Below are 223,604 nucleotides of genomic sequence, written 5' to 3' on the forward strand. Positions count from 1 at the left end.
ACGAACGCTTCTGCGCGCGCCTCGCGCACCGTTTCGGCTTTGGCGGAGACGTCAACCATATGCGCTTCACCGGCGGCGTTAATGTGGGTCAGTTGTGACATAGCTTATTTCTTTAAATGGGGATGGAAATTACACGGACGGGTACGGGCATCCAGCTGCGGGGCGATGATGTTTTCCCACGCGGTGCGGCAGGCTTTGGTCGAGCCCGGCATGGCGAAAATCAGGGTTTTGTTAGCCACCCCGGCAACGGCGCGCGACTGAAGCGTGGAGGTACCAATCTCTTCAAAGGAGAGCATGCGGAACACTTCACCGAAGCCTTCCACCTCGCGGTCGAACAGCGGGATTAGCGCTTCGGGGGCCTGATCGCCTGCGGTAAAGCCGGTGCCGCCGGTGATCAGCACCACCTGAACTTCATCGCTGGCGATCCACTGAGAGACCTGCGCGCGAATGGCGTAGCGGTTCTCCTTCACGATCGCTTTATCAACGATGCTATGCCCCGCGTCATGGGCCGCATCGCGCAGCCAGTGGCCGGAGGTATCATCCTCTTCGCCACGGCGGTCGGAAACGGTAAGAATAGCAATGCGTGTCGGGATAAATTCTGCGCTTACCTGACTCATCTTCTGATTCCTTCTTAAGCCTGATTACCCGCCGATGTAGGACAGGTTCTGAGTAATACCGGTATTGCCCTGATGCAGGAAGTGGGTCTGTTTTTTATGCGTCAGCGCTTCAGAAATGCGTGCTTCAAGCGCGTCCTGCTGCGCATCGTCTTCAAGCAGATCGCGAAGGTCCACGCCGCCGTCGCCGAACAGGCAGAGATGGAGCTTGCCCACGGAGGAGACGCGCAGGCGGTTGCAGCTGGCACAGAAGTCTTTCTCGTAAGGCATGATAAGCCCAATTTCGCCTTCGTAATCAGGATGGCAGAAGACCTGCGCCGGACCGTCGCTGCGCTGGCGGATCTGGTGGATCCAGCCGCGTTTCAGCAGCTCGTCGCGCAGCACCATGCCGGAGATGTGATGGCGGCGAAACAGCTCGCTGCCCTCGCCGGTTTCCATTAGCTCAATAAAACGCAGTTGAATGGGACGGGATTGGATCCACGCCAGGAAAGTATCGAGCTGGTGATGGTTTACATCACGCATCAGCACCGTGTTGACTTTGACTTTTTCGAAGCCGGCCGCAAATGCCGCATCGATACCGTCCATGACCTGCTGGAATTTATCCTGGCCGGTGATGGCGTGGAACTGACGGGCATCCAGACTGTCCACGCTGACGTTAATGGCGGTTAGGCCCGCATCGCGCCAGGTGGCCACGTCGCGCGCCATACGGTAACCGTTGGTGGTCACCGCAATCTGGCGGATACGTTCGTTTTCACGCACGGCGGCAATGATGTCGGGGAAATCGCGGCGCAGCGAGGGTTCACCGCCGGTAAGGCGAACTTTTTCGGTGCCGAGCTCAGAGAAGGCGCGCGTGACGCGACGCACTTCATCCACGGAGAGAAAGCCGTTATTGGTAACGCTGCCCGGTTTATAGCCGTCGGGCAGGCAGTAAGTGCAACGGAAGTTGCACACATCGGTAATCGACAGACGTAAGTAATAAAACTTACGCGCGAAAGCATCAGTAAGTTGTGAAGCCATGTACACCTTTCCAGATCGGGAGGCACAGTCATTTCTTTCTGTACCCTGGTGGCAAATTCGCCACGGCCAGAGCGCCATATCTTTCGACACAGGCACAAGGGCTAGAGTGTATGTTTTCATTTTTGAAAACGTGGTTAGGGCGATAGTAGCGCGGAAATTCTCACGGCGCCATTGTCGCTTTTCGCTATATAATTATGTATATAGCGAATCAATCCTGCATTTTCGCTACAGAATACCTAAAAACCGCATTTTCACATTGATATACGTCATTTTGTATCGGGTGAGGCATCGTCTTTTAGGGGTAGTTAGGTTACTGTTACGCGATCGAACGTGATAAGGAATACGTATGCGCAATCGCACTTTTGCGGATCTTGACCGAGTGGTCGCTCTTGGCGGAGGACACGGCTTAGGCCGGGTTATGTCCTCTTTGTCGTCGCTCGGCTCAAGGCTGACAGGGATAGTGACTACCACCGATAACGGCGGCTCAACCGGGCGCATTCGTCGTGCCGAAGGCGGCATTGCCTGGGGAGATATGCGCAACTGCCTGAACCAGTTAATTACCGAGCCGAGCGTCGCATCGGCGATGTTCGAGTACCGTTTTGGCGGAAATGGCGAACTTTCCGGGCATAACCTCGGAAATCTGATGTTAAAGGCATTGGATCACCTGAGCGTACGGCCTCTGGAAGCCATCAACTTGATCCGTAATCTGCTGAAAGTGGACGCATTCCTGATCCCCATGTCTGAACAACCGGTTGACTTGATGGCAATCGACGCCGAAGGGCATGAAGTTTACGGCGAGGTGAATATCGACCAGCTCATCCTGCCGCCAGCGGAGTTGATGACCTATCCGAGCGTGCCCGCCACGCGAGAAGCGGTGGAGGCCATCGGGGAAGCGGATCTTATCCTGATCGGTCCGGGAAGTTTTTACACCAGCCTGATGCCCATTCTGCTGGTGAAAGAGCTGGCGCAGGCGCTGCGCCGCACCCCAGCGCCAATGGTTTACATCGGTAACCTCGGGCGAGAGCTGAGCCCGGCAGCCGCAAGCCTGTCGCTGGCGGATAAACTCAATTTGATGGAGCATTACGTCGGTAAGAAGATCATTGACGGCGTGGTGGTTGGGCCGAAGGTAGATGTGTCCGGCATCGGCGATCGTGTGGTGATTCAGGAGCCGCTGGAGGCCTCAGACATCAAGTATCGCCATGACCGCCATCTGCTGCGCGAGGCGCTGGAGAAGGCGATTCAGGCGCTGGGCTGACAAAAAATCCCGGTGGCGCTGCGCTTAGCGGAGCGACAAAAGGCGCGAATCCCGCAGGCCCGGTAAGCGCAGCGCCACCGGGCAAAACTAACCTATGATGCCGCGATAAACAGATCCCGCAGCTGATGAAGCTGGTCGCGGATCTGCGCCGCCTCTTCGAACTCCAGGTTCTGCGCGTGCTGCATCATCTGCCCTTCCAGCTCGTGGATTTTCTGCTGCAGCGCTTTCGGCGTCAGCACGACGGTATCTTCTTCCACCACTGAACGCGCCTTGCCGCGGCCTTTCGCTTTGGTTTTGGCAATGTTCTGACCCAGCGCCAGAATATCCACCACCTTCTTGTTCAGCCCCTGCGGCGTAATGCCGTGTTCTTCGTTGTAGCGCTGCTGTTTCTCGCGGCGTCGTTCCGTCTCGCCAATCGCTTTCGCCATCGACGGGGTAATTTTGTCACCGTACAGAATCGCTTTACCGTTGACGTTACGCGCGGCGCGGCCAATAGTCTGGATCAGCGAACGCTCGGAACGCAGGAAACCCTCTTTGTCCGCATCCAGAATCGCCACCAGCGAGACTTCCGGCATGTCCAGACCTTCTCGCAGCAGGTTGATCCCCACCAGCACGTCAAACTCGCCCAGACGCAGATCGCGGATAATCTCCATGCGCTCCACGGTGTCGATATCCGAATGCAGATAACGCACCTTCTCGCCGTGCTCTTCGAGATACTCGGTGAGGTCTTCCGCCATACGCTTGGTGAGCGTGGTCACCAGCACGCGCTCGTTAATGGCGGAACGGGCGCGGATCTCAGAGAGCAGGTCGTCCACCTGCGTCGCCACCGGACGCACCTCGATAATCGGGTCCAGCAATCCAGTCGGACGCACCACCTGGTCCACCACTTCATCGCCGGATTTTTCCAGCTCGTAGTTGCCCGGCGTGGCCGAGACGTAGATGGTTTGCGGCGCCAGCGCCTCAAATTCTTCAAACTTCATCGGACGGTTATCCAGCGCTGACGGCAGGCGGAAACCGTACTCCACCAGCGTCTCTTTACGCGCCCGGTCGCCGCGGTACATCCCGCCGATCTGCGGGATCGTGACGTGGGATTCGTCGATCACCAGCAAACCGTCGGCCGGAAGGTAATCAAACAGCGTCGGCGGCGGCTCGCCGGGCCCGCGCCCGGAGAGGAAGCGCGAGTAGTTTTCGATGCCGGAGCAGTAGCCCAGCTCGTTCATCATCTCAAGATCAAACTGGGTACGCTGGCTCAGGCGCTGCTCTTCGAGCAGCTTATTGTTCGCCAGCAGAACCTTACGGCGTTCCGCCAGCTCCACTTTGATCTCTTCCATCGCCTGTACGATACGCTCGCGCGGCGTCACGTAGTGCGTTTTCGGGTAGATAGTGAAGCGCTGGATCACTGACTCAACGTGTCCGGTCAGCGGGTCGAAGAGCGACAGGCGCTCGACCTCCTCGTCAAACAGCTCGACGCGCAGCGCCATATCGTCCGATTCTGCCGGGAAGATGTCGATCACTTCGCCGCGCACGCGGAAGGTGCCGCGCTGGAAGGCCTGATCGTTGCGGGTGTACTGCAGCTCCGCCAGACGACGCAAAATCGCACGCTGGTCGATGATCATCCCCTGCGTCAGGTGCAGCATCATCTTGAGATAGAGATCCGGATCGCCAAGACCGTAGATCGCGGAAACCGAGGCGACGACCACCACATCACGACGCTCAAGAAGCGCCTTTGTGGCCGACAGTCGCATCTGCTCGATGTGTTCGTTCACCGAGGCATCCTTCTCGATGAAGGTGTCAGAGCTCGGCACATAGGCTTCAGGCTGGTAGTAATCGTAGTAGGAGACGAAATACTCCACCGCGTTTTCCGGGAAGAACTCTTTCATTTCGCCGTATAGCTGCGCCGCCAGGGTTTTATTGGGTGCCAGCACCATCGTTGGGCGCTGGAGATCCGCAATCACGTTGGCGATGGTGAACGTTTTACCCGAGCCGGTTACCCCCAGCAGCGTCTGGTGCGCCAGCCCATCTTCCAGCCCCTCTTCCAGACGACGGATCGCCTCAGGCTGATCGCCTGATGGACGGAAAGCAGAATTCAATTTGAACGGTTTACTCATGGGCGACAACCTGATGACGTTATAAGCGGCAGGTGTGTAATTTTACTCCTTGTTGCCAGGAATGCCAGTAAAAAACACTGGATGAAAAACCAGTGGCATGTCAGGATATTTATCATAGCGCCTGAATGATTAGCGCGATAGCGGCCAAAATTTGGACAGTGGCAACATAAAACACCAGTCAGGTCAGGTTATCCCCAGAACTTTTTCTTTTTTAACATTTGTCAAGCCAGGTAATGATAGTTTTGTGGCAAGGGGTGACACTTTCATGACGGGAATTGCTTTTATTTAAGCAATTAAAAAATAAACGATATTTTCTAAAGCCGCGTTTCGCGTCAATTTGGGCGAAAGCCGCGTCTTCTCTCGCTTATCGCGTGTTTTCTAACTCTAATGCACATGGTTATCCACAGGAATAGTGGATAACTGCTTCCAGCCCATACAGACTGGCGCTCTGCAAATTCCCGGATTTTCCCACGAGACGGCGACAAAAAATTTTTATAGCTATTTTTTGCTGATTAACAGTTGCGTCATTCATAACCAACCGATGGGATCTTGCTCACATTTTCATCATTTCGGGTTCTGCACCACAACTCATCACCGGCGGCACCGTCAATGTGCAATCCGGTTTTTTATAAACCGCTTTCCGGTGACTTATTCCTAAAAAAGTCGCTTTTTTAATCACTTTCCGCTTTATGGCAGGGGTTTTGCAGAATCAACAGCGAGCCTCACCTACACACATTTTTAAGGAGAGAAAGATGTTGAGTCTGCGTGCTGTGAATCAGTTTTACGGAAGTCAACATACGCTATGGAATGTGGATTTAGATTTTCCGCAAGGGATGTGTACAGGCGTCGTTGGCCTGCCGGGCATGGGGAAAACCACCCTAATGAATTGCATCGCCGGGAAGGTGCCTGTCGAAAGCGGCAGCATCATCTGGTATGAGGCGGGCGCGCCGCCGCGTGATTTGCTAAACCCGCCGCCAGAACAGCGTTCCGGGCCGGAAATTGGCTATGTCTCGCAGGACAGGCGGATCTTCTCCCAGCTAACGATTGAGGAGAACCTGCATATCGCCATGCGCGCGACGGGGAAACCTAACCCGAACGCAAAAAATGACGTTTACGACCTGTTTCCGGCGCTCTATGGGGTGCGACAGACCCGTGCCAACACGCTCTCTCCGGACGACCAGTATCAGCTGGCGCTGGCTAATGCGCTGGTGAACCGTCCTCCCCTGCTGATCCTCGATGAGCCCCTGCACGGCGCAGGACACAGCTTCGCCCAGAAGCTGGGGCAGCTTCTGGTGCGCTTAAATCGGGAGTTAGGTATGACGGTGCTGTTAGCGGAGCAGCAGCTGTCGTTTATCCGCCGGGTGGCTGACCGTTTCTGTATGCTCTATCGCGGGCGTAACGTGGCGCAGGGCCACGTTAACGAACTGGATGACGAGCTTATCGCGCACTGGATGTCGCGGGAAGCAAGACGCTGAGATCGAGATAACGCCCGGTTTCGATATTTTCCGCGCCGTCAGCAAGCCAGGGGATCTCCCCGAGGCACGGCGCGGGAAGGACGCGCCTGAGCGTCGCCAGATACTCCTGATGGCGTTTACCCGGCGCAACAACGTCGTTGGCTATCCAGCCCGCCAGACGCAGTCCGGCCTGCTGTACGGCCTGCGCGGTCAACATGGCGTGATTGATGCAGCCCAGCTTGACGCCGACGACCAGAATGACCGGAAGCTGCTCGGACTTCACCCAGTCGGCAAACGTCTGCGTGTCCGAAAGCGGCGTAAACCAGCCGCCAGCCCCTTCAACCAGCACCCAGTCGGCCTGATTATCCAGCGTCCGCAATCCGGCGGACAGCACGGCGAAATCAATAGGACGACCTTCATCGGCGCTGATAATGTGCGGCGAGGTCGGCTCGGCAAAAGTGTACGGATTCACCGCGGAATAGGCGAGTTCAAGGGTGCTGTTACGCTGGAGCGCCAGCGCGTCGGTGTTGCGTAACCCTTCCGCCGTCATCTCGCTGCCGGACGCCACTGGCTTATATCCGGCGGTGTTTTTCCCGAGCAGCCGTGCCGCCTGCAGCAGCGCCGAGCTGGCCACCGTTTTACCCACTTCTGTGTCCGTGCCGGTGACAAAATAACGTTCAGTCACGTTCGATAATCCCATGAAAAAGTTGATAGGAGAGCGGGAATTGCCCCCGCTGCTGCGGCCAGGCCAGCTCAAGGCGCTGCAGCTGACCGCGGGTGAGCGGTTTTTTCTCGCGTCCGGTATGCAGGTGCGTGGCGCCTATGCCCTTCAGCGAACGCATGGCGCTGAACGCATCGCTAAAATTGAGCGTGATGGTCTGCACCACGCTGCGTGAGCGCCAGCCTGCCAGCGCCTGCGTCACCTGCTCATGTGATAAAAAGCGGTTAGCGTGCGGCTGTTCATCGACTGCCTGCCAGGCCTGATTCAGCTCCGGCAGCGAACTTTCCAGCAAGGTGGTAAACGCCACCTTCCCGCCCGGTCGCGCGACGCGATAAAGCTCGCGCAAGGCCTGCGGCAGGCTGCTGCACCACTGAACCGCCAGATGGCTCCAGACCAGATCAAACTGCGCGTCCGCCAGCGGGATCGCCTCGATATCGGCCAGCAGATAGCGATGCGCCGCCTGCTGCTGGCGCGCCTCTTCAAGCATCTGGGCTGAAAGATCGATAGCCGTCACCTGGCTTCCCGCCCCGCGCCAGTAGCGGCTGTTGCTGCCGGGACCACAGCCGGCGTCCAGCACCTGTGGAAAACGGTTCTCGCCAAGCGCGGCCAGAAGCCCCTGCGCGCTCAGACGCTGCAGCTCATCATGCTGCGAATAGCTCTGCGCGGCGCGGCCAAATGCCGCCGCGATGGCCTGCTTATTCACCGGCATCATGGAGCGCCTCCAGCAACGTCTGGATATCCTGTCGTTCATGCGCCGCCGTCAGGGTTAAGCGCAGACGCGCCGTGCCGGGTGGGACGGTTGGCGGTCGGATGGCGGTAACCCACATGCCGCGCTGGCGCAGCGCCTGTGCCAGCGCCAGCGCGCGGCCGTTTTCTCCGACAATCACCGGCTGGATAGCGCTCTGCGAATCGGGGCTGTGGAAGGGCAGCGCCGCTAATCCCTGACGGAAGCGGGCAACATGCTCTGCCAGCCGCTGGCGACGTTCATCCCCTTCCGCGCTGCGTATCACAGCCAGCGACGCAGACAGCGCAACGGCCTGCGCCGGGGGCATGCTGGTGCTGTAAATCAAATGCCGGGCAAACTGCAGCAGATAGTCTGCGACGGATTCGCTGCACAGCACGGCGGCGCCGCTAACGCCAAAGCCCTTGCCAAAGGTGACAATCAGCAGTTCAGGCTTCACGTTTTGCTGATACGCGCTTCCGCGCCCTTCGTCGCCCATCACGCCAGTGCCGTGGGCATCGTCCACCAGCAGCCAGGCATTCTGTCGCTTTGCGGCCTCGTGCAGCGCGGCAAGCGGCGCGCTGTCGCCGTCCATGCTGAACACTCCTTCGGTGACAGCCAGCTGTTGTCCTTCGCAGGGTTTATCCAGCAGCGCTGCGAGCTGTCCCGCATCGTTATGGGCAAAACGCCGCAGCTGAGCCGGGCTTAAATTTGCAGCCTCCAGCAGCGAGGCGTGGCTCAGGCGGTCGGCGACAATGCGGTCCTCTTTTTCCATCAGGGCGGTAATAATCGCCTGATTGGCGGCAAAGCCGGAGATAAACAGCAGCGCGCGCGGGTAGCCCAGCCAGTCGGCAAGCTCCTCTTCCAGCGCATGATGCGCCGTAGTGTACCCGCTGACGTGCCCCGATCCGCCGCTGCCCACGCCAAATCGCTCCGCGCCCTGCTGCCAGGCGCGGATGATGGCCGGATGCTGGCTCAGCCCGAGATAATCGTTGCTTGAGAAATTACAAAACTGCCGCCCCTCGCGGGTAAGAAAACGGCCCGCGCCGTTTTCCACCACCCTGCGAACGCGAAATGCCTCTGCCGCCCGACGGTCGTCGAGCGCAGAGTTGATACGTGCCTGCCAGGTCATACGGCTGCCGCGTTGTAGAACTGTTCGGTGTCGGCGTTGAAAATCTGCTGCTCCAGCTGCTGCTGTTGCTCGTTATCGCCCGTCAGCACTTCGGTCTGATGCGGGTTCAACCCCAGCTTGCGGAACAGCTGAACGTCTTTATCCTCTTCCGGGTTCGGCGTGGTCAGCAGCTTGCAGCCGTAGAAGATGGAGTTGGCTCCGGCCATAAAGCACATCGCCTGGGTCTGCTCGTTCATCTGCTCGCGACCCGCTGAGAGGCGAACGTAAGACGTTGGCATCATGATACGCGCCACCGCGATGGTACGGATAAAATCAAACGCATCCACGTCGTCGTTGTCCGCCAGCGGCGTGCCCTTGACCTTCACCAGCATGTTGATCGGCACGCTTTCCGGCGGGGTCGGCAGGTTCGCCAGCTGCAGCAGCAGGCCCGCGCGGTCTTTCACGGTTTCTCCTAAGCCCACGATGCCGCCGGAGCAGACCTTAATCCCCGCGTCACGCACTTTATCCAGCGTATCCAGACGCTCCTGGTAGGTACGCGTGGTGATGATGTTGCCGTAAAATTCCGGCGAGGTGTCGAGGTTGTGGTTGTAGTAATCCAGCCCCGCCGCCGAGAGGCGCTGCGCCTGCTCCTCGTTGAGCGTACCCAGGGTCATGCAGGCTTCGAGACCCATCTCCTTCACGCCCTTCACCATCTGCTCCAGATACGGCATGTCGCGATCGTGCGGGTTCTTCCACGCCGCGCCCATGCAGAAGCGGGTCGAGCCGGCGTTTTTCGCCTTGCGCGCGGAGTCAAGGACCTGTTCGACCTCCATCAGGCGCTCTGACTCCAGGCCGGTTTTGTAGCGCGCGCTCTGCGGGCAATATTTGCAGTCTTCGGGGCAGGCGCCGGTCTTGATCGACAGCAGCGTGCTGACCTGAACATGGCGAGGATCGAAATGCTGACGATGCACCTGTTGGGCTTCGAACATCAGCTCAAGGAAAGGTTTGTTGAATAATTCAGTAACTTGCGACATCGTCCAGCGTGCGTGGTGAGCCATCGGGCTTCTCCAAAGGGTTTTGTTAATTTTCGGTTCGGTTTATACTCGTAAACCTAAAACTTTTCAAAATGGTTTACAAGTCGATTATGACCCAGGACGATCTCGCCTTCGACAAGCAGCATATCTGGCACCCTTACACCTCCACCACCCGCCCCCTTCCCGTCTATCCGGTAGCCTCCGCCCACGGCTGCGAGCTGCACCTCGCCAGCGGCGAGCGGCTCGTTGACGGCATGTCTTCGTGGTGGGCGGCGATTCACGGGTACAACCACCCGCGCCTGAATGCGGCGATGAAGGCCCAGATTGACCAGATGTCGCACGTGATGTTTGGCGGGATCACCCATCAGCCCGCGGTGGATTTATGCCGTCGTCTGGTGGCGATGACGCCTGAATCGCTGGAGTGCGTATTCCTGGCAGATTCCGGCTCCGTGGCGGTGGAAGTGGCGATGAAAATGGCGCTGCAGTACTGGCACGCCAGAGGCGAAACGCGCCAGCGGTTCCTCACCTTCCGCAACGGCTATCACGGGGATACCTTCGGAGCGATGTCGGTTTGCGATCCGGACAACTCCATGCACAGCCTGTGGAAGGGGTATCTGCCGGAAAACCTGTTTGCCCCTGCGCCGCAGAGCCGCTTCGACGGCGAGTGGAACGAGATGGACATGGTCGGCTTCGCGCGGCTGATGGCGGCGCATCGTCATGAGATTGCCGCCGTGATCCTTGAGCCTATTGTGCAAGGCGCGGGCGGAATGAGGATGTACCACCCGGAATGGCTGAGGCGTATTCGCAGGATGTGCGACCGCGAGGGCATTCTGCTGATTGCCGATGAGATCGCCACCGGCTTTGGCCGCACCGGCAAGCTGTTTGCCTGCGAACATGCGGGCATTGCGCCGGATATTCTGTGTCTGGGTAAAGCGCTGACGGGCGGCACCATGACGCTCTCCGCCACGCTCACGACCCGCCAGGTGGCCGACACCATCAGCGACGGCGAAGCCGGCTGCTTTATGCACGGCCCGACGTTTATGGGTAACCCGCTGGCCTGCGCCGTGGCGAGTGAAAGCCTTGCGATTCTGGAGAGCGGCGAGTGGCAGACGCAGGTTGCGGCGATTGAGGCGCAGCTGAAAACGGAGCTGAGCGCCGCCTCGGGCGCGAATTTCGTGGCGGACGTGCGCGTGCTGGGCGCCATCGGGGTGATTGAAACCACCCATCCGGTGAATATGGCGGCGCTGCAGCGCTTCTTTGTGGACCAGGGCGTGTGGGTGCGGCCTTTCGGCAAGCTTATCTATCTGATGCCGCCGTACAGCATCACGCCAGAGCAGCTTCGAAAATTAACCGACGCGGTTGTAACAGCCGTTAACATTCCCGCGCATTTCATGATTTAACCCAATGCATTACACTTGCTGAACGAGCGATCAACGAGGGTAAACCGTATGAAAATCATCAGTAAAGATCTGCGCGACGGCGAAAAACTCCCGGAACGGCACGTTTTCAACGGCATGGGGTATCAGGGCGATAACATCTCCCCGCACCTGGCGTGGGACGAGGTTCCGGCAGGCACCAAAAGCTTTGTCGTGACCTGCTACGACCCGGATGCGCCAACCGGTTCCGGATGGTGGCACTGGATTGTGGCGAACCTCCCTGCCGACACGCGCGTCCTGCCGCAGGGTTCCGGTTCAGACCTGGTTGCCCTGCCTGAAGGTGCCATTCAGACGCGCACCGATTTTGGTAAAGCGGGCTACGGCGGCGCGGCGCCACCAAAAGGGGAAACTCACCGCTATATCTTCACGGTGCACGCGCTGGATGTGGACAAGATTGAGGTCGATGAAGGCGCGAGCGGCGCAATGGTCGGGTTTAACGTGCATTTCCATTCGCTGGGGAGCGCGTCGATTACGGCGATGTATTCCTGAAAAAAGCCGGGTGGCGGCTACGCCTTACCCGGCCTGGATTTCGCATTCGTAGGCCCGGTAAGCGCAGCGCCACCGGGCAAAAAAATCACAGTACCGAAGGTAACAGCCCCACCAGCCGCCCTTCTTCCAGAAGCTGCATCGCCTTATCAATATCCGGGGCAAAGAAGCGGTCGTCATCGTAATGCGTGACGTGCTCGCGCAGCACCTGACGCGCCTGCTCCAGCAGCGGGCTGGATTTTAGCCCTTCACGCAGATCGATACCCTGACTTGCCGCCAGCCATTCCACCGCCAGCACGCCGCGGGTGTTGGAGGCCATTTCCCAGAGACGACGCCCGGCAGCCGGTGCCATCGAAACGTGATCTTCCTGATTCGCCGAGGTAGGCAGGCTGTCCACGCTGTGCGGATGCGACAGCGCCTTGTTCTCGCTTGCCAGCGCTGCGGCCGTTACCTGAGCGATCATAAAGCCCGAGTTGACCCCGCCGTTACGCACCAGGAACGGTGGCAGCTGGGACATGTGTTTATCCATCATCAGCGCGATACGGCGCTCGGACAACGCGCCGACTTCGGCAATCGCCAGCGCGATATTATCCGCCGCCATTGCCACAGGCTCGGCGTGGAAATTACCGCCGGAGACCACCTCGTTTTCCTGGGCGAACACCAGCGGGTTATCGGACACCGCGTTGGCCTCCACCAGCAGGACCTCCGCCGCCTGGCGCAGCTGCGTCAGGCACGCGCCCATCACCTGCGGCTGGCAGCGCAGGGAATACGGATCCTGCACCTTTTCGCAGTTATGGTGTGAATCGGCAATTTCGCTGGTGTCGGTAAGCACGTGACGGTACATCGCGGCGGCATCGATCTGCCCGCGCTGACCGCGCACCTCGTGGATGCGGGCATCGAACGGGCGACGCGAGCCCAGCACCGCTTCGGTGGTCAGCGCACCGCACACCACCGCCGAGGCAAACAGATCTTCCGCTTCAAACAGGCCGCGCAGCGCGAAAGCTGTCGATGCCTGCGTGCCGTTCAGCAGCGCCAGCCCCTCTTTCGCCGCCAGCGTGATCGGCGTTAACCCGGCTTTTTTCAGCGCCTCTTTCGCCGGAAGCCACTCGCCCTGCCAGCGCGCTTTGCCTTCACCCAGCAGCAGCAGCGACATGTGCGCCAGCGGCGCGAGATCGCCGGAGGCCCCGACGGAGCCCTTCGCCGGGATCCACGGATAGACCTCCGCATTCACCAGCGCCATCAGCGCCTGGATCACGCTCAGGCGAATGCCGGAGAAACCGCGCGCCAGGCTGTTGATTTTGAGTACCATCATCAGACGGACAATCTCATCGTCAAGCGGCTGGCCAACGCCCGCCGCATGCGACAGCACCAGCGAACGCTGCAGGTTTTCCAGATCGTGCGTCGCGATGCGGGTCTGCGCCAGCAGCCCAAAGCCGGTGTTAATCCCGTAAGCCGTGCGCCCTTCGGCAACGATGGCTTCAACGCAGGCGACGCTGTCGTTAATGGCGGCGTGGGCACTTTCATCAAGCGAAAGGGTGACCGGCTGACGCCAGACGTTACGCAGCTGTTTAAGCGTCAGCGAGCCGGGAGTGAGTGTTAACGCGTTCATTCATGCTTTCCTTGTGTGGCAGGGATCATCGGCAGGTTAAGGCCCTGCTCTTTGGCACAGTCAATGGCAATCTCGTAACCCGCATCCGCGTGACGCATCACGCCGGTTGCCGGGTCGTTGTGCAGCACGCGAGCGATACGCGCGGCGGCTTCATCCGTTCCGTCACAGACAATAACCATCCCGGAATGCTGGGAGAAGCCCATCCCCACGCCACCGCCGTGGTGCAGTGACACCCAGGTCGCGCCGCTGGCGGTATTCAGCAGAGCGTTCAGGAGCGGCCAGTCGGAGACCGCATCCGAGCCGTCGCGCATGGCTTCCGTTTCGCGGTTCGGGCTGGCAACGGAGCCGGAGTCCAGGTGGTCGCGGCCAATGACGATCGGCGCGGAAACTTCACCGCTGCGCACCATTTCGTTAAAGGCCAGACCCAGCTTTTGCCGCCACTCCAGCCCTACCCAGCAAATACGCGCCGGCAGGCCCTGGAAGTTAATGCGCTCGCGGGCCATGTCCAGCCAGCGATGCAGATGTTCGTCATCGGCGACGATCTCCTTCACTTTGGCGTCAGTTTTGTAGATATCCTCCGGGTCACCGGACAGGGCAACCCAGCGGAACGGACCGATACCGCGGCAGAACAGCGGACGGATATAGGCCGGAACGAAGCCGGGGAAGTCGAAGGCGTTATTTACGCCCATCTCTTTCGCCATCTGGCGAATGTTGTTGCCGTAATCAAAGGTCGGAATGCCCATCTGGCTGAAAGCCAGCATGGCGGAGACGTGCTCGGCCATGGAGCGCTTCGCGGCAAGCACCGTGCCTTCCGGATCGGTTTCCGCTTTTTGCTGATAGGCTTCCCACGTCCAGCCTTTCGGCAGGTAACCGTGCAGCGGGTCATGGGCGCTGGTCTGGTCGGTGACCAGATCCGGACGCACGCCTCGGGCGACGAGTTCAGGAAGAATGTCCGCCGCGTTGCCGCACAGGGCAATCGACACCGCTTTGCCTTCGGACGTGTATTTTTTGATGCGCGCCAGCGCGTCATCGAGATTCTCGGCCTGTTCGTCGACGTAACGGGTACGCAGACGGAAATCAATGCGGCTCTGCTGGCACTCTATGTTCAGCGAGCACGCGCCGGCCAGCGTGGCGGCCAGCGGCTGCGCGCCGCCCATGCCGCCGAGACCTGCTGTGAGCACCCAGCGGCCTTTCAGCGAGCCGTTGTAGTGCTGGCGACCGGCTTCCACGAAGGTCTCGTAGGTGCCCTGCACGATCCCCTGGCTGCCGATGTAGATCCAGCTCCCGGCGGTCATCTGGCCATACATCGCCAGCCCTTTGGCGTCGAGTTCGTTGAAGTGCTCCCAGGTGGCCCAGTGCGGCACGAGGTTAGAGTTGGCGATCAGCACGCGGGGGGCGTTTTTGTGGGTTTTGAACACGCCCACCGGCTTGCCGGACTGCACCAGCAGAGTTTCGTCGTGTTCGAGTTCGGTCAGGGATTTTACAATTGCGTCATAGCATTCCCAGTTGCGCGCGGCGCGGCCTATGCCGCCGTACACCACCAGCTCGTGGGGGTTTTCCGCCACCTCAGGATCAAGGTTGTTCATCAACATGCGCAGCGGGGCTTCGGTGAGCCAGCTTTTGGCAGTAAGGGTGGTGCCGCGCGCGGCGCGGACATCCTGCTGGCGGTATTTACCTGACGACATTGTGTGCTCCTCATACGGGACAGATGATGCATTTAGATATACTTGTATAGACAAGCACACACAAGGCCAGATTTAACAAAAAAGATACAATTTTGTTATATTGCGTTAGCGATCACGCTTATAAAACTTATGACATAAAGTGGCCCTGCAGCCGGTAACGGTTCCCCGGGAAAAGCAGCCGGGCATGCGACACAATGTGCGACGAGGACCAGGTTCGACGGCGGATCAGCAGGCACGGGTCGTGCTCTTTAATCCGCAGCCGTTCGCACTCCTGCGGCGTCGCGCGCACGGCTTCGACTATGTGCTCCCCTTCCGTCAGCGGTGCGACGAGCGAGAGGTAGGCGTGCGGCGTGGTCTGGGTGTAATCCTGATTCAGATAGTCCGGTATCCGTTCAGCGTTCACGCAGCGATCTTCAATCTGCACCGGAATGTCGTTCTCAAAATGCACCATCACCGAGTGGAAGATCCGGCTGCCTTCTTTAACATTCAGCTCTACCGCCTGCTCGGCGCTGGCCTGGGTCTCTTCGAGCACCAGTACCTCACAGCGGTGCTGGTGATTACGCGCGGCAATTTCGTCCGCAATACTGCGGATTTCAAACAGGGCAGATTGCCCTTTCGGTTCCGCCACAAACGTCCCCACGCCCTGCAGGCGCACCAGAAGCCCTTCGTCAGTCAGCTCGCGCAGCGCCCGGTTGATGGTCATCCGGCTAAAGCCAAACTGCGCCACCAGATCGGCCTCCGAGGGAATGCGGTCGTGCGGGCGCCAGACGCCGGTGGCGATTTTTTCGCTGATCGCCTGCTTCACCTTTTCGTAGAAAGGCGCGGGAGGGCTCGACTGCGGCAGGGGTGAGCGTGAAAACATCGTGACTCCTTGAATAGTGTTATGCCCACCAGTGAGCAATTTGCCAGGCCAGACGGGCGGCAAGCTTTGCGCCCTGCCCGTCCCGATCGAACTGCGGGTTAAACTCTACCAGATCGGCGGCCTGTAGCTTACCGCTGCGGCAGATTTGTTCGATAACCGGGAGAAGATCCAGCGCCGGTATGCCTAACGCGGCCGGCGCGGACACGGCAGGCATTTCGCTGGCGGGCAGGACGTCCAGATCGATCGTCAGATAGATACGATCGGCCTGGGCCAGCACCTTTTCCAGCGCGGATAGCGCATCGCGCCTGAAATGGAGATCTTCCACCAGCGTGACGTTCAGGCGTTCGGCCTCATCCCACAACGCCTGCGTGTTGGCCGCCCGGCTCACGCCAAAGCAGGCGTACTGAAATGCCCGCCCGCGCTCATCGCAGTAGTGCGCCAGCTGGCGAAACGGCGTGCCGGACGTCGCCCGCTCGGCCTTGCGCAGATCGAGATGGGCATCAAGATTGATAATGACAACCCGCTCGTCCGGAAAGGCGTCCAGAACGCCGCGACCGTGCGCCCACGCGGTTTCGTGTCCGCCGCCAAAGATCAGCGTGCGCATCCCGGACCGCTGGCATGACGTCACGGCATCGCTTAACGCCTGCTGTGCCGCCTCAAGCTCGTCACCTTCAACGTAAACCGACCCCATATCCGCCAGCCGATCGTGTCCCTCATGGCTGGCCATATTCGCCAGCGCCTTACGCAGCATATCCGGAGCCTGCACGGCACCGGGCCTGCCCAGATTGCGTTTTACGCCCGCATCACATTCAAAGCCTATCAGCGCAATGCCGGATGCCAGCGGCGTGAACTCTCCCTGCTGCTTTATCGTCTGGAAAATGCGCGTTGCGTTGCTGGCCTCGGCGCTGTCGTCGCGCCCCTGCCAGACCGTTTCTGCAACGGGCCGCCATAACTTCATACTGCCTCCCCACGGAAAATACGTTGATACAGCGGGTTGCGTCCCGGCTCGTAGACCATCTCTACCGGATGGTGAGCATCCCAGACGATGAAATCAGCGACAAACCCGGCCCGCAGCTGACCGTGGGTTGCACCACGGCCCAGCGCCTGCGCGGCATGGCGCGTGACGCCAGCCCAGGCTTCCTCGGGCGTCAGGCCAAACTGGACGCAGGCCATGTTCATCGCCAGATGCAGGCTGGCAAACGGGCTGGTGCCGGGGTTATAGTCGGTGGCGACCGCCATCGGCACACCCTGTTTTCTGAGCTGTTCAACCGGCGGACGCTGGCGTTCCTGCAGAAAATAGAATGCGCCCGGCAACAGGACCGCAACCGTGCCGCTTTGCGCCATCGCCTGAACGCCTGCGTCGTCAAGATATTCGATATGATCGGCAGAGAGTCCTTTATACCGGCTGACCAATGCCGCCCCCCCCTGATTCGACAGCTGCTCGACGTGCCCTTTCACCGGAATACCGAGCGCGGTTGCCGACTTGAAGAGGCGCTCGGTTTGCGACGGGGTAAAGCCGACGTTTTCACAGAACACGTCTACTGCTTCATATAACTCTTTTTGCCACAGCGTGGGCAATATCTCCTCACAGACCAGCGTGAGGTAGGCATCCGGATCCTGTCGGTATTCCGGCGGAACCGCATGGGCCGCCAGCAGCGTTGGGCTGATATCGATCGGATTATTGAGGCCCAGTTGGCGCGCGACCAGCAGCATCTTCTCTTCGGCCTCGGGGTTTAGACCGTATCCCGACTTGATTTCAACCGTAGTGACGCCTTCATTCATCAGTCGCTGAAGCCGCTGCTGCGCCAGCTTAAGCAGGGTTTCGGGCGAGCTGCTGCGGGTCGCCGTCACGGTAGCGTTAATTCCGCCCCCCTGGGCGCTGATGGTTTGATAAGAGACGCCGTTCAGACGCTGCTCCCACTCCGCCGCGCGATCGCCGCCAAATACAAGGTGGGTATGGCAGTCAATCAGGCCAGGCGTGACCAGACGCCCCTGGAGATCGACGCTGTGACGGTGTCCGGCCGGAATGTCAGATTCAGGGATCACGGCCAGGATAGTTTGACCCCTTACGACCAGGGCATGTTGCTCTTTCAGTCCATAGGGCGCAGATACGTCCGGCACCATCGTAGCCAGTCGCGCATTTCGCCATATCACATCGTCGGGATGAATCTGCTGCATGGGCATTCCACTTGTCATAGGTTGTATAGACATTTATTTGCATCCACCGTCTACTGTCAACCGCCTTGAAGGAAAATGTTAGTTATTTGTGATCACTTACTTGCCGCTCTCGGGCTAAAAATGGAACTTTTACCCTTTTTATCTTCCCGTTTCGCTCAACTTAGTATAAAAAAGCAGGCTATTTCGTCTGTCCCGTAAAGACTTGCATACCCAGGAGCTCTACCTTGAACATTTCCAGGATTTCCCGTCTGGCGTTAGCACTCGCCTTTGGCGTGACCTTATCCGCTTGCAGTTCAACACCACCGGATCAGCGACCTTCTGAGCAGGTTGCGCCCGGTACCGCCTCCCGCCCGATTTTGTCCGCTGATGAAGCGAAAAACTTCGACCGTGCACACTACTTCTCAGCGATGGATCCTAACGCTGCGCCGTGGACCCCGTCGTCTATTAATCTGCCGAAACAGCCTGACTTCGTGGTTGGCCCGGCGGGTGCGCAGGGCGTAACGCATACCTCAATTCAGGCTGCGGTTGATGCTGCCATCACTAAACACAGCGCGTCTCGACAGTACATCGCGATCCTGCCTGGTGAATATGAAGGCACCGTGTATGTTCCGGCGGCACCGGGCAGCATTACACTTTACGGTCTGGGCGAAAAAGCGATTGACGTAAAAATTGGCCTGGCGATTGATTCCGAAATCGACAGCAACACCTGGCGTCACCTGGTGAACCCGGCCGGTAAATATATGCCGGGCAAACCGGCGTGGTATATGTTTGATAACTGCCAGAGCAAGCGTTCCGCCACCATTGGCGTAATGTGCTCGGCGGTATTCTGGTCTCAGAATAACGGTCTGCAGCTGCAGAACCTGACCATTCAGAATACCCTGGGTGACAGCGTTGACGCCGGTAACCACCAGGCCGTTGCGCTGCGCAGCGATGGCGATAAGGTACAGATTAACAACGTCAACATTCTGGGCCGTCAGAACACCTTCTTCGTGACCAACAGCGGCGTGCAGAACACCCTGCAGAATAACCGTCTGACCCGTACCCTTGTGACCAACAGCTACGTTGAAGGTGACGTGGACCTGGTGTCCGGTCGCGGCGCGGTGGTGTTTGATAATACCGATTTCCGCGTGGTGAACTCACGTACTCAGCAGGAAGGTTACGTGTTTGCTCCGGCAACCCAGTCGAACCTCTTCTTCGGCTTCCTGGCCGTGAACAGCCGCTTTAATGCTGCCGGTGACGGCGTGGCGCAGCTGGGACGCTCCCTGGACGTGGACTCAGCCACCAACGGTCAGGTTGTGATCCGCGACAGCGTGATCAACGAAGGCTTCAACATGGCGAAACCGTGGGCGGATGCCGCGATCTCCAAACGTCCGTTCTCCGGCAACACCGGTGCGGTGGATGATAAAGGGAACGTGCAGCGCAACCTGAACGACGCTAACTTCAACCGCATGTGGGAATACAACAACCGCGGTCTGGGTAGCAAAGTGGTTGCTGAGCCGAAGCAGTAAGCTGTTTTGCCGGGTGCCGGCTTCGCCTTACCCGGCACACAGAGATAAAAAAACCTCGCATTCGCGAGGTTTTTTGTTTTAAGCCGCTTAGTGAGCGTTAACCACCACCCACATCGGCCCCTGGCCTACGGCGTAGCGCCCTTTCTCTTCCAGCAGCCCCTGCTCGCCTTTAATTTCATACAGCGCGATATGGTGGGATTTCTGCCCCGCCGCAATCAGGTATTTGCCGCTGTGATCGATATTAAAGCCGCGCGGCTGGGTTTCAGTCGGCTGGAAGCCTTCAACCGCCAGCACGCTGCCATCTTCGGAAACGCTAAACACGGTAATCAGGCTGGAGGTACGGTCGCAGGCGTACAGATGGCGGCCATCTGGCGTAATGTGGATATCCGCCGCCCAGCGGGTGTCGGAGAAATCAGACGGCATCATGTCCAGCGTCTGCACGCACTCAATCTGACCGTTTGGATCTTTCAGTTCCCATACGTCCACTGAGCTGTTCAGTTCGTTGACCACGTAGGCATACTGCTGGTTCGGGTGGAAGACCATATGACGCGGACCAGCGCCTTCAACAGTCGTAACTTCAGCTGGATTCTGTGCCACCAGGTGACCATCGTCGCTCAGGGTGAACAGGCAGATACGATCCTGCTTCAGCGCAGGTACCCACAGCGTGCGGTTATCCGGAGAGATATTCGCCGAGTGGCAGCCTTCCAGCCCTTCCACCACATCCACGGTTTCGACCGGAATACCATCTTCCAGACGCGTTACGCTGACGCAGCCCGCGTTATACGAGCCGCTGAAGACAAAGTTGCCTTTGCGATCGGTAGAGATATGGGTTGGGCTGCCCGGCAACGGGGCTTCAGCAGTGTACGTCAGCGCACCGTCGTCCGGAGAAATGCGATAGGCCAGCACGCGAAACTCCGGACGCACACCCACGTACAAGAAACGTTTATCCGGACTGATGACCATCGGTTGCACCTGGCCTGGCACATCAACAACCTGAACCAGCGTGAGTGTCCCTTCGGTATTTAAACGCCAGACGTGGATCTGCTGGCTTTCAGGACTGGCGGTATAAACGGTTTGTTTCATGAATATTCACTCCTCACTGCGCATGAAAGTAGTTAACTTTTGACGGTGAATGCTGAATTGTCGACAGGAATTTTGAAGCGTTCGCCTCTCGGTGTACCATCCCATCAAAACGTAAATTCAATATTAACCCGGAAAAACAGATGACCTCGCGTGTGATTGCTCTGGATTTAGACGGTACCTTACTGACGCCGCAAAAAACCCTTCTCCCCTCTTCTCTGGAAGCGCTTAAACGCGCGCAGGAAGCGGGATATCAACTCCTTATCGTAACGGGTCGACATCACGTTGCCATTCACCCTTTTTATCAGGCACTGGCGTTAGATACACCTGCAATTTGTTGTAATGGCACTTATCTGTATGATTATCAGGCAAAAAAGGTTTTAGAATCCGACCCGCTGCCGGTTCCCCAGGCGCTGCAACTGATTGATCTGCTGGATCAGCATGCCGTTCACGGCCTGATGTATGTGGATAACGCGATGGTCTACGAGCGCCCTACCGGCCACGTGGTGCGCACCAGCAACTGGGCGTTGTCCCTGCCTGAAGCGCAGCGTCCGGTCTTTACCCAAGTTTCCTCCCTGCGTCAGGCCGCCCAGGACGTTGAGGCTATCTGGAAATTCGCCCTGACGGATGAAGACACCACCAAGCTTAATGCCTTCGCGAAACACGTGGAACAGACGCTGGGTCTGGAGTGCGAATGGTCCTGGCACGATCAGGTGGATATTGCCCGCAAAGGCAACAGCAAAGGCAAGCGTCTGAAGCAGTATGTGGAATCGCAGGGCTGGTCAATGCAGGACGCGATCGCCTTCGGCGACAACTACAACGACATCAGCATGCTGGAAGCTGCCGGTACGGGCGTGGCGATGGGCAATGCCGACGACGCGGTAAAAGCGCGCGCTAACGTGGTGATTGGCGACAACACCACCGACAGCATCGCGCAGTACATTTATACCCACCTGCTGTAATCAGGCGGTGATCGAGACGCTCTTAATTTGCGCGTAGAGCCACAGGCCGGGTTTGATCCCTAACTCATCCCTGGCCCACGGGCTGATGCGCGCCCAGAGCGTCCTGCTGCCGACCTCGAGCTTCACTTCCACCTGCCCGTTATCATCAAAACTTTCCGCCACTTTGGCGCGCAGGATATTTCGAATACTGGTTTGCAGCGGGGGCTGCAGCACCAGCGAGACGTCCGACGCCTGGATGCGAATACGCAGCGCGGACTGTAACGGCTTGTCGATCTTATTGACCCACAGGTGCTGATCGCCCAGCGCCAGCGCCGTCATCGCGTAGTGCGGATGATGTTCCAGGACGCTTACTTTCAGAATGCTGCTCTGCTGTTCCCGGGGCAACCAGGGGTGCATCACGCTGCTGCCCCACACCTCTTCCAGGTTGCCGAAGGCCTTGACGCTGCCCTCTTCCAGCACCAGCACCTTGTCGGCCAGATGGAGGATCTCATCCAGCGAATGGCTGACGTAGAGCATCGGAATATTAATTTCCCGCGTCAGGCGCTGTAGATAAGGCAGAAGTTCGCGTTTACGCGGAATATCCAGCGAGGCCAACGGTTCGTCGAGCAGCAGCAGTTCGGGTGCGGTCAGCAACGCGCGGCCAATGGCCACGCGCTGTTTTTCACCACCGGAGAGCGAGGATGGCAGCCTGTCGAGCAATGGCTCAATACCTAAAAGCGTCACCAGCTTATCAAACTGCCCGGCCATGCTTTTCGCCATGCCGTAACGCAGGTTGCCGCGCACGCTGTAGTGCGGGAACAAGCGCGCGTCCTGGAAAACATAGCCGATGCGGCGCTTATCCGGCGAGAGGTAAATTTTGTTCTCCACGTCATTCAGGACGCGGTCATTCAGAACAATACGGCCAGACTGCGGGCGGGTCAGGCCGCTGATGGCATTAATCAGCGACGTTTTTCCCGCTCCCGACACGCCAAAGATGGCGGTGATTCCGCTTGCCGGCAGCGTTTCGTTAAGCGTCAGGGTATGGTTTCCCAGCGTCTGGGTGAAATGGAGTTCCAGCATGCTTATTTCCCCATCCGCTCGCGGCTGAGCCGCGCCAGCCATTCAGACACCATCAGCGATGCCAGCGCCAGCACAATTGAAATAATACACAGCCGCGCCGCCGCGCCTTCACCGCCCGGCGTTTGAATCAGGGTATACATTGCCGACGGAATCGTCCGCGTCTCGCCGGGTATGTTCGACACAAACGTGATCGTCGCGCCAAACTCGCCGAGCGAGCGGGCGAAGGCGAGCACCGTCCCGACAATAATGCCGGGTAACGTCAGGGGCAGCGTGATGGTGAAAAAGACGCGCCAGCGCCCGGCGCCCAGCGTGCGGGCCGCCTGTTCAAGCTTCATGTCCACCCCTTCCAGCGCGAGACGTATCGCCCGCACCATCAGCGGGAATGACATCACCGCTGCCGCCAGTACCGCACCGCGCCAGCTAAAAGCGAACGTCAGCCCAAACCAGTCGTAGAGCTTCTCGCCGATAAAACCGCGTCGCCCCATCGAAATCAGCAGCAGGTAACCGACCACTACGGGCGGCAACACGAGCGGAAGATGAAGCACGCTGTCGAGCAGCGTTTTGCCGGGAAACTGACAGCGAACCAGTAGCCAGGCAAAGAAGATCCCAAAGGGCAAACTCAGCGCAACCGCCAGGGAAGAGACTTTAAGGCTCAGCAGAACAGCCTGCCATTCAGGATCGGTCAATATCATCAGTGAGTCGTAAATCCGTAACGTTTAAAGATAGCGGACGCTTCAGGCCCCTTCAGATAATCGCGGAAAGCCGTCACGGTCGCATTTTTATGTCCATCAACAATCGCAACAGGATATTCCACTTTCTTGTGGGAGTCTTCCGGGAACGTTGCCACCACTTTCACCCCCTTACTGGCTACGGCATCAGAGCCATACACAATGCCCAGCGGGGCTTCGTTGCGTTCCACCAGCGCCAGCGCGCCGCGCACGTCTTCGGCCGGGGCCAGCTTCGGCGACAACGTCTCCCATGCGCCCAGCTTTTGCAGCGCTTCTTTGGCATAAATCCCGGCCGGAACGTGCGCCGGGTCGCCCACCGCCAGACGGCCACCGTTCAGCAGGCTCGTCCAGTTGGTCTGTTTGTTGATAGTGATGTCCGCCTGCGCGCTGCCTTTTGGCGCCACGACAACCAGGCTATTCCCCAGCAGCGTTTCGCGGGTTGTCGCATCAATTGATTTCTTCTCCGCCGCGTAATCCATCCACTTCTGATCCGCCGAGATGAACAGATCCGCCGGTGCGCCCGCTTCTATCTGGCGAGCCAGCGTCGAGGAAGAGGCAAAAGAGGAGACCACCTCGACGTTTTTCTCTTTTTTATACGCCGCCGCAATATCCTGCAGCGCGTTAGTCAACGACGCCGCCGCAAAGACCGTGATTTTACCCTCGTCCGCCAGCGCGTGTCCGGTAAGGGAAAGCGTCAATGTTGCCCCTGCAAAAAGGCGTACCCATGAACGTGCCATCTGTAACTCCTGTGAGTAGCGTTATATACACATTAATATAACGATAACGTCAGGGAGATCCCAGCGTTTAATCGTACCGCTGAATGGGTAAACCGGTGTGATGCGTTAAATTATATCGGCGAAAACGGGAAAATCTTGAGAGCAAAACGCCCGGACAAGCCGGGCGTTTTGAGGGGAATCAATGCTGCTTTTTAGCCTGGTCTCTGTGACCAATGTTCGAAAAGACGTTGAACACTTCACCCAGGCCGTAGATGGCACCGAGGATGATGGCCATCACTACTGGTACCATGATCACGGCGAATACCAGACTTTTCAACAACTCTAACATGGTTTTCTCCAGATATTGTGAATGACTCATTCTACCCTGAATAGTGAGAAAAACATCCCCTTTTGTGCGGTACCCTTTGCGCCCTGCACCATTTGGGTCACAATACTCTTTTTGCCAGGACACTGTTATGCAGGCCGAAATTCTCCTCACTCTACGACTTCAGCAAAAGCTTTTCGCCGATCCGCGACGTATCGCCCTGCTTAAACAAATAGAACAAACGGGCTCGATTAGCCAGGGGGCGAAAAACGCGGGAATCAGCTATAAAAGCGCCTGGGACGCCATCAACGAGATGAACACCCTGAGCGAACACCCGCTGGTGGACAGAGCCACGGGCGGCAAAGGCGGCGGCGGTGCGATCGTGACGCGTTATGGCCAGCGCCTAATTCAGCTTTACGATCTGCTGGCGCAGATCCAGCAAAAAGCGTTTGATGTGTTGAGCGATGACGATAACGTTCCGCTGGACAGTTTGCTGGCCGCCATTTCCCGCTTCTCTTTACAAACCAGCGCCCGCAACCAGTGGTTTGGTACGGTGACGGCGCGCGACGATCTCCAGGTACAGCAGCATATTGAGATCCTGCTTGCCGATGGCACCACCCGTCTGAAAGCCGCCATAACGGCGCAGAGCGCAGAGCGTCTTGAGCTTGATGAAGGTAAAGAGGTGCTGGTGCTGCTGAAAGCGCCGTGGGTCACTATCACGCGCGATCCCGACGCGGCAAAGGCAGCAGATAACCAGCTGCCGGGCACAATCCGCCATATCGAACGCGGCCAGGCGCAATGCGAAGTGCTTATGACCCTGGCAGATGGGCAACCGCTTTGTGCGACCATACCGCTCAGCGAGTCGGACGACTTAGAAGAAGGTGCTGTCGTCACCGCTTATTTCAACGCGGACCGGATGATTATCGCCACTTTGTGCTGAGCACATTGACAATCGAACCGACAGTGCGTATCCCTGATATCTGGTGCTGCAAAAACAGGGATAAATCATGTCATCATTGCATATTTCGCAAGGCACGTTTCGTCTTAGCGATACCCGAACGCTAACGATTGCTGATTTGACGATTCGCGCGGGTGAAAGCTGGGCGTTTGTCGGCACTAACGGCAGCGGTAAATCCGCGCTGGCCCGCGCGCTGGCGGGAGAGCTCAACCTCCTCAAAGGCGAATACCAGAGCGACTTTACGCGCCTGACGCGCCTGTCGTTTGAACAACTGCAAAAGCTGGTCAGCGACGAGTGGCAGCGCAACAACACCGATTTACTCAGCCCTGGCGAAGACGATACCGGCCGTACGACGGCGGAAATTATTCAGGATGAAGTGAAGGATCCCGCCCGCTGCCAGCGCCTGGCAGAACAGTTCGGTATCACCCCTCTACTGAACCGGCGCTTTAAATACCTTTCGACCGGCGAGACGCGAAAAACGCTGCTTTGTCAGGCGCTGATGAGCGAACCTGAACTGCTTATTCTGGACGAACCGTTCGACGGTCTTGACGTGCAGTCCCGGGCGCAGCTGGCGTCTCTGCTGGCGTCGCTTAATCAGCAGGGATATACCCTCGTGCTGGTGCTTAACCGCTTCGATGAAATTCCGGAATTTATCCAGCACGCGGGCGTCCTGGCCGACTGTAACCTGACCGAGACCGGCGAAAAAACCGCGCTGCTTAAGCAGGCGCTGATTGCCCAGCTCGCGCACAGCGAACAGCTCGACGGTATTACCCTTCCGGAACCCGACGCCCCGTCGGCGCGCCACGCGCTTGATCCCCACCAGCCGCGCATCGTGCTGCGGGATGGTGTGGTCTCTTATGACGATCGCCCGATCCTTAACCGCCTCAGCTGGACGGTCAATCCGGGCGAGCACTGGCAGATTGTCGGCCCCAACGGCGCGGGAAAATCGACGCTGCTGAGCCTGATCACCGGCGATCATCCGCAGGGCTACAGCAACGACCTCACGCTGTTTGGTCGGCGTCGCGGCAGCGGCGAAACCATCTGGGATATCAAAAAACACATCGGCTACGTCAGCAGCAGCCTGCATCTGGATTACCGGGTCAGTACCACGGTACGCAACGTGATCCTCTCCGGGTATTTTGATTCCATCGGTATTTATCAGGCGGTGTCGGATAAACAACATAAGCTCGCCCAGCAGTGGCTGGACATTCTGGGCATGGACAACCGGGTTGCTGACGCGCCGTTTCATAGTCTTTCGTGGGGGCAGCAGCGTCTGGCCCTGATCGTTCGCGCGCTGGTGAAACACCCTACGCTGCTGATCCTCGACGAACCGCTGCAGGGACTCGACCCGTTGAACCGCCAGCTTATCCGCCGCTTTGTGGACGTGCTGATTAGCGAAGGTGAAACGCAGCTGCTTTTCGTTTCACATCATGCCGAAGATGCCCCCGCCTGCATCACGCATCGCCTGGAGTTTGTTCCGGACGGTGAGGGTTATCGCTACCTTCTCAGCAACGTTGATTAACCGCGGAGGGCTCTGCCCTCCTCTTTTTCAGATAACTTGCATCAATACATCGCTATCTCTTTGATCTAGAATGCTCTCAGTCATGAAAAAAGTGAGTGTGAAAACGAGTGTAAACGATTCCACTATTTTATCCCATGTCACACTTTTCGCGTCTCTGTTATGCTATGGTTATTACATACCATAAGCCCAATGGAGCGAAATATGCGAGTTCTGGTAACAGGTGGTAGCGGTTACATAGGTAGTCATACCTGCGTGCAACTGCTGCAAAACGGCCATGACGTCATCATTCTCGACAACCTGTGCAACAGTAAGCGCAGCGTGCTGCCTGTGATTGAACGTCTTGGCGGTAAACAACCGACTTTTGTGGAAGGCGACATCCGCAACGAAGCGCTGATGACCGAGATCCTTCACGACCACGCCATAGAAGCGGTGATCCACTTCGCGGGTCTGAAAGCGGTCGGTGAATCCGTTGCGAAGCCGCTCGAGTATTACGACAACAACGTCAACGGCACTCTGCGTCTCATCTCCGCCATGCGCGCGGCGAACGTCAAAAACTTCATCTTTAGCTCCTCCGCCACCGTCTACGGCGATCAACCGAAAATTCCTTACGTTGAAAGCTTCCCGACCGGTACCCCGCAAAGCCCGTACGGCAAAAGCAAGCTGATGGTGGAGCAGATCCTGACCGACCTGCAAAAAGCCCAGCCGGAGTGGAGCATCGCGCTGCTGCGCTACTTCAACCCGGTCGGCGCGCATCCGTCTGGCGATATGGGTGAAGATCCCCAGGGCATCCCAAACAACCTGATGCCGTATATCGCCCAGGTTGCCGTTGGCCGTCGCGACTCGCTGGCGATTTTTGGCAATGACTATCCGACCGAAGACGGCACCGGCGTGCGCGACTACATCCACGTAATGGATCTGGCCGACGGTCACGTTGCGGCCATGCAGCAGCTGGCTGACAAACCGGGTGTGCATATTTACAACCTCGGCGCCGGAGTCGGCAGCAGCGTGCTGGACGTGGTTAACGCCTTCAGCAAAGCCTGCGGCAAGCCGGTGAACTACCACTTCGCACCGCGTCGCGAGGGCGATCTGCCTGCTTACTGGGCCGATGCCACCAAAGCCGACAAAGAGCTTAACTGGCGTGTGACGCGCACGCTTGATGAAATGGCACAGGATACCTGGCACTGGCAGTCACGCCACCCGCAAGGCTATCCGGACTAAGGATCCGTCATGACGCAATTTAATCCCGTCGATCATCCGCATCGTCGTTTTAACCCGTTGAGCGGGCAATGGATTTTAGTTTCTCCGCATCGCGCTAAGCGCCCCTGGCAAGGGGCGCAGGAGACGCCTGCAAAACAGACCCTGCCGCAGCACGACCCGGACTGCTTCCTCTGTCCAGGCAACACGCGCGTTACCGGGGATAAAAACCCGGACTACAAAGGCACCTTCGTGTTCACAAACGATTTTGCCGCCCTGATGACCGACACGCCGGACGCGCCTGAAAGCCACGATCCGCTGATGCGCTGCGAAAGCGCGCGCGGAACCAGCCGCGTGATCTGCTTCTCGCCCGATCACAGCAAGACGCTGCCGGAGCTGAGCGTGGACGCGCTGAAAGAGGTCGTCAGCACCTGGCAGGCGCAAACCGCAGAGCTGGGGCAGAGCTATCCGTGGGTGCAGGTGTTCGAAAACAAAGGCGCGGCCATGGGCTGCTCGAACCCCCATCCGCACGGCCAGGTCTGGGCGAACAGCTTCCTGCCTAACGAAGCCGAGCGTGAAGACCGTCTGCAGAAAGCGTATTACGCGGAAAACGGCTCGCCGATGCTGGTGGACTACGCGCAGCGTGAACAGGCCGACGGCAGCCGTACCGTGGTGGAAACCGAACACTGGCTGGCCGTCGTGCCTTACTGGGCCGCGTGGCCGTTTGAGACGCTGCTGCTGCCGAAAGCACATGTTCTGCGTATAACCGATCTCAGCGACGCGCAGCGCGACGACCTTGCCCTGGCGCTGAAAAAGCTGACCAGCCGTTACGACAATCTGTTCCAGTGCTCCTTCCCGTACTCCATGGGCTGGCACGGCGCGCCGTTCAACGGGGAAGAGAATCAGCACTGGCAATTGCATGCCCATTTCTATCCGCCGCTGCTGCGCTCTGCGACGGTACGTAAATTTATGGTGGGCTACGAAATGCTGGCAGAAACCCAGCGTGACCTGACGGCGGAACAGGCGGCAGAACGTCTGCGTGCCGTTAGCGACGTCCACTATCGCGAATCAGGAGTCTAAAAAATGAGTCTGAAAGATAAAACACAATCCCTGTTTGCTGAGAAATTTGGCTACCCTGCCACCCACGTTATCCAGGCGCCAGGCCGCGTTAACCTGATCGGTGAACACACCGACTATAACGATGGTTTCGTGCTGCCGTGCGCCATCGATTACCAGACCGTTATCAGCTGTGCGAAACGCGACGACCGTAAAGTCCGCGTGATTGCGGCTGATTACGGTAATGAGACGGACGAATTTTCCCTCGATGCCCCAATTGTGACACACGACAGCCAGCAGTGGTCTAACTACGTGCGCGGCGTCGTGAAACACCTTCAGAAGCGTAACAAGAACTTCGGCGGTGCGGATTTAGTCATCAGCGGCAACGTGCCGCAGGGTGCGGGCTTAAGCTCCTCTGCGTCTCTGGAAGTTGCCGTCGGCACCGTATTCCAGCAGCTTTATCATCTGCCGCTGGATGGCGCGCAAATCGCCCTGAATGGTCAGGAAGCAGAAAACCAGTTCGTGGGCTGTAACTGCGGCATTATGGACCAGCTGATCTCCGCGCTCGGGAAAAAAGAGCATGCCCTGTTAATTGATTGCCGTTCGCTGGGAACCAAAGCCGTTCCCCTGCCAAAAGGCGCGGCCGTGGTGATCGTTAACAGCAACTTTAAGCGCACGCTGGTGGGCAGCGAATACAACACCCGCCGCCAACAGTGTGAAACCGGCGCCCGTTTCTTCCAGCAGCCAGCCCTGCGCGACGTGACGCTCAATGAATTTAACAAAGTGGCGCACGAGCTGGATCCGGTTGTCGCCAAACGCGTTCGTCACGTGCTGACGGAAAATGCCCGTACGGTTGAAGCCGCGTCCGCGCTGGCGAAAGGTGACCTGAAACGCATGGGTGAGCTGATGGCGGAATCGCATGCCTCCATGCGCGATGATTTTGAAATCACCGTTCCGCAGATCGACACCCTGGTGGAAATCATCAAAGCGACCATTGGCGACAAAGGCGGCGTGCGCATGACGGGCGGCGGTTTTGGCGGCTGTATCGTTGCGCTGGTGCCAGAAGAGTTGGTCCCTGCCATACAGGATGCCGTGGCGAAGCAGTACGAAGCAAAAACAGGCATCAAAGAAACCTTCTATGTTTGTAAAGCATCACAAGGAGCCGGACAGTGCTAAACGAAACACCTACACTCGCACCGGATGGTCTGCCGTATCGCCTGTTAACCCTGCGCAACAGCTCTGGGATGGTCGTTACGCTGATGGACTGGGGTGCTACCCTTCTTTCTGCCCGCGTACCGATGCCGGACGGCAGCGTGCGCGAGACCCTGCTCGGCTGCGCCTCACCCGAGCAGTATGTCAATCAGTCCGCCTATCTGGGCGCGTCCGTTGGGCGCTATGCTAACCGCATCGCGAAGAGCCGTTTTGAACTCAACGGCGAGCAGTACACCCTGCTTCCTAGCCAGGGTGAGAACCAGCTGCACGGCGGGCCGGACGGGTTTGATAAACGCCGCTGGAAGATTGTTCGTCAAAACGACGGTGAAGTGCTGTTCTCACTGGATTCGCCTGATGGCGATCAGGGCTTCCCGGGGAACCTTACCGCGTCCGCGCGCTTTACGCTGACCGATGACAACCGTATCGCCATTGAATACCGCGCGAAGGTCGACAGGCCGTGTCCGGTCAACCTGACCAATCACGCGTACTTTAATCTGGATGGTAGCCAGTGCGACGTGCGTGAGCACAAGCTGCAGCTCCTGGCGGATGCGTATCTGCCGGTTGACGAGATGGGCATTCCATATCAGGGCCTTAAAGACGTGAGCGGCACCAGCTTTGACTTCCGCAGCGCGAAAACCATCGCCCGGGATTTCCTGAGCGATGACGATCAGCGTAAGGTGAAAGGCTACGATCACGCTTTCCTGCTGCAGGCCAAAGGTGATGTGAAGCAGCCTGCCGCGCAAGTCTGGTCTGCGGATGACAAGCTGCAGATGACGGTTTATACCACTGCCCCTGCCCTGCAGTTTTACTCAGGCAACTACCTCGGCGGCACGACGGCGCGCGAACACGATGAGTACAGCGACTGGCAAGGCCTGGCGCTGGAGAGCGAGTTCCTGCCGGACAGCCCGAACCATCCGGAATGGCCGCAGCCAGGCTGCGTGCTGCACCCGGGTGAAGAGTACGTGAGCGTGACGGAATACCATTTTATTCCACATTAATATTCAGCCCTCCCTCCGGAGGGCTTTTTTCTGCACGCCTTGCTGAAAATAGCGCCGATCGCAGACAAAATCATAACCCTGGATTCACAAGCATCTTACACTCAGAGACTATTTTCGCTATGGTTAGGGTTAAGCGTTGCTGCTGGCACGGCCACGGCAATATAATGAGAATTGTTATCATTCTAAAAATGCTTGAGGAGTAAGAGATGGCTATTACTAAGCTGGTCCTGGTGCGTCACGGCGAAAGCCAGTGGAACAACGAAAACCGCTTTACCGGTTGGTACGACGTTGATCTGTCCGAGAAAGGCGTAAGCGAAGCAAAAGCAGCAGGTAAACTGCTGAAGGAAGAAGGCTTCAGCTTTGATTTTGCTTACACCTCTGTGCTGAAACGTGCCATCCACACCCTGTGGAACGTGCTGGACGAACTGGATCAGGCCTGGCTGCCGGTTGAGAAGTCCTGGAAATTGAACGAACGTCACTACGGTGCGCTGCAGGGCCTGAACAAAGCGGAAACCGCTGAGAAATATGGCGACGAGCAGGTTAAACAGTGGCGTCGCGGCTTCGCAATCACCCCGCCAGAGCTGACCAAAGATGACGAGCGCTACCCGGGACACGACCCGCGTTACGCGAAGCTGACCGACGCTGAGCTGCCAACCACCGAGAGCCTGGCGCTGACCATCGACCGCGTTGTGCCTTACTGGAACGAAACCATTCTGCCACGCCTGAAAAGCGGCGAGCGCGTGATCATCGCGGCTCACGGTAACTCTCTGCGTGCGCTGGTGAAATACCTGGACAACATGGGTGAAGACGAAATCCTCGAACTGAACATCCCAACCGGCGTACCGCTGGTGTATGAATTCGACGAAAACTTCAAGCCAATCAAACACTACTATCTGGGTAACGCAGAAGAGATCGCGGCGAAAGCAGCGGCTGTTGCGAACCAGGGTAAAGCGAAGTAATTTTCGCCAGACATAAAAAAAGCGCGGAACCGTCCGCGCTTTTTTATTTGAGCCGTCAGAATTAACCGCGACGCGCTTTCACCGCATTAGCCAGCTGGCGCAGGATGGCGTCGGTATCGTCCCAGCCGATACAGGCATCGGTCACGCTTTTGCCGTACACCAACGGCTCGCTGCCTTCCAGGTTCTGGTTACCTTCAACCAGATGGCTTTCGATCATCACCCCAATCACCGCCTTCTCACCGCCGGCAATCTGCTGGCAGACGTCTGCTCCCACTTCCATCTGCTTTTTAAACTGCTTGCTGGAGTTGGCATGGCTGAAATCGATCATCACCTGCGGCGGCAGTCCGGCTTTTTCCAGCCCGACTTTCACTTCTGCCACGTGTTTCGCGCTGTAGTTCGGCTCTTTACCGCCGCGCAGAATGATGTGGCAGTCACCGTTCCCGCTGGTGTTAACGATGGCGGAGTGACCCCATTTTGTCACGGACAGGAAGCAGTGCGGCGCACCAGCGGCGTTGATGGCATCAATAGCCACCTTTATGGTGCCGTCAGTGCCATTTTTGAAACCCACCGGGCAAGAAAGACCGGACGCCAGCTCGCGGTGGACCTGAGATTCAGTCGTGCGCGCACCAATTGCGCCCCAGCTCATCAGGTCTGCAAGGTATTGTGGCGTAATCATGTCCAGGAATTCACCGGCCGCAGGCAGGCCGCTGTCGTTGATCTCAAGCAGCAGCTTGCGCGCAATGCGCAGGCCGTCGTTGATCTGGAAGCTGTTATCCATGTGCGGATCGTTAATCAATCCTTTCCAGCCAACGGTGGTGCGCGGTTTTTCAAAATAGACGCGCATGACGATTTCCAGCTCATCCTTTAGCTCTTCACGGAGGGTGAGCAGACGGGCGGCGTATTCTTTCGCGGCTGCAGGATCGTGAATGGAGCACGGACCAATCACCACCAGAAGACGATCGTCATTACCTTTCAGGATCTTATGGATCGCTTTACGAGCATGAGAAACCGTGTTTGCGGCATTTTCAGTGGCGGGGAATTTCTCAAGGAGCGCTACAGGAGGTAATAACTCATTGATCTCTTTAATGCGTAAATCGTCGTTCTGATAATTCATCTTCGTTCCAGCTCTGCCATATCTTTAGTAATGAAAGCAATCCTTTCAATCTATCTTGTCGACCAGGAAGTGTAAACACGGTTTTACACTTCACGCAGATAATTCCTGGAATTCGCCTAAAAATCGCCACAAAATAGCGAAAAACGAGATCTAACCTAAGCTTTTTAACTGTAACAACCAATTTTTACACGCTTAAACGCGATTCCCTACTGACGTAAGTCCGTAAGGCGGGATCTTTCGCCTCTGAAAAAGATGCACTGTTGGAGAATGTTATCCAGCGTAACGACAAGAACAGGAGCACCATGATGAAAATGACAAAACTGGCAACTCTCTTCCTGACCGCTACACTCACTCTGGCCAGCGGCAGCGTCCTGGCTGCGGAAACGGGCACCTCAGACAGCAACGGTGACGCCAATGCGGCTGCGGCAGCAGGTCAGCCTGCGCCTGATGCGAAACAGAATATCGCCCCGAATAATGTCGACAACAGCCAGATCAATACCGGCAACACCAACACCGGCGGCACCATGCTGCATCCAGACGGTAGCGGTTCCGGCACTATGAACCATGACAATATGAGTTCAGATGAAGTCCATAAGAACTCAATGTGCAAGGACGGCAAATGCCCGGACCCTAACGACAAAATGGGTAACGACGCCAATACCAAAACCGATGGTACTACCCAGTAATTTGTTATGAACCGTCAGAAAAAGGAGAGCTCAGGCTCTCCTTTCTTTTTGGAGTAACCTATTAAAAACGCTACACTAAAAACAATAACACATCAGGAAAGCAGACATGGCGCACTCCCATTCACACTCGCACTCATCCGGCAACGACAACGCTAAACGACTGATGCTGGCCTTTGGCGTCACGGCAACGTTTATGGTTATTGAGGTCATTGGCGGCCTGATTTCCGGCTCTCTGGCGCTTCTGGCTGATGCCGGACACATGCTGACCGATGCAGCCGCCCTGCTCTTCGCCCTGATGGCCGTGCAGTTTGCGCGTCGTCCTCCAAATGCGCGCCATACCTTCGGCTGGCTGAGACTGACCACACTGGCCGCGTTTGTTAACGCTATTGCGCTGGTGGTCATTACCATTCTTATCGTCTGGGAGGCAATACAGCGCTTCAGACACCCGCAGCCGATCGCCGGGGCAACCATGATGGTGATTGCCGTAGCAGGGCTGCTGGCGAATATTCTGGCCTTCTGGATTTTGCACCGCGGCAGCGGGGAGAAGAACCTGAACGTACGCGCTGCGGCTCTGCATGTTATGGGTGATTTGCTCGGCTCAGTCGGGGCGATTGTCGCCGCGCTGCTGATCCTCTACACCGGCTGGACGCCTGTCGATCCGATTCTGTCCGTTCTTGTGTCGTGTCTGGTCTTGCGCAGCGCCTGGCGGCTGCTGAAGGAGAGCGTGAATGAACTGCTTGAAGGGGCGCCAGCTTCCATGGATATCGACGAGCTGAAGCGCAACCTGCGCCGTTCAGTCCCGGAAGTACGCAACGTTCATCATGTTCACGTCTGGCTGGTGGGAGAGAAACCGGTCATGACGCTGCACGTCCAGGTGATCCCCCCTCACGACCACGATGCGCTGCTCGATCGCATCCAGCACTTCCTGGAACATCACTACGACATTAGCCATGCCACCGTTCAGATGGAGTATCAGCCCTGTAGCGGACCGGACTGCCACCTTAACGAGGCGCAGTCCGGCCATTCACATCATCATGACCACTAGCCGGAAAGCGCGTGAGAGCCTCGCTCGCGCGCGCTGTTAATCCACATCCGGCTGCCGTTCAGCGCGATGAAGGTCAGCAGCAGATATTCCAGCGACATCGCATAGACGCCCTGCAGGGCGAAGATCGCCACGCTGATCACGTTGATGATGACCCACAACAGCCAGTTCTCAACGTATTTACGGGTCATCAGAATCATCGCCGCAATCGACAGCACCATCATGCAGGAATCCCAAAACGGGAAGGCATCCGGCTGGAGTTCAGGCATCGTCACGTTCAGGCCGATGCCGGACATGGCCGAAACGGCAACGCGGGTCAGGAACGCAAAAACCGGGTTGATGTAAACGGTCATTAAGCCAATGGCCACCACGCAGGCGACGAACCAGGCGATGGCTTTCGGCAGGGGCAGCCAGCGGATCTGCAGCTCGGCCTCCTGCTGGCTGTTCTGACGCGACCAGGCATACCAGCCGTAAATATTGGCGGCAAAGAAGAACAGCTGCAAAAGCAGGCTGGCGTACAGCTGGATCTGGAAGAAGATAATCGCAAACAGCGTGACGTTAATCAGCCCGAACGCGTAGTTGCTGATCTTCTCCAGGCTTGCCAGCCAGATACAGAGTAATCCCGCCAGCGTGCCAACGGCCTCGATCCATGACAGGTCATAGCCACCTGCACCAATCGGTATATGAACCAGAATGTTATGTGTGCTAAAAAAATCCATCTTTTCCCCGGGGCGTTTTGAATTAAGTACGTAGTGTAGCCGCAAAATCCAGCATGCGGTTAAGCGGAATTAACGCGCCTTCACGCAGGGCGGCATCCACATGGATTTCATGCGCCGCACCACCGGTTTCTAACCCCTCGGCAATCGCTTTCAGGCCGTTCATCGCCATCCACGGGCAATGTGCACAGCTGCGACATGTTGCGCCCTCGCCTGCCGTTGGCGCTTCAAGAAGCTCTTTCTCCGGTACGGCCTGCTGCATCTTGTAAAAGATACCGCGATCGGTCGCCACGATAAGCTGCTTGTGAGGCAACGTTCTGGCAGCGTTGATAAGCTGGCTGGTTGAACCCACGGCATCCGCCATGTCGACAATCGACTGCGGAGATTCAGGGTGAACAAGAATGGCTGCGTCAGGATAAAGCGCCTTCATGCGGGCCAGCGCCTGAGTCTTGAACTCGTCATGAACGATACAGGCGCCCTGCCAGCAGAGAACGTCAGCTCCCGTCTGCTTCTGGACATAATTGCCGAGATGGCGATCGGGCGCCCAGATAATTTTCTCGCCCAAGCTATCCAGATGTTCAATCAGTTCAACGGCGATGCTCGATGTGACCACCCAGTCTGCACGCGCTTTTACGGCCGCAGAGGTGTTAGCGTAGACCACCACGGTCCGGTCAGGATGGGCATCACAGAAGGCCGTGAATTCGTCAATCGGGCAGCCGAGATCCAGTGAACACTCCGCGTTAAGCGTGGGCATCAGAATGGTTTTTTCCGGGCTCAGGATCTTTGCCGTTTCGCCCATAAAACGCACGCCGGCAACCAGCAGCGTGGAAGCGGGATGTCGTGCACCGAAGCGCGCCATCTCCAGTGAGTCAGAAATGCAGCCCCCGGTCTCTTCAGCCAGCTGCTGTATTTCCGGGTCGGTGTAGTAATGGGCCACCATTACTGCATCGCGCTCTTTGAGAAGACGTTTGATCTTCTCGCGGTAGAACTGCTTTTCGTCCTGGCTCAGCGGGACAGGCTTTGGCGGAAACGGATAGATTGCGGCTTCAGGATCAAACATCACACTCATTATGGCTTCTCGTTTTACTGGCTTAACAATATTGCCTTTCATTTGCCTGACATAGCAAAACGCGTGGCAATTGTGTTTTGTATACTAAACAAGATAGCGAATCTGGAGTGAAAAGTCACCGGAAATAGGTGCGGATAGCATTTGTCGGGTGGCGGCTTCGCCTTACCTGACCAACAAAACAGACAGATAGCAAAAAGGCGCCTTTAGGGCGCCTTTCTACACTGGTGGGTCGTGCAGGATTCGAACCTGCGACCAATTGATTAAAAGTCAACTGCTCTACCAACTGAGCTAACGACCCGAGTGGTGGGTGATGACGGGCTCGAACCGCCGACCCCCTCCGTGTAAAGGAGATGCTCTACCAACTGAGCTAATCACCCACTCTGTACTGCCGGAACTGCGTTAAGTGGTGGGTCGTGCAGGATTCGAACCTGCGACCAATTGATTAAAAGTCAACTGCTCTACCAACTGAGCTAACGACCCACTTTTATGCTGTTTTCACGTTGTTTGATATCCCGTGGCAACGGCGGCATATATTACTGATTTAAGAATTCTGCGCAACAAAAATTTCGATGAAGATCACTTAACTGCTTAGTAATCATGCTGCACGACCAGAAATAACGCGATTTCTGGTCATGCGATAATCATCCCATCGAATTCAGACGTTTTTGCGCCTGCTTAGCACCTTCGGTGCCCGGGAATTTAGAGACCACCTGCTGATAAACCGCTTTGGCTTTCGCAGTGTCGCCTTTGTCCTGCATGATGACGCCCACTTTGTACATCGCATCAGGCGCTTTTGGCGATTTCGGGTAGTTTTTTACCACGGAGGCAAAATAAAACGCCGCATCGTCCTTTTTACCCTTGTTGTAATTCAACTGACCGAGCCAGTAATTGGCATTTGGCTGATAAGTGGAATCAGGGTATTTCTTAACAAAGTTCTGAAACGCAGTAATCGCGTCATCCTGACGAGATTGATCCTGCACCAGGGCAATAGCCGCATTGTAGTCAGTATTCGCGTCACCGCTCTGTACAGGCGCGCCTGTTGAGGCTGAAGCATCAGCAGATGGCGCTGGCGCAGACGTCGCAGCACCGCTCTGATCGCCTGCGGCTGGCTGTGCTGCTGCACCACCGCTGCTCAGGCTATCTATCTGCAACAAGATTTGCTTCTGACGTTCCACAACCTGGTTAAGCTGATACTGGCTTTCCTGAATCTGACCGCGGAGAGAGTCAATATCATTCTGGTTATCGGAAAGTTGTTGCTGGAGTTGGGTTAAAAGCTGGCTATGAGCGTTAGAAATACGCTCGAGTTGAGTGACCCGGTCTTCTACCGAGCCTGAGCCGACACTACTGATTGGTGCCTGAGCAAAAGCGGCCCAGGGGGCCGCTATTCCAACCAGTAACGACAGACTCAACAGATGATGTCTGAAGTTACTGCTCATGCAATTCTCTTAGTAAACCAGTACGGCACGACGGTTTTTGGAGTAAGCCGCTTCGTCGTGACCCAGTACTGCAGGTTTTTCTTTACCGTAAGAAACGATGGAGATCTGATCAGCAGAAACGCCTTTACCCTGCAGGTACATTTTAACAGCGTTAGCACGACGTTCACCCAGGGAGATGTTGTACTCTGGGGTACCACGTTCGTCCGCGTGACCTTCTACGGTGACTTTGTAAGATGGGTTGCTACGCAGGAAGTTAGCGTGCGCATCCAGCATCGCAGCGAAGTCAGAACGGATGTCGTATTTATCCAGATCGAAGTAAACGATGTTGTTCTGCTGCAGCTGCTGCATCTGAAGACGCGCTTGCTCTTCAGAAGACATGTTGCCATTGCCGTTCGCGTCCATACCGGTGCCGGCACCCATCATGCCTTCGCCGCTCTGGTCATTGCTGGCGTTCTTGTTAGAAGAACACGCTGCGATTGCCATTACAGGCAGAGCGATCATCAGCCCCTTCAGCACTTTGTTCAGTTGCATTTCTATGATTCCTTTAGTAATCAATTAATTATTATTTACAGATACGGCGACCAGGCAGGTGATTTTACCTGTCCATCAGTTGCCGGAATACGCGCTTTGAAACGCCCATCTGTAGAAACCAGATTCAGCACAGATCCCATCCCCTGAGAAGAGCTGTAGATTACCATCGTGCCGTTAGGTGCCAGACTTGGCGTTTCATCCAGGAACGTTGACGACAGAACTTGAACGCCACCCGCTACCAGATCTTGTTTGGCAATGTGCTGCTGCCCACCGTTGGAGCTCACCATTACCATAAATTTACCGTCGCTGCTCACGTCTGAGTTCTGGTTCTGCGAACCTTCCCAGGTAATACGCTGCGGAGCACCGCCGTTGATGTTGACTTTGTAGATTTGTGGACGGCCGGCCTGGTCAGAAGTAAACGCCAGGTTTTGGCTGTCCGGGAACCATGAAGGTTCAGTGTTGTTGCTGCGACCGTCGGTAACCTGACGGATCTGACCAGAGCCAATATCCATCACGTACAGGTTCAGGCTACCGGTTTTTGACAGCGCAAAGGCCAGTTTAGAGCCGTCCGGAGAGAACGAAGGCGCACCGTTGTGACGTGGGAACGACGCTACCTGACGAACAGCACCGTTTGCCAGCGTCTGGATAACCAGCGCTGAGCGGCCGCTTTCGAAGGTTACATAGGCCAGTTTAGAACCGTCCGGAGACCAGGCTGGAGACATCAGCGGCTGTGAAGAACGTTTCACCAGGAACTGGTTGTAGCCGTCGTAGTCAGATACGCGCAGTTCGTACGGGAACTGACCACCGTTGGTCTGCACCACGTACGCGATACGGGTACGGAACGCACCTTTAATGCCGGTCAGTTTTTCAAATACCGCATCGCTGGCAGCATGTGCAGCATAGCGCAGGTATTGCTTAGTGACCTTGTAAGAGTTCTGTGCCAGAACGGTACCCGGTGCACCGCCGGTATCCACCAGCTGCCAGGCAACGTTGTAAGAGCCGTCCGGGTTAGGCGTAACCTGACCCACAACCACGGCATCAATACCCAGCGCAGACCATGCTGCAGGCTGTACTTCCTGCGCGCTACCCGGCTGCTGAGGCAGACGAGAACGATCTAACGGGTTGAATTTACCGCTGTTACGCAGGTCAGCCGCCACGATGCCACCGGCATCTTCAGGCGCAGCGCCAGGACCTGCCCACTGGAACGGAACAACACCGATTGGGCGCGCCGAGTCCACCCCCTGGGTGATCTCGATACGTACTTCTGCGTGCAGTACTGCTGCCCACAGCATTAAAAAACTAAATGCTACACGTAATGCCTGCTTCATCATATCTCCCTTATCCGGGTAACCTTACCCACGATAATTTAGCAGAATGTTAACAAACTCAAATAGACAAAACTACCAGAACCCTGTGACTAAACCTGGTCTATTTTTCCCCGTTTGCACGGGGAAAATGTAACTTAAGGTTTGAAGTCCAGCGGCGCATTTTTGAAGACTTCGTAAACAGCCTGAGATGGCGGTTTAGGCATCTTCGCCTGACGCGCTGCAGCCAGGGCCGCAGTACATAAAGCCGGGTCGCCACCTTCAGACTTGATATCCAGCAGCATGCCGTCCGGAGCCAGTTTTATACGCAACGTACACGTTTTACCGGTATAGGAAGACGCATCATAGAATCGGCTTTCAATAGCGGATTTAATCTGCGCGGCATAACCGTTGATTTCAGCCCCTGTCGCACCGTTACTCTTAGTGTTACCACTTCCCGTCGGCGCTGCGTTGTTTCCTTTCGCCCCACCGCCCGTTTTCGGTGCATTCTTACCTGAGCTCAAATCGCCCAGCAGATCGTCAACCCCTGCGGCGGCAGCGGCTTTTTCAGCGGCGGCAGCCTTTTTAGCTGCCGCTTTTTCAGCAGCAGCTTTCTTATCGGCAGCGGCCTTCTCAGCTGCAGCTTTTTTGTCCGCAGCGGCTTTTTCGGCGGCTGCAGCTTTTTCCGCCGCGGCTTTTTCTGCAGCCGCTTTCTCAGCAGCAGCCGCTTTCTTCGCAGCCTCGGCAGCAGCTTTCTTCTCTGCTTCCTGAGCGGCTTTCTTCGCGGCTTCCGCTTCGGCTTTCTTCTGAGCATCGGCAGCGGCTTTCTTCGCGGCTTCCGCTTCAGCTTTCTTCTGGGCATCAGCAGCGGCTTTCTTCGCGGCTTCCGCTTCAGCTTTCTTCTGAGCATCAGCAGCGGCTTTCTTCGCCGCTTCTGCCGCTAATTTTGCCTGGGCATCAGCCTGTGCTTTCGCGTCCGCTGCGGCTTTAGCTGCCGCCTCTTCCGCCTGCTTTTGCTGTTCCTGTGCTTTCTTCGCGGCCTCTTCGGCTTGTTTCTGCTGCTCTGCCTGCGCTTTCGCGGCTTCCTGCGCCTGCAAACGTTCCTTCTCAAGCTGCTTCAGACGCTCCTGCTCTGCGGCCTGCTTTTCACGCAGTTCTTCCGCCTGCTGTTGCGCCTGTTTTTCACGCTGCTCTTCAGCCCGTTTGGCACTCGCCTTCTGCTGTTGTTCGCGATTATAGTTCTGTACTACCGCACCGGGATCCACCATCACGGCGTCAATGGAAGACCCTCCACCGCCGCCGGCTGATGCATCAATATGCTCGTCGAACGAACTCCAGATCAGCGCTGCAAAGAGAATCACGTGCAGCACTGCGGAGACGATTATCGCTCGCTTAAGCTTGTCGTTCTGTTCGGTTGCCTTTGACACTATCGGTTCCCAAAAACTACGCGGATGATCAAATTGGTTGGGTCATTAAGCCAACTGACTTAACACCCGCACTATGTAGCAAGTTCAGCGCTTTAATAATTTCATCGTAGGGTACGTCTTTTGCGCCACCGATTAAGAAGACCGTTTTCGGATTTGACTCCAGACGACGCTGCGCTTCAGCAATAACCTGCTCAGGCGGCAGCTGATCCATACGATCTTTCTCTACTACGACGCTGTATTGCCCTACGCCGGAAACCTCAATGATAACCGGAGGATCGTCATTGGTGCTCACCGCCTGTGATTCTGTCGCATCCGGCAGATCCACTTCCACGCTCTGGGTAATGATTGGCGCTGTTGCCATGAAGATCAGCAGCAGTACCAGCAGGACATCAAGCAGTGGAACGATATTGATTTCGGACTTGAGCTCGCGACGACCTCGTCCACGCGATCTGGCCATGGTTTACCCCTTGTTGCTCTCGGTGCTGGTAAACGCCTGACGGTGCAGAATCGCAGTGAACTCTTCCATAAAGTTGTCGTAGTTCAGTTCCAGTTTGTTCACGCGCTGGTTCAGACGGTTGTAAGCCATAACCGCAGGAATTGCCGCAAACAGACCGATAGCGGTCGCAATCAGTGCTTCAGCGATACCCGGTGCAACCATCTGCAACGTCGCCTGCTTCACCGCGCCCAGCGCGATAAAGGCGTGCATGATCCCCCACACGGTACCAAACAGACCGATATACGGGCTGATGGAGCCGACAGTGCCGAGGAAAGGAATGTGCGTTTCAAGGTTTTCCAGTTCACGGTTCATAGAGATACGCATCGCACGCGAGGCACCTTCCACCACCGCTTCCGGCGCATGATTGTTTGCACGATGCAGACGAGCAAACTCTTTGAAACCGCTGTAGAAAATTTGCTCGGAGCCGGTCAGGTTTTCACGGCGTCCCTGGCTCTCCTGGTACAGACGAGAAAGCTCAATACCCGACCAGAACTTATCTTCAAACGCTTCAGCTTCACGGCCGGCGGCATTGAGGATACGCGTTCTCTGGATGATGATGGCCCAGGATGCGATTGAAAAACCAATCAAAATCAACATGATAAGTTTAACCAGAAGGCTTGCCTTCAGGAACAAATCAAGGATATTCATGTCAGTCACTGCTTAAACTCCGCGACAATAGACTTAGGAAGCGCACGAGGCTTCATTATGGTTGGATCAACACAAACAATCAGTACTTCAGCTGAGTTCAGTACGGTATTCTCTGCGTTGACTATCCGCTGCGTGAAAACCAGTGAGGTCCCACGCATTGATGTAATTTCAGTTTGGACTTCGAGCATATCGTCGAGTCTGGCAGGCGCAAAATACTCAAGCGTCATCTTGCGTACCACGAAGGCAACTCGCTCAGCCAACAGAACCTGTTGACTAAAGTGATGATGGCGCAGCATCTCTGTGCGTGCCCGTTCATAAAAAGCAACGTAGCTGGCGTGGTAAACCACACCACCGGCATCGGTATCTTCGTAATAGACACGAACCGGCCATCGAAACAGCGTTGTATTCACTTTACATCCCGGTAATGCAACAAAAGTTAGAGCTTTTAAACTTCGCTACTATACGCGCGGGAAAGAGGGTTGGGAATGGGGGAAAGTAAACGGAGAGTAAATTTTTATGGGCTCGGTTAAGCCCATAACGTTAACGGACATTTCTTATTCAGAAGAAGAAGAAAATCAAACCGGCGAGAAGCACCAGATCGGCAATCAGCGGGCAGAAAATTCCCTGCCAGTGAACGGCTTTCGGACGAAAGCCCACGCCGTGGATCACACCTGCGCACACCGCCCACATAATAAGGAAGCCGTGCCAGATTTCAAGCTCGCTGGTTTTCGCTGCAAAGCGCGAAGGGTCCCAGAAGATACAGCCTGCCAGCAGTAATGCCATCACTAAAGAAAGCGCCCGTAACGGGCGCTTATCCATTACCGCGTAAAGTTTCGCGATAATATTCATCAGTGTTTTTCTTCACCCGCTTTGGTCGCTTCAACGTGTTCAAGCGCCAGGGCAGTGATGACACCAAATGCACAGGCAAGAAGCGTCCCTAAAATCCATGCGAAATACCACATATTCAGCTCCTTACTTAGTACATAGAGTGGGTGTTGCTTTCGATATGTTCTTTAGTGATACGACCGAACATTTTCCAGTAACACCAGATGGTGTAAGCCAGAACAATCGGAACGAACACACAAGCAACATATGTCATCAGGTTCAGCGTCATATGGCTGGACGTTGCATCCCACATGGTCAGGCTAGCATTCAGCATGGTGCTGGATGGCATGACGAACGGGAACATCGCAATACCCGCCGTCAGGATGATGCATGCCAGAGTCAGTGAAGAGAACACGAACGCCAGCGCACCTTTTTCCAGACGAGACGTCAACATGGTCAGCAGCGGCAGCAGCACGCCCAGCGCCGGGATCGCCCACAGCACAGGGGTATTGTTGAAGTTCACAAGCCAAGCGCCAGCCTGACGAGCCACCTCTTTGGTCAGCGGGTTAGACGGTGCGGTGTGGTTAATGGCAGACGTCACCACGTAGCCATCAATGCCGTACACCACCCACACACCGGCCAGCGCGAAGCAGACCAGCGTAACCAGCGCAGCAACCTGAGCCGTCGCGCGGGAGCGCAGATGCAGCTCGCCTACAGTACGCATCTGCAGGTAGGTTGCGCCCTGAGTGATGATCATCGCCACGCTCACTACGCCGGCCAGCAGACCAAACGGATTCAGCAGCTGGAAGAAGTTACCGGTGTAGTAAAGACGCATGTATTCGTCCAGGTGGAACGGTACGCCCTGCAGCAGGTTACCAAACGCCACGCCGATCACCAGCGGTGGAACGAAGCTACCGATAAAGATGCCCCAGTCCCACATGTTGCGCCAGCGGGTATCTTCAATCTTCGAACGGTAGTCGAAACCGACCGGACGGAAGAATAAAGAGGCCAGCACCAGAATCATCGCCACATAGAAACCGGAGAACGCAGCCGCGTAGACCATCGGCCAGGCAGCGAACAGCGCGCCGCCTGCGGTGATCAGCCACACCTGGTTACCGTCCCAGTGCGGAGCGATGGAGTTGATCATGATTCGACGCTCGGTGTCATTACGACCGAGGAAACGGGTGAGCATCCCCACCCCCATGTCGAAACCATCCGTGACGGCGAAACCGATCAGCAGAACGCCGACCAGCAGCCACCAGATAAAACGCAATACTTCATAATCGATCATTTGATGACTCCTGTCTTAGCGTGCCGGCTGAGTAGTCGCAGTGGACTGCTCGTAGTGATAGCGACCGGTTTTCAGGCTGCTTGGGCCAAGGCGCGCGAACTTGAACATCAGGAACAGTTCAGCCACCAGGAACAGGGTGTACAGACCACAAATCAGCAGCATGGAGAAGATCAGGTCGCCTGCGGTCAGGGACGAGTTCGCCACCGCCGTTGGCAGGACCTCACCGATCGCCCATGGCTGACGGCCATACTCCGCAACAAACCAGCCGGACTCAATTGCGATCCACGGCAGTGGAATACCGTAAAGCGCGGTGCGCAGCAGCCATTTTTTCTCGCCGATGCGGTTGCGAATCACAGACCAGAAGGACGCCGCAATGATCAGCAGCATGATGATGCCGCAGCCCACCATGATACGGAATGCGAAGTACAGAGGCGCAACGCGTGGAATCGAGTCTTTGGTTGCCATCTGGATCTGCGCTTCCGTCGCATCAGAAACGTTCGGGGTATAACGCTTCAGCAGCAGGCCATAACCCAGATCTTTCTTCACGTCGTTAAACTGGTCGCGGACGGTCTGGTCTGTAGAGCCAGCACGCAGCTGTTCCAGCAGCGAGTAGGCTTTCATACCGTTACGAATACGCTCTTCGTGCTGAACCATCAGCTCTTTCAGACCCGTCACCTGCTTATCAACAGAACGAGTGGCAATGATACCCAGCGCGTAAGGAATCTGAATGGCAAAGCGGTTTTCCTGCGCGTCCTGATCGGGAATACCGAACAGCGTAAAGGCAGCAGGCGCCGGCTGGGTTTCCCATTCGGCTTCGATGGCGGCCAGTTTGGTTTTTTGCACGTCACCCATTTCGTAACCGGATTCATCACCCAGAACGATAACAGAGAGGATGGCAGCCATACCGAAGCTTGCAGCGATAGCAAAGGAGCGCTTAGCAAACGCGAAGTCACGACCACGCAGCATATAGTAAGAACTGATGCCCAGCACAAACATCGCGCCGCACACGTAGCCAGAAGCGACGGTGTGAACGAATTTAACCTGAGCAACCGGGTTCAGGACCAGCTCGGCAAAGCTGACCATCTCCATACGCATGGTTTCGAAGTTGAAATCAGACGCGATAGGGTTCTGCATCCAGCCGTTCGCAACCAGGATCCACAGCGCGGACAGGTTCGAACCTAATGCCACAAGCCAGGTCACCGCCATATGCTGGACTTTACCCAGACGGTCCCAACCGAAGAAGAACAGACCTACAAAGGTGGATTCGAGGAAGAATGCCATCAGACCTTCAATGGCCAGCGGCGCACCGAAGATATCCCCTACATAGTGGGAATAGTAAGACCAGTTAGTCCCGAACTGGAACTCCATGGTCAAACCGGTTGCCACGCCCAGTGCGAAGTTGATACCAAACAACTTGCCCCAGAACTTGGTCATATCTTTATAAATCTGTTTGCCGGAGAGAACGTATACCGTTTCCATAATGGCCAGCAGGAACGCCATACCGAGCGTCAGTGGCACAAACAGGAAGTGGTACATCGCGGTCAAGGCAAACTGTAAGCGCGACAGTTCGACTATATCTAACATCATGACTCCTTGCTCATCGCATGAAGACTCCGAGAGTGGACCCCGTCAGAAAGAGATCCACACGCATGCCCCAATACAAATTATTCGCATCCTTGTCGTCGTTATTACCCTGAGGGAGGATAAAAACGATGACGTGAGGTTACAAATACGTTAATAAAAAACTCAAATTGATCCCGCAAATATAATACGCTGCAAAACCCTTACAATAAACAGGTTTTTATTGAATCACATTTACGTTTTTCGACGGCGATCAATTTATAGCAAAATTACCACTTTTCGGCCATTTTGATCGGGAACAATTTAGCGCTTTTCAGCGCCTTTTTCCAAGGATTAAACATTGATTTAAATCAAAAACAATTCTTAATGTTAATTGTGTTTTGATGTGGTGAACATGGTAAAAACCATGTTAAAGATATGTATATGAAATACAATTAAAGTTATCGAATCGACGGATGAATATAAACAGAAGTGATTTTTATTAACTCAGTTACGCTTAATGACTGATTTATTCAGGACATAAATTTTAGTGCGTTTTTTGTTTTTTTCCATCTGCTCTCTTAAAGGTAAATAAATAACAATTATTTTACTTTTACATCCTCTCTAATTAACACCCAATTGTGACTATTGCATGACGCCCGGCAGGCAATAAAAAAGGCCGCTTTACAGCGGCCAACCATGTCGAAACGGACATTTTTATACTGCAACGCCCCCCTTTCGGGGAGCAGAGAGGACTTACTTAATGATGGATTTCAGTGCTTCGCCGATATCCGCCAGGCTGCGAACGGTTTTCACGCCTGCGGCTTCCAGCGCTGCGAATTTCTCATCAGCCGTACCCTTACCACCGGCGATGATCGCGCCTGCGTGACCCATACGCTTGCCTTTCGGCGCAGTCACACCCGCGATGTAGCCCACAACTGGCTTGGTCACGTGTTCTTTGATGTAAGCAGCCGCTTCTTCTTCCGCGCTACCACCGATCTCACCGATCATCACGATCGCTTCGGTCTGTGGATCTTCCTGGAACAGCTTCAGGATGTCGATGAAGTTAGAGCCCGGGATCGGGTCACCGCCGATGCCCACGCAGGTGGACTGGCCGAAACCGTAGTCGGTGGTCTGCTTAACCGCTTCATAGGTCAGGGTACCGGAACGGGACACGATGCCCACTTTACCCGGTTTGTGAATGTGGCCCGGCATGATGCCGATTTTGCATTCGCCCGGGGTGATAACGCCTGGGCAGTTCGGGCCAATCATACGCACGCCAGCTTCATCCAGCTTCACCTTCACGGTCAGCATATCCAGCGTCGGGATGCCTTCGGTGATGGTGATGATCAGTTTGATGCCTGCGTCGATCGCTTCCAGAATAGAGTCTTTGCAGAACGGTGCCGGAACGTAGATCACGGTCGCGGTGGCGCCCGTCGCTTCTACGGCTTCACGCACGGTATTGAACACCGGCAGGCCCAGGTGGGTGGTGCCGCCTTTACCTGGCGTAACACCGCCAACCATCTGCGTACCGTAGGCAATTGCCTGTTCGGAGTGGAAAGTCCCCTGGCTACCGGTGAAGCCCTGGCAGATAACCTTGGTATCTTTATTAATTAAAACTGACATTATTTCCCCTCCACTGCGGCAACAACCTGCTGAGCTGCATCCGTCAGACTTTTCGCTGCAATAATATTCAGGCCGCTGTCAGCCAGTTTTTTCGCGCCGAGTTCAGCGTTGTTACCTTCCAGACGCACAACCACCGGAACGTTAACACCCACTTCTTCTACCGCACCGATGATACCGTCGGCGATCAGGTCGCAACGGACGATACCGCCGAAGATGTTAACCAGAACGGCCTTCACGTTGTCGTCAGAGAGAATGATTTTGAACGCTTCGGTTACGCGCTCTTTGGTTGCGCCACCGCCCACGTCGAGGAAGTTTGCTGGCTCACCGCCGTGCAGCTTAACGATGTCCATGGTGCCCATTGCCAGGCCCGCACCGTTAACCATGCAGCCGATGTTGCCGTCCAGCGCCACGTAGTTCAGTTCCCACTGCGCAGCCTGTGCTTCACGCGGGTCTTCCTGAGACTGGTCGCGCATTTCGCGCAGATCCGGCTGGCGGAACAGCGCGTTGCCGTCAGCGCCCAGCTTGCCGTCGAGGCAGATCAAATCGCCCTGGGTGGTGATCACCAGTGGGTTGATCTCGATCAGCGCCAGATCGCGCTCCAGGAAGATAGTTGCCAGACCCATGAAGATCTTGGTGAACTGCTGAACCAGTTTACCTTCCAGGCCCAGCTTGAACGCCAGCTCGCGACCCTGGTAAGGCATTGGGCCTGCCAGCGGATCGATAGCCACTTTGTGGATCAGGTGCGGGGTTTCTTCCGCCACTTTTTCGATTTCCACGCCGCCTTCGGTAGACGCCATGAACACCACGCGACGGGAGCTACGGTCAACAACCGCGCCCAGATAAAGTTCTTTCGCGATATCGGTCGCCGCTTCCACCAGGATCTGGTTAACCGGCTGGCCGTTCGCATCTGTCTGGTACGTTACCAGACGCTTGCCGAGCCAATGTTCAGCAAACGCACGAATCTCTTCTTTGCTCTTAACAACCTTCACACCGCCCGCTTTACCACGGCCACCAGCGTGAACCTGACACTTAACTACCCAAGGGCCGGAACCGATTTTAGATGCGGCTTCTTCTGCTTCACGCGGGGTAGTACAGGCATAACCCACCGGAGCCGGTAAGCCATACCGGGCAAACAGCTGTTTGGCCTGATATTCATGTAAGTTCATGTGTTCTATCCATCCTTCAGGTAATCGTTAGGTCGTGCTTTTATTGGCCCGGCAGCCATACGCCGCCGGGCAAGACTGCAAAACTAGACGTCCAGCAGCAGACGGGTTGGATCTTCCAGCAGCTCTTTAATCGCAACCAGGAAGCCCACGGACTCGCGGCCGTCGATCAGGCGGTGATCGTAAGAGAGCGCCAGGTACATCATTGGCAGGATCTCAACTTTACCGTCTACCGCCATAGGGCGATCTTTGATGGCATGCATACCCAGGATCGCGCTCTGCGGCGGGTTAATGATCGGGGTAGACATCAGCGAGCCGAATACGCCGCCGTTGGTAATGGTGAAGTTACCGCCGGTCAGGTCATCTACGGTCAGCTTGCCGTCGCGGCCTTTCACGGCCAGCTCTTTAATGTTTTTCTCGATGTCAGCCATACCCAGGGTATCCACATCACGCAGAACCGGCGTTACCAGGCCGCGTGGAGTAGAAACCGCCATGCTGACGTCGAAATAGTTGTGGTAAACCACGTCATCGCCATCGATGGACGCGTTCACTTCCGGATAGCGTTTCAGCGCTTCAACCACCGCCTTCACGTAGAAGGACATAAAGCCCAGACGGATACCGTGACGTTTTTCAAACGCGTCACCGTACTGCTTGCGCAGGTCCATGATTGGCTTCATGTTCACTTCGTTGAAGGTGGTCAGCATCGCGGTAGAGTTTTTCGCTTCCAGCAGACGCTCGGCAACGCGCTTACGCAGGCGGGTCATCGGCACGCGTTTTTCGCTGCGGGCACCCAGCGCAGGCTGAGCTGCTGGCGCCGCCGCAGGAGCTTTCGCTTCGGCCTGAGCAGGCGCTTTCGCCAGATGCTTGTCGATGTCTTCACGGGTCAGACGACCGCCAACGCCGGTGCCTTTAATGGCTGCCGGGTCGAGGCTGTGTTCCGCCAGCAGGCGACGGATCGCCGGGCTGAGGGCATCGTTAGACTGTTCTTCCAGAGAAGCCTGCTGGCGCTGAGCCGGCGTAGAGGCTTTCTCTTCAGATTTTGCGCTGGACTCTTTGCCCGCGCTGTTGCCTTCACGCAGGCGACCCAGGATCTGACGAGACGTGACGGTAGTACCTTCATCTTCCAGCACCGCGTCCAGAACGCCATCCGCCGAAGCCGGTACTTCCAGTACCACTTTGTCAGTTTCGATTTCTACCAGCACTTCATCGCGCTTAACGGCATCGCCTGGTTTTTTGTGCCAGGTAGCGACGGTCGCATCTGCTACGGATTCAGGCAGGTCGGGAACAAGAATATCTACGCTACTCATTATGTATCCTTTAATTAATCGACGTTCAGCGCGTCATTGACCAGATCTTGTTGCTGCTTCTGGTGAACGGACATATACCCTACCGCCGGAGAGGCGGAGGCCGGGCGACCTGCATAGCGCAGGGCTGACCCAAATGGAATCACTTCACGGAAATGATGCTGGCTGCAGTACCATGCGCCCTGGTTAAGCGGCTCTTCCTGGCACCAGACAAAATCATGAACGTGAGCGTACGGTTTCAGCGCTTCCTGCACCGCCTGGTGCGGGAACGGATAAAGCTGTTCGATACGCACGATGGCGACATCTTTCTGATCGTTCTTACGGCGCTGTTCCAGCAGGTCGTAATAAACCTTACCAGAACACATCACCACACGCTTCACGGCCTGCGGATCCAGCTCGTCAATTTCACCGATGGCCGGCAGGAAGGTGCCATTTGCCAGTTCATCCAGGCTCGACACCGCCAGCGGGTGACGCAGCAGGGACTTCGGCGACATCACCACCAGCGGACGACGCATACCGCGCAGCGCCTGACGACGCAGCATGTGGTACACCTGAGCCGGAGTAGACGGTACACAGACCTGCATGTTCTGCTCGGCGCAGAGCTGCAGATAACGTTCCAGACGCGCGGAAGAGTGCTCCGGACCCTGACCTTCATAACCGTGCGGCAGCAGCATTACCAGGCCACACATACGGCCCCACTTCTGCTCGCCGGAGGAGATGAACTGGTCGATAACCACCTGCGCACCGTTAGCGAAGTCACCGAACTGCGCTTCCCAGATGGTCAGGGTTCGTGGTTCAGCGGTGGCATAACCGTATTCGAAGGCCAGAACCGCTTCTTCAGACAGCACGGAGTCCCAGACCTTGAACTGGCCCTGACCGTTGTGCACGTGCTGCAGCGGGGTGTAGGTTGAACCGTTGGACTGGTTGTGAACAACCGCGTGACGGTGGAAGAAGGTTCCACGGCCCGCATCTTCACCGGACAGACGAACAGGAATGCCTTCGTCAACCAGCGTTGCGTAGGCCAGCGTTTCCGCACCGCCCCAGTCGAAGAGCTTCTCGCCTGCCGCCATGGACTGACGGTCAGCATAAATTTTCGCCACGCGCGACTGCATCTCGATAGCGTCCGGCACGGTGCTGATGCGTTTAGCCAGCTCCTGCAGGCGCTTCATCTCAACCTTATTCGGGTAGCTCTCATCCCACTCGTGGTTGAGGTATGGCGACCAGGTAAAGGAGTGCATGTTCATCGGACGCAGTTCTTTCACTACGCATTCGCCCGCATCCAGCGCGTCGCGGTAGAGGTTGACCATTTCGGTCGCATCTTCCAGCGTCGCCACTTTGTCGCCTTCCAGCTTGTCAGCATAGATTTTGCGCGGAGTCGGGTGTTTTTTGATTTTCTGATACATCAGCGGCTGGGTTGCACTTGGCTCATCCGCTTCGTTGTGGCCGTGACGGCGGTAGCAGAAGAGGTCAATGAACACATCGCGTTTGAAGGTATTACGGAAGTCCAGCGCCAGACGGGTAACGAAAGCCACGGCTTCCGGGTCATCCGCGTTAACGTGGAAGATCGGCGCCTGCACCATCTTACCGATGTCGGTGCAGTACGGGGTAGAACGCGCGTCCAGCGGGTTAGAGGTGGTGAAGCCCACCTGGTTGTTGATCACGATGCGAACGGTACCGCCCACTTCATAACCACGCGCTTTCGACATGTTCAGGGTTTCCTGAACCACGCCCTGCCCTGTTACCGCCGCATCGCCGTGGATGGTGATTGGCAGTACTTTGTTGCTGCTCGGCTCGTCCAGACGATCCAGACGCGCGCGCACGGAACCGATAACCACCGGGCTGACGATTTCCAGGTGTGACGGGTTAAACGCCAGCGCCAGGTGAACCAGACCGCCTTCGGTTTCGATATCAGACGAGAAGCCCATGTGGTACTTCACGTCGCCGGTGCCGAGGTGTTCTTTATGTTTGCCCGCGAATTCGTCGAACAGGTCCTGCGGTTTTTTACCCAGCACGTTGACCAGCACGTTCAGACGACCACGGTGCGCCATGCCCAGCACCACTTCACGGGTGCCGCTCTTGCCTGCATGACGAATCAGCTCTTTCAGCATCGGCACCAGGGCGTCACCGCCTTCCAGCGAGAAGCGTTTTGCGCCCGGGAACTTCGCGCCCAGATAGCGCTCAAGGCCTTCCGCTGCGGTCAGTTCGCTGAGGAAGCGTTTTTTCTCGTCAGCCGAGAAGGTCGCTTGGCCCGCTACGGATTCGATGCGCTGCTGGATCCAGCGCTTCTCTTCGGTAGAGGTAATGTGCATGTATTCCGCGCCGATGGAGCCGCAGTAGGTTTGCTTGAGCGCGTCAATCAGATCGCCCAGCTTCATCGTGTCTTTGCCGATGGCAAAGGAACCTACGTTAAAGCTTTCCTGGAAATCGGCCTCGGTCAGATCGTGATACGCCGGATCGAGATCGGCCACACGGTCTTGTTTCCACAGTCCCAGCGGATCGAGATTCGCATGCTGGTGACCACGGAAGCGATAAGCGTTGATAAGCTGCAGGACTTTAACCTGCTTCGCATTGGTGTCAGGGTCGGAAATCGCAGAAGAGTAACGTGAGGCATCCTTCGCCAGACGACGGAAATAATCACGTGTTTTGGAATGGAATTGATCCGGTTTGACCCCTGTACCAGGCAACTGCTGGAACATGGAACGCCAGTTTGCGTCCACTGAGCCAGGATCGGTTAAGAAGTCTTCATAGAGCTGTTCTATCCAGCTCTGGTTGGCACCAGAGAGGTAAGAAGAGTCCAGCCAGGCTTTCATTGCGCCGTTCTGCATCGTGATCCCTTAAGCATTTTTATGCTTACTTTCGCCGTAGAAACTACCACGCACACCACGTGTACGTGCCGGGGTTCACCTGCGAGCTCTTTGTGGCCCGCGAAGGAACCTTTAGAAACTGTCTAGACTTCAGGGCAGTTTTTAAAGGTTTCTGCAATCTATCCCCTCTCCCTGTGGGAGAGGGTTAAGGTGAGGGGAACAGCGCTCCCCTCTCACTACTTACGCACTGCGCTGCAGCAGCATCGACTTAATATGGCCGATGGCGCGCGTCGGGTTCAGACCCTTCGGACACACACTGACGCAGTTCATGATGCTATGGCAGCGGAATACGCTGAAAGCGTCGCTCAGTCCTTCCAGACGGCTGTCGGTTTCGGTGTCGCGGCTGTCGATCAGGAAGCGATAGGCAGCCAGCAGACCGGCCGGACCGATAAACTTGTCCGGGTTCCACCAGAACGACGGGCAGGACGTTGAACAACATGCGCAGAGAATACACTCGTACAGACCATCGAGTTTTTCACGCTGCTCAGGAGACTGTAAGTGCTCACGAGCCGGTGGATTTTGCCCATTATTCAATAAGTAAGGCTTAATCTTCTCATATTGTGCATAGAATTGCCCCATGTCTACCACCAAATCACGCACGACCGGCAGGCCTGGCAGAGGACGGATAACAATTTTCTGACCAGGACGCTGCAACGCTGAAATTGGCGTGATGCAGGCCAGGCCATTTTTGCCGTTCATGTTCACACCGTCAGAGCCACACACCCCTTCACGGCAGGAGCGGCGGAACGACAGGGTTGGATCTTTTTCTTTCAGCTGGATTAAGGCATCCAGCAGCATCATGTCGCGACCTTCTTCCGCTTCAAGCGTGTAATCCTGCATGCGCGGAGCGTCGTCTACATCCGGGTTATAACGATAAACTGAGAATTCGAGTTTCATTATCCTGTCTCCGCATTAGTAAGTACGAATCTTCGGCGGGAACGCCGGACGCAGTTTCGGTTCCATGTTGACGCTACGACGCGTCATGGTTTCCGACTCTGGCAGATACAGGGAATGGCACAGCCAGTTTTCGTCATCACGCTCCGGGAAGTCGAAGCGGCTATGCGCGCCACGGCTTTCGGTACGGAAGTTTGCCGACATCGCGGTCGCGAACGCGGTTTCCATCAGGTTATCCAGCTCCAGGCACTCAACGCGCTGGGTGTTGAACTCGCTGGAGGTGTCGTCCAGACGGGCATTTTTCAGACGCTCGCGGATCGCTTTCAGCTGCTCAAGACCTTTGGCCATCGCGTCGCCTTCGCGGAATACCGAGAAGTTGTGCTGCATGCATTCCTGCAGCGCTTTACGGATTTCCACCGGATCTTCGCCGTTACGGTTGCCGTTCCAGCGGTTGAGGCGCTCAAGAGAGGCATCAATTTCGTCGTCGGTCGCGTCACGCAGCGCGCCCTGCTCGGCAATGGATTCCTGCAGATGCAGACCCACTGCACGACCAAACACCACCAGGTCCAGCAGGGAGTTGCCGCCCAGACGGTTTGCGCCGTGTACGGATACGCAGGCAATTTCGCCCACCGCGAACAGGCCAGGAATAACCACGTCTTCGCCCTGCTCGTTCACGGTCAGCGCCTGACCGGTCACTTTGGTCGGAATACCGCCCATCATGTAGTGGCAGGTTGGGATAACCGGAATCGGCTCTTTCACCGGATCGACGTGCGCGAAGGTGCGGGACAGTTCAAGGATGCCCGGCAGACGGGATTCCAGCACTTCTTTACCCAGGTGGTCGAGCTTCAGCTTGGCGTGTGGACCCCAAGGGCCGTCACAGCCGCGGCCTTCACGAATTTCGATCATGATGGAACGCGCCACCACGTCACGACCCGCCAGGTCTTTCGCATTCGGGGCATAACGCTCCATGAAGCGCTCGCCGTGTTTATTCAGCAGGTAGCCACCTTCACCACGGCAGCCTTCTGTTACCAGCACGCCTGCACCGGCGATACCGGTTGGGTGGAACTGCCACATCTCCATATCCTGCACCGGCACGCCCGCGCGGATAGCCATACCGACACCGTCACCGGTGTTGATGTGGGCGTTGGTAGTGGACTGGTAAATACGGCCTGCACCGCCGGTCGCCAGCACGGTTGCACGGGCTTTGAAGTAGACCACTTCACCGGTTTCGATGCACAGCGCGGTACAACCAACGATGGCGCCATCGGCGTTTTTCACCAGATCCAGCGCATACCATTCGGAGAAGATGGTGGTGTGGTTTTTCAGGTTCTGCTGATACAGGGTGTGCAGCAGCGCGTGACCGGTACGGTCAGCCGCCGCCGCGGTGCGTGCCGCCTGCTCGCCGCCGAAGTTTTTCGACTGGCCGCCAAACGGACGCTGATAGATGGTGCCATTTTCCAGACGGGAGAACGGCAGACCCATGTGGTCCAGCTCCAGAATCGCTTCCGGGCCGGTTTTACACATATATTCGATGGCATCCTGGTCACCGATGTAATCGGAACCTTTTACCGTGTCATACATGTGCCATTCCCAGTTATCTTCATGGGAGTTACCCAGCGCAACGGTAATACCGCCCTGCGCAGACACAGTATGGGAACGGGTTGGGAAGACTTTAGAGAGCAGCGCACAGCTCTGGCCACTCTGGGAAATTTGCAGTGCGGCACGCATACCTGCGCCACCGGCACCAATCACAACAGCATCAAATTCTCTGACTGGCAGTTTCATTACACACCCCACACCACAACGAATCCATAAATAACGTAAACCACCAGTGCAACCACAATGGCCAGCTGCAGTGGAAGGCGAATCGCCAGCGGTTTAACGTAATCGGTCAACACCTGCCACATGCCAATCCAGGCATGAATAAGGATGGAGAAAAGGGCCAGCAGGGTGAACACTTTGGTGAAGGCGGATCCGAAGAACCCACTCCAGATTTCCCACGTCAGCGTGCCGCTGGTCGCGAAGAAACCGATCATATAGATGATGTAGAGGGTGAGAACGATGGCGGTAGCACGGACCAGAATGAAGTCATGTACGCCGTTGCGTCCTAATGCGGAGGCGTTGCTTACCATACGAGAACTCCTGCGAGAAGTGAAAGCACGACTGTAATCACAAATGAAATGTTAGCGGAGCGTTTCCCGGCTTCGAAGGTCTCTTCCAGATAGCCAAAGTCCATCAGCATATGGCGAACACCCACCACAACGTGGTACGCCAGCGCGGTCAGAATGCCCCACATGATGAATTTCACGAAGAAGCTGTTCATGATGGCAGAGGCCTGGAGGAATCCTTCAGGGGAAGAGAGGCTGGTGCCCAGTAACCACAGCAGAATACCGACCGCCACAAACGTAATCACACCAGAAACACGGTGCAGAATGGACGCTATTGCTGTTACGGGGAACCGGATCGTTTTGAGATCCAGATTGACAGGTCTTTGTTTTTTCACATTTCTTATCATGAATAACGCCCACATGCTGTTCTTATTGTTTCCTTCCTCCGGACTGCGATGCGGGTCAGACAGCGTTCCTTTTCTATAACTGCGCGTCATGCAAAACAGTGCTTCCAGATGCTTAAACGACACATTACAACGCTGGGTGGCTCGGGATTGCAGGGTGTTCCGGAGACCTGGCGGCAGTATAGGCCGTTCACAAAATCATTACAATTAACCTACATACAGTTTGTCGGGTTTTCTCTGGAACAGTGATCAGGGTCACGATAACAACATCTTTTTAATTTTTAATCATCTGATTTGACAAATGTTAAACAATATTGTTACAAACGTCATCAGAAAAGGCATATAATGCGCAAAAGTTATGAGGTCTCTCTTTCACCTGACAAATAGTTATGTAACAGTGTGATGGTATTGACCGAAGTTATCAGGACAGTTATTAGTGATATACAGGTTTGAATAATTCGGACTGCAAAAACGCTGATTTGCTGTTGTTTCACTGATATTTCATTCGTTTACCTGCAAGGCGCCATAGCTCTGTACCCTGGTTTGTCCTCGTGAGCTGAGCGGTAAGCCAAATAACAATCTGGTAACGGTGATTAACAGCTGAAAGCAAATCCGGTAAAGCGCAGTCTTAAGCATAAGGCGCTAAGGAGACCGTAAATGGCTGATACAAAGGCAACGCTCACCCTAAATGGTGACACTGCTATTGAACTGGATGTGCTAAAAGGCACGCTCGGTCAGGATGTTATTGATATCCGTACGCTGGGTTCCAAAGGGGTATTCACCTTTGACCCTGGATTTACCTCTACCGCATCTTGCGAATCCAAAATCACCTTTATCGACGGTGACGAAGGTATCCTGCTCCATCGCGGCTTCCCTATCGATCAGTTAGCCACCGAATCCAACTATCTGGAAGTGTGCTACATCCTGCTGAACGGCGAAAAACCGACGCAGGCCCAGTTCGATGAATTTAAAACCACCGTGACCCGTCACACCATGATCCATGAGCAGATTACCCGTCTGTTCCATGCGTTCCGTCGTGACTCTCACCCAATGGCGGTGATGTGCGGTATTACCGGTGCGCTGGCCGCGTTCTACCACGACTCCCTTGACGTGAATAACCCGCGTCACCGTGAAATCGCCGCTTACCGTCTGCTGTCCAAAATGCCTACCATGGCGGCGATGTGTTACAAATACTCCATCGGCCAGCCGTTTGTGTATCCGCGTAACGACCTCTCCTACGCGGGCAACTTCCTGCGCATGATGTTCTCCACGCCGTGCGAAGAGTACGAAGTGAACCCGGTTCTGGAACGCGCGATGGATCGTATTCTGATCCTGCATGCTGACCACGAACAGAACGCCTCGACCTCAACCGTTCGTACCGCAGGCTCTTCAGGCGCGAACCCGTTCGCCTGTATCGCTGCGGGCATTGCCTCCCTGTGGGGACCGGCGCACGGCGGCGCCAACGAAGCGGCGCTGAAGATGCTGGAAGAGATCAGCACCGTTGAGCACATTCCTGAGTTCGTGCGTCGCGCGAAAGACAAGAATGACTCCTTCCGCCTGATGGGCTTCGGTCACCGTGTTTACAAAAACTATGACCCGCGCGCCACCGTGATGCGTGAAACCTGCCACGAAGTGCTGAAAGAGCTGGGTACCAAAGATGACCTGCTGGAAGTGGCAATGGAGCTGGAACACATCGCGCTGAACGACCCGTACTTCATCGAGAAGAAACTCTACCCGAACGTCGATTTCTACTCTGGCATTATTCTGAAAGCGATGGGCATTCCGTCTTCCATGTTCACCGTGATCTTCGCCATGGCCCGTACCGTAGGCTGGATTGCGCACTGGAACGAAATGCACAGCGAAGGCATGAAGATCGCCCGTCCTCGTCAGCTGTATACCGGCTACGAGCAGCGTGATTTTAAGTCTGACCTGAAGCGCTAAAAGACGTTGGGTGCGGCCTGATGCCCTCACCCCGGCCCTCTCCCACAGGGTGAGGGGGAAAACATTAAAAACGGTAACCCAAGGGTTACCGTTTTACTTTTATTTTTGGCAGTGCGGGCACCAGTAAAAGGGTCTTGAAGAGAGCATCATCCTGTCGATAATCCCTCCGCACCGCTCGCACTTTTTCCCTGCCCGATGAAACACCTTAAAGCGGAACAGCGCCCCGTGATGCTTGTTTTCATCCACTACGCCACGCGTGTTGTACGACAGCCGCGGGATGTCCAGCAGCGCGTGGGACAGCGCCTCTAGCTGTTCATCGCTCAGCTGAGAGGCTTTATGCTGCGGCGCCAGCCCGACTTCCCAGAGGATTTCCACCCGCAGGTAGTTGCCAAGCCCGGCCAGAAAGGCCTGGTCAAGAAACAGGCCGGAAAACTGCCGGTTGCGGAATGCAGGCGATAACAGCCGGGCCTTCACATCGCTCGCCGTCAGGCGCATATCCAGCACGTCCGGCCCAACCCGCTGTAAGAATGGGTGCGTGAGCAACTGCTCCGGCGTTAACATTTCGATATCAGAGGCGCTAAAGAGCAGTATCGCCTTATCGGCCGTTTGCAGCCTGACGCGCAGCACGCGGGTCGTTTGCGGCTGTTCACCCGCCTCCACCACGCGCCAGACGCCGTAAAGCTGGTTATGGCTGTATAACGTCAGGTTATGAGAGAAATGCGTGAGCAGCGCTTTGCCGCGCGTTTCAATATGCGTTACCGACTGCCCCACCAGCTGTGATTCAAACGGTTTCAGTTGAGGAAAAGCAAACCAGACCTCCGTCAGCGGTTTGCCCTTTATCGCCGCCTCGAGGCTATCCGCCGCGCGGCGGATCTCCGGGCCTTCTGGCATTTTTCTGTCCTTTCATGATTAATCTGCGCTGACAAGAATACCCTCTTCAGAGAACGCAGCCCGCAGGCGGCGCGCGAACTGGAGCGCATGCTCGCCATCACCATGTAAACATACGGTATCAGCCTGAACGTTTGCCGACGTGCCGTCCACGGCGGTCACCCGCCCGGCGCGCACCATATCCAGCGTCTGGGCCAGCGCTTTAGCTTCGTCGGTAATCAGCGCACCGGCCTGCGTACGCGGTACAAGGCTGCCATCAGGCATGTATCCCCGATCGGCAAACACTTCCTGCCGCGTGGTCAGCCCCAGCCGTTCTCCGGCACGAATAAGCTCGCTGCCCGCCAGGCCGATCAGAATCAGCTGCGGATTAGAGTCCCGCACCGCACGGGCTATAGCGTCCGCCAGCGCCGGATCTTTTGCCGCCTGGTTATAGAGCATGCCGTGCGGCTTCACGTGGCGCAGCACACCGTTCTCAGCGCGCACCATCGCCTCCAGCGCGCCGATCTGGTAGAGCACCTGTGCGTAGACCGTTTCAGGCGGCAGGTCCATCGCGGTGCGGCCAAAGTTTTCCCGGTCAGGGAAGCTCGGATGTGCGCCTATCGCGACGCCGTTTTTGATGGCGTTACGCACGCTCTCCAGCATGGTTTGCGCATCGCCCGCGTGAAAGCCGCAGGCGATATTGACCGAGGAGACCAGCGTCATCAGCGCCGCATCGGCGCTGCCGCCCTCGCCCAGATCGGCATTCAAATCAATCTTTACCATCGAGCCTCCACGCCAGCTGTTCGAGATAGCGCTGCTGATCCTGCCGCGCCTTTAGCGCCTCCTCCAGCGAACATTGAACGAAGTGAATAGGCTGTCCGAGGGGAATTTGCGCCAGATGGTAGCGATCGGCTTCAATGATGCAGGCAATTCGCGGATAGCCCCCCGTCGTCTGCGCGTCGTTCATTAACACGATCGGTTGCCCGTTGCCCGGAACCTGAATAACCCCTGGCAGTAAACCGTGGGAGAGCAGTTCTCTGTCGGTCGTCCGGATCAGCGGCTGCCCCTGCAGACGATAACCCATACGGTTACTCTGCGGACTGAGCTTCCACGGCGAGCGCCAAAAGGACTCTTTTGAGGCCTCGTCGAACTCATGATATTCCGGCCCCGGTAAGGCGCGGATCTGGTTTCCCCAGAGGAGTTGTTTTACCCCCTGAGCCGTCGAGAAGTGACGCGAAGAGGGCTTAATCGCCAGGCGATCGCCGTCGCGCAACAAACGTCCTTCGTGACCGCCAATCCCGGCTTTCTGATCGGTACTGGATGAGCCCAGCACGTCAGGCACATCAATGCCGCCAGCCACCGCAAGATAGCTACGCACGCCGTGTAAAGGGCGCTTTAAGGTCAGACGCTGTCCGGCTTTAGCCCGCAGACGCCAGCCGGTCCACACCGCTTTGCCGTCCAGCGTGGCATCACAGCCTGCGCCGGTGAGCGCGAACCAGGTCTCCTGACCAAACTCAATGACACACTGGCCGAGCGTAATTTCGAGCGCCGCCGTGCTGCCGGGGTTGCCCACCAGCACGTTAGCGATCTCCAGCGCTGGACGGTCCAGAGCGCCACAATAGCTCACGCCGGACTGGCGCATACCAAAGCGGCCGGCATCCTGTACGGAGGTATAAAGCCCGGCGCGAATAAGCGTTAACATACCCCCTCCTTCTGCGGGATAAAGCGAAGGGTATCGCCAGGACGCAGGAGTATTGGCGTCTCCAGCCCAGGGTCAAATAAAGGCATAGCGGTATGTCCGATAAGCTGCCATCCACCGGGCGATGTTAGCGGATAGACGCCGGTCTGCTCGCCGCCGATAGCCACCGTCCCCGCCGGTACGCTCAGGCGCGGCTCAGCGCGGCGCGGCGTATGCAAACGGGGAGATAATCCCCCCAGATACGGGAATCCGGGCTGGAATCCCAGGAACCAGACGACGTAGTCAACCGAACTGTGCAACTCAACAACCTGCTTTTCTGTGAGTCCGCAGTGGTCTGCGACCACACCAAGATCCGGTCCCCCCGTACCGCCATAAACGACCGGGATCTCAATGGCACGCGATTCCGGCTCCAGCGCCTCGCTCTCTTCCCACCAGCGCTGCAAACGTTCGATGGCATCCAGCGCCAGCGTATGCGGACTACGCAGCACCACCGTGATGTTATTCATCCCCGGAATGGCTTCAACCACATCCGGCAGATCGACCAGACGCTGGGTTAGCCGCCAGATACGCTTTTGCGTGGCAAGGGTCACCGGCGGCTCGAGCTCCAGAACCACTGCCGTTTCTCCCAGAAGATAACAACGCGCTCGCTGCACTCAGGCACCTCTCATCAGGCCGGGTTAGGAATATCAATAAAGGTCACATCCAGATCGGTATTTTCCGTCAGCCACTCGCTGAGGGCGCGAATGCCGCCGCGCTCGGTGGCATGATGCCCGGCCGCGTAGAAATGCAGCCCCTGTTCACGCGCCGAATGAATGGTCTGCTCGGAAACCTCGCCGGTGATAAAGGCATCGACACCGAAGCGCGCGGCGCTGTCGATAAAGCCCTGCCCGCCTCCGGTGCACCAGGCAACACGCTTCACCGTATCCGGACCGGTATCGCCGCTCCACAGCGGACGACGCCCCAGGCGCGCTTCAATCCAGGAAGCCAGTTCCAGCCCCGGAACCGGCATCGCCAGCTCGCCCCACGGCACCAGCGGCTCGATTTCGCCCATTACGGTAATCCCCAACAGTCGGGCAAGCTGAACGTTGTTACCAAGCTCCGGATGTGCGTCCAGCGGCAGGTGGTAACCGTACAGGTTGATGTCATTTGCCAGCAACGTTTTCAGGCGGTTGCGCTTCATGCCGCGAATAATCGGTGATTCGTTTTTCCAGAAGTAACCGTGATGGACAATCACCGCATCGGCCTCCTGACGGACAGCCTCATCCAGCAGCGCCTGGCTTGCCGTGACGCCGGTGATAATTTTCTGCACCGTTTCGCGCCCTTCTACCTGCAGGCCATTAGGACCGTAGTCGCTAAAGGAGGCGGTATTGAGTTTTTCGTTAATCAGGCGTTCCAGTTCGCTGTTTTTCATCTTTATGCTCTCAAACTTTTCTGGCGGCTTCGTACGCCGCCAGCGTGGCGGCACGCGCCTGTTTATGGTCAACAATCGGGCGGGGATAATCGAGCTTTACGCCCTGTTTATCCGCCCATGCCCACGGGTCGTGGATCGCTTTCGCAGGAACGTTCCTGAGCGCGGGCAACCAGCGGCGGATAAAGTCGCCGTTGGCATCAAATTTTTGTCCCTGAGTGGTCGGATTAAAAATCCTGAAATAGGGAGCCGCATCGGTGCCGGTAGAGGCCGCCCACTGCCAGCCGCCGTTATTCGCAGCGAGATCGCCGTCGATCAGCTGAGAGATAAAATAGCGCTCTCCGATACGCCAGTCGATAAGCAGATCCTTCACCAGAAAGCTGGCGGTAATCATTCGCAGGCGGTTGTGCATCCACCCCGTCTCATTCAGTTGGCGCATGGCGGCATCAACAATCGGATAGCCCGTCTCCCCTTTTTGCCAGGCCTGTAAAAGTGCCTCATCGTGCTGCCATTTTACGTTGTCGGTCCAGGGAATGAACGGACGATGCTTACAGAGAGCGGGATGATACGTCATCAGATGCCGATAAAATTCACGCCAGATGAGTTCGTTCAGCCACACCGAACCCGCCCCACCGTCCATCGCCTGCGGCTGCTCGGCCAGAAGACGGTGTAGACACTGACGAGGAGAGAGCACGCCCAGCGCCAGGCTTGCCGATAAGCGGCTTGTCCCTTCAATCGCCGGGAAATCCCTGCGCGCCTCGTACTCTCCCGCGCCCTGTTTGCAAAACTGGCGCAGCTTCGCAATTGCTGCCTTCTCGTTTGCGGGGAACAGAAGCTCATCGAATGTCTGTTGGGGATAGTTAAACGTTAATTCAGGCAGCGTGGTTATGGCTTCCTCTCTGGCTGCGGGTGCGGGTACGCACTCCGGCAGCGCCTCTTTCAGACGTTTAACAAAAGCATTTTTAAACGGCGTGAACACTTTATACATTTCATTGCCGCCGGTCATGACGCTGCCCGGTGCCAGCATTACGCTGTCATCAAATCCTTCACAAACCACCTCGCCCAGAATGTTCTCCAGTTGGCGATCCCGCAGCCGTTCGTTCAGCTCGTACTGGTAGTTATAAAAAAGATGTGTGACGCCGTTCTGCTGACATACCTCCCGCAACATCTTAAGCTGCGCGGCAAAGTCACTGACCTCTTTGTAGATCAGGGGGATACCTTTTTCAGCAAGTGAGTGTTGCAGATCGTTCAGATGCGATTTGAGGTAAGCGGCCTGACGCGGGGCCATATCATGCTGCTGCCACTGTTCAGGCGTAGCGATAAATAGCGCCAGCACGCTGGCGTCATCGGAACGGCAGGCTGCCGCGAGTGCGAAGTTGTCATGTACGCGCAGGTCCGCGCGAAACCAAACCAGATGGGTGGGCATAAAACTCCAGGCAAATATCCATTATGTCCGTAAGGGCACGCCACCAAAGGAAAAAGCGGCGCGCTTTTACTGTACTTTGCCATGAAGTGTAGACCGGATGAAATAAAAAAGGCCGCCCAAGGCGGCCTTAACGCTACTTGTCCTGCGCTATCGTGGTAAATGCAACAAACCCGATCGGTTCATCACTTTTAACAACGAGTACGCTGGCGACAATGAACGCGATGCAAAAATAGCGTTTCATTATGCGGTCCCTGCTGCTAACCGCTCCACCGTTCACCACCGGTGATAAGTCGGTGGACACAAGCTCTGACGAGAGCCTGACTTACGGTTGTGGTCACACCTTTCCCGGGACCGGTGCCCATGTGCGAGATGGCGGAAAGGGACGCTGCATAGTAGTTGGCCCTGGCGTAAAACGTAATCCACTGAAAAGGTTTTTAAGAATATATTTAGGGAGTTGCAGTTTGATTACTTAAGGACCCGAGATATTCTTTTAAGTCTCTGACGAGGGCTTGAAAACCACCCAACGGACCGCGAATCCGGAGGGACAAAAAAACCGCCACATTGCTGTTGGCGGTTTTTTTATTGCTGTGTGTAGTCTTAGTAAAAGTCGCAGGTCGCTTTCTCGGCCTGATCCATCCACACCGGCTTCTCGCTGGTTTTCGCCCAGACGCGGTGCAGATAGCTATAAAAACGTGCACGATCTTTCCAGAACAGCATCACCGGCAGAGCCAGCACGCCAGCCACTACGGCGAAAGCGCGGCGCATGAACACGATATGAGCCGGAAACTCTTTATAAAGATCCATATTTTTCTCCCCTATAGTTGGCCGGAAACGTCATCCGGAAAATTCAAAATCTGTGACCTGGCTAAAATAATATCGCTTTGTTTGTAACTTTACTACTCATCCGACCACTTATTTTCGTCCGTTTAGCGAAAATTTACATTCAAGCCGTAATTAAGTTACAAAAAAGTTAACGATTTACTTATCAATAGTTAAATTGCGGGCTTTGCCATTTTTATACTTTTTTTACACCCGCCCTTCTCATTTTTGCGAAATCTTTGCGCCATAAATCCTACCGTTAGCACAACAACAAAAGTCACCCGGAGGTGGATTGTGAGTGCAGGTCTTATTACCGGCATCGTGCTGGTGTTCCTGTTATTGGGTTATCTGGTTTATGCCCTGATTAACGCGGAGGCATTCTGATGGCTGCTCAGGCGTTTTTGCTTATTGCCAGTTTCTTAGTGGTGTTGTTCGTTCTGGCAAGGCCACTGGGCTCTGGGCTGGCACGGCTAATCAATAACGTTCCCCTGCCCGGAACGGGAAGCGTTGAAAAAGGGATCTGGCGCGTACTGGGTATAGACGATCGGGAGATGAACTGGCGTGAATATTTGATCGCCATTCTGCTGCTGAATATCGTCGGGCTCATTGCGCTTTTTGCCATGCTGATGTTGCAAGGTATCCTGCCTTTGAATCCGCAACAGTTACCGGGCCTGTCCTGGCATCTCGCGCTAAACACGGCTGTCAGTTTTGTCACCAACACCAACTGGCAGTCCTATGCTGGTGAAACCACGCTCAGCTACTTCAGCCAGATGGTCGGGTTAACCGTGCAGAACTTCCTCTCTGCCGCCAGCGGAATTGCGGTGATCTTCGCGCTGACGCGTGCGTTTGCGCGTCAGAAAGTGAGTACGCTGGGTAACGCGTGGGTAGACCTGACGCGCATTACGCTGTGGATCCTGCTGCCGATTGCGCTGCTGCTCGCGCTGTTCTTCATTCAGCAGGGCAGCCTGCAAAACCTGCTGCCTTACGCGCCATATACCTCGCTGGAAGGCGCAAAACAGCTCCTGCCTATGGGGCCAGTGGCGTCGCAGGAAGCCATCAAAATGCTCGGGACGAACGGCGGGGGCTTCTTCAACGCCAACTCCTCGCACCCGTTTGAAAACCCGACCGCCCTGACTAATTTTGTGCAGATGCTGGCGATTTTCCTGATCCCCGCCGCGCTCTGCTTTGCTTTTGGTGACGTGGTTAACGATCGCCGTCAGGGCCGCACCGTGCTCTGGACCATGTCGCTGATCTTTGTGGTCTGTGTTGCGCTGGTGATGTGGGCCGAATGGCAGGGTAACCCGCACTTCCTCTCACTCGGTGCCGATAGCGCAATCAACATGGAAGGTAAAGAAAGCCGCTTTGGCATTCTCGCCAGCAGCCTGTATGCGGTGGTCACCACGGCAGCTTCGTGCGGGGCCGTCAATGCCATGCATGATTCCTTTACGGCGCTGGGTGGCATGATCCCGATGTGGCTGATGCAGATTGGCGAGGTGGTGTTTGGCGGCGTGGGCTCCGGTCTTTACGGCATGCTGCTGTTCGTGCTGCTGGCGGTGTTTATTGCCGGTCTGATGATTGGCCGCACGCCGGAATATCTGGGTAAAAAAATCGACGTTCGCGAGATGAAATTAACCGCGCTGGCGATTCTGGTCACCCCGGCTCTCGTGCTGCTCGGCACCGCGCTGGCGCTGATGACCGAGGCCGGACGCAGCGGCATCTTTAACCCTGGCATTCACGGTTTTAGTGAAGTGCTGTATGCCGTCTCCTCGGCCGCCAACAACAACGGCAGCGCCTTTGCGGGCTTAAGCGCCAACTCACCGTTCTGGAACTGTCTGCTGGCGTTCTTCATGTTTGTGGGCCGCTTCGGGATCATTGTGCCGGTCATGGCGATTGCCGGATCGCTGGTGAATAAAAAAATCCAACCGACCACCACCGGGACATTACCAACCCACGGCGCGCTGTTTATCGGCCTGCTCACGGGCACCGTGTTGCTGGTCGGCGCCCTGACCTTTATCCCCGCCCTCGCGTTAGGCCCGGTCGCGGAATACCTCTCTTTACGCTGATTTTGCGGAGAAATTGTCATGAGTCGTAAACAACTGGCCCTGTTCGAACCGTCATTAGTTCGCCAGGCGCTCATGGATGCGGTGAAAAAGCTGAGCCCGCGCGTGCAGTGGCACAACCCGGTGATGTTTATCGTCTGGGCGGGAAGCGTCCTGACCACCGCCCTGGCGATTGCCATGGGAACGGGCCATATGCCGGGAAATGCGATGTTTACCGGCGCCATCAGCCTGTGGCTGTGGTTTACCGTGCTGTTCGCCAACTTTGCGGAAGCGCTGGCGGAAGGCAGGAGCAAAGCCCAAGCCAACAGCCTGAAAGGGGTGAAAAAAACCGCCTTCGCGCGCAAGCTACGTGAACCGAAATACGGTGCACAGATGGACCACGTTCCGGCAGATGAACTGCGTAAAGGCGATGTGGTGCTAGTGGAAGCCGGTGACATCATCCCTTGCGACGGCGAAGTCATTGAAGGGGGCGCATCGGTGGATGAAAGCGCCATCACAGGGGAATCCGCGCCGGTTATCCGTGAATCCGGCGGTGATTTCGCCTCCGTGACGGGCGGGACGCGCATTCTCTCCGACTGGCTGGTGATCCAGTGCAGCGTTAACCCGGGTGAAACCTTCCTCGACAGGATGATCGCCATGGTGGAAGGCGCACAGCGCCGTAAAACGCCAAACGAAATTGCCCTGACCATCCTGCTGGTGGCCTTGACCATTGTCTTCCTGCTGGCAACCGCGACGCTGTGGCCGTTCTCCGCCTATGGCGGTACCGCGGTCACCGTCACGGTGCTGGTGGCGCTGCTGGTTTGTCTGATCCCCACCACCATCGGCGGCCTGCTGTCGGCCATCGGTGTGGCCGGCATGAGCCGCATGCTCGGTGCCAACGTCATCGCCACCAGCGGGCGTGCTGTAGAAGCCGCCGGTGACGTGGATGTGTTGCTGCTGGATAAAACCGGGACCATTACCCTCGGTAACCGTCAGGCGTCAGATTTCCTACCCGCACCGGGCGTGGATGAAAAAACGCTGGCGGATGCCGCGCAGCTCTCCTCGCTTGCTGATGAAACCCCGGAAGGCCGCAGTATTGTGATCCTCGCCAAGCAGCGCTTTAACCTGCGCCAGCGCGACGTCCAGAGCCTGCACGCCACTTTCGTGCCCTTTACGGCGCAAACCCGCATGAGCGGAATTAACATTCAGGATCGCATGATCCGTAAAGGCTCGGTTGACGCGATCCGCCGCCACATTGAGGCCAACAACGGCCACTTCCCGCCTGAAGTGGACAGCCTGGTCGAAAGCGTGGCCCGTCAGGGGGCAACGCCGCTGGTGGTGGCCGAAGGGGCCCATGTGCTCGGGGTGATTGCCCTGAAGGATATCGTCAAAGGCGGCATCAAGGAGCGCTTTGCCCAGCTGCGTAAGATGGGGATCAAAACGGTGATGATCACCGGGGATAACCGTCTTACCGCTGCGGCCATTGCTGCCGAAGCGGGCGTGGATGATTTCCTTTCCGAAGCCACACCGGAAGCCAAGCTGGCACTGATTCGTCAGTATCAGGCGGAAGGCCGTCTGGTGGCGATGACGGGCGACGGAACCAACGATGCCCCTGCCCTCGCGCAGGCCGACGTGGCGGTGGCGATGAACTCCGGTACGCAGGCAGCCAAAGAGGCGGGCAACATGGTCGACCTCGACTCTAACCCGACCAAGCTGATTGAAGTGGTGCACATCGGCAAGCAGATGCTGATGACGCGCGGCTCGCTGACCACGTTCAGTATCGCCAACGACGTGGCGAAGTATTTCGCCATCATTCCAGCCGCGTTTGCTGCGACCTATCCGCAATTAAACGCCCTGAACGTAATGCACCTGCACTCTCCGGCCTCGGCCATTCTGAGCGCAGTGATCTTTAACGCCCTGATTATTGTCTTCCTGATCCCGCTGGCGCTGAAGGGCGTGAGCTATAAGCCGCTCACGGCGGCCGCCATGCTGCGCCGCAACCTGTGGATTTACGGCCTGGGCGGGCTGGTGGTGCCCTTCGTCGGCATCAAGGTTATCGACCTGCTGTTGACGCTATTCGGCCTGGTTTAAAAGGTGAATCAAATGACGATGTTACGCCCCGCTATACTTCTGTTTATTCTGCTGTCTCTCATTACCGGCGGACTGTACCCGCTGGTGACCACCGCGCTGGGCCAGTGGTGGTTTAAGGATCAGGCTAACGGCTCGCTGATTATGCAAAACGGTGAAAACCGCGGGTCTCGCCTGATTGGTCAGAACTTTGCGGATGCCCGCTACTTCCAGGGACGCCCTTCCGCCACTGCCGAAAGCCCGTATAATCCGATGGCATCCGGCGGCAGTAACCTGGCGGGCAGCAACCCCGAGCTGGATAAAGCCGTTACTGAGCGCGTGGCTGCCCTGCGTGCCGCGAATCCACAGGCCAGCCGTGACGTTCCCGTGGAGCTGGTGACCGCCTCGGCCAGCGGGCTGGACTACAGCCTGACGCCAGCAGCCGTGGCATGGCAGATCCCGCGCGTCGCCGCCGCCCGTCAGCTGACCGTCGAACAGGTGAGCCAGCTGGTTGCCGAGCACACGCAAAAGCCGCTGGTCAGCTTCATCGGCATGCCCGTGGTAAATATTGTTGAGCTGAATCTGGCGCTGGACGCGCTAAGGAAAAACTAAATGACCGACGAGCCCATGCGCCCGGATCCGGACAGGCTGCTCGAACAAACAGCTGAAGCCCATCGCGGCAAACTGAAAATTTTCTTCGGCGCCTGCGCGGGCGTCGGGAAAACCTTCGCCATGCTGACGGAAGCCCAGCGGCTTCGGGCGCAGGGGCTCGATATTCTGATCGGCGTGGTTGAAACCCACGGACGTAAAGAGACGGCATCACTGCTGAAGGGGCTGGCAACCCAGCCGCCCCGCCGCATCAGCCATCGCGGTCGGTTAGTCACCGAATTCGATCTCGATGCCGCCCTCGCCCGCCGCCCCGCGCTTATCCTGATGGACGAGCTGGCGCACAGCAATGCGCCAGGCTCGCGCCACCCCAAACGCTGGCAGGATGTTGAAGAGTTACTTGAAGCCGGTATCGATGTGTTCACGACGGTTAACGTTCAGCATCTCGAAAGCCTGAACGACGTGGTCAGCGGCGTGACCGGCATTCAGGTGCGCGAAACGGTGCCCGATCCCTTCTTTGATTCCGCGGATGAGGTGGTGCTGGTCGACCTGCCGCCCGATGATTTGCGCCAGCGCCTGCACGAAGGCAAAGTCTATATCGCCGGCCAGGCCGAGCGCGCCATCGAACATTTCTTCCGTAAAGGCAACCTGATAGCCCTGCGCGAGCTGGCCCTGCGCCGAACCGCCGACCGGGTGGACGATCAGATGCGCGCCTGGCGCGACCTGCAGGGCCAGGAACGCGTCTGGCACACGCGGGATGCCATCCTGCTGTGCGTGGGCCACGGCAGCGGCAATGAAAAGCTTGTCCGCACCGCCGCGCGCCTGGCGGCCAAATTTGGCAGCGTCTGGCATGCGGTGTATGTCGAAACGCCGCAGCTGCACGCGCTGCCCGAAAACCAGCGTCGCGCGATCCTGAGTTCGCTGCGCCTTGCGCAGGAGCTGGGTGCGGAAACCGCCACCCTTTCCGATCCTCAGGAAGATAAAGCCATTTTGCGCTACGCGCGCGAGCATAACCTGGGGAAAATCGTCATTGGCCGTCGTCAGCATCGCCGCTGGTTTAGCCGCGAATCCTTTGCCGACAAGCTGGCCCGTCGCGCGCCGGATCTGGATCTGGTGATCGTGGCGCTGGACGACAAACCTACCCCCTTACCCAATCGCGCGCCGGACAGCCGCACCTTCAGCGATAAATGGCGCATTCAGCTTCGCGGCTGTCTTGTCGCCGTCGTGCTCTGCGCCCTGATTACCGTGATTGCCAGCCAGTGGCTGATTGCGTTTGATGCCGCCAACCTGGTGATGATCTACCTTCTGGGCGTGGTGGTGGTGGCGCTCTTTTACGGGCGCTGGCCGTCGGTCCTGGCGACGGTGATTAACGTCATCAGCTTCGATCTGTTCTTTATTGCTCCCCGCGGGACGCTCGCCGTCTCGGACGTGCAGTACATCCTCACCTTTGCCGTGATGCTCACCGTCGGGCTGGTGATCGGCAATCTGACGGCGGGCGTGCGCTATCAGGCGCGTATCGCCCGCTATCGCGAACAGCGCACGCGCCATCTCTATGAGATGTCGAAATCGCTGGCGGTGGGCCGCACGCCGCTGGATATCGTACAGACCAGCGAGCAGTTTATCCGCTCGACGTTTCATGCCAGCAACCTGATTTTACTTCCGGACGAACACGGCAAGCTGCGCCCACTGACGTCGGCCACAGGCATGACGCCCTGGGACGAAGCCATCGCGCGCTGGAGCTTTGACAAAGGCTTACCGGCGGGCGCAGGGACCGACACCCTCCCCGGCGTGCCCTATCAAATTCTGCCCCTGCGCAGTGCCGATAAAAATCAGGGGCTGGTCATCGTGGAGCCTTCCAACCTGCGCCAGCTGATGATCCCCGAACAGCAGCGTTTACTGGAGACGTTTACGCTGCTGGTTGCCAGCGCGCTGGAACGACTGGCCCTCACCGCCAGCGAGGAACAGGCCCGTCTGGCGAGCGAGCGTGAAAGCATTCGTAACTCGCTGCTGGCGGCGCTGTCTCACGATCTGCGTACCCCGCTCACCGTCCTGTTCGGTCAGTCAGAAATTCTGACGCTGGACCTGGCGGCGGAAGGCTCGAAGCATGCCCTTCAGGCCAGCGAGATCCGCCAGCACGTGCTGAATACCACGCGCCTGGTGAATAACCTGCTCGACATGGCGCGTATCCAGTCAGGCGGTTTTAACCTCAAAAAAGAGTGGCTCACGCTTGAAGAGGTGGTGGGCAGCGCGCTGAAAATGCTCGAACCCGGCCTGGGTGGGCGACATATCGCGCTGAACATGCCCGAGCCCCTGACGTTAATTCACGTTGATGGTCCGCTGTTTGAACGGGTGCTGATCAACCTGCTGGAAAATGCCGGCAAATATGCGGGCGCCAGTGCTCAAATTGGCGTGGATGCAACGGTGGAAGATGGCACGCTTCGCCTTAACGTCTGGGATACCGGCCCCGGCATTCCCGCCGGGCAGGAGTTGGCTATTTTCGAGAAATTCGCACGCGGCAATAAGGAGTCGGCCATTCCGGGCGTGGGGCTGGGGCTGGCGATTTGCCAGGCGATCATTGACGTGCATGGCGGCTCCATTTCCGCGGAGAATCGTCCGGAAGGCGGTGCGCGTTTTTGTGTTACACTTCCTCTGGAAACCCCGCCAGAACTTAATGAATTACCAGAGGATTTGTGATCAACGTTCTGATTGTTGAAGATGAGATCGCCATTAGCCGTTTTCTGCGCGCTGCGCTGGAAGGAGACGGTCTGCGCGTTCATGATGCGGGTACGCTTCAGCGGGGTTTAATTGAGGCCGCCACCCGCAAGCCGGACCTGGTGATCCTCGATCTTGGACTCCCGGACGGCGACGGCATCGATTTTATTCGTGAAGTCCGCCAGTGGAGCCAGATGCCGATCCTCGTGCTCTCCGCCCGTACTGAAGAGACGGATAAAATCGCCGCGCTGGATGCCGGGGCGGATGACTATCTGATTAAACCGTTTGGTATCGGCGAGCTTCAGGCTCGCCTTCGCGTGGCGCTGCGTCGCCACAGCGCCACCACGCCTGCCGATCCAACCTACGCGTTTGGGGATATCCGGGTTGACCTGGCCGCGCGGCGCATTTTGCGCGGCGAAGAGGAAATTCATCTTACGCCCATTGAGTTTCGCCTGCTCGCCGTGCTGCTCAACAACCACGGCAAGGTTCTCACCCAGCGCCAGCTGTTAAGTCAGGTGTGGGGACCCAACGCCGTGGAGCATAGTCACTATTTACGCATATATATGGGACATCTTCGTCAGAAACTCGAAGTCGACCCCGCTCGCCCTCGCCATTTATTAACTGAAACCGGTATCGGTTATCGGTTTATGCTTTGAATAACTATTCATTTTATTTTTAAATAAAACCGAAATACCTCAGACAATATTTCATAAATAACCCATACGTTATTTTTACGGGCTATTTTTGCTCATTTAAAACATTGATAATACAACCTGTTAACGCAACACCAACAAATCAGAATTTTGATCTGCGATATTCATCCAAAACGAATATTTATTTCTGATTTGATCGGTTAACGGTGATCTTGTTCACAGTTAATCGCTTTTTCCTGGATAAAATGACCATGCTTTCAATTACTGAAAGGAAAATGAATCATGGAAAACAACAATCGTTTAATGCCCCATATAAGGCGGACAACACATATCATGATGTTTGCCCACCGAAACTGCTTTGACTTTCATCTCTTTAATGCCCGGTAGTCCTTCGACTTCTGGCGCATTCGCTTACAGGTTATCCTGAAAAATCTTATTTTACAGGCAATTGCCTGTGAACTCGTGCGCTCATTCATTTTGATTCAGACTCATCCGCACCGGGCGGACTGAATTTCAATCATCAAAAAAGCAATGTACTGATTTTAATCAGCGGCCATCCTTTGCTTTTTTTCCGGAAAATTATCGATTTCTTTCTTGCAAGAAATCGAGGGACGCTTATTACCTAAAATAAAGAGAGAAAGATGAAAAGTTTAAAAATCGCAGCCAGCCGTGCCTGTCCTGATTGCTTTACCACCCTGCGTGAACTGGTGGATGTCAGAGCTTCTGATTATATCGATGTCGCCGCTATTGTTCTGGCGGTCAGTGATATTACCGGCGGGATACTGGACGAAATAGAAGCCACCGGTTTTGGCATTCCCGTATTTGTCGCGACGCAGAAAGAAGAGTTCATTCCGGCAGACTATTTATCGCGCATTCATGGCGTATTTGAGTATTCAGACACCAGCAACGACTTTTATGGACGCCAGCTGGAAGCGGCAGCCCAAAAGTATGAAACCCAGCTGCGCCCGCCGTTTTTCCGCGCACTGGTCGACTACGTGAAGCAAGGCAACAGTGCGTTCGACTGCCCGGGCCATCAGGGCGGCCAGTTCTTCCGCCGCCATCCTGCCGGCAATCAGTTTGTGGATTTCTTTGGCGAGACGCTTTTCCGCTCCGACCTGTGTAACGCCGACGTGGCGATGGGCGATCTGCTGATTCACGAAGGCGCGCCGTGCATTGCGCAGCAACATGCGGCGAAGGTCTTTAATGCCGATAAGACCTACTTCGTGCTGAACGGCACCTCGTCATCCAACAAAGTGGTACTTAACGCCCTGCTCACGCCGGGCGACCTGGTGCTGTTCGACCGCAACAACCACAAATCCAACCATCACGGTGCCCTACTCCAGGCAGGCGCAACGCCAGTCTATCTGGAAACCGCGCGCAACCCGTACGGCTTTATCGGCGGCATTGACGCCCACTGTTTTGAAGAACAGTACCTGCGCGAGCTGGTGGCCGAAGTTGCACCGGGCCGTGCGCGCGATGCGCGTCCGTTCCGTCTGGCGGTGATCCAGCTCGGTACTTACGATGGCACCATCTACAACGCCCGTCAGGTGGTGGATAAGATTGGGCATCTGTGTGATTACATCCTGTTTGACTCCGCCTGGGTGGGTTACGAGCAGTTTATCCCGATGATGGCCGACTGCTCTCCGCTGCTGCTGGAGCTGAACGAAAACGACCCGGGGATTTTGGTTACCCAGTCCGTGCATAAACAGCAGGCAGGCTTCTCCCAGACCTCGCAAATCCATAAAAAAGATAGCCACATCAAAGGACAGCAGCGCTATGTCCCGCACAAGCGGCTGAATAATGCCTTTATGATGCACGCCTCCACCAGCCCGTTTTATCCGCTGTTCGCAGCGCTGGACATTAACGCCAAGATGCATGAAGGCCAGAGCGGCCGCAACATGTGGATGGACTGCGTGGTGAACGGTATTGAAGCGCGTAAGCTAATCCTGGAGAACTGCCGGTATCTGCGCCCCTTCGTGCCGGAGACGGTGGATGGCCGTCCGTGGGAAAGCTGGGACACGGCGGAAATTGCGACCGATCTGCGCTTCTTCCACTTCGTACCGGGTGAAAACTGGCACGCCTTTGAAGGCTACGCCGAGCATCAGTATTTTATCGACCCGTGCAAGCTCCTGCTAACCACGCCGGGCATTAACGCCCGCACCGGGGAGTATGACGACTTCGGCGTGCCCGCCACTATCCTCGCTAACTTCCTGCGTGAAAACGGCATCGTGCCGGAAAAATGCGATCTCAACTCGATCCTGTTCCTGCTCACGCCTGCGGAAGATATGGGCAAACTGCAGCAGCTGGTGGCGCAGCTGGTGCGCTTCGAAAAACTGCTCGAGAGCGATGTTCCGCTGAAAGACGTCCTGCCTTCTCTCTACAAACAGCATCCGGAACGTTACGCGGATTACACCCTGCGCCAGATCTGCCAGGAGATGCATGACCTGTATGCCCGCCACAACGTGAAGCAGCTGCAGAAAGAGATGTTCCGCAAGTCCCATTTCCCACGCGTGATGATGAGCCCGCAGGACGCCAACTACGCCTATCTGCGCGGTGAAGTTGAACTGGTTTCACTGCGCGACGCGGAAGGCCGCATCGCCGCGGAAGGCGCCCTTCCTTATCCGCCGGGGGTATTGTGCGTGGTTCCAGGGGAGGTCTGGGGCGGCTCCGTGCTGCGCTACTTCGCCGCGCTGGAAGAAGGCATCAACCTGCTGCCGGGCTTCGCGCCGGAGCTGCAGGGTGTGTACGTCGAAGAGTGCGAGGGCCGCAAACAGGTTCGCTGTAACGTCATCAAACAACCCGCCGCTCAGCCCGCGCTGCTGAAAGGAGAGAAATTATGAGTAAGTCCAATAAGATGGGCGTGGTGCAGCTAACTATCCTCACCATGGTGAACATGATGGGCTCCGGGATTATCATGCTGCCAACCAAACTGGCTGAGGTGGGTACCATCTCTATCATCTCCTGGCTGGTGACCGCCGTAGGCTCAATGGCGCTGGCGTGGGCGTTTGCCAAGTGCGGGATGTTCAGCCGCAAGTCAGGCGGCATGGGGGGCTACGCCGAGTATGCCTTTGGTAAGTCTGGCAACTTTATGGCCAACTATACCTACGGGGTGTCACTGCTGATCGCCAACGTGGCGATTGCCATCTCCGCCGTGGGCTACGGTACGGAGCTGTTTGGCGCGACGCTCAGCCCGGTACAGATTGGCCTGGCCACCATCGGCGTGCTGTGGATCTGCACCGTGGCTAACTTTGGCGGGGCGCGTATCACCGGACAGCTCTCCAGCATCACCGTCTGGGGCGTGATTATCCCGGTTGTCGGCCTGTGCATCATCGGCTGGTTCTGGTTCAGCCCGACCCTGTACGCCAACTCCTGGAACCCGCACCATGTGCCGTTCTTCAGCGCAGTCGGCTCTTCTATCGCCATGACGCTCTGGGCCTTCCTCGGTCTGGAATCCGCCTGCGCCAACGCAGAAGTGGTTGATAACCCTGAAAAGAACGTGCCGATTGCGGTCCTCGGCGGTACGCTGGGCGCGGCGGTGATCTATATCGTCTCGACTAACGTGATTGCCGGGATTGTGCCAAACATGGATCTTGCTAACTCTACGGCGCCGTTCGGACTGGCCTTCGCGCAGATGTTCACGCCGGAAGTCGGGAAAGTGATTATGGGTTTGATGGTCATGTCGTGCTGCGGTTCACTCCTTGGCTGGCAGTTCACCATCGCGCAGGTGTTTAAATCCTCGGCTGATGAAGGGTACTTCCCAAAAATCTTCTCCCGCGTGACCAAAGCCGATGCGCCGGTGCAGGGCATGCTGGCGATTGTCATCTTCCAGAGCGGATTGTCGCTGATGACCATTAGCCCGTCGCTGAACAGCCAGTTCAACGTGCTGGTCAACCTGGCGGTCGTGACGAACATCATTCCGTATATTCTGTCGATGGCGGCGCTGGTGATCATTCAGAAGGTGGCGAAGGTGGATCCGCGCAAAGCGCGCGCGGCCAATATCGTGGCGCTGATTGGCGCGATTTACAGCTTCTATGCGCTCTACTCATCGGGCCAGGAAGCGATGCTCTACGGGGCAATGGTAACCTTTATGGGCTGGACGCTGTACGGTCTGGTGTCACCACGGTTTGAATTGAAGAACAAGCACAGTTAGGTCAAAGCAAAACGGCAACCCAAGGGTTGCCGTTTTATTGTTTTCTCCCTCTCCCGAAGGGAGAGGGTCAGGATGAGGGCATCAGTCCACACCCAAACCGCACTTACGCGTTTTTCAGCACTTCGCTGACAATCTCTACCGCTTCTTTCTCAATCTGCTGACGATGCTCAGCGCCGAGGAAGCTTTCGCAATAGATTTTATACGCATCTTCCGTGCCGGATGGGCGAGCGGCGAACCAGCCGTTTTCAGTCATCACTTTCAGTCCACCAATGGAGGCGCCGTTACCCGGTGCCGCCGTCAGACGTGCGGTGATCGGGTCGCCCGCCAGGGTGCTTGCGCTGACCATCTCCGGTGAGAGTTTGGAGAGGGCCGCTTTCTGGGCTGACGTCGCGCTGGCCTGAATACGGTTATAGCTTGGTGCACCAAAGCGTGCCGCCAGCTCGTTGTAATGTTCCTGCGGGTTCTTACCGGTGACCGCGGTGATTTCCGCCGCCAGCAGGCACATGATGATGCCGTCTTTATCGGTTGACCATGGCGTGCCGTCGAAACGCAGGAAAGATGCGCCCGCACTCTCTTCACCGCCGAAGCCGAAGCTGCCGTCGTGCAGACCGTCAACAAACCATTTGAAGCCCACCGGCACTTCCACCAGCTTGCGGCCCAGTGCCTCAACCACGCGGTCGATCATCGCGGAGGAAACCAGCGTTTTACCGACGGCCACCTCTTTGCCCCACTGCGGACGGTGCTGGAACAGGTAGTTAATCGCGACTGCCAGATAGTGGTTCGGGTTCATCAGCCCGGCAGGGGTGACGATACCGTGGCGGTCGTAATCCGGGTCGTTAGCAAACGCCAGATCGAATTTATCACGCAGCGCCAGCAGGCCCGCCATCGCGCACTCGGAGGAGCAGTCCATGCGGATCGCGCCGTCTTTGTCCAGGTGCATAAAGCGGAAGGTCTGATCGACGTGATCGTTCACGATGGTCAGATCCAGCTTGTAGTGCTCGGCGATACGTTTCCAGTATTCGATACCGGAGCCGCCCAGCGGATCCACGCCCAGCTTGAGGCCGGCTTTCTGGATGGCCGCCATATCGACGATATCCGCCAGGCCTTCCACGAACGGCTGAACCAGATCCAGCTCTTTCACGTGACCGGACGCCATGGCCGCATCCAGAGAGATACGCTTCACGCCTTTCAGGTCATCAGCCAGCAGCGCGTTCGCGCGATCCTCCACCACTTTGGTGACGTTGGTATCTGCCGGGCCACCGTTAGGCGGGTTATATTTGATACCACCGTCTTCCGGCGGGTTGTGGGATGGCGTGATGACGATACCGTCAGCCAGCGCACCACCTTTTTTGTTGTGCACCAGGATGGCGTTAGAGACCGCAGGCGTTGGGGTGAAGCCGTTGTTCTCCTGAACAATCACATCAACGCCGTTTGCCGCCAGCACTTCCACAACAGAGATGAACGCCGGTTCAGACAGGGCATGGGTATCTTTCCCCACGTAGCACGGACCGGTAACGCCGTTTTTAGCGCGCTCTTCCGCAATGGCCTGAGCAATGGCCAGAATGTGCGGTTCGTTAAAGCTGTGGCGCGCCGCGCTGCCGCGGTGACCAGATGTACCAAACTTCACTGCGTGTTCTGCGTTGCCCACGACCGGCTTCAGCACGTAATACTGCGCGGTCAGCTGAGCGACGTTAATCAAATCGCTTTGTTGTGCAGGTTGGCCTGCACGGCTGTGATTTGCCATTACCGGGTCCTTCTGATGCAAGGGTTAAATTGTACCGCAAACCTTTTCAATCAATTCCGCCGGGAACTGCATGGACTGCATGATGTGTTCAATCATGCTGCACTTACGGCCCGTATTGGTATTGGTGATCACCCAGTATGGGGTGCCAGGAACATGTTTGGGTTTGGTTTGATTGCCATTTTGCAGCAGCGTTTGCTCGTCGCCCGCGAAATAGACGCGAGTACGACCGTGCAGCGACTCGGTCGCTTCAGCAAACGCTTTGTTATCCAGTGAGTAAAGTGTAGACAGCACCAGCATAAAGCGGTTAACCGCCTTTTTCTGCTCCGCGTATTCATCGGAGAGCAGCAGCTCGCGCATCGCACGCACTTTATCTTTTGCCGGCGTCACGGCAGGTTTTGCTTGTGCAACAACGCTTGGCTGAGACACGACATCTTTGGTGACTGGGGTAGCAGGCTGTGAAGCGGCGGAAATTTTAAGCATGCGCCGTAAAATGTCGGACGCGCTCTCCCCGATATGCCGCGTCTGGCTGGCAATATACTGATAGAGTTCGTCATCAACTTCGATTGTTTTCATCTTAATCCAGTGCGATATCTTATCTGAATACAAGTCATTGGGATTATAGGGTCAAATCCCAACAGCGGATAGCGTCAAACCAGGTTGGCGGCAAAAGTCAGATTAAACTGGAACCTTGCAGCCGGGCGGCAGAATGGTCAACATGATACCCTAACCTGACATACGTAAAAAAAGAACTTTGCCATGAAATTGAATACCCGAGCGCAAACTGCACAATCGCCGAACAATAATTCTCCCATCGTACTGGTTCACGGGCTTTTTGGCAGCCTGGATAACCTGGGCGTGCTGGCGCGCGATCTGGTTACTGACCACGATATTTTACAGGTCGATATGCGCAATCACGGTCTTTCCGGCCGATCCGACGAGATGACCTACGCGGCGATGGCGCAGGATCTGCTGGATACGCTGGATGCCAACGACCTGCAAAAGGTGACCCTCATCGGGCATTCAATGGGTGGCAAAGCGGTGATGGCCCTGACGGCACTGGCCCCGGAGCGTATTAACGGCCTGGTTGTAATTGATGTTGCGCCCGTGGATTACGACGTCCGCCGCCACGACGAAATTTTTGCCGCCATCAATGCGGTCACCGAAGCGGGCGTCGCGACTCGCCAACAGGCGGCTGCCGTCATGCGTGAGCATCTTGATGAAGAAGGCGTCGTCCAGTTCCTGCTGAAGTCGTTTGTTGACGGCCAATGGCGTTTTAACGTGCCGGTGCTCTGGAATCAGTACAATAACATCGTGGGCTGGGAAACCGTCCCCGCCTGGCCACACCCTACCCTCTTTATTCGCGGCGGTAACTCTCCTTACGTTACCGACGCGTACCGCGACACGCTGCTGGCCCAATTCCCGCAGGCTCGCGCCCACGTGATTGCCGGTGCCGGACACTGGGTGCATGCAGAAAAACCCGATGCTGTGCTGCGCGCCATTCGCCGCTATCTCGCTGATACGACAAATTGATTAAAAAGAAAGCGACTGGAAGGCTGCGGGCTTCCAGTCGTTGGCGTGCCGTTTTTGGTGATGTATGATGGCGCGCTTATCGCCCGGGCATTAGCAGGGCGGCGTGTTTCCCCCGAAGTCTCAGAATCATGGCCAAAGAACAAACGGACCGTACGACACTAGATCTGTTCGCGAATGAGCGTCGCCCGGGACGACCGAAGACGAATCCGCTTTCGCGCGATGAACAGCTGCGTATCAATAAACGCAATCAGCTTAAACGCGATAAAAATCGCGGGCTTAAGCGTGTCGAACTGAAGCTTAACGCCGACGCCGTCGATGCGCTGAACGAGCTGGCTGACGCGCGAAATATCAGCCGAAGCGAGCTCATTGAAGAGATGTTAATCGCCCAGCTTGAGGCGTTACGCAGCCAGGCATAAGTCTGAAAATCCCCTTTATTACCCTTTTCATGTAGCACAGAGTGCAGTCCTGCGCGATAGCTGTTTCCGCAGGGTTGCCAGTTCTGCTATTATTGCCCTTATCCGTGGCCGAATTGCGCCACCATACTATTAAGTTTCAAGAGGTTATTTTACTCATGGCAATCATCGGCATTTTCTTTGGCAGTGATACCGGCAATACCGAAAATATCGCAAAAAACATTCAAAAACAGCTCGGTAAAGACGTTGCTGATGTGCATGACATTGCCAAGAGCAGCAAAGAAGATCTGGAAGGCTATGACATTCTGCTGCTGGGTATCCCAACCTGGTACTACGGTGAAGCCCAATGCGACTGGGATGATTTCTTCCCGACGCTGGAAGAAGTGGACTTCAACGGTAAGCTGGTTGCCCTGTTTGGCTGCGGTGACCAGGAAGACTACGCTGAGTATTTCTGTGACGCGCTGGGTACCATCCGCGACATCATTGAGCCGAATGGCGCGGTTATCGTAGGCCACTGGCCGACCGCTGGTTACCACTTCGAAGCGTCTAAAGGCCTGGCCGATGACGATCATTTCGTGGGTCTGGCCATCGACGAAGACCGTCAGCCAGAACTGACCGCCGAGCGCGTTGAGAAGTGGGTGAAGCAGATCCGTGAAGAACTGCACCTTGATGATATTCTGAACGCCTGATTTTATCGCGGCGCAACTGCGGTTGCGCCCATGCCCCAGGTCAAACCGATTAAATTAATCGCTACAATCTTTTAACTTTTTCGCCCAGACCTGTACAATGTCTCCCTGATAAAATGTGGTTTTCCATAGAGCAAGTTTGTTGGTGATACCCCATTTTTATAAGCATATTTTGCCTGAGACTTGCAGTTTTCATTTAGCCATGGCAGTTCTATAATGAGACGCATTATCCCAGGTGCATTTTCTGTCACTTCCTACAGAAGTGAATCGTTTAGCAACAGGACAGATTCCGCATGACTGACAACAATACCGCATTAAAGAAGGCTGGCCTGAAAGTTACGCTTCCTCGGTTAAAAATCCTCGAAGTGCTTCAGGGTCCAGACAATCACCATGTCAGTGCGGAAGACCTTTATAAACGTCTTATCGACATGGGTGAAGAGATTGGGCTGGCTACCGTCTATCGCGTGCTGAACCAGTTTGATGACGCGGGCATTGTCACCCGTCATAATTTCGAAGGCGGTAAATCTGTTTTCGAACTGACCCAGCAGCAGCACCACGATCATCTGATCTGCCTCGACTGCGGCAAGGTCATTGAATTCAGCGATGATTCCATCGAAGCGCGCCAGCGTGAAATCGCCGCGCGTCACGGTATCCGCCTGACCAACCACAGCCTGTATCTTTACGGTCACTGTGCTGAAGGCGACTGCCGCGAAGATGACCACGCGCACGACGCAAAATAATCAAGTGTTCATACTCTGAGCCAGCCGAAAGGTTGGCTTTTTTTTGCCAGAAAAAAGCCCGGTAAGCGCAGCGCCACCGGGCGTAAAGCAACTTATTTATTATTGTTGCGTATCTCGTTCCAGATCTTATCGCAACGCTTGGTCACTTCCTGATCGTTACCGGTTTTACGCGCCTGGATACAGGCCTGGTAATCCATCACGCGGACATTCTCCCGCGTCGCAAACTGCTCATGCGCTTTCTCTTTCTTCAGCACGTTCAAAACGCTCTGACAGGCTTCAATTTTCTCCGGCGATCCTTCTGCTGTATTAATACAGGCGCTATAGGCCTCCTTCAGCCGGGAATCTTCTTTCGGTGCCTCACTCTGAGCACACGCCACCAGCCCTGATGCCAGCAACGCGACGATTACGATTTTTTTCATCATATGCAGTCTCCGGTCCGGCGGGATCTAACCCGCCGGAAGATTCATCAGAAGATAGTGAACGGTGCGATAACCATGAATTTCACGTCACGTTCATCCTGGAAGATGTTGCCGTAACCGCCCGCGTAGCTCGGGATATCGGAGTGGTTGTCATACTGAGTGAAGTGCAGTTTGAACATTGTGCCTTTCGCGCGGCCATCCTGCAGGGTATAGATAGCATCGAGGCTGTAGGAAGACTCTTTCAGGCGATAGTTGGGATCGTAGTATGCGTCCGGAGTTGCCATATCGGCTGGTTTTGCATCCCAGGCGTAAGCGTAAGAAGCGCCCACCGCCCAGCCAGGCAGGTTCCAGTTTTTCAGGTCGTACATTGCGCCGAAGAAGACCGCTTTCTCGCCGTCGGCGTTGAAGTCTGAGCGGTTATCCCACCAGATATCAAGACGACCGTTGGATGAGGCATAGGTCGGGGTCATACGCTGCAGGAAGTAGCCCTGCTGCCCTTCCGCCTTCACCCATGTTCCTTCCAGACGTAAATCAACCTGACCGACCTTATAGCCGAAGGTTAGCGCCTGCAGCCACGCGGTGCCATCATAAATGTCATTGATGCCACCGTTGCTGACTTTGTCGCGCGTACCGTAGAACTGATAGCTGGTACTCAGCGGGCTACCCGCGACATCAAACTTATAGCTGGCCTTGGCAAAGTACTGATCGATATACCCTTGCGCCTGGCCAAATGCTGCTTCGAGAACCAGATCGTTTTTGAAGTCGTATTTCGCCCCCAGCGAGTGGAGATAATCGACTTTGGTTTTCTTATCGTTCTGGTAGAACTTGTCCATCTCGATGTGCCAGGGTGCTTTGTACTCGTTGGTCCACATATAGGAGAAGCTCAACGCACCCGCATCACCGTAGTCAAAGTTCGCCCCGGCTTCCGCACCCTGATAGGTACCCGGCATAAAACTCCAGTGCGGTGCTAACAGGGTCTGGCCAGTTGGCTGAATATAACCACCGCGCGCCCATACCGGACCGTATTTAAATTTTGCAGCGGCTTTGTAAAGGCTGATGCCGCTCTTATCCCCGGACCAGTCTTCTTTATACGCTTTATTGCTGGAGGAGAAGGCAATTTCGTTCGGGTGGGCGCTGTCGCCGTTTTCCGCCATTTCAATCGCGGTAAACGCAGCAATATCCAGACCGAACATATCCGCGGCATAGCCTGACTGGAAGTCCAGGTTGGCGTTCCAGGTGGAATGAGAAAGGTTGGTTTTGTATTTGTCTTCGGTGACGTCTTTACGGTCACGTTCACGCTGCCAGTAATAGATACCGCCCGTGAGGGTAGAATCGTCGATGAAGCCCGCCGCTTTCGCCTCTGGTGTCACCACCAGGCCCGACATTGCTGTCACACCGGCAATAGCCAGCGCCAGCGCACTACGTTTGCCACTGAACGTACGCATAGATTATTCCTCTTTGACGAATTAAAACGCCTGAAACGGCGTAAATAAAAAAGACCAAATGGTCAGGGGTAGTTTTAAATACCCTCGAATTAACTACCGTCGTTAGGTTATTTTTCGCGACGCGAATTATCAATGCTTTTTAGCGGACAAAAGTCAGGATTATGACGAAGTGCACATAATTAGTAGTGCTTTGTAACATTTGCAGGGAGGCGAGGAATGGCGGGGAATTTTCAAGTATTTCAGTGGCTAGACGAGAAACATCTTCCCTTTCTTATAACCTTTTTGTTTTTCCTAATGACACAAACTTTTTTTTTGAAAAATAAGTAGCACCTCATTGACCTGATATTTTTATCACACCTTTTTAGGCCCTGGCTTAATACCCTGATCGTTAAATAAAAAAACGCCGCATAGTGCGGCGTTTGTCTCTCATTGACCAGACCAGCAATATTATTCGCCGATCTTCGTCCAGGTATCACGCAGACCTACGGTACGGTTAAATACCGGTTTTTCTGCCGTGCTGTGACGGCTGTCCAGGCAGAAGTAACCTTCACGTTCGAACTGGAACGCTTTGCCTGCTTCAGCGTTTTTCAGAGAAGGCTCCGCATAACCCTGCTTGATCACCAGAGATTCCGGGTTGATGGTCGCCAGGAAGTCTTCCGCAGCACCAGGGTTAGGCACGCTGAACAGACGATCGTACAGACGAATTTCTACCGGCAGCGCGTGGGATGCGCTCACCCAGTGGATAACGCCTTTCACCTTGCGGCCATCCGCAGGATCTTTGCTCAGCGTTTCAGCATCATAAGAACAGAAGATGGTGGTGATATTCCCTTCTGCATCTTTCTCTACGCGCTCGGCTTTGATGACGTAGGCATTACGCAGACGCACTTCTTTACCCAGCACCAGACGCTTGTACTGTTTGTTGGCTTCTTCGCGGAAGTCAGCGCGGTCAATCCAGATCTCGCCGCTGAACGGCACGTCACGGCTTCCCATTTCCGGTTTGTTCGGATGGTTAGGCATGGCGACCAGCTCGCTTTCACCCTGCGGATAATTTTCGATAACCAGTTTCACCGGATCGATAACCGCCATCGCGCGCGGAGCGTTTTCGTTGAGATCTTCGCGAATGCATGATTCAAGGGACGCCATCTCGATGGTGTTGTCCTGCTTGGTCACGCCGATACGTTTGCAGAACTCACGAATAGAGGCGGCAGTGTAACCACGGCGACGCAGACCAGAAATGGTAGGCATACGTGGATCATCCCAGCCCTCAACGTGCTTGTCGGTCACCAGCAGGTTCAGCTTACGCTTGGACATCACGGTGTATTCCAGGTTCAGGCGAGAGAACTCGTACTGGCGCGGATGCACAGGAATGGTGATGTTATCCAGAACCCAGTCGTACAGACGACGGTTGTCCTGGAACTCCAGCGTACACAGGGAGTGCGTAATGCCTTCCAGCGCATCGCTGATGCAGTGGGTAAAGTCGTACATCGGGTAGATGCACCACTTGTTGCCGGTCTGGTGGTGTTCCGCAAACTTAATGCGGTACAGCACCGGATCGCGCATCACGATGAACGGAGACGCCATGTCGATTTTGGCACGCAGGCACGCTTTGCCTTCTTCGAAGCCACCGGCACGCATTTTTTCAAACAGCGCCAGGTTCTCTTCCACGCTGCGGTCGCGGAACGGGCTGTTTTTGCCCGGTGCGGTCAGCGTACCGCGATACTCACGGATCTCGTCAGCAGACAGCTCGTCGACATACGCCAGACCCTTGTTGATAAGCTCTACCGCATAGGCGTACAGCTGATCAAAATAGTCAGAAGAGTAGCAGATATCGCCAGACCAGTTGAAGCCCAGCCATTGCACGTCGTTCTTAATGGACTCAACGTATTCGATGTCTTCTTTTACTGGGTTGGTGTCATCGAAACGCAGGTTGCACTGTCCCTGGTAGTCTTGCGCAATGCCAAAGTTCAGGCAGATGGACTTCGCATGCCCGATATGCAGGTAGCCGTTCGGCTCCGGCGGAAAGCGGGTATGAATTGTGGTGTGCTTACCACTGGCCAGATCTTCATCGATGATCTGACGAATAAAGTTACTCGGGCGGGCTTCAGCCTCACTCATCGTGGATTCCTCAAAGCGTAAACGACGTATAACGGCATATGATCTTATAAGCCGGACGTAGTGACAACCCTTAAAACGTCTCTGAAGAAAATAATGGGGGCATTTGCTGCAAAAAAAAGCGGCGGAGGATCTCCCCCGCCGCTTAAGGCATGACTCTACTCAGGAGCGATTACTTGCCTTTAATCTCGTACAGCGGTGTTTGACCCGCAACAACCTGACCTTTCGCCTGAATGACCAGGCCGCTGAAGTCGTCGATGTTGCTGCAAACGACCGGACTTATCATGGAGCGCGCGTTGGCGTTCAGGAAGTCCAGATCCATTTCCAGAATCGGCTGCCCAGCCACCACTTCAGCGCCCTCTTCCACCAGACGAGTAAAGCCCTGGCCGTTCAGCGCAACGGTATCGATACCCATATGGACAACGATCTCCGCGCCATTTTCGGTTTCGAGGCAGAACGCATGGTTGGTGTTGAAGATTTTCACGATGGTACCGGCAGCCGGAGACACAACGGTTTTGTCCGTTGGTTTCACCGCCACACCGTCACCGACCGCTTTGCTGGCGAAGGCTTCGTCAGGCACCTGCTCAATCGCAACGACTTCACCGGTTACCGGTGAAACCAGCGCGGCTATCGTTTTGGCGTTGGGTACCGCCTGCGGTTTTGCAGCCGCTGGCGCGGCGGCAGGTGCGACAGAAGCTTCTGCTGCGGCTACCGGGCCGGTAGTTTTCATGGCATTAGCAATTTTCTCTGCCACAAAGCCAACGATAATCTGCACGCTGGTTTTGTTCAGGCGGATAACACCGGACGCGCCCAGACGTTTGGCCAGCGCTTCGTTCACCAGGGAAGAGTCTTTGACGTTCAGACGCAGGCGAGTGATACAGGCATCGATACCGGTCAGGTTGTCAGAACCGCCTACTGCGGCGATGTACTGACGCGCCAGACCTGAAACGTCCTGGTCCTGAGCACCGCTCACGTTCACATCCTGACCATCCGCTTCGCTACCGGCCACGGCCAGTTCACGACCCGGTGTCATGAGGTTAAATTTGGTGATAGTGAAACGGAACACTACGTAGTAGATCGCGAAGAACACCAGACCTTGCGGGATCAGCATCCACCAGTGGGTCGCCAGCGGGTTACGGGACGAAAGCACCATATCCACCAGACCGGCGCTGAAGCCGAAACCGGCAATCCACTGCATGCTGGCAGCGATGAACACGGAGATACCGGTCAGCACGGCGTGGATCACATACAGAACCGGCGCCACGAACATGAAGGAGAACTCCAGCGGCTCGGTGATACCGGTGAAGAAGGCCGCGAACGCGCCCGCCATCATGATACCCAGCACTTTCGCTTTGTTCTCTGGACGCGCGCAGTGGTAGATAGCCAGCGCAGCACCCGGCAGACCAAACATCATGATCGGGAAGAAGCCCGCCTGGTAACGACCGGTGATACCGACAACCGCTTTACCTGCTTCGATGGACTGTGCGCCACCCAGGAAGTTAGGGATATCGTTAATACCGGCAACGTCGAACCAGAACACGGAGTTCAGCGCGTGGTGCAGACCAACCGGGATCAGCAGACGGTTGAAGAACGCGTACACGCCCGCACCGACAGAACCCAGTTTCTGGATGTGCTCACCGAAGTTCACCAGACCGTCGAAAATCATCGGCCAGACGTACATCATGATGAACGCGACAACGATCATCACAAACGAGGTCAGGATAGGGACCAGACGGCGGCCGCTAAAGAAGGAGAGCGCTTTTGGCAGCTCTACGCTGCTGAAGCGGTTATACAGTTCGGCAGAGATGATACCCACAAGGATACCGACAAACTGGTTGCTGATCTTACCGAATGCCGCCGGAACCTGGTCCGCCGGAATTTTTTGGATCATGGCCACTGCTGCAGGTGAGCAGAGAGTGGTTAAGACGAGGAAACCGACAAAACCGGTCAGCGCAGCGGCACCGTCTTTGTCTTTGGACATACCGTAAGCCACACCAATCGCGAACAACACGGACATATTGTCGATAATGGCGGAACCTGACTTGATAAAGAACGCCGCCAGCGCGCTGGTATTACCCCAGCCGTTGGGGTCGATCCAGTAGCCGACACCCATCAGGATGGCTGCGGCAGGCAGCGTGGCGACCGGCACCATAAGTGCGCGGCCAACCTTTTGTAAATAACCTAGAATACTCACTTTCTTCCCCCTATGAGACCCCGTTTAAGGCATGTTCTCAGCTCTGTTTTTTATTGTGTCACGAACTATAGATACAGTTGATGCTTCACTGGCATTGTGAGTGTGTGAAAAATTAATTCGTATCGCAAATTAAACGCGTACTTTTTGTGATTTTTGTCACCAAATATCGTTATTAACCCTCCCTTACACTGGCTAACAGTGAAAACTTATTTTATCATTCAAAAAATCAAGACGGATTGATCCGGCCTGAAAGTTTCCAGGTTACGCTTAAGTATCAGGTTCCGATAGCTATCCGCCCACTCTTCTACTTTAACTCTTGAGGTGAACAATGAGACTGATTCCCCTGGCAACTGCTGAACAAGTTGGTAAATGGGCCGCTCGCCATATCGTTAACCGTATCAACGCCTTTAAACCAACTGCCGATCGTCCTTTCGTTCTTGGACTTCCGACAGGCGGCACACCGCTGACTGCCTACAAGGCGCTGGTTGAGATGCATAAAGCAGGCCAGGTTAGCTTCAAGCATGTTGTGACATTCAACATGGATGAATACGTTGGCTTACCGAAAGATCACCCGGAAAGCTACCATAGCTTTATGCACCGTAATTTCTTTGATCACGTTGATATTCCAGCTGAAAATATTAACCTGCTGAATGGAAACGCGCCTGATATTGACGCAGAATGCCGTCAGTATGAAGAAAAAATCCGTTCTTACGGTAAGATCCACCTGTTTATGGGTGGTGTAGGTAATGATGGTCACATCGCGTTTAACGAACCGGCGTCATCTCTGGCTTCCCGCACCCGTATTAAAACGCTGACCCATGACACGCGCGTGGCAAACTCCCGCTTCTTTGACGGCGATGTTAACCAGGTTCCAAAATACGCCCTGACCGTAGGCGTAGGCACCCTGCTGGATGCTGAAGAAGTGATGATTCTGGTGCTGGGCAGCGTGAAAGCCCAGGCGCTCCAGGCTGCCGTTGAAGGCAACGTAAACCATATGTGGACCATAAGCTGCCTGCAGCTGCATCCGAAATCAGTCATCGTCTGCGACGAGCCGTCCACGATGGAGCTGAAGGTTAAAACGCTGAAGTACTTCAACGAGTTAGAAGCTGAGAACATCAAAGGTCTGTAATTGAATAACCGCCTCTTCATCAAGAGGCGGCCGCTTTTTTTAACCGGGGGTCGTTATGTACGCTTTAACCCACGGTCGGATTTATACCGGCCATGAAATTCTGGATGACCATGCGATTGTTATCGCTGATGGCCTGATTGAACGTGTTTGCCCGCTGGCAGAACTGCCGCCGGAGATTGAACAGCGCTCACTCAATGGAGCAGTAATCTCCCCCGGTTTCATCGACGTGCAGCTCAACGGCTGCGGCGGTGTGCAATTCAATGACACCGCGGATGCGGTGACGGTAGAAACGCTGGAGATCATGCAGAAAGCCAACGAGAAATCGGGCTGCACCAGCTATCTGCCAACGCTCATCACCAGCAGTGATGACCTTATGAAGCAGGGTATCCGCGTGATGCGAGAATACCTGGCCAAACATCCTAACCAGGCGCTGGGTCTGCACCTTGAAGGGCCATGGCTGAATATGGTCAAGAAAGGAACGCATAACCCGGACTACGTGCGTAAACCTGATGCAGAGCTGGTTGACTACATGTGTGCCAACGCCGATGTGATCACCAAAGTGACGCTGGCGCCTGAAATGACGGGTACGGATGTCATCAGCAAGCTGGCCGCCGCCGGGATTATCGTTTCAGCAGGCCACTCAAACGCAACGCTGAAAGAAGCGAAAGCCGGTTTCCGCGCGGGAATTACTTTCGCAACTCACCTTTACAACGCCATGCCGTATATCACAGGCCGTGAACCGGGTCTGGTCGGGGCGATTCTGGATGAGCCAGACGTCTACTGCGGCATTATTGCTGACGGCTTACACGTCGATTACACCAACATTCGCAACGCTAAGCGGCTGAAAGGTGACAAGCTTTGTCTGGTGACGGATGCCACCGCACCGGCAGGTGCAAATATTGAGCAGTTCATTTTTGCCGGTAAAACAATATACTACCGCAATGGACTGTGTGTGGATGAAAACGGTACGCTGAGCGGTTCCTCTTTGACCATGATTGAAGGGGTGCGTAACCTGGTAGAACATTGCGGGATTGCGCTTGATGAAGTCCTGCGCATGGCAACCCTGTATCCGGCTCGCGCAATGGGCGTGGATAAACAGCTCGGCGGAATTGCACCAGGTATGGTTGCAAACCTGACGGCATTCACACACGATTATAAAATTATTAAGACCATCGTTAATGGTAACGAGGTCGTCACTGAGTAAGTAAAAGTATGACACCTGGCGGACAAGCTCAAATCGGTAATGTCGATCTCGTTAAACAACTTAACAGTGCGGCGGTATACCGCCTGATTGACCAGCACGGCCCCATCTCGCGGATTCAGATAGCCGAACAAAGCCAGCTTGCTCCCGCCAGCGTGACAAAAATTACCCGCCAGCTCATTGAGCGCGGTCTGATCAAAGAAGTCGATCAGCAGGCCTCCACCGGGGGCCGCCGCGCCATCTCTATTATTACCGAAACCCGCAATTTTCAGGCAATTGGCGTCCGTCTGGGGCGCCATGATACCACCCTCACGCTGTACGATCTGAGCAGTAAAGCCATTGCGGAAGAACACTACCCTCTTCCGGAACGCACCCAGGAGACGCTGGAACATGCGCTGCTCAATACCATCGCGCAGTTTATTGAAAGCTGTCAGCGCAAGATCCGCGAACTCATTGCCATCTCCGTGATCCTGCCCGGTCTGGTCGACCCGGAAAGCGGCGTGATCCGCTATATGCCGCACATTCAGGTTGAAAACTGGGGGCTGGTCGACGCGCTGGAAAAGCGTTTTAAAGTGACCTGCTTTGTGGGTCACGACATCCGCTCTCTGGCGCTGGCGGAGCACTACTTTGGTGCGAGCCAGGACTGTGAAGACTCTATTCTGGTGCGCGTCCACCGCGGTACGGGTGCAGGCATTATCTCTAACGGCCGGATTTTTATTGGGCGCAACGGTAACGTCGGAGAGATCGGCCACATTCAGGTTGAACCTCTCGGGGAGCGCTGCCACTGCGGCAACTTTGGCTGCCTTGAAACCATCGCCGCCAACACGGCCATCGAGCAGCGCGTTCGCCATCTGCTTGAACAGGGTTATCAAAGCCGCGTCACGCTGGACGACTGCAAGATAGGCACCATCTGCAAAGCCGCTAATAAAGGCGACGCGCTGGCCTGCGAAGTGATCGAGCAGGTTGGACGTCATCTGGGGAAAACCATCGCCATTGCCATTAACCTGTTTAACCCACAAAAAGTGGTGATCGCCGGTGAAATTGTGGAAGCGGAAAAGGTTCTGCTCCCTGCGATTGAAGGCTGTATTAACACCCAGGCGCTGAAAGCATTCCGCCAGAATCTTCCGGTGGTTCGTTCAAAGCTTGACCATCGCTCGGCGATTGGCGCGTTCGCGTTGGTCAAACGCGCCATGCTCAACGGAATTCTGCTCCAGCATTTGCTGGAAAGCTGATCGAACCTTATAGTAACGCCTTCTTTTTTTGATGTCGGAATATCCATGACCATTAAGAACGTAATTTGTGATATCGACGGCGTGCTGATGCACGACAACGTTGCCGTGCCGGGTGCTGCGGAGTTTCTTCACCGCATCATCGACAAAGGAATGCCACTGGTTCTGCTCACGAACTACCCTTCTCAAACCGGTCAGGATCTGGCAAACCGCTTTGCCACCGCAGGCGTCGACGTCCCGGACAGCGTGTTTTATACCTCGGCGATGGCCACGGCGGATTTTCTGAAGCGTCAGGAAGGAAAGAAAGCCTACGTGGTGGGTGAAGGTGCGCTGATACACGAGCTCTACAAAGCGGGCTTTACCATCACTGACGTGAACCCGGACTTTGTGATTGTAGGCGAGACGCGTTCCTTTAACTGGGAGATGATGCATAAAGCAGCATACTTTGTCGCCAGCGGTGCGCGCTTTATCGCCACCAACCCGGATACGCATGGCCGTGGTTTTTATCCGGCCTGCGGCGCGCTCTGCGCCGGTATCGAGAAAATCTCAGGTCGTCAGCCGTTCGTGGTCGGTAAACCGAGCCCGTGGATTATTCGTGCCGCGCTCAACAAGATGCAGGCCCACTCTGAAGAAACCGTTATTGTCGGCGACAACCTGCGCACCGATATTCTGGCCGGTTTCCAGGCGGGTCTGGAGACGATTCTGGTCCTGTCCGGCGTCTCTCAACTTGATGACATTGATTCGATGCCGTTCCGGCCGAGCTGGATTTACCCCTCCGTCGATGAAATTGACATCATCTGATACCGAACCACGCCTCAGGGCGTGGTTTTTCATTTATGGCCTACACAAATAAAACTCCATCTAACAAAAAGCACATTTCATTGCATAATCATCAATAAAAGAACTCATGGCGTACTCTTTTTTCACTATTCTGCAATCACTATTGCACTATTTCCGTTTTCACCCGTAAAACGCTTGCGCGCCCTGCCCCTTTGCGGCATTTTCATAAGCAAGCAACATTACAAAGCAACAGGGTTAACGGAGAAGGTTATGTGTTCAATTTTTGGCGTACTGGATATTAAAACTGACGCGGGCGAACTGCGTAAAAAGGCACTCGAACTGTCCCGCCTGATGCGCCATCGCGGCCCGGACTGGTCAGGCGTTTACGCCAGTGACAAAGCAATTCTGGCTCACGAACGTCTGTCTATTGTTGACGTCAACGCCGGTGCACAGCCGCTGTATAACGAGAAAAAAACGCACGCGCTGGCTGTCAACGGTGAGATCTATAACCACCAGGCACTGCGCGCCGAATACGGCGACCGCTACGCATTCCAGACCGGCTCTGACTGTGAAGTGATCCTGGCGCTGTATCAGGAGAAAGGTCCCGAGTTCCTGGACGACCTGCAGGGCATGTTTGCCTTTGCCCTGTACGACAGCGAAAAAGACGCTTACCTGATTGGCCGTGACCATATCGGTATTATCCCGCTGTACATGGGTCACGATGAGCACGGCAACTTCTACGTTGCCTCTGAAATGAAAGCCCTGGTACCGGTCTGCCGCACCATTAAAGAGTTCCCGGCAGGCAGCTATCTGTGGAGCAAAGACGGCGAGATCCGTCAGTATTACCAGCGTGACTGGTTCGACTACGACGCGGTAAAAGACAACGTCACGGACAAAGCCGAGCTGCGTCAGGCCCTGGAAGATTCCGTGAAAAGCCACCTGATGTCAGACGTACCTTACGGCGTGCTGCTCTCAGGCGGCCTGGACTCCTCCGTGATCTCGGCAATCACCAAGAAATTTGCGGCTCGTCGCGTGGAGGATCAGGAGCGCTCAGAAGCCTGGTGGCCACAGCTGCACTCTTTTGCCGTGGGCCTGGAAGGTGCTCCTGACCTTAAAGCAGCGCAGGAAGTGGCAAACCACCTCGGCACCGTGCACCACGAAATTCATTTCACCGTGCAGGAAGGTCTGGATGCGATCCGCGATGTGATCTATCACATTGAAACCTATGACGTGACCACCATCCGCGCCTCAACGCCGATGTACCTGATGTCGCGTAAGATCAAGGCGATGGGCATCAAGATGGTGCTCTCCGGTGAAGGTTCTGACGAAGTGTTTGGCGGCTACCTGTACTTCCACAAAGCGCCAAACGCTAAAGAGCTGCATGAAGAGACCGTGCGTAAGCTGCAGGCGTTGCACATGTTCGACTGCGCGCGTGCCAACAAAGCAATGTCGGCGTGGGGCGTAGAAGCACGCGTGCCGTTCCTGGATAAGAAATTCCTCGACGTGGCAATGCGCATCAACCCGCAGGACAAGATGTGCGGCAACGGCAAAATGGAAAAACATATCCTGCGCGAATGTTTTGAATCCTACCTGCCGGCGAGCGTCGCATGGCGTCAGAAAGAGCAGTTCTCCGATGGTGTAGGCTATAGCTGGATCGACACCCTGAAAGAGGTCGCGGCGAAACAGGTTTCTGATCAACAGCTGGAAACCGCAAGCTTCCGCTTCCCGTACAACACGCCGGGCTCGAAAGAAGCGTATCTCTACCGTGAAATTTTTGAAGAATTGTTCCCGGTGCCGAGTGCTGCGGAGTGCGTACCGGGTGGCCCTTCCGTCGCCTGCTCTTCTGCCAAAGCGATTGAATGGGATGAATCGTTCAAATCCATGAACGATCCATCAGGACGCGCGGTAGGCGTTCACCAGTCAGCCTACAAATAATCACCTAGATCGCAATCAGGCCCCTCAGGGGCCTGTTTTTTTTGCCTCACATTTCACCGCCTAAATCTGATTAATAACCAATAATTGCCGAATATTCGGTCACGCTGTTCGCAACCTAACCAAACAGTCACATTCCGGCTATTTTCGTTGAAAAAGGTGTTGACGCTGCAAGGGTCTATACGCATAATGCGCCCCGCAACGCCGATAAGGTAACGCGAAAAAAAAGATGGCTACGTAGCTCAGTTGGTTAGAGCACATCACTCATAATGATGGGGTCACAGGTTCGAATCCCGTCGTAGCCACCATCTTTTTTGCGGGAGTGGCGAAATTGGTAGACGCACCAGATTTAGGTTCTGGCGCCGCAAGGTGTGCGAGTTCAAGTCTCGCCTCCCGCACCATTCCCGGGTAAGCGTTGCACGGATGGGGTATCGCCAAGCGGTAAGGCACCGGTTTTTGATACCGGCATTCCCTGGTTCGAATCCAGGTACCCCAGCCATCGAAGATTGCAGTACTGGCTACGTAGCTCAGTTGGTTAGAGCACATCACTCATAATGATGGGGTCACAGGTTCGAATCCCGTCGTAGCCACCAAATTAAGATTGTCGATTTTTCGGTAATCAAAACAAATTGTTGGGGTATCGCCAAGCGGTAAGGCACCGGATTCTGATTCCGGCATTCCGAGGTTCGAATCCTCGTACCCCAGCCAATTTAAAAAGTCGTTAAGCAGTTTGTTTAACGCAATTGGGGTGTCGCCAAGCGGTAAGGCTCTGGTTTCTGATACCAGCATTCCGGGGTTCGAATCCCTGCACCCCAGCCACTTAAGTAACAAAAAAGCCCGCTCTGCGGGCTTTTTTGTTTTTGTTGTTCAGAATCGAGTAGCCTGATGCCCTCTCCCACGGGGAGAGGGCATCAATATTAAAGTCCCAGGGCGTATTTCAGCGCCTGACGCTTCAGACCACCGGCACGCTCCGCTGCCATCAATCCAAGATTACGCAGAATGCGCACCGGGGCTAAATCATTGCTGAACCCGGCATAGAACAGATCCATCCCCGACTGCATGATAAAGTTATCCGCCATGCGTCGCGTCTGATAACGCTTCAGGACCTGATGGCTGGCCCAGTTTTCCGCGTGTCCGCGGGCACTGCCCAGCACATCCAGTAACGCATCGACATCACGATACCCCAGGTTGACACCCTGCCCGGCCAGCGGATGAATGGTGTGTGCCGCATCGCCCACCAGCGCCAGCCCTTCACGGGCATACTGCAAAGCGTGACGTCGCGTGAGGGGGAACGCCCCGGCAGCGACCGGCGTGACGTTGCCCAGACGGCTCGGGAAGTGCAGGCGGATTTCCCGCTGCAATTGCTCCATTGAAAGCCCCTGCAGCTGGCGAATGCGCGCCGGTTTGTCGTACCACACCAGCGATCCCCAGTTATCGAACAGCGGTAAAAAGGCGTGCGGGCCATTCGGGGTAAAGTGCTGCCAGGTACTCTCGCCCGGTGCATTCTCGCACTCGACGGTAATCAGCATGCAGGACTGCTCATACTGCCAGGCATGAATCCCAATTCCCGCCATCTGTCTAACCTGCGAGTTAGCACCGTCCGCCCCAATGACCAGCTTCACGGCCAGCTCATCGCCGTTGTCGAGCGTCAGTAAATACCCACTCTCGTGAGGATGCAGCGCCTTAAGCGACGCAGGCACGCGCAGCGTCACCTGCGGATGCGCCTCCAGCGACTGCCAGAGCGCCCGCTGGAGCACGTTGTTTTCCACCATATAGCCCAGGCGCGGCAGCTTCAGCTCAGCGGCATCAAACGCGACGTGGGCATTTTCCCACTCCCAGGTTTCAAGACGGCTATAGGGGTGCGCGCGCATTTCCAGCACCGCCTCCCAGACGCCCAGCCCGCGCAGCAGATCGACCGACGCCGCGCTGATCGCGGATATGCGCACATCCGGTTTGCTGGCGGGATCGAAGGCCGGCGGAGCAGCCTGTTCAATTATCGTTACCTCAAATCCCTGCTTCGCCAGCCCCAGCGCCAGCGCGCCGCCGACCATACCGCCGCCGACAACGGCAACTTCGGTGTGTAGGAGTGTCATGGTCAATTTTCCTTATTGGAGAATCCCTTAAGTTTACCGGATTTTTGCGGTCCTGAGACACACAACCTTCATACTGGTCACAACCCCACCAAAGCATTACAATACGCGGCTTGCAATCCTGAGCTGAGCAAGTCGATGACTAAAAAACTCCATATAAAAACCTGGGGCTGTCAGATGAACGAATACGATTCATCCAAGATGGCCGATCTGCTGGATACCACCCACGGATACCAGCTGACTGAAAATGCGAAAGAAGCGGACGTGCTGCTGCTGAACACCTGTTCGATTCGTGAAAAAGCGCAGGAAAAAGTCTTTCACGTATTAGGGCGCTGGAAACTTCTCAAACGAAAAAATCCGGACCTGATCATCGGGGTGGGCGGCTGCGTCGCGTCGCAGGAAGGCAAGCTGATCCGCCAGAGAGCCCCGTATGTGGATATTGTCTTTGGTCCTCAGACCCTGCACCGCCTGCCGGAGATGATCAATCAGGTTCGCGGCAACCGTAGCCCGGTCGTTGACGTCAGCTTCCCGGAAATCGAAAAATTCGACCGTCTGCCAGAGCCGCGAGCCGATGGCCCAACCGCCTTCGTCTCCATCATGGAGGGCTGCAACAAATACTGCACGTACTGCGTGGTGCCTTACACCCGTGGTGAAGAAGTCAGCCGTCCGGCAGACGATATTCTGTTTGAAATCGCACAGCTTGCCGCGCAGGGCGTTCGCGAAGTTAACCTGCTGGGCCAGAACGTTAACGCCTGGCGCGGGGAAAACTACGACGGTACCACCGGCAGCTTTGCTGAGCTGCTGCGCCTGGTGGCCGCGATTGACGGCATCGACCGCATTCGCTTTACCACCAGCCATCCGATGGAGTTTACCGATGACATCATTGACGTCTATCGCGATACGCCAGAGCTGGTGAGCTTCCTGCACCTGCCGATTCAGTGCGGCTCTGACCGCGTGCTGAACCTGATGGGCCGCCCGCATACGGTGCTGGAATATAAGTCCACCATTCGCAAGCTGCGTGAAGCGCGTCCGGATATCCAGATTAGCTCTGACTTTATCGTCGGCTTCCCTGGCGAAACCGCTGATGACTTCGAGCGCACCATGAAGCTCATCGGCGAAGTGAATTTTGACGTCAGCTACAGCTTCATCTTCTCTGCGCGTCCCGGGACACCGGCGGCCGATATGGTTGACGATGTGCCGGAAGAAGAGAAAAAGCAGCGTCTGTATATTCTGCAGGAGCGTATTAACCAGCAGGCCAACGCCTGGAGCCGCCGCATGCTCGGCACCGTTCAGCGCATTCTGGTGGAAGGCACTTCCCGTAAGAGCATTATGGAGCTGTCCGGTCGTACTGAAAACAACCGCGTGGTGAACTTTGAAGGCACTCCGGATATGATCGGTAAATTCGTGGACGTCGAAATTATCGAAGTGCTGACCAACTCGCTGCGCGCGAAAGTGGTCCGCACCGAGGACGAAATGGGCCTGCGTATTGCCGAGTCACCGGAATCCGTCATCTCTCGTACTCGCAAAGAAAACGATTCTGGCGTTGGGATTTACCAGCCATAATCCTTCTGGCCTGCCCTTCCGGCAGGCCTTGTATTTCCTCTCATCGTCCCCAATATCTTCCGCAACGCTTGCGCCTTTATTCTGTGGCGTGAATAATTTCGGTAATGACCGTTTTATTGCGCCGTGTGGCAGCGGGTCAGTTAACCAATCAAAGAGGAACAGTTTGAACATAGATACGCGTGAAATTAGCCTTGAGCCAGCAGACAACGCTCGCCTGCTGAGCCTGTGCGGGCCGTTTGATGACAACATCAAACAACTGGAGCGACGTCTGGGTATCGAAATCAATCGTCGCGATAATCATTTCAAACTTACCGGACGCCCTATCTGCGTCAATGCCGCTGCGGACATTCTGCGTAGCCTGTATGTCGATACCTCCCCGATGCGCGGCGAAATTCAAGATATCGAACCGGAACAAATTCACCTCGCTATTAAAGAGGCGCGCGTGCTTGAGCAAAGCGCGGAAAGCGTGCCGGACTACGGTAAGGCAATTAATATCAAGACGAAACGTGGCGTCATTAAGCCGCGTACGCCAAACCAGGCACAGTACATCGCCAATATCCTCGACCACGACATCACCTTCGGGGTGGGTCCGGCGGGCACGGGTAAAACCTATCTGGCCGTTGCCGCGGCGGTCGATGCGCTGGAACGCCAGGAGATCCGTCGAATTCTGCTGACCCGTCCGGCCGTTGAAGCGGGCGAAAAGCTGGGCTTCCTGCCGGGCGATCTGAGCCAGAAGGTCGACCCGTATCTGCGTCCTTTATACGATGCGCTGTTCGAAATGCTGGGCTTTGAGAAGGTCGAGAAGCTGATTGAGCGTAACGTTATCGAAGTTGCCCCGCTCGCCTACATGCGCGGCCGTACGCTGAACGATGCGTTCATCATTCTCGATGAGAGCCAGAACACCACCATCGAACAGATGAAGATGTTCCTGACGCGTATCGGCTTTAACTCGAAAGCGGTCATCACCGGCGACGTCACCCAGATCGACCTGCCGCGCAGCACCAAATCCGGCCTGCGCCACGCCATCGAGGTGCTGGCCGAGGTCGACGAAATCAGCTTTAACTTCTTCCACAGTGAAGACGTGGTACGCCACCCGGTGGTCGCGCGTATCGTAAACGCCTATGAAGCCTGGGAAGAGGCGGATCAGAAGCGTAAGGCCGAACTGGCCGCAGAACGTAAGCGCGAAGCGCAGGAGCAAGAACAGAAATGAGTCAGGTGATCCTCGATTTACAGCTGGCCTGTGAAGACAATTCCGGCATGCCAGATGAGGCACAGTTTCAGAAATGGCTGGATGCCGTTATTCCTCAGTTTCAGGAAGAATCAGAAGTTACGATTCGCCTGGTGGATGAAGCAGAAAGCCATGAGCTTAACCTGACCTATCGCGGGAAAGATAAGCCGACCAACGTGCTCTCTTTCCCGTTCGAAGCGCCGCCGGGCATTGAGATGCCGCTGCTGGGCGATCTGATCATCTGCCGTCAGGTGGTTGAACAGGAAGCCAAAGAGCAGCAAAAGCCACTTGAGTCCCACTGGGCGCATATGGTTGTACACGGCAGCCTGCATCTGCTCGGCTACGATCACATTGAAGATGACGAAGCGGAAGAGATGGAGTCCCTCGAGACAGAGATAATGCTTGCTCTGGGCTATGAGGATCCGTACATTGCCGAGAAAGAATAGTCCGTCACCTGACTGACTCCCCTGCCGCCACGAAAGGATATCGCGTGGCGGTAAACGTTGAACTAACAAGAGAACCCTTAACAAACGCCATGAGCGACGACAATTCACACAGTAGCGACACGACAACCAGTAAAAAGGGATTTTTCTCCCTCATTCTGAACCAGCTTTTCCACGGCGAACCCAAAAACCGTGATGAACTGCTGGAGCTGATTCGTGATTCCGGGCAGAACGACCTTATCGATGAAGATACGCGCGAAATGCTCGAAGGGGTTATGGACATCGCCGACCAGCGCGTTCGCGATATCATGATCCCCCGCTCGCAGATGATCACCCTGAAACGTAACCAGACCCTGGACGAGTGCCTCGATGTGATCATCGAATCCGCCCACTCGCGTTTCCCGGTCATCAGCGAAGATAAAGATCACATCGAAGGGATTTTGATGGCGAAAGATCTGCTGCCGTTTATGCGCAGCGATGCCGAAGCCTTCAGCATGGAAAAAGTGTTACGCCAGGCCGTGGTTGTGCCGGAAAGTAAACGTGTGGATCGGATGCTGAAAGAGTTTCGCTCTCAGCGTTACCACATGGCGATTGTTATTGATGAATTTGGTGGCGTCTCCGGTCTGGTCACGATCGAGGATATTCTTGAGCTGATCGTGGGCGAAATCGAAGACGAGTACGACGAAGAAGAGGATATCGACTTCCGTCAGCTCAGCCGCCACACCTGGACCGTGCGCGCGCTGGCCTCCATTGAGGACTTCAACGACGCCTTCGGGACCCACTTCAGCGATGAAGAGGTCGATACCATTGGCGGGCTGGTGATGCAGGCCTTTGGTCATCTCCCGGCGCGCGGTGAGACCGTTGACATCGACGGTTACCAGTTCAAAGTAGCCATGGCCGACAGCCGACGTATTATACAGGTTCACGTCAGAACGCCGGACGACTCACCGGTGCCAAAACTGGAAGATTAATGTAAATGGCATTTGCCCCATTGCTTGAACGCCAGCGCGTCCGTTTGCTGCTGGCGCTGTTACTCGGAGCCAGCGGTACGCTGGCTTTTTCTCCTTACGACATCTGGCCTGCGGCCATACTCTCCCTGATGGGGCTTCAGGGTCTGACCCTGCATCGTCGTCCGGTACAGGCTGCCGCTATTGGCTACTTCTGGGGACTGGGGCTGTTTGGCTCAGGTATTAACTGGGTCTACGTCAGCATCGCCCAGTTTGGCGGTATGCCGGGCCCGGTTAACGTCTTCCTGGTGGTACTGCTCGCCGCGTATCTCTCGCTCTATACCGGTCTGTTCGCCGGCATCCTTTCTCGCCTGTGGCCCAAAACCAGCTGGCTGCGCGTCGCCATTGCCGCACCGGTGGTCTGGCAAATCACGGAATTCCTGCGCGGCTGGGTGCTGACCGGCTTCCCGTGGCTGCAGTTCGGCTACAGTCAGATTGACGGCCCGCTTAAAGGCCTGGCGCCGGTAATGGGCGTTGAGGCCATCAACTTCCTGCTGATGGTGGTGAGCGGCCTGCTGGTCCTGACGCTGGTCACGCGCGGCTGGAAGCCGCTGGTTATGGCGCTGGTGCTGTTCGCCCTTCCCTTCCCGCTGCGCTATATCCAGTGGTTCACGCCTGAGCCCGCGCGCGCCATGCAGGTTTCCATGGTGCAGGGGAATATCCCGCAGTCCATGAAGTGGGACGAGAAAGAGCTGCTGAACACGCTGAAGATCTACGCCAACGCCACCGAAGAGGTGATGGGTAAATCGCAGCTGATTATCTGGCCGGAGTCTGCCATTCCCGATCTGGAAATCAATCAGCAGCCGTTCCTCAACATGATGAACGACCTGCTGCTCTCTCGTGGCAGCACGCTAATCACCGGGATTGTCGATGCGCGTCTGAATCAGCAGAACCGCTACGACACCTACAACACCATCATTACGCTCGGAAAAGACAGCGAATACAGCTACCACTCCAGTGACCGGTACAACAAGAACCATCTGGTGCCGTTCGGTGAATTTGTCCCGCTGGAGTCGATTCTGCGCCCGCTGGCCCCGTTCTTCGACCTGCCGATGTCCTCCTTCAGCCGCGGCCCGTACGTACAGCCTCAGCTGCACGCGCACGGCGCAGCCCTGACGGCGGCTATCTGCTACGAAATCATCCTCGGCGAGCAGGTGCGCGATAACTTCCGCCCTGATACAGACTATCTGCTGACCATCTCCAACGATGCCTGGTTTGGTAAGTCTATCGGCCCGTGGCAGCACTTCCAGATGGCACGTATGCGCTCTCTGGAGCTGGCGCGTCCGCTGCTGCGCAGCACCAACAACGGCATCACCGCTGTGATTGGTCCGCAGGGTGAAATCCAGGCGATGATCCCGCAGTTTACCCGAGAGGTGCTGACCACGAATGTCACGCCAACCACAGGCCTGACGCCATATGCGCGCACCGGCAACTGGCCGCTGTGGATCCTGACCGCGCTATTCGGCTTTGGCGCGGTGCTGATGAGCCTGCGCCAGCGTCGTAAATAACCTTCCCTTCTGTTGCCGGGTGGCGGCTACGCCTTACCCGGCAATCCCTTCCAAATCTTAAAACTGGCACGCCTATTGCTTTGTTTATTCAGGTAAACGCAGTTTGGCTTAACGTGCAACTTTGTCGCACCAGCGTAGATCACCTTTAGCACCATAACGGTGCAACGGGAGATATTTGCCTCTGAATGGTGCGGCGCGCTTCGCAAAAATAAACAATAACGCAGCAAAATCTTTACATTAAGCCAGACTAAATGTTAACAAGCTTGCATAACACTGCACTCGCATTGCGCGAGATATAACAACATCACAATGGGTATCAATGCGTCACTGGCGCTGATAAAAAGGAGTTGGGTATGCAATTACGTAAACTGGCCACAGCAATGCTGGTTATGGGAATGTCTGCAGGCGTGGTTCACGCTGAAGATGCGCCTGCAGCAGGCAGTACTCTCGACAAGATTGCCAAAAACGGCGTTATCGTGGTCGGCCACCGTGAATCTTCTGTCCCGTTCTCTTACTACGACAACACGCAAAAAGTCGTGGGCTATTCACAGGATTACTCCAACGCCATCGTTGAAGCCGTGAAGAAAAAGCTGAACAAACCTGACCTGCAGGTGAAGCTGATCCCAATCACTTCACAGAACCGTATTCCACTGCTGCAAAACGGCACCTTTGACTTCGAGTGTGGCTCCACCACTAACAACCTGGAGCGTCAGAAACAGGCTGCTTTCTCTGACACCATCTTTGTCGTGGGTACCCGCCTGCTGACGAAGAAAGGCGGTGAGATCAAAGACTTCGCTGACCTGAAAGGTAAAGCGGTTGTCGTGACCTCCGGTACCACGTCAGAAGTGCTGCTCCACAAGCTGAACGACGAGAAGAAAATGGACATGCGCATCATCAGCGCGAAAGACCATGGCGACTCCTTCCGTACCCTGGAAAGCGGTCGTGCCGTCGCGTTTATGATGGATGACGCCCTGCTGGCGGGCGAGCGTGCGAAAGCGAAAAAACCAGACAACTGGGATATCGTCGGTACCGCGCAGTCGAAAGAAGCCTACGGCTGTATGCTGCGTAAAGACGATCCGCAGTTTAAAAAGCTGATCGATGACACCATCGCTCAGGTGCAGACCTCCGGCGAAGCGGAAAAATGGTTCGACAAATGGTTCAAGAACCCGATTCCACCGAAAAACCTGAACATGAATTTTGAACTGTCTGACGACATGAAAGCGCTGTTCAAATCTCCAAATGACAAGGCTCTTAACTAATTAGAACAACAGGGGCGGGATCTCCTGCCCTCTCGATTGTCGGGAAGCATGGACAGACTATACGTTGAGTGGTCGTTCCCCACTCAGCGCGAAAAATGAGCTTCTCACCAATCTTCGAGGGTAGCGCTGCTACCCTTTTTTTTCTGGAGTTTATTATGTCAATCGACTGGAACTGGGGCATATTCCTGCAACAAGCCCCGTTCGGCAACACCACCTATCTTGGCTGGCTGTGGAGCGGCTTTCAGGTCACCGTGGCATTATCGATAACGGCGTGGATTATCGCGTTTCTTGTCGGTTCTTTGTTCGGTATTCTGCGCACCGTCCCTAACCGCTTTCTTTCAACACTTGGCACCCTGTATGTGGAACTGTTCCGTAACGTTCCGCTGATCGTGCAATTCTTTACCTGGTATCTGGTTATCCCGGAACTGCTGCCGGAAAATATTGGCATGTGGTTCAAGTCGGAACTGGATCCGAACGTGCAGTTCTTTGTCTCCTCCATGATGTGTCTGGGGCTGTTTACCGCTGCGCGCGTTTGCGAGCAGGTGCGTGCCGCCATTCAGTCATTGCCGCGCGGACAAAAAAATGCGGGCCTGGCGATGGGCCTGACGCTGCCCCAAACCTACCGCTACGTGCTGCTGCCAAACGCCTACCGCGTTATCGTTCCACCGATGACCTCAGAGATGATGAACCTGGTGAAAAACTCGGCCATCGCCTCGACTATCGGCCTGGTCGATATGGCCGCGCAGGCGGGCAAACTGCTGGATTACTCCGCTCACGCGTGGGAATCCTTCACCGCGATCACGCTCGCGTATGTTCTGATTAACGCTTTCATCATGCTGGTGATGAACCTGGTTGAACGCAAAATTCGCCTGCCGGGCAACATGGGGGGCAAATAATGTACGAATTTGACTGGAGTTCTGTCGTTCCATCCATGCCTTACCTGCTTGATGGACTGATGATTACCTTAAAAATCACCGTCATTGCCATCATCGTCGGTATCGTCTGGGGCACCCTGCTGGCCGTCATGCGCCTGTCGAGCTTTAAGCCGCTCGCATGGTTTGCGACCGCCTACGTTAACGTGTTCCGCTCCATCCCGCTGGTAATGGTGCTGCTGTGGTTTTACCTGATCGTGCCCGGCTTCCTGCAAAACGTGCTGGGGCTGTCGCCGAAAACCGATATCCGTCTGATCTCCGCCATGGTGGCGTTCTCAATGTTTGAGGCCGCTTACTACTCTGAGATTATCCGAGCGGGCATTCAGAGTATCTCCCGTGGGCAATCCAGCGCCGCGCTGGCCCTGGGGATGACGCACTGGCAGTCCATGCAGCTCATTATTCTGCCGCAGGCGTTTCGCGCCATGGTTCCGCTCCTGCTTACCCAAGGTATCGTGTTGTTCCAGGATACCTCGCTGGTCTACGTGCTGAGCCTGGCAGACTTTTTCCGTACCGCGTCAACCATCGGCGAACGTGATGGTACGCAGGTTGAGATGGTGCTCTTTGCGGGTGCGGTCTATTTTGTGATTAGTTTAAGCGCGTCGCTGTTGGTCAGCTGGCTGAAGAAAAGGACGGTATAATGATTTCCCTGAAAAATGTTTCTAAATGGTATGGGCACTTTCAGGTGCTGACCGACTGCTCCACCGAGGTAAAAAAAGGTGACGTGGTAGTGGTGTGCGGGCCGTCCGGTTCCGGTAAATCGACGCTGATCAAAACCGTTAACGGACTGGAGCCGGTCCAGCAGGGTGAGATCGTCGTCAACGGCACCAAAGTCAACGACAAGAAAACCAATCTCGCCCAGCTTCGCTCTCACGTTGGCATGGTGTTCCAGCATTTTGAGCTGTTCCCACACCTCTCCATTATTGAGAACCTGACTCTGGCTCAGGTGAAAGTGCTTAAGCGTGATAAAAAAGCGTCGCGCGAGAAAGGCCTTAAGCTCCTGGAACGCGTTGGGCTCTCGGCGCATGCCGATAAGTTCCCGGCGCAGCTCTCCGGCGGCCAACAGCAGCGTGTGGCGATCGCCCGCGCGCTGTGCATGGATCCGGTGGCTATGCTGTTTGATGAGCCCACGTCGGCGCTCGATCCAGAGATGATCAACGAAGTGCTGGACGTGATGGTCGAGCTGGCGCACGAAGGGATGACCATGATGGTTGTGACCCACGAAATGGGCTTCGCCCGTAAGGTGGCCAACCGCGTGATCTTTATGGACGAAGGGAAAATTGTCGAAGATTCTCCGAAAGAGGAGTTCTTCGCCAACCCGAAATCTGAACGTGCGAAAGATTTCCTCGCCAAAATCCTGCACTAATCTTCCCGGTGCGCAATCTGCGGATTGCGCACTGCTTCACGCTTTAACTCTCTTTATCTATTCGGCGTCACATTGCAGCGTTAACCTTGTCACAAAATAACGCTATGAATGGAGAACGCTATGGCACAACCCATCATTTTCGATTGCGATCCGGGTCATGATGACGCGATCGCGCTCGTTCTTGCACTTGCCTCCCCCGAACTCGACGTCAAAGCCGTCACTTCTTCCGCCGGAAACCAGACGCCGGTTAAAACCTTGCGTAACGTTTTGCGCATGCTGACGCTGCTTGGGCGCACCGATATTCCCGTCGCCGGTGGCGCCCTCAAGCCCCTGATGCGTGAATTAATTATCGCGGATAACGTGCATGGTGAAAGCGGGCTGGACGGTCCGGCACTGCCGGAGCCGGGCTTTACGCCGCAAAACTGTACCGCCGTGGAGCTGATGGCGAAGGTGCTGCGCGAGAGCGCGGAGCCCGTCACGCTGGTGGCAACGGGACCGCAAACCAACGTCGCGCTGCTGCTGAACTGCCATCCTGAACTGCACGGTAAAATCGCCCGTATCGTCATCATGGGCGGAGCCATGGGGCTGGGAAACTGGACGCCGTCCGCAGAATTCAACATTTTTGTCGACCCGGAAGCGGCGGAGATTGTGTTCCAGTCAGGCTTGCCAGTTGTGATGGCAGGGCTGGACGTGACCCATCGCGCACAGATTATGGCAGACGACATTGAGCGCTTCCGTGCCGTGGGTAATCCGGTCGCGACAACCGTGGCTGAGCTGCTCGACTTCTTTATGGAGTATCACAAAGCCGAGAAGTGGGGCTTCCACGGCGCGCCGCTGCACGATCCGTGCACCATTGCCTGGCTGTTAAAACCGGAGATGTTTACTACGGTTCACAGATGGGTTGGCGTCGAAACGCAGGGGAAATACACCCAGGGCATGACGGTGGTGGACTACTACTCGCTGACGGGAAATAAGCCGAATACTACGGTGATGGTGGATATTGACCGGGAGGCGTTTGTGGATTTGCTGGCGGAGAGGCTGGCTTACTATAGTGCGTAGTGCGGCCTGATGCCCTCACCCCGGCCCTCTCCCACAGGGAGAGGGCGCAAACCTGCGCTTTACTTAGGGCTCAAACGGCCGACGCTGGAACTGATCGTGGCCGCATTTCGGACACAGCGGCAGCACGTCCGGCGTATAGACCGCAATATGGTGGTGGCAATTCTCGCACACCAGATTTCCCAGCCCGACCACCTCACCGCTGTGGTACACACCGTGGTGGTTCAAATCCTGAAAGACCTCGCGCCATTCCAGCTGCGTTTTATCCGTGATGTCGGCCAGCTCTTGCCACAGGCTCTCTTTGATCACCCGCATGAAAACGCTGTCCGTGACCTCCTCCTGGCTCTCCTGGTAGCTGCGCGCGAACTCCTCCAGATCGCGACGCACGGCACGCGTCACCTCTTCCACTTCGGTTCGCGTTAACTCACCCGTTTGCGACACGCGGGCACGCGCCTGCTCCACCAGCGCATCGATATCGCGCTCGCCGTTACGCAGCCGTTCCGTCAGTGTCGCCACCAGTTCGCGGTAAAATTGAGCAACCTTGTTCATCATTTTGCCTCCCGGGTAAGTAACTATTTCTAATAATAGACCTTATTTCATCGCCGCTTTGTCAGGTGAAGCACAGACCCGGTAAATTCCTGCAAAGCGCATTTGTGCGAAAGGCTGTTTTGACGCGGGCGTTTGGGCTATGCTATGCGGATCTGAATTACCACATCCATTGGCTACATTTGTAGCTGTATTGAAAACAGGACCACTGGCTGCCATGCAAGAGCAATACCGCCCGGAAGAGATAGAATCAAAAGTCCAGCAACACTGGGACGAGAAGCGCACCTTTGAAGTAACCGAAGACGAGAGCAAAGAGAAGTATTACTGCCTGTCGATGCTTCCCTATCCTTCTGGTCGACTACACATGGGCCACGTGCGTAACTACACCATCGGCGATGTGATTGCGCGTTACCAGCGCATGCTCGGCAAAAACGTGCTCCAGCCTATCGGCTGGGATGCGTTCGGTCTTCCTGCGGAAGGCGCGGCGGTAAAAAATAATACGGCGCCGGCACCGTGGACGTACGACAACATCGCGTACATGAAAAACCAGCTCAAAATGCTGGGCTTTGGCTATGACTGGAGCCGCGAGCTGGCAACCTGTACGCCAGAATACTATCGCTGGGAGCAGAAGTTCTTCACCGAGCTGTACAAAAAAGGGCTGGTGTATAAGAAGACTTCTGCCGTTAACTGGTGTCCGAATGACCAGACCGTTCTCGCGAACGAACAGGTTATTGATGGCTGCTGCTGGCGCTGCGACACCAAAGTAGAGCGTAAAGAGATCCCGCAGTGGTTTATCAAAATCACCGCTTACGCTGATGAGCTGCTGAACGATCTGGATAACCTGGACCACTGGCCAGATACCGTTAAAACCATGCAGCGCAACTGGATCGGCCGTTCTGAAGGCGTAGAAATTACCTTCAACGTTGAGAACTACGACCAGACCCTGACCGTCTACACCACCCGTCCGGACACCTTCATGGGCGCGACCTACCTGGCCGTGGCCGCAGGTCACCCGCTGGCGCAGAAAGCGGCAGAAAACAATCCGGAACTGGCTACATTCATCGACGAATGCCGCAACACCAAAGTGGCCGAAGCCGATATGGCAACGATGGAGAAAAAAGGCGTTGATACCGGCTTTAAAGCCATTCACCCGCTGACTGGCGAAGCGATCCCTGTCTGGGCCGCCAACTTCGTACTGATGGAATACGGCACGGGCGCCGTGATGGCCGTTCCGGGTCACGATCAGCGCGACTACGAATTTGCCACCAAATATGGCCTGACCATCAAGCCTGTTATCCTGGCGGCTGACGGTTCAGAACCAGACCTGTCTGAACAAGCGCTGACCGAAAAAGGTACCTTGTTCAACTCCGGCGAGTTCAGCGGTCTGAGCTTCGAAGAGGGCTTCAACGCCATCGCCGATAAGCTGGCCTCTCTGGGCGTGGGTGAGCGTAAGGTTAACTTCCGTCTGCGCGACTGGGGCGTATCCCGTCAGCGTTACTGGGGTGCACCAATCCCAATGGTGACGCTGGAAGATGGCACCGTGATGCCAACGCCGGAAGATCAGCTCCCGGTGATCCTGCCGGAAGACGTCGTCATGGACGGCATCACCAGCCCGATCAAAGCCGATCCTGAGTGGGCAAAAACCACCGTCAACGGTCAGCCTGCGCTGCGCGAAACCGACACCTTTGACACCTTTATGGAGTCATCCTGGTACTATGCTCGCTACACCTGTCCGCAGTATCAGGAAGGCATGCTGGATTCCAAAGCGGCAAACTACTGGCTGCCGGTAGATATCTACATCGGCGGCATTGAACACGCCATCATGCACCTGCTTTACTTCCGCTTCTTCCACAAGCTGATGCGCGATGCGGGCATGGTGAACTCTGACGAACCGGCCAAACAGCTGCTGTGTCAGGGCATGGTGCTGGCAGATGCATTCTATTACGTCGGCGCCAACGGCGAGCGTAACTGGGTTTCTCCGGTTGATGCCATTGTCGAGCGCGACGAGAAAGGCCGTATCGTGAAGGCGAAAGACGCCGAAGGCCATGAACTGGTTTATACCGGCATGAGCAAGATGTCCAAGTCGAAAAACAACGGTATCGACCCACAGGTGATGGTTGAGCGTTACGGTGCTGACACCGTTCGTCTGTTCATGATGTTTGCCTCTCCGGCTGATATGACTCTGGAGTGGCAGGAATCTGGCGTTGAAGGCGCTAACCGTTTCCTGAAACGCGTCTGGAAACTGGTTTACGAACATACTGCTCTGGGTGATGCCCCAGCGTTGAACGCCGCCGCACTGACTGAAGATCAGCAGGCGCTGCGTCGTGATGTTCATAAAACGATTGCGAAAGTAACCGATGATATTGGTCGTCGTCAGACCTTCAATACCGCAATTGCGGCTATTATGGAACTGATGAACAAGCTGGCGAAAGCCCCGCAGGACGGTGAGCAGGATCGCGCCTTAATGCGTGAAGCACTGCTGGCTGTTGTTCGCATGCTGAACCCGTTCACTCCACACGTTAGCTTCACCCTGTGGCAGGAGCTGAAAGGCGAAGGAGATATCGACAACGCGCCGTGGCCGCAGGCTGACGAAGCAGCGATGGTGGAAAACACGACGCTGGTAGTGGTCCAGGTGAACGGCAAAGTCCGCGGTAAAATTACCGTGGCGGTCGATGCAACCGAAGAACAGGTTCGCGAGCGCGCGGGTCAGGAACCTCTGGTCGCAAAATATCTTGAGGGCGTTACCGTACGTAAAGTGATCTACGTACCGGGTAAACTGCTCAATCTGGTCGTTGGCTAAGCGCGGGAGGAAACGTGCGACAACTGGCAACAATACTCTTATCACTGGCGGTGCTTGTCACCGCTGGCTGCGGATGGCACCTGCGCAATACCACGGCGGTGCCTGCTGAGATGAAAACGATGATTTTCGACTCATCAGATCCGAATGGCCCACTCAGCCGGGCAATTCGTAATCAGCTACGTCTGAACGGCGTTGAGCTTGTTGAAAAACAAACGCTGCGCCAGGATGTACCGTCTCTGCGTATTATAGGAGGAGGTCTGTCGAGAGATACCGCTTCTATCTTCCAGGATGGCCGTACAGCTGAATATCAGATGGTGCTGACGGTCAGCGCAGCGGTCCTGATCCCGGGTAAAGACATCTATCCGATCAGCACGAAAGTGTACCGTTCGTTCTTCGATAACCCGCAGACGGCGCTGGCAAAAGATGCCGAACAGCAGATTATCATCAACGAAATGTACGACAAGGCGGCGGAACAGCTAATCCGTAAACTGCCAAGTATTGCAGCGTCTACCAAACAAGGCTCTGACATTGTTGAAAAACCGGTTGCTGGCACGCTTCCTGCTGCTAACTCTCTGGGTAAATGATGATCAGGCTGTATCCTGAACAACTCCGCGCGCAGCTCAAAGAAGGGCTGCGCGCGGCGTATCTGCTTCTTGGAAACGATCCGTTATTACTTCAGGAAAGCCTTGATGCCGTGCGGCATGAGGCCGCTTCTCAGGGCTTCGATGAACACCACACCGTCCAGCTGGATAACAGCACCGACTGGAATGCCCTCTTCTCACTCTGTCAGGCGATGAGCCTTTTTGCGTCGCGCCAGACAATTCAGATCCTGCTGCCGGAGAACGGCCCTAACGCGGCCATCAATGAACAGCTGGCCACGCTAGTCAGCCTGCTTCACAGCGATCTGCTGCTGATTGTGCGCGGTAACAAGCTCACCAAAGCGCAGGAAAACGCGGCGTGGTTCACCCAACTCGCAGCCCACGCGGTGCAGGTCACCTGTCAGACGCCTGAACAGGCGCATCTGCCAAAATGGGTCGCAGCGAGAGCGAAGCAGAACAACCTTCAGCTGGATGATGCGGCGAACCAACTGCTCTGCTACTGCTATGAAGGCAATCTGCTTGCACTGGCACAGGCGCTGGACAGACTCTCCCTGCTCTGGCCGGATGGCAAGCTGACCTTGCCGCGCGTCGAGCAGGCCGTTAACGACGCGGCACACTTCACGCCGTTCCACTGGGTGGACGCGCTGCTGTCGGCGAAAAGCAAACGCGCCCTGCATATTCTGCAACAGCTGCGTCTCGAAGGGAGCGAACCCGTTATTCTGCTGCGTACGCTGCAGCGCGAATTACTGCTGCTGATTACGCTCAAGCGTCAGTCTGCCCATACGCCGCTGCGTTCGCTGTTTGATAAACACCGCGTGTGGCAAAATCGCCGGGCTTTGACCACAGAGGCCGTCAACCGCCTGAGTCATGAACAGCTTCGTCAGGCTGTACAGCTTCTGATGTGCGCAGAGCTCACGTTAAAACAAGATTACGGCCAGTCGGTGTGGGCGGAGCTGGAAAGCCTTTCTCTGCTGCTCTGCCACAAGGCGCTGGCAGACGTTTTTATTGATGGATAGCATGCATTCTTTACAGGCCTTATATGGCGGCACCTTCGACCCGGTACATTACGGGCATCTGAAGCCGGTTGAAATTCTGGCGAATCTGATCGGCCTTCAGCGCGTCACCATTATGCCCAACAATGTCCCGCCCCATCGTCCACAGCCCGAGGCGACCAGCGAGCAGCGAAAAGAGATGCTTGCCCTTGCCATCGCGGATAAACCCCTCTTCCGACTTGACGAGCGTGAGCTGCGTCGCGACACACCCTCCTGGACATCTCAGACGCTTCAGGAGTGGCGCGCCGAACAAGGGCCAGACCAGCCGCTGGCGTTTATCATCGGCCAGGATTCCCTGCTGAATTTCCCCACATGGCATCAGTATGAAACTATTCTGGACAACAGCCATTTGCTGGTCTGCCGCCGTCCGGGCTATCCGCTGACCATGCGCGAAGCGCAGTACCAGCAGTGGCTGGAAGACCATCTCACCGATAATGTTGAAGATCTTCATAATCAGCCTGCCGGGAAGATCTATCTTGCGGAAACGCCGTGGTTCGATATCTCTGCGACCCTCATTCGTGAGCGTTTACAGCAGGGTTTAGCCTGTGACGATCTGCTCCCCGCACCGGTGTTAGCCTATATCCATGCGCACGGTTTGTATCAGAAAAGCGCAGATGAATAGCCGGAGGGCATAAAAAGGGGCTTATTGTTTATCCTGCCTTGACAGGGTAAGCCATACTGTTATTCTCCGCTGCCAGACTTTCCCGCCGATAATTGCTTTACAGAAATTGTTTTACAAAAATGGCGATGCAATCTCAGGCGGAGGGTGGGATGATACCCGCCTTCTGAAGCCCGACCGGAGACATTTGTCCCGACACAGGCGTGAGTTCAGGTATACTGTCTGGCTACGAATTCAAAGTTTTACAATCTCATTCACCCCAGGGGGAAAACTTGCAGGGTAAAGCACTCCAGGATTTTGTTATTGACAAAATTGATGACCTGAAAGGTCAGGACATCATCGCTATCGACGTTAAGGGTAAATCCAGTATTACCGACTGCATGATCATCTGCACCGGTACATCGACGCGTCATGTTGTTTCAATTGCCGATCACGTGGTTCAGGAATCGCGTGCAGCAGGGCTGTTGCCGCTGGGCGTTGAAGGTGAAGCGACGGCTGACTGGGTAGTAGTCGACCTCGGCGATGTGATTGTCCACGTCATGCAGGACGAGAGCCGTCGCCTGTATGAGCTGGAAAAACTCTGGGGTTAATGCGTGAAGTTGCAGTTGGTCGCCGTCGGCACCAAAATGCCGGACTGGGTACAAACCGGTTTTACTGAATATCTGCGTCGTTTTCCAAAAGACATGCCGTTCGAGCTGGTGGAAATTCCCGCCGGTAAGCGCGGCAAGAACGCTGATATCAAACGTATTCTCGATAAAGAGGGCGAACTGATGCTGGCTGCCGCAGGCAAGAACCGCATCGTCACCCTCGATATTCCAGGTAAGCCCTGGGATACGCCGCAGCTGGCGCAAGAACTGGAGCGCTGGAAGCAGGATGGCCGTGACGTCAGTCTGTTGATTGGCGGGCCAGAAGGGTTATCCCCTGCCTGCAAAGCGGCGGCTGAACAAAGTTGGTCCCTCTCCGCGCTGACGCTTCCCCACCCGCTCGTTCGGGTACTAGTGGCTGAAAGCCTGTATCGCGCGTGGAGCATTACTACCAACCACCCCTATCACCGCGAGTAATGACTGACCAGGGTAGATTAAGCAGCGGATGAAACTACAGAATTCTTTTCGCGACTATACGGCTGAGTCCGCGCTGTTTGTGCGCCGGGCGTTGGTCGCCTTTACCGGGATTTTGCTGCTTACCGGCGTGCTGATCGCCAACCTTTATAATCTGCAAATTGTCCGCTTTACCGACTACCAGACGCGTTCAAACGAAAACCGTATTAAGCTGGTGCCTATCGCACCCAGCCGCGGTATTATTTACGATCGTAACGGCACCCCGCTGGCGCTAAACCGCACCATCTATCAAATCGAGATGATGCCGGAAAAAGTCGATAACGTTCAGGATACGCTGGAAGCGCTAAAGAGCGTTGTCGACCTTAACGATGACGATATCGCCGCCTTCAAAAAAGAGCGCGCCCGCTCTCACCGTTTTACCTCCATTCCGGTTAAAACCAATCTGACGGAAGTTCAGGTGGCCCGCTTTGCGGTGAACCAGTACCGTTTCCCCGGCGTGGAAGTGAAGGGCTATAAGCGTCGCTACTATCCCTACGGCTCCGCCCTGACGCATGTGATTGGCTACGTTTCCAAAATTAACGACAAAGACGTTGACCGTCTTGATAAAGACGGCAAGCTGGCCAACTACGCCGCAACGCACGATATCGGTAAGCTGGGGATCGAACGCTACTACGAAGACGTTCTGCACGGGCAAACCGGCTATGAAGAGGTTGAGGTTAACAACCGTGGCCGCGTGATCCGCCAGCTGAAAGAAGTGCCGCCTCAGGCGGGGCATGACGTCTATCTGACGCTCGACCTCAAGCTTCAGCAGTATATTGAAACCCTGCTGGCGGGCAGTCGTGCAGCCGTTGTGGTCACCGATCCTCGTACCGGCGGCATCCTGGCGATGGTCTCCATGCCTAGCTATGACCCGAACCTCTTCGTTGACGGCATATCCAGTAAAGACTATTCCGGTCTGCTGAACGATCCGAACACGCCTCTGGTGAACCGTGCAACGCAAGGGGTTTACCCGCCGGCATCAACGGTTAAACCGTACGTCGCGGTTTCTGCGCTGAGTGCCGGCGTCATCAACCGTAATACCAGCCTGTTTGACCCAGGCTGGTGGCAGCTACCTGGCTCAGATAAGCGCTATCGTGACTGGAAAAAATGGGGCCACGGTCATCTGAACGTCACCAAATCGCTAGAGGAGTCTGCGGATACCTTCTTCTATCAGGTGGCGTATGACATGGGGATCGACCGCCTGTCAGAATGGATGAGCAAATTCGGATACGGACACTATACCGGCGTTGACCTTGCAGAAGAACGCTCCGGCAACATGCCGACGCGCGAATGGAAGCTGAAGCGCTTTAAAAAACCGTGGTATCAGGGCGACACCATTCCGGTGGGTATCGGTCAGGGCTACTGGACGGCAACGCCGCTTCAGATGAACAAAGCCATGATGATCCTCATCAATGACGGCGTGGTGAAAGTGCCGCATCTGCTGCAGAGTACGGTTGAAGACGGCAAAAAAGTGCCGTGGAACCAGCCGCATGAAGCCCCGGTGGGTGACATACATTCAGGCTTCTGGGAAATTGCGAAAGACGGTATGTACGGCGTGGCAAACCGCCCGAACGGTACCGCACACAAATATTTCGCCGGGACGCCGTACAAAGTGGCGGCGAAGTCCGGTACTGCGCAGGTGTTTGGTCTTAAGGCCAATGAAACCTATAACGCGCACCGCATTGCTGAACGTCTGCGTGACCATAAGCTGATGACGGCGTTTGCTCCTTATGACAACCCGCAGGTCGCGGTGGCGATGATTCTCGAGAACGGCGGTGCCGGGCCTGCAGTAGGGACCATCATGCGCCAGATCCTTGACCACATTATGCTGGGTGATAACAACACCGAACTGCCGGCTGAAAACCCGGCCGCCGCTGCGGCGGAGGACCAATAATCATGACGGATAATCCAAATAAAAAATCGCTGTGGGACAAAATCCACATCGACCCAGCCATGCTGCTGATCCTACTGGCTCTGCTGGTTTACAGCGCGCTGGTTATCTGGAGCGCCAGCGGCCAGGACATCGGGATGATGGAGCGCAAAATCGGCCAGATTGCCATGGGTCTAATTATCATGGTGGTGATGGCGCAGATCCCGCCGCGCGTCTACGAAGGCTGGGCGCCCTATCTCTACATCTTCTGTATTATTCTGCTGGTTGCGGTCGATGCGTTTGGCGCCATTTCAAAAGGGGCGCAGCGCTGGCTGGATCTGGGCGTTGTCCGCTTCCAGCCCTCTGAAATTGCCAAAATCGCCGTTCCACTGATGGTGGCACGCTTTATCAACCGCGACGTCTGTCCGCCGTCTCTGAAGAATACCGCTATCGCGCTGGTGCTGATTTTCCTGCCAACGCTGCTGGTTGCGGCACAGCCTGACCTCGGCACCTCAATCCTTATTGCCCTCTCCGGCCTATTTGTCCTGTTCCTCTCGGGACTGAGCTGGCGCCTGATTGGTATCGCGGTGGTGCTGATTGCGGCTTTCATTCCTATCCTGTGGTTCTTCCTGATGCATGACTACCAGCGCCAGCGCGTTATGATGCTGCTCGATCCGGAAACCGATCCGCTGGGCGCGGGCTATCATATTATTCAGTCAAAGATTGCGATTGGCTCCGGCGGGCTGCGCGGTAAAGGCTGGCTGCACGGCACGCAGTCTCAGCTGGAATTTTTACCGGAACGCCACACCGACTTTATCTTTGCCGTACTGGCGGAAGAACTGGGACTGGTTGGCATCTTAATATTGCTGGCGCTTTATGTACTGCTGATCATGCGTGGATTGTGGATTGCAGCACGCGCGCAAACCACCTTTGGTCGCGTCATGGCTGGCGGGTTGATGCTGATTTTATTCGTTTATGTCTTCGTAAATATTGGTATGGTGAGTGGTATTCTGCCGGTGGTAGGCGTACCGCTGCCGCTGGTGAGTTACGGAGGCTCGGCACTGATCGTGTTGATGGCCGGGTTTGGTATCGTAATGTCGATCCATACCCACAGAAAAATGTTGTCAAAAAGCGTATAAAAATAAGGGGATCGGAATGCGTAAGCAGTGGCTGGGGATCTGCATTGCGGCAAGTTTACTTGCGGCCTGCACAAGTGATGATGGTCAGCAACAGGCAACCGTCGCGCCGCCGCAGCCTGCGGTGTGTAATGGCCCGATCGTTGAAATCAGCGGTGCCGATCCCGTTTATGAACCGCTGAATGCCAGTGCCAATCAGGATTACGAGCGCGACGGCAAAAGCTATAAAATTGTTCAGGACCCTTCCCGTTTCAGTCAGGCGGGCTTTGCCGCCATTTATGATGCCGAGCCAGGCAGTAACCTGACGGCATCCGGGGAAGCGTTCGACCCAATGCAGCTGACGGCAGCACATCCGACGCTGCCTATCCCGAGCTACGCCCGTATCACCAACCTGGCGAACGGCCGTATGATCGTCGTGCGCATCAACGACCGCGGCCCGTACGGGAATGACCGGGTGATTTCCCTGTCGCGCGCGTCTGCCGATCGCCTGAACACCTCGAACAACACCAAGGTCCGTATTGACCCGATTATCGTCGCGCAGGATGGTTCGCTCTCCGGGCCGGGAACCGCGTGTACGACGGTCGCAAAACAGACCTATGCCCTTCCTGACCGCCCAAATCTTGACGGCGGAATGGGAAGCGTCTCGTCTCCGGCAGAGCCTGCTCAGCCGGGGGGAGAAATACGCCCGATCAGTAATGATACGCTGCAAAGCGAGGATTCTACCGGCGCGCCGGTAAAGAGTAGCGGTTTTCTTGGCGCCCCAACGACCTTAGCCTCGGGCGTGCTGGAAGGCAGTGAGCCTACTCCAGCCCCTGCTCCCGTTGCCGCGCCAGCAACCCAGCCGGCTCCCGTAACGGCGCCCGCGGCCACGCAAAGTGCGGCGGTGGCGGCTCCAACAGCAGCCAGCGGCAGCTATGTGGTTCAGGTCGGTGCAGTGAGCGATCAGGCCCGGGCCAAACAGTATCAGCAGCGTCTGAGCCAGCAGTTTGGCGTACCTGGACGCGTTGAGCAGAACGGTGCGGTCTGGCGCATTCAGATGGGGCCGTTTGCCAGCAAATCGCAGGCCGCCTCCCTGCAGCAGCGTTTGCAGAATGAAGCTCAGCTTCAGTCATTTATCGCTGTTGCAAAATAATTAACCGGCGGTATCCGAATTGTCAGTTTGTGTAAAACGCATTCACAAACTCATGCTTAAAGTCGGATGCCTACCTGAATAGCATTTGCTATAGTAAGGCACTTTTTTTAATTCCATCACGGATGTCGTAGTTCTGACCATGAAGACCACTTTTTCTGCTCGTTTTGTGCAGCGCATGGCGCTGACCACGGCCCTTTGCGCGGCTGCGCTCTCTGCAGCTCATGCCGATGACCTGAATATCAAGACCATGATCCCTGGCGTTCCGCAAATCGACGCGGAATCCTACATCCTGATCGATTACAACTCTGGCAAAGTGCTGGCAGAACAGAATGCCGATGCCCGCCGTGACCCAGCCAGCCTGACCAAAATGATGACCAGCTACGTTATTGGCCAGGCGATGAAGGCGGGTAAATTCAAAGAATCGGATCTGGTCACCATCGGTAACGATGCGTGGGCAACCGGGAACCCTGTTTTCAAAGGTTCCTCTCTGATGTTCCTGAAGCCGGGTATGCAGGTTCCTGTTTCCCAGCTGATTCGCGGTATCAACCTGCAGTCGGGTAACGACGCCTGCGTGGCAATGGCCGATTTCGCCGCCGGTAGCCAGGACGCCTTCGTGGGCCTGATGAACAGCTACGTGAACGCGCTGGGTCTGAAAAATAGCCATTTCCAGACCGTACACGGCCTGGATGCAGACGGCCAGTACAGCTCCGCGCGTGACATGGCGCTGATTGGTCAGGCGCTGATCCGCGATGTCCCCAATGAATACTCTATCTATAAAGAGAAAGAGTTCACTTTCAACGGTATTCGTCAGACCAACCGTAACGGTCTGCTGTGGGATAACAGCCTGAACGTTGACGGCATCAAAACTGGCCACACCGACAAAGCGGGCTACAACCTGGTGGCCTCTGCCACTGAAGGTCAGATGCGTCTGATCTCTGCCGTGATGGGCGGACGCACCTTCAAAGGTCGTGAAACAGAAAGCAAGAAACTGCTGACCTGGGGCTTCCGTTTCTTCGAAACCGTGAATCCACTGAAAGCAGGCAAAGAGTTTGCGTCTGAACCCGTCTGGTTCGGCGACAACGACCGTGCTTCTCTCGGCGTTGATAAAGACCTGTACCTGACCATTCCGCGTGGTCGTATGAAGGATCTGAAAGCCAGCTACGTACTGAACAGCACCGAGTTGCACGCCCCGCTGCAGAAGAACCAGGTTGTGGGCACCATCAACTTCCAGCTGGATGGCAAAACGATCGATCAGCGTCCGCTGGTGGTCCTGCAAGAAATTCCTGAAGGCAATTTCTTCGGCAAAATCATTGATTACATTAAATTGATGTTCCACCACTGGTTTGGTTAAAAATTGAACACTTGAAAGTGTGATTTTGATCCCCATATACTAAGTATCCTGATAACTCCCACCTGACGTGGGAGTTATTATTTTTTGACGTTACGCCGGAGCTGACATGAAAACCAAACTTAACGAACTGCTTGAATTCCCTACCTCATTTACCTACAAAGTAATGGGTCTGGCGAAACCTGAGCTGGTTGATCAGGTGGTTGAAGTGGTACAGCGCCATGCGCCCGGTGACTACTCTCCGTCAGTAAAACCAAGCAGCAAGGGCAACTACCACTCGGTTTCTATTACCATCACTGCGACACATATTGAGCAGGTTGAAACGCTTTACGAAGAACTCGGCAATATCGAAATTGTTCGTATGGTGCTGTAGCCCCTTCGCGGTTACCCGGTTTGCCGGGTAACCCCTCTCCCCGCTGTGATATAATCCCGCACACCTTTTGTCCCTCGTCTTCGGAGACGCAGTTTTGTATCAGGATAAAATTCTGGTCCGTCACCTCGGGCTGCAACCTTATGAGCCTGTCTCCCAGGCTATGCATGACTTCACCGATTCACGCGATGACAGCACCCCGGATGAGATCTGGCTTGTCGAACACCTGCCGGTATTTACTCAGGGTCAGGCGGGTAAAGCAGAACATTTGTTAATGACGGGAGATATCCCGGTTATTCAGAGCGATCGCGGCGGTCAGGTCACTTACCATGGACCCGGGCAGCAGGTGATGTACGTCCTGCTCAACCTGAAGCGCAGAAAGCTGGGCGTCCGCGAGCTGGTTACCTTACTGGAACAAACTGTCGTCAACACGCTGGCGGAATATGGTATTGATGCGCATCCGCGAGCCGATGCGCCTGGGGTGTACGTTGGGGAAATGAAGATCTGCTCTCTGGGGCTGCGTATTCGTAAAGGCTGTTCGTTCCACGGCCTGGCATTGAACATTAATATGGATCTCGCCCCTTTCCAGCGCATAAACCCCTGCGGCTACGCCGGCATGGAAATGACGCAAGTGCGTCAGTGGGTTGAAACCGCTACGCCAGACAGTATTCGTCCCGTGCTTTTGAAGAATGTTTTAGCACTACTTAACAATCCCCCACACGAATATATCGCTGCTTAATATATCATACAACATGGCTCGCTAATTTGGCGGGCCACCGTTTATTTACCGTTTTTGCGCTTTACAATAATCCACAGATTCTATATTTTCGAAGCGCCCGAATATTACCGCTACATATTATTTAGCCTCCAGCAAGTACGGCAAACACGGCATAAGTAACGTGAGCAATTATCACACAAGTGTTTGCTTTTGATAAACAAGTGAAACAAAACCAACACTTTACGAATCTCTACAAGCATAATAAATAAATTCAACTATCATTCATATTGTGAATGTATACGGAGTGAAAGCGTGGAGTATAATAATTTACCAGCCAAACGACTGAATGAACCTGGTGGCGAAGACAAGCCGCAAATTTTTCGGACTTTACGTAATATTGATCTCAATTTATTGACTATTTTTGAGGCAGTATATGTCCATAAAGGTATCGTTAACGCTGCGAAAATTCTTAATCTCACGCCTTCAGCAATAAGCCAGTCAATCCAAAAGCTGCGCGCTATATTTCCTGACCCGTTATTTATCCGTAAGGGCCAGGGGGTAACGCCGACGGCTTACGCCACGCATCTGCATGAGTACATCAGCCAGGGTCTGGAGTCGATTCTGGGCGCACTGGATTTAACCGGGAGCTATGATAAGCAAAGAACCATCACCATTGGCTGTTCCCCTTCTGTGGGTGTACTGGTCATGCCTGCGATCTTTCAGGCCGTGAAAGAGCATGCTCCGCAGCTCCTGCTTCGCAATGTGCCTCTCAATGAACCTGACATTCAACTTGCCCAGTTCCAGACGGACCTGATTATAGAAAGCGGCAGCTTCAGTGCCAGAGCGCTGGGTCAAAATGTGCTCTATGCAGATAATCTGGTGCTGGTTTGCCGCCAGCAGCATCCTGCTCTTAGCGAGCCGTTGACCATCGAAAACCTTCGCAACTACGACCATTCGTCTTTCATGACCGAAGGGCAGTCTAACCATGCACTTCGTCAGCGCATTGATGAAATTTTCCCTGAACGACAGATCAGCTTCAGCAGCTACAATATGTTTACCACCTCATCCCTGATCGGTAGCAGCGACATGCTGTGCGTTATGCCATCACGCCTGTACGGTCTGCTACGAAAATGCTGGCCGCTGGAAAGCATTCCGCTCAGCCAGCTTAATGCGGAATCTATCGAGATTTCACTGCATTATAACAAGCTGAGTTTGCGCGATCCGGTCCTGGAAAACGTCATCCGCATTATCCGTCAGGCCTTCTGACAGGTTTACCCAGCACAAGCCCCTGCAACGGGCAGGGCAAAAGGCACAAAACAACAACTATTTTACAAATTGGCGATCTGGCAGGCTGCTTTAACGACCGTTTCAATGATATACTGCCTGTCGTTCGTTCAAAAATAGTTGATAAATACAACATTCCCTTGAATTGAAACGCTTTCCTTCGATATTCGCAACTGGAACACGCACGCTATGAGTAAACCCATTGTGATGGAACGCGGTGTTAAATACCGCGATGCCGATAAAATGGCCCTTATCCCGGTTAAAAACGTGGCTACAGAGCGCGAGGCGCTGTTAAGAAAACCGGAATGGATGAAAATCAAACTTCCGGCCGACTCTTCGCGTATCCAGGGGATCAAAGCGGCGATGCGCAAGAATGGCCTTCACTCCGTTTGTGAAGAAGCCTCTTGTCCGAACCTTGCTGAATGTTTCAATCACGGTACCGCGACGTTTATGATTCTGGGTGCTATCTGTACCCGTCGCTGCCCGTTCTGCGATGTTGCTCATGGCCGTCCAGTCGCACCTGATGCTAACGAACCCCAGAAGCTGGCGCAGACTATCGCCGACATGGCGCTGCGTTACGTAGTTATCACCTCCGTTGACCGTGACGATCTGCGTGACGGCGGAGCGCAGCACTTCGCCAACTGTATTACGGCCATTCGCGAGAAAAGTCCAAACATCAAAATCGAGACGCTGGTGCCTGACTTCCGTGGCCGTATGGACCGCGCGCTGGATATCCTCACCGCTACGCCGCCAGATGTGTTTAACCACAATCTGGAGAACGTGCCGCGTATCTACCGTCAGGTACGCCCGGGTGCTGACTATAACTGGTCTCTGAAACTGCTGGAGCGTTTCAAAGAAGCGCATCCACATATTCCGACTAAGTCTGGTCTGATGGTGGGTCTGGGTGAAACTAACGACGAAATCATCGAGGTGATGCGCGATCTTCGCCGCCACGGTGTGACCATGTTGACCCTGGGACAGTATCTCCAGCCAAGCCGTCACCACCTGCCGGTACAGCGCTACGTGAGTCCGGACGAGTTCGATGAAATGAAAGCCGAAGCGATGGCGATGGGCTTCACCCACGCAGCATGCGGCCCATTTGTTCGCTCTTCATACCATGCCGATATGCAGGCTAAAGGCGAAGAAGTGAAATAATGCTGTAATATTCATTTACAGTAATACAAAAAAACCGGCCACATGAGCCGGTTTTTTTTTCGCAAGCCCTTGGGCGATGCTGTCACTCTTTGTGAGAAAGCTTATCTGCCGGGACGTCATCCTCGGCGCTTTTCTTCGCCGCTGCATCATCATCGTTCATCGCTTTCTTAAAGCCTTTGATGGCAGCCCCCAGGTCACCACCCAGCGTGCGTAACTTCTTGGTACCAAACAGCAGGACGACCAGTGCGGCAACCACCAGCAGTTTGGTAATACTAATCTCACCCATAGATACCTTCTTTACTTATAACAGGCTGCATTCAGCGCCAAAACCTGATTGTATTAACGGTCATTTAGCGCGTGCACACAATAGCAATCTGTAACAAGGTGAATCAAGCATTGTTGAAAAAAACATCACAATAAGTGCGGTGGCGCAAACCGACGATTAAGAAGAACGGGTAATTGCTGACGCGCAAGCGCAATTCTCTCTGGTTTTATCTCCGCAACCAGCAAGTCCGGGGCTTCAGCGGCGGCGGCTATCGTCACCCCCAGCGGATCAACCACCCTGCTTTGCCCGATGTTTTTCGTGCCACATTCTCCTGCGGCAACGACATAGCAGGTGGTATCCAGCGCGCGTGCCGCAAGCAGCGTTGCCCAGTGGTGCTCTTTTAACGGCCCTTTGACCCACGCGGCAGGCAGCACCAGTAAGTCCGCACCCTGCAGCGCCAGATGCAGCGCCAGTTCGGGAAAACGCAGGTCATAGCAGGTCATCAGCCCGATCCTGAATCCGTCAATCTCCAGCAGCGGTGGGATATTGTCTCCGGGGTCAACGAGCCTCGACTCCTGGATGCTGAACGCGTCATAGAGATGAAGCTTGGCGTAATGTGCGACTATGGCCCCGTCACGAATCGCTACCAGCGTATTCACTGCGCGACCCGGCGTGGAGGGGACATGGATCGTTAAGATTGTCGTCATCGTATTGCCCGCGCTCTGGGCGAGCAAATGCTGTAAAAATTCGCCGTCCAGCGACTGCGCGGACTTCACGGATAAATCCGGGTCATTATCATCCCTGGCCAGCAGCGCCTCGGGGAGAACCAGCAGCGACGCCCCTTTCTGCCCGGCCTGCTTCATCAGGTTGACGCACGTGAGCGCATTTTTATGCCACTCAGGCGTGACCACAAACTGCCCTACCGCAACATACATATTTGTCCCCTTATCATAAACGGCGTTAAACTCGCTTCTCTTACACATCAAATAGCAGGTATTTAGCGTGTTACAACTACTTTTAGCCGTTTTTATTGGTGGGGGAACGGGTAGCGTTGCGCGGTGGTTTCTGAGTATGCGGTTTAATCCCCTGCATCAGGCGATTCCCATGGGGACGCTTGCCGCTAACCTGATTGGTGCTTTTATCATTGGAATGGGGCTGGCCTGGTTTAACCGAATGACGCACATCGACCCAATGTGGAAGGTATTGATTACCACCGGATTTTGCGGCGGTTTGACCACCTTCTCAACCTTTTCTGCGGAGACAGTTTTTCTCTTTCAGGAAGGCCGTATCGGCTGGGCGCTAATGAATATGGCGATCAATATGCTCGGCTCTTTTGCGATGACGGGGATCGCATTTTGGCTATTTTCTTCCGCAAGCGCACATTAACAGCCGAACCGTTAATGTTGGCTTAATTTTTCTCTGTCACTCTGAATGCAGTACTGAACGAGGGTGACAGAATGAAACAGAGTCTGATGAGCGCAGGAATGGTGTTATTGAGCGTGCTGATCGTTGCCAGCTTCCTGAAAATGTATCTGCTTGGCTGATTCAACACGAAAAAAACCCGCTCGTTGAGCGGGTTTTGAAATTCTTGCTGACGCGTCTGAATTACAGAGCGATTACGTTAGCAGCAGAAGGGCCTTTGGCACCGTTAGTGATTTCGAACTCTACACGCTGACCTTCAGCCAGAGTTTTGAAACCATTAGACTGGATTGCAGAGAAGTGTACGAACACGTCTTTGCTGCCATCTTCAGGAGTAATGAAACCGAATCCTTTGGACTCATTAAACCACTTAACGTTACCTTTAATCTTAGACATCAAAATTACCTTTACATTAAAAAACGACACAAATGCTGTGTCGGTTATCAGTACATCAATTGTGGGACCTTTTGTCCAGCGGATCTTTGATAAAAAGTGACTAAAGTCGCGTTAATTTTCACTGACAGATTTTTATCGCTTATGAATCAACGCCTGCGCGTTTTTTCACCAGCATGTAACGTTTTGTCAGTTAAAACTGAAAACGCATCCAGGCGAAGTAAACGTTACCGTTGTTGTACGTACCCGGAATGTAGGTCATCTGGAACGTTGCGGGGCCATAGCCAATAGAGGCCAACGGCAGCAGCACTGGGATCGGGATGTAGTTCCAGTTGTCACGTGCAGTGACCCCGGCGGTATAGCCCAAACCGACGTGGAAGTTTTCGTCCGCTAGCGGGCGCCAGGTTTTCTCCCAACCATAACCCCCAATAGGCTCCCATTTATTAAACGAGTCTTTGAAGGCCATCAGATAGATGCCATGCCAGTTTCCCTTTTCATCCCAGCGCGACTGACCAAAACCCGCACCCCATGGACGCTCGTTGTATTTATCGGTTTTCTCTTTGTCATAAGCAAACCGCGCATGCCACGTTATTGCCGGAACATAGAGATCATAATGTTCAGGTGCAGTCCATGTCTGGGAAACATTATCCGTAAAGGTTGAGAACCAGCCTTTATCCGCCTCTTTGCCTTCTGCCTGTGCAACAGAAGAAAACGTTAACTGCCCAAAAATAAACAGCAAAATAGAGAAAAATGTATTACGTACGATCACAATGCAATTACCATTCTTAGTATTCGAAGCAAAGTTTACCATAAAGTAGTTGAATCAAGTCTTAACGACATCGGCGTTATTCCTAATTATTCGGCCTCTTTCCGGGAATATTCTTAAAGAAAGCATGCAGCACGCTCAAATAAACCCATTCGGAGTGTGGGCTTATACTTTAACCTTCTTAATCAGTGACATGCAAAACCACACAAAGCATTAACAATTTGTTATCATTATTGGGACATGTTGCGCTATTTCTGACGGTCAAGGGCCTCATGACATAAATGTATGAACCATGGCAAAAACACGGTTGTTCTGTTCTCTAGTCGTCTGTTTATTGATTTTAATCAGCAAGAACAGGCCAATTATTCGGCACATTTTCATCCTTCTTTTTTTATTGATTTTTTGTGCTCCATTGCAGCAGAGATACAGGGGAAATCATGCTTACGCTATTCGAACTCCTTATTGGAGTCGTCGTCATTGTCGGCGTCGCACGCTACATCATTAAAGGTTACTCGGCCACGGGCGTATTATTTGTTGGCGGTTTAACACTGCTGATTATCAGCGCAATAATGGGGCATCAGGTGTTACCTGCCAGCGCGACCAGCACCGGTTACAGCGCTACAGATATTGTTGAATACATTAAAATATTGCTCATGAGCCGCGGCGGCGATCTGGGCATGATGATCATGATGCTGTGTGGTTTTGCGGCCTATATGACCCACATCGGCGCTAACGATATGGTCGTTAAGCTTGCCTCCAAACCTCTGCAATACATCAATTCGCCATATCTGCTGATGGTCGCGGCCTATTTCCTCGCCTGCCTGATGTCGCTGGCCGTTTCGTCGGCTACCGGACTTGGCGTACTGCTGATGGCCACGCTGTTCCCGGTTATGGTGAACGTGGGCATTAGCCGTGGCGCGGCCGCGGCAATTTGTGCGTCTCCGGCAGCCATTATTCTCTCCCCAACATCCGGCGACGTTGTGCTGGCGGCAAAGGCGGCGGAGATGTCACTCATCGACTTCGCCTTTAAAACCACGTTACCGATCTCAATCGTTGCCATAGTGGGCATGGGGATCGCGCATTTCTTCTGGCAACGCTATCTCGATAAGAAAGAAAACATTAGCCATGAAATGATGGATGTGAGTGAAATCACCACCACCGCTCCCGCGCTCTATGCCATTCTGCCGTTCACTCCGATCGTCGGAGTGCTGATTTTTGACGGCAAATGGGGTCCACAGCTGCACATCATCACCATTCTGGTTATCTGTATGCTGCTTGCCGCCGCGCTGGAGTTTGTGCGCGGTTTTAACACGCAAAAGGTCTTCTCGGGTCTGGAAGTAGCGTATCGCGGTATGGCGGATGCCTTCGCTGGCGTGGTGATGCTGCTGGTTGCAGCGGGCGTTTTTGCCCAGGGTCTGAGCACGATCGGCTTTATCCAGAGCCTGATCTCTATCGCCACCTCGTTCGGCTCGGCCAGTATTATCCTGATGCTGGTTCTGGTGGTGCTAACCATGCTGGCGGCGATGACCACCGGTTCCGGTAATGCCCCTTTCTACGCTTTCGTTGAGATGATCCCGAAGCTGGCTCACTCGTCCGGTATTAACCCAGCCTATCTCTCCATTCCTATGCTGCAGGCGTCAAACCTGGGCCGAACCATTTCGCCGGTGTCGGGCGTGGTCGTTGCCGTTGCCGGAATGGCGAAAATCTCGCCATTTGAAGTCGTCAAGCGCACCTCAGTACCCGTTTTGGTTGGTCTGATTATCGTGATTATCGCCACGGAAGTGCTGGTTCCCGGCGCGGCCTAAGCTAAATTACTGATATCCAAAAAGCGCCTGCGGGCGCTTTTTGTGCTTTAATAACTTCCAGAAATTAATCGTGCTCATTCGATCAGGAAATCATATGTTCAGGAAGGATATCGTCGTCCCGTCTGGCGCAATGGCGCTTGCTCTCTGTATCTTCTCCGCACAGGCGGAACCGCTGAAGGCAACACAGTACGGCGATTTCGATCGCTATGTGTTGGCTCTGTCCTGGCAAACCGGGTTTTGCCAGAGCATGGTCGAACGCAACCGCAATGAACCTGACGAATGTCGCCTGCAAAAAGAGCGTGATAATAAAGCCGATTTTCTGACCGTTCACGGACTATGGCCCGGCCTGCCAAAATCCATCGCCGCACGCGGGGTGGATGAGCGTCGATGGATGCGTTTTGGCTGCGCCACGCGCCCCATTCCAAACATGCCGGAAGTGAAGGCCAGCCGCAAATGCGATGCCGCCGAAACCGGGCTGTCGCTTTCCGCTGCCGCAAAGCTCAACGACGTGATGCCGGGTGCAGGCGGTAATTCCTGCCTGGAACGCTACGAATACGCCAAACATGGCGTCTGCTTTGGTTTCGATCCGGATGCCTATTTCGGCACGATGGTGCGAATGAACCAGGAAGTTAAAAACAGTGCGGTCGGTAAATTCCTTGCCGATAACTACGGAAAACCCGTCAATCGCAGCGACTTTGACAGTGCCGTTGCCAAAAGCTGGGGCAGGGAGAACATCAAAGCGATCAAGCTGACATGCAACGGCAACCCGGCGTATCTGACCGAGATGCAGATTTCGCTGAAGGCTGACACTATCAACAACCCACTTTCTGCAGCGTCATTTGCACCGCAGCCACATCCAGGTAACTGCGGAAATCAATTCGTGATTGATAAAGTCGGTTACTGACCCACAGTCGGGCGCACCATATCAAACCGGTTTTCGTCACTGATGCCATAATACGCCGTCGGCCCACCCGCACGCAGGATGGGCTGCGCTTTCGCCGTCTGGTATATCCCCTCTTCCAGCAGCGTTTCGGCAATATGGATACCGACCACCTCGCCCAACACCAGCCAGGTATCGACCGGTGTGCCGTCGGCACCGGTAAGCTGAATGCACTGTGACAGGCGGCACTCAAAGTTAACCGGGCTTTCTGCGACGCGGGGCGCGTTAACCAGTTGACTTGCCGCTGGCGTGAGCCCGGCAAAGCTAAATTCATCCCGATCGTGCGGAAGCATTGCAGAGGTTTGATTCATCGCGTGTGCGAGATCGCGCGTTGCCAGGTTCCAGACAAATTCCTTTGTTTCGGTAATATTACGCACGCTGTCCTTCCAGCCGTTGCTGGAAAAGCCGATGATTGGCGGGCGATAGTTAAAGCAGTTAAAGAAGCTATACGGCGCGAGATTGAGCTGACCGGCCTTATCGCAGGAGGAGATCCAGCCAATCGGACGTGGACCAATAATGGCGTTTAGCGGGTCATGCGGCAGGCCGTGCCCCTGGGACGGTTGATAGAAGTACATAGTGCTCTCTCGTTGGTGGGCAACGCCCGGATACAGGACACTCAGCGTAACGTATTCCGCCGGGAATGAAGACTGAATAAATTTCAGCGAAAATTCATATGGACCATGAATGTGACCTTCATCACTTCAAACTTGCGCGCTCAGCCAGTATCATCGGGAGAGTTAAACCCTCGCTGCCAGACGGCGAGGGTTTTCTTTTGGATCAGTTTCTGCGTTAGACGCAGCATTAACGACATGGAGTAAAAAATGTCCAGACCTACCATTATCATCAATGAGCTCGACGCAGAACGTATCGACAGACTGCTGGAAAAAGCGGAGTTCGCCTCGCTCCCCGTGGCCGACGCCCTTAATGAGGAGCTCGACCGGGCACAGATGTGCACGCCTGAGACGATGCCGCATGACGTGGTCACTATGAACAGCCAGGTGAAATTCCGCAACCTGACCACCGGTGAAGAGTTGACCCGTACGCTGGTTTATCCGGCTCAGATGACCGACAGCAGCACACAGCTTTCTGTTCTGGCCCCTGTGGGTGCCGCACTGCTGGGGCTGCGTACGGGAGATACGATCCACTGGGAATTGCCGGGCGGCGCCTCTGCCCATCTGGAAGTACTGGCGTTGCTCTACCAGCCAGAAGCTGCGGGCGATTACCTGCGTTAAACACTTCTGAACAAGCGCCCACCCGCTTTGCACAGAGGATGCAGCCGCATCCTCTTTCCGTAAATTCACCCCATTTTCTTATATCGCGCAAAAGACCCTTAACCCACGCTTAATCTGTTTTGGTGCCGCGGGGACGGTCATGAGTGAGATACTGGCTATCACACTTATTTTTTTCATTATTGTGGCGATTATCGTCGCGGCCGTGCTTTATCTTGAACGCCACAGTTAAGCGAGAACTCATGCAACCCCACCCGGGAAAGCATTTACCAGGCCCTTAACTTTCTGCTCTGCGGCCTCGGGCGTTTCCGCACCAGGGACCAGAATCACCTTCCGGCACTCTTCCTCCCGTTTTTCGAATACCTTATAGGCGCGTTCCGCATCCGCAAGGGGAAGATAATGGGTCACGATCTCTTCCGGGGTAAGCAGCCCTTTTTCGATCAGCGGTAACAGTTCACCCAGCCAGGCATGGACATGCGTCTGGCCCATCTTAAACGTCAGCCCCTTATCGAAGGCATCGCCAAACAGGAAGCCATGAATAAACCCAGCGTACACGCCGGGTACGCTGACCACCCCACCGCGTCGAACTGCAGCAATGCACTGACGCAACGCTTTGCCGCTACTACCTTCAATTTTAAGATTGCTGAGGATCGTTTCAGTGGTGCTACCTTTCGCTTCAAACCCGACTGCATCAATCACGGCGTCAACGCCGCGATGGCCCGCGGTCTGTTCGATGATTTTTTCCGCCGCGTCGTTATCATCATCAAAGTTGATAGGGATTGCGCCGTAACGCGCCTCTGCAAATCGCAACCGGTACGGATGATGATCGATAACAAAGATCTGCTCAGCCCCCAGCAGTCGCGCGCAGGCAATGGTCAGTAGCCCCACCGGCCCGGCACCGAAAACCGCTACGCTTGAGCCTTTTTCAATCTGCGCATTTTTTGCCGCCTGCCAGGCCGTAGGCAAAATATCGGAAAGGAATAACGCTTTATCATCGGAAAGAAGCTGCGGGACCTTAAACGGCCCGACGTTGCCTTTTGGGACGCGGACATATTCCGCCTGCCCCCCCGGCACGCCGCCGTAGAGATGGCTATAGCCAAACAGCGCGGCCGGTGCGGGAATTTGCTTTTTGTTCAGCGCGGCACCCTGCCCGGCATTGGTATTCTCACAGGCCGCGTATTGCTGCAGACGACAGAAGAAACAGTCTCCGCAGGCGATGACAAAGGGGATCACCACGCGATCGCCTTTTTGCAAATTCTTCACCTCTGTGCCGCACTCGACGATTTCCCCCATAAACTCATGGCCAAAAATGTCGCCGTGCTGCACCTTCGGGATCTTTCCGCGATAAAGATGCAAATCGGAGCCGCATATAGCCGTGGCCGTAACGCGCAGAATGATATCGTCAGGCTGTTCGATGATGGGATCGGGGACATTCTCGACGCGAACATGGTGCGGACCGTGATACGTAAGTGCTTTCATGCGACCTCCGAAAGGCTTCAGGTAAGTGTATAAGGGTAGCTACACCTGAAGATCTGCCCGTGAATACGGGGCTTTTGAGATTTATCCTGGTGAGATAAGAAAACTGACGGGGCGCTTACAAAAACCATTCCTATTTTATGGTTGAATGAGTACAGCATTTATAAACAAGGAGAAACGGGTATGTATCAGAGAATTATTATGCCGGTTGATGTTTTTGAGATGGAGCTAAGCGACAAGGCCGTTCGCCATGCGGAGTTCCTGGCGCAGCAGGACGGTGTTATCCATCTTTTGCACGTACTGCCAGGCTCCGCCAGCCTGAGCCTGCACCGCTTTGCCGCCGATGTACGCCGCTTCGAGGAGCATTTGCAGCATGAAGCGGAAACTCGCCTGCAAACCATGGTCAGCCACTTCAGCATCGACCCTTCACGAATCAAAACGCACGTCAGATTCGGCAGCGTTCGCGATGCGGTAAACGAACTGGCGAACGAACTGAAGGCAGACGTGGTGGTCATCGGTTCGCGTAACCCGTCAATAACCACGCATCTGCTGGGCTCTAACGCCTCCAGCGTCATCCGCCACACCCATATACCTGTGATGGTCGTCAGATAAAAAAAAGAGGCCACCTTTCGGTGGCCTCTCGCTATTGCAGGTGTAGCCTTACTTTCTTTTCTTATGCGGTTTTGGTGCGAATCAGATAGTCAAATGAACTCAGAGACGCCTTCGCCCCTTCGCCCGTGGCGATAATGATCTGTTTGTACGGCACGGTGGTGCAGTCGCCCGCCGCAAACACGCCTTTCACGCTGGTTTCACACTTCGCATCAATGATGATTTCGCCCATGCGGTTGCGCTCAATCGCGCCTTCCAGCCAGGTGGTGTTTGGCAGCAGACCAATCTGCACAAAGATCCCTGACAGCTGAACGCTGTGCACGTCGCCGCTCACGCGGTCGCGATATTCCAGACCGGTCACTTTGCTGCCGTCGCCCTTCACTTCCGTCGTCTGCGCGTTCAGTACGATGTCGACGTTTTTCAGGCTGCGAACTTTATCCTGCAGAACCTGGTCGGCTTTCATCTCCGGAGCAAACTCCAGAAGGGTTACGTGTTCAACAATCCCCGCCAGGTCAATGGCCGCTTCCACGCCGGAGTTACCGCCGCCGATCACCGCCACGCGTTTACCTTTGAAGAGTGGACCGTCGCAGTGCGGACAGTAGGTCACGCCTTTGGTGCGATACTGATCTTCACCCGGGACGTTCATGTTGCGCCATTTCGCACCGGTGGCAATGATAATGCTGCGGGCTTTCAGCACCGCGCCGGAAGCGGTTTCAATCTGGTGTAAGCCACCCTCGACCGCTGCTGGAACCAGCTTGCTGGCGCTCTGGCTGTCGATCACGTCCACGTCATAGTCGCTGACGTGCGCCTTCAGCGCCCCCGCCAGCTTCTGGCCTTCGGTCTTCGGCACGGAGATGTAGTTTTCGATGTCCACGGTATCGAGCACCTGGCCGCCAAAGCGTTCGCCCATCAGGCCGGTACGAATACCTTTACGCGCGGAGTACACCGCTGCTGCCGCGCCGGCAGGGCCGGAACCGACGATCAGCACGTCGTAGGCATCGCGTTTGTTCAGCTCTTCCGCCGCACGTTTTTCAGCACCGGTATCCACTTTGGCAACGATTTCAGTCAGCGTCATGCGGCCCTGGCCGAACTCTTTGCCGTTCATGTAGACCGCCGGAACGCCCATCACGTTGCGATCGGTGATTTCATTCTGGAAGGTACCGCCATCAATCGCCGTGTGCTTGATGCGCGGGTTCAGGACCGACATCAGGTTCAGCGCCTGCACCACGTCCGGGCAGTTGTGGCAGGAGAGCGAGTAGTAGGTTTCAAACTCGAAATCACCGTCGATATCGCGGATTTGCTCCAGAAGCGCCTGCGCTTCTTTTGACGGATGACCACCGGTCCACAACAGCGCCAGCACCAGTGAGGTAAACTCGTGACCCAGCGGAGAACCGGCAAAGCGTGGTCCTCGATCGGACCCTGGGTTGGTAATCAGGAAAGAGGGCTTACGGACCGGCAGCGCGTTGTCTTCTTTGAAGGTCACTTTCGGCGACAGCTCGGCGATCTCCGCCAGCAGTTCCTTGATCTCTGCCGATTTGGCGCTGTCGTCAAGCGTAGCAATCAGCTCAACGGGTTTGGTCAGTTTCTCAAGGTAGGCCTTGAGCTGGGTTTTCATGTTTGTGTCGAGCATTGTTCTTCCCTCTCTTAAGACGTCATCATGCAAGCTGCCTTATACGGGCGGCCTGAATGCAACTTGCATCATGGTGCTGGAATGAAATGGGCGCGGGTGCGCCCATTGATTACCGAATGGGCAAAACTTAGATTTTACCAACCAGATCTAAGGATGGAGCCAGCGTTGCTTCGCCTTCTTTCCATTTTGCCGGGCACACTTCGCCTGGGTGAGAAGCCACGTACTGAGCGGCTTTCACTTTACGCAGCAGGTCAGAAGCATCACGGCCGATACCTTCAGCGGTAACTTCGATAGCCTGGATAATGCCCTGCGGATCAACAACGAAGGTGGCGCGGTCAGCCAGGCCTTCATCTTCACGCATGTTGTCGAAGTTACGGGTCAGGGCGCCAGTCGGGTCGCCGATCATCGCGTATTTGATTTTGGCGATGGTTTCAGAGCTGCTGTGCCATGCTTTGTGGGTGAAGTGGGTATCGGTAGAGACAGAGTAAACGTCTACGCCCAGCTTCTGCAGTTCTTCGTAATGGTCTGCCACGTCGCCCAGTTCAGTCGGGCAAACGAAGGTAAAGTCAGCCGGATAGAAGAAGAAGACGCTCCAGCGGCCTTCGGTATCTTTCTCGGTAACTTCGATGAACTCACCGTTTTTGAACGCCTGGTTTTTGAAAGGTTTAATTTTGGTATTAATCAAAGACATCTGTACTTCCTCCGTGTTTTCGTTGAGATGTAAGGTAACCAACTTTATTCATCGGGGCTAATGCGTATGCTTTATCAAATCAATCAGCCAAACCTTACAACGTCGACAAGACAACAAGGTGAACCTTTTACAGGAAAGCCTGAAAGTAAAAAGGCCGCCTCAACGGGCGGCCCTGATACCTGAATTCCCCGCAGGTACATTCAGTGCCAGCCGAAACTGGCGTTGCGTTGCGCTCTACAACCCTTTATATCAAGGCGGTAACAGCCGTTTGATTACACCACCCGCGCAGGGATTGAGCAATCCATAAGAGAGGCATTCCTGCCTATGGCTGTGATAGGCTATGTCGAACATCATTGCGGAGCGTTATAAATTTATTTTTATTATAAAACCATCACAATATATAAGTGACAATTGTCATTTAATACGTTTACTCCCTACTCGAGGATAAAATTATCCTAATCGTCTTCGAAGCGCTATTTCAATAATCTGGCACCGTGATATATTAAGATGATTTTAATTTAAAACTACGAAAGTTAACCGAACGGATTGTTAATGATTAGCTTCAAACTATTGTTATCAGTTATATGATAACCAAAGCAAACGCAGCATCTCAGGACGAAACATGGCAAACCTCTATGACCTTAAAAAATTCGATCTTAATCTGTTAGTCATTTTTGAGTGTATTTACCAACACCTTAGTATCAGTAAAGCCGCCGAGACGCTGTATATCACGCCCTCTGCCGTGAGCCAGTCACTGCAACGCCTGAGAGGACAACTTAACGATCCTCTGTTTATCCGTTCCGGAAAAGGGATCACGCCCACGACCGTCGGCGTCAATTTGCATTATCATCTGGAACAGAACCTGAACCAGCTAGAGCAGACTATCAATATCATGCACAGCAGCGGGTTGAAGAAGAATTTTGTCATTTATTGCCCGCAGTTTATGAGTACGAAAGCAACCCTTGATCCTATAAAACTGCTCATGAATAACCATAACTATTCGATTGAATTACATGATGTTTTTCTTTCTCCTGATTCAGCGGAAGATCTCTTGGCCTACAGAAGGGCGGACTTGATATTCTCGTATTCCTCTTCTAACAGTCATTCTGTCGCCTGTAGCCTCTACCATAAACTTCCTTTCGTTCTCGTTTGTCGGGAGGGTCACCCCCGTCTCGGTGAAAATCCTACACGTGAAGAAATTCTGAATGAAAACTTCACCGCCTGCCTGAACGGTGAGAACAGCTTCAAAGGCTATCAGAACAAGGCCGATAACCTGTTATTCGAAAGAAATATCGTCTATCGTAGCGACTCTTTTATATCCCTTCTGTCGATGATCGGTTCATCCGATCTCATAGGTTTAGTACCCACGTCGGCCTTCGAACAATATGGGCCCGCCCTCAATCTGCGCAAAGTGGAAACAGACATTCATTTCCCCAGCATTGATATTTACATGATGTATAATCGTTCTGCACTCAATAGCTCGGCATTCGCCAGTTTTATTGGAGAAATATCATCACCGTGAATATTGATGTAGTTTTCGCACCAAATGGGAAACATACTGCAAAACATACACCACCGTTATAGAACTACGCGACATGACCGTCATATATCCATTTAATTGTTGACTGATATAATCCTCTCTTTAGTTTTGACGCTACAGTCTGGTATTTATTCCTCAGGATGAGAATAAACATGTCAATTTATAAATACCCTTTAAACCAGGATGTTCTTACTGCTGCTCGGGAACGAATAAAATGGACTCTCGAAAATTTTCCCAGAACCTGTGTTTCTTTTTCAGGTGGAAAAGACTCCACCGTCATGCTGCATCTGGTTGCCCAACAGGCGCGACAGATGAAAGTCAAAATAGATGTGCTCTTTATTGACTGGGAGGCGCAGTTTTCCCATACCATTAACCATGTGCAACATATGCGAGAATTGTACAGCGATGTCATTAACCATTTCTGGTGGGTCGCGCTTCCCCTGACAACGCAAAATTCACTGTCGCAATTCCAGCCGGAATGGCAATGCTGGGAACCCGGCACCCAATGGGTCCGCCAGCCTCCCGGCGATGCGATAACCGATCCCGCTTTTTTTCCTTTCTACCAGCCTGGCATGACGTTTGAAACCTTTGTCCGCAGTTTCTGCGACTGGTTCTCTCGCAATCGCCCGGCGGCGGTACTGATTGGCATCCGCGCCGATGAGTCTTACAACCGTTTCCTGGCTATTGCATCGGCGCGTAAGCAGCGGTTTGCCGACGATAAACCCTGGACTACCGTCGCACCGGGAGGACATGCCTGGTATATCTATCCTCTCTACGACTGGAAAACCGCCGATATATGGACCTGGTTCGCCAAATCAGGTTGTTGCTATAACCCACTTTATGACCTGATGTTTCAGGCTGGCGTGCCGCTACGCTACATGCGTATTTGTGAACCCTTTGGCCCAGAACAGCGCCAGGGACTATGGCTCTACCACGTTGTTGAGCCCGATCGCTGGGCGGCCATGTGCGAGCGCGTGAGCGGTGCACGCAGCGGAGGAATGTACGCCGGACACGATAATCATTTTTATGGTCACCGAAAAATTTTGAAACCCGAACACCTCTGCTGGCGCGAATATGCCATGTTGCTCCTCGAAAGCATGCCGCAAAATACGGCTGAGCATTACCGCAATAAAATCGCCATTTATCTGCACTGGTATCAGAAGAGAGGCATGAAGGATATTCCCGATACCCAGGACGGTGATATCGGAGCCAAAGACATTCCCTCATGGCGCCGTATTTGCAAGGTTCTCCTGAATAACGACTACTGGTGCAGGGCGCTATCGTTCAGCCCGAATAAACCCAAACATTATCAGCGCTACAGCGACAGAATGAAGGCTAAACGCAAGGAGTGGGGCATATTATGCGACAAAGACTAATCACCGAGATGGAAACGTACCTTCAGTCACTTTCAGAAGAGGACCGCATTAACGCAATAAATGCTTTTCGTGAGGCGATCCATAAACACAGTCCGTTTCGCGAGCAACCGATAGACTGCGTCCTCTGGATAAGACAGGACGCTATTACCGCTAACGATTACAACCCCAATAACGTTGCTCCACCAGAAAAACGACTGCTCAGTAAGTCGCTGGAACTCGATGGATTCACCCAACCTATCGTTGTGACAGAAAGTGAACCGCAACACTACGAAATCGTGGATGGTTTTCATCGCCATGAAATCGGTAAAAATCGGGCGGCGTTGAAGCGTCAGCTTAAGGGTTATCTCCCCGTCACCTGCCTGCGTCGGGATCGGCAGGATAAACATAACCGTATGGCCGCAACCATTCGCCACAATCGGGCGCGGGGTCGACACCAGATTAACGCCATGTCGGAAATCGTTCGCGAGCTGGCGCTGCTTGGCTGGAATGATGAGAGAATAGGCAAAGAGCTGGGCATGGACAGCGATGAAGTCTTGCGCCTCAAGCAAATCAACGGCCTGCTGGAGCTGTTTGCAGACCGCCGTTACTCAGAAGCCTGGACGGTGAAATAATCAGAGCGTGTTCAGGCGCTCTGCCGCCGCCAGCAGCGTCGATTCCTGCTTCGCAAAGCAAAGACGGATCAGCTTATGCGGGAAGGGATCGGCGCAGAACACCGACAGCGGAATTGCGGCCACGCCGACCTCTTTCGTCAGCCACTGGCAGAAACTCACGTCGTCCAGCTCCGATATCGCGCTGTAGTCGGCGAGCAGGAAATAGGTCCCTTCTGAGGGCAAAATTTCCAGACGGCTTTTGCTTAATGCCGTCACAAACAGATCCCGACGTTCACGATAGAAGTGCGGCAGCTCGCGGTAATGTCCGGGCTCAGCGCGCAGCATATCCGCCAGCGCCAGCTGGGCCGGCGTGTTCACGGCAAAGGTCAGGTACTGGTGCACCTTGCGCAGCTCAGCGCTGATAGCCGCCGGTGCGACGCAGTAGCCCACTTTCCAGCCGGTCATATGGTAGGTCTTACCAAACGAAGAGACGGCGATAGCACGCTCGCGAAGCTGCGGATGGGCCAGCACGCTGGCGTGTCCCTCTTCAGCAAAGCAAATGTGCTCATAGACCTCATCGCTCAGCACGTAAATTTCGCGTTCCGCAATTGCCTGCCACAGCGCGGCGAAATCGGCTTTCTGCCACACCGTCGCCGACGGATTGTGCGGGGTATTCAGGATCACCAGGCGGGTTTTGTCGCTCAGCAGCGCAGCAAACGCCTGCCAGTCAGGGCGGAAATGCGGCGGCTGGAGCGCCACGCGTTTCACCACGCCGCCGGAGAGTTCAACCGCAGGCGCATAGCTGTCGTAGCTCGGATCAAAGCAGATGACTTCATCGCCCGTACGCACCAGCGCGGTGATGGCGGCATACAGCGCTTCGGTCGCCCCTGCCGTCACCGTAATGTCGCTGTTCGCATCGGGCTTATAGCCATACAGCTCCGCCGTTTTATCCGCAATGGCTTCCCGCAGCGCCTGCACGCCCGTCATCGGTGCATACTGATTTGCCCCCTGCGCCACGTGGTACGCGAGACGCTCCTGCAGATACGTCGGGCCATCGAAATCCGGGAACCCCTGAGAAAGGTTAATGGCGTTGTGCTTTTGTGCCAGAGCGCTCATCTGCGTAAAGATGGTGGTACCGAGATTGGGAAGTTTACTCTGCGGAATCAATGCGTTATTGCTCATTGTGTCGTGCCTGCCTGTAATACTTATGTTGCTGCCACTATAACACGATGTTAGTCTTTGGCAATCAAGACGCTTAGACGTCTAAACCATATGAATATTCCTGGCCGAGAGGGTAAAAGGAAATGAGAGATAACCTGCAACTCACGCATCTGGTCGACGCCTGCCGCTGGATTGGTGCCAAAGGCTGGGCCCCCGCCACCGGCGGCAACATGTCGGTGCGTCAGGACGAACATCTGTGCTGGCTCAGCGAATCCGGAAAGGACAAAGGCAGCCTCACCACCGATGACTTCCTCCAGGTCGAGATTGCCACCAATCGCGCCCCGTCCGGTCGTAAACCGTCGGCGGAGACCGGGCTGCATACCCTCATCTATCGCCTGTTCCCTGACGCCAACGCCGTCCTTCACGTTCACACGGTTAACGCCACGGTGCTGTCCCGTCTGGTCAAAGAAGCCGAGCTCAACATCAGCGGCTTTGAGATGCAAAAATCCCTCACAGGGCAGACCACGCATATGGACACGGTGGCTATCCCGATCTTTGATAACGACCAGGATATCGACGCCCTCGCCTCCCGAATCGCCCATTACGCAGAGGAACGCCCGCTTAATTATGGTTTTCTTCTGCGCGGTCATGGCTTAACCTGCTGGGGACGCGACGTGGCCGAGGCCCGCCGTCATCTGGAAGGGCTAGAATTCTTATTTGAATGCGAAATGCGTTTACGACAACTGGAGAGAATATGATTCGCGCGATTGTGACGGATATTGAAGGGACCACCAGCGATATTCGTTTTGTCCATGACGTTTTGTTCCCCTACGCGCGTGAGCGGCTGGCGGCCTTCGTGACCGCGCAGCAGTACGCCGAGCCGGTCAAATCCATTCTGGACAACCTGCGTGATGAAATCGATAACCCTCACGCCAGCGTCAGCGAACTTATCGACGCTCTGTTTGCCTTTATGGACGAAGACCGCAAATCGACCGCGCTCAAAGCCCTGCAGGGGATCATCTGGCACGACGGCTACGTTAACGGCGACTTTACCGGCCACCTTTACCCGGACGTGCTGCCTGCGCTGGAAAAGTGGAAAGCGCAAGGTATTGATCTCTATGTTTATTCCTCTGGCTCCGTCGCCGCGCAGAAACTGTTATTTGGCTACAGCGACGAAGGTGATATTACTCATCTGTTCAGCGGCTATTTCGATACCCACATCGGCGCCAAGCGCGAGGTGCAGTCTTATCAGAACATCGCGGCGCAAACGGGCATTGCCCCGTCGCAGATCCTGTTCCTGTCCGATATTCATCAGGAGCTGGATGCGGCTGAACAGGCAGGTTTTCGTACCCTGCAACTGATTCGCGGTGATGATGACGGCGCAAGCCACCACCATCAGGTCCACCAGTTTGACGAGATTAACCCGGAGCAGATCCCTTCATGAGCGCATTGACCATTTATTCCGACAAAGACGCCAGTCAACACCAGTGGCACAGTACCGACGCCGCCGAGATTGCCCAACAGCTCAACGCGAAAGGCGTTCGGTTTGAACGCTGGGCTGCGGATCGCGATTTAGGACACGATCCCGCGCCTGAAGCCGTGATCGAGGCGTATCAACATGCGATCGACAAACTGGTGGCAGAGAAGGGTTACCAGAGCTGGGACGTGATCAGCCTGCGCGCCGACAATCCGCAGAAAGATGCGCTACGCGCGAAGTTCCTGAACGAACACACCCACGGCGAAGACGAGGTACGCTTTTTCGTGGAAGGCGCGGGGCTGTTCTGCCTGCACATTGGCGATGAGGTGTATCAGGTGCTGTGCGAGAAAAACGACCTGATCTCCGTCCCCGCGGGCACGCCGCACTGGTTTGATATGGGCTCAGAGCCGAACTTTACCGCCATTCGTATTTTCGATAACCCGGAAGGCTGGGTGGCCCAGTTTACCGGTGATGCCATCGCGGATGCGTATCCACGCCTGGCATGATCTTTTCTCCCTCTCCCTGTGGGAGAGGGTAGGAGTGAGGGCATCCGCGCGCGTTACACCTTCAATCCCTTCACATATCCCACCAGCTGATCCAGCACAATCCCCCATCCTTCGTGGAAGCCCATCTGTTCATGCTGCTCGCGGATCTCCTTCGTCGGATGACGCGCAATCGCCGTATAGCGGGTCTTCCCCTCCCCGACATCTTCCAGCAATAAAATCGCCGTCATAAACGGCTTCTCGGCCGGTTTCCAGCCTTCGGTATAGCCGTCGGTAAAGACCAGCTTTTTACCGGGATCGATTTCCAGGAAGACGCCCCGGTTATCCATCCGCTGACCGTCCACCTCAAATACGGTGTTGAACCGCCCGCCCACGCGCAGGTCGAGATCGCATTCGGTCACCTTATGGGGAGCAGGAATGAAGAAGTTTTTGATGTGTTCCGGCCTAGTCCAGCAGAGCCAAAGCAGGTCGCGCGGTGCATCCACCACGCGCTCCAGTTTTAAGTCAGTTTCAGGATCGAGCGTCACGATGTTGTCCTCTTAAGGGAGCCCCTTAAAGGATAGCCGGACTCAGGCAAATTTCCCTTCCGCAACCTCTTCCGGCGTGACCACGCCCGTATCCAGCACCCAGCCGCTAATCAGCGAGGCTGGCGTAACGTCAAACGCCGGGTTGTAGACCTGCGCGTTTTCCGGCGCCCACTGAACCGCGCCAAAGCTTCCGGCGACGCCCGTCACCTCGCTGGCGGCACGCTGCTCAATCGGGATCGCGTCGCCGTTCGGGCATTCAGGGTCGAGGGTCGTTTGCGGCGCGGCCACATAGAACGGAATGCCGTGGAATTTTGCCAGCACCGCCAGGGAGTAGGTGCCGATTTTGTTCGCCACGTCGCCGTTAGCCGCAATGCGGTCTGCGCCCACCCACACGGCGTCTACCTGCCCTTTCGCCATCAGGCTGGCGGCCATGGAATCGGTAATCAGCTGATACGGCACGCCCAGCTCGCCAAGCTCCCACGCGGTCAATCTACCGCCCTGTAGCAGCGGGCGGGTTTCATCGACCCAGACGTTGCTCACGTTGCCTTCCTGGTGCGCGCGAGCAATGACCCCAAGCGCCGTACCGACCCCCGCCGTTGCCAGTCCGCCGGTGTTGCAGTGGGTCAGCAGGCGACTGCCGGGCTTCACCAGCGCGCTGCCCGCTTTCGCAATGGCATCACAGAGTCGTTTATCTTCATCAATCAGGCGCAGCGCCTCCGACACCAGCGCCGGAACATACTCTTCCTGCCACAGCGCAATCTTCATGCGGTCGAGATTGTTCATCAGGTTCACCGCCGTCGGGCGGGACGCGCGCAGGGTTTCCAGCGCAACCGCCAGCTCGTCACGGCTTTTGCCGTTTTCCGCCAGCAGCGCCAGCAGCAGGCTTGCAGAGAGACCAATCAGCGGCGCGCCGCGCACGCGCAGGGCGTGGATATGCCCAACCAGCGCCTCTACGGTCGAGGCATCCAGCCAGCGTATCTCCTGCGGGAGGGCCTGCTGGTCGAGAATAAAGAGCTGATTATTCGCCACCCGCAGGCTGGTCGTCTGTAATGTCTGCATGTCGTTAATTCCCTGTTGCGTTGTTGTAGCACATTGTGTCAGGATGAAATCCAGATGTATAGACGTCTACATGTCTTAATTTAAAAACTCGTGAGGAGCAGGCCATGTCGCAATACCGTACCTTTACCGCTCAGGACGCCGTGGAGTATGCCAGGCAGTTTGGCGGACTTGACGATCCTTCATCGCTGGTAGAGGCGCAGGAGATTGGCGACGGCAACCTCAATCTGGTCTTTAAAATTTTCGACAGCGCGGGCGTGAGCCGCATCGTCGTTAAGCAGGCGCTACCCTACGTGCGCTGCGTCGGCGAGTCCTGGCCGCTGACGCTGGACCGCGCCCGTCTGGAGGCGCAAACCCTGGTCGAGCACTACCGGCACAGCCCGCAGCACACCGTGAAAATCCACCACTTCGATCCGGAGCTGGCGGTGATGGTGATGGAAGATCTCTCCAGCCATCGCATCTGGCGCGGCGAGCTGATCAAAAATAATTATTACCCGCTGGCGGCGCGTCAGCTGGGTGAATACCTCGCGCACGCGCTGTTCTACACCAGCGATTTCTACCTGCACCCGCACGAGAAGAAAGCGCAGGTGGCGAAATTCATCAACCCGGAGATGTGCGAGATCACCGAAGATCTGTTCTTCAACGATCCGTACCAGATCCACGAGCGCAACAGCTACCCGGCCGAGCTGGAAAACGACGTCGCGTCCCTGCGCGACGACGCTCAGCTGAAAATGGCCGTGGCCTCCCTGAAGCACCGCTTCTTCTCGCACGCCGAAGCGCTCCTGCACGGCGATATTCACAGCGGGTCGATTTTTGTGGCGGACGGCAGCCTGAAGGCCATCGACGCCGAGTTTGGCTACTTTGGCCCGATTGGCTTTGACGTCGGTACCGCCATCGGCAACCTGCTGCTGAACTTCTGCGGCCTGCCGGGGCATCTGGGCATTCGCGATGCCGCCGCCGCGCGCGAGCAGCGCCTGACCGATATTCAGGAGCTGTGGAACACCTTCGCGGAACGCTTCCAGGCGCTGGCATACGAGAAAACGCGCGACGCCGCGCTCGGCGCGCCGGGTTACGCCTCCGCGTTCCTGAAAAAAGTCTGGCATGACGCCATCGGCTTCTGCGGCACCGAACTCATTCGCCGCAGCGTCGGGCTTTCCCACGTCGCGGATATCGACACCATTCAGGACGAGGCCATGCGACACGAATGCCTGCGCCACGCGATAACGCTCGGTAAAGCGCTGATTGTGATTGCCGACCGCATCGACAGCGTGGAAGATCTGGTGGCGCGGGTGCGGCAGTACAGTTGATTTTCTCCCTCTCCCTGTGGGAGAGGGCCGGGGTGAGGGCATCAAACCGCGCTTACCCCAAATACTCAATCACCGACAGCCCGCCGTTATAATCCGTGCTGTAGATAATTCCCTGCGCATCCACAAACACGTCACACGACTGGATCACCTGCGGGCGATTCGGACGGGTATCCATCATTTTCTCCGGTGCTGCAGGCACCAGCGCCCCCGTTTCAACCGGTCGATACGGATTGGAAATGTCATACGCGCGCACGCCTGCGTTCTGATACGTCGCAAAAATCAGCGTCGAGCTGACGAAGCTCCCCGGCCGGTTCTCGTGCAGGTTATGCGGCCCGAAATGCGCCCCTTTCGCCACGTAGTCGGTTTCATCCGGCTGCGGGAAGGTCGAGATGCTTACCGGATTCGACGGCTCGCGGATATCAAACAGCCAGATCAGCTTCTCACCGTCTTCCTGGTTATCGAGCACCGCTTCGTCCAGCACCACCAGCAGATCGCGGTCGGGCAGCGGCAGCGCGGTGTGCGTGCCGCCGCCAAACGGCGGGCTCCAGTTACGGTGGCTAATGAGCTTAGGCTGAGTGCGATCCTTCACGTCCAGCAGCGTCAGGCCGCCGTCGCGCCAGCTGCCATACGCGGTATCGCCGGCAATAATCGCATGGTGCAGCGCGTAGCGTTTCCCCTCCGGCCAGTTAGGCTTCTCCCCTTCTGCCTGATTCATCCCCGGCAGCCACCAGCGCCCTGCCACCTCAGGCTTACGCGGGTCGGCCAGGTCGATCGTCAAAAAGATGTAGTCGGTAAAGCCGTCGATCAGCGCCGACACGTACGCCCAGCGTCCGCCGACGTACCAGATGCGGTGGATGCCGATACCGCTCAGCGACAGAAAACCGATTTCGCGCGGCTTGTCCGGCGTGGAGATATCAAAAACGCGAAGCCCCGCGCTCCAGCCTTTGTCCTGCACGTCGCTGACTGTCTCGCCCACCTGCCGGGTGTAGTAGACCTTCTCGTCGGCAAAACGCGCATCGGCAAAAAGATCCCGCGCGTTGATGACCAGCAGGAGATCGTCATGCGCCTGCAGATGCACGTTCCAGGTGCCCGGCGGCGCGGGCACGTAGCCTGCCGCTTTCGGGTTTTTCGGGTCGCGCACGTCGACAATCGAAAAGCCCTGCGACACCATATGGCCGATATAGGCGAAACCGCGATGCACCATCAGCTGCACGCCGTCCGGGCGACCACCCTGATCGCTATGGCCAATCAGCCGCATATTGCGGCTGTATTCGGGCGTAGGGAGCTCGCTCATTTATTTTTCGCTTCCAGCGTCGCAAACCACGGCGCAATGAAATCTTCCGTCTGGCCCCAGCCCGGAATGATTTTCCCGAGTGACGCCACGTTCACCGCACCCGGCTGGGCGGTCAGCAGCGCCTGCGGAATTGCCGCCGCCTTAAAATCGTAGGTCGCTGGCGTCGCTTCCCCGGCAATCTTGTTCGCCACCAGACGCACGTTGGTCGCCCCAATCAGCTTCGGATCCACCGCCACGCTCACTTTCCACGGGCTGCCCGGCTCGCGCATCAGTTGCAGATCCTGGTTAGAGATGTCGATGCTGTAGAGCTTAATCTCGGTGCGGCCGTTCTCTTTCAGCGCCTTATACGCGCCCTGGCTGAAGGCGTCCCAGGTTCCCCAGATGGCATCGATTTTGCCTTTCGGGTATTTAGCGAGGATTGCGCCCACCTTGTTGGCGGTGTCGCCCTGCACGTCGGAAGAGACCGCGCCGATAGACTCCAGCTCTTTAATGTCCGGATACTGTTTTTGCAGCTCTTTATAGGCCGCCTGACGACGCTCCATCGGCGGGAAGCCCGCCACCCATAGCTTGACGATATTGGCCTTGCCGTTGAAATCTTTCGCCAGCTGGCCGAAGGAGAGGTTCGTCAGGGAGGCATCATCCTGCTGGGTAACGGTCACGCCCGGGATCTCGCCGTTGACGGCGGTATCAAATACCGCGACCTTAATCCCGGCGTCCACCGCCTTCTTCACCAGCGCGGTGGAGTACGGATCGCGGCCCTGAGAAAGGATAATCCCGTCGTACTTCTGGCTGATGGCCTGGTTCACGAAGTCCTGGAATTTGGCGTCGTCGCCGTTGCTTAAAAAGGTGCTGACCTTAAAGCCGAGCTTCTTCCCTTCCTGAATGGCCCCGGCAATAAACTGTGTGGTGTTGTCGTCTGAGCCGAGGTTACGGATCACCGCGATGCGGATCGGGCCGTCATGGTTGGCAATGGCCGCCGGAAGCGGTGCAGGCGTGGCCGCAAAGCCAGGCAGAGCGGTTAATAACCCTAATGCCACCAAAGAGAGTGCAATCTTTTTCATTTTTTATCCCGTTGTGTTGTCAGCGTTTTTGTATGTAGGTAATCGCCAGCGCTACCGCGAGCACCAGCCCTTTTATAATGTCCATGGCGTAATACGGCACGGAGAGCATCACCAGCCCGTTCGATAGCACGCCGAGAATCACCGCCCCGACCAGGGTCCCCAGCGCGTTCGGCTTGCCGGACCCGGCCAGCGAGAAGCCAATCCACGCCGCCGCCACCGCATCCATCAGATATCCGCCGCCTGCGTTCACCTGCGACGAGCCAATGCGCGAGGCCAGCAAAATCCCGCCCAGGCCCGCCAGCAGGGAGGCAATCACGTAGGCCGCCACCTTGTAGCGGGTGGTGCGAATGCCGGAGAGACGCGCCGCTTCCGGGTTACCGCCAATGGCGTACATCCGGCGTCCATGAGTGGTGAGCGACAGCCCCAGCTGTGCCAGCACGGTCACCACCAGCATGACGATCACGATGGTCGGCACCTGTCCCAGCAGGCTGAACGCCGCCGGAATGGTCCCTTCCGCCATATCGCCGCTCGGCAGCACCATGTTTTCGGTAATCGACCCGCCGTAGCTGTAGGTCATCGCCACGCCCTGGATCACAAACAGGCTGGCCAGCGTCGCGAGCATGTCCGGAATGCGCAGGATAACGATCAGAAAGGCGTTAAACAGTCCCACCAGCGTGCAGAGCGCGAGGGTAATCAGAATCGACTCGGTGGTGCCGAAGCCGTGCCAGACGAAAAGGGAAATCACCAGCGCGTTCGCCAGCGACGCGGTAGACCCCACGGAGAGATCGAATCCGCCGATGGTCAGCGAAATCGACACGCCTATGGCAATCACCGTCACGATGGCAATCGAGCGCAGAATGTTGATGATGTTGTTCGGATCGAGGAAGCTGTCCGACGCCAGGCCAAAGACGGCCACCAGCGCGACGACGGTTAACAGCATGCCCCACCTGTAGAGAAAATCGAAAATCTGCTGACGGCCCGACGCCGTCGCGTTTACTGAAAGGGCCTTACTCACGACGCCGTTCCTCCGGTTGAATAATAAAGTAGTGTCTCTTCGCGGGCCTCCGCCCCGGCGATTTCCGCCACGATACGCCCATCCCACAGGACGCAGATGCGGTCGCACAGCCCGACCAGCTCGGCAAATTCGCCGGAGGCGTAAATCACCCCTTTGCCCTCGCGCGCCAGGCCGTCAATCAGCTGGAACAGATCGGTTTTGGCCTTCACGTCCACGCCTTTGGTCGGCTCGTCGAAGATCAGTACGCTCGCGTCATTGCGCAGCCACTTGCCGATGGCGACCTTCTGCTGGTTACCGCCGGAGATACGTCGCAAAACCTGCCCGGGACCGCGGGCGCGAACGCCGACGCGGGCGATCACCTCCTCCGCCCAGCGCCACGCCTGACGATGGCCGAACAGGCTCCAGCGCGAGAAGCTGTTATCAGCGCACACGGCAAGGTTCATGCTCACCGGCTCGTCGATAAAAATCCCCTCTTTACGCCGCTCCTCAGGCACCAGCGCCAGCCCGCGCAGCACCGAGTCCGCCGGGTCGCGCGGCTGCCAGGGCTGATGATTCAGCTCACCGCGCGCCACGCGGCTTTTGGTGGCGCCAAACAGCGCCTTGCAGAGTTCGGTTTTCCCCGCCCCCGCCAGCCCGGCAATACCGAGGATTTCGCCCTTGCGCAGGTGCAGGGAGATATCTTTCAGCAGCGCGTCGTCGTGCAGACCTTCTACCCGCAGCAACGTTTCGTCGCCGTGCGGCGGCCGCGCGGGCGGATAGATATCGCTCAGCACGTGGCCGAGCATCTTCTCGACGATCGCTTCTCCGCTAAGATCGGCCATCGGTCCGGACTCAATCAGCTTGCCGTCGCGCAGCACCGTCAGGGTGTCGCAGATGGCCTTCAGCTCGTGAATGCGGTGGGAGATAAACACCACGCCGATGCCCTGCTGCTTTAAGCGTCTGACTACCGCAAACAGGCGCTCGCTCTCGTGCGCGTCCAGCGGCGCGGTGGGCTCATCAAGAATCAAAAAACGGCAGTGGTGGGATAGCGCCCGCGCCAGCAAAATCTGCTGCTTTTCGGCAAGCGTGCAGCTATCGATGGAACGGCGTACGTCCAGAGAAACATCCAGCTGCGCCAGCGCCTGTCTCGCCAGCTGACGGATCGCGCCCCAGCTGAAGCGATGCCCCGGCTGCGCCAGCTGGTCGAGCATGATGTTCTCGGCGATGCTTAACCCCGGGATCAGCGCCACGTCCACTTCCTGCTGCACAAGGTGGATCCCCAGCCGTTTGGCATCGAGCGGTTCGCGGATGTTTACCGGCTGGTTGTTAATGCTGATCTCGCCCTCATAGTGGTCGTGCGTCCCGCACAGCACCGCCATCAGCGTCGATTTTCCCGCGCCGTTGGCGCCGGTCAGCGCGTGTACGGAGCCGCCGGATAAGGTGAAATTCACGCGCGACAGCGCCTGAAAGCCGGAAAAGGCCAGGCTGATACCGCGCATTTCAAGGCGACTGGAAACCATCCGCGTAAATCCTTCATTACTCTTCTGATTTATCGAATTTTTCACAGCTCCGGTTGACTGACAACGACGGAAAAGGCATAAGTTAAAGCGAAATATTATTAGCCATCCGGATGTCCAGACATAACATCGGGTTAGCGCTTCCCAAAAAGGACACCATCATGAGCAACACCGATATCCGCGTCGTGCCTGGCCCGGCGAACTACTTCTCTCATTCCGGAAGCCTTGCGCATCTGAATGACTTCTTTACCCCTGAACAGCTTTCCCGCGCGGTGTGGATCTACGGCGAGCGCGCGATCGAAGGCGCGCGCCCTTTCCTGCCGGAGAGCTTTAATGCGCCGGGGGCGAAACACCTGCTGTTTAAAGGCCACTGCAGCGAGCGCGACGTCACCCATCTGGTGAATGAATCCGGCAGCGACGCCAGCGTGGTGATTGGCGTTGGCGGCGGCGCGGTGCTCGATGCCGTCAAGGCCGTGGCGCGCCGCTTAGGAGTGCCGTTCGTGGGCATCCCCACTATTGCCGCCACCTGCGCGGCGTGGACCCCGCTCTCCGTCTGGTACAACGATGCCGGTCAGGCGCTGCATTTTGAGATCTTCGACGACGCCAACTTCCTGGTACTGGTGGAGCCGCAGATCGTCCTTAACGCACCCGCGGAATACCTGCTGGCGGGCATCGGCGATACGCTGGCGAAGTGGTACGAAGCGGTAGTGCTCGCCCCGCAGCCTGAAAAGCTGCCGCTGACCGTGCGGCTGGGCATCAACGGCGCGCTGGCTATCCGCGACGTGCTGCTGGAGCACAGTGAGGAAGCCCTGGCTGACCAGCAGCGCGGTGAACAGACGCAGGCGTTCCGGGACGTGGTGGATGCGATTATCGCAGGCGGCGGGATGGTCGGCGGTCTGGGCGAACGCTATACCCGCGTGGCGGCGGCGCATGCGGTGCACAACGGTTTGACCGTGCTGCCGCAGACGGAAAAATACCTCCACGGCACCAAGGTGGCCTACGGCATTCTGGTGCAGAGCGCCCTGCTCGGCCAGGACGACGTGCTGGCACAGCTGGTCTCGGCGTATCGGCGTTTTAACCTGCCGACCACGCTTCGCGCGCTGGAGGTCGATATTAACAGCCGAGAGGAGCTGGATAAGGTGATTGCCCACACCCTGCGTCCGGTGGAGTCAATTCATTATCTGCCGGTGACGTTAACGCCCGACGTTCTGCGCGCGGCGTTTGAGAAGGTGGAATACTTCAGCCGTTAATCTCCCTGACCGTCTATACCTAATGATGATTCTTACCACTCTCGTAACGAGGTCATCATGCAGATCGATTTAACAGGTAAAAAGGCGCTGGTTACCGGTGCCAGCCGCGGGTTGGGTCGGGCTATTGCACTGTCGCTGGCGCGCGCCGGTGCGGATGTGATTATTACGTATGAAAAATCTGCCGATAAAGCCCAGGCGGTCGCTGAGGAGATTAAGGCGCTGGGACGACACAGCGAAGCCGTGCAGGCCGACAGCGCCAGCGCACAGGCGATTCAGGATGCCGTCACCCATGCGGCGCGTTCCCTTGGCGGGCTGGATATTCTGGTCAACAACGCAGGGATCGCGCGCGGCGGCCCGCTGGAATCCATGACCCTGGCGGACATCGACGCGCTCATCAACGTCAACATTCGCGGCGTGGTGATCGCCATTCAGGAAGCGCTGGTGCACATGTCTGACGGCGGGCGCATTATCAACATCGGCAGCTGTCTGGCCAACCGCGTGGCGATGCCGGGTATTGCCGTTTACTCGATGACCAAGTCTGCCCTCAACTCCCTCACCCGCGGCCTGGCGCGCGATCTGGGGCCGCGCGGTATTACCGTTAACCTTGTCCACCCCGGCCCCACCAACAGCGATATGAATCCGGAAGACGGCGAACAGGCGGAAGCCCAGCGCCAGATGATCGCCGTCGGCCACTACGGCCAGCCGGAAGACATCGCGGCGGCGGTCACGTTTCTTGCCAGCCCAGCCGCCGGGCAGATCTCCGGTACCGGCCTGGATGTGGACGGCGGGTTGAACGCCTGATCGCAATCACCCTGCAAGCCTCTGTCGCCAGGCAGAGGCCTTCTCGAGCCGCCTCGACGGTTTGCGTTTTGCCTCTTACCTGTATTTTTTCTCCGCTCTACAGTACCCCATAAGAAATTCGGAATTTATCTAATAGCCTTATTATTTCCTTATATTTTGTGTGGGCGTACAGTGGAGGTACGGATGAAGATTGTCTGGTCAAAGAATGCAAAGAAAGAGTTTTCCAAAATCGATGGCCGATATCAGCGAAGAATCAAAGCAAAACTTGCTGAGCTGGGCGATCGCTCAGCTCCCCGGCCCGATATCAAAAAAAAATCGGCAACAGAAAATCATTTTCGGCTACGCGTTGGCGATTACCGCATTCTGATTACACTTCGGGACGATCCCGATAACCATTGTTTTGTTTTGGCCGTCAAGCGCAGAACATCAACGACCCACCTTCACGAGGAGAAAGCCCCCTATGGCTGTTCAGCTAATTAAGGACGATGACGGAAAAGCGCAGTACGTCGTTATTCCCTATGATGAATACTTTCGTATGTGCTTAAAGATGGCAGAAATTGACGACGAAACCGATGATGATCTAGAGGATATTGAAGTCGAACACGATTGTTATGATGACGTAGGATTACCTGGTGAAGTATGCGACGTCATGCATAACGAGAACGTCAGCCTGCAGGCCGCGTGGCGTATCCTGCGCGGGCTATCCCAGCAGGAGGTGGCGGAGAAACTCGGCATCAGCCAGTCCGCCGTGTCACAGCTGGAAGCGCTGGACTCCCGTCCGCAAAAGCGCACCCGCAAAAAGCTGGCGGCGATCTACGGCTGTAAGCAGGAGCAGATCAGCCTCTATTTACCGAAAGAGGGTTAACAGCACTTCGCTCCGCCCTTGCCGCCGTAGCGGGCATCCTGGCGGTCACGGAAAAATTCTTCGTAGGTCATGGGCGTCTGGTCCGGATGGTTGACGCGCATATGCTCGACGTAGTTGTCGTAGTCCGGCACGCCAATCATCATTTTTGCGGCCTGGCCCAGGTACTTACCTGCTTTGGATAGAGTGTCGAACATAGGTCATTTCTCGTTTGTTTCCCTCACCCCGCCCCTCTCCCAAAGGGAGAGGCCGGATAAGAAATGTAGGCCGGGTAAGGCGAAGCCGCCACCCGGCACAAAGGTTAATGCGCCCCTTTCGCCTGGGTCACAATCTCTTCCAGGTTTTCAGGCATTGGCTCGTACGGCGTCTCTTTCGCCGTTGGCTTATCATTTTTCAACGCCGCCAGCGCGGTCCTGAGAGAATACAACGCCAGCACCACGACCACCACCATAAAGAAGATGGTCAGCCCGGCATCCAGACGGTTGTTAAACACCAGCTGCGACAGCTGCGATTCGGTGTACTGTGCCGGGATCTTGCCGCTGTCGATCATCGCCTGGAACTTGTTGGCAATCGCCAGGAAGCCCACCTTATTATCCGGGCTGAAGGCTTTCTGCCAGCCCGCCGTCAGGGTACAGATAAGCAGCCACGCGGTTGGCACCAGCGCCACCCAGGCGTAACGCTGGCGCTTCATCTTGAACAGCACCACCGCGCAGAGCATCAGCGCCATGCCCGCCAGCATCTGGTTGGCGATACCGAACAGCGGCCACAGGGTGTTAATCCCACCCAGCGGATCGACCACGCCCTGATGCAGGAAATACCCCCACGCCAGCACGCACAGCGCCGTCGCCAGTAGGTTAGCCGGGAGCGAATCGGTCCGCTTCAGGTTCGGGGAGATGACGCCCAGCAGATCCTGCAGCATAAAGCGCGCCGCACGGGTTCCCGCATCCACCGCCGTCAGGATAAACAGCGCTTCAAACAGGATGGCGAAGTGATACCAGAACGACACATCCATCAGCCCGCCCAGCGCGCCGTGAAGAATATACGCCATGCCGACCGCCAGCGTCGGCGCGCCGCCTGCACGGGAGATAATCGACTGCTCGCCCACTTCGCTGGCGATGCTCGTCAACGTATCAGGGGTGATCGCAAAGCCCCAGCCGCTCACCACCTGCGCGGCAGACGCTACCACGTCAACGGTGCCGGCCGGGGCCAGGACCGCCATCGGGCTGTTCATTGCGAAATACACGCCCGGGTCGATAATGCAGGCGGAGACCAGCGCCATAATGGCCACGAAGGACTCCATCAGCATACCGCCGTAGCCGATCAGGCAGGCCTGATTTTCATTCGCCAGCATCTTCGGCGTGGTACCGGAGGCAATCAGAGCGTGGAAGCCCGACACCGCACCGCAGGCGATAGTGATAAACAGGAACGGGAAGAGATTGCCGGTCCAGACCGGGCCGGTACCGTCGATGAATTTGGTTAACGCCGGCATGGTCAGCGTTGGGCGCATAATCAGAATACCGATCGCCAGCCCGACGATAGTGCCGATTTTCAGGAAGGTAGAGAGGTAGTCACGCGGGGCCAGCAGCAACCATACTGGCAGCACCGCCGCCACAAAGCCGTAGCCCACCAGCATCCAGGTCAGCTGTACGCCGGTAAAGTCGAAGAAAGGCGCCCAGGTCGGGCTTTCCGCCACCCAGCCGCCGGAGATAATGGCGAACACGAGCAACACCAGGCCAATCACCGACACTTCACCAATGCGGCCCGGACGCAGGTAGCGGATATAGATCCCCATAAACAGCGCCAGCGGAATGGTGAAGGCAACGGTATACGTTCCCCAAGGGCTGTGGGTCAGCGCTTTCACCACGATCATCGCCAGCACCGCGAGGATGATGACCATGATCATAAAGGTCGCCACCAGCGCAATCACCCCGGCGGTCGCGCCCATCTCCTCTTTCACCAGCTCACCCAGCGAACGTCCGTCGCGGCGGGTGGAGACGAACAGCACCATAAAGTCCTGCACCGCGCCTGCCAGCACCACGCCCGCCAGGATCCAGATCATCCCCGGCAGGTAGCCCATTTGCGCCGCCAGCACCGGCCCCACCAGCGGGCCTGCCCCGGCAATCGCCGCAAAATGGTGACCGAACAGCACTTTCTTATCGGTCGGCACGTAGTCCAGACCGTCGTTATGGCGAACGGCAGGCGTCATGCGCGTTGCGTCAACGCCCAGGACGTTCTTCGCGATATAGCGGCCATAAAAACGATAGGCGATCAGGTAAACGCAGACCGAGGCGACGACGATCCAGAGCGCATTGATCTGTTCCCCCCGGTTGAGGGCGATATAGCCCAGGGCAAAGGCTCCCACAACGGAGAGCCCTGCCCATGTAAGGTATTTCCCTGAGTTGTTCATAGTTGTTGTCCGTTGTTGTGAAACAGTGAGATGTTACATTTTGTTTCTAGAACAACCGGAAAAATTTAACAACTTTGAAACGCAATAATGCGTGGTCAAACCAGAGATTTACACCACAGTGTTAAGCCGATCACTTTGATCTGCCTGGGCTAGCCCAGCACCATCGTACTTAACCGGCAGGTGCAGCACCGCCGCCCCTGCTCGTCGAAGACCACAATCTCCCAGCTCTGGCTTGAACGCCCAAGATGCAGCGGCTGACACACGCCGCGAACCGTGCTGTGGGATACCGCCCGATGATGCGTGGCGTTCAGCTCCGTTCCCACCACGCTCTGCCCGTCGCGGGTCATCAGAAATCCGGCCATTGAGCCGAGCGTTTCCGCCAGCGCCGCCGAGGCCCCGCCGTGGAGCAGGCCAAACGGCTGATGGGTTCGCGCATCCACCGGCATCTCCGCTTCCAGCGTGTCGTCCCCGAGGCGGGTATAGACGATGCCCAGGTTCGCCACCAGGGTATTCACGCTGGTGGCGTTCAGTTCCTCAAGCGATAAATGACGTTTCCAGATCATTTACGCCCCCAGCGTGGAGCCGCCGTCCACCACGATATCCTGCAGGGTGATGTGGCTGGCGGCATCGGAGGCAAGGAACAGCACGGTCGCAGCTATCTCCTGCGGGCGGGCAATTTTGCCCAGCGGAATGCCGAGCTTAAACTGCTCGCCGAAGCCGCGGATGCGCTGCTGCTCCGCGTCGTCGCTTTTCCACAGGGTGCGCTGCATATCGGTATCCGTTGAGCCCGGCGACACCAGATTACAGCGCACGCCGCTGCCCGCCAGCTCCAGCCCGACGGTCAGGGACAGGCTTTTCAGCGCTGCTTTCGATGCGCCGTAGGCGCTCATGCCGATGCGCGGCGTGTGCGCCGCGTCGGACGCCACGGTGACTATCGCCCCGCCCTGCTGGCGGCGAAACTGGCCCATCGTCTGCTGGAAAAGGTTGAACGCGCCGCCGACGTTGACCGCGAAGGTATGCTGCCAGTCATCCTGCGAGAGCTGGTCCGTCGCTCCCATGCGCAGAATGCCCGCGGCGTTGACCAGCACGTCCAGCCGTTCGAGCGAAGCCAGCGCGCGCCCGCACACCTCATGTACCTGTGCGGCATCCGCCACGTCCAGCGTTTCGGTGGCAAACGGATAATCATCCTGCGGGAAGGCCAGATCGAATCCGGTCACCTGCGCGCCTGCTTCGGCAAACGCCAGTGCAGTCGCGTAGCCAATCCCCTTCCCCGCGCCCGTCACCCAGACTGTTTTGCCGGTAAAATCGAATCCCGCCATTACTTCACCTCGCGGGAAAGCAGCGCCCACCAGGCGTCGAGAGTGGGATTTTTTGCCAGCATCACGAAGTCGATATCGCCGTGCACTTTGCGCCAGCGGGCGGCCAGCGCCATCATGCGCACTGAATCCAGGCCGTAGTCGATCAGGTTTTCGTCATCCATCGGCTCGTCGGACTCGTCCAGCAGCGGAAGGATCAGCTCGCGCAGCGCGGTTTTCGAGGCTGGAACGGACGGCAGCAGCTCGTCGGTCATCACCACGCGGCCAGAACGTCCGGCCACGTAGTTCAGGGACATCAGGTGCTCGTCACGGGTGAAATCCGCCAGCGCGTCGGCAATAAAGAACGGCTTAATGTCGCGCATAAAGGCGTCGGTGGCGGTGGTCATGCAGCCGATGTGAGCGTACACGCCGGTAATCAGCAGCTGGTTGCGGTCCGTCTCTTTCAGCATCTGCTCCAGGGGCGAGCGGTGAAACGCGCTGTAGCGCCACTTCACCAGCACCGTGTCCGCTTCGTCCGGGGTCAGCTCAGCGACGATGCGCTGCTGCTCCGGCGAGCGGGTCAGGCCCGGCCCCCACATGTCGTTCAGCAGGGCGCGGTCTTCATCGCTCTGCTCTTTTGGCTGCGCGGTGTAGTAAACCGGGATATTGTGTTCTTTGCAGTACGCGCGCAGTTTAGCGATGTTCGCTACTACCTGCTGCATCATCGCGCTATTTTCGCCCCAGAAGTTCAGGAAGTACTCCTGCATATCGTGGATCAACAGCGCGGCGCGCTCCGGTTCAAACGCCCAGTTCACCTTGTTGGTCGGCAACTCTGCGGCGGTTGGCAGCGCGTAAGCGGTTAATTTAGGGATGGCCATACTCTGTTCCTCAGCCCCGGGCGCGTTCAGCAAGCCACAGGCGCAACTGTTTCTTATCGACTTTGCCGACCGGCGTCAGCGGGAGCGCATCCACGCTCTCCACGCGGTCCGGCAGCTTGAATTCGGCAACGCCCTGCTCGCGCAGGAAGCGACGCACCTCGACCGCGCGCAGGGGCTGTTTCACCACCAGATACGCGCAGCTCTTCTCGCCCAGCAGACTGTCCTCCATGCTCACCAGCGCGGCGTGGATCACCGACTCATGGCGCAGCAGCAGGTTTTCAATCTCTTCGGCTGCGATCTTCTCCCCGCCGCGGTTGATCTGATCTTTCTCACGACCCTGCACGGTGATGTAGCCCTGCTCGTCAATGGCGATCAGATCCCCGGAGCAGTAAAAGCCGTCGGCGTCGAAGGCGCTGGCATTGTGTTCCGGACTGTTGAAATAGCCGCGGAAGGTATACGGACCCCGCGTCATCAGGCGTCCGACTTCCCCGCGCGGCAGCGGGTTGCCGTGCTCGTCGGCCACCCACACTTCGTCGTCCGGGCACATCGGGCGGCCCTGGGTGTTGATGATGCGTTCCGGCGCGTCGTCTAGCGCGGTGTAGTTCACCAGCCCTTCCGCCATGCCGAACACCTGCTGAAGCTGGCAGCCGATTTCAAGCGGAATGCGCGCCGCGAGCGTGGCGGAGAGGCGCGCGCCCCCCACCTGCAGCAGCTTCAGGGAGTTGAGCTGCGCGTTGCCCGCGCCGTCGGCAATCGCCTGCAGCCAGAGGCTGACCGCCGGGGGCACCAGCGAGGTGACGTTAATCTGATGCCGTTCGATCAGCGGGAAGCAGAGCGTGGCGCTCGGATCGTTCGCCAGCACCACGCAGCCGCCCGCGGTAAAGACGCCTAGCGACCCCGGCGAGCTCATGGCGTAGTTGTGCGCCGCGGGCAGCGCGTTCAGATATCGGGTTTCGGCGGTAATGCCGCAGATCTCGTTGCTGCGGCGAATGCTGTAGTCATAGTCGTTGTGCGTCCGCGGGATCAGCTTCGGCGTGCCGGTGCTGCCGCCGGAGAGCTGGAAGAAGGCCACTTCGTCGGCGGGCGTCGGGTTCGGGATGAAGTTGTCCGCGGGACGGGCCATCGCCGCTTCCAGGGCATGTTCACCCTTATCGCCGCGCAGGAGCACGACGCGTACCGAACGGTGTTCATCCACGAAAGCGTTGAGGAAGTCATCGCCCGCAAACAGCGCATGGTCGCGATCGGCGATCAGCACGGCGGGGTTGATCTGCGCGGCGTAGGCGTTCAGCTCGCTGCGCTGGTGGCTAATGAGCGCGTTGACCGGCGCTACGCCGATTTGCAGCAGCGCGAAGAAGGTGATGTAGAACTCGGCCACGTTGCCGAGCTGCACCAGCGCGGTCTCGCCGCGATGCAGCCCACGCCTCTGAAGGGCTGAGGCCAGGTTGTTCACCGCCTGATTAAACGCACGGTAGGTGATGTGCCGCTCGCCGTCAATTATCGCCACGGCATCGCTGTCCGCGCGATCCGTCAGGATGTGGGTCAACGGCAGATCCTGCCAGTAGCCTTTTTCACGGTAGCGGCGGGCAAATGCCTCAGGCCAGCGGGTAAAGGGAATGGTCATGAGTCTTCCTTAGTGCAAACCAAATACGTTGAGCATGGTAGAGAGCTTCACGCCCGTCTCGCGCCACTCGCCCACCGGCGAGGAGGCAGGCACAATGCCCGCGCCGGCAAACAGACGAACGGTATTTTCACGAAGGCGCGCGCAGCGGATGGTCACCACCCACTCGCCGTTGCCTTCGCTGTCGCACCAGCCGACGATGCCGCCGAACAGCTCGCGGTCGAACGGCTCAAGCTCGGCGATCAGTTCTTTCGCCGCCTGATGCGGGAAACCGCTCAGCGCCGGGGTCGGGTGCAGAAGGCAGGCCAGGGTCAGGGCGTTTTCGTTTTCACGCGCGTCACCTTCAACCGGCGTCGCCAGATGCCACAGCGTCGGCGTGGTAATCAACTGAGGAGAATCAGGCATGGTGAGATGATGGCTGCGCGGTGCCAGAATGGCCTTCATCGCCTGGGTCACCAAATCGTGCTCGTGGCGATCCTTTTCAGAGGCCAGCAGCTTATTGCCCGCTTCGCGATCTAATACATCATCGGGCTGACGACGCGCCGAGCCTGCCAGCGGCAGCGAACTAAAGTGCGCGCCCTCTTTGCGCAGCAGCAGTTCAGGGCTGGCGCCGAGGAGCACGCCGCCGTCTTCCAGCGGCACGTGAAAGTTGAAGCTCGCCGGGTTCTGGGCGATCAGGCGCTCCATCAGGGCGCCGCTGTCCATGTTTTTGTCGGTCGCGATATCAATCAGGCGCGACAGCACCACCTTGTTCACCTGCGGTGTGGCGGTGAGCGACGCGGCGCGAGCCACCATCTCTTCGAAAACGGGCTGCGGCGGGATCTCGGTGCGTTGTGCCACCTTCAGCGCCTGCGCGCCGGAAAAATAGCGTGCGGACTGCTGACGTGCCGGACGGGAAAAGGTCTGCCAGCGTTGCGGAATAAACAGAGAGGACGGCTTGCGGGTATCGAACGGGATAGCCCCTACCATCACCGGATGAGCGATACCGCTGGCTTTCGCATTCAGGAAGGCCTGGGCTAATTTTTGCTGGAAGCGACCCGCCGGATCGTCACCGCCAACTGCGGGTTCACTGAAGCGGGCAAAGCAGCCGGACGTGGTAAAGCTGCGGTAAGGCGACATAAAGAAAAAACGGTCTGATTCCAGCGTGGTTGCGGCGTGCTGAACTTCCTCAGCCAGGGACGTATCCATATCATCCTCCTTAAAATGATAAAAGAAGCAATAATGATTATCATTTATATTTTCGTCGGCTAACCTAATCCCACATCGCTTCGCTGTCAACCGTCGGACAAATAACTTGTGCGACAAAAGCTTGCATCCAGATGCTGTAACCATGAAAATGAGAAGCATTATCTTCAACAAAAACAGGATCCCGCGCTGTGAAATCCCCTGCCGTTTTCCGTAATCCCCTGCTTTTATTGGCACTTTTTGTTTTAGGACTTACCTCAGCCGCTGCCGCCGACTGGCCGCGTCAGGTGACTGACAGCCGCGGCGTTCACACGCTAGAGAGCAAACCGACGCGCATTGTCTCTACCAGCGTGACCTTAACCGGCTCCCTGCTGGCGATTGACGCCCCGGTCGTCGCCAGCGGCGCGACCACGCCGAACAACCGCGTGGCCGATGCGCAGGGCTTTTTGCGCCAGTGGGGCGATATTGCGAAACAGCGTCAGGTTGCGCGGATGTATATTGGCGAACCGAGCGCCGAAGCGGTCGCCGCACAAATGCCGGATCTGATTTTGATCAGCGCCACCGGCGGTGATTCCGCGCTGGCACTGTACGATCAGCTCTCCGCCATTGCGCCGACGCTTATCATCAACTACGACGACAAGAGCTGGCAGGCACTGCTGACGCAACTGGGCACCATCACCGGGCAGGAAAAACAGGCCGAAGAGCGCATTGCCGCGTTTGATAAACAGCTCGCGCAGGTGAAACAGCAGATGAAACTGCCGCCGCAGCCGGTGAACGCCATCGTCTACACCGCCGCCGCGCACAGCGCCAACCTGTGGACCGCGGAATCAGCGCAGGGCAAGCTGCTGCACCAGCTGGGCTTTACGCTGGCGGACCTGCCCGCCGGGCTGCACACCTCTAAAAGCCAGGGAAAACGGCACGATATTATCCAGCTGGGCGGTGAAAACCTGGCAACGGGACTGAACGGCGAAGGGCTGTTCGTGTTTGCCGGCGACCAGAAAGATGTGGATGCGATTTACGCCAACCCGCTGCTGGCGCATCTGCCGTCGGTGAAAAACAAACGGGTTTGGGCATTGGGAACCGAGACGTTCCGCCTGGATTATTACAGCGCGATGCTGGTGTTAGACAGATTGAATACATTGTTTAAGTAGGCATTTTCCCACCCTCTCCCTGTGGGAGAGGGCCAGGGTGAGGGCATCAGGCCACACCGTCGTTCAACACAACCTCCTGCCTGAACCGCCGCAATTTCACCAACGCCACTAACAAAATCACGCCAACCATCGCTAACGCAAACCCGCTGCTGCTCGCCGACGCCGCCGGGGTCATTATCGCCCCCAGCCCGCCGAGGATCGCCGCGCCAATCGCATCGCCCGTGACGTTCTGCGCCGTCCACAGGCCGTTGATGCGCCCGAGCATCCCTTCCGGCGTCTGGGTCTGGATCAGGGTGTACTGCAGCAGCGAACTGATGGCGCTCAGCCAGCCGAAAATCACCAGGCACAACACCCCGAGCGCCCACGCCGGCATCAGGCTAAAGAAGCCGATGGCGATAAACGACGCCAGAGAGGCAAGCAGCATAATCAGCCCCGGACGCGCGCTCTGCGCCAGGTTGCCGCTGGTCAGCGCCCCGCACGCCGCGCCGAGCGGAATGGCCGCGTAGAGAATGCCAATCTCCGAGGCGCTCATCTGCCACTCTCCCGCTAATGCCGGATACAGCACGCGCACGGCGCTCGCCATGGTCAGCAGGCCGCCGAGCAGCGCAATGCCGCCAATCAGCGGGTTGCTGAACAGGAAACGAATCGCGGCCATCAGCGATTTCAGGGGATGCTCGCGCGGCTGCGGCGGAGGCGGCAGCAGCGGCAGGCGCAGCAGCGTCAGCGTGGTGATAAAGGTCCCTGCCGCCGCCAGCCCGTAGTTCCACGCCACGTTGCCGGTCGCCAGCAGCAGGCCGCCCACCATCGGTGAAATCACCGAGCCGAGGCGCACGGTGAGCATGGTGATCGCCCCCGCCTGCATCAGATTTTCTCGCCCGACCAGCGCGGGCGTGGCCGCCAGCAGCGCCGTCACGCCCAGCGAGGCGAAAAAGCCGTCCCACAGCCCCAGGGCATAAATGGCGATCAGCGACGGCTCTGGCAGCATGGCGTTCAGACACAGCCCGATAAAGCCCACGCCGCAGGTGCCGCGCGCCAGCAGGATCAGCTTCTTGCGCTCGTAGCGGTCCGCCAGCACGCCGCCAACCATCAGGCCGATAAACATCGCCCCGCCGGTTAAGGTAACCGATAATCCCACCAGCCAGCTGGAGTGCGTCATGGTCTGGATCTGGACCGGCACGGCCACGCCGAGCAGGCCGAGGGACAAAATGGAGATAAAGCGAGCGATAAAAACGGCGCGATAGGCCGGGTGCGTTTTGAGCAGGCTGAGGTTAAGCAGCCAGGATTTTTGATTCATGACAAAGCCTTGAGTGTAATTCTACCCATTCCATGGGCGCACATGCTAACATAGCCAAATAAGATAGATAACGATAATCACTATCATTATCAAATCATGGATGTTGCTATGTCGTTTTCCTCTTCTTCGGTGCGCGCCATTGCCGTGCCCGTTTTATTGCTGCTGTTGATCCTTGCGACTGCACTCAGCCTGCTGATCGGCGCGAAGCCGCTTCCCGCGTCCGTCATCGTTGATGCACTTACTGGCACCTGCCAAAGCGCTGACTGCACTATCGTGCTCGACGCTCGCCTGCCCCGCACCCTTGCCGGGCTGCTGGCCGGTGGTGCACTCGGCCTTGCCGGCGCCCTGATGCAAACCCTCACCCGCAATCCGCTGGCGGACCCCGGTATTCTCGGCGTTAACTCTGGCGCCAGTTTTGCCATCGTCCTCGGCGCGGCGTTGTTTGGGTTTACTTCTCCCTCTGAACAGCTGGCGATGGCTTTCTGCGGCGCGCTGGCCGCCTCGCTGCTAGTGGCATTTACCGGCAGCCAGGGCGGCGGCCAGCTGAGTCCGGTACGCCTGACGCTGGCGGGCGTGGCGCTCGCGGCGGTGCTGGAAGGCTTATCTAACGGCATCGCCCTGCTCAACCCGGACGTCTACGACCAACTGCGCTTCTGGCAGGCCGGCTCGCTGGATATCCGCACCCTTGAAACCCTGAAAGTGGTGGCGTTCCCGGTCATTATTGCTGCCGCCGTGGCGCTGTTTTTAAGCCGGGCGCTGAACAGCCTGAGCCTCGGCAGCGACACCGCTACCGCTCTAGGCAACCGCGTGGCGCGCACGCAGCTGATTGGCCTGCTTGCCATCACCGTCCTGTGCGGCAGCGCGACCGCCGTGGTCGGTCCGATTGCCTTTATCGGCCTGATGATGCCGCACATGGCGCGCTGGCTGGTGGGGACGGATCACCGCTGGTCGCTGCCGGTCACGCTGCTGGCTACTCCTGCGCTGCTGCTGTTTGCCGACGTGCTGGGTCGCCTGCTGGTGCCGGGCGAGCTGCGCGTCTCGGTGGTCAGCGCCTTTATCGGCGCGCCGGTGCTGATCTTCCTGGTTCGTCGTAGACGCGGAGGTGGCGCATGATGGCCCCGTCCCGTCGTTTACTCACCAGCGTCTCGCTGCTAAGTATCCTCATTCTGCTGCTGGCGGTCTGGAGCCTGCGCAGCGGCGCGGTGACGCTCGATTTTTCTCAGGTGCTTAACGCCCTGCTCGGCAGCGCGCCGCGCAATATCACCATGGTTGTCACCGAATGGCGCCTGCCGCGCGTGGCGATGGCGATTCTGGTAGGTGCGGCGCTCGGCGTCAGCGGTGCGATATTCCAGTCGCTGATGCGCAACCCGCTCGGCAGCCCGGACGTGATGGGCCTCAACACCGGGGCCTGGAGCGGCGTGCTGGTGGCGATGGTGCTGTTCGGCCAGCACCTGACGGCCATCACCTTTACGGCAATGGCGGGCGGCATTCTGACGTCGCTGGTTATCTGGCTGCTGGCCTGGCGCAACGGCATCGATACCTTCCGGCTGATCATTATCGGTATCGGCGTACGTGCGATGCTGATGGCCTTCAATACCTGGCTGCTGCTGCAGGCCTCGCTGGAAACGGCGCTTTCCGCCGGGCTGTGGTACGCAGGTTCCCTTAACGGCCTGACGTGGGGCAAAACCTGGCCCGCCGCGCCGCTGCTTGTGCTGATGTTTATCGGCGCGCTGCTGCTGGTTCGCCGCATGCGGCTGCTGGAGATGGGCGACGACAGCGCCTGCGCGCTGGGCGTGAGCGTCGAGCGCTCGCGCCTGATGCTGATGCTGGTCGCCGTACTGCTGACCGCAGCCTCTACGGCGATCGCCGGGCCAATCTCGTTTATCGCCCTCGTGGCACCGCATATCGCGCGACGTCTTAGCGGGACGGCGCGCTGGGGATTAACCCAGGCAGCGCTGTGCGGCGCGCTGCTGCTGCTGGCCGCCGATCTCTGCGCCCAGCAGCTGTTTATGCCTTATCAACTGCCGGTGGGCGTAGTGACCGTCAGCCTCGGCGGGATTTACCTCATCGTCTTGCTCGTTCAGGAGTCACGCAAGAAATGACAGATACAACCACCCGCTTGCGCGGCGAACATCTCACCCTCGGCTACGGCAAAAAAATCATTGCCCGAGACTTAACCGTTGCCATTCCGGACGGCCACTTCACGGCAATTATCGGCCCGAACGGCTGCGGCAAATCTACCCTGCTGCGCACGCTGAGCCGCCTGATGACGCCGGTGGAAGGCAGCGTCTTCCTCGACGGGGAGCAGATCCAGCGCTTCGCCAGCAAAGAGGTGGCACGCCGCATCGGGCTGCTGGCCCAAAACGCCACCACGCCGGGGGACATCACGGTGCAGGAGCTGGTCTCTCGCGGGCGCTACCCGCACCAGCCGCTGTTTACCCGCTGGCGTAAAGAGGATGACGAGGCGGTGAACCGCGCGATGCAGGCGACGGGGATCGCCGATCTCGCCCGGCAGAGCGTGGACACCCTCTCCGGCGGCCAGCGTCAACGGGCGTGGATTGCGATGGTGCTGGCGCAGGAGACGTCGATCATGCTGCTGGACGAGCCGACAACGTGGCTGGACATCAGCCACCAGATTGACCTGCTGGAGCTGCTGAGCGAGCTGAACCGCACGCAGGGGTACACCCTGGCAGCGGTACTGCACGATTTAAACCAGGCATGCCGCTACGCCACGCACCTGATTGCCTTGCGGGACGGTGAGATTGTGGCCCAGGGTGCGCCGAAAGAGATTGTCACGCAGGAGCTTATAGAGCGGATCTACGGCATGCGCTGCATGATAATCGACGATCCGGTGGCGGGTACGCCGCTGGTGGTGCCGTTAGGTCGGCGGTAATAGCCGGGTGGCGGCTACGCCTTACCGGGCCTACATTTAGCTCCCGTAGGCCCGGTAAGCGCAGCGCCACCGGGCATTTGCACTATCCTAAAATTTCCTTCAGTACCGGCCCAATCTTTTCAAACGCCTGCGGTGAAATGATATCCACGTGGGCGCAGTCCTGGCTGTAGACCTCCAGCTCCCCCACCCACGGCATCCAGGCCGTATGCGGATCCATCGTTCGCGTACGTTCGGCAACAAACAGCGTCGCTTTACCGTCAAAGCGTGAACTGTGCGCTGTGGTGAGCAGCCGCACCGCATCGGCGTAGTTGCCCTCAATGGCGTTAAACAGCTCGCTGGAGCCCTGTCCCTGCTGGGCGGCGATAAACGCCTGATGCTCGCGCTCGATCTCCGCCAGCACCGCCGGGTCGAGACCGTTAGCCTCTTTTTCCGCCCAGTTCTGGGTTTCCGGCGGCCAGGTATCCAGCAGGCCGAGGAACGACACCTCTTCACCCTGCTCGCACAGACGAGCTGCAATGCCCTGCGCCAGCGTGCCGCCGAGGGAATAACCGAACAGGTAATACGGCCCCTGCGGCTGCTGCTTGCGCAACGTGTTCAGATGATGGTCGATCACCCCATCGAGATCCGCGCACTGCTGCATCGGGCCGTCCGGGCGCGGCGACTGAATGCCGACGATTGACCAGCGTGGGCTGAGATAGCGCGCCAGGACGCTAAACTGCCAGGCGAAGCCGGACGCCGGATGGAAGCAGAACAGCGTCGGGCCGTCGCTCTCACGCAGCGGCAGAAGCGTTTCAAACCCCAGACGCTGCGCCTGCTCGTCGCTCATCGCCGAATCCAACAGCGCGCTAAGCTTGCTCACCGTGGAGGCGACCATAATTTGCCCCGGCGTCACCTTGCGGTTGAACGTGCGGCTAAGCTGCGCCGCCAGACGCATGGCCAGCAGCGAGTGGCCGCCGAGGGCAAAGAAATCCGCCTCGATGTCATTGATCTCGCAGCCCAGCAGCGCGGTAAAAGCCCGCGCGACGGCGATTTCGGTTTCGCTTTCCGGCGCCCGCCCGGAGGTATTGCGGGTCAGTTCCGGCAGCGGCAGCGCCTTGCGGTCAAGCTTGCCGTTGGCGCTCAGCGGCAGCGCGCTGATTTGCAGCAGCACAACCGGCACCATATGCGGCGGCAGCTGGGCTTTGAGCGATTCCAGCAGCGCGTCGCGATCCAGCGGTAAACCGGATCCAGAAACCACGTACCCCACCAGCTGACGGGCATCGCCGCCCGTTGCAGCCGCCAGGTTGAAGACGCAGGCGTGCGCCACGGCCTGGGCCACGTCCGGCAGCGACAGCATCGCCCGGTCGATTTCGCCCAGCTCAATGCGCTGACCGCGAATTTTTAGCTGATCGTCGCTGCGGCCGAGATATTCCACCGCGCCGTTATCCAGCCAGCGGGCAACGTCGCCGGTACGGTACATGCGCTCGCCGGGAGCGAACGGGTCAGCAATAAAGCGGCTGGCGGTGAGGTCCGGACGGCCCAGATACCCCTGCGCCAGCTGAATGCCGGTGAGATAAAGATCCCCCGCCACGCCGAACGGCACCGGGCGCATCATGGCATCCAGAATGCGCAGGCCCGTGTTCCACACCGGGAAGCCGATCGGCACGCTGTTGCCTGCAACTGCCGCCAGCTCAGGGCCATACGCCGGATACCAGCTGACGTCTACCGCCGCTTCCGTCGGGCCGTAAAGGTTATGCAGCGGCACATGGGTCAACGCTTCCCACTCACGGCACAGCGCCGTCGGCAGCGCTTCACCGCTGCAGAACACCTGCTTAAGCGTGTTACAGCACCCGACGTTTTCCGGCGTCAGTGAGGCAACAAACGCCGCAAGCATCGACGGCACGAAGTGGGTGGTGGTCACGCCGTAGTGGGCGAAGAAGCTTTGCATTGCCTGCGGATCGCGGTGCGCGTCCGGCTCGGCCATCACCAGCTTCGCCCCGGCGATAAACGGCCACCAGAACTCCCACACCGACACGTCAAAGCTGCACGGCGTTTTCTGCGCCACCACGTCGCCCGCGTTCAGAGGGTAGCGATCCTGCATCCACTTCAGGCGGTTGACGATAGCGGTATGGCCGACCATGACCCCTTTCGGACGCCCGGTCGAACCGGAGGTAAAGATGATATACGCCGTCTGCTCCGGCTTCGCCAGCCGCAGCGGCTCAGCACCCGCGGTCGGTAATAGCGTGTTGTAACTAAACGTCTCGACGGAGAGATCGCTAAAGCGCGGAAGCTGTTCGTCAGTGGTAACTAGCAGCGACGGCTTCGCGTCCTCGAGCATCATTCGCAGGCGATCGTCCGGGTAGCCGGTGTCGAGCGGCAGCCACGCGGCGCCCGCCTCCACAATGCCGTGCAGTGCTAACGTCAGGAACACCGAGCGCGGCAGGGCCACCGCCACGCTGTCGCCCGGCTTCACGCCGCGCGCGCGCAGCAGGTTTGCCAGCGCGATGACCTGCTCGCGCATCTGGCGATAGTTCAGCGCAATATGCGCATCCGCCAGCGCCGGGGCGTCCGGCGTTTTGCTCGCTTGTTCCGCCACCAGATCCGCGAGGGTGGTGGACGGCAGTGCCAGTCCGGTATCGTTGATGCGCGCAAGCTGCGCGTATTCCTGTTCAGAAACGGTTTCCACTTCACCACAGCGCAGGTCCGGGTTAGCTGCAAATTGCCTCAGCATCGCGTTCAGGCGCGCGACGTGACGCGTCAGCGTCGCCTCGTCGTAGCGCTGTTTATTGGCGAGGATCTCAATGCCCAACCCGCCCTGCTCGTCCGGGAACAGCGCCAGTTCCAGATCGTTCACCGGGCCGGTCGTCAGCGTGTGGGTGATGGCCTCCACACCGTCGATATCAAGCTGATAATCAAACACCTTAACGTTCAGCACGGGACCAAACAGCGCTTCATCACCCGCCGCTTTCCCGCTGTCTCGCACGATCTGCTCGGCGTCGTAGCGCTGGTGGCGGCGCATTTTTTTCAGCTGGTTCGCCAGGCGCAGCGCCAGCGCGGGCAGGCTCTCCTGCGCATTGATATTGACCGCCAGCGGCAGGACGTTAAGCACCGGGCCGGTCGCGGTCAGCGCGGCAGACCCCATGCGGCGCATAAAGATAAACCCGGCAGCGTAGTCCAGGCGTCCGGTAAGACGGCCCAGCCACAGCGCCACCAGCGCAAGCGCCAGTTCAGTACGCTGCGTCTGCCCTGCCGCCTGCGCAAGCTGGCTAAAGGCGCGACCGTCGGCGTCAACCTTCAGGCGAAGAATATCGGTCGTGGCGGCGCGTCCAGGCAGCGCCGCGGAAGAGAGCGAGACCGGAGAAGGCAGCTGTTTACGCTGCTCGGCCCAGAACGCGCCGTCGCGCCGGTACGCCTCGCTGTCGCGATAGTGCTGGTACTCGTCCGCCACCTCTTCAAATGGCGTAAACGGGGATTCAGGCGTGGGGTCGCCCTTTTTCCACGCGGCATAAATCGCGGCTATCTGCCGGGTAATGGCCGGGAAACTGAAGCCATCCACCACCAGATGGTGATAGCGCTGATACCAGTACCAGTGGTTTTCACCGACCTGAATCAGCTGGTGAAATGCCAGCGGCTGGCCGCTGTCGACGCGCAGGTTCTGGTTAAGATCGGATTCCATCAGCGCCACTGCGGCGGTGTGGGAATCAACGCGAACAACGGGCGGTTCCGGCAGAATGAAGGTGTCATCCACCCACTGCCACACCTCACCGTTTTCTTCCGCAAAGCGCATGCGCAGGGTATCGGCCTGCATCATGCCTGCGGCAATGGCTTTTGCCAGCAGTGGCGCATCAATATCGCCTTTCAGCTCGGTGTAGTGCGCCACGCTCCAGGCGTTTGGCAGCGTGGACAGCTGTTCCGCCATCCAGATACCCGGCTGGGCAGCGACGAGAGGAAGACGGTTCATGTGTTCTCCCCCGCAAAGTGAGACGGCTCAAGCGTTTGCCAGCGTTCCGCCAGCCACTGCTGGCACGCCTCCTGAGACTGTGCTTCGCACACCACGCGCCATCCTGCCGGCAGTTCGCACTGCTGCGGCCACAGGCTGTACTGCCCCTGGTCATTTTGCAAAATGGCGAACTGTCCCTGCGGATTATCGAAAGGATTGCTGAATTCCATACAGACTCCGTTAGTGAATAAGCGGCTGCCAGAGGGTCATCAGCCCCTGCGTCAGCCCACCGCGCCAGCAAAGCGCGTCGTGTCCGCCGTCAACCTGACGCCAGATAACCGGTTGGTGCGTCTGCATCTCGGCGTAAATCGCCTGATTCGCGCGGAAGATGAGCGGCTCGTTGCGCCCGGCTTCAAGAATGATGCGTAGCCCGCGAGGGGATATTTCACCGGCTTTAAGTTGTTCGATTAACAGCCCGTCCTGCTGCCCGCCGCGGTGCGGCCACCAGTAGGAGCCGGACTGGCTGAGCACGCAGCCAAAACGCTGCGGCCAGTTGAGACCTGCATAAAGAGACGCGAGACCGCCAAAGCTTTGCCCTGCGACCACCGTACGATTGGCGCGGTCGCTGAACAGCGCGCGTTTTTGGACAAGGGGGAGAAGTTCTTCCTGCACCGCCAGCCAGAAATCGGGGTTGCACGGCAGCTCGCGGTTGCGATGCTCCATGTCGATAACATCGATTAAGACGTAGACCGCAGGCGGTAATTTGCGCTCGGCGGTGAGAGACGCCAGCGCAGGCCAGACCGGCATGCTTTCGGCCCAGAACTGCCCGTCGAGCAGCACCGCCAGCGGACGTTCCGGGTTGTCGCCCCCGGTGGTGAAAATCCAGATGCGGCGGCGATTTTTCAGGCGCGCGCTTTCCCACTCAATGCAAATCGGAGGTTGATATGGCGTATCGGGATGATTCCAGCCCGGCTGAACCGGCGCGTCCGGCATCTCCAGCGCGGAGACGGCATGGCCGCGCCCGCCGCGCCAGCTCTGCGGATTCAGCGGGTCTGCAACCGCGTGCGGCAGCAGCTTGCGCCAGCCCTCGCGCAGCGCCAAGCGGTCTGGCAGTTCGCCTTCAAACACTACGCTGGCAAAATCGTTTTCATTCACAGAGGGGATAAAGCAGTAGCTCCCGCGCCACTCGGGGCTGAACTCACCCTGCCACTGCCAGACGTCGGTATCGGGAATGCGTTTGAGGGACTGCGGACGGGCATTTTGGTGATGATCGGTCATGCCGGTGACGTAGAGCCAGACGCGTTTGATCGGTGACGTTGTTTGCGTTCCTGCCGGGTCACGCCACCAGAACGTGACGCGATATTTTCCCTTTTCCGGCTTCCATTCAGGCCCGTTTTTAGACTGCCACCACGCCTCACTTCCCGTTGTTAACGCCGTCACCCTTATAACCTCATGTTTAACAGTCTTTTTTGTTTCAGAGCAAATTTTATTGATAATATTATTGATAACTATTTGCATTTGCAATAGCGTAGTGCCCGCGCTGTGGGAAGCGCTCATAAAACAACCACAAAAGCAGGACGTACAATGAATAAGAAGATTCACTCTCTGGCCTTGCTGGTCAATTTAGGGATTTACGGCGTCGCGCTGCCTGCTCTGGCAGACGACAACACCGCCTCTGCGCAGCACGAAGATACGATGGTGATCACCGCCGCCGAGCAGAATCTGCAGGCGCCGGGGGTATCGACCATCACCGCCGATGAGATCCGCAAAAACCCGCCCGCGCGGGACGTGGCGGAAATCATCCGCACCATGCCGGGCGTTAACCTGACCGGTAACTCCACCAGCGGCCAGCGCGGGAATAACCGTCAGATTGATATCCGCGGCATGGGGCCAGAAAACACCCTGATCCTGATCGACGGCAAGCCGGTGACCAGCCGTAACTCCATCCGTCTGGGCTGGCGCGGCGAGCGCGACACCCGCGGCGATACCGGCTGGGTGCCGCCGGAGATGATCGAGCGCATCGAAGTGATCCGCGGTCCGGCCGCCGCGCGCTACGGCAACGGCGCGGCAGGCGGCGTAGTGAACATCATCACCAAAAAATTCGACGACCAGTGGCACGGATCCTGGAACACCTACCTGAATGCGCCTGAGCACAAGGATGAAGGTTCCACCAAACGCACCAACTTCAGCCTGAGCGGCCCGCTGGGCGGCGACTTCAGCTTCCGCATGTTCGGTAACCTGGACAAAACCCAGGCCGACGCGTGGGACATCAACCAGGGTCACCAGTCTGACCGAACCGGTGCCTACGCCGACACGCTGCCCGCGGGCCGTGAAGGGGTGGAAAATAAAGACATCAACGGCGTGGTGCGCTGGGACTTTGCGCCGATGCAGTCCCTGGAATTTGAGGCGGGCTACAGCCGTCAGAATAACCTCTACGCCGGTGATACCCAGAACACCAACAACGACAACAGCTCCAGCGGCCTGGTGAAGAAGAACTACGGCAAAGAGACCAACCGTATCTATCGCCAGAACTTCGCGGTGACCTGGAACGGCGGCTGGGATAACGGCATCACGACCAGCAACTGGGCACAGTACGAGCACACCCGCAACTCCCGTCTGGGCGAAGGGCTGGCGGGCGGTCTGGAAGGCCTGTTCAACAGTAATAAATTCACCGACACCGATCTGGCCGACGTGATGCTGCACAGTGAAATCAACCTGCCGATTGATTTCCTCGTTAACCAGAACCTGACGCTGGGCACCGAGTGGAACCAGCAGCGTATGAAGGACCCCACCTCCTTCACGCAAACCCAGCAGGGCGGCATCATTCCGGGCATGAGCAACGACCGCATCCCGTACACCTCGGCAGAGATTTTCTCGCTGTTCGCCGAGAACAACATGGAGCTGACCGACAGCACCATGCTGACCCCTGCCCTGCGCTTCGACCATCACACCATCGTCGGCAACAACTGGAGCCCGTCACTTAACCTGTCGCAGGGTCTGGGGGATGACTTCACGCTGAAGATGGGGATCGCCCGCGCCTACAAAGCGCCGAGCCTGTACCAGACCAACCCGAACTACCTGCTCTACAGTAAAGGTCAGGGCTGCTACGCCAGCTCCGACGGCGTGGGCTGCTACATGATGGGTAACGACGACCTTAAGGCCGAAACCAGCATCAACAAAGAGATTGGCCTGGAGTGGAAACGCGACGGCTGGCTGGCGGGCGTGACCTGGTTCCGTAACGACTACCGCGACAAGATCGAAGCGGGCTACGCGCCGATCGGTCACACCTCGTCCGGTAAAGTGAAGACGGATATCTACCAGTGGGAAAACGTACCGAAGGCGGTGGTCGAGGGGCTGGAAGGCTCCCTGAACGTACCGGTCAGCGACACCATTAACTGGACCAACAATATTACATACATGCTGCAGAGCAAGAACAAGGAGACCGGCGATCGTCTGTCGATTATTCCAGAGTACACGCTGAACTCGACCCTGAGCTGGCAGGTTCATCAGGACGTGTCGCTCCAGTCGACCTTTACCTGGTACGGCAAGCAGCAGCCGAAGAAGTACAACTACAAAGGTCAGCCTGTGACCGGGTCAGAGAAAGACGAGGTCAGTCCGTACAGCATCGTTGGCCTTAGCGCGACCTGGGACATGACCAAAAACGTCAGCCTGACCGGCGGCGTGGATAACGTCTTCGACAAGCGCCAGTGGCGTGCGGGTAATGCCCAGACGACCGGGAACGCCACCACCGGCGCGTATATGTACGGCGCGGGGGCTTATACCTATAATGAGCCAGGCCGCACGTGGTATATGAGCGTAAATACGCGATTCTGATAAAGGCAACAACGCCTCCCTCTCCCTGTGGGAGAGGGCTGGGTGAGGGCATCAGGCCGCACTATTTATTGATAGAGGGGAAACCATGCACACCACCCACCGCACGTTCATTCTCGCCGGCCATACCGTACACCACGTCACCTTCGACCCAACCACCTTCACCGACGCCGATCTTCTCTGGCTCCCCCATCACGCAGAGCTTTCAAAAGCCGGACGCAAACGCAAAGCCGAGCATCTGGCAGGCCGCATTGCCGCCGCACATGCCTTACCTGAGCACACCGTCCCCGGCATCGGCCCCAGCGGTGAACCGCTCTGGCCGGAAGGCGTCTCAGGGAGCATCACCCACAGCGGCACGCAGGCGATGGCGGTTGCCGTGCGTTATCCAGACGCGCTTGTGGGTATTGATTGCGAAGCCATTCTTCCTGACCGTGAAGCCCGAGAAATCCAGGACGGCATCATTAATGCACAGGAAGCGATGTGCCTGACGCGCTCGGGCTACCCCTTTGCGCTGGCGTTGACGCTTGCATTCAGCGCCAAAGAAAGTTTGTTTAAGGCGTTCTTTCCGCAGGTGAAGACTTTTATGGGGTTTGAGTGGGCGAGAGTCACAGAGTTAACGGAAAAAACAATCACGCTGGCGCTTTCGCACCCGGCTGGAGACTATCCTGAGGGTAAACGCTTCACCCTCATCTGGCAGAATAATGATACGAGCGTGTGGACACTGCTAAAAGCCTGATGGCGCAACGCTTATCAGGCCTACAGTAAAGCGGTTTGTAGGCCGGGTAAGCGCAGTGCCACCCGGCATGAGGACAGCGGCGATGCCTTTATACGTTCTTCAGATCAAGGCTCAAACATCCGGGAACATCACGCTATTACCCGGCGCTTCCCTGTGGAGATGGATAAAGTTCAGGTGCCGTTCATACTGATCCAGGATGTCGGTAATCACCTGCTCCTTGCTGTAGTCCATCAAATCATTCCCCTGGCTTCCTTCAAGCAGGAAGGTTTCCAGCCGGTAGTAGGTCGATTTCCCGCTGCGCGCCCGGTAGGTAAAGCCGGGGACCGAGTACTGCTGCGGCCAGATCTGGTAGACAAAGTTCTGCTCGTCGCCCATGTGCACCAGCAGATCCAGGTGACCCAGGGTTTCACCCTCCTCTGGCGGCAGGTTTTTCAGCTCCACGTACGCACCGCGCAGCTTCAGCTCCTGCGCCACCTCTTCCATTGCCGGGAAGCAGACGGTCTCCATCATCTGTTTGGTGTAGCGCGTGCCCGGGTAATTCATCAGGCGCGACAGGCGTTTCTTCCAGCTCAGCCTGTCCTGCGCCCCCATCGGACGCGGTGCGGTATCGCGGCTGGCGCTGACGCGGCGGTAGTCTTCCACCTTGAGCGATTTATACAGCCCGGCCATCACAAAGAAGATAACGAAGCTGAACGGCAGCCCCATGATCACCGTGGTGTTCTGCAGCGCCGAGATGCCGTTGGTCATCAGCATGCCGAGCGTCAGCAGGCCGATGGCGACGGACCAGAAGATGCGCAGCCAGTTCGGCGCGTCGCTGTTAATATCCTTCAGCTTCGAGGTGAAGTTGCCCAGCACCAGCGCGCCGGAATCGGCCGAGGTGACGTAAAACAGCAGGCCGGTGATGGTCGCCACGGAGGCGCTAAAGGTGAACGCCGGATACTGTGCCAGCAGGCTATAGAAGCCGCGCTCCGGGTGCGCCATCGCTTCCTGCGCGAAGGTCGCATTGCCGTGGATAATTTCGTGCAGCGCGCTGTTGCCGAAAATCGACAGCCACAGCAGGGTAAAGGTGAACGGGATAATCAGCGTACCCATTACGAACTGACGAATGGTGCGGCCACGCGAAATGCGCGCGAGGAACAGGCCAACAAACGGCGACCACGCGACCCACCACGCCCAGAAGAACAGCGTCCAGTTGTTCATCCACTCTACCGGGCGGTCGAAGGCGAAGCTGTTCAGCGTCATGCCCATAAAGCGGTTCACGTAGTCGCCCACGTTCAGCACTAAGGCATTGAGCAGGAACGAGGTATCACCCATAAACAGCACGAACAGGATCAGGCCCAGCGCCAGCGCCACGTTCAGCTCGGAGAGCACGCGGATGCCCTTATCGACGCCCGACGTCACCGAAATGGTGGCGATAATGACGGAGAGCGCAATCAGCGCCGCTTTCGCCGCCATCGAGTCCGGAATATCAAACAGCACGCTCAGCCCGTAGTTGAGCTGCACCACGCCGATCCCGAGCGTTGTCGCGATGCCGAAGATGGTGCCGATCACCGCCGCAATGTCGACGCTGTGGCCAATCGGGCCGTTAATCTTTTTACCGAAGATCGGGTAGAGCGCAGAGCGAATGGTGAGGGGTAAATTATAACGATAGCTAAAGTATCCGAGCGCCATGCCCATCAGGGCGTACATCGACCAGCCCGTCAGTCCGTAGTGGAACAGCGTCCAGACCATCGCCTGGCGCGCGGCCTCCATCGTCTGCCCCGCCCCTTCTGGCGGCTGCATATACTGCGTGACCGGTTCCGCCACGGAGAAGAACATCAGGTCGATGCCGATGCCTGCGGCAAACAGCATCGCGGCCCAGCTCAGCAGGCTGAACTCGGGCTTGGACTGCTCAGGCCCGAGCTTTACCGAACCAAAGCGCGAGCAGGCAATGCAGACCACGAAGACAATATAGAGCGTCGCCGCCAGCAGGTAGTACCAGCCGAAGGTCTTCGACACCCAGTTCAGGGTGCGCCCAATCCACTCGGCAGAAAAATCACGAAAGAAGATCGTCGTCAGGGAAAACAACAAAATCAGCCCGGCGGACGTATAAAAAACGACCGGGTTGATTTTGTCTTTTTCTCTGTCCTGTGAAAGGTCTGTCATCCAGTATCCTCACTGTTTTTGTAACTATTAAAATCCAAATCCGCAACAATTAAGACACATTTTATATTGAACGTCCAATCAAAAACCGCTTTAATGTATAACCAACGCTGATGAATGGAGTGGCAACAATGCCCAAAGTGGGGATGCAGCCGATCCGGCGCAGGCAGCTTATCGACGCCACGCTGGAAGCAATAAATGAAGTGGGAATGCATGACGCGACGATCGCGCAGATTGCCCGTCGGGCGGGCGTTTCCACGGGGATCATCAGTCACTACTTCAAAGACAAAAACGGTCTGCTGGAAGCGACCATGCGCGACATCACCGGCCAGCTGCGCGACGCGGTATTAAGCCGCCTGCACGCCCTGCCGAACGGCAGCGCGGAGCAGCGTCTGCAGGCGATTGTCGGCGGCAATTTTGATGAAACCCAGACCAGCGGCGCGGCAATGAAGGCCTGGCTGGCCTTCTGGGCGAGCAGCATGCACCAGCCGATGCTCTACCGCCTGCAGCAGGTGAGCAGCCGCCGCCTGCTGTCGAACCTGGTGTACGAGTTCCGCCGCGAACTGCCGCGCGAACAGGCCCAGGAGGCGGGCTACGGCCTGGCGGCGCTGATCGACGGGCTGTGGCTGCGCGCCGCGCTGAGTGGCAAACCGCTGGATAAGACCCAGGCCCAGTCACTGACCAGCCACTTTATCAGCCAGCATTTACCGACCGAATAACCGAGGAGAATTTATGTCCCGAATGGCAGAACAGCAGCTTTATATCAATGGTGGTTATACATCGGCCACCAGCGGTCGCACCTTCGAGACCATCAACCCGGCCAACGGTGAAGTCCTGGCGACCGTACAGGCCGCCGGGCGCGAGGACGTCGATCGCGCCGTAGAAAGCGCAACGCGCGGGCAAAAAGTCTGGGCGGCGATGACCGCCATGGAGCGCTCGCGCATCCTGCGTCGCGCCGTCGACATCCTGCGCGAGCGCAACGACGAGCTGGCAAAGCTGGAAACCCTCGACACCGGTAAAGCGTATTCCGAAACTTCCACCGTCGACATCGTCACCGGCGCGGACGTGCTGGAGTACTACGCGGGGCTGATCCCGGCGCTGGAAGGCAGCCAGATCCCGCTGCGTGAGACCTCGTTCGTCTACACCCGCCGCGAGCCGCTGGGCGTGGTGGCGGGCATCGGCGCGTGGAACTACCCGATCCAGATAGCCCTGTGGAAATCCGCCCCGGCGCTGGCGGCGGGCAACGCAATGATCTTCAAGCCGAGCGAAGTGACCCCGCTCACCGCCCTGAAGCTTGCAGAGATCTACACCGAAGCGGGCGTTCCGGACGGCGTGTTTAACGTCCTTCCGGGCGTGGGCGCGGAGACCGGTCAGTACCTGACCGAGCATCCGGGCATCGCCAAAGTCTCCTTTACCGGCGGCGTCGCCAGCGGAAAAAAAGTGATGGCCAACTCGGCGGCCTCGTCCCTGAAAGAGGTGACGATGGAGCTGGGCGGCAAATCGCCGCTGATTATTTTTGACGATGCGGATCTGGATCTCGCGGCGGACATCGCCATGATGGCCAACTTCTTCAGCTCAGGCCAGGTGTGCACCAACGGCACCCGCGTGTTTGTTCCGGCTAAGTTCAAAGCCGCGTTTGAGCAGAAAATCGTTGAGCGCGTGGGCCGCATCCGCGCGGGCGATCTGTTCGATGAAACCACCAACTTTGGTCCGATGGTCAGCTTCCCGCACCGCGACAGCGTGATGCGCTACATCGCCAAAGGCAAAGAGGAAGGCGCGCGCGTGCTGTGCGGCGGCGACGTGCTGAAGGGCGAAGGCTTCGATAACGGCGCGTGGGTAGCCCCGACCGTGTTCACCGACTGCACTGACGAAATGACCATCGTGCGCGAAGAGATCTTCGGCCCGGTGATGTCCATCCTGACCTATGACACCGATGAAGAAGCGATTCGCCGCGCCAACGATACCGACTACGGTCTGGCGGCGGGCATCGTCACGACAGACCTGAACCGCGCCCACGGCGCCATTCATCAGCTCGAAGCGGGCATCTGCTGGATCAACACCTGGGGTGAATCCGCTGCAGAGATGCCGGTCGGCGGCTACAAGCACTCCGGCATTGGCCGCGAGAACGGCGTGATGACGCTGCAGAGCTACACCCAGGTGAAGTCCATCCAGGTTGAGATGGGTAAATTCCAGTCCATATTTTAACCGGGAGGTTTATTTGCAATTTGACTACATCATTATCGGGGCCGGCTCTGCCGGCAACGTGCTGGCTACACGACTGACTGAAGATCCGAACACCACCGTCCTGCTGCTTGAGGCAGGCGGGCCGGACTACCGCTTTGACTTCCGCACCCAGATGCCCGCCGCGCTGGCGTTCCCGCTCCAGGGCAAGCGCTACAACTGGGCGTACGAAACCGAGCCAGAGCCGTACATGAACAACCGCCGCATGGAGTGCGGTCGCGGCAAAGGGCTGGGCGGCTCGTCGCTGATCAACGGCATGTGCTACATCCGCGGTAACGCGATGGACCTCGACCACTGGGCAAAAGAGCCGGGCCTGGAGCACTGGAGCTACCTCAACTGCCTGCCCTACTACCGCAAGGCAGAGACGCGCGACGTGGGGCCGAACGACTACCACGGCGGCGACGGTCCGGTGAGCGTCACCACCTCGAAGCCTGGCGTGAACCCGCTGTTTGAGGCGATGGTGGAAGCGGGCGTGCAGGCGGGCTATCCGCGCACCGACGATCTCAACGGCTATCAGCAGGAAGGCTTCGGCCCGATGGACCGCACGGTCACGCCGCAGGGCCGACGCGCCAGCACCGCGCGCGGCTATCTGGATCAGGCGAAACCCCGTCCGAATCTGACCATCCGCACCCACGCCATGACCGATCGCATTCTGTTTGACGGCAAGCGCGCCGTGGGCGTCGAGTGGCTGGAGGGCGAAAGCACCATTCCGTCCAAAGCAACGGCGAAGAAAGAAGTGCTGCTGAGCGCCGGGGCGATTGCCTCCCCGCAGATCCTCCAGCGCTCCGGCGTGGGCAACGCTGACCTGCTGAAGCAGTTTGATATCCCGCTGGTGCACGACCTGCCCGGCGTGGGGGAAAATCTGCAGGATCACCTGGAGATGTACCTCCAGTATGAATGCAAAGAGCCGGTCTCTCTCTACCCTGCCCTGCAGTGGTGGAACCAGCCGAAGATTGGCGCCGAGTGGCTGTTTGGCGGCACCGGCGTGGGCGCGAGCAACCACTTCGAAGCGGGCGGGTTTATCCGCAGCCGCGAGGAGTTCAAGTGGCCGAACATTCAGTACCACTTCCTGCCGGTGGCGATTAACTACAACGGCTCGAACGCGGTGAAAGAGCACGGCTTCCAGTGCCACGTTGGCTCCATGCGCTCCCCGAGCCGTGGGCACGTGCGCATTAAGTCGCGCGATCCGCACCAGCATCCGGGGATCCTGTTCAACTATATGTCCCACGAGCAGGACTGGCAGGAGTTCCGCGACGCGATCCGCATCACCCGCGAGATCATGCACCAGCCCGCGCTGGACAAGTACCGCGGCCGTGAAATCAGTCCGGGTATTGACTGCCAGACCGACGAGCAGCTGGACGAGTTCGTGCGTAACCACGCCGAAACCGCGTTCCACCCGTGCGGCACCTGCAAGATGGGTTACGACGAGATGGCGGTGGTCGACGGCGAAGGCCGCGTTCACGGGCTGGAAGGGCTGCGCGTGGTGGATGCGTCGATTATGCCGCAGATCATCACCGGCAACCTGAACGCCACCACTATTATGATCGGCGAAAAGATTGCCGACACCATTCGCGGGCGCGAGCCGCTGGCAAAAAGTACGGCCGCGTATTATGTGGCGAACGGGGCGCCGGTTCGCCGCTGAGGATATTTCCCCTCACCCGAGCCCTCTCCCTCAAGGGAGAGGGCGTTTATCTTCCCACCCAAAATTTTTGTATTTTCCTGCATCCAGTTTCCCCCCTCCCCTCGTATATGCATATGTGAGCAACCCCTTTGCTCCCTAATCCGAGGAAAGATGATGAAAAAGCTAACCCGTGTTGCATTCGTAACCAGCGCTTTACTCTTCTGTGCAGGCGCATCAGCAGCCATGACGTCAGACACCGTGATGGTGGGCGGAGCGGCGATGTTCCCGAGCAAAAATATTGTTGAAAACGCCGTGAACTCGAAAGATCACACCACGCTGGTGGCCGCCGTCAAAGCGGCCGGGCTGGTGGATACGCTTCAGAGCAAAGGGCCATTCACCGTGTTTGCGCCGACCAATGCGGCGTTTGCGAAATTGCCTGCCGGCACCGTCGAGAACCTGGTCAAACCCGAAAACAAAGCCACGCTCACCAGCATCCTGACCTATCACGTGGTCGCCGGTAATTACGATATGAAAGCGCTGGAGCAGAAAATTAAACAGGGCGGCGGCCGCGCGGAGCTGAAGACCGTAAACGGTCAGCCGCTGTGGATCATGAGCAACGGCCCGCACAATATTCAGCTTAAGGATGGTAAAGGTAATGTGGCGAACATTAGCACTTATGACGTTCATCAAAAAAACGGCGTGATCGATGTGATTGATACCGTCCTGATGCCTAAGTAGTTGTCTATACTTCGGAAGTGTGACGTTGCCTTCCGGGAATAATATGGATAACGCGCTGGCTGAACAGCAGTTGAAATTAATGCAGGCGGTCGCAAACGGCGATCGCCGTGCATTTGAACAACTTTATCGACTCACATCGCCACACCTGTTTGCCGTCGCGCTGCGCATGCTGCACGACCGCGCATGGGCAGAAGAGATCCTTCACGACTGTTTTATCACCGTCTGGAGTAAAGCTGAAACCTACAACGCTGCACTGAGCTCCCCGATGACCTGGCTTACGCATATTGTGCGCAACCGGTGTATCGACTGGCTGCGCAGCGGGCAAACCCGGGCTGCCGACCGCGAGGCGCCGTATAACGAAGCGCTTTTGCCTTGCGAGAACGATGAGCAGAATAACTGGCACGACGATGGGCAGGCAGCACGGCTCAGGCAGTGTCTCGAACATTTGAGCAGCGAGCAGCGCCAGAGCATTACGCTCGCCTACTATCAGGGAATGTCTCACAGCGACATTGCCGACTGGCTCCAGCAGCCTCTTGGCTCGGTGAAAAGCTGGATACGTCGGGCAATGGACCATCTTCGGGAGTGTGTCGGGCTATGAATGACGCAGAAAAACGCGACGACATGCTGGCAGCAGAGTATGCCCTCGGCACGCTGCGGGGAGGAGCGCGGCTTCAGTTCCAGAAACGGGTTGCCCATGAACCCGCCCTTGCCGCCCGCGTCGCGTACTGGCAGGAAATGTTCAGCACGCTGGATAGCCACCTTGTGCCCATCCCTCCACCCGAGACGGTGTGGAAAAGAATCGCCCTCGATCTGCCGCCTAAAAAGCCTTTACGCAAAAGTCGGCCTTATGTCGGCTGGATGGTTGCAGCCTCACTCGCCGCCCTGGCGGTCGTTGCCTGGTATGCCACCCGAGCCCCGGAACTCGTTCCGCTGATGGTCCTCAACGATGCCCAACAGAACGGGGAGTGGGTCATCAGCGCGGATGCCAGCCGCCAGCACTTGAGCATTGCCCCTCTTCGGCCGACGGCCGTCGCGGCGCAACACAGCCTGCAGCTTTGGCTGATCCCTGGCGGGCAGGCGCCGGTCTCCATGGGGCTGCTGCATAACGACATACCGACACGCGTCACCCTCAGGAACACAACGCTCCCTCCTGACGCCACGATAGCCATAAGCCTTGAACCAGAGGGCGGATCGCCCACTGGGCTCCCCACAGGCCCGGTGCTTTACAGTGGCAAATTGTAATTCTCAGGCCCTGTTCGCAGGGCCGCTATCGTTAACCAATTTCATTTATATAATACCCTCGGTTACCTATAAGAATTAAATATTAGCCCTGCAATTAGTTTAATTATTAAAAAACGACATTGACAGACTCTTCCGCACTCCATTAAGTTTTATACGAACATCCTTTTATTCCTGATACACAATATATCAAAAACCGCGTTAATGAATTTGTCATTATTCATTAACGCTTCTCTGCCTTTTATTTTTTGCATCACTCAATAGCGAGATAAGATCATGAATAATAGTGCAAACAAAGTTGTTGTTATCACCGGCGCCAGCAGCGGTATTGGTGAGGCCATCGCCCTTCATCTGGCAGATAAACCTTTTTCACTGGTGCTTGTTGCCCGTCGTCTGGAGAAAATTAATGCCCTGGTGGACCGCATCATCCAGCAGGGTGGCCAGGCGATAGCCGTAAAAGCCGATGTCACCCGTCAGGAAGAGGTGCAGCGCGCCATTGACGCTGCCGTTGCCGCCTACCAGCGCGTGGATGTGCTGATCAATAACGCGGGCTTTATGGCTATCGCCCCGCTCAGCGAGCTGAAAACCGACGAATGGGACAAGATGATTGATACCAATCTGAAAGGGGTGCTGTACGGCATCGCCGCGGCTTTCCCGGTGTTCCAGCGTCAGGGCCGCGGGCATTTTATAAACGTTGCCTCCGTCGCGGGCATCAAAGTGCTGGCCCCTGGCGGCGTGGTGTATAGCGCCACGAAATTCGCCGTCCGCGCGCTGAGTGAAGGCTTACGTCAGGAGGCGGGTAAAACCATCCGCACGACGCTTATTTCTCCCGGTGCCGTCGAAAGCGAACTGCAGTTCGGCAGCTCTGATGCCCCAAGCAAACAGTTCCTGCATGAATTTTACAAGCAGGCTATTCCGGCTGACGCAATTGCCCGCGCGGTTTTATTTGCTATTGAACAGCCTGGCGACGTTGATATTAATGAAATTGTTGTTCGTCCGACGCAGGAAGAATTTTAGCCGGCGTTAAATAATGCTGAATGAGGTGTCATTATGATTAAATCATTAACGTCCTTATCAGATTTAAATATGCGATCGGGTGCCGACATTCTTCTTGAAGTGCTGGAGAGTGAAGGGGTGGAATATATTTTTGGCAACCCCGGAACAACCGAACTTCCGCTCATTGATGCCCTGCTTCGCCATGAAAATATTCACTATATTCTCGCGCTTCAGGAAAGCACCGTGGTGGCCATTGCCGACGGCTACGCAAAAGCCTCCGGCAAGACCGGATTTATCAATTTGCATACCGCCAGCGGTCTGGGGCACGGCATGGGGAACCTCATTAATTCGCGGATCATGAAAACCCCGCTGGTGGTCACCGTCGGACAGCAGGACACGCGGCACTACGTCCGCGACCCGCTTCTGTATGACGATATTGTGTCCATAGGCTCCCCGGTCATGAAATGGGCGCAGGAAGTTACTAGCGCCGACCAGCTCCCGGTGCTGGTGAGACGTGCGTTTCACGCGGCCAGCTACCCTCCGGGTGGCCCGGTCCTGCTTTCACTCCCGATGAACGTCATGGAAGAGCTGAGCGACGCCGGAATACAGACGGCGTCCAGAGTGAACTACCACACCGTGGCGGGCTCGCTGGACGAGCTGGCGGAGGCGCTCAGCGAAGTCACCCCGGGCAGGATCATGATTGTGGCGGGAGATGAAGTTCACTCCAGCGGCTCGACGCAGGAGATTGTCCAGCTTGCTGAAGCGCTCAGCGCCCATGTCTACGGCTCCTCCTGGCCCCTGAATTTGCCCTTCCCTACGCAGCATGCGCTTTGGCGGGGCAATATGCCCACCACCGCCAGCGAAATCGCCAGCATCATCAACGCCTACGATGCCGTATTTATCATCGGCGGCAGAAGCCTGATCACTATTTTGTACAGCGAGGGCGAGGCCATTCCGGAAACCTGCGCGGTATATCAGCTTTCGGCGGATATGCACGAGCTTGGCCGCACCTATGCCACTCGCCTTTCAGTAATGGGGGATATCAAACTGTCCCTGCATGAACTACTGCAAAAGCTTAAGCAGCGACTGATCGCCAGCACGCTGGTCCACCAGCGGCTGCTGGTTGCGGCCCGCGACGAACGGGAGAAGGAGTGGCAGCAGCAGGAGGAACGTCTGGCCGCCGAGCGGCTACGCCCGGCGATCTCCCCGATGGTGGCGGCCTGGGAAGTCATCCGGTCCATTCCGGCGGGTACCACCATCGTGGATGAGGCGATAGCGACCGCCCGGCATGTCCGCCGGTTCATCTCTGACCAGCAGCATCAGCGCTACTATTTTATGCGCGGCGGCGGACTGGGCTGGGGGATGCCGGCCTCAGTAGGGCATTCACTGGGACGCGGGCGTGAGCCGGTGGTCTGCCTGATAGGCGACGGGGCCTCCCTGTACTCACCGCAGGCGCTCTGGACGGCGGCACACGAAAATCTGCCGGTCACCTTTATCGTCATGAATAACAGGGAGTACAACATCCTGAAAAACTTTATGAAGAGCCAGGCTGACTACAGCTCAACGCGGCTGGGGCGTTTTATCGGGATGGACCTGGTGAACCCGCATATTGATTTTCAGTCGCTTGCCACCGCCATGGGCGTCCACTGCTGCCGGGTAACCGAGGCTGCAGATATCGCCGAAGCGGTAACGCGCGGCCTGCAGTCAGGAAAAACCAACCTGATTGAAATCGCGATTTCCGCGGATTAACCGCGTGTTTACGCTGTACCCTACATAAAAAACTTATAACCGAAACGCCTCAAGCCGCTTTATCTGCCGCCCTTCATCGTCAAAATTCTCCGCCGCCAGCCAGGCGCGCAGCTCCGCATCTCTTTGCGGCCATTCGCCGTCAATAATAGAAAGCATATCGCTGTCGCGGTTGCGCCCTTTGCGCACCAGCTTCTGGCGCAGGCGCCCTTCCCAGACAAACCCCAGCCGCTCCGCCGCCCTGCGTGAGGCCACGTTCATCGAATCGCACTTCCACTCGAGGCGCCGGTAGCCGTGCTCAAACGCATTTTTCAGCAGCAGCCACACCGTTTCGGTGCCGATGCGGGATCCTTTCATTTTGCGCGACCAGGTGACGTGACCAATTTCCACCGAGCCCAACAGCCGCTCGTTAGCCATATAGCTCACCAGCCCCACCGCCCGTTCGGTGCGCAAGTCAATGACGGCAAACGGCACCAGCTCATCGTCCATGACTTTCGCCACGATCCAGTGCGCGGTGGCTTCCACGCTCATGGGCTGCGTGCTGGCAAGCCACGTCCAGTCGCTGTCGTCACCCAGCGCGTAGGCCTCAAAGAGATCGGCCGCGTGGCGATCGGCGTCCAGCGGCTCCAGGCGACAATACTGGCCGAACAGCGGGGTGCGGGTTAATACGCGCGCGCCCTTCCAGTCGGGAACGATATCGTTAACGGTTTGACCATGTTGATTGATTTCGGGCACGGCGGTGACTCCCTGAAAGGTAAGGAGTTTGTTATAGCAGGTTAAAAAGCAGGCGAAAAGCAGCGTGTTTTAATAGCACGAGCGCATGCGATATTCCCGGAAGGCATAAGTAAAGCTGAATTTCGACTTTGCGGAATGTCACACTCGACCTAACGTAGCGGAGCATAAAACAATCACAATATATTCTTCTCAGGGATCGCTATGACGAAAAAACTGCTGCCGTTACTGGTACTGACTGCGCTCGCAGGCGCAGCCCACGCCGCTACTCCGCCCAACACGCTGGTGGTTGCCCAGGGGCTGGATGACATCGTGAGCCTCGACCCGGCCGAAGCCAACGAGCTCTCCAGCATCCAGACCGTGCCGAGCCTGTACCAGCGTCTGGTGCAGCCGGACCGCGATAATCCGGAAAAAATCACGCCGATTCTGGCAGAAAGCTGGGAAGCGGACGCGGCAGCAAAAACCCTGACCATCAAGCTTAAGCCCGATGCGAAATTCGCCTCCGGCAACCCGCTGCGCCCGGAAGACGTAATTTTCTCTTACACCCGCGCCGTGACGCTGAACAAATCCCCGGCCTTTATTCTCAACGTGCTGGGCTGGGACGCGAGCAACATCGCCAGCCAGCTGAAAAAGGTGGACGATCACACCCTCCAGCTTCACTGGACGGCGGACGTGAGCCCGTCGGTGGCGCTGAATATTCTCTCCACGCCGATTGCGTCCATCGTGGATGAAAAGCTCGTCGCGGCGAACGTGAAGGATAACGACTTCGGCAACGCCTGGCTGAAAATGCACTCGGCGGGCAGCGGCGCGTTCAAAATGCGCGTCTATCAGCCGCATCAGGCCATCGTGCTGGAAGCCAACGACTCCGCTCCCGGCGGCGCGCCGAAGCTGAAAAGCATCATCATTAAAAACGTCCCCGATCCGGCTTCACGCCGCCTGCTGATCCAGCAGGGTGATGCGGACGTGGCGCGCGATCTCGGTGCAGATCAGATAAGCGCCCTGGACGGCAAGCCGGGCGTGAAGGTGCTGAGCATCCCTTCTGCGGAGCAGAATTACCTGGTGTTTAACACCGGCAACAGCGCCAACCCGCTGCTGAACAACCCGGCGTTCTGGGAAGCCTCGCGCTGGCTGGTCGATTATGACGGCATCACGAAGAACCTGCTGAAAGGCCAGTATTTTGTTCATCAGAGCTTCCTGCCGGTCGGCCTGCCGGGCGCGCTGGAAGACAACCCGTTTAAGTTTGACCCGGCAAAAGCGAAAGCCATTCTCGCCAAAGCGGGCATTAAGGACGCGCACTTCACGCTGGACGTGGAGAACAAGCCGCCGTTTATCACCATTGCCCAGTCAATGCAGGCGAGCTTTGCGCAGGGTGGCGTGAAGGTGGATCTGCTGCCTGCCGCCGGGAGCCAGGTCTATGCCCGCGTGCGCGCTAAGCAGCATCAGGCGGCGATTCGTCTGTGGATCCCGGACTACTTCGACGCGCACTCAAACGCCAGCGCCTTCGCGTGGAATGACGGGAAGTCCAGCACCGTGGCCGGCCTGAACGGCTGGAAAATTCCGGAGCTGAACAAGGCCACGCTGGCGGCGGTTGCCGAGCCGGATCCGGCGAAGCGTCTGGACCTGTACAAGAAAATGCAGGAACAGCTGCAGCAGAGCTCGCCGTACGTGTTCGTCGATCAGGGCAAAACCCAGATCGTGGTGCGCGATAACGTGAAGGGGTATCAGCAGGGGCTGAACGCGGATATGGTCTGGTACGATCGCGTTACGAAGTAGCTTTTCCCCCTCTCCCTGTGGGAGAGGGCGCCGTCCGTGCATATTTTCAGGATAACAGTTTTCCCATGCCACATCTTTCCACCCGCGTGCTTCAGGGCCTGCTTACCCTGCTGCTTACGCTCTTCGGGCTGCTACTCGTCACCTTTGCGCTCTCGGCGTTTTCACCGGTCGATCGCGTGCTGCAGATCGTAGGCGATCACGCCAGCCAGTCGACGTACGATCAGGTTCGCCACCAGCTAGGGCTGGATCGGCCCCTGCCCGTGCAGTTCTGGCACTACCTGCAAAACCTTGCCCACGGGGATTTGGGCACCGCCAGCGCCACCGGACAGCCGGTGCTGCAGGATCTGCTGCACGCCTTCCCCGCCACGCTGGAGCTGGCAACGCTGGCGTTAATCATCGGCGCCGTGCTCGGCGTGACTGCCGGAGTGCTGTGCGCTCGCTACGCCGGTTCGCCGCTCGATTTAGCCATCAGAACCCTCACCCTGCTCGGCAACTCGGTGCCGATCTTCTGGCTCGGCCTGCTGATGCTGGCCCTGTTCTACGCGAAGCTGCAGTGGAGCGCGGGCCCCGGCAGGCTGGACGATATCTGGCAGTTCACCGTCGAGCCGCGTACCGGCTTTGCGCTGATAGATACCTGGCTTTCCGGCGATCGCGAGGCGTTCCGCAACGCCCTCAGCCACCTGGTGCTGCCGGTGCTGCTGCTGGCCTATTACTCGCTGGCAAGCATTACCCGCCTGACGCGCTCGGCCTGCCTGAGCGAGATGAACAAAGAGTACATCCTGCTTGCCCGCGCAAAAGGTGCCGGGGAGATGACCATCCTGCTGCGACACGTGCTGCCGAACATTCGCGGCACCCTGCTGACGGTGATCGCGCTGGCCTACACCAGCATGCTGGAGGGCGCGGTATTAACCGAAACCGTCTTCTCATGGCCGGGGATCGGGCGCTATCTCACCACCGCCCTGTTCGCAGGAGACACCACCGCGGTCATGGGCGGCACGCTGCTGATTGGCGTCTGCTTTGTCCTGATCAATAACCTTACCGACCTGCTCGTGCGGGCAACCGATCCCAGGGTACGCTGATGCCGTTATATCTCTTCTTACGCCGGCTGCGCCGCTCCCCTGCCGCATTTTGCGGGCTGGTAGCCATCGCGCTGCTGGGGGTTATTGCCCTGTTCGCGCCGTTGCTGGCCCCGGTTGACCCGAACTGGCAGGACGCCGCCGCTCGCCTTCAGGCACCCAATATCCAGCACTGGCTTGGCACCGACAGCTACGGTCGCGACCTGCTTTCACGTCTGATTTACGGCACCCGTCCGGCGCTCGGGCTGGTGGCGTTAGTCACCGTTATTACCCTGCCCGCCGGACTGCTGGTGGGAATTTTGTCCGGCTACTACGGCGGCTGGCTGGAGCGCATCCTGATGCGTTTTACCGACGTGGTGATGTCGATGCCGCGCCTGATCCTCGCCTTCGCGTTTGTGGCGATGCTTGGCCCGGGGCTGGTCAACGGCGCGCTGGCGCTGGCCTTAACCACCTGGCCCGCATACGCGCGTCAGGCGCGGAGTGAAATTCAGCGTCTGCGCCACAGCGATTACCTGGCCGCCGCGGAGATGATGGGCATTCGCGGCCTGCGCCTGCTGGTCGGGCATATTCTGCCCCTGTGTTTGCCGTCCGCGATTGTGCGGCTGGCGCTGGATCTGGCAGGCATTATTCTGGCCGCCGCCGGTCTCGGCTTCCTCGGCCTTGGCGCACGTCCGCCCATGGCCGAATGGGGAGCGATGATTGCCGACGGCATGCAGGTGATTTTCGACCAGTGGTGGATTGCCGCCATTCCGGGCGGGGCCATCCTGTTTGCCAGCCTGGCGTTTAACCTGCTGGGCGATGGCCTGCGCGACGTTCTGGAGCCACAGCATGAATGAACCCCGCGTCATCGTCGATGCGCTGAATATCGACTACCCCGCCGCGCGCGTGGTCAACAATCTGAGCTTTACGCTTGGCAACGAGCGGCTGGCGCTGGTGGGGGAATCCGGCTCCGGCAAGTCCATGTCCGCCCGCGCCCTGATGGGTCTGGTGCGCAAACCCGGTATTGTAAGCGCCAACCGGCTTAACGTGCTTGGCAACGATCTGCTGACCCTGAACGCCCGCCGCTGGCAGGCGCTGCGCGGTAACGGGATTGCGATGGTCCTGCAGGACCCGCGCTACGCGCTGAATCCGGCGAAAAACGTCGCCGCTCAGCTTGATGAGGCGCAGACCCTGCATCAGCGCCTGCCCCGCGCTGAACGCCTGGCGCGCATTCACGACATCCTCCGCGCCGTCGGACTCAACGAACATGTCCTCCTGCGCTACCCCGGCGAACTCTCCGGGGGCATGGGCCAGCGGGTGATGATTGCGATGGCGCTGATCAACAACCCGCAGGTGCTGATTGCCGATGAACCCACCTCCGCGCTGGACGCCCGCCTGCGCAACCAGATCCTCGAGCTGCTGGTGCAGCAGTGCGAAGAACGCCAGATGGCGATGCTGTTAATCAGCCACGATCTGCCGCTGGTGGCGGAGCACTGCGACCGCGTGCTGGTGATGTATCAGGGCGAAAAGGTTGATGAGATGGCGGCAAGCCATCTCCCGCAGGCGACGCATCCGTACACGCGAACCCTGTGGACCTGTCGTCCAGACGCCAATACCTATGGGCAGATGCTGCCGACGCTCGACCGTTCGCAGCCGTGGAAGGAGGCCAGCGATGGCGCTCGTTGAGGTTAACCAGGTGCAGGTCACCTTTGGGGAAAAAACGGCGGTTTCGGCCGCCAGCTTTAGCATTGAGAGAGGCGAGACGTTCAGCCTGATCGGTGAATCCGGCTGCGGCAAATCGACCCTTCTGCGCGTGCTGGCTGGGCTGCAGCGCGAGTGGCGCGGCAGTATTGCGCTACTGGGAGAAGCGTTAACGCCAGGACGACGTTTTGAAGGCGAGCTTCGCCGCAACGTGCAGATGGTATTTCAGGATACGTGGGCGTCGCTGCACCCGAACCACACCATTGCGCGCACCCTGTCGGAGCCGTTAAAAATCCACGGCGAAACGCAGATTGCCGAAAAGGTGGCGGATGCGCTGCAGCAGGTGGGGCTTTCCGCCGACGCGGGCAGGCGCTACCCGCACCAGCTTTCCGGCGGCCAGCGCCAGCGCGTGGCTATTGCCCGCGCGCTGCTGCTGCGCCCGCAGCTTCTGCTGCTGGACGAGCCGACCTCGGCGCTGGATATGTCGGTGCAGGCGGAGATCCTGAACCTGCTCAACCGTCTTAAGGCCGAGCACGAGATGACCTATCTGCTGGTGAGCCACGACGCGGACGTGATTGCCCATATGTCCGACCGGGCGGCGTTTATGGCGCACGGGGCGATCCAGAAGGTGTTTGACCGTGAGGCTATGTTAAGAGGCGAGCACAGGATGGGGTAAACCGTGCGGCGGCGCGGGTTTTCCAGGCCGGGTAAGGCATCGCCGCCACCCGGCCTACAATTACTTCAGCAGCTTCACCGTGGCATCAATGTCGATCTCATCTTCGGTGAAGATCAGCGTCGTGTTCTGGAAGGTGGTGATCGCCAGCTTCTTCACCGTGCGCATTTCGCCCGGCTTTTTATCAGATTTCGGCTTGATGCTGTTCATCAGCAGCCCCACCGACAGCACCGCATTCTCTTTGTCGATTTTGGTATCGGCAGGCTCTTCTTCGCTGAACACCACGAAGGACTTGATCGAGCTGAGCTTCACGCGCTCGCCTGCGATATAGAGATGTTTGCTTTCGGGGATCACCTTCACCGCGTAGGCGGAAAGGCCTTTGTTGTTGGTGGTTGGCTCAAAGGTCACCGCGGCATCTTTCTTAATCAGATCGGGGTTCGCGACCTTAATCACATGAAAATAGCGGTTGTCGCCGTTTTCATCTTTGATAAATCCAAAGCCTTTATCTTTAAACCACGTTGTGATTGTACCGTTCATCGCTGTTACCGCCTGTCAGATCGTAATGACTAAAGTTTTGCAGCGCGCAGTGTAATGCACAATGACGGAGGAGACAAAAAAAAGCCCCTGCACGGGTGCAGGGGAAAACTCATGTCAGAGCTTATTAGAATTTAGTTAAACACCATCCCACCATCGATGAGCAGAGACTGGCCGGTCATGTAGTCGGAATCCGGTCCTGCCAGGTATGAAACGCAGGCGGCGACATCTTCCGGTTCGGACAGGCGGCCAAGCGTGATGCGTTTGGCAAAAGTCTCGGTTCCGTAGCCGAGCGGTTTACCCGCCGCCTCGGAGACCTGACGGTCGATCTCCGCCCACATCGGCGTTTTAACGATGCCCGGGCAGTAGGCGTTAACGGTGATCCCCAGCGGAGCAAGATCCCGCGCGGCGGTCTGGGTTAGGCCGCGCACCGCGAATTTACTGGAACTGTAGACGGCCAGCTCCGGGTTACCGGTGTGGCCCGCCTGGGAGCAGGCGTTGATGATCTTGCCGCCGTGCCCCTCTTTGCGGAACGCGTCAATCGCCGCCTGGATCCCCCAGATCACCCCTTTCACGTTGATGTTGTAGACCTTGTCGACAATCTCCGGCGTGATGGATTCGATTGGCGTGGACGGCGCAACCCCGGCGTTGTTGACGATCACGTGGAAACCGCCCAGCGCGGTGCGGGCTTTCTCCACCGCCGCAAATACCTGCTCGCGGTCAGAGACGTCCACCTTCACGGCAACGGCTTTCCCGCCGTTACGGATGATTTCATCGGCCACGGCTCTGGCCGTCTCCGCGTTATAGTCGGCGATGGCGACGGCAAAGCCATCCTTCACCAGGCGAAGCGCAATCGCTTTACCAATCCCCTGGCCTGAGCCTGTTACGAGAGCAACTTTTTGCATTTCTCTGTCCTTATGTTGAGTCACAAAATCTGGCTGAGATGGAGCTGGCCCATCAGCAGCGGGTTATCGCTGTAGTCGACCGGAATGGCCACCACGGCCGGGCCATCCACATCCATCGCCGCACGCAGCGTGGGTTCGAGCGCGTCGGCGCTCTCCACGGCAAAGCCTTTCGCGCCAAAGGCATCGGCATAGACTTTAAAATCGACCGGGCCGAACTCGACGCCGGAAAGACGCTGGTATTTTTTCTCTTCCTGAATGGCAACCATGTTGTAGCCGTTATCCACCCAGATGATGTGCAGCACGTTAGCGTTGAGGCGCACCGCGGTTTCCAGCTCCATGCTTGACTGCAGGAAGCCGCCGTCGCCGGAGACCGACACCACCTTGCGGCTCGGGTTGACCAGCCACGCGCCAATCGCCCACGGCAGCGCGACGCCCATGGTCTGCTGACCGTTGGAGATCATCACCTGACGCGCACGGAAGCTGTAGAGGTAGCGGGCGATCCAGATGTGGAAGCTGCCCATATCCACGGTAAGCGTCACGTCGTTATTCACGATATCCTGCATGGCCCGCACGATGCGCAGCGGGTGCAGGGCAAACTGGTTGAGCGAGGCGCCGCGACGATCGAGCAGATCGCGCTGATGCTGGCGATCGACCAGAATTTCGGAGGCCCGCTGGCTCAGCTCGAGCTTATGGTCGATACGGTTAGCGAGCAGGTTCAGCGTTTCGGCAATGTCCCCCACCAGCTCCAGATCCGGCACGTAGTTACGTTCTTCATAGGCAGGCAGCACGTCAATGTGCACCAGCGTGGCGTCGCCGCTGTTCCACATGGACGGCTCGTACTCCACCGGGCTGTAGCCGATGCAGATAATCAGATCCGCCAGATGGAGCAGCCGGTCGCCCGCCTGGTTATTGAACAGACCGACGCGTCCGGCAAAGCGGGTGAAGTGCTCCTGATTCACCGCCCCGGCGGCCTGATAGGTGCTGGTGACCGGAATACGGCTTTTCTCCAGCAGCTTGCGCAGCGCGGCGCTGTTGGCGGGCTGGCTCGCCATCAGCCCCAGCAGGATGACCGGGTTTTTGGCCTTTTCGATAAGCTTCGCGACGTCGTTAATGGCGGATTCCGGTGCCGGGCCCATCAGCGCCGGGCCACTGGCAGGCAAAATTGCTCCCGTGGCGGGCTGGTCGACAATATCCTGCGGCAGGCTGACAAACGCGCCCCCCGGCCTGCCGTGCTCGGCGGCGCGAAACGCGTTGGAAACCACCTCAGCAATCGCGTCCGGCGCACTCACTTCGACGGCGTATTTGGTGACCGGGCTGAACATGGCGACGGTGTCCATGCTCTGGTGCACCAGTTTGGCTTTATCTGCCCGCTTCACCGCCCCGCCCAGCGCCACGACCGGGTCGCCTTCGCTGTTGGCGGTGGCAATGCCGGTGATCAGGTTCGAACAGCCGGGCCCGGAGGTCACCAGCGCCACCCCGGCCTTGCCGGTCAGACGCCCTACCGCCGCCGCCATGAACGCCGCGTTCGCTTCGTGACGCACCGGAATAATCTCGATGGAGGAGTCCAGCAGGGAGTCAAAGACCTTGTCGATTTTCGCCCCCGGGATCCCGAACACCTGCTTCACGCCCTGCGCTTCCAGCTGGCCGACAACCAAATCGGCGCCGTGCGCCCACTGACGTGACTGTTTCTCACTGTTCACGATAGTTCTCCTGTTAGTTTTCGACGGAACGGATCGCTGCGTCCAGATTGCTGGGGTGAAGGTTGGCCTGTAAAAACGCGCTGTCGGCGGGCAGGTCAATCATCAGCTTGTGAATTTCACCGAAGGTGAGCACGCCGCTCTCCAGTTGGTAATCGAGCAGATGGCCCCCGCCCTGACGGTCGTCGGTGATGAAATGTTCGTGGTAGCCCGCCACGTTGATGCCCTGCATATGCTGTGGCGTGCGGAACCCGACCAACACCCCTTCACGCTGGTTAAAGCGGAACACCGGCTGGTCGTCCAGCACGTCGGTCATCGCGCGGTACGGCGGCTTCTGGCGCGGTACGGTGCGGGTGTGGGCGTGGCGGAAATTGCCGTCAATGCGCAGCGCGCAGAACAGGTTATCGGAGGGGATATGCTGGTCGATCGCGTCGTGGATCTGCTGACGGCTCACCGGCGCATTGAAGGTGATACGATACTGCGGCTGGAACCAGGTCATCACCGCGAACGGCGTTTTCTGCTCCGGCTTCGCGGCCCGGGCGCTGCCGTCGGCGCGCAGCTGGTACACCTTGCTGCTGAAGGCAATCATTTCGCCGTCCAGCTCGTTGAAGGTGCCCAGACCAAAATCACCGTGTGCCAACAGATCGGCGATGGTGGTCTCCCCTTCGTACACGCCGCTTAGCAGGGCGCTCATTAGCGATGTCTGGTAGATCACGCTGTCAGGATGCTGGGCGGAAAACCCGCGCAGGGTCTCGCACAAGCTGGCCTCACAGTCGCAGGCAGATGAATGCATCATCGTGCTCGTCCTCTTCAACTTTATTTAGAAAGGTTAAATAAATGTTGACCCGATTCAGCAGAGAGTTCCAATATAGAAACCATGCTGGTTTGAGACGTTTTAGATATGGAACTTCGTTATCTGCGGTATTTTGTCGCGGTTGCACGCGAGCGACACTTCACCAGGGCGGCCGAAGCGCTGGGTATTTCACAGCCTCCTCTGAGTCAGCAGATCAAACGGCTTGAAGAGGAAGTCGGCACCCCGCTGTTCAGGCGCCTGACGCGGGGCGTGGAGCTGACCGAGGCGGGAGAAGCCTTCTACGAGGACGCCTGCAAGATCCTGGCGCTGAGCGACGCCGCGCTGGAAAAAGCCCGCGGCATCGCGCGCGGGCTGAACGGAAACCTGTCGATTGGCATCACCAGCTCCGACGCTTTTCATCCCAAAATTTTCGCGCTGATTCGCCAGTTTCAGGTGCAGAATATGGCGGTGCAGGTTTACCAGGTGGAAGCCAATATGTCGTCGCTAACGACGATGCTGGCGGAGGGTGAACTGGATATCGCCTTCGTGCGCCTGCCGTGCGAGAGCAGCAAGGCGTTCGAGTTAAAAATCCTCGACCGGGAGCCGATGGTGGTGGCGCTGCATCGCGACCATCCGCTGGCGGCGTGCGGTTCGCTGGCGTTAGAGCAGCTTCGGGATACGCCGGTAGTGTTGTTCCCGCAGGAGGTCGCGCCGGGGCTGTACGAGCGGGTTCACGGCTGCTGCGAGCGGGCCGGGATAGACGTGCAGCACGCGCTGCAGTCGTCGCAGCTGTCCTCCTCCCTGAGCATGGTTTCCGCCGGCGGCGGGTTCGCGCTGGTGCCGAAATCCATGGCGGCTATTTCTCCGCCTAATGTCACCTACCACGCGCTGAGCTCGCCGGAGCTTTATACCGATATCGCGCTCTGCTGGCGGCGCTTTGAACGCTCGCGAACGGTGAAGCGGTTTTTGACGATGCTGAACGAGGGTTGACGGCAGCGCGGCTGTGCCCGGCGGCGCTGCGCTTGCGCGGGCCTACGGTTGGGGACGCGGTCAGGTTGGGTTTCACACGCCTGATGCTCTCTGTTCAGCTCCCCGTTGACTTATTTACGCTGTGTTTTCATCATCCGTTTCCGGGACAACGCGAGTCCGTTCAGTCTGCGAAGATCGAACGTCACTTGACAACAGCAGCGCTAACCTTAAAAAGCAGGACTATTTGCTATGAATCCAAGGGAAAATATTGTCAGTACATTCAGTGAATTGTCTGCAGAATTACAGCGTGCTGCCGAGTTCTCGCTACAGAATACCAATCAACTGGTCGTGCTATCGATGCGCGCCTTCGCAAGTGAAGCCGGTGTGAAACCCGCCACGCTGCTGCGGTTGGCGCAACGATTAGGCTACAACGGCTGGGGTGAACTCAAGGACGCATTCATTGATGAACTCGGACTGCGCAATGATACATATGTATCTAAAGCCGAGAAGCTGATCGCCAAAGGCACTCAGCCTCAGCTTTATGAAGAGGTGTTTCAGGCGCATCAGGCAAATTTGGCTTTTACACAGCACGAAAACCATCAGGCGATGGAGCAGGCCGTATCGCTGCTGGACGCGGCTGAGAATGTCTATATTTGCGGCTTCCGGGCCAGCTTTCCTATCGCCTGGTCGCTGTTTTATGTCTATCGACTGTTTAATCGTCAAGCGTCGCTCATTGATGGTCTGGCGAGCAACATCGAAGTGTTCACGCGTGAATTAACAGCACAAGATTGCCTGTTACTCACCAGTTTTGCCCCCTATTCCCGTGAGTCGCTGGATGTCCTGCGCGCAGCCCGGCAGGCGGGCGCGACAATCGTCGCCATCACGGATTCTCCCGTCTCGCCATTAGCCCAGGCTGCCGATTGCACGCTGCTGTTCTCTGTCGACAGCCCGTCATTTTTCCCTTCCGTAGTGTCGGGTATGGGGCTCGCCGAGTGTTTACTGGCGATGCTGGTCGCGCGACATGGTCGGGATGCAGTGAATAAAATCGAAAATGCTGAACGCTATCTTATCGACTCTGGTGCCTATGTGGTCCCTGGGAAACCCTGAAAAATGATTCATTTGCATTCGGCATAAGAAAACGGAATGCATTTGGATCAAAATGAAATTGACGCGATACAAATGGATCCTGCAAGATGCGCTTTATTAGCACAGCGCATTCAGGAGCAGGACCAGCATGACCCATATCATTCACCGCAGTTTACGCAGCACGCCCGCCGTGGCGGTACGCGCCCAGGGGGCGTACATTTTTGATGCACAGGGAAAACAGTATCTGGATGCCTGCGGTGGCGCCGCCGTTTCCTGTTTAGGCCACGCGCATCCTGACGTGCTGGCTGCGATGCATCGCCAGATCGATCGGCTGGCCTATGCCCACACCAGTTTTTTTACCAGCGACACCGTTGAACAGCTTGCTGAACAGCTGACGCGCACGGCGCCTGGCGATCTTAACTATGCCTATTTCGTTTCGGGCGGTTCGGAAGCGGTTGAAACCGCGCTTAAGCTGGCGCGCCAGTATTTTGTTGAGATCGGACAGCCGTCGCGCACTAAATTTATCGCCCGTAAGCAGAGCTATCATGGCAATACCCTTGGGGCGCTCGCGGTAGGAGGCAACGAATGGCGTCGCCGCCAGTTTGCCCCCTTGCTGATCGACGTGATCCGCATTTCGGCCTGCAATGAATATCGCGACCGCCGCGATGACGAAACCCAGCAGCAATACACCACGCGCCTGCTCAACGAGCTGGAGCAAGCCATTATTGAGGCCGGTCCCGACACCATTATTGGTTTCTGTGCTGAAACCGTGGTGGGGGCTACCACCGGCGCCACGCCGCCCACCCCGGGCTATCTTAAAGGCGTGCGCAACCTGTGTGATAAATACGGCATCCTCTATATCGCGGATGAAGTCATGTGCGGCATGGGACGCACAGGCACATTGCATGCGTTTGAACAGGATGATGTGGTGCCGGATTTGGTGACCATCGCGAAGGGGCTGGGGGGCGGCTATCAGCCGATTGGCGCAGTATTAGCGAGCGAGAAGGTTGTCTCAGCGCTGCAGGCCGGTAGCGGTCTGTTCCAGCACGGGCACACCTACATTTGCCACGCGACCGCCGCTTCCGCAGCCCTGGCCGTGCAGCAGGTGATTGCGCGCGATAATTTGCTGCAGGCGGTGAGGCAACAGGGAGCTTACCTGCACAACGCATTGCGTGAAGTACTGGGGGAATTACCCCACGTCGGTGATACGCGTGGACGCGGCTTGTTTGCGGGGGTTGAGCTGGTGCGCGATAAAGCCAGCAAAACCCCCTTCGATCCTGCCCTGAAGCTGCATGCAGCAATCAAAGCAAACTGTATGTCACGTGGGCTGATGGTCTATCCAATGGGTGGAACCATTGACGGGCAGTACGGCGACCATATCCTGATCGCACCACCGTTTATCGTCACGCCTGGCCAGCTCGACTTTGTGGTGGACACGCTGAACACCGTGATTCGCGAAGAGACCAGCAAATTATGATCAATCGTTTACCGCCGCTGGCGGAGCATGAGTGGGACGACCAGCAGCGCGCTTTGGCCGAAGAGATAATCAACGGGCCCCGCGGTGCGCTGCTGCCACCTTTCGAGCCGCTGCTGCGCAGTCCAGAGCTCATGGCGCATGCGCAACGCATGGGAGAATACCTGCGTTATCGCAGCGCGCTGGGACAGCGCCTGTCGGAACTGGCGATTTTGATGACCGCGCGGCACTGGTCGCAGCCTGTTGAGTGGGCGATTCACGCGCCGATAGCGCGCGAGAAGGGTATTTCTGCCGCGTCGGTGCAGGCGATTAATGAAAAGCGTCTTCCAGAGGATCTGCAGCCAGATGAATGGGCGGTCTATCACTTTTGCAAGGAGTTACAGGAGCAGCAGAAGGTCAGCGATGCCACCTGGCAGCACGCTATCGCGCTCTGGGGCGAGAAAGGCGTGGTGGATCTGATCGGCATCAATGGCTATTACAGTTTTCTCTCAATGGTAATGAACGGCGCACAGACGCCGGTACCCGACAGCCGGGATGAGATTATTCCCGCATAAGCTTTCGCTTTAAATCTGGCGCATGAAAGTGCGCCCTGCATATCAACTTTTTATTTTCCCATTCCGCCGATGTATTTCGCCGGGTGACATTCATGCACGCTACTTCACTGACGCCGAGGGTTATCATGTCTGGATTATTCACTAAATTAAAAGTTACGTTAGCGCTGGTCGCTTGCTCCGCCAGTTTTGTGGCACAAGCGCAGGATAAATTAACGGTTGGTGTGGATACCGCCTTTGTCCCCTTTGAATTTAAACAAGGCGATAAATACGTCGGCTTTGATATTGATTTGTGGGATGCCATAGCTAAAAAAATGGATGTCAGCTACGAATTACGCCCGATGGATTTTGGGGGACTGATCCCGGGTTTACAATCACGCAATCTGGATGTCGCCATGGCGGGCATTACGATAACCGACGCGCGTAAACAGGTCGTCGATTTCAGCGACGGTTATTATGATGCTGATTTATTAATGGCGGTGAAAAGCAGCGATAACACCATTACTAAATTCAGCGATTTAGCAGGAAAGAAAGTGGGATTAAAGCAGGGAACGGCGGCGGCCAGCTTTATGAAAAGCAAATATAAGGCGAACTATGTTGAATTCCCGAATATCGACAACGCCTATCTTGATTTGCAGGCCGGTAACCTTGATGCCGTGGTGCATGATTCCCCCAACGTGCTCTATTACGTAAAAACGGCGGGCGATGGCAAAGTGAAATCGACCGGCGAGACTGACAGCATTCTGCCGCAGCACTATGGCTTTGCCATGCAGAAGAACAGCGCTCTGACGCCGAAGATCAACGCTGCGCTGCAGGCGTTACGTGCGGACGGGACGTACAGCAAGATTTACGTGAAGTGGTTTGCTAAACAGCCAAAATAATCCCGCCAGGTCGGAGCGATCCGACCTCGTTGCATCTTAACGGGTAACATATGAATTTCGACAGTAAATATATTTGGGAGTCCCTGCCGCTGCTGTTGCAAGGACTACAGCTGACGCTGATTATTTCATTATCAGGTTTATTGGGTGGTTTTGTTATTGGCCTGCTGGCGGGAACCTGCCGGGCGCTCGGAGGAAAAATATCAAAGACAGTCTCTTTAGTCTTTGTCGAGTTAATCCGCGGAACGCCTATTATGGTGCAAGTGATGTTTATTTATTTCGCACTCCCCATGGTGTTACCGATTCATATCGACCCGGTAACGGCGGCCATTACGACCATTGTGATTAACTCGGGTGCTTATATTGCAGAAATCACCCGAGGAGCGATCCTCTCAATTAATAAAGGTTTTAGAGAGGCCAGCCTGGCAATGGGATTATCCCAGCGCAGCACGCTATGGCATGTCATTATGCCGCTGGCATTACGCCGTATGATCCCTGCGTTAGGTAATCAGTGGATTATCAGTATTAAAGATACCTCGCTGTTTATTGTGATTGGTGTGGCGGAATTGACTCGTCAGGGGCAAGAAATTATTGCCGGTAATTTCCGCGCGCTGGAAGTCTGGACCGCAGTGGCAATGATCTACCTGCTGGTGACGCTGTGCCTGAGTTTCCTGCTGAAGCAACTGGAGAAGAGGATCCATATTTTATGAACATGGTTGAATTTAGCGCGGTGTCGAAAAATTTCGGTGCCACTCGGGTGCTGCACGACATCAATTTAAAAATTGATGCTGGCGAAGTCGTGGTGATCATCGGCCCTTCCGGCTCGGGCAAATCGACGCTGCTGCGCTGCATTAACAAGCTGGAGGAAATTTCCTCCGGCACGCTGCTGGTAGCGGGAATGCATATTACCGATCCTCACGCTAACGAATGTGATATCCGCCGTGAAGCCGGGATGGTGTTTCAGCAGTTCCATCTGTTTCCCCATCTGACGGCGCTGGAGAATGTGATGTTTGGTCCGGTTCGCGTACGTAAACAGAGCAAAGCCGCCGCGCGGGAACAGGCGCTTGCGCTGCTGGACCGCGTTGGCTTACGCGAACGCGCCAGTCACTACCCATCAGAGCTCTCTGGCGGTCAGCAGCAACGCGTGGCCATCGCCAGAGCCCTGGCGGTGAAGCCGAAAATGATGTTGTTCGATGAGCCGACCTCAGCCCTGGACCCCGAATTACGGCATGAGGTGCTGAAAGTCATGCGCTCGCTGGCCGAAGAAGGCATGACTATGGTGATTGTGACCCATGAAATCGGCTTCGCCCGCGATGTGGCATCGCGGCTCATCTTTATTGATGGCGGTACCATTGCCGAAGATGGTCCACCTGATATGCTGCTGAATAGCAGTCGCAATCCACGCCTGAAAGAATTTTTGCAACACGTATCCTGAATAGAAGTGAATGATAACCCTATGAAAAAAATCGACATTCGTGGTTCCGCTTTTGCAGTAGGTCAGGCGCTTGGCGCGTTCGGCCGCGAGGCCTGGCATGCAAAACTGACGCAAACGGCGCTGTGGCAAACCGTTACCGCTATGAAAGACGCAGAACAGACCCGGAGCATGCGCTCGCTGGTGCAGTCTGCGTATCCCCTAATCTGGCAGGAGCTGGAGGGATTGGCCGAGGGCCTGGATGCACCGTTTGATGAGGTGTTTGCCTGGAACTGCCGCGGCGATCTGGTGCGCTCAACCTCTGATGGCTGTACCACGGTAGCGGGAAGCACCGCTGAGGGAGAGCTGATTATCGCGCATAATGAAGACGGTTTCCCGCAGCTTCGCAATGACTGCGCCATCGTCAGCATCACCCCGGATGATGGCCTGGCGTTCACCAGTTTCGCATATCCGGGATCGATTTGCGGACACACCTTCGCCGTAAACGAAAAGGGTGTGGTGAACACGGTGAATAACATACGCGCTTTGCACCGTCCGAACGGCATGCCGCGCCAGATACTTGCCCGCGCTGCGCTGAATGCCGCCAGCCTGGATGAAGCTATCACTATACTGACCTCATCACCACGCGCCGGAGCCTTTCATCATACGCTGGGACAAATGGGAGACAGCCGGCTGTTTAGCGTGGAGGCGACGGGAACAGGCTGTTCCGTCACGCCGCTGCGGGATGTTTTCGCCCATGCTAATCACCTTATCCACCCTCAGCTTGATGCGGTTGAGCAGGTAATCACTGACAGCTCCCGGTCACGCCAGCAGCGGCTAAACGCCTGGCTGGATACGCAACCTCACCTTGATGGTACAGCGGCTCTGGGTATTCTTTCAGACCAGCATGATCCCGCGCTCCCGATTTATCGTCTCTCGCCACAGGACCCGGATGAAGAGAACACGCTGGCCACGGCCATTTTTACCCTGAGTACGTCGCAGATAAAATGGCAGATATTCACTCACGATCGGCAAAAACCCGTTTTACAGCAGGAATGCCCGGCGGCGCTGCGCTAGCGCGGGCCTACAGGGCTGTGATTTTTGTAGGCCGGGTCAGGCGTAGCCGCCACCCGGCAATGCCCTTCTGGAAGCCGCCTCGCAAACCTGCAAGCAACCTTATGTAATTCAGGGGCATCCCCTTTCCTTCCTTTTTTTACCGCCGTAAAGTGCCTGCGTTGCAGCACATCCGTAACCGGGCGTAGGAACCCGTTAGCATGACATGACATTTTTGGACAAAGAGGATGCTAAATGGCGACTATCCCTGAATTTTCCTACGCGCTTTCTGAGGAAAGCGCTGTTCATCATCTCATCAACCACCCAATTTCCGATTCCGCGGATCTCTTCGAACTGGCCGATGCCTGCGCCGCTTACGTAAGCGTACTGGTGGAAACTGACGACGCGGTGACGTTTGCCATGCTCTGTACGCGATTACTGGCTGCGCTGAAACGGCTGCGCGAGTGCTGTGACTCGGAACTTCCGCCGTATCTGGTTGAACAGTTGGTTGCGGGGGAAAAGATTACCTCCTGCGTGCCGGACTGCTGGCAGGAAACGACGTTGCAGGTGGATTATGCCGTAGCGTTAACGCTGGCGGTGATGGGCGGAACACTGCCCATGAGCGTGGCGAAAGAACTGACCGGGCTGCTGCATGATATGGTCTGGCTGCTGGCGGAGTTTGTGAAGGAGCCGTATATCGCAGCGCACTGAGACGGGTGATGGAAGGCCGGAATTCTGCTGCTGCGGATGGGGGAGCATTTCGGCCAGATACCCTCTCTTTTCCTGGTAATTGCTTGCGGAACGCCATCTGATACTCTGGCTGCACTCAAGGGATGACAAGGAAGAGAAATGCTGAATCCTGGATTCGTAACCCGCAAAGCGCTTGCTCAGTGGCAGGATGTCCCCGCTTTTTTACCTCAGTTCCAGTTTCATGAAAAACACCGAACGGTCATTCATACTGCGCATCCCGAACATATTCTGCCGTTGATTGCAAACTTTGACGTCCGGCAAGATGTCGTCATTCGGCGGCTGATGTTTTTACGGCAATTACCGCAGAAATTTCTGCGTAATCAGCAGGCTAACTCCATCGGCAACTTTGGCTTGCACAGTTTTACCCTTTTGAAAAACTCAGCATCTGAGCTCTGCTATGGCTTGCGAGGACAGTTCTGGCGTTCAAATTTTGGTCTGGAAAAAGTACCGGATGTCAGCGCTTTTCAGACGTCAGTGACGCCGGGCAGCGCGACATTGTTGCTGCGCTATCAAGTAACGGAATTGGCGCCAGGGCAGCATGAACTCAGTACAGAAACGTTCGTATATTGCCCGGACAGAAGCACCCGGCTCAGAATGGCGGCTTACTGGCTGGCAATACGGGCGGGCAGCGGCTGGATCCGTAAAAGGACGCTGAAGGCGGTCAGAGCGAATATTGAAAGTCAGACGTGAGGTGTACCTGTGAAATATTCCGAAAGGGAACCTTACGGGAATATTTTCCTGAACATTTATGGATAGAACAATGGAGGTTTTGATGAATAAACGCGCTATTGCCTGTTTGCTCTTACTCAGTTCATTCGCTGTAAATTCTGCTGATGGCGGTAAGGGTGGTGATGGAGGAAATGGCTCTGATGGCGGAAGCGGTTCTGATGGTACCGTCTCATCTAATGGCCGAGCGGGTTGTCCGGGCGGAACAGATCCGGATCCATCGGGGCATTTTTATCTTCCCGGTACAAAAAAACAATGCAACCCGGGGAAGCAGGATGCAATGAAGAGCGCCAGGCAATGAGATAAAGCGTCACAATACGCTAGCTCATCCTGATTCTGTTTCCTTACCTGCCTCCAGCTCCCGGAAAAATGTTTAGCAAGGTAAAAGACAGGCATCACGACGACACCGACAGATAAGCGTTTATGGAAAGCTTCTCCATGAAAAAAAAAGAACCACCTGAGCGCTTATCACGAAAAATCGATTTTGACCACTTTGGGCAGCACGAGATTGAAAAGAGCTATCGATCCAGCGTGATTTTGACAATAATATCGACCTTATCTGGGATCGGTAAATTCATCCTTTAGTTAAGCGTCTATTCACTATGTCATTTACATAATGTTCAATCGAAATATTGTGCTCACGATTAATCTTAGAAATGAATGCGTTAAGATGCTCTTGCGATGCATGAAGGGTAGTGGCAATAAGGTTATCAAAATCGTTCTGAGTAAAATGTTTATGTCCCTTTAACGTCGAGCGCTGGAGCAAAGTGTGTGCGGACACTTCCAGGACGGCCCGCCGGTAATGATCGGACAACAGGATGTCAAGATCGGTCTGACGAATATCAAACTCAAAATGAAAACTGACAAACCCCGATTCAACAGGTAATGAATAAATCAATTTGCCACCTAATTGCTCAACGTAAGGTTCATATCCTTCTCCCATTACTCGCGTAGTATGCATATAACCCCTCTCTTTTCATGCATTAGATTAATTACACTTAAATAAATACATAGTATTACTATTTTAAAGATCGAAAAAATCATTCCGGTATGTATCAGCCATTTCAAACACAGTATACTCTTTACCCGATTCTGCAAGGCCGTACAAAGACTCAAGCGTATCGTTTCCTTGATCATCAGACCATAGAGATGGTTGTAACACTTTGAAAACAATGTTTATATTAAAAAGAACAGAAGCGCCAAAATGAAGTAAATAGGCACGATAACTTTCAGGGATTAGCCCTATTGATGCTTCTAATGTATTTAAACACTTTATAAATTCATCTGATGGTAATGATGCCGGTTTCGCTCCAAAGCGCTCTAATTTTTCAACATTTTCCTTTCCTCCTCATATCAGATGCGGAGCCAATATGTTGCACATTGTCATGAAGATCTCTTGGGACAAGAATTATAGTATTCGCACTAAGATGATTTGGAGTAAGCATTTTTCCCTTAACAAATTCTGAGCCGCTTTCTGTGTAATGCCTTTTTTCTATGCAATGGCATTATTACCAATGGCAAAATACAAGCATATCTGTCATTCTTTTTATTACTGTTTATCTATTTACTAGCATCTAAATGTAAAAAAATAAGCCATGATCATATTCTGATTATGGATTTATTTTGAAATATCATAAATCAACAGTTACATTCATTCCTGCATCAAGAGATGCCTCACAAATTTCCTTGTATAATTCCGTAAAACTATTAGTAATTTCATAGATATTGCCGCACTCATTTTTCTCAGCGATTTCAAACTCTTGGATATCATCCTCAGCATGTAGATGTGTTCTGTCCCAATAATACACACCTTGGCTTTCACTGCCATTTAATATAAGGTAAAAATTACCTCCAGGATCATCACCAATAATTTACTTATCATCAATGAAATCAAGTTCACTTAAAAAATCTTCATTTTGACGAAAAATGTAGTGGTTTGGATTTTTCATATTTATTCCAAAAAGGGCATAAAAAGCGATAACCCCGTCATCGACACCTTCATACTCCAACTCACAAAAATCCGGAGATTTTACAACAAAGCCATTTTTCAACCTGAGAAATTCTTTATAATCTTCAGGTAAACTGATTTTGAATTTCCTCTCCAGAACTTTAATTTCATCTTAATTTGCAGGTTTACCATATGAAATAGGCATAAGCTCTCCTTGCAAAGGTCATGACTTAGTGATCTTAGATACTCAACCTCTATTATGGAAAAATCGATGGTAGTAATTAAAGCCGGAACTTAATGGTTTCCGGCATATTCCATTCATTTATCTAAATAAAAAAACATGTGCCCTAGCCATAAAAATAATCATAGAATGCATTAAAACTTTCATTACCGATAAGAGGCACAATTCTTTTCCGCAACTCATCAATAAAGTCATCTTTCACTTCGTCATTATCATCTGCTATATCAAAGATATCGTATTGACCATATACCAAATCAATAAGCTCAGCCAATGAAAATATAAATCCAGAGAGACTGCCAGCTATTTTAAATGGTTCAATTACATCATAACTAGCATAGACAGAGGTATTCCCTTCATCGATAACCGCAATTATAGGTTTACCTCCACCTAAATCATCACCAAAAACAAGATAATTGTTTGGTAAGTATTCATAACCACTTTGAGCCTTCGAGAGCTCACTGACAGAATGAATTTTAATTGGCGTGAAGCCTGTTTCAATCTTTAACTTTTCAGGATTATAATTTTTATATAAGTAATCAACGTCTGTTGAACGAGGTAAGCTGGACGGGAAAGCATTATCCAAGTCATTGATTGTACTAAAATTCCCTGACAGCGAAAATTTTTTGCAAACAGCAACAAGTTTTTTTAAAGACTCTTCAATTTCACTCATAACAATACCTCACATTCAGCATATTCATTGATATTATTGACAGCTCTTCAAATTCTTACGGGTAAGATTACGGTCTATCAATCGTCCTTTACCTGGAGTCTCATAGCTGCCACGGTGACCTTGTAGACCATGTAAATGCTCATCATAGCCGCTTGGATGATTAGCATTCTGGAGAAATACAATATTCCTTGGATCACCTTGCCATTTCCCTCCCAGAACACCATTACCTTTCACACTATTGATATGATGGCCTGTATAACCCATTTCGGACATAACCGACGATAATTGGCGATTATTTTTTGTGCTTAATATTACTTCGCGTTCAGCGGCCGTCCAGTCTCGGCTTCCACCACCAGCCGCAACTAGTTCCCTTTCTTCTCCCCATGCTCGGCTTATTGCTGTCGCCCTAGCTCCCGGTTGCGCGCTAAGGGTGGGATCTGGTTTATAACGAACTAAACCTTGCGCAGAGAGTCCCCACGGATCAATCCACCCCAACGGATTTGGCGCATACTGATAAAGGTTCCACCCACCATTCAACCCAATCGGGTCCTGCACAATAAACCGCCCGACCTGCGGGTCGTAGTAGCGGAACAGGTTATAGTGCAATCCCGTTTCACCGTCAGCGTACTGCCCGGCATAGCGAAGCGGCTGGTGTGGCATCGCCGTACGGTTCACAATCCGTGAGAACCCTTCGCTCTGGTGGCGTACCTCGCCAAAGCTGTCGAACTGGCCGCTCCAGCGCACCGCGCCGCGCTCGTCTGTGACCTCCAGCGGCGCGCCGTTCAGGTCGGTGTTGAACCAGTAAATCTCACCGCTGCTCTGGTCTCGAAGGTGATCCACCCGCGCCAGCGGGCTCCAGGCCTCATTCGGATCGTAAACATAGGTGCTGCACAGCCCGCTCTCCTGCAGCTCCTGCAGCAGGCGGTAGCCCTGCCACAGGAAGCGCGTTTCTGTGGTGCCGTGCGTCGTAGTGACGATTTTGCGCGTACGGCGGCCCAGAGCGTCGTAGTGATAGCGCGCCTCAAACCGCCCTTCCGGCCCGGTTCCCCGGGCGGACACCAGACGGTTCTCGGCGTCATACGCATAATGCTGTTCATACAGCCCGTTCCGGCGGCTGACCAGGTTGCCCCAGGAGTCGTATTTCATAAACAGCGCCTGCCAGTGCTGCAGGCGGTTATCCGTGACCGGTTCCGCATCGTCATTGGCGGCGAGGTTATCCGCGGCGTCATAGCTGAACTGCGCGCGGCTGTGCCCCCGGCGGGCCTCGTAGTGCTTCAGCAGACGCCCTTCGGCGTCGTAGCCGTAGTCCACCTCACCGCGCAGGGTGTCGCTGACGCCGGAAAGCTCGCCGCGTGCGGTGTAGCGATACAGGCGTTCCAGTATCGCCTGCTCCGGCAGGGTCACGTCCGTGCTTAATTCGCTGCGCTGCAGGGTGCGTCTGCCGAGGCTGTCATAATGGCGAATCTGCTCGCGCGCGCCCTGAGTGCGGCGCACCTCGCGGTGCAGGCGGTCGCGGGTGAACTCGGTCACCAGCTGCTGCCCGAAGCGGATGGCGCTGACGTGGCCGGAGCCGTAGTGCAGCCACGCCAGCTTTTGCTCGCCGGGCAGCGTCAGGCCGGTCAGGTTGCTCAGGGCATCCCATTCGTAGCCCACCGCGCCGTTAATGCCGGACTCGCTCAGCACGCGCCCGGCGGCGTCGTGGCGGTAAGCGATCTCATCGCTTTCTATACCCAGGGCAACGCCTTCGGCCGTCGGCGTGCGGCGGATGCGGTTGATCTGGCCGCTCAGATCGCGGAAGTAGCGGTACTCCGCTTGGCGCTGAGTGCGTCCGATCAGCAGCCCGCTGTCGTCATAGCTGAACTGCTGGACGCGACGGGCGATGCCGCCGTCGGCGGCAGGCCGTCCGTTTTCTTCGAGCGCGCAGAGGAACCCTCGCGCGTCCCATTCCATATGGCGCACGGTCTCATCCGGGCGCGTTTCGCTGAGCGGGCGGCCCACGGCGTCGTAGGTGAAGCGGTATTCCGCCCCGTTGCCGTTATCAAGTCGCAGCAGGTTGCCGCGCGGGTCGTAGCGCCACTGGCGCACGCGGCCAATACGGTCGGTGAGGCTGACCGGGAGGCCGAGCACGTTGTAGGCCCAGCTCACCTCGCTTTCCAGCGGATCGCTCCAGCCCGTGAGCTGGCCGCGTTCGTTCCACACCAGCGACTCGCGGCTGCCGTCCGGGTGGATCACGGCGATCAGCAGCCCGGCACGGCTCCACTCCCGGCGCGTGATATTCCCTTCCGCATCCTCACTGGCAATCAGCTGCCCGAATCGATCGTAGGTGAAGCGGGTGACGCTGCCGGAGCAGTCGGTGCGCTGCGTCAGCAGCCCCTGGTGGTTCCAGACCAGGCGCACCACGCCGCCGACGGCGTCGGTAATGCTCTCCGGCAGGTTTTCTTCATCGTCAGGATAGCGATACGCGGTGGTGCTACCGGCCGGATACGTTTCCGACAGCAGACGACCGCGAAGGTCGTACATGGCCTGCGATGAGGTGCCGTCCGGGTACACCGTGCGGGTGATGCGGTCGGTCAGGCGATGCCAGTGATACTCGGTGCGGCGGCCCGCCGGGTCCGTCTCGCTGGTCATGCGGCCGTATTTGTCCCACGTGCTGCGGCGCATCGCGCCGCCGGGCAGAATAACGTCGCAGAGCTCGCCGTCGCGGTAAACAAACGTCGTCTGGCGACCGTCGTAATCCGCGAAGCGCGCGACGTTGTCGTCGTCGTCCACCAGCCAGTGCGCCTGAGCGCCGTCTTCGCGGGTCGCGCGGCGGGTGCCGTTATCAAAATCATATTCGAACGTCAGCTGTTCGCCGCCGCTGTGGCGGAAGCCGACCACGCGCGGCAGGCCGTCAATCTCCCGCCAGCGGTATTCGCTCAGCAGGCCGTTGACGTCCTCGTGGGCGCTCATCAGCCCGTCCTGCCAGCGGAAGCGTCGGCGCACGCTACCGCCCCGGCCGGTCACACAGACCAGCTGGCGCTGTTCATCATAAGCGTAACTGACCAGGCAGATCTCGTCATCCAGCCAGGCGCCGAGGAGCCTGTCACGGTCGTAGCGGCAGACCACGCGCTGGCCCGCGCTGTCGGTCAGGGCATGCAGGGTATTATCCGCATTCCACTCGAAGAGGATATCGTTGCCGCAGGGTTCAGAGATGCGCTGGAGCAGCGACGGGGCATCATCCTTAAGCGGTGAATAGCGCCAGCGTTCGCCGCTGACGTCATACACCGACCAGCTGTCGTCCTGATGATGTTCAAGCCAGTTCTTTTCGCTTTCGCAGTAGGTGCGCATCCCTTTAGGGACCTTCGGGAAGGCGACGTAATCGCCGGACGGCGCGCGCCACACCAGGCCGTCCTGATACGGCTCAAGGCGGCTTTCCCAGAACAGGCTCCAGCCGCGGCCCAGCACGCTGTCGCCGGGGTTGCCGCTGCGCCAGTAGCGCTGCCAGCGCACCGGAAGACGGGAAGGCAGGACGAAGTCCAGCTCATCATCCCCGCTGAGAAACTTCTGTCCGCTGACGATATCTACCGGGCGGGCGATAATCCCCGCGGCCGCCACGCCGGTCATCAGCGTGCCGGCGCGACAGGCGATACGGGCCAGCTTGTTGATACCGGGGATTTTGCCCAGCAGCTTAGAGAGCGCCCCGACTTTACCAGCGGCACCGCCCCACCCGCCGATAAGCCCGGCGAACAGCAGGGTAAGATCGGAGACTTTGTAGAGCCACTCGGGGACTTCAGACTGAATGGGCAGGGTTTGCTGCGGATCGCCGCCGATAATGACGTTGTTCGAACCGGTCATCACCTTCGCGTCGCAGGTGGTTCGATCCCCGATGCGTGCCGCAGGCAGGCCGTTGATAGAGACCCGCGAAGAGCCTTCGGCCATCTGCTGCGAGCCGTCGTCAGAGCACTTCACCGTGCTGTCTGTTGCCATGGCTGCGGGTTTACCATTGATATACACATTGGGCGAGCCGGAGGTGATGACGCCTTTCTTCGTCATGCTGGATGCCCCGGCGTCCGCGATGCTGTCCCGGGCGGCGGTCGCCAGCTCCCCGGTATAATATCCCACGGCCAGGCTGGCGCCGACGAGCAGGACGCCCACCCCAAGACAGGATGCGCCGAGACCCGCAATAAACATGGCCCCCGCCAGGATGCCCCCGGCGGCGGCAATCAGGCCACCGACAATCGTTCCGGCAATCATCCCGGCCAGCGCACCGGAATGTCCGATATCATCGCCAACGCGTGCTGCTTCAAACATAACAACTGTCCCTGGTGTTAATGGTGGAAGCGGAAGCTCCTGAGAAGATCGCCAAACAGCGCGCTGTCGGCATCGCCCAGCGCACGGGTGCAGGTCATGGTGAAGACCAGAATTTTATCGCTGTCGACATTAAATACGGCCTGCTGCTGCCAGATGCGTTTCCCGTCGCGCAGGTAGCTGGCATGGACAATTTCACCCTGGGAAAGATTGTCGCCAAGCGTAGCGGCGCTGCGCTCACCCTGCTTCCAGCCCTTGATGTGTTTTTCCATCAGGACAAGCTGGCGATCGATATACGCGGCAAGCGCTTCGCCGGGGTGGAGGGCATCGCGGGAGATATTGAACGCCGGCGCATCCGCAGCGGGCGGCGCGAATACGTTGACGGTACGATCCTGATAACCCTCAGGAAAGGTGATCTGTCCTTCACTGAAAAGGCACTGCGAATGTAGTTCTGACATTGAGCGGGTCCCACCACATATTTTCAGAAGCGGCAAGTTTCGCATATGTGTTTAAGGCTGACTATCCCCAGATTATTGCCCAACGCCAGCCCTCGCCGAACGGAAAAACAGTAACCGTTAACCCGGCCCCTCGCTCCCTGCCGCCAGCAGCGGTACCACCACGTCGCTGATGGGCACCGCAATGCCGTGTTTGCGGCCGTAGCGCTGGATGACGCCGTTGCGGATATCCCACTCCATCGGGCGATCCGCCTGACGGTCAGCCAGAATCGACGTACCGAGGTCCTCGGGCGCGCGCTGAAAGTTCGCCAGAATCTCCTGCGCCACGTCATCGTTCAGCTTCGCCCCTTCGGCGCGGGCGACGGCCAGCCCCTCGCGCAGGTAGGCCAGCGAAAGTTCGCTGATATCCTCGCGCCTGAACATCCCGGCGCGACGGTTAGCGAGCACCATCAGCCCGGCGACCGCGTTTTGCAGCAGCTTGCGCCAGGCGACGGTGGGGAAATCTGCCGAGAGTTCAACTTCACAGCGCGTACCGCGAAGCGCCTCCACCACCCGCTGTGCCTGCGGCACATCCGGCAGCGTCAGGCGCGGTTTGGCGCGCAGCCAGACGGAGGCATCCGGCTCGCGCTGCGCCGGGAACCAGACTACCGACGGCAGCACCGTTGCGCCACTGACCAAAGGCTCAAGCTGCGCCTTCTGCTCTACGCCATTTTGCAGGGCACAGACCACCGTATTTTCATCGCACAGCGCGCGCAGCCAACCGGCGCTGTCGGCATTTTGCGTCGTTTTCACTGCGATAAACACGAGATCAACGGGACGCGTAATGGCCGTCGGGTCGGTTAGTACCGGACCGGGCACCACCGTTTCACCTTCGTCGTGGCGCAGGCGTAATTCCGGATGCGCGGTCCGTCCGCAGAGCAATGGCGTGCGGCCAGCGTCATGCAGTACCGCGGCAATGGTGGTGCCAATCGCACCGGGTCCTATCAGCGCAATGGTTGGATAGTCAGACATGAGTCACTCCCCTTTTGCTAAGCCTGCTATCAGTTATACCACCCTGAGACGAGCGCGCCACACCCGTTGTCTATACTCAACATTCACAGACAACGGAGTGCGCCATGCCTTTACCCGATTTCAAATCCTCTGAACCGTTCACCCTTGGCATCGAGCTCGAACTGCAGGTGGTTAACCCGCCGGGGTACGATCTCAGCCAGGACTCCTCCGCGCTCATCGCCGCCGTCAAAGACGACATCAAAGGCGGTGAAGTCAAACACGATATCACCGAAAGCATGCTCGAAATCGCCACCGGCGTGTGTCAGACCATCGACCAGGCAGCGGCGCAGTTTTCGGTGATGCAGCAGAGCATCCTGCGCGCGGCGGCGGAGCAGCATATCCAGATCTGCGGCGGCGGGACGCACCCGTTCCAGAAATGGCAGCGCCAGGAGGTGTGCGACGACGAGCGCTATAACGTCACGCTGGAGCGCTTTGGCTATCTGATTTTGCAGGCGACGGTATTCGGTCAGCACGTTCACGTCGGCTGCCGGACCGGGGATGACGCCATTTACCTCCTGCACGGCCTGTCGCGCTTTGTGCCGCACTTTATTGCCCTGGCGGCCGCCTCGCCGTACATGCAAGGCACCGACACGAAGTTCTCCTCGTCGCGGCTCAATATCTTCTCCGGGTTCCCGGATAACGGACAGATGCCGTGGGTAAACAGCTGGCAGGAGTTTGAAGGGCTGTTCCGCCGCCTGAGCTCCACCAGCATGATCGACAGCATCAAGGATCTGCACTGGGATATTCGCCCCAGCCCGCATTTTGGCACCGTGGAGGTGCGGGTGATGGATACGCCGCTGACGCTCGGCCACGCGATTAACATCGCCGGATTGATTCAGGCCACGTCGCACTGGCTGCTGACCACGCGGCCGTATAAGCATCAGGAACGGGATTTTCTGCTCTACCGTTTTAACCGTTTTCAGGCGTGTCGCTACGGGCTGGAAGGCATCCTGACGGACGTGCATACCGGGGAGCAAAAAACCGTGGCGGAAGACATCGCCTGGCTGCTGGAGCAGGTGGCGCCGTCGGCCGATAAGCTCGGTGCCACAAGCGCAATCAATGAAATTGCCCTGCTGTTAAAGCAGGGCAAGAGCGAGGCGCAGCGCATGCGGGACTTTATCGCCGACGGCGGCTCGCTTATTTCTCTGGTGCAGAAGCACTGCGAGCTGTGGGCGACGAGTCCGTAAGGCCGTGCCCCCACTCGCGCAGGCGCTGGAACAGCACGAACAGCGCCGGGATAAACAGGATCCCCACCACGGTCGCCACCAGCATGCCGCTGAACACCGTGGTGCCGATGATGCGGCGGCTCTGGGCACCCGCCCCGGTCGCCAGCATCATGGGCAGAACGCCGATGATGAACGATACGGCGGTCATCATCACCGCGCGGAAGCGGCGCGAGGCCCCTTCCCGCGCGGCATCGACAATCTCCATTCCGTCCAAACGCCGCGCGCGGGCGAACTCGACGATAAGAATCGCGTTTTTGGCCGCTAATGCTATCAGCAATACCAGACCAATCTGCACGTATACGTCGTTGGCGTAGCCCGCCATCCACAGCCAGACCAGCGCCCCGCCGAGGGCGAACAGCACCGAGAGCATCACGCTCGCCGGGAGCGTCCAACTCTCGTACTGTGCGACGAGGAACAGCCACGCCATCACCACCGCCGCCAGCACAATCCAGATCGCCTGATTGCCTGTCTGCTGCTCCTGATACGACATGCCGCTCCAGGCGTAGTCGTATCCGGCCGGCAGGCTCTCTGCCAGAATATCGCCCATCACCGCCATCGCGGTGCTGCTGCTCACCCCAGTTGCTGCAGAGCCGCTCACCGAAACGGACGGGAACTGGTTGTACTGCTGCAGGAACGGCGCGCCGACGGTCGGCGTGATGGTGACGAGGTTGCTCAGGCGCACCCGCTCGCCGCTGTTGCTGCGCACGAACAGCTCGCTGATTTGTTCGGCGCGCTCGCGCCACTGCATCTCGTTCTGCATCACCACGTGGTAGACGCGGTTGTTGATGCTGAAATCCCCGGCGCGCGTGCCGCCAAAGGCGGTTTGCAGGCTGCTGAAGATACGTGACACCGGCACGTCGAGGCGGGCGGCACGCTCGCGGTCAACGGTCAGCGTCAGCTGCGGCACGTTGCTGCTCCAGGTGGTGAACACGCGGGTCAGCTGCGGGTGCTGGTTGGCTTTCGCCAGCACCTCACGCGTCACGCGCTCCAGTTCTGCCGGGCTCTGCCCCGCCTGAGCCTGGATGCGCAGGTCAAAGCCGGAGGCGTTGCCCAGCCCCGGCAGCGTCGGCGGCGCGAAGGTCATGATGGTGGCTTCCGGCAGGGCCAGCAGCTGGCGCTGCAGGGTGCCCATCACCTCTTCCAGCGGTGGACGCTCGCTCCAGTCCTTCAGCATGATGGAGATAAACCCGCCGTTGGAGGCGCTGGTGCCGTTGAGGATGTTAAACCCGGAGACCTGAATCACGTCCTCCACCGCCGGATGTTTGGCGATAAGCTCGCGCGCGGTGGTCATCACCGCTTCGGTCCGCTCCAGCGAGGCCGCTTCCGGCAGCTGGACGCTGGCGAAGAAGTAGCCCTGGTCCTCCTGCGGCAGGAAGCCTTTTGGCATCGACGTAAAGCTGAACAGCACGACTGCCGCCGCGCCTGCGGTGGCCAGCAGCGCCAGCCACGGACGCAGGTTTAAGACATTCACGATGCGGGTGTAGAAACCGCGCGTGGCGTCCAGCCCGCAGTTAAAGGCGCGATAAACGGCCGCCGGTTTCTCCGGGCGCGGACGCAGCAGCATCGCGCACAGGGCGGGCGTCAGGGTCAGCGCTACCAGGCTTGAGAGCGTCACGGCGGTGGAGAGCGTAACCGCGAACTGGCGGTACAGCTCGCCGACAATCCCCGGCAGCAGCGCCACCGGCACAAATACCGCCAGCAGCACCAGCGTCGTCGCGATGACCGGCCCGGCAATCTGGCGCAGCGCCAGCGCGGTCGCCGCCGTGCGGCTCTGCCCTTCCGCCATCAGCGTTTCGACGCTCTCCACCACCACGATGGCGTCATCCACCACCATGGTCAGCGCCAGAATGATGGCAAACAGGCTGAGCGTGTTGGCGGAGTAGCCGAGCGTATAGAGCACCGCAAAGGTGCCCACCAGCGACACCGGAATGGCGAGGGCGACAATCAGCGTCGCGCGCCAGCTCTGCAGGAACAGGGAAACGACCACCACCACCGCCAGCATCGTCAGCGCCAGCGAGACGCCGATCTCCTTAATGGTCGCGGCAACAAAGGAGGTGGTGTCGAACTTCACCTCGTAGACCAGGTCGTCCGGGAAGCGCGTCGAGAGGCGCTCCAGCTCCGCGCGCACCGCGTCGGCCACGCGCAGGGCGTTGGCGGACGGCGTCGGGTAGATGCCGAGGTAGGCGGAATCGTGCCCATTCAGCTGCGCGCCGGAACTGTAGCTGCGCGAGCCGAGCTCGATGGTGGCGACGTCCTTCAGGCGCACCAGCTGGCCCATCTCCCCCGCGCGAATAATGATGTCGGCAAAGTCTTCGGCCAGGCTTAAGCGCCCCAGCCCGTTGATGGTCAGGGTCTGCTGCTGGCCGTTAAACACCGGCGGCGTGCCCACCTGGCCCGCCGCACCCTGCACGTTCTGCTCGCGCAGCGCCTGCGCCACGTCGTCGGTGGTGACGTTCAGGGCGTTCATGCGGTCCGGACGCAGCCAGATGCGCATGCTGTAGTCACGCGCGCCAAACATCTGCACCTGCCCCACGCCGGGCAGACGCGACAGCGCCTCGCGCACCTGGGTGCTGGCGTAGTTGCTGACGAACAGCGGCGTGTGGGTGTTGTTCGGTGAGTAAAGACTTACCCCCATCATCAGGTTGGTGGCGCGCTTGCGCACCTGCACGCCATTTTGCTGCGCCTCGGTCGGCAGCTGCGCCACGGCCTGCGCCACGCGGTTTTGCACGTCGATGGCGGCGAGATCCGGATCCGTGCCCGCCGCAAAGGTAATGTTCAGGCTGTAAGTGCCTTCGTCCGAACTGGTGGACTCCATGTAGAGCATATGGTCCACGCCGTTCAGCTGCGTCTCCAGCGGCGTGGCGATGGCCTCCGCCACGTCAGCCGAGCTGGCGCCCGGCCAGCTGGCAGAGACGTTCACCACCGGCGGCGCGATCTGCGCGTACTGCTCCACCGGAATAATCCTCAGCGCAATGGCCCCCAGCAGGGTGATGACCAGCGCAATCACCATCGCGAAGCGCGGGCGTTTGATGAAAAACGTCAGCATGATGGCTCCTTAATTCAGTATCTGGACGGCAGCGCCGGGCTGCACGCGCTGCGCACCGTCAGTAATCGCTCGCTCACCGGACTTCACGCCGGATAAAATCCGGAACTGCTGGCCGATCTGTCCGGCGACCTTCAGCGGGCGCATTTCGGCTTTACCGTCAGCGTTAACCACCCAGGCAAAGAACCCGTCGCCGTTCTGCTGGACCGCGGCGGCAGGCAGGGCCAGCACCGGCTGCTCGCTTGCCGGACGCAAAAACACGTTCACATTGCCGCCGGGCAGGAGCTGATGGCGCGGGTTGGCAAACTCGGCGCGCAGCATCACGCTGGCGGTACGCGGGTCAATGCGGTTATCCACTGACGTCAGCTCGCCGCTGACGCGCTGGCCGTTGCTGTCGATCAGCGCCTGCCAGGCACGCTTCATGGCGTTGATATCCGCATGCTGTCCGGCTTTGGTGGAAAATGCCCCCTCTTCCAGCGCAAAGGCGATGCGGATCGGGTCAAGCTGCACCACCTCCACCAAAACGCCGCTCGCTGGGTTGACCAGGCTACCCACGTGGAAGCTGCTGTGGCCCACGCGGCCGTCAATTGGCGAGGTGATTCGGGTGTAGCTCAGGGTGACGTTGCGGGCTTCGATCCGGGCCTTCGCCTGCTCGAGAGCGGCACTGGCGACGTCGCGCTGCATGCGGGCGTTGTCCACGTCGTGACGGCTGATGGCGTTGCTGCTGCCCAGGCTTTCAAAGCGGGAAAGCTGCTGCTGCGCCTGGCGCAGCGTGGCTTCGGCGCTTTTCACTTCGGCCTGCGCCAGGCGCAGGGCTGCGCGCGGCTCGGCGTCGTCCAGCTCAAACAGCACGTCGCCTTTTTTCACGTACTGCCCGTCGCGGAAGTTAATTTTGGTAATCATGCCTTCCGTACGCGCGCGCAGCTCAACGGTGTGGATGGCTTCGATGCGGCCCGGGATCTGGCGCTCGGCGGCGTGGGCGGTCTGCTCCACGGTGGCGACGCGAACGGGGATCGCGGCGGCGAAGACGGGTTGCAGGGTACTGACAAGAAGTGCGAACAGGAGTGGAAGTTTCATGGGAGTACCTCAGCGTTGTCTCCCCTCACCCCGGCCCTCTCCCCAGAGGGGCGAGGGAGAAAACCGAGCCCAAGGGAGAGTACCAGACTGTCCCCTCTCCCTTGTGGGGAGAGGGTTAGGGTGAGAGGTAAAGTTTTAGTTATGCAGCCTTACGGAACCTGCGGGTCAGTCGCTTCTCGATTTCGACGACGAAGAACATCACGCCTGCAACGACCAGTGTCACAAACCAGTAGCGCAGCGGCAGGGCTTCGGTACCGAACAGCATCTGCATAAACGGCAGGTAGATAATCGCCGCCTGGAGCAGGAACAGCACGCCCGTCACCAGCCAGATCCCTTTGTTCGCCAGCAGGCCACGGTTGAGGGAGAACCCTTCGGTGTTGCGGCAGTTAATCATGTACACCCACTGGGCGCAGACCAGCATCTGCAGCAGCACGGTGCGGATGAACTCCGCGCTGTGGCCGCGCGGGGCGAGCCAGGCTTCCACTGCAAAGGCGGCGATGGCAATCATGGTGCCGACGAAAGCCACGCGCCACACGGCGTAGGCGTCCATTACGTGCTGCCCGGTCTGGCGCGGCGGGCGGCGCATAATGTTGCGCTCGGCAGCTTCGAAGGCCAGGCCGAAGGAGAGCGTGGCGGAGGTGGCCATGTTCATCCACAGAATCAGCACCGGCGTCAGCGGAATAATGTTCCCCGCCAGCAGCGCAATCACAATCAGCAGCCCCTGCGCCAGGTTGGTCGGCATGATGAACAGAATGGTCTTCTTCAGGTTGTCGTATACGCGACGCCCCTCTTTCACCGCGCTGGCGATGGTGGCGAAGTTATCGTCCGTAAGGACCATATCCGCCGCCTCTTTGGTCACTTCCGTGCCCTTGATGCCCATCGCGATGCCCACGTCCGCCTGACGCAGCGCCGGGGCGTCGTTTACGCCGTCGCCGGTCATGCCAACGATTTCGCCTTTGTCCTGCAGCGCTTTCACCAGGCGCAGCTTATGCTCCGGGCTGGTGCGGGCGAAGATGTCATACTTCACCGCGGCTTCCGCCAGCGTGGCGTCGTCCATCTTCTCCAGCTCGTAGCCGGTGACCGCCTGCTCGCTGTTGGCGATCCCCAGCATCTGGCCGATGCTCATCGCCGTCTGCGGGTGATCCCCGGTGATCATCTTCACGCGGATCCCCGCCTGCTGGCAGGCGTTAATCGCATCAATCGCTTCCGGACGCGGCGGATCCATCATCCCGGCGATGCCGAGGAAGATCAGGCCGTGGCTAAGGTCGTCGTGCGTCAGTTCCTGCTCGCCGTTCGCTGGCTTGAACGCCGCGGCGACCATGCGCAGCCCCTGACGCGCATAGCGCTCCATCTCACTTTCCCAGTACGTGCGGTTGAAGGCTTCCGTACCGTGACGGGTCTGCTGCTGCGAACACAGGGCAAAAATCACGTCCGGCGCGCCGGTGATCAGGATCTGCTCCTCGCTGCCAATCTGGTAGTGGGTGCTCATGTACTTGTACTGCGAGTCGAACGGGATCTTGTTAACCAGCGTGGTCATTACCGGCTCAAGGCTGGCCTTCGCCGCCAGCACCTTCAGCGCGCCCTCGGTCGGCCCACCGGTGATGCCCCACAGGCCGCGCTCGTCCTGAATCAGCTGGTTATCGTTACACAGGTCGATGGTACGCAGGTACTGCTCCAGCACGGTGCCCGGCTGGATGTGGACCGGCTCGTCGCTACCTTCCAGATAGATGTTGCCTACCGGCTCGTAGCTGTTGCCGTCCACGCGGTAGCAGGCGTCGGCGGTGATGATCGCTTTAACCGTCATCTCGTTCATGGTCAGGGTGCCGGTTTTATCCGAGCAGACCACGGTCATCGCGCCTAGCGTTTCAACCGTCGGCAGCTTGCGGATAATCGCCCGCTTGCGCGCCATCGCCTGCACGCCCAGCGAAAGGATGATGGAGATGATTGCCGGCAAACCTTCCGGTACGGAGGCAACCGCCAGGCTAATCAGAGAGAGCAGGAGCTCGCCCATCGGGATCTCGCGGAACGCCAGGCTGAAGACAAACAGCGCGGCCATCATCGCCAGAATAATCACAAAAATCGCTTTACCCAGCTTGTCCATCTGCACCAGCAGCGGCGTACGGTGCTTTTCGATACCCGCCATCATCTGGTTGATGTGGCCGAGTTCCGTATCTTTACCGGTCGCGGTGACCACACCGATACCGCCGCCCGCGCTGACGGTCGTCCCGGAGAAGACCATATTGGTGCGATCGCCCAGCGGTAATTCGCCGCTCAGCGGATTAACGTGTTTATCCACCACGGTGGATTCACCGGTCAGAATCGCCTCTTCCACGCGAAAATTATGCGCTTCGATTAAACGCATATCCGCCGGAATACGATCCCCCGCGCGTAATACAATAATATCGCCCGGGACTATTTCAGTTGTGGGGATTGTTTCGTGGTTGCCGTTACGAATAACGCGAGCTTCGCTGGCGAGCATATTACGAATACTCTTCAGGGATTTTTCCGCGTTGCTTTCCTGAATATGGCCAATTAAGGCATTGATTACCGCCACGCCCAAAATAACCAGCGTATCAACCCAGTGGCCCATTACTGCCGTTAATACGGCGGCGGCCAGCAGGACATAAATCAGCACATCATTAAAATGGGCCAGGAAACGCAGCCAGGCGGGTTTGCCTTTTTTCTCCGGCAGCGCGTTCGGCCCTGTTTTTTGCAGACGCGCCTGCGCCTCTGCACGGTCCAGACCGCTTGCCTGGCTCTGCGCATGTGCAAGCGCCTGCTCTACGGTCTGCTGGTATGCCAGCCCGCCGGAAGGCGGCACGTTAGGAGTCAATTTTTTTTCAGTCATCGTATTTTTCCTTCAATTTCCGGTGAACAGAAGCCTGAATTCCTTTCGGGCTTAAATAAATTCATTTTAAAGTCTTGCGGGTAAAATTGATCCACCGCAATATAATGACTTCTCGGTTATTCAAAACTGATTAAAACTATTTCAATGACCCGATTTTTACAAAATATTTCCAAACCAATACTAAACGAGGGGGAACCATGTGGGGTATTTATCGCGGGCGCAGACTGGTGTTATACGTTATCGCGGCCATTGTTATTGCCACGTTAATTGGTTATAGCACCTATACATTTGTAAAATTACTTTCCTGATGCGGACGTTTATTTACATAACGCGATATTAATATAAACGCCGGGTCGTATGTTGTTATTTGTGCGCAGTAATAATGCCTTTGTTTTATTCAAAAAGGTCAGCGGGGCTGATATTGCTTTACGTTACAGAATGCCGGACAATGACATTTTTAACTGACGATTAACATTACGATGAAACACCCGCTAGAATCGCTGCTCACCGCAGGCGGCATTTTATTACTGGCCCTGCTTTCGTGCCTGCTGCTCCCGGCGCCTTCGCTTGGGCTGGTGCTGGCGCAGAAGCTGGTTCAGACCTTTCACATGGTCGATCTGAACCAGCTTTACACCATTCTGTTCTGCGTGTGGTTTTTACTGCTCGGGGCGATTGAATTCTTCGTGCTGCGTTTCGTCTGGCGACGCTGGTTTTCCCTGGCATCCTGAGCCAATAAAAAAGCCGGGTGGCGGCTTCGCCTTACCCGGCCTACACGCGAAAGGTTAATGTGTCTGGCTATGGTTCTCTTTACGGTACGCTCCAGGTGGCTGGTTGAACGTACGGGTGAAGATACGGGTAAACGTCTGCTGCGAGTCAAACCCGTAACGCAGGCAGATGTCATACACCCGGGCGTCGGATTCACGCAGATCGCGCGCCGCCAGCAGCAGCTTACGTTCACGGATATAACGCCCCAGACTCTCCCCTTTGTACTGCATAAATAGCCGCTGCAGGTGCCATTTCGAGTAACCCGCGTGGCGGGCTATCTCTTCAATTCGTAATGGCTGGTGCAGATTGTCGTCGATCCATTCGACGATAGTGTCGATGACTTGAGCGGAAATGGTCATACTGCTGTCCCCCTCTGCTTCTCGCTTAAACATTATTCCCACCACGCACGAAAGGTTTGTGCGCTGTCGCTTACCCGGACGGGCTCGCCCAGTTCCGGCGTCAGCAACCGATAATTTTTATCTTTGCTGGCTTTTGCCAGCTGGATCAGCGGATCGTTCCAGGCGTGTTTCGCCAGCACGAAGCGTCCGTTATGCCCCGGCACCACGGCTTTCGCGTTCAAATCCGCCGAGGCCTGCGCCGTTTCCTCCGGCAGCATGTGGATGTACTTCCAGTCCTGGTCGTACTGGCCGTTCTCCATGATGGCGACGTCCACTTCGCCAAACTGTTCACCGATGGCCTTGAAGTGCGGGCCGTAACCGGAATCCCCGCTGTAGTAAACATTCTGCTCTGACGTAACGAACATGAAGCTGCCCCACAATGTGCGATCGCGTTTGATGCCGCGACCGGAGAAGTGACGCGCTGGCAGAACGTGCACCGTCAATTCATCGCTGATGCTTACCGACTGGTTCCAGTCGCGCTCGTCAATAATCTCGGGCTTCATGCCCCAGTAACGCAGGTGGGACCCCACGCCCAGCGGCGTCACTACGCGTTTCACCTTCGGCAGTAGTGCCTTGATAGTGGCGTAATCCAGATGATCGTAGTGATCGTGCGAGATAATCAGCAGGTCGATCTCCGGCATGCTTTCAGCGCGCCACGGATACTCGCCGGCAAAGGCCTTATTGAGGAACGAGAACGGCGCGGCATAGTTGCCAAGCACCGGGTCAATCAGGATGCGTTTACCCGCGAGCTGCAGATACCACGAGGAGTGACCGAGCCACACAAGGGTGTTCTGCTCCAGCGGCAGGCTCGCAAGATCGGTTTTCACCAGCGGCAGCGGCTGGGCCGGGCGGGCGTTTTCGGTTTTTTTGGTCAGAAACTCCCACATCGCGACCAGCATATTTTTGTCACCGTTATAACCCGGCGTCGGCAGCGTGTTGTGGAATTTCCCCTCGCGATACTGTGGGGAGGCCTCCACTTCAGTGAGCCGTTCACCCTGCGGCGGCTGGCCGAATCCGGCATTCAGAACAAACGGTAAACTCGCGGCTGAAGCAATAATCATGATTAACACCACGCAGATGAAGAGAGGTTTTTTCATATCCTGACCCGAAAACGCGCCCCATCCGATAGCGTGCGCAGGGTAAACTTGATTATGAGTGAGTAAGCACTCATTATAGATATGATGATAAAGTCGTCAAGACGTTTTCGATCTTTGACATTCCGCGTTGCAGCGTGTCAAAGCACGTGTTTCAATCAGGGTTTTTATAATTGACAGGAGGAAAAATTTAGTGGCACGTCCGAAGAGTGAAGATAAAAAACAGGCCTTACAGGAAGCCGCAACGGTGGCGTTTGCACAGTCAGGTATTGCCGCCTCAACGGCGCTTATTGCCCGTAAGGCGGGCGTCGCCGAAGGCACCCTGTTCCGCTACTTTGCTACGAAAGACGATCTGCTGAATGCCCTCTATCTGCACCTGAAGCAAGATCTCTGCCAGACCATGCTCGCGAACCTCGATCGCACCATCACGCTGCCTAAAGAACATACCCGCAATATCTGGAACAGCTATGTGGACTGGGGTATTCGTAACCCCGTTGCGCATGCGGCGATCCGCCAGATTGGCGTCAGTGAAAAGCTGAGCACCGAAACGGAACAGGCGGTGAAAGAGATGTTCCCGGAGCTGCATGAACTCTGCCGCCGCTCGGTGCGTCAGGTGTTTATGTCTGATGAATTTAAAACGTTTGGCGATGCGCTTTTCTTATCGCTGGCCGAATCCACGATGGAATTTGCCACCCGCGATCCGTCCCGCGCCGTTGAGTTTAAAGCGCTCGGCTTTGAGGTGATGTGGCGCGGGCTTGCCCAGGAAGAGAGCGATGGACAGTAAAACGTTGCAGGAGCACGCAAAACGCGTGGCGCTGGAGCTGCCGTTCACCGAACACTGCTGGCCGTTTGGGCCGGAGTTTGACGTGTTTAAAGTGGGTGGAAAAATTTTCATGATTGTGGCCGTCGCGCACGGGCGGCCGCACGTCAGCCTGAAGTCAGACCCGGAAAAATCGCTGTTAAATCAGCAGATTTATCGCGGCGTTGAACCGGGCTATCACCTCAACAAAAAGCACTGGATTTCCCTTTACGGCACTGACGACGTGACGCCGGAACTGGTTACCGATCTCATTAATGATTCCTGGCATCTGGTGGTGGATAAACTGCCGAAAAAAGACCAGAAGTGGATCCGGCCGGTCTGATTGTTCGTCTGAGACGAACAGATTAAGCGCTCGAATTGCCCTTATCTTTTTCCGCGTCCCGCTGTAATCTGCTCACCTTTCGCGCCCGCACGCGGGCGAATTTCATCATCAGGAGTTGTTATGGATATCATTTCTGTTGCGCTGAAACGCCACTCCACCAAGGCGTTCGACGCAAGCAAAAAACTGACCGCTGAAGAAGCGGAAAAAATCAAAACCCTGCTGCAGTACAGCCCGTCAAGCACCAACTCCCAGCCGTGGCACTTCATCGTGGCCAGCACCGAGGAAGGAAAAGCGCGCGTGGCGAAATCCGCTGCGGGCACCTATGTGTTTAACGAACGCAAAATGCTGGATGCTTCTCACGTGGTGGTGTTCTGCGCGAAAACCGCGATGGACGATGCATGGCTGGAACGCGTTGTCGATCAGGAAGAAGCCGACGGTCGCTTCAACACCCCGGAAGCCAAAGCCGCGAACCATAAGGGCCGTACCTACTTTGCCGACATGCATCGCGTGGATCTGAAAGATGACGACCAGTGGATGGCGAAGCAGGTTTACCTGAACGTCGGCAACTTCCTGCTGGGCGTGGGCGCAATGGGCCTGGACGCGGTACCGATCGAAGGCTTCGACGCTGCGATCCTCGACGAAGAGTTTGGCCTGAAAGAGAAGGGCTTTACCAGCCTGGTGGTGGTGCCGGTTGGGCATCACAGCGTGGAAGATTTCAACGCCACGCTGCCGAAATCTCGCCTGCCTCTGAGCACGATTGTGACCGAGTGCTGATCCCTTCTGGCACGTCGGGTTCCGGCGTGCCTGTTTTCAGTGACGCTTTCTTTGGGTTATGATTCTTCCTTCGATAAAGTTCACAAATACCCCCAGCAATTTGTAACAGCATAGAAATACTTATTCATAAAATCCATCATATATTTTTTATATTATATTCTTTC

General features: G+C 56.7%; 208 protein-coding genes, 9 tRNA genes and 1 riboswitch (1 of these 218 only partly in view). Of the genes, 116 read left to right on the plus strand and 101 right to left on the minus strand.

Translation table 11 applies throughout. The features are described from left to right. From moaC to moaA, 3 genes are all read right to left on the minus strand, one after another. Positions 1-101, minus strand: partial view of a cyclic pyranopterin monophosphate synthase MoaC gene (gene moaC / locus USH94_RS07465; RefSeq protein ID WP_111963819.1) — the start only. The gene continues 385 nt to the left of window position 1, outside the view; 101 of the gene's 486 nt are visible here — the first part of the coding sequence; it begins with the start codon at positions 99-101; its stop codon lies beyond the left edge, outside the window. 3 nt (positions 102-104) lie between these two features. Then, a complete protein-coding gene (moaB, locus tag USH94_RS07470; protein ID WP_111963818.1) occupies positions 105-617 on the minus strand; it encodes a molybdenum cofactor biosynthesis protein B in 513 nt (170 codons plus the stop codon). A 24-nt stretch (positions 618-641) separates the two neighbouring features. After that, on the minus strand, positions 642-1,631 hold the full coding sequence (gene moaA, locus USH94_RS07475; RefSeq protein ID WP_111963817.1) for a GTP 3',8-cyclase MoaA: 990 nt from the start codon (positions 1,629-1,631) through the stop codon (positions 642-644). Beyond that, positions 1,619-1,752, minus strand: a riboswitch (molybdenum cofactor riboswitch). Its footprint overlaps the gene before it by 13 nt. A gap of 225 nt (positions 1,753-1,977) precedes the next feature. Here moaA and yvcK point away from each other — a divergent pair. Beyond that, the gene (gene yvcK / locus USH94_RS07480; RefSeq protein WP_111963816.1) at positions 1,978-2,886 is read left to right on the plus strand and encodes a uridine diphosphate-N-acetylglucosamine-binding protein YvcK; all 909 of its coding nucleotides are present in this window, start codon (positions 1,978-1,980) and stop codon (positions 2,884-2,886) included. 92 nt (positions 2,887-2,978) lie between these two features. Here yvcK and uvrB read toward each other — a convergent pair whose 3' ends face one another. Then, positions 2,979-4,994: an excinuclease ABC subunit UvrB gene (gene uvrB, locus USH94_RS07485; protein WP_008501138.1), complete on the minus strand. Its 2,016-nt coding sequence runs from the start codon at positions 4,992-4,994 to the stop codon at positions 2,979-2,981. Between the two features lie 752 nt (positions 4,995-5,746). Between uvrB and USH94_RS07490 the strand changes: the two genes are divergently transcribed. Continuing rightward, on the plus strand, positions 5,747-6,469 hold the full coding sequence (locus tag USH94_RS07490; RefSeq protein WP_111963815.1) for an ABC transporter ATP-binding protein: 723 nt from the start codon (positions 5,747-5,749) through the stop codon (positions 6,467-6,469). Here USH94_RS07490 and bioD read toward each other — a convergent pair. Genes bioD through bioB form a run of 4 tightly spaced genes read right to left on the minus strand, consistent with a single transcriptional unit; the run spans position 6,432 to position 10,059 of the window. After that, positions 6,432-7,133, minus strand: a complete 702-nt coding sequence (bioD, locus tag USH94_RS07495) for a dethiobiotin synthase (RefSeq protein ID WP_111963814.1) — start codon at positions 7,131-7,133, stop codon at positions 6,432-6,434. The two genes, USH94_RS07490 and bioD, sit on opposite strands and share 38 nt — an antisense overlap. Next, positions 7,126-7,881 carry a malonyl-ACP O-methyltransferase BioC gene (gene bioC / locus USH94_RS07500; protein ID WP_111963813.1) on the minus strand — a complete coding sequence of 252 codons (756 nt, stop codon included), beginning with the start codon at positions 7,879-7,881 and terminating at the stop codon, positions 7,126-7,128. Before bioC ends, bioD begins: the two co-directional genes overlap by 8 nt. Next, positions 7,865-9,022, minus strand: coding sequence for an 8-amino-7-oxononanoate synthase (gene bioF, locus USH94_RS07505; RefSeq protein ID WP_111963812.1), 1,158 nt, complete (start codon positions 9,020-9,022; stop codon positions 7,865-7,867). The genes bioC and bioF overlap by 17 nt, the downstream gene beginning before the upstream one ends. Then, on the minus strand, positions 9,019-10,059 hold the full coding sequence (gene bioB, locus USH94_RS07510; RefSeq protein ID WP_111963811.1) for a biotin synthase BioB: 1,041 nt from the start codon (positions 10,057-10,059) through the stop codon (positions 9,019-9,021). The genes bioF and bioB overlap by 4 nt, the downstream gene beginning before the upstream one ends. A gap of 86 nt (positions 10,060-10,145) precedes the next feature. Between bioB and bioA the strand changes: the two genes are divergently transcribed. Beyond that, the gene (bioA, locus tag USH94_RS07515) at positions 10,146-11,435 is read left to right on the plus strand and encodes an adenosylmethionine--8-amino-7-oxononanoate transaminase (protein WP_414146654.1); all 1,290 of its coding nucleotides are present in this window, start codon (positions 10,146-10,148) and stop codon (positions 11,433-11,435) included. A gap of 48 nt (positions 11,436-11,483) precedes the next feature. Further along, entirely contained in the window at positions 11,484-11,960 is a 477-nt protein-coding gene (locus USH94_RS07520; protein ID WP_063143124.1) for a kinase inhibitor, read from the plus strand. An 85-nt stretch (positions 11,961-12,045) separates the two neighbouring features. Here USH94_RS07520 and hutH read toward each other — a convergent pair whose 3' ends face one another. From hutH to hutI, 5 genes are all read right to left on the minus strand, one after another. Further along, entirely contained in the window at positions 12,046-13,566 is a 1,521-nt protein-coding gene (gene hutH, locus USH94_RS07525) for a histidine ammonia-lyase (RefSeq protein ID WP_032656312.1), read from the minus strand. Then, positions 13,563-15,251 carry a urocanate hydratase gene (gene hutU, locus USH94_RS07530; protein ID WP_111963809.1) on the minus strand — a complete coding sequence of 563 codons (1,689 nt, stop codon included), beginning with the start codon at positions 15,249-15,251 and terminating at the stop codon, positions 13,563-13,565. The genes hutH and hutU overlap by 4 nt, the downstream gene beginning before the upstream one ends. A gap of 127 nt (positions 15,252-15,378) precedes the next feature. Further along, entirely contained in the window at positions 15,379-16,113 is a 735-nt protein-coding gene (locus tag USH94_RS07535) for a histidine utilization repressor (protein WP_111963808.1), read from the minus strand. 19 nt (positions 16,114-16,132) lie between these two features. After that, positions 16,133-17,071 (minus strand): formimidoylglutamase, encoded by a 939-nt coding sequence (gene hutG, locus USH94_RS07540; protein WP_111963807.1) that lies wholly within the window; start codon positions 17,069-17,071, stop codon positions 16,133-16,135. Then, a complete protein-coding gene (gene hutI / locus USH94_RS07545) occupies positions 17,068-18,291 on the minus strand; it encodes an imidazolonepropionase (protein WP_111963806.1) in 1,224 nt (407 codons plus the stop codon). Before hutI ends, hutG begins: the two co-directional genes overlap by 4 nt. Positions 18,292-18,515: 224 nt before the next feature. On the opposite strand from hutI, the gene USH94_RS07550 reads away from it, so the two are divergent. Next, entirely contained in the window at positions 18,516-19,799 is a 1,284-nt protein-coding gene (locus USH94_RS07550) for a putative acyl-CoA thioester hydrolase (RefSeq protein ID WP_111963805.1), read from the plus strand. A gap of 87 nt (positions 19,800-19,886) precedes the next feature. On the opposite strand, the gene pgl is transcribed toward USH94_RS07550, so the two are convergent. Next, the gene (pgl, locus tag USH94_RS07555; protein WP_045909472.1) at positions 19,887-20,882 is read right to left on the minus strand and encodes a 6-phosphogluconolactonase; all 996 of its coding nucleotides are present in this window, start codon (positions 20,880-20,882) and stop codon (positions 19,887-19,889) included. Between the two features lie 140 nt (positions 20,883-21,022). Here pgl and USH94_RS07560 point away from each other — a divergent pair, with 140 nt between their 5' ends. Further along, positions 21,023-21,841 carry a pyridoxal phosphatase gene (locus USH94_RS07560; RefSeq protein WP_111963804.1) on the plus strand — a complete coding sequence of 273 codons (819 nt, stop codon included), beginning with the start codon at positions 21,023-21,025 and terminating at the stop codon, positions 21,839-21,841. On the opposite strand, the gene modC is transcribed toward USH94_RS07560, so the two are convergent. From modC to USH94_RS07580, 4 genes are all read right to left on the minus strand, one after another. After that, the gene (gene modC / locus USH94_RS07565; RefSeq protein ID WP_111963803.1) at positions 21,842-22,900 is read right to left on the minus strand and encodes a molybdenum ABC transporter ATP-binding protein ModC; all 1,059 of its coding nucleotides are present in this window, start codon (positions 22,898-22,900) and stop codon (positions 21,842-21,844) included. A gap of 2 nt (positions 22,901-22,902) precedes the next feature. Further along, positions 22,903-23,592: a molybdate ABC transporter permease subunit gene (gene modB / locus USH94_RS07570; RefSeq protein ID WP_032641645.1), complete on the minus strand. Its 690-nt coding sequence runs from the start codon at positions 23,590-23,592 to the stop codon at positions 22,903-22,905. Beyond that, positions 23,592-24,365, minus strand: coding sequence for a molybdate ABC transporter substrate-binding protein (modA, locus tag USH94_RS07575; protein WP_111963802.1), 774 nt, complete (start codon positions 24,363-24,365; stop codon positions 23,592-23,594). The genes modB and modA overlap by 1 nt, the downstream gene beginning before the upstream one ends. A gap of 178 nt (positions 24,366-24,543) precedes the next feature. After that, a complete protein-coding gene (locus tag USH94_RS07580; RefSeq protein WP_008501118.1) occupies positions 24,544-24,693 on the minus strand; it encodes an AcrZ family multidrug efflux pump-associated protein in 150 nt (49 codons plus the stop codon). 127 nt (positions 24,694-24,820) lie between these two features. On the opposite strand from USH94_RS07580, the gene modE reads away from it, so the two are divergent. From modE to gpmA, 7 genes are all read left to right on the plus strand, one after another. Continuing rightward, positions 24,821-25,609 carry a molybdenum-dependent transcriptional regulator gene (gene modE / locus USH94_RS07585; RefSeq protein WP_111963801.1) on the plus strand — a complete coding sequence of 263 codons (789 nt, stop codon included), beginning with the start codon at positions 24,821-24,823 and terminating at the stop codon, positions 25,607-25,609. 67 nt (positions 25,610-25,676) lie between these two features. After that, entirely contained in the window at positions 25,677-27,149 is a 1,473-nt protein-coding gene (gene modF, locus USH94_RS07590) for a molybdate ABC transporter ATP-binding protein ModF (protein ID WP_111963800.1), read from the plus strand. Positions 27,150-27,350: 201 nt separating this feature from the next. Further along, complete coding sequence (gene galE / locus USH94_RS07595) at positions 27,351-28,367, plus strand: UDP-glucose 4-epimerase GalE (protein WP_048026980.1); 1,017 nt, start codon at positions 27,351-27,353, stop codon at positions 28,365-28,367. A gap of 9 nt (positions 28,368-28,376) precedes the next feature. Continuing rightward, positions 28,377-29,423 carry a galactose-1-phosphate uridylyltransferase gene (gene galT, locus USH94_RS07600; RefSeq protein WP_111963799.1) on the plus strand — a complete coding sequence of 349 codons (1,047 nt, stop codon included), beginning with the start codon at positions 28,377-28,379 and terminating at the stop codon, positions 29,421-29,423. A gap of 3 nt (positions 29,424-29,426) precedes the next feature. Further along, positions 29,427-30,575, plus strand: coding sequence for a galactokinase (gene galK, locus USH94_RS07605; RefSeq protein WP_111963798.1), 1,149 nt, complete (start codon positions 29,427-29,429; stop codon positions 30,573-30,575). Further along, positions 30,569-31,609, plus strand: a complete 1,041-nt coding sequence (gene galM, locus USH94_RS07610) for a galactose-1-epimerase (RefSeq protein WP_111963797.1) — start codon at positions 30,569-30,571, stop codon at positions 31,607-31,609. Before galK ends, galM begins: the two co-directional genes overlap by 7 nt. A gap of 206 nt (positions 31,610-31,815) precedes the next feature. Next, positions 31,816-32,568: a 2,3-diphosphoglycerate-dependent phosphoglycerate mutase gene (gene gpmA / locus USH94_RS07615; protein ID WP_023310804.1), complete on the plus strand. Its 753-nt coding sequence runs from the start codon at positions 31,816-31,818 to the stop codon at positions 32,566-32,568. 61 nt (positions 32,569-32,629) lie between these two features. On the opposite strand, the gene aroG is transcribed toward gpmA, so the two are convergent. Continuing rightward, positions 32,630-33,682: a 3-deoxy-7-phosphoheptulonate synthase AroG gene (aroG, locus tag USH94_RS07620; RefSeq protein WP_008501110.1), complete on the minus strand. Its 1,053-nt coding sequence runs from the start codon at positions 33,680-33,682 to the stop codon at positions 32,630-32,632. A gap of 305 nt (positions 33,683-33,987) precedes the next feature. Between aroG and USH94_RS07625 the strand changes: the two genes are divergently transcribed. Continuing rightward, the gene (locus USH94_RS07625) at positions 33,988-34,368 is read left to right on the plus strand and encodes a protein YbgS (protein ID WP_111963796.1); all 381 of its coding nucleotides are present in this window, start codon (positions 33,988-33,990) and stop codon (positions 34,366-34,368) included. A 106-nt stretch (positions 34,369-34,474) separates the two neighbouring features. After that, complete coding sequence (gene zitB / locus USH94_RS07630; protein ID WP_111963795.1) at positions 34,475-35,413, plus strand: CDF family zinc transporter ZitB; 939 nt, start codon at positions 34,475-34,477, stop codon at positions 35,411-35,413. On the opposite strand, the gene pnuC is transcribed toward zitB, so the two are convergent. The 24 genes from pnuC to sdhC form a co-directional block, all read right to left on the minus strand. After that, a complete protein-coding gene (pnuC, locus tag USH94_RS07635; RefSeq protein WP_111963794.1) occupies positions 35,410-36,129 on the minus strand; it encodes a nicotinamide riboside transporter PnuC in 720 nt (239 codons plus the stop codon). The two genes, zitB and pnuC, sit on opposite strands and share 4 nt — an antisense overlap. Before the next feature lie 22 nt (positions 36,130-36,151). After that, positions 36,152-37,195, minus strand: coding sequence for a quinolinate synthase NadA (nadA, locus tag USH94_RS07640; RefSeq protein ID WP_008501105.1), 1,044 nt, complete (start codon positions 37,193-37,195; stop codon positions 36,152-36,154). A 222-nt stretch (positions 37,196-37,417) separates the two neighbouring features. After that, positions 37,418-37,493 (minus strand) — tRNA-Lys (locus USH94_RS07645). A gap of 3 nt (positions 37,494-37,496) precedes the next feature. Continuing rightward, positions 37,497-37,572: transfer RNA gene (locus USH94_RS07650), tRNA-Val, on the minus strand. A 27-nt stretch (positions 37,573-37,599) separates the two neighbouring features. Then, positions 37,600-37,675, minus strand: a tRNA-Lys gene (locus tag USH94_RS07655). Between the two features lie 161 nt (positions 37,676-37,836). Beyond that, the gene (gene cpoB, locus USH94_RS07660) at positions 37,837-38,631 is read right to left on the minus strand and encodes a cell division protein CpoB (protein WP_111964366.1); all 795 of its coding nucleotides are present in this window, start codon (positions 38,629-38,631) and stop codon (positions 37,837-37,839) included. Between the two features lie 9 nt (positions 38,632-38,640). Continuing rightward, entirely contained in the window at positions 38,641-39,162 is a 522-nt protein-coding gene (gene pal, locus USH94_RS07665) for a peptidoglycan-associated lipoprotein Pal (protein WP_003858578.1), read from the minus strand. Positions 39,163-39,197: 35 nt separating this feature from the next. After that, complete coding sequence (tolB, locus tag USH94_RS07670) at positions 39,198-40,490, minus strand: Tol-Pal system beta propeller repeat protein TolB (RefSeq protein ID WP_008501103.1); 1,293 nt, start codon at positions 40,488-40,490, stop codon at positions 39,198-39,200. A 134-nt stretch (positions 40,491-40,624) separates the two neighbouring features. Beyond that, entirely contained in the window at positions 40,625-41,893 is a 1,269-nt protein-coding gene (gene tolA / locus USH94_RS07675) for a cell envelope integrity protein TolA (RefSeq protein WP_111964367.1), read from the minus strand. 28 nt (positions 41,894-41,921) lie between these two features. Further along, positions 41,922-42,350, minus strand: a complete 429-nt coding sequence (tolR, locus tag USH94_RS07680; RefSeq protein ID WP_003858589.1) for a colicin uptake protein TolR — start codon at positions 42,348-42,350, stop codon at positions 41,922-41,924. Positions 42,351-42,353: 3 nt separating this feature from the next. Then, positions 42,354-43,046, minus strand: coding sequence for a Tol-Pal system protein TolQ (gene tolQ, locus USH94_RS07685; protein WP_008501101.1), 693 nt, complete (start codon positions 43,044-43,046; stop codon positions 42,354-42,356). Then, positions 43,043-43,447 carry a tol-pal system-associated acyl-CoA thioesterase gene (ybgC, locus tag USH94_RS07690; protein WP_003858593.1) on the minus strand — a complete coding sequence of 135 codons (405 nt, stop codon included), beginning with the start codon at positions 43,445-43,447 and terminating at the stop codon, positions 43,043-43,045. Before ybgC ends, tolQ begins: the two co-directional genes overlap by 4 nt. Before the next feature lie 148 nt (positions 43,448-43,595). Next, positions 43,596-43,886, minus strand: coding sequence for a cyd operon protein YbgE (gene ybgE, locus USH94_RS07695; protein WP_008501100.1), 291 nt, complete (start codon positions 43,884-43,886; stop codon positions 43,596-43,598). Continuing rightward, positions 43,886-43,999: a cytochrome bd-I oxidase subunit CydX gene (gene cydX / locus USH94_RS07700; protein WP_003858598.1), complete on the minus strand. Its 114-nt coding sequence runs from the start codon at positions 43,997-43,999 to the stop codon at positions 43,886-43,888. The genes ybgE and cydX overlap by 1 nt, the downstream gene beginning before the upstream one ends. 14 nt (positions 44,000-44,013) lie before the next feature. Further along, positions 44,014-45,153, minus strand: a complete 1,140-nt coding sequence (cydB, locus tag USH94_RS07705) for a cytochrome d ubiquinol oxidase subunit II (RefSeq protein ID WP_023293006.1) — start codon at positions 45,151-45,153, stop codon at positions 44,014-44,016. A 15-nt stretch (positions 45,154-45,168) separates the two neighbouring features. After that, positions 45,169-46,737, minus strand: a complete 1,569-nt coding sequence (gene cydA / locus USH94_RS07710) for a cytochrome ubiquinol oxidase subunit I (protein ID WP_032638923.1) — start codon at positions 46,735-46,737, stop codon at positions 45,169-45,171. A gap of 732 nt (positions 46,738-47,469) precedes the next feature. Then, entirely contained in the window at positions 47,470-48,339 is an 870-nt protein-coding gene (sucD, locus tag USH94_RS07715; RefSeq protein WP_008501094.1) for a succinate--CoA ligase subunit alpha, read from the minus strand. Further along, positions 48,339-49,505 carry an ADP-forming succinate--CoA ligase subunit beta gene (sucC, locus tag USH94_RS07720; RefSeq protein WP_006809579.1) on the minus strand — a complete coding sequence of 389 codons (1,167 nt, stop codon included), beginning with the start codon at positions 49,503-49,505 and terminating at the stop codon, positions 48,339-48,341. The genes sucD and sucC overlap by 1 nt, the downstream gene beginning before the upstream one ends. A gap of 83 nt (positions 49,506-49,588) precedes the next feature. Further along, positions 49,589-50,809, minus strand: a complete 1,221-nt coding sequence (odhB, locus tag USH94_RS07725; RefSeq protein ID WP_008501093.1) for a 2-oxoglutarate dehydrogenase complex dihydrolipoyllysine-residue succinyltransferase — start codon at positions 50,807-50,809, stop codon at positions 49,589-49,591. A 14-nt stretch (positions 50,810-50,823) separates the two neighbouring features. Continuing rightward, the gene (sucA, locus tag USH94_RS07730; RefSeq protein WP_111964368.1) at positions 50,824-53,631 is read right to left on the minus strand and encodes a 2-oxoglutarate dehydrogenase E1 component; all 2,808 of its coding nucleotides are present in this window, start codon (positions 53,629-53,631) and stop codon (positions 50,824-50,826) included. A 219-nt stretch (positions 53,632-53,850) separates the two neighbouring features. Next, entirely contained in the window at positions 53,851-54,567 is a 717-nt protein-coding gene (gene sdhB / locus USH94_RS07735; protein ID WP_008501090.1) for a succinate dehydrogenase iron-sulfur subunit SdhB, read from the minus strand. Positions 54,568-54,582: 15 nt separating this feature from the next. Further along, entirely contained in the window at positions 54,583-56,349 is a 1,767-nt protein-coding gene (sdhA, locus tag USH94_RS07740; RefSeq protein ID WP_008501089.1) for a succinate dehydrogenase flavoprotein subunit, read from the minus strand. After that, positions 56,349-56,696, minus strand: a complete 348-nt coding sequence (gene sdhD, locus USH94_RS07745) for a succinate dehydrogenase membrane anchor subunit (protein WP_008501088.1) — start codon at positions 56,694-56,696, stop codon at positions 56,349-56,351. The genes sdhA and sdhD overlap by 1 nt, the downstream gene beginning before the upstream one ends. After that, positions 56,690-57,094 (minus strand): succinate dehydrogenase cytochrome b556 subunit, encoded by a 405-nt coding sequence (gene sdhC / locus USH94_RS07750; protein WP_020684965.1) that lies wholly within the window; start codon positions 57,092-57,094, stop codon positions 56,690-56,692. The genes sdhD and sdhC overlap by 7 nt, the downstream gene beginning before the upstream one ends. A 639-nt stretch (positions 57,095-57,733) precedes the next feature. Between sdhC and USH94_RS07755 the strand changes: the two genes are divergently transcribed. After that, complete coding sequence (locus tag USH94_RS07755; protein ID WP_008501086.1) at positions 57,734-59,017, plus strand: citrate synthase; 1,284 nt, start codon at positions 57,734-57,736, stop codon at positions 59,015-59,017. A gap of 99 nt (positions 59,018-59,116) precedes the next feature. Here USH94_RS07755 and nei read toward each other — a convergent pair whose 3' ends face one another. The 7 genes from nei to USH94_RS07790 all read right to left on the minus strand — a co-directional run bounded on the left by nei (position 59,117) and on the right by USH94_RS07790 (position 65,221). After that, positions 59,117-59,908, minus strand: coding sequence for an endonuclease VIII (gene nei, locus USH94_RS07760; protein ID WP_111964369.1), 792 nt, complete (start codon positions 59,906-59,908; stop codon positions 59,117-59,119). 18 nt (positions 59,909-59,926) lie between these two features. Next, positions 59,927-60,667 carry a 5-oxoprolinase subunit PxpA gene (gene pxpA / locus USH94_RS07765; RefSeq protein ID WP_111964370.1) on the minus strand — a complete coding sequence of 247 codons (741 nt, stop codon included), beginning with the start codon at positions 60,665-60,667 and terminating at the stop codon, positions 59,927-59,929. Next, the gene (pxpC, locus tag USH94_RS07770) at positions 60,654-61,586 is read right to left on the minus strand and encodes a 5-oxoprolinase subunit PxpC (RefSeq protein ID WP_111964371.1); all 933 of its coding nucleotides are present in this window, start codon (positions 61,584-61,586) and stop codon (positions 60,654-60,656) included. Before pxpC ends, pxpA begins: the two co-directional genes overlap by 14 nt. Beyond that, complete coding sequence (gene pxpB / locus USH94_RS07775; protein WP_111964372.1) at positions 61,580-62,236, minus strand: 5-oxoprolinase subunit PxpB; 657 nt, start codon at positions 62,234-62,236, stop codon at positions 61,580-61,582. Before pxpB ends, pxpC begins: the two co-directional genes overlap by 7 nt. Positions 62,237-62,250: 14 nt before the next feature. Then, positions 62,251-62,994, minus strand: coding sequence for a type 2 GTP cyclohydrolase I (locus USH94_RS07780; RefSeq protein ID WP_045909572.1), 744 nt, complete (start codon positions 62,992-62,994; stop codon positions 62,251-62,253). A 10-nt stretch (positions 62,995-63,004) separates the two neighbouring features. Further along, positions 63,005-64,417 (minus strand): deoxyribodipyrimidine photo-lyase, encoded by a 1,413-nt coding sequence (gene phrB / locus USH94_RS07785; protein ID WP_111964373.1) that lies wholly within the window; start codon positions 64,415-64,417, stop codon positions 63,005-63,007. A gap of 597 nt (positions 64,418-65,014) precedes the next feature. Continuing rightward, positions 65,015-65,221, minus strand: a complete 207-nt coding sequence (locus USH94_RS07790) for a YbfA family protein (protein ID WP_008501079.1) — start codon at positions 65,219-65,221, stop codon at positions 65,015-65,017. A gap of 309 nt (positions 65,222-65,530) precedes the next feature. Here USH94_RS07790 and kdpF point away from each other — a divergent pair, with 309 nt between their 5' ends. The 9 genes from kdpF to potE all read left to right on the plus strand — a co-directional run bounded on the left by kdpF (position 65,531) and on the right by potE (position 77,463). Then, on the plus strand, positions 65,531-65,620 hold the full coding sequence (gene kdpF, locus USH94_RS07795; protein WP_015386886.1) for a K(+)-transporting ATPase subunit F: 90 nt from the start codon (positions 65,531-65,533) through the stop codon (positions 65,618-65,620). Beyond that, on the plus strand, positions 65,620-67,299 hold the full coding sequence (kdpA, locus tag USH94_RS07800) for a potassium-transporting ATPase subunit KdpA (protein WP_111964374.1): 1,680 nt from the start codon (positions 65,620-65,622) through the stop codon (positions 67,297-67,299). Before kdpF ends, kdpA begins: the two co-directional genes overlap by 1 nt. An 18-nt stretch (positions 67,300-67,317) precedes the next feature. Further along, positions 67,318-69,366: a potassium-transporting ATPase subunit KdpB gene (kdpB, locus tag USH94_RS07805; RefSeq protein ID WP_047073918.1), complete on the plus strand. Its 2,049-nt coding sequence runs from the start codon at positions 67,318-67,320 to the stop codon at positions 69,364-69,366. Positions 69,367-69,378: 12 nt separating this feature from the next. Next, the gene (gene kdpC, locus USH94_RS07810) at positions 69,379-69,954 is read left to right on the plus strand and encodes a potassium-transporting ATPase subunit KdpC (RefSeq protein ID WP_111964375.1); all 576 of its coding nucleotides are present in this window, start codon (positions 69,379-69,381) and stop codon (positions 69,952-69,954) included. Continuing rightward, complete coding sequence (gene kdpD, locus USH94_RS07815; RefSeq protein WP_111964376.1) at positions 69,955-72,642, plus strand: two-component system sensor histidine kinase KdpD; 2,688 nt, start codon at positions 69,955-69,957, stop codon at positions 72,640-72,642. Next, positions 72,639-73,316, plus strand: coding sequence for a two-component system response regulator KdpE (gene kdpE / locus USH94_RS07820; RefSeq protein WP_111964377.1), 678 nt, complete (start codon positions 72,639-72,641; stop codon positions 73,314-73,316). Before kdpD ends, kdpE begins: the two co-directional genes overlap by 4 nt. A 279-nt stretch (positions 73,317-73,595) precedes the next feature. After that, positions 73,596-73,700, plus strand: coding sequence for a leader peptide SpeFL (gene speFL / locus USH94_RS07825; RefSeq protein WP_003858645.1), 105 nt, complete (start codon positions 73,596-73,598; stop codon positions 73,698-73,700). Positions 73,701-73,954: 254 nt separating this feature from the next. After that, the gene (gene speF / locus USH94_RS07830; RefSeq protein ID WP_111964378.1) at positions 73,955-76,153 is read left to right on the plus strand and encodes an ornithine decarboxylase SpeF; all 2,199 of its coding nucleotides are present in this window, start codon (positions 73,955-73,957) and stop codon (positions 76,151-76,153) included. Continuing rightward, the gene (gene potE / locus USH94_RS07835) at positions 76,150-77,463 is read left to right on the plus strand and encodes a putrescine-ornithine antiporter (protein ID WP_008501072.1); all 1,314 of its coding nucleotides are present in this window, start codon (positions 76,150-76,152) and stop codon (positions 77,461-77,463) included. Before speF ends, potE begins: the two co-directional genes overlap by 4 nt. Before the next feature lie 103 nt (positions 77,464-77,566). On the opposite strand, the gene pgm is transcribed toward potE, so the two are convergent. Both pgm and seqA read right to left on the minus strand, forming a co-directional pair. After that, positions 77,567-79,207 (minus strand): phosphoglucomutase (alpha-D-glucose-1,6-bisphosphate-dependent), encoded by a 1,641-nt coding sequence (pgm, locus tag USH94_RS07840; RefSeq protein WP_111964379.1) that lies wholly within the window; start codon positions 79,205-79,207, stop codon positions 77,567-77,569. 24 nt (positions 79,208-79,231) lie between these two features. Then, positions 79,232-79,780: a replication initiation negative regulator SeqA gene (gene seqA / locus USH94_RS07845; protein WP_008501070.1), complete on the minus strand. Its 549-nt coding sequence runs from the start codon at positions 79,778-79,780 to the stop codon at positions 79,232-79,234. Positions 79,781-79,963: 183 nt separating this feature from the next. Between seqA and ybfF the strand changes: the two genes are divergently transcribed. The 4 genes from ybfF to fur all read left to right on the plus strand — a co-directional run bounded on the left by ybfF (position 79,964) and on the right by fur (position 82,576). Next, complete coding sequence (gene ybfF, locus USH94_RS07850) at positions 79,964-80,737, plus strand: esterase (RefSeq protein WP_111964380.1); 774 nt, start codon at positions 79,964-79,966, stop codon at positions 80,735-80,737. A 128-nt stretch (positions 80,738-80,865) separates the two neighbouring features. After that, positions 80,866-81,153: a LexA regulated protein gene (gene ybfE / locus USH94_RS07855; RefSeq protein ID WP_111964381.1), complete on the plus strand. Its 288-nt coding sequence runs from the start codon at positions 80,866-80,868 to the stop codon at positions 81,151-81,153. A gap of 155 nt (positions 81,154-81,308) precedes the next feature. Next, positions 81,309-81,839: a flavodoxin FldA gene (gene fldA, locus USH94_RS07860; protein WP_008501067.1), complete on the plus strand. Its 531-nt coding sequence runs from the start codon at positions 81,309-81,311 to the stop codon at positions 81,837-81,839. A 290-nt stretch (positions 81,840-82,129) separates the two neighbouring features. Then, complete coding sequence (gene fur, locus USH94_RS07865; protein WP_014169146.1) at positions 82,130-82,576, plus strand: ferric iron uptake transcriptional regulator; 447 nt, start codon at positions 82,130-82,132, stop codon at positions 82,574-82,576. Positions 82,577-82,668: 92 nt separating this feature from the next. On the opposite strand, the gene chiQ is transcribed toward fur, so the two are convergent. From chiQ to nagE, 4 genes are all read right to left on the minus strand, one after another. Further along, on the minus strand, positions 82,669-82,995 hold the full coding sequence (gene chiQ / locus USH94_RS07870) for a ChiQ/YbfN family lipoprotein (protein ID WP_111964473.1): 327 nt from the start codon (positions 82,993-82,995) through the stop codon (positions 82,669-82,671). Between the two features lie 47 nt (positions 82,996-83,042). Further along, positions 83,043-84,440 carry a chitoporin ChiP gene (gene chiP, locus USH94_RS07875; protein WP_111964382.1) on the minus strand — a complete coding sequence of 466 codons (1,398 nt, stop codon included), beginning with the start codon at positions 84,438-84,440 and terminating at the stop codon, positions 83,043-83,045. Between the two features lie 447 nt (positions 84,441-84,887). Further along, positions 84,888-86,555 carry a glutamine--tRNA ligase gene (gene glnS / locus USH94_RS07880; protein ID WP_111964383.1) on the minus strand — a complete coding sequence of 556 codons (1,668 nt, stop codon included), beginning with the start codon at positions 86,553-86,555 and terminating at the stop codon, positions 84,888-84,890. Between the two features lie 169 nt (positions 86,556-86,724). Further along, complete coding sequence (gene nagE / locus USH94_RS07885) at positions 86,725-88,746, minus strand: N-acetylglucosamine-specific PTS transporter subunit IIBC (protein WP_111964384.1); 2,022 nt, start codon at positions 88,744-88,746, stop codon at positions 86,725-86,727. A 328-nt stretch (positions 88,747-89,074) separates the two neighbouring features. Here nagE and nagB point away from each other — a divergent pair, with 328 nt between their 5' ends. From nagB to USH94_RS07940, 11 genes are all read left to right on the plus strand, one after another. Continuing rightward, the gene (gene nagB, locus USH94_RS07890) at positions 89,075-89,875 is read left to right on the plus strand and encodes a glucosamine-6-phosphate deaminase (RefSeq protein WP_013097568.1); all 801 of its coding nucleotides are present in this window, start codon (positions 89,075-89,077) and stop codon (positions 89,873-89,875) included. Between the two features lie 55 nt (positions 89,876-89,930). Then, the gene (nagA, locus tag USH94_RS07895; RefSeq protein WP_111964385.1) at positions 89,931-91,079 is read left to right on the plus strand and encodes an N-acetylglucosamine-6-phosphate deacetylase; all 1,149 of its coding nucleotides are present in this window, start codon (positions 89,931-89,933) and stop codon (positions 91,077-91,079) included. 8 nt (positions 91,080-91,087) lie between these two features. Then, positions 91,088-92,308, plus strand: a complete 1,221-nt coding sequence (gene nagC, locus USH94_RS07900) for a DNA-binding transcriptional regulator NagC (RefSeq protein WP_021242995.1) — start codon at positions 91,088-91,090, stop codon at positions 92,306-92,308. A gap of 45 nt (positions 92,309-92,353) precedes the next feature. Next, on the plus strand, positions 92,354-93,106 hold the full coding sequence (gene nagD / locus USH94_RS07905) for a ribonucleotide monophosphatase NagD (RefSeq protein WP_023310763.1): 753 nt from the start codon (positions 92,354-92,356) through the stop codon (positions 93,104-93,106). A 249-nt stretch (positions 93,107-93,355) separates the two neighbouring features. Continuing rightward, a complete protein-coding gene (gene asnB / locus USH94_RS07910; RefSeq protein WP_010428626.1) occupies positions 93,356-95,020 on the plus strand; it encodes an asparagine synthase B in 1,665 nt (554 codons plus the stop codon). A 228-nt stretch (positions 95,021-95,248) separates the two neighbouring features. Then, positions 95,249-95,325, plus strand: a tRNA-Met gene (locus tag USH94_RS07915). 8 nt (positions 95,326-95,333) lie between these two features. Continuing rightward, positions 95,334-95,418: transfer RNA gene (locus USH94_RS07920), tRNA-Leu, on the plus strand. Positions 95,419-95,441: 23 nt separating this feature from the next. After that, positions 95,442-95,516, plus strand: a tRNA-Gln gene (locus USH94_RS07925). Between the two features lie 17 nt (positions 95,517-95,533). Next, a tRNA-Met gene (locus tag USH94_RS07930) sits at positions 95,534-95,610 on the plus strand. A 40-nt stretch (positions 95,611-95,650) separates the two neighbouring features. Then, positions 95,651-95,725 (plus strand) — tRNA-Gln (locus USH94_RS07935). 36 nt (positions 95,726-95,761) lie between these two features. Continuing rightward, a tRNA-Gln gene (locus tag USH94_RS07940) sits at positions 95,762-95,836 on the plus strand. Between the two features lie 98 nt (positions 95,837-95,934). Here the strand turns inward: USH94_RS07940 and ubiF are convergent. Next, complete coding sequence (ubiF, locus tag USH94_RS07945; protein ID WP_111964386.1) at positions 95,935-97,110, minus strand: 3-demethoxyubiquinol 3-hydroxylase; 1,176 nt, start codon at positions 97,108-97,110, stop codon at positions 95,935-95,937. 135 nt (positions 97,111-97,245) lie between these two features. Between ubiF and miaB the strand changes: the two genes are divergently transcribed. From miaB to rihA, 10 genes are all read left to right on the plus strand, one after another. After that, positions 97,246-98,670: a tRNA (N6-isopentenyl adenosine(37)-C2)-methylthiotransferase MiaB gene (gene miaB, locus USH94_RS07950; protein ID WP_111964387.1), complete on the plus strand. Its 1,425-nt coding sequence runs from the start codon at positions 97,246-97,248 to the stop codon at positions 98,668-98,670. Positions 98,671-98,833: 163 nt separating this feature from the next. Next, on the plus strand, positions 98,834-99,880 hold the full coding sequence (locus tag USH94_RS07955; protein ID WP_008501053.1) for a PhoH family protein: 1,047 nt from the start codon (positions 98,834-98,836) through the stop codon (positions 99,878-99,880). Then, positions 99,877-100,344, plus strand: coding sequence for an rRNA maturation RNase YbeY (gene ybeY / locus USH94_RS07960; protein WP_111964388.1), 468 nt, complete (start codon positions 99,877-99,879; stop codon positions 100,342-100,344). The genes USH94_RS07955 and ybeY overlap by 4 nt, the downstream gene beginning before the upstream one ends. Before the next feature lie 89 nt (positions 100,345-100,433). Further along, positions 100,434-101,312: a CNNM family magnesium/cobalt transport protein CorC gene (gene corC / locus USH94_RS07965; protein WP_021242574.1), complete on the plus strand. Its 879-nt coding sequence runs from the start codon at positions 100,434-100,436 to the stop codon at positions 101,310-101,312. A 5-nt stretch (positions 101,313-101,317) separates the two neighbouring features. Further along, positions 101,318-102,856, plus strand: coding sequence for an apolipoprotein N-acyltransferase (lnt, locus tag USH94_RS07970; protein ID WP_111964389.1), 1,539 nt, complete (start codon positions 101,318-101,320; stop codon positions 102,854-102,856). A gap of 353 nt (positions 102,857-103,209) precedes the next feature. After that, positions 103,210-104,115: an amino acid ABC transporter substrate-binding protein gene (locus USH94_RS07975; RefSeq protein WP_008501049.1), complete on the plus strand. Its 906-nt coding sequence runs from the start codon at positions 103,210-103,212 to the stop codon at positions 104,113-104,115. Between the two features lie 155 nt (positions 104,116-104,270). After that, positions 104,271-105,011, plus strand: a complete 741-nt coding sequence (gene gltJ / locus USH94_RS07980) for a glutamate/aspartate ABC transporter permease GltJ (RefSeq protein ID WP_008501048.1) — start codon at positions 104,271-104,273, stop codon at positions 105,009-105,011. Further along, positions 105,011-105,685: a glutamate/aspartate ABC transporter permease GltK gene (gene gltK, locus USH94_RS07985; RefSeq protein WP_111964391.1), complete on the plus strand. Its 675-nt coding sequence runs from the start codon at positions 105,011-105,013 to the stop codon at positions 105,683-105,685. The genes gltJ and gltK overlap by 1 nt, the downstream gene beginning before the upstream one ends. Continuing rightward, the gene (locus USH94_RS07990; protein ID WP_014883001.1) at positions 105,685-106,410 is read left to right on the plus strand and encodes an amino acid ABC transporter ATP-binding protein; all 726 of its coding nucleotides are present in this window, start codon (positions 105,685-105,687) and stop codon (positions 106,408-106,410) included. The genes gltK and USH94_RS07990 overlap by 1 nt, the downstream gene beginning before the upstream one ends. A 120-nt stretch (positions 106,411-106,530) precedes the next feature. Beyond that, positions 106,531-107,469 carry a pyrimidine-specific ribonucleoside hydrolase RihA gene (gene rihA / locus USH94_RS07995; RefSeq protein ID WP_111964392.1) on the plus strand — a complete coding sequence of 313 codons (939 nt, stop codon included), beginning with the start codon at positions 106,531-106,533 and terminating at the stop codon, positions 107,467-107,469. Positions 107,470-107,532: 63 nt separating this feature from the next. Here rihA and USH94_RS08000 read toward each other — a convergent pair whose 3' ends face one another. Continuing rightward, on the minus strand, positions 107,533-108,015 hold the full coding sequence (locus tag USH94_RS08000; RefSeq protein WP_111964474.1) for a zinc ribbon-containing protein: 483 nt from the start codon (positions 108,013-108,015) through the stop codon (positions 107,533-107,535). Between the two features lie 214 nt (positions 108,016-108,229). Here USH94_RS08000 and leuS point away from each other — a divergent pair, with 214 nt between their 5' ends. The 14 genes from leuS to lipA all read left to right on the plus strand — a co-directional run bounded on the left by leuS (position 108,230) and on the right by lipA (position 123,192). Beyond that, positions 108,230-110,812: a leucine--tRNA ligase gene (gene leuS, locus USH94_RS08005; RefSeq protein ID WP_146749031.1), complete on the plus strand. Its 2,583-nt coding sequence runs from the start codon at positions 108,230-108,232 to the stop codon at positions 110,810-110,812. A 14-nt stretch (positions 110,813-110,826) separates the two neighbouring features. Further along, complete coding sequence (gene lptE, locus USH94_RS08010) at positions 110,827-111,396, plus strand: LPS assembly lipoprotein LptE (protein ID WP_111964394.1); 570 nt, start codon at positions 110,827-110,829, stop codon at positions 111,394-111,396. After that, on the plus strand, positions 111,396-112,427 hold the full coding sequence (holA, locus tag USH94_RS08015; protein ID WP_111964395.1) for a DNA polymerase III subunit delta: 1,032 nt from the start codon (positions 111,396-111,398) through the stop codon (positions 112,425-112,427). The genes lptE and holA overlap by 1 nt, the downstream gene beginning before the upstream one ends. Continuing rightward, complete coding sequence (gene nadD, locus USH94_RS08020) at positions 112,420-113,085, plus strand: nicotinate-nucleotide adenylyltransferase (RefSeq protein WP_136195347.1); 666 nt, start codon at positions 112,420-112,422, stop codon at positions 113,083-113,085. Before holA ends, nadD begins: the two co-directional genes overlap by 8 nt. A gap of 269 nt (positions 113,086-113,354) precedes the next feature. Continuing rightward, entirely contained in the window at positions 113,355-113,672 is a 318-nt protein-coding gene (rsfS, locus tag USH94_RS08025; protein WP_023334893.1) for a ribosome silencing factor, read from the plus strand. Positions 113,673-113,675: 3 nt separating this feature from the next. Further along, positions 113,676-114,143: a 23S rRNA (pseudouridine(1915)-N(3))-methyltransferase RlmH gene (gene rlmH, locus USH94_RS08030; RefSeq protein ID WP_023310748.1), complete on the plus strand. Its 468-nt coding sequence runs from the start codon at positions 113,676-113,678 to the stop codon at positions 114,141-114,143. 28 nt (positions 114,144-114,171) lie between these two features. Beyond that, positions 114,172-116,073, plus strand: a complete 1,902-nt coding sequence (gene mrdA / locus USH94_RS08035) for a peptidoglycan DD-transpeptidase MrdA (protein ID WP_008501038.1) — start codon at positions 114,172-114,174, stop codon at positions 116,071-116,073. 2 nt (positions 116,074-116,075) lie between these two features. Beyond that, on the plus strand, positions 116,076-117,188 hold the full coding sequence (mrdB, locus tag USH94_RS08040) for a peptidoglycan glycosyltransferase MrdB (protein WP_023310746.1): 1,113 nt from the start codon (positions 116,076-116,078) through the stop codon (positions 117,186-117,188). 16 nt (positions 117,189-117,204) lie between these two features. Next, a complete protein-coding gene (rlpA, locus tag USH94_RS08045; protein WP_111964397.1) occupies positions 117,205-118,317 on the plus strand; it encodes an endolytic peptidoglycan transglycosylase RlpA in 1,113 nt (370 codons plus the stop codon). Positions 118,318-118,456: 139 nt separating this feature from the next. Then, positions 118,457-119,668: a D-alanyl-D-alanine carboxypeptidase DacA gene (gene dacA / locus USH94_RS08050; RefSeq protein ID WP_032638844.1), complete on the plus strand. Its 1,212-nt coding sequence runs from the start codon at positions 118,457-118,459 to the stop codon at positions 119,666-119,668. A gap of 106 nt (positions 119,669-119,774) precedes the next feature. Continuing rightward, on the plus strand, positions 119,775-120,038 hold the full coding sequence (ybeD, locus tag USH94_RS08055; RefSeq protein WP_006177135.1) for a DUF493 family protein YbeD: 264 nt from the start codon (positions 119,775-119,777) through the stop codon (positions 120,036-120,038). A gap of 94 nt (positions 120,039-120,132) precedes the next feature. After that, complete coding sequence (gene lipB, locus USH94_RS08060) at positions 120,133-120,774, plus strand: lipoyl(octanoyl) transferase LipB (RefSeq protein WP_111964398.1); 642 nt, start codon at positions 120,133-120,135, stop codon at positions 120,772-120,774. 291 nt (positions 120,775-121,065) lie between these two features. Further along, positions 121,066-122,019 carry a YbeF family transcriptional regulator gene (locus tag USH94_RS08065; protein ID WP_111964399.1) on the plus strand — a complete coding sequence of 318 codons (954 nt, stop codon included), beginning with the start codon at positions 121,066-121,068 and terminating at the stop codon, positions 122,017-122,019. Between the two features lie 207 nt (positions 122,020-122,226). After that, entirely contained in the window at positions 122,227-123,192 is a 966-nt protein-coding gene (lipA, locus tag USH94_RS08070) for a lipoyl synthase (protein ID WP_111964400.1), read from the plus strand. Positions 123,193-123,274: 82 nt separating this feature from the next. Here the strand turns inward: lipA and tatE are convergent, their stop codons facing one another. Both tatE and USH94_RS08080 read right to left on the minus strand, forming a co-directional pair. Continuing rightward, on the minus strand, positions 123,275-123,478 hold the full coding sequence (gene tatE / locus USH94_RS08075; protein WP_023310742.1) for a twin-arginine translocase subunit TatE: 204 nt from the start codon (positions 123,476-123,478) through the stop codon (positions 123,275-123,277). Between the two features lie 125 nt (positions 123,479-123,603). Then, a complete protein-coding gene (locus tag USH94_RS08080; RefSeq protein ID WP_111964401.1) occupies positions 123,604-124,392 on the minus strand; it encodes a deaminated glutathione amidase in 789 nt (262 codons plus the stop codon). Between the two features lie 67 nt (positions 124,393-124,459). Between USH94_RS08080 and crcB the strand changes: the two genes are divergently transcribed. Further along, a complete protein-coding gene (gene crcB, locus USH94_RS08085; RefSeq protein WP_008501029.1) occupies positions 124,460-124,843 on the plus strand; it encodes a fluoride efflux transporter CrcB in 384 nt (127 codons plus the stop codon). A gap of 219 nt (positions 124,844-125,062) precedes the next feature. On the opposite strand, the gene cspE is transcribed toward crcB, so the two are convergent. Next, entirely contained in the window at positions 125,063-125,272 is a 210-nt protein-coding gene (gene cspE / locus USH94_RS08090) for a transcription antiterminator/RNA stability regulator CspE (RefSeq protein ID WP_002439184.1), read from the minus strand. A gap of 190 nt (positions 125,273-125,462) precedes the next feature. After that, positions 125,463-126,080: a lipid IV(A) palmitoyltransferase PagP gene (gene pagP, locus USH94_RS08095; RefSeq protein ID WP_249429395.1), complete on the minus strand. Its 618-nt coding sequence runs from the start codon at positions 126,078-126,080 to the stop codon at positions 125,463-125,465. A gap of 392 nt (positions 126,081-126,472) precedes the next feature. Here pagP and dcuC point away from each other — a divergent pair, with 392 nt between their 5' ends. Together dcuC and rna are read left to right on the plus strand one after the other, a co-directional pair. Continuing rightward, a complete protein-coding gene (gene dcuC, locus USH94_RS08100) occupies positions 126,473-127,840 on the plus strand; it encodes an anaerobic C4-dicarboxylate transporter DcuC (RefSeq protein WP_111964403.1) in 1,368 nt (455 codons plus the stop codon). Between the two features lie 94 nt (positions 127,841-127,934). After that, positions 127,935-128,744: a ribonuclease I gene (gene rna / locus USH94_RS08105; protein WP_111964404.1), complete on the plus strand. Its 810-nt coding sequence runs from the start codon at positions 127,935-127,937 to the stop codon at positions 128,742-128,744. Here rna and USH94_RS08110 read toward each other — a convergent pair. Beyond that, positions 128,738-129,355 carry a flavin reductase family protein gene (locus USH94_RS08110; RefSeq protein ID WP_111964405.1) on the minus strand — a complete coding sequence of 206 codons (618 nt, stop codon included), beginning with the start codon at positions 129,353-129,355 and terminating at the stop codon, positions 128,738-128,740. The two genes, rna and USH94_RS08110, sit on opposite strands and share 7 nt — an antisense overlap. A 246-nt stretch (positions 129,356-129,601) precedes the next feature. Between USH94_RS08110 and rnk the strand changes: the two genes are divergently transcribed. Both rnk and yldA read left to right on the plus strand, forming a co-directional pair. Beyond that, a complete protein-coding gene (gene rnk, locus USH94_RS08115; protein WP_033144918.1) occupies positions 129,602-130,012 on the plus strand; it encodes a nucleoside diphosphate kinase regulator in 411 nt (136 codons plus the stop codon). A gap of 139 nt (positions 130,013-130,151) precedes the next feature. Then, positions 130,152-130,241 carry a small membrane protein YldA gene (yldA, locus tag USH94_RS08120; protein WP_320731318.1) on the plus strand — a complete coding sequence of 30 codons (90 nt, stop codon included), beginning with the start codon at positions 130,152-130,154 and terminating at the stop codon, positions 130,239-130,241. A gap of 8 nt (positions 130,242-130,249) precedes the next feature. On the opposite strand, the gene USH94_RS08125 is transcribed toward yldA, so the two are convergent. Beyond that, positions 130,250-131,488 carry a zinc-dependent alcohol dehydrogenase gene (locus USH94_RS08125; RefSeq protein WP_111964406.1) on the minus strand — a complete coding sequence of 413 codons (1,239 nt, stop codon included), beginning with the start codon at positions 131,486-131,488 and terminating at the stop codon, positions 130,250-130,252. Between the two features lie 180 nt (positions 131,489-131,668). Between USH94_RS08125 and uspG the strand changes: the two genes are divergently transcribed. Then, positions 131,669-132,097: a universal stress protein UspG gene (uspG, locus tag USH94_RS08130; RefSeq protein WP_023310731.1), complete on the plus strand. Its 429-nt coding sequence runs from the start codon at positions 131,669-131,671 to the stop codon at positions 132,095-132,097. Between the two features lie 61 nt (positions 132,098-132,158). Here uspG and ahpF read toward each other — a convergent pair whose 3' ends face one another. Next, on the minus strand, positions 132,159-133,724 hold the full coding sequence (gene ahpF / locus USH94_RS08135; protein ID WP_047648423.1) for an alkyl hydroperoxide reductase subunit F: 1,566 nt from the start codon (positions 133,722-133,724) through the stop codon (positions 132,159-132,161). Between the two features lie 127 nt (positions 133,725-133,851). Then, the gene (ahpC, locus tag USH94_RS08140) at positions 133,852-134,415 is read right to left on the minus strand and encodes an alkyl hydroperoxide reductase subunit C (RefSeq protein WP_014882974.1); all 564 of its coding nucleotides are present in this window, start codon (positions 134,413-134,415) and stop codon (positions 133,852-133,854) included. Positions 134,416-135,037: 622 nt separating this feature from the next. On the opposite strand from ahpC, the gene citR reads away from it, so the two are divergent. The 3 genes from citR (at position 135,038) to USH94_RS08155 (ending at position 137,942) form a co-directional block, all read left to right on the plus strand. Beyond that, positions 135,038-135,937, plus strand: a complete 900-nt coding sequence (citR, locus tag USH94_RS08145; RefSeq protein ID WP_111964407.1) for a DNA-binding transcriptional repressor CitR — start codon at positions 135,038-135,040, stop codon at positions 135,935-135,937. A gap of 170 nt (positions 135,938-136,107) precedes the next feature. After that, complete coding sequence (locus USH94_RS08150) at positions 136,108-137,331, plus strand: phosphoadenosine phosphosulfate reductase (protein WP_111964408.1); 1,224 nt, start codon at positions 136,108-136,110, stop codon at positions 137,329-137,331. Further along, positions 137,316-137,942: an IbrB-like domain-containing protein gene (locus USH94_RS08155; RefSeq protein ID WP_111964409.1), complete on the plus strand. Its 627-nt coding sequence runs from the start codon at positions 137,316-137,318 to the stop codon at positions 137,940-137,942. Before USH94_RS08150 ends, USH94_RS08155 begins: the two co-directional genes overlap by 16 nt. On the opposite strand, the gene USH94_RS08160 is transcribed toward USH94_RS08155, so the two are convergent. Continuing rightward, on the minus strand, positions 137,943-139,103 hold the full coding sequence (locus USH94_RS08160) for a pyridoxal phosphate-dependent aminotransferase (RefSeq protein ID WP_111964410.1): 1,161 nt from the start codon (positions 139,101-139,103) through the stop codon (positions 137,943-137,945). Between the two features lie 122 nt (positions 139,104-139,225). Between USH94_RS08160 and USH94_RS08165 the strand changes: the two genes are divergently transcribed. Genes USH94_RS08165 through USH94_RS08175 form a run of 3 tightly spaced genes read left to right on the plus strand, consistent with a single transcriptional unit; the run spans position 139,226 to position 141,065 of the window. Continuing rightward, a complete protein-coding gene (locus USH94_RS08165; protein ID WP_111964411.1) occupies positions 139,226-139,840 on the plus strand; it encodes a methylthioribulose 1-phosphate dehydratase in 615 nt (204 codons plus the stop codon). Next, on the plus strand, positions 139,837-140,526 hold the full coding sequence (gene mtnC, locus USH94_RS08170) for an acireductone synthase (RefSeq protein ID WP_111964412.1): 690 nt from the start codon (positions 139,837-139,839) through the stop codon (positions 140,524-140,526). Before USH94_RS08165 ends, mtnC begins: the two co-directional genes overlap by 4 nt. Then, positions 140,523-141,065, plus strand: a complete 543-nt coding sequence (locus USH94_RS08175) for a 1,2-dihydroxy-3-keto-5-methylthiopentene dioxygenase (RefSeq protein WP_023293046.1) — start codon at positions 140,523-140,525, stop codon at positions 141,063-141,065. The genes mtnC and USH94_RS08175 overlap by 4 nt, the downstream gene beginning before the upstream one ends. A 53-nt stretch (positions 141,066-141,118) precedes the next feature. Here the strand turns inward: USH94_RS08175 and USH94_RS08180 are convergent, their stop codons facing one another. Both USH94_RS08180 and mtnA read right to left on the minus strand, forming a co-directional pair. Next, entirely contained in the window at positions 141,119-141,589 is a 471-nt protein-coding gene (locus USH94_RS08180; RefSeq protein WP_111964413.1) for an SRPBCC family protein, read from the minus strand. 42 nt (positions 141,590-141,631) lie between these two features. After that, the gene (gene mtnA, locus USH94_RS08185) at positions 141,632-142,648 is read right to left on the minus strand and encodes an S-methyl-5-thioribose-1-phosphate isomerase (protein WP_111964414.1); all 1,017 of its coding nucleotides are present in this window, start codon (positions 142,646-142,648) and stop codon (positions 141,632-141,634) included. 104 nt (positions 142,649-142,752) lie between these two features. Between mtnA and mtnK the strand changes: the two genes are divergently transcribed. Beyond that, entirely contained in the window at positions 142,753-143,952 is a 1,200-nt protein-coding gene (gene mtnK / locus USH94_RS08190; protein WP_111964415.1) for an S-methyl-5-thioribose kinase, read from the plus strand. Positions 143,953-144,004: 52 nt separating this feature from the next. Here mtnK and USH94_RS08195 read toward each other — a convergent pair whose 3' ends face one another. The 4 genes from USH94_RS08195 to USH94_RS08210 are packed head-to-tail and all read right to left on the minus strand — an operon-like array spanning position 144,005 to position 148,821. Next, a complete protein-coding gene (locus tag USH94_RS08195) occupies positions 144,005-145,246 on the minus strand; it encodes an LVIVD repeat-containing protein (protein ID WP_111964416.1) in 1,242 nt (413 codons plus the stop codon). After that, positions 145,243-146,307 carry a sugar ABC transporter substrate-binding protein gene (locus tag USH94_RS08200; RefSeq protein ID WP_111964417.1) on the minus strand — a complete coding sequence of 355 codons (1,065 nt, stop codon included), beginning with the start codon at positions 146,305-146,307 and terminating at the stop codon, positions 145,243-145,245. Before USH94_RS08200 ends, USH94_RS08195 begins: the two co-directional genes overlap by 4 nt. A 19-nt stretch (positions 146,308-146,326) precedes the next feature. Then, positions 146,327-147,322 carry an ABC transporter permease gene (locus tag USH94_RS08205; protein WP_111964418.1) on the minus strand — a complete coding sequence of 332 codons (996 nt, stop codon included), beginning with the start codon at positions 147,320-147,322 and terminating at the stop codon, positions 146,327-146,329. Further along, positions 147,319-148,821 carry a sugar ABC transporter ATP-binding protein gene (locus USH94_RS08210; protein WP_111964419.1) on the minus strand — a complete coding sequence of 501 codons (1,503 nt, stop codon included), beginning with the start codon at positions 148,819-148,821 and terminating at the stop codon, positions 147,319-147,321. Before USH94_RS08210 ends, USH94_RS08205 begins: the two co-directional genes overlap by 4 nt. A gap of 158 nt (positions 148,822-148,979) precedes the next feature. Between USH94_RS08210 and USH94_RS08215 the strand changes: the two genes are divergently transcribed. The 4 genes from USH94_RS08215 (at position 148,980) to USH94_RS08230 (ending at position 151,734) form a co-directional block, all read left to right on the plus strand. Next, positions 148,980-150,068: an oxidoreductase gene (locus USH94_RS08215; RefSeq protein WP_111964420.1), complete on the plus strand. Its 1,089-nt coding sequence runs from the start codon at positions 148,980-148,982 to the stop codon at positions 150,066-150,068. A gap of 57 nt (positions 150,069-150,125) precedes the next feature. Next, positions 150,126-150,869 carry an SDR family NAD(P)-dependent oxidoreductase gene (locus tag USH94_RS08220; protein ID WP_045909613.1) on the plus strand — a complete coding sequence of 248 codons (744 nt, stop codon included), beginning with the start codon at positions 150,126-150,128 and terminating at the stop codon, positions 150,867-150,869. Between the two features lie 183 nt (positions 150,870-151,052). Continuing rightward, complete coding sequence (locus USH94_RS08225) at positions 151,053-151,349, plus strand: type II toxin-antitoxin system RelE family toxin (RefSeq protein WP_111964475.1); 297 nt, start codon at positions 151,053-151,055, stop codon at positions 151,347-151,349. Further along, positions 151,330-151,734: a helix-turn-helix domain-containing protein gene (locus USH94_RS08230; protein ID WP_111964421.1), complete on the plus strand. Its 405-nt coding sequence runs from the start codon at positions 151,330-151,332 to the stop codon at positions 151,732-151,734. The genes USH94_RS08225 and USH94_RS08230 overlap by 20 nt, the downstream gene beginning before the upstream one ends. Here USH94_RS08230 and USH94_RS08235 read toward each other — a convergent pair. The 7 genes from USH94_RS08235 to entC form a co-directional block, all read right to left on the minus strand. After that, positions 151,731-151,928 (minus strand): YbdD/YjiX family protein, encoded by a 198-nt coding sequence (locus tag USH94_RS08235; RefSeq protein ID WP_006809671.1) that lies wholly within the window; start codon positions 151,926-151,928, stop codon positions 151,731-151,733. The two genes, USH94_RS08230 and USH94_RS08235, sit on opposite strands and share 4 nt — an antisense overlap. Positions 151,929-152,032: 104 nt before the next feature. Then, positions 152,033-154,138: a pyruvate/proton symporter CstA gene (gene cstA / locus USH94_RS08240; protein WP_111964422.1), complete on the minus strand. Its 2,106-nt coding sequence runs from the start codon at positions 154,136-154,138 to the stop codon at positions 152,033-152,035. Between the two features lie 149 nt (positions 154,139-154,287). After that, the gene (gene entH, locus USH94_RS08245; protein WP_111964423.1) at positions 154,288-154,701 is read right to left on the minus strand and encodes a proofreading thioesterase EntH; all 414 of its coding nucleotides are present in this window, start codon (positions 154,699-154,701) and stop codon (positions 154,288-154,290) included. Then, the gene (gene entA / locus USH94_RS08250) at positions 154,702-155,457 is read right to left on the minus strand and encodes a 2,3-dihydro-2,3-dihydroxybenzoate dehydrogenase EntA (protein WP_111964424.1); all 756 of its coding nucleotides are present in this window, start codon (positions 155,455-155,457) and stop codon (positions 154,702-154,704) included. It lies immediately after the preceding gene. Next, positions 155,457-156,311 (minus strand): isochorismatase, encoded by an 855-nt coding sequence (locus USH94_RS08255; protein ID WP_111964425.1) that lies wholly within the window; start codon positions 156,309-156,311, stop codon positions 155,457-155,459. Before USH94_RS08255 ends, entA begins: the two co-directional genes overlap by 1 nt. A gap of 10 nt (positions 156,312-156,321) precedes the next feature. Next, positions 156,322-157,932 carry a (2,3-dihydroxybenzoyl)adenylate synthase EntE gene (entE, locus tag USH94_RS08260; RefSeq protein WP_111964426.1) on the minus strand — a complete coding sequence of 537 codons (1,611 nt, stop codon included), beginning with the start codon at positions 157,930-157,932 and terminating at the stop codon, positions 156,322-156,324. A 9-nt stretch (positions 157,933-157,941) separates the two neighbouring features. After that, a complete protein-coding gene (gene entC / locus USH94_RS08265; RefSeq protein WP_111964427.1) occupies positions 157,942-159,117 on the minus strand; it encodes an isochorismate synthase EntC in 1,176 nt (391 codons plus the stop codon). A 188-nt stretch (positions 159,118-159,305) separates the two neighbouring features. Between entC and fepB the strand changes: the two genes are divergently transcribed. Continuing rightward, positions 159,306-160,265, plus strand: coding sequence for a Fe2+-enterobactin ABC transporter substrate-binding protein (gene fepB, locus USH94_RS08270; RefSeq protein WP_111964428.1), 960 nt, complete (start codon positions 159,306-159,308; stop codon positions 160,263-160,265). Positions 160,266-160,311: 46 nt separating this feature from the next. Here fepB and entS read toward each other — a convergent pair whose 3' ends face one another. Then, positions 160,312-161,559, minus strand: coding sequence for an enterobactin transporter EntS (entS, locus tag USH94_RS08275; RefSeq protein ID WP_111964429.1), 1,248 nt, complete (start codon positions 161,557-161,559; stop codon positions 160,312-160,314). 108 nt (positions 161,560-161,667) lie between these two features. Here entS and fepD point away from each other — a divergent pair, with 108 nt between their 5' ends. Genes fepD through fepC form a run of 3 tightly spaced genes read left to right on the plus strand, consistent with a single transcriptional unit; the run spans position 161,668 to position 164,452 of the window. Continuing rightward, entirely contained in the window at positions 161,668-162,672 is a 1,005-nt protein-coding gene (gene fepD, locus USH94_RS08280; RefSeq protein ID WP_111964430.1) for a Fe(3+)-siderophore ABC transporter permease, read from the plus strand. Next, positions 162,672-163,661 (plus strand): iron-enterobactin ABC transporter permease, encoded by a 990-nt coding sequence (fepG, locus tag USH94_RS08285; RefSeq protein ID WP_111964476.1) that lies wholly within the window; start codon positions 162,672-162,674, stop codon positions 163,659-163,661. Before fepD ends, fepG begins: the two co-directional genes overlap by 1 nt. Continuing rightward, positions 163,658-164,452 (plus strand): iron-enterobactin ABC transporter ATP-binding protein, encoded by a 795-nt coding sequence (gene fepC, locus USH94_RS08290; RefSeq protein WP_111964431.1) that lies wholly within the window; start codon positions 163,658-163,660, stop codon positions 164,450-164,452. Before fepG ends, fepC begins: the two co-directional genes overlap by 4 nt. 82 nt (positions 164,453-164,534) lie before the next feature. On the opposite strand, the gene entF is transcribed toward fepC, so the two are convergent. The 3 genes from entF to fes are packed head-to-tail and all read right to left on the minus strand — an operon-like array spanning position 164,535 to position 169,811. Further along, a complete protein-coding gene (gene entF, locus USH94_RS08295) occupies positions 164,535-168,392 on the minus strand; it encodes an enterobactin non-ribosomal peptide synthetase EntF (RefSeq protein WP_111964432.1) in 3,858 nt (1,285 codons plus the stop codon). Continuing rightward, a complete protein-coding gene (locus USH94_RS08300) occupies positions 168,389-168,601 on the minus strand; it encodes an MbtH family protein (RefSeq protein WP_111964433.1) in 213 nt (70 codons plus the stop codon). Before USH94_RS08300 ends, entF begins: the two co-directional genes overlap by 4 nt. A gap of 10 nt (positions 168,602-168,611) precedes the next feature. Next, positions 168,612-169,811, minus strand: a complete 1,200-nt coding sequence (fes, locus tag USH94_RS08305) for an enterochelin esterase (RefSeq protein ID WP_111964434.1) — start codon at positions 169,809-169,811, stop codon at positions 168,612-168,614. A gap of 144 nt (positions 169,812-169,955) precedes the next feature. Between fes and USH94_RS08310 the strand changes: the two genes are divergently transcribed. Continuing rightward, positions 169,956-172,205: a TonB-dependent siderophore receptor gene (locus USH94_RS08310; protein WP_111964435.1), complete on the plus strand. Its 2,250-nt coding sequence runs from the start codon at positions 169,956-169,958 to the stop codon at positions 172,203-172,205. A gap of 85 nt (positions 172,206-172,290) precedes the next feature. Continuing rightward, positions 172,291-172,938, plus strand: a complete 648-nt coding sequence (gene entD / locus USH94_RS08315) for an enterobactin synthase subunit EntD (RefSeq protein WP_111964436.1) — start codon at positions 172,291-172,293, stop codon at positions 172,936-172,938. A gap of 111 nt (positions 172,939-173,049) precedes the next feature. Here entD and betT read toward each other — a convergent pair whose 3' ends face one another. Continuing rightward, positions 173,050-175,083 (minus strand): choline BCCT transporter BetT, encoded by a 2,034-nt coding sequence (gene betT, locus USH94_RS08320; protein WP_029741651.1) that lies wholly within the window; start codon positions 175,081-175,083, stop codon positions 173,050-173,052. 128 nt (positions 175,084-175,211) lie between these two features. On the opposite strand from betT, the gene betI reads away from it, so the two are divergent. The 8 genes from betI (at position 175,212) to USH94_RS08360 (ending at position 183,664) form a co-directional block, all read left to right on the plus strand. Continuing rightward, positions 175,212-175,799, plus strand: a complete 588-nt coding sequence (gene betI / locus USH94_RS08325) for a transcriptional regulator BetI (protein WP_111964437.1) — start codon at positions 175,212-175,214, stop codon at positions 175,797-175,799. Positions 175,800-175,812: 13 nt separating this feature from the next. After that, positions 175,813-177,285 (plus strand): betaine-aldehyde dehydrogenase, encoded by a 1,473-nt coding sequence (betB, locus tag USH94_RS08330; protein WP_111964438.1) that lies wholly within the window; start codon positions 175,813-175,815, stop codon positions 177,283-177,285. A 13-nt stretch (positions 177,286-177,298) separates the two neighbouring features. Then, complete coding sequence (gene betA, locus USH94_RS08335; RefSeq protein ID WP_111964439.1) at positions 177,299-178,963, plus strand: choline dehydrogenase; 1,665 nt, start codon at positions 177,299-177,301, stop codon at positions 178,961-178,963. Positions 178,964-179,116: 153 nt separating this feature from the next. Continuing rightward, positions 179,117-179,680, plus strand: coding sequence for a fasciclin domain-containing protein (locus USH94_RS08340; RefSeq protein WP_111964440.1), 564 nt, complete (start codon positions 179,117-179,119; stop codon positions 179,678-179,680). A 43-nt stretch (positions 179,681-179,723) separates the two neighbouring features. Continuing rightward, the gene (locus tag USH94_RS08345; protein ID WP_111964441.1) at positions 179,724-180,278 is read left to right on the plus strand and encodes an RNA polymerase sigma factor; all 555 of its coding nucleotides are present in this window, start codon (positions 179,724-179,726) and stop codon (positions 180,276-180,278) included. Beyond that, complete coding sequence (locus USH94_RS08350; RefSeq protein WP_111964442.1) at positions 180,275-180,922, plus strand: anti-sigma factor domain-containing protein; 648 nt, start codon at positions 180,275-180,277, stop codon at positions 180,920-180,922. The genes USH94_RS08345 and USH94_RS08350 overlap by 4 nt, the downstream gene beginning before the upstream one ends. A 273-nt stretch (positions 180,923-181,195) precedes the next feature. Further along, complete coding sequence (locus tag USH94_RS08355; RefSeq protein WP_111964443.1) at positions 181,196-181,936, plus strand: SDR family oxidoreductase; 741 nt, start codon at positions 181,196-181,198, stop codon at positions 181,934-181,936. Between the two features lie 33 nt (positions 181,937-181,969). Beyond that, entirely contained in the window at positions 181,970-183,664 is a 1,695-nt protein-coding gene (locus USH94_RS08360; RefSeq protein ID WP_111964444.1) for a thiamine pyrophosphate-binding protein, read from the plus strand. Positions 183,665-183,697: 33 nt separating this feature from the next. Here USH94_RS08360 and USH94_RS08365 read toward each other — a convergent pair whose 3' ends face one another. After that, positions 183,698-184,396: a GNAT family N-acetyltransferase gene (locus tag USH94_RS08365; protein WP_111964445.1), complete on the minus strand. Its 699-nt coding sequence runs from the start codon at positions 184,394-184,396 to the stop codon at positions 183,698-183,700. A gap of 201 nt (positions 184,397-184,597) precedes the next feature. Between USH94_RS08365 and USH94_RS08370 the strand changes: the two genes are divergently transcribed. From USH94_RS08370 to USH94_RS08390, 5 genes are all read left to right on the plus strand, one after another. Then, a complete protein-coding gene (locus tag USH94_RS08370) occupies positions 184,598-186,166 on the plus strand; it encodes an ABC transporter substrate-binding protein (RefSeq protein WP_111964446.1) in 1,569 nt (522 codons plus the stop codon). A gap of 65 nt (positions 186,167-186,231) precedes the next feature. Next, positions 186,232-187,245 carry an ABC transporter permease gene (locus USH94_RS08375; protein ID WP_111964447.1) on the plus strand — a complete coding sequence of 338 codons (1,014 nt, stop codon included), beginning with the start codon at positions 186,232-186,234 and terminating at the stop codon, positions 187,243-187,245. Beyond that, positions 187,245-188,078, plus strand: a complete 834-nt coding sequence (locus USH94_RS08380; RefSeq protein ID WP_111964448.1) for an ABC transporter permease — start codon at positions 187,245-187,247, stop codon at positions 188,076-188,078. The genes USH94_RS08375 and USH94_RS08380 overlap by 1 nt, the downstream gene beginning before the upstream one ends. Continuing rightward, the gene (locus USH94_RS08385) at positions 188,071-188,907 is read left to right on the plus strand and encodes an ABC transporter ATP-binding protein (RefSeq protein WP_111964449.1); all 837 of its coding nucleotides are present in this window, start codon (positions 188,071-188,073) and stop codon (positions 188,905-188,907) included. The genes USH94_RS08380 and USH94_RS08385 overlap by 8 nt, the downstream gene beginning before the upstream one ends. Next, complete coding sequence (locus USH94_RS08390) at positions 188,894-189,598, plus strand: ABC transporter ATP-binding protein (protein WP_111964450.1); 705 nt, start codon at positions 188,894-188,896, stop codon at positions 189,596-189,598. The genes USH94_RS08385 and USH94_RS08390 overlap by 14 nt, the downstream gene beginning before the upstream one ends. Before the next feature lie 60 nt (positions 189,599-189,658). Here the strand turns inward: USH94_RS08390 and USH94_RS08395 are convergent, their stop codons facing one another. From USH94_RS08395 to budA, 4 genes are all read right to left on the minus strand, one after another. After that, positions 189,659-190,132, minus strand: coding sequence for a cold-shock protein (locus USH94_RS08395; protein WP_111964451.1), 474 nt, complete (start codon positions 190,130-190,132; stop codon positions 189,659-189,661). Between the two features lie 131 nt (positions 190,133-190,263). Continuing rightward, positions 190,264-191,034 (minus strand): (S)-acetoin forming diacetyl reductase, encoded by a 771-nt coding sequence (locus USH94_RS08400; protein ID WP_111964452.1) that lies wholly within the window; start codon positions 191,032-191,034, stop codon positions 190,264-190,266. A 20-nt stretch (positions 191,035-191,054) separates the two neighbouring features. Beyond that, the gene (gene alsS / locus USH94_RS08405; RefSeq protein WP_111964453.1) at positions 191,055-192,734 is read right to left on the minus strand and encodes an acetolactate synthase AlsS; all 1,680 of its coding nucleotides are present in this window, start codon (positions 192,732-192,734) and stop codon (positions 191,055-191,057) included. A gap of 13 nt (positions 192,735-192,747) precedes the next feature. Continuing rightward, positions 192,748-193,527, minus strand: a complete 780-nt coding sequence (budA, locus tag USH94_RS08410) for an acetolactate decarboxylase (protein WP_111964454.1) — start codon at positions 193,525-193,527, stop codon at positions 192,748-192,750. A 105-nt stretch (positions 193,528-193,632) separates the two neighbouring features. On the opposite strand from budA, the gene USH94_RS08415 reads away from it, so the two are divergent. The 11 genes from USH94_RS08415 (at position 193,633) to USH94_RS08465 (ending at position 202,723) form a co-directional block, all read left to right on the plus strand. Then, positions 193,633-194,514 carry a LysR family transcriptional regulator gene (locus tag USH94_RS08415; RefSeq protein WP_111964455.1) on the plus strand — a complete coding sequence of 294 codons (882 nt, stop codon included), beginning with the start codon at positions 193,633-193,635 and terminating at the stop codon, positions 194,512-194,514. Positions 194,515-194,742: 228 nt separating this feature from the next. Beyond that, positions 194,743-195,600 carry a MurR/RpiR family transcriptional regulator gene (locus tag USH94_RS08420; protein ID WP_111964456.1) on the plus strand — a complete coding sequence of 286 codons (858 nt, stop codon included), beginning with the start codon at positions 194,743-194,745 and terminating at the stop codon, positions 195,598-195,600. A 127-nt stretch (positions 195,601-195,727) separates the two neighbouring features. Beyond that, positions 195,728-197,056 (plus strand): aspartate aminotransferase family protein, encoded by a 1,329-nt coding sequence (locus USH94_RS08425; protein ID WP_111964457.1) that lies wholly within the window; start codon positions 195,728-195,730, stop codon positions 197,054-197,056. Next, positions 197,053-197,607: a carboxymuconolactone decarboxylase family protein gene (locus USH94_RS08430; protein WP_181574023.1), complete on the plus strand. Its 555-nt coding sequence runs from the start codon at positions 197,053-197,055 to the stop codon at positions 197,605-197,607. The genes USH94_RS08425 and USH94_RS08430 overlap by 4 nt, the downstream gene beginning before the upstream one ends. A gap of 125 nt (positions 197,608-197,732) precedes the next feature. Beyond that, on the plus strand, positions 197,733-198,485 hold the full coding sequence (glnH, locus tag USH94_RS08435; RefSeq protein WP_111964458.1) for a glutamine ABC transporter substrate-binding protein GlnH: 753 nt from the start codon (positions 197,733-197,735) through the stop codon (positions 198,483-198,485). 50 nt (positions 198,486-198,535) lie between these two features. After that, on the plus strand, positions 198,536-199,192 hold the full coding sequence (glnP, locus tag USH94_RS08440; protein WP_024906945.1) for a glutamine ABC transporter permease GlnP: 657 nt from the start codon (positions 198,536-198,538) through the stop codon (positions 199,190-199,192). Positions 199,193-199,194: 2 nt separating this feature from the next. Further along, positions 199,195-199,917 (plus strand): glutamine ABC transporter ATP-binding protein GlnQ, encoded by a 723-nt coding sequence (glnQ, locus tag USH94_RS08445; RefSeq protein ID WP_111964479.1) that lies wholly within the window; start codon positions 199,195-199,197, stop codon positions 199,915-199,917. A 21-nt stretch (positions 199,918-199,938) separates the two neighbouring features. Continuing rightward, positions 199,939-200,970, plus strand: a complete 1,032-nt coding sequence (locus tag USH94_RS08450; RefSeq protein WP_111964459.1) for a C45 family autoproteolytic acyltransferase/hydolase — start codon at positions 199,939-199,941, stop codon at positions 200,968-200,970. Between the two features lie 231 nt (positions 200,971-201,201). Then, complete coding sequence (locus tag USH94_RS08455) at positions 201,202-201,657, plus strand: hypothetical protein (protein ID WP_111964460.1); 456 nt, start codon at positions 201,202-201,204, stop codon at positions 201,655-201,657. A gap of 138 nt (positions 201,658-201,795) precedes the next feature. Continuing rightward, on the plus strand, positions 201,796-202,386 hold the full coding sequence (locus USH94_RS08460) for a hypothetical protein (protein WP_111964461.1): 591 nt from the start codon (positions 201,796-201,798) through the stop codon (positions 202,384-202,386). 82 nt (positions 202,387-202,468) lie between these two features. Next, positions 202,469-202,723: a hypothetical protein gene (locus tag USH94_RS08465; RefSeq protein WP_111964480.1), complete on the plus strand. Its 255-nt coding sequence runs from the start codon at positions 202,469-202,471 to the stop codon at positions 202,721-202,723. A gap of 273 nt (positions 202,724-202,996) precedes the next feature. On the opposite strand, the gene USH94_RS08470 is transcribed toward USH94_RS08465, so the two are convergent. From USH94_RS08470 to USH94_RS08495, 6 genes are all read right to left on the minus strand, one after another. Then, positions 202,997-203,383, minus strand: coding sequence for a hypothetical protein (locus tag USH94_RS08470; protein ID WP_111964462.1), 387 nt, complete (start codon positions 203,381-203,383; stop codon positions 202,997-202,999). 910 nt (positions 203,384-204,293) lie between these two features. After that, the gene (locus USH94_RS08475; protein ID WP_320731319.1) at positions 204,294-204,536 is read right to left on the minus strand and encodes an SMI1/KNR4 family protein; all 243 of its coding nucleotides are present in this window, start codon (positions 204,534-204,536) and stop codon (positions 204,294-204,296) included. A 181-nt stretch (positions 204,537-204,717) separates the two neighbouring features. Beyond that, a complete protein-coding gene (locus USH94_RS08480; RefSeq protein ID WP_111964463.1) occupies positions 204,718-205,281 on the minus strand; it encodes a hypothetical protein in 564 nt (187 codons plus the stop codon). A 33-nt stretch (positions 205,282-205,314) separates the two neighbouring features. After that, the gene (locus USH94_RS08485; RefSeq protein WP_111964464.1) at positions 205,315-209,571 is read right to left on the minus strand and encodes an RHS repeat-associated core domain-containing protein; all 4,257 of its coding nucleotides are present in this window, start codon (positions 209,569-209,571) and stop codon (positions 205,315-205,317) included. 17 nt (positions 209,572-209,588) lie between these two features. Continuing rightward, positions 209,589-210,026, minus strand: coding sequence for a DcrB-related protein (locus USH94_RS08490; RefSeq protein ID WP_111964465.1), 438 nt, complete (start codon positions 210,024-210,026; stop codon positions 209,589-209,591). A 117-nt stretch (positions 210,027-210,143) separates the two neighbouring features. Then, positions 210,144-211,034, minus strand: coding sequence for an oxidoreductase (locus tag USH94_RS08495; protein ID WP_111964466.1), 891 nt, complete (start codon positions 211,032-211,034; stop codon positions 210,144-210,146). Positions 211,035-211,138: 104 nt separating this feature from the next. On the opposite strand from USH94_RS08495, the gene USH94_RS08500 reads away from it, so the two are divergent. Further along, positions 211,139-212,260 (plus strand): YbdK family carboxylate-amine ligase, encoded by a 1,122-nt coding sequence (locus USH94_RS08500; protein WP_111964467.1) that lies wholly within the window; start codon positions 211,139-211,141, stop codon positions 212,258-212,260. Here USH94_RS08500 and USH94_RS08505 read toward each other — a convergent pair. The 3 genes from USH94_RS08505 to USH94_RS08515 form a co-directional block, all read right to left on the minus strand. Next, positions 212,211-215,345, minus strand: a complete 3,135-nt coding sequence (locus USH94_RS08505; RefSeq protein WP_111964468.1) for an efflux RND transporter permease subunit — start codon at positions 215,343-215,345, stop codon at positions 212,211-212,213. The two genes, USH94_RS08500 and USH94_RS08505, sit on opposite strands and share 50 nt — an antisense overlap. Before the next feature lie 9 nt (positions 215,346-215,354). Further along, positions 215,355-216,419, minus strand: coding sequence for an efflux RND transporter periplasmic adaptor subunit (locus tag USH94_RS08510; protein WP_111964469.1), 1,065 nt, complete (start codon positions 216,417-216,419; stop codon positions 215,355-215,357). A gap of 139 nt (positions 216,420-216,558) precedes the next feature. Then, a complete protein-coding gene (locus USH94_RS08515; protein WP_111964470.1) occupies positions 216,559-219,267 on the minus strand; it encodes a cation-transporting P-type ATPase in 2,709 nt (902 codons plus the stop codon). Between the two features lie 479 nt (positions 219,268-219,746). Here USH94_RS08515 and USH94_RS08520 point away from each other — a divergent pair, with 479 nt between their 5' ends. After that, entirely contained in the window at positions 219,747-219,995 is a 249-nt protein-coding gene (locus USH94_RS08520) for a DUF1158 domain-containing protein (RefSeq protein ID WP_013097677.1), read from the plus strand. Positions 219,996-220,049: 54 nt separating this feature from the next. Here USH94_RS08520 and USH94_RS08525 read toward each other — a convergent pair whose 3' ends face one another. Together USH94_RS08525 and USH94_RS08530 are read right to left on the minus strand one after the other, a co-directional pair. Then, positions 220,050-220,391: a RamA family antibiotic efflux transcriptional regulator gene (locus USH94_RS08525; RefSeq protein WP_010428317.1), complete on the minus strand. Its 342-nt coding sequence runs from the start codon at positions 220,389-220,391 to the stop codon at positions 220,050-220,052. Between the two features lie 32 nt (positions 220,392-220,423). Then, positions 220,424-221,527, minus strand: a complete 1,104-nt coding sequence (locus USH94_RS08530; RefSeq protein WP_111964471.1) for an MBL fold metallo-hydrolase — start codon at positions 221,525-221,527, stop codon at positions 220,424-220,426. 190 nt (positions 221,528-221,717) lie between these two features. Here USH94_RS08530 and USH94_RS08535 point away from each other — a divergent pair, with 190 nt between their 5' ends. The 3 genes from USH94_RS08535 (at position 221,718) to nfsB (ending at position 223,440) form a co-directional block, all read left to right on the plus strand. Further along, positions 221,718-222,308 (plus strand): TetR/AcrR family transcriptional regulator, encoded by a 591-nt coding sequence (locus USH94_RS08535; RefSeq protein WP_111964472.1) that lies wholly within the window; start codon positions 221,718-221,720, stop codon positions 222,306-222,308. After that, the gene (locus tag USH94_RS08540) at positions 222,298-222,666 is read left to right on the plus strand and encodes an MmcQ/YjbR family DNA-binding protein (protein ID WP_023293103.1); all 369 of its coding nucleotides are present in this window, start codon (positions 222,298-222,300) and stop codon (positions 222,664-222,666) included. The genes USH94_RS08535 and USH94_RS08540 overlap by 11 nt, the downstream gene beginning before the upstream one ends. Before the next feature lie 120 nt (positions 222,667-222,786). After that, complete coding sequence (gene nfsB / locus USH94_RS08545; protein WP_024906901.1) at positions 222,787-223,440, plus strand: oxygen-insensitive NAD(P)H nitroreductase; 654 nt, start codon at positions 222,787-222,789, stop codon at positions 223,438-223,440. Positions 223,441-223,604: the final 164 nt, after the last annotated feature.

The organism is Enterobacter sp. 148H3 (assembly GCF_034107425.1).
In the GTDB taxonomy this organism is placed as follows: Bacteria; Pseudomonadota; Gammaproteobacteria; order Enterobacterales; family Enterobacteriaceae; genus Enterobacter; species Enterobacter vonholyi.

What these genes read in the sequence shown, in the direction of transcription:
- moaB (WP_111963818.1), bottom strand. Translation starts at nt 617, where the DNA reads ATGAGTCAGGTAAGCGCAGAATTTATCCCGACACGCATTGCTATTCTT.
- moaA (WP_111963817.1), bottom strand. Translation starts at nt 1,631, where the DNA reads ATGGCTTCACAACTTACTGATGCTTTCGCGCGTAAGTTTTATTACTTA.
- yvcK (WP_111963816.1), top strand. Translation starts at nt 1,978, where the DNA reads ATGCGCAATCGCACTTTTGCGGATCTTGACCGAGTGGTCGCTCTTGGC.
- uvrB (WP_008501138.1), bottom strand. Translation starts at nt 4,994, where the DNA reads ATGAGTAAACCGTTCAAATTGAATTCTGCTTTCCGTCCATCAGGCGAT.
- USH94_RS07490 (WP_111963815.1), top strand. Translation starts at nt 5,747, where the DNA reads ATGTTGAGTCTGCGTGCTGTGAATCAGTTTTACGGAAGTCAACATACG.
- bioC (WP_111963813.1), bottom strand. Translation starts at nt 7,881, where the DNA reads ATGATGCCGGTGAATAAGCAGGCCATCGCGGCGGCATTTGGCCGCGCC.
- bioF (WP_111963812.1), bottom strand. Translation starts at nt 9,022, where the DNA reads ATGACCTGGCAGGCACGTATCAACTCTGCGCTCGACGACCGTCGGGCG.
- bioB (WP_111963811.1), bottom strand. Translation starts at nt 10,059, where the DNA reads ATGGCTCACCACGCACGCTGGACGATGTCGCAAGTTACTGAATTATTC.
- bioA (WP_414146654.1), top strand. Translation starts at nt 10,146, where the DNA reads ATGACCCAGGACGATCTCGCCTTCGACAAGCAGCATATCTGGCACCCT.
- USH94_RS07520 (WP_063143124.1), top strand. Translation starts at nt 11,484, where the DNA reads ATGAAAATCATCAGTAAAGATCTGCGCGACGGCGAAAAACTCCCGGAA.
- hutH (WP_032656312.1), bottom strand. Translation starts at nt 13,566, where the DNA reads ATGAACGCGTTAACACTCACTCCCGGCTCGCTGACGCTTAAACAGCTG.
- hutU (WP_111963809.1), bottom strand. Translation starts at nt 15,251, where the DNA reads ATGTCGTCAGGTAAATACCGCCAGCAGGATGTCCGCGCCGCGCGCGGC.
- USH94_RS07535 (WP_111963808.1), bottom strand. Translation starts at nt 16,113, where the DNA reads ATGTTTTCACGCTCACCCCTGCCGCAGTCGAGCCCTCCCGCGCCTTTC.
- hutG (WP_111963807.1), bottom strand. Translation starts at nt 17,071, where the DNA reads ATGAAGTTATGGCGGCCCGTTGCAGAAACGGTCTGGCAGGGGCGCGAC.
- hutI (WP_111963806.1), bottom strand. Translation starts at nt 18,291, where the DNA reads ATGCAGCAGATTCATCCCGACGATGTGATATGGCGAAATGCGCGACTG.
- pgl (WP_045909472.1), bottom strand. Translation starts at nt 20,882, where the DNA reads ATGAAACAAACCGTTTATACCGCCAGTCCTGAAAGCCAGCAGATCCAC.
- USH94_RS07560 (WP_111963804.1), top strand. Translation starts at nt 21,023, where the DNA reads ATGACCTCGCGTGTGATTGCTCTGGATTTAGACGGTACCTTACTGACG.
- modC (WP_111963803.1), bottom strand. Translation starts at nt 22,900, where the DNA reads ATGCTGGAACTCCATTTCACCCAGACGCTGGGAAACCATACCCTGACG.
- modB (WP_032641645.1), bottom strand. Translation starts at nt 23,592, where the DNA reads ATGATATTGACCGATCCTGAATGGCAGGCTGTTCTGCTGAGCCTTAAA.
- modA (WP_111963802.1), bottom strand. Translation starts at nt 24,365, where the DNA reads ATGGCACGTTCATGGGTACGCCTTTTTGCAGGGGCAACATTGACGCTT.
- USH94_RS07580 (WP_008501118.1), bottom strand. Translation starts at nt 24,693, where the DNA reads ATGTTAGAGTTGTTGAAAAGTCTGGTATTCGCCGTGATCATGGTACCA.
- modE (WP_111963801.1), top strand. Translation starts at nt 24,821, where the DNA reads ATGCAGGCCGAAATTCTCCTCACTCTACGACTTCAGCAAAAGCTTTTC.
- modF (WP_111963800.1), top strand. Translation starts at nt 25,677, where the DNA reads ATGTCATCATTGCATATTTCGCAAGGCACGTTTCGTCTTAGCGATACC.
- galE (WP_048026980.1), top strand. Translation starts at nt 27,351, where the DNA reads ATGCGAGTTCTGGTAACAGGTGGTAGCGGTTACATAGGTAGTCATACC.
- galT (WP_111963799.1), top strand. Translation starts at nt 28,377, where the DNA reads ATGACGCAATTTAATCCCGTCGATCATCCGCATCGTCGTTTTAACCCG.
- galK (WP_111963798.1), top strand. Translation starts at nt 29,427, where the DNA reads ATGAGTCTGAAAGATAAAACACAATCCCTGTTTGCTGAGAAATTTGGC.
- gpmA (WP_023310804.1), top strand. Translation starts at nt 31,816, where the DNA reads ATGGCTATTACTAAGCTGGTCCTGGTGCGTCACGGCGAAAGCCAGTGG.
- aroG (WP_008501110.1), bottom strand. Translation starts at nt 33,682, where the DNA reads ATGAATTATCAGAACGACGATTTACGCATTAAAGAGATCAATGAGTTA.
- USH94_RS07625 (WP_111963796.1), top strand. Translation starts at nt 33,988, where the DNA reads ATGAAAATGACAAAACTGGCAACTCTCTTCCTGACCGCTACACTCACT.
- zitB (WP_111963795.1), top strand. Translation starts at nt 34,475, where the DNA reads ATGGCGCACTCCCATTCACACTCGCACTCATCCGGCAACGACAACGCT.
- pnuC (WP_111963794.1), bottom strand. Translation starts at nt 36,129, where the DNA reads ATGGATTTTTTTAGCACACATAACATTCTGGTTCATATACCGATTGGT.
- nadA (WP_008501105.1), bottom strand. Translation starts at nt 37,195, where the DNA reads ATGAGTGTGATGTTTGATCCTGAAGCCGCAATCTATCCGTTTCCGCCA.
- cpoB (WP_111964366.1), bottom strand. Translation starts at nt 38,631, where the DNA reads ATGAGCAGTAACTTCAGACATCATCTGTTGAGTCTGTCGTTACTGGTT.
- pal (WP_003858578.1), bottom strand. Translation starts at nt 39,162, where the DNA reads ATGCAACTGAACAAAGTGCTGAAGGGGCTGATGATCGCTCTGCCTGTA.
- tolB (WP_008501103.1), bottom strand. Translation starts at nt 40,490, where the DNA reads ATGAAGCAGGCATTACGTGTAGCATTTAGTTTTTTAATGCTGTGGGCA.
- tolR (WP_003858589.1), bottom strand. Translation starts at nt 42,350, where the DNA reads ATGGCCAGATCGCGTGGACGAGGTCGTCGCGAGCTCAAGTCCGAAATC.
- ybgE (WP_008501100.1), bottom strand. Translation starts at nt 43,886, where the DNA reads ATGAATATTATCGCGAAACTTTACGCGGTAATGGATAAGCGCCCGTTA.
- cydX (WP_003858598.1), bottom strand. Translation starts at nt 43,999, where the DNA reads ATGTGGTATTTCGCATGGATTTTAGGGACGCTTCTTGCCTGTGCATTT.
- cydB (WP_023293006.1), bottom strand. Translation starts at nt 45,153, where the DNA reads ATGATCGATTATGAAGTATTGCGTTTTATCTGGTGGCTGCTGGTCGGC.
- cydA (WP_032638923.1), bottom strand. Translation starts at nt 46,737, where the DNA reads ATGTTAGATATAGTCGAACTGTCGCGCTTACAGTTTGCCTTGACCGCG.
- sucD (WP_008501094.1), bottom strand. Translation starts at nt 48,339, where the DNA reads ATGTCAGTTTTAATTAATAAAGATACCAAGGTTATCTGCCAGGGCTTC.
- sucC (WP_006809579.1), bottom strand. Translation starts at nt 49,505, where the DNA reads ATGAACTTACATGAATATCAGGCCAAACAGCTGTTTGCCCGGTATGGC.
- odhB (WP_008501093.1), bottom strand. Translation starts at nt 50,809, where the DNA reads ATGAGTAGCGTAGATATTCTTGTTCCCGACCTGCCTGAATCCGTAGCA.
- sucA (WP_111964368.1), bottom strand. Translation starts at nt 53,631, where the DNA reads ATGCAGAACGGCGCAATGAAAGCCTGGCTGGACTCTTCTTACCTCTCT.
- sdhB (WP_008501090.1), bottom strand. Translation starts at nt 54,567, where the DNA reads ATGAAACTCGAATTCTCAGTTTATCGTTATAACCCGGATGTAGACGAC.
- sdhA (WP_008501089.1), bottom strand. Translation starts at nt 56,349, where the DNA reads ATGAAACTGCCAGTCAGAGAATTTGATGCTGTTGTGATTGGTGCCGGT.
- sdhD (WP_008501088.1), bottom strand. Translation starts at nt 56,696, where the DNA reads ATGGTAAGCAACGCCTCCGCATTAGGACGCAACGGCGTACATGACTTC.
- sdhC (WP_020684965.1), bottom strand. Translation starts at nt 57,094, where the DNA reads ATGTGGGCGTTATTCATGATAAGAAATGTGAAAAAACAAAGACCTGTC.
- USH94_RS07755 (WP_008501086.1), top strand. Translation starts at nt 57,734, where the DNA reads ATGGCTGATACAAAGGCAACGCTCACCCTAAATGGTGACACTGCTATT.
- nei (WP_111964369.1), bottom strand. Translation starts at nt 59,908, where the DNA reads ATGCCAGAAGGCCCGGAGATCCGCCGCGCGGCGGATAGCCTCGAGGCG.
- pxpA (WP_111964370.1), bottom strand. Translation starts at nt 60,667, where the DNA reads ATGGTAAAGATTGATTTGAATGCCGATCTGGGCGAGGGCGGCAGCGCC.
- pxpC (WP_111964371.1), bottom strand. Translation starts at nt 61,586, where the DNA reads ATGTTAACGCTTATTCGCGCCGGGCTTTATACCTCCGTACAGGATGCC.
- USH94_RS07780 (WP_045909572.1), bottom strand. Translation starts at nt 62,994, where the DNA reads ATGAAAAACAGCGAACTGGAACGCCTGATTAACGAAAAACTCAATACC.
- phrB (WP_111964373.1), bottom strand. Translation starts at nt 64,417, where the DNA reads ATGCCCACCCATCTGGTTTGGTTTCGCGCGGACCTGCGCGTACATGAC.
- USH94_RS07790 (WP_008501079.1), bottom strand. Translation starts at nt 65,221, where the DNA reads ATGGATCTTTATAAAGAGTTTCCGGCTCATATCGTGTTCATGCGCCGC.
- kdpA (WP_111964374.1), top strand. Translation starts at nt 65,620, where the DNA reads ATGGCTGCTCAGGCGTTTTTGCTTATTGCCAGTTTCTTAGTGGTGTTG.
- kdpB (WP_047073918.1), top strand. Translation starts at nt 67,318, where the DNA reads ATGAGTCGTAAACAACTGGCCCTGTTCGAACCGTCATTAGTTCGCCAG.
- kdpC (WP_111964375.1), top strand. Translation starts at nt 69,379, where the DNA reads ATGACGATGTTACGCCCCGCTATACTTCTGTTTATTCTGCTGTCTCTC.
- kdpD (WP_111964376.1), top strand. Translation starts at nt 69,955, where the DNA reads ATGACCGACGAGCCCATGCGCCCGGATCCGGACAGGCTGCTCGAACAA.
- speFL (WP_003858645.1), top strand. Translation starts at nt 73,596, where the DNA reads ATGGAAAACAACAATCGTTTAATGCCCCATATAAGGCGGACAACACAT.
- speF (WP_111964378.1), top strand. Translation starts at nt 73,955, where the DNA reads ATGAAAAGTTTAAAAATCGCAGCCAGCCGTGCCTGTCCTGATTGCTTT.
- potE (WP_008501072.1), top strand. Translation starts at nt 76,150, where the DNA reads ATGAGTAAGTCCAATAAGATGGGCGTGGTGCAGCTAACTATCCTCACC.
- pgm (WP_111964379.1), bottom strand. Translation starts at nt 79,207, where the DNA reads ATGGCAAATCACAGCCGTGCAGGCCAACCTGCACAACAAAGCGATTTG.
- seqA (WP_008501070.1), bottom strand. Translation starts at nt 79,780, where the DNA reads ATGAAAACAATCGAAGTTGATGACGAACTCTATCAGTATATTGCCAGC.
- ybfF (WP_111964380.1), top strand. Translation starts at nt 79,964, where the DNA reads ATGAAATTGAATACCCGAGCGCAAACTGCACAATCGCCGAACAATAAT.
- ybfE (WP_111964381.1), top strand. Translation starts at nt 80,866, where the DNA reads ATGGCCAAAGAACAAACGGACCGTACGACACTAGATCTGTTCGCGAAT.
- fldA (WP_008501067.1), top strand. Translation starts at nt 81,309, where the DNA reads ATGGCAATCATCGGCATTTTCTTTGGCAGTGATACCGGCAATACCGAA.
- fur (WP_014169146.1), top strand. Translation starts at nt 82,130, where the DNA reads ATGACTGACAACAATACCGCATTAAAGAAGGCTGGCCTGAAAGTTACG.
- chiQ (WP_111964473.1), bottom strand. Translation starts at nt 82,995, where the DNA reads ATGAAAAAAATCGTAATCGTCGCGTTGCTGGCATCAGGGCTGGTGGCG.
- chiP (WP_111964382.1), bottom strand. Translation starts at nt 84,440, where the DNA reads ATGCGTACGTTCAGTGGCAAACGTAGTGCGCTGGCGCTGGCTATTGCC.
- glnS (WP_111964383.1), bottom strand. Translation starts at nt 86,555, where the DNA reads ATGAGTGAGGCTGAAGCCCGCCCGAGTAACTTTATTCGTCAGATCATC.
- nagB (WP_013097568.1), top strand. Translation starts at nt 89,075, where the DNA reads ATGAGACTGATTCCCCTGGCAACTGCTGAACAAGTTGGTAAATGGGCC.
- nagA (WP_111964385.1), top strand. Translation starts at nt 89,931, where the DNA reads ATGTACGCTTTAACCCACGGTCGGATTTATACCGGCCATGAAATTCTG.
- nagC (WP_021242995.1), top strand. Translation starts at nt 91,088, where the DNA reads ATGACACCTGGCGGACAAGCTCAAATCGGTAATGTCGATCTCGTTAAA.
- nagD (WP_023310763.1), top strand. Translation starts at nt 92,354, where the DNA reads ATGACCATTAAGAACGTAATTTGTGATATCGACGGCGTGCTGATGCAC.
- asnB (WP_010428626.1), top strand. Translation starts at nt 93,356, where the DNA reads ATGTGTTCAATTTTTGGCGTACTGGATATTAAAACTGACGCGGGCGAA.
- ubiF (WP_111964386.1), bottom strand. Translation starts at nt 97,110, where the DNA reads ATGACACTCCTACACACCGAAGTTGCCGTTGTCGGCGGCGGTATGGTC.
- miaB (WP_111964387.1), top strand. Translation starts at nt 97,246, where the DNA reads ATGACTAAAAAACTCCATATAAAAACCTGGGGCTGTCAGATGAACGAA.
- ybeY (WP_111964388.1), top strand. Translation starts at nt 99,877, where the DNA reads ATGAGTCAGGTGATCCTCGATTTACAGCTGGCCTGTGAAGACAATTCC.
- corC (WP_021242574.1), top strand. Translation starts at nt 100,434, where the DNA reads ATGAGCGACGACAATTCACACAGTAGCGACACGACAACCAGTAAAAAG.
- lnt (WP_111964389.1), top strand. Translation starts at nt 101,318, where the DNA reads ATGGCATTTGCCCCATTGCTTGAACGCCAGCGCGTCCGTTTGCTGCTG.
- USH94_RS07975 (WP_008501049.1), top strand. Translation starts at nt 103,210, where the DNA reads ATGCAATTACGTAAACTGGCCACAGCAATGCTGGTTATGGGAATGTCT.
- gltJ (WP_008501048.1), top strand. Translation starts at nt 104,271, where the DNA reads ATGTCAATCGACTGGAACTGGGGCATATTCCTGCAACAAGCCCCGTTC.
- gltK (WP_111964391.1), top strand. Translation starts at nt 105,011, where the DNA reads ATGTACGAATTTGACTGGAGTTCTGTCGTTCCATCCATGCCTTACCTG.
- USH94_RS07990 (WP_014883001.1), top strand. Translation starts at nt 105,685, where the DNA reads ATGATTTCCCTGAAAAATGTTTCTAAATGGTATGGGCACTTTCAGGTG.
- rihA (WP_111964392.1), top strand. Translation starts at nt 106,531, where the DNA reads ATGGCACAACCCATCATTTTCGATTGCGATCCGGGTCATGATGACGCG.
- USH94_RS08000 (WP_111964474.1), bottom strand. Translation starts at nt 108,015, where the DNA reads ATGAACAAGGTTGCTCAATTTTACCGCGAACTGGTGGCGACACTGACG.
- leuS (WP_146749031.1), top strand. Translation starts at nt 108,230, where the DNA reads ATGCAAGAGCAATACCGCCCGGAAGAGATAGAATCAAAAGTCCAGCAA.
- holA (WP_111964395.1), top strand. Translation starts at nt 111,396, where the DNA reads ATGATCAGGCTGTATCCTGAACAACTCCGCGCGCAGCTCAAAGAAGGG.
- nadD (WP_136195347.1), top strand. Translation starts at nt 112,420, where the DNA reads ATGGATAGCATGCATTCTTTACAGGCCTTATATGGCGGCACCTTCGAC.
- mrdA (WP_008501038.1), top strand. Translation starts at nt 114,172, where the DNA reads ATGAAACTACAGAATTCTTTTCGCGACTATACGGCTGAGTCCGCGCTG.
- mrdB (WP_023310746.1), top strand. Translation starts at nt 116,076, where the DNA reads ATGACGGATAATCCAAATAAAAAATCGCTGTGGGACAAAATCCACATC.
- rlpA (WP_111964397.1), top strand. Translation starts at nt 117,205, where the DNA reads ATGCGTAAGCAGTGGCTGGGGATCTGCATTGCGGCAAGTTTACTTGCG.
- dacA (WP_032638844.1), top strand. Translation starts at nt 118,457, where the DNA reads ATGAAGACCACTTTTTCTGCTCGTTTTGTGCAGCGCATGGCGCTGACC.
- ybeD (WP_006177135.1), top strand. Translation starts at nt 119,775, where the DNA reads ATGAAAACCAAACTTAACGAACTGCTTGAATTCCCTACCTCATTTACC.
- lipA (WP_111964400.1), top strand. Translation starts at nt 122,227, where the DNA reads ATGAGTAAACCCATTGTGATGGAACGCGGTGTTAAATACCGCGATGCC.
- tatE (WP_023310742.1), bottom strand. Translation starts at nt 123,478, where the DNA reads ATGGGTGAGATTAGTATTACCAAACTGCTGGTGGTTGCCGCACTGGTC.
- USH94_RS08080 (WP_111964401.1), bottom strand. Translation starts at nt 124,392, where the DNA reads ATGTATGTTGCGGTAGGGCAGTTTGTGGTCACGCCTGAGTGGCATAAA.
- cspE (WP_002439184.1), bottom strand. Translation starts at nt 125,272, where the DNA reads ATGTCTAAGATTAAAGGTAACGTTAAGTGGTTTAATGAGTCCAAAGGA.
- pagP (WP_249429395.1), bottom strand. Translation starts at nt 126,080, where the DNA reads ATGGTAAACTTTGCTTCGAATACTAAGAATGGTAATTGCATTGTGATC.
- dcuC (WP_111964403.1), top strand. Translation starts at nt 126,473, where the DNA reads ATGCTTACGCTATTCGAACTCCTTATTGGAGTCGTCGTCATTGTCGGC.
- rna (WP_111964404.1), top strand. Translation starts at nt 127,935, where the DNA reads ATGTTCAGGAAGGATATCGTCGTCCCGTCTGGCGCAATGGCGCTTGCT.
- USH94_RS08110 (WP_111964405.1), bottom strand. Translation starts at nt 129,355, where the DNA reads ATGTACTTCTATCAACCGTCCCAGGGGCACGGCCTGCCGCATGACCCG.
- rnk (WP_033144918.1), top strand. Translation starts at nt 129,602, where the DNA reads ATGTCCAGACCTACCATTATCATCAATGAGCTCGACGCAGAACGTATC.
- yldA (WP_320731318.1), top strand. Translation starts at nt 130,152, where the DNA reads ATGAGTGAGATACTGGCTATCACACTTATTTTTTTCATTATTGTGGCG.
- USH94_RS08125 (WP_111964406.1), bottom strand. Translation starts at nt 131,488, where the DNA reads ATGAAAGCACTTACGTATCACGGTCCGCACCATGTTCGCGTCGAGAAT.
- uspG (WP_023310731.1), top strand. Translation starts at nt 131,669, where the DNA reads ATGTATCAGAGAATTATTATGCCGGTTGATGTTTTTGAGATGGAGCTA.
- ahpF (WP_047648423.1), bottom strand. Translation starts at nt 133,724, where the DNA reads ATGCTCGACACAAACATGAAAACCCAGCTCAAGGCCTACCTTGAGAAA.
- ahpC (WP_014882974.1), bottom strand. Translation starts at nt 134,415, where the DNA reads ATGTCTTTGATTAATACCAAAATTAAACCTTTCAAAAACCAGGCGTTC.
- citR (WP_111964407.1), top strand. Translation starts at nt 135,038, where the DNA reads ATGGCAAACCTCTATGACCTTAAAAAATTCGATCTTAATCTGTTAGTC.
- USH94_RS08150 (WP_111964408.1), top strand. Translation starts at nt 136,108, where the DNA reads ATGTCAATTTATAAATACCCTTTAAACCAGGATGTTCTTACTGCTGCT.
- USH94_RS08155 (WP_111964409.1), top strand. Translation starts at nt 137,316, where the DNA reads ATGCGACAAAGACTAATCACCGAGATGGAAACGTACCTTCAGTCACTT.
- USH94_RS08160 (WP_111964410.1), bottom strand. Translation starts at nt 139,103, where the DNA reads ATGAGCAATAACGCATTGATTCCGCAGAGTAAACTTCCCAATCTCGGT.
- USH94_RS08165 (WP_111964411.1), top strand. Translation starts at nt 139,226, where the DNA reads ATGAGAGATAACCTGCAACTCACGCATCTGGTCGACGCCTGCCGCTGG.
- mtnC (WP_111964412.1), top strand. Translation starts at nt 139,837, where the DNA reads ATGATTCGCGCGATTGTGACGGATATTGAAGGGACCACCAGCGATATT.
- USH94_RS08175 (WP_023293046.1), top strand. Translation starts at nt 140,523, where the DNA reads ATGAGCGCATTGACCATTTATTCCGACAAAGACGCCAGTCAACACCAG.
- mtnA (WP_111964414.1), bottom strand. Translation starts at nt 142,648, where the DNA reads ATGCAGACATTACAGACGACCAGCCTGCGGGTGGCGAATAATCAGCTC.
- mtnK (WP_111964415.1), top strand. Translation starts at nt 142,753, where the DNA reads ATGTCGCAATACCGTACCTTTACCGCTCAGGACGCCGTGGAGTATGCC.
- USH94_RS08195 (WP_111964416.1), bottom strand. Translation starts at nt 145,246, where the DNA reads ATGAGCGAGCTCCCTACGCCCGAATACAGCCGCAATATGCGGCTGATT.
- USH94_RS08200 (WP_111964417.1), bottom strand. Translation starts at nt 146,307, where the DNA reads ATGAAAAAGATTGCACTCTCTTTGGTGGCATTAGGGTTATTAACCGCT.
- USH94_RS08210 (WP_111964419.1), bottom strand. Translation starts at nt 148,821, where the DNA reads ATGGTTTCCAGTCGCCTTGAAATGCGCGGTATCAGCCTGGCCTTTTCC.
- USH94_RS08215 (WP_111964420.1), top strand. Translation starts at nt 148,980, where the DNA reads ATGAGCAACACCGATATCCGCGTCGTGCCTGGCCCGGCGAACTACTTC.
- USH94_RS08220 (WP_045909613.1), top strand. Translation starts at nt 150,126, where the DNA reads ATGCAGATCGATTTAACAGGTAAAAAGGCGCTGGTTACCGGTGCCAGC.
- USH94_RS08225 (WP_111964475.1), top strand. Translation starts at nt 151,053, where the DNA reads ATGAAGATTGTCTGGTCAAAGAATGCAAAGAAAGAGTTTTCCAAAATC.
- USH94_RS08230 (WP_111964421.1), top strand. Translation starts at nt 151,330, where the DNA reads ATGGCTGTTCAGCTAATTAAGGACGATGACGGAAAAGCGCAGTACGTC.
- USH94_RS08235 (WP_006809671.1), bottom strand. Translation starts at nt 151,928, where the DNA reads ATGTTCGACACTCTATCCAAAGCAGGTAAGTACCTGGGCCAGGCCGCA.
- cstA (WP_111964422.1), bottom strand. Translation starts at nt 154,138, where the DNA reads ATGAACAACTCAGGGAAATACCTTACATGGGCAGGGCTCTCCGTTGTG.
- entH (WP_111964423.1), bottom strand. Translation starts at nt 154,701, where the DNA reads ATGATCTGGAAACGTCATTTATCGCTTGAGGAACTGAACGCCACCAGC.
- entA (WP_111964424.1), bottom strand. Translation starts at nt 155,457, where the DNA reads ATGGCGGGATTCGATTTTACCGGCAAAACAGTCTGGGTGACGGGCGCG.
- USH94_RS08255 (WP_111964425.1), bottom strand. Translation starts at nt 156,311, where the DNA reads ATGGCCATCCCTAAATTAACCGCTTACGCGCTGCCAACCGCCGCAGAG.
- entE (WP_111964426.1), bottom strand. Translation starts at nt 157,932, where the DNA reads ATGACCATTCCCTTTACCCGCTGGCCTGAGGCATTTGCCCGCCGCTAC.
- entC (WP_111964427.1), bottom strand. Translation starts at nt 159,117, where the DNA reads ATGGATACGTCCCTGGCTGAGGAAGTTCAGCACGCCGCAACCACGCTG.
- entS (WP_111964429.1), bottom strand. Translation starts at nt 161,559, where the DNA reads ATGAATCAAAAATCCTGGCTGCTTAACCTCAGCCTGCTCAAAACGCAC.
- fepD (WP_111964430.1), top strand. Translation starts at nt 161,668, where the DNA reads ATGTCGTTTTCCTCTTCTTCGGTGCGCGCCATTGCCGTGCCCGTTTTA.
- fepG (WP_111964476.1), top strand. Translation starts at nt 162,672, where the DNA reads ATGGCCCCGTCCCGTCGTTTACTCACCAGCGTCTCGCTGCTAAGTATC.
- fepC (WP_111964431.1), top strand. Translation starts at nt 163,658, where the DNA reads ATGACAGATACAACCACCCGCTTGCGCGGCGAACATCTCACCCTCGGC.
- entF (WP_111964432.1), bottom strand. Translation starts at nt 168,392, where the DNA reads ATGAACCGTCTTCCTCTCGTCGCTGCCCAGCCGGGTATCTGGATGGCG.
- USH94_RS08300 (WP_111964433.1), bottom strand. Translation starts at nt 168,601, where the DNA reads ATGGAATTCAGCAATCCTTTCGATAATCCGCAGGGACAGTTCGCCATT.
- USH94_RS08310 (WP_111964435.1), top strand. Translation starts at nt 169,956, where the DNA reads ATGAATAAGAAGATTCACTCTCTGGCCTTGCTGGTCAATTTAGGGATT.
- entD (WP_111964436.1), top strand. Translation starts at nt 172,291, where the DNA reads ATGCACACCACCCACCGCACGTTCATTCTCGCCGGCCATACCGTACAC.
- betT (WP_029741651.1), bottom strand. Translation starts at nt 175,083, where the DNA reads ATGACAGACCTTTCACAGGACAGAGAAAAAGACAAAATCAACCCGGTC.
- betI (WP_111964437.1), top strand. Translation starts at nt 175,212, where the DNA reads ATGCCCAAAGTGGGGATGCAGCCGATCCGGCGCAGGCAGCTTATCGAC.
- betB (WP_111964438.1), top strand. Translation starts at nt 175,813, where the DNA reads ATGTCCCGAATGGCAGAACAGCAGCTTTATATCAATGGTGGTTATACA.
- USH94_RS08340 (WP_111964440.1), top strand. Translation starts at nt 179,117, where the DNA reads ATGAAAAAGCTAACCCGTGTTGCATTCGTAACCAGCGCTTTACTCTTC.
- USH94_RS08345 (WP_111964441.1), top strand. Translation starts at nt 179,724, where the DNA reads ATGGATAACGCGCTGGCTGAACAGCAGTTGAAATTAATGCAGGCGGTC.
- USH94_RS08350 (WP_111964442.1), top strand. Translation starts at nt 180,275, where the DNA reads ATGAATGACGCAGAAAAACGCGACGACATGCTGGCAGCAGAGTATGCC.
- USH94_RS08355 (WP_111964443.1), top strand. Translation starts at nt 181,196, where the DNA reads ATGAATAATAGTGCAAACAAAGTTGTTGTTATCACCGGCGCCAGCAGC.
- USH94_RS08360 (WP_111964444.1), top strand. Translation starts at nt 181,970, where the DNA reads ATGATTAAATCATTAACGTCCTTATCAGATTTAAATATGCGATCGGGT.
- USH94_RS08370 (WP_111964446.1), top strand. Translation starts at nt 184,598, where the DNA reads ATGACGAAAAAACTGCTGCCGTTACTGGTACTGACTGCGCTCGCAGGC.
- USH94_RS08375 (WP_111964447.1), top strand. Translation starts at nt 186,232, where the DNA reads ATGCCACATCTTTCCACCCGCGTGCTTCAGGGCCTGCTTACCCTGCTG.
- USH94_RS08380 (WP_111964448.1), top strand. Translation starts at nt 187,245, where the DNA reads ATGCCGTTATATCTCTTCTTACGCCGGCTGCGCCGCTCCCCTGCCGCA.
- USH94_RS08385 (WP_111964449.1), top strand. Translation starts at nt 188,071, where the DNA reads ATGAATGAACCCCGCGTCATCGTCGATGCGCTGAATATCGACTACCCC.
- USH94_RS08390 (WP_111964450.1), top strand. Translation starts at nt 188,894, where the DNA reads ATGGCGCTCGTTGAGGTTAACCAGGTGCAGGTCACCTTTGGGGAAAAA.
- USH94_RS08395 (WP_111964451.1), bottom strand. Translation starts at nt 190,132, where the DNA reads ATGAACGGTACAATCACAACGTGGTTTAAAGATAAAGGCTTTGGATTT.
- USH94_RS08400 (WP_111964452.1), bottom strand. Translation starts at nt 191,034, where the DNA reads ATGCAAAAAGTTGCTCTCGTAACAGGCTCAGGCCAGGGGATTGGTAAA.
- budA (WP_111964454.1), bottom strand. Translation starts at nt 193,527, where the DNA reads ATGATGCATTCATCTGCCTGCGACTGTGAGGCCAGCTTGTGCGAGACC.
- USH94_RS08415 (WP_111964455.1), top strand. Translation starts at nt 193,633, where the DNA reads ATGGAACTTCGTTATCTGCGGTATTTTGTCGCGGTTGCACGCGAGCGA.
- USH94_RS08420 (WP_111964456.1), top strand. Translation starts at nt 194,743, where the DNA reads ATGAATCCAAGGGAAAATATTGTCAGTACATTCAGTGAATTGTCTGCA.
- USH94_RS08425 (WP_111964457.1), top strand. Translation starts at nt 195,728, where the DNA reads ATGACCCATATCATTCACCGCAGTTTACGCAGCACGCCCGCCGTGGCG.
- USH94_RS08430 (WP_181574023.1), top strand. Translation starts at nt 197,053, where the DNA reads ATGATCAATCGTTTACCGCCGCTGGCGGAGCATGAGTGGGACGACCAG.
- glnH (WP_111964458.1), top strand. Translation starts at nt 197,733, where the DNA reads ATGTCTGGATTATTCACTAAATTAAAAGTTACGTTAGCGCTGGTCGCT.
- glnP (WP_024906945.1), top strand. Translation starts at nt 198,536, where the DNA reads ATGAATTTCGACAGTAAATATATTTGGGAGTCCCTGCCGCTGCTGTTG.
- glnQ (WP_111964479.1), top strand. Translation starts at nt 199,195, where the DNA reads ATGGTTGAATTTAGCGCGGTGTCGAAAAATTTCGGTGCCACTCGGGTG.
- USH94_RS08450 (WP_111964459.1), top strand. Translation starts at nt 199,939, where the DNA reads ATGAAAAAAATCGACATTCGTGGTTCCGCTTTTGCAGTAGGTCAGGCG.
- USH94_RS08455 (WP_111964460.1), top strand. Translation starts at nt 201,202, where the DNA reads ATGGCGACTATCCCTGAATTTTCCTACGCGCTTTCTGAGGAAAGCGCT.
- USH94_RS08460 (WP_111964461.1), top strand. Translation starts at nt 201,796, where the DNA reads ATGCTGAATCCTGGATTCGTAACCCGCAAAGCGCTTGCTCAGTGGCAG.
- USH94_RS08465 (WP_111964480.1), top strand. Translation starts at nt 202,469, where the DNA reads ATGAATAAACGCGCTATTGCCTGTTTGCTCTTACTCAGTTCATTCGCT.
- USH94_RS08470 (WP_111964462.1), bottom strand. Translation starts at nt 203,383, where the DNA reads ATGCATACTACGCGAGTAATGGGAGAAGGATATGAACCTTACGTTGAG.
- USH94_RS08480 (WP_111964463.1), bottom strand. Translation starts at nt 205,281, where the DNA reads ATGAGTGAAATTGAAGAGTCTTTAAAAAAACTTGTTGCTGTTTGCAAA.
- USH94_RS08485 (WP_111964464.1), bottom strand. Translation starts at nt 209,571, where the DNA reads ATGTTTGAAGCAGCACGCGTTGGCGATGATATCGGACATTCCGGTGCG.
- USH94_RS08490 (WP_111964465.1), bottom strand. Translation starts at nt 210,026, where the DNA reads ATGTCAGAACTACATTCGCAGTGCCTTTTCAGTGAAGGACAGATCACC.
- USH94_RS08495 (WP_111964466.1), bottom strand. Translation starts at nt 211,034, where the DNA reads ATGTCTGACTATCCAACCATTGCGCTGATAGGACCCGGTGCGATTGGC.
- USH94_RS08500 (WP_111964467.1), top strand. Translation starts at nt 211,139, where the DNA reads ATGCCTTTACCCGATTTCAAATCCTCTGAACCGTTCACCCTTGGCATC.
- USH94_RS08505 (WP_111964468.1), bottom strand. Translation starts at nt 215,345, where the DNA reads ATGCTGACGTTTTTCATCAAACGCCCGCGCTTCGCGATGGTGATTGCG.
- USH94_RS08510 (WP_111964469.1), bottom strand. Translation starts at nt 216,419, where the DNA reads ATGAAACTTCCACTCCTGTTCGCACTTCTTGTCAGTACCCTGCAACCC.
- USH94_RS08515 (WP_111964470.1), bottom strand. Translation starts at nt 219,267, where the DNA reads ATGACTGAAAAAAAATTGACTCCTAACGTGCCGCCTTCCGGCGGGCTG.
- USH94_RS08520 (WP_013097677.1), top strand. Translation starts at nt 219,747, where the DNA reads ATGAAACACCCGCTAGAATCGCTGCTCACCGCAGGCGGCATTTTATTA.
- USH94_RS08525 (WP_010428317.1), bottom strand. Translation starts at nt 220,391, where the DNA reads ATGACCATTTCCGCTCAAGTCATCGACACTATCGTCGAATGGATCGAC.
- USH94_RS08530 (WP_111964471.1), bottom strand. Translation starts at nt 221,527, where the DNA reads ATGAAAAAACCTCTCTTCATCTGCGTGGTGTTAATCATGATTATTGCT.
- USH94_RS08540 (WP_023293103.1), top strand. Translation starts at nt 222,298, where the DNA reads ATGGACAGTAAAACGTTGCAGGAGCACGCAAAACGCGTGGCGCTGGAG.
- nfsB (WP_024906901.1), top strand. Translation starts at nt 222,787, where the DNA reads ATGGATATCATTTCTGTTGCGCTGAAACGCCACTCCACCAAGGCGTTC.